205 protein-coding genes, 7 tRNA genes and 2 riboswitches (2 of these 214 running past the window's edge) are annotated in these 228097 nt (G+C 65.1%); of the genes, 140 read left to right on the forward strand and 72 right to left on the reverse strand.

The genetic code is table 11. The features are described from left to right. Window positions 1-58, reverse strand: partial view of a LysR family transcriptional regulator gene (locus tag LPB04_RS12960; protein ID WP_193684984.1) — the beginning only. It extends 863 nt beyond the left edge of the window; only the first 58 of its 921 coding nucleotides appear in the window; it begins with the start codon at window positions 56-58; the stop codon falls past the left edge of the window. Window positions 59-155: 97 nt separating this feature from the next. Here LPB04_RS12960 and LPB04_RS12965 point away from each other — a divergent pair, with 97 nt between their 5' ends. Next, window positions 156-1196, forward strand: a complete 1041-nt coding sequence (locus LPB04_RS12965) for a fumarylacetoacetate hydrolase family protein (RefSeq protein WP_193684985.1) — start codon at window positions 156-158, stop codon at window positions 1194-1196. Further along, a complete protein-coding gene (gene maiA, locus LPB04_RS12970) occupies window positions 1193-1837 on the forward strand; it encodes a maleylacetoacetate isomerase (protein WP_193684986.1) in 645 nt (214 codons plus the stop codon). Before LPB04_RS12965 ends, maiA begins: the two co-directional genes overlap by 4 nt. Before the next feature lie 45 nt (window positions 1838-1882). Here maiA and LPB04_RS12975 read toward each other — a convergent pair whose 3' ends face one another. Continuing rightward, window positions 1883-2329: a CBS domain-containing protein gene (locus LPB04_RS12975; RefSeq protein ID WP_193684987.1), complete on the reverse strand. Its 447-nt coding sequence runs from the start codon at window positions 2327-2329 to the stop codon at window positions 1883-1885. 150 nt (window positions 2330-2479) lie between these two features. On the opposite strand from LPB04_RS12975, the gene LPB04_RS12980 reads away from it, so the two are divergent. From LPB04_RS12980 to LPB04_RS13035, 12 genes are all read left to right on the forward strand, one after another. After that, window positions 2480-3250, forward strand: coding sequence for a uracil-DNA glycosylase family protein (locus LPB04_RS12980; protein ID WP_193684988.1), 771 nt, complete (start codon window positions 2480-2482; stop codon window positions 3248-3250). Window positions 3251-3543: 293 nt separating this feature from the next. After that, on the forward strand, window positions 3544-4023 hold the full coding sequence (iscR, locus tag LPB04_RS12985) for a Fe-S cluster assembly transcriptional regulator IscR (RefSeq protein ID WP_193684989.1): 480 nt from the start codon (window positions 3544-3546) through the stop codon (window positions 4021-4023). A gap of 13 nt (window positions 4024-4036) precedes the next feature. Next, window positions 4037-5293, forward strand: coding sequence for an IscS subfamily cysteine desulfurase (locus tag LPB04_RS12990; RefSeq protein ID WP_193684990.1), 1257 nt, complete (start codon window positions 4037-4039; stop codon window positions 5291-5293). Window positions 5294-5333: 40 nt separating this feature from the next. Further along, window positions 5334-5723 carry a Fe-S cluster assembly scaffold IscU gene (gene iscU, locus LPB04_RS12995; protein ID WP_193684991.1) on the forward strand — a complete coding sequence of 130 codons (390 nt, stop codon included), beginning with the start codon at window positions 5334-5336 and terminating at the stop codon, window positions 5721-5723. A 39-nt stretch (window positions 5724-5762) separates the two neighbouring features. After that, window positions 5763-6086 (forward strand): iron-sulfur cluster assembly protein IscA, encoded by a 324-nt coding sequence (gene iscA, locus LPB04_RS13000; RefSeq protein WP_193684992.1) that lies wholly within the window; start codon window positions 5763-5765, stop codon window positions 6084-6086. 7 nt (window positions 6087-6093) lie between these two features. Next, window positions 6094-6609: a Fe-S protein assembly co-chaperone HscB gene (gene hscB / locus LPB04_RS13005; protein ID WP_193684993.1), complete on the forward strand. Its 516-nt coding sequence runs from the start codon at window positions 6094-6096 to the stop codon at window positions 6607-6609. A gap of 126 nt (window positions 6610-6735) precedes the next feature. Continuing rightward, on the forward strand, window positions 6736-8625 hold the full coding sequence (hscA, locus tag LPB04_RS13010) for a Fe-S protein assembly chaperone HscA (RefSeq protein WP_193684994.1): 1890 nt from the start codon (window positions 6736-6738) through the stop codon (window positions 8623-8625). 45 nt (window positions 8626-8670) lie between these two features. Next, window positions 8671-9012 carry an ISC system 2Fe-2S type ferredoxin gene (gene fdx / locus LPB04_RS13015; RefSeq protein WP_193684995.1) on the forward strand — a complete coding sequence of 114 codons (342 nt, stop codon included), beginning with the start codon at window positions 8671-8673 and terminating at the stop codon, window positions 9010-9012. Window positions 9013-9024: 12 nt separating this feature from the next. Next, complete coding sequence (iscX, locus tag LPB04_RS13020; protein WP_193684996.1) at window positions 9025-9219, forward strand: Fe-S cluster assembly protein IscX; 195 nt, start codon at window positions 9025-9027, stop codon at window positions 9217-9219. Further along, on the forward strand, window positions 9206-10099 hold the full coding sequence (locus LPB04_RS13025; RefSeq protein ID WP_193684997.1) for a class I SAM-dependent methyltransferase: 894 nt from the start codon (window positions 9206-9208) through the stop codon (window positions 10097-10099). The genes iscX and LPB04_RS13025 overlap by 14 nt, the downstream gene beginning before the upstream one ends. Before the next feature lie 6 nt (window positions 10100-10105). Beyond that, on the forward strand, window positions 10106-11137 hold the full coding sequence (ltaE, locus tag LPB04_RS13030; RefSeq protein WP_193684998.1) for a low-specificity L-threonine aldolase: 1032 nt from the start codon (window positions 10106-10108) through the stop codon (window positions 11135-11137). Beyond that, entirely contained in the window at window positions 11137-11883 is a 747-nt protein-coding gene (locus LPB04_RS13035) for an rRNA pseudouridine synthase (protein WP_193688987.1), read from the forward strand. Before ltaE ends, LPB04_RS13035 begins: the two co-directional genes overlap by 1 nt. A gap of 98 nt (window positions 11884-11981) precedes the next feature. Here the strand turns inward: LPB04_RS13035 and LPB04_RS13040 are convergent, their stop codons facing one another. The 5 genes from LPB04_RS13040 to LPB04_RS13060 form a co-directional block, all read right to left on the reverse strand. Further along, window positions 11982-13118 (reverse strand): IS481 family transposase, encoded by a 1137-nt coding sequence (locus LPB04_RS13040; RefSeq protein ID WP_193684999.1) that lies wholly within the window; start codon window positions 13116-13118, stop codon window positions 11982-11984. Between the two features lie 245 nt (window positions 13119-13363). Beyond that, the gene (locus LPB04_RS13045) at window positions 13364-13906 is read right to left on the reverse strand and encodes an RDD family protein (protein WP_193685000.1); all 543 of its coding nucleotides are present in this window, start codon (window positions 13904-13906) and stop codon (window positions 13364-13366) included. Beyond that, window positions 13893-14648: a DUF3106 domain-containing protein gene (locus LPB04_RS13050; RefSeq protein WP_193685001.1), complete on the reverse strand. Its 756-nt coding sequence runs from the start codon at window positions 14646-14648 to the stop codon at window positions 13893-13895. The genes LPB04_RS13045 and LPB04_RS13050 overlap by 14 nt, the downstream gene beginning before the upstream one ends. After that, window positions 14645-15055: a DUF3619 family protein gene (locus tag LPB04_RS13055; protein WP_193685002.1), complete on the reverse strand. Its 411-nt coding sequence runs from the start codon at window positions 15053-15055 to the stop codon at window positions 14645-14647. Before LPB04_RS13055 ends, LPB04_RS13050 begins: the two co-directional genes overlap by 4 nt. Beyond that, window positions 15052-15621, reverse strand: a complete 570-nt coding sequence (locus LPB04_RS13060) for an RNA polymerase sigma factor (protein ID WP_193685003.1) — start codon at window positions 15619-15621, stop codon at window positions 15052-15054. The genes LPB04_RS13055 and LPB04_RS13060 overlap by 4 nt, the downstream gene beginning before the upstream one ends. A gap of 222 nt (window positions 15622-15843) precedes the next feature. On the opposite strand from LPB04_RS13060, the gene LPB04_RS13065 reads away from it, so the two are divergent. The 10 genes from LPB04_RS13065 (at window position 15844) to LPB04_RS13110 (ending at window position 26927) form a co-directional block, all read left to right on the forward strand. Continuing rightward, window positions 15844-16719, forward strand: a complete 876-nt coding sequence (locus LPB04_RS13065) for a TauD/TfdA dioxygenase family protein (protein ID WP_193685004.1) — start codon at window positions 15844-15846, stop codon at window positions 16717-16719. 15 nt (window positions 16720-16734) lie between these two features. Further along, entirely contained in the window at window positions 16735-17739 is a 1005-nt protein-coding gene (locus LPB04_RS13070; RefSeq protein ID WP_193685005.1) for an ABC transporter substrate-binding protein, read from the forward strand. A gap of 1 nt (window position 17740) precedes the next feature. After that, window positions 17741-18589, forward strand: a complete 849-nt coding sequence (locus tag LPB04_RS13075; RefSeq protein ID WP_193685006.1) for an ABC transporter ATP-binding protein — start codon at window positions 17741-17743, stop codon at window positions 18587-18589. Further along, window positions 18586-19464, forward strand: coding sequence for an ABC transporter permease (locus LPB04_RS13080; RefSeq protein ID WP_193685007.1), 879 nt, complete (start codon window positions 18586-18588; stop codon window positions 19462-19464). Before LPB04_RS13075 ends, LPB04_RS13080 begins: the two co-directional genes overlap by 4 nt. A 545-nt stretch (window positions 19465-20009) precedes the next feature. Beyond that, entirely contained in the window at window positions 20010-21740 is a 1731-nt protein-coding gene (locus LPB04_RS13085; RefSeq protein ID WP_193685008.1) for an acetolactate synthase 3 catalytic subunit, read from the forward strand. After that, window positions 21740-22231, forward strand: a complete 492-nt coding sequence (gene ilvN / locus LPB04_RS13090) for an acetolactate synthase small subunit (RefSeq protein ID WP_193685009.1) — start codon at window positions 21740-21742, stop codon at window positions 22229-22231. Before LPB04_RS13085 ends, ilvN begins: the two co-directional genes overlap by 1 nt. Window positions 22232-22404: 173 nt before the next feature. Further along, a complete protein-coding gene (gene ilvC, locus LPB04_RS13095) occupies window positions 22405-23421 on the forward strand; it encodes a ketol-acid reductoisomerase (protein WP_193685010.1) in 1017 nt (338 codons plus the stop codon). Window positions 23422-23542: 121 nt separating this feature from the next. Beyond that, a complete protein-coding gene (locus tag LPB04_RS13100; protein ID WP_193685011.1) occupies window positions 23543-24310 on the forward strand; it encodes an SIMPL domain-containing protein in 768 nt (255 codons plus the stop codon). A 144-nt stretch (window positions 24311-24454) separates the two neighbouring features. Continuing rightward, window positions 24455-25324 (forward strand): CDP-diacylglycerol--serine O-phosphatidyltransferase, encoded by an 870-nt coding sequence (gene pssA, locus LPB04_RS13105; RefSeq protein ID WP_193685012.1) that lies wholly within the window; start codon window positions 24455-24457, stop codon window positions 25322-25324. A gap of 58 nt (window positions 25325-25382) precedes the next feature. After that, on the forward strand, window positions 25383-26927 hold the full coding sequence (locus LPB04_RS13110; protein ID WP_193685013.1) for a 2-isopropylmalate synthase: 1545 nt from the start codon (window positions 25383-25385) through the stop codon (window positions 26925-26927). A gap of 157 nt (window positions 26928-27084) precedes the next feature. Here LPB04_RS13110 and LPB04_RS13115 read toward each other — a convergent pair whose 3' ends face one another. Next, window positions 27085-27795, reverse strand: a complete 711-nt coding sequence (locus LPB04_RS13115; protein ID WP_193685014.1) for a hypothetical protein — start codon at window positions 27793-27795, stop codon at window positions 27085-27087. Between the two features lie 99 nt (window positions 27796-27894). Between LPB04_RS13115 and LPB04_RS13120 the strand changes: the two genes are divergently transcribed. Continuing rightward, entirely contained in the window at window positions 27895-28755 is an 861-nt protein-coding gene (locus LPB04_RS13120) for an alpha/beta hydrolase (RefSeq protein WP_193685015.1), read from the forward strand. Between the two features lie 3 nt (window positions 28756-28758). On the opposite strand, the gene LPB04_RS13125 is transcribed toward LPB04_RS13120, so the two are convergent. Next, window positions 28759-29247: a hypothetical protein gene (locus LPB04_RS13125; RefSeq protein ID WP_227496396.1), complete on the reverse strand. Its 489-nt coding sequence runs from the start codon at window positions 29245-29247 to the stop codon at window positions 28759-28761. 186 nt (window positions 29248-29433) lie between these two features. On the opposite strand from LPB04_RS13125, the gene rpsO reads away from it, so the two are divergent. Together rpsO and pnp are read left to right on the forward strand one after the other, a co-directional pair. After that, on the forward strand, window positions 29434-29703 hold the full coding sequence (gene rpsO, locus LPB04_RS13130; protein WP_192055423.1) for a 30S ribosomal protein S15: 270 nt from the start codon (window positions 29434-29436) through the stop codon (window positions 29701-29703). A gap of 184 nt (window positions 29704-29887) precedes the next feature. Beyond that, the gene (gene pnp / locus LPB04_RS13135) at window positions 29888-31990 is read left to right on the forward strand and encodes a polyribonucleotide nucleotidyltransferase (RefSeq protein ID WP_193685017.1); all 2103 of its coding nucleotides are present in this window, start codon (window positions 29888-29890) and stop codon (window positions 31988-31990) included. 121 nt (window positions 31991-32111) lie between these two features. Here the strand turns inward: pnp and LPB04_RS13140 are convergent, their stop codons facing one another. The 3 genes from LPB04_RS13140 to LPB04_RS13150 all read right to left on the reverse strand — a co-directional run bounded on the left by LPB04_RS13140 (window position 32112) and on the right by LPB04_RS13150 (window position 34054). After that, window positions 32112-33317 carry a rhomboid family intramembrane serine protease gene (locus LPB04_RS13140; RefSeq protein WP_193685018.1) on the reverse strand — a complete coding sequence of 402 codons (1206 nt, stop codon included), beginning with the start codon at window positions 33315-33317 and terminating at the stop codon, window positions 32112-32114. A gap of 66 nt (window positions 33318-33383) precedes the next feature. Continuing rightward, window positions 33384-33674 carry a hypothetical protein gene (locus tag LPB04_RS13145; RefSeq protein WP_193685019.1) on the reverse strand — a complete coding sequence of 97 codons (291 nt, stop codon included), beginning with the start codon at window positions 33672-33674 and terminating at the stop codon, window positions 33384-33386. A 116-nt stretch (window positions 33675-33790) separates the two neighbouring features. Continuing rightward, the gene (locus tag LPB04_RS13150; protein ID WP_193685020.1) at window positions 33791-34054 is read right to left on the reverse strand and encodes a hypothetical protein; all 264 of its coding nucleotides are present in this window, start codon (window positions 34052-34054) and stop codon (window positions 33791-33793) included. A gap of 145 nt (window positions 34055-34199) precedes the next feature. On the opposite strand from LPB04_RS13150, the gene LPB04_RS13155 reads away from it, so the two are divergent. From LPB04_RS13155 to LPB04_RS13190, 8 genes are all read left to right on the forward strand, one after another. After that, window positions 34200-35399 (forward strand): hypothetical protein, encoded by a 1200-nt coding sequence (locus LPB04_RS13155; RefSeq protein ID WP_193685021.1) that lies wholly within the window; start codon window positions 34200-34202, stop codon window positions 35397-35399. A gap of 224 nt (window positions 35400-35623) precedes the next feature. After that, on the forward strand, window positions 35624-36490 hold the full coding sequence (locus LPB04_RS13160) for an STAS domain-containing protein (protein ID WP_193685022.1): 867 nt from the start codon (window positions 35624-35626) through the stop codon (window positions 36488-36490). 17 nt (window positions 36491-36507) lie between these two features. Then, window positions 36508-36867, forward strand: a complete 360-nt coding sequence (locus LPB04_RS13165; RefSeq protein ID WP_193685023.1) for an STAS domain-containing protein — start codon at window positions 36508-36510, stop codon at window positions 36865-36867. After that, the gene (locus LPB04_RS13170; protein WP_227496397.1) at window positions 36864-37331 is read left to right on the forward strand and encodes an anti-sigma regulatory factor; all 468 of its coding nucleotides are present in this window, start codon (window positions 36864-36866) and stop codon (window positions 37329-37331) included. Before LPB04_RS13165 ends, LPB04_RS13170 begins: the two co-directional genes overlap by 4 nt. Further along, window positions 37319-38362, forward strand: a complete 1044-nt coding sequence (locus LPB04_RS13175) for an ATP-binding SpoIIE family protein phosphatase (RefSeq protein ID WP_193685024.1) — start codon at window positions 37319-37321, stop codon at window positions 38360-38362. The genes LPB04_RS13170 and LPB04_RS13175 overlap by 13 nt, the downstream gene beginning before the upstream one ends. Then, the gene (locus LPB04_RS13180; protein ID WP_193685025.1) at window positions 38359-39693 is read left to right on the forward strand and encodes a sensor histidine kinase; all 1335 of its coding nucleotides are present in this window, start codon (window positions 38359-38361) and stop codon (window positions 39691-39693) included. The genes LPB04_RS13175 and LPB04_RS13180 overlap by 4 nt, the downstream gene beginning before the upstream one ends. A gap of 12 nt (window positions 39694-39705) precedes the next feature. After that, window positions 39706-41595, forward strand: coding sequence for a hybrid sensor histidine kinase/response regulator (locus LPB04_RS13185; RefSeq protein ID WP_193685026.1), 1890 nt, complete (start codon window positions 39706-39708; stop codon window positions 41593-41595). Window positions 41596-41804: 209 nt separating this feature from the next. Then, a complete protein-coding gene (locus tag LPB04_RS13190) occupies window positions 41805-42770 on the forward strand; it encodes a hypothetical protein (RefSeq protein WP_193685027.1) in 966 nt (321 codons plus the stop codon). 9 nt (window positions 42771-42779) lie between these two features. Here LPB04_RS13190 and LPB04_RS13195 read toward each other — a convergent pair whose 3' ends face one another. The 4 genes from LPB04_RS13195 to LPB04_RS13210 all read right to left on the reverse strand — a co-directional run bounded on the left by LPB04_RS13195 (window position 42780) and on the right by LPB04_RS13210 (window position 47153). After that, window positions 42780-43028, reverse strand: a complete 249-nt coding sequence (locus LPB04_RS13195) for a hypothetical protein (RefSeq protein ID WP_193685028.1) — start codon at window positions 43026-43028, stop codon at window positions 42780-42782. A gap of 31 nt (window positions 43029-43059) precedes the next feature. Then, window positions 43060-44187 (reverse strand): acyltransferase family protein, encoded by a 1128-nt coding sequence (locus LPB04_RS13200; RefSeq protein ID WP_193685029.1) that lies wholly within the window; start codon window positions 44185-44187, stop codon window positions 43060-43062. Window positions 44188-44289: 102 nt separating this feature from the next. Then, window positions 44290-45708: a M16 family metallopeptidase gene (locus LPB04_RS13205; RefSeq protein ID WP_193685030.1), complete on the reverse strand. Its 1419-nt coding sequence runs from the start codon at window positions 45706-45708 to the stop codon at window positions 44290-44292. Window positions 45709-45719: 11 nt separating this feature from the next. Continuing rightward, the gene (locus tag LPB04_RS13210; RefSeq protein ID WP_227496398.1) at window positions 45720-47153 is read right to left on the reverse strand and encodes a M16 family metallopeptidase; all 1434 of its coding nucleotides are present in this window, start codon (window positions 47151-47153) and stop codon (window positions 45720-45722) included. A gap of 368 nt (window positions 47154-47521) precedes the next feature. Here LPB04_RS13210 and LPB04_RS13215 point away from each other — a divergent pair, with 368 nt between their 5' ends. From LPB04_RS13215 to LPB04_RS13225, 3 genes are read left to right on the forward strand one after another with little or no spacing between them, the layout of a single operon-like run. Then, window positions 47522-48289: a GIN domain-containing protein gene (locus LPB04_RS13215; RefSeq protein WP_193685032.1), complete on the forward strand. Its 768-nt coding sequence runs from the start codon at window positions 47522-47524 to the stop codon at window positions 48287-48289. A 53-nt stretch (window positions 48290-48342) separates the two neighbouring features. Further along, window positions 48343-48963 carry a tetratricopeptide repeat protein gene (locus tag LPB04_RS13220; protein ID WP_193685033.1) on the forward strand — a complete coding sequence of 207 codons (621 nt, stop codon included), beginning with the start codon at window positions 48343-48345 and terminating at the stop codon, window positions 48961-48963. Continuing rightward, window positions 48963-49430 (forward strand): GNAT family N-acetyltransferase, encoded by a 468-nt coding sequence (locus LPB04_RS13225; RefSeq protein ID WP_193685034.1) that lies wholly within the window; start codon window positions 48963-48965, stop codon window positions 49428-49430. Before LPB04_RS13220 ends, LPB04_RS13225 begins: the two co-directional genes overlap by 1 nt. 50 nt (window positions 49431-49480) lie before the next feature. Here LPB04_RS13225 and LPB04_RS13230 read toward each other — a convergent pair whose 3' ends face one another. Next, a complete protein-coding gene (locus tag LPB04_RS13230) occupies window positions 49481-50242 on the reverse strand; it encodes an SDR family NAD(P)-dependent oxidoreductase (protein WP_193685035.1) in 762 nt (253 codons plus the stop codon). 319 nt (window positions 50243-50561) lie between these two features. On the opposite strand from LPB04_RS13230, the gene LPB04_RS13235 reads away from it, so the two are divergent. The 3 genes from LPB04_RS13235 (at window position 50562) to LPB04_RS13245 (ending at window position 51973) form a co-directional block, all read left to right on the forward strand. After that, complete coding sequence (locus LPB04_RS13235) at window positions 50562-50948, forward strand: hypothetical protein (protein WP_193685036.1); 387 nt, start codon at window positions 50562-50564, stop codon at window positions 50946-50948. Window positions 50949-51021: 73 nt separating this feature from the next. Then, complete coding sequence (locus tag LPB04_RS13240; RefSeq protein ID WP_193685037.1) at window positions 51022-51279, forward strand: hypothetical protein; 258 nt, start codon at window positions 51022-51024, stop codon at window positions 51277-51279. Between the two features lie 127 nt (window positions 51280-51406). After that, window positions 51407-51973, forward strand: coding sequence for a DUF6438 domain-containing protein (locus tag LPB04_RS13245; protein WP_193685038.1), 567 nt, complete (start codon window positions 51407-51409; stop codon window positions 51971-51973). 154 nt (window positions 51974-52127) lie between these two features. Here LPB04_RS13245 and LPB04_RS13250 read toward each other — a convergent pair whose 3' ends face one another. Beyond that, on the reverse strand, window positions 52128-53501 hold the full coding sequence (locus LPB04_RS13250) for an SGNH/GDSL hydrolase family protein (RefSeq protein WP_193685039.1): 1374 nt from the start codon (window positions 53499-53501) through the stop codon (window positions 52128-52130). Window positions 53502-53781: 280 nt separating this feature from the next. Between LPB04_RS13250 and LPB04_RS13255 the strand changes: the two genes are divergently transcribed. From LPB04_RS13255 to ispF, 23 genes are all read left to right on the forward strand, one after another. Beyond that, entirely contained in the window at window positions 53782-54762 is a 981-nt protein-coding gene (locus LPB04_RS13255) for an NAD(P)H-quinone oxidoreductase (protein ID WP_193685040.1), read from the forward strand. A 106-nt stretch (window positions 54763-54868) separates the two neighbouring features. Next, window positions 54869-55615, forward strand: a complete 747-nt coding sequence (gene tpiA, locus LPB04_RS13260) for a triose-phosphate isomerase (RefSeq protein WP_193685041.1) — start codon at window positions 54869-54871, stop codon at window positions 55613-55615. Window positions 55616-55667: 52 nt separating this feature from the next. Further along, window positions 55668-56135, forward strand: coding sequence for a preprotein translocase subunit SecG (gene secG, locus LPB04_RS13265; RefSeq protein WP_193685042.1), 468 nt, complete (start codon window positions 55668-55670; stop codon window positions 56133-56135). A gap of 249 nt (window positions 56136-56384) precedes the next feature. Further along, a tRNA-Leu gene (locus LPB04_RS13270) sits at window positions 56385-56469 on the forward strand. A 242-nt stretch (window positions 56470-56711) separates the two neighbouring features. Further along, the gene (locus tag LPB04_RS13275; RefSeq protein WP_193688989.1) at window positions 56712-57071 is read left to right on the forward strand and encodes an NADH-quinone oxidoreductase subunit A; all 360 of its coding nucleotides are present in this window, start codon (window positions 56712-56714) and stop codon (window positions 57069-57071) included. Between the two features lie 3 nt (window positions 57072-57074). After that, complete coding sequence (locus LPB04_RS13280) at window positions 57075-57554, forward strand: NuoB/complex I 20 kDa subunit family protein (RefSeq protein ID WP_056333529.1); 480 nt, start codon at window positions 57075-57077, stop codon at window positions 57552-57554. Window positions 57555-57570: 16 nt separating this feature from the next. Beyond that, entirely contained in the window at window positions 57571-58164 is a 594-nt protein-coding gene (locus LPB04_RS13285; RefSeq protein WP_193685043.1) for an NADH-quinone oxidoreductase subunit C, read from the forward strand. Continuing rightward, a complete protein-coding gene (locus tag LPB04_RS13290) occupies window positions 58164-59417 on the forward strand; it encodes an NADH-quinone oxidoreductase subunit D (protein WP_193685044.1) in 1254 nt (417 codons plus the stop codon). The genes LPB04_RS13285 and LPB04_RS13290 overlap by 1 nt, the downstream gene beginning before the upstream one ends. Window positions 59418-59437: 20 nt before the next feature. Then, on the forward strand, window positions 59438-59926 hold the full coding sequence (gene nuoE / locus LPB04_RS13295; protein ID WP_193685045.1) for an NADH-quinone oxidoreductase subunit NuoE: 489 nt from the start codon (window positions 59438-59440) through the stop codon (window positions 59924-59926). Beyond that, window positions 59923-61218 (forward strand): NADH-quinone oxidoreductase subunit NuoF, encoded by a 1296-nt coding sequence (gene nuoF / locus LPB04_RS13300; protein ID WP_193685046.1) that lies wholly within the window; start codon window positions 59923-59925, stop codon window positions 61216-61218. The genes nuoE and nuoF overlap by 4 nt, the downstream gene beginning before the upstream one ends. A 21-nt stretch (window positions 61219-61239) precedes the next feature. Next, window positions 61240-63576 carry an NADH-quinone oxidoreductase subunit NuoG gene (gene nuoG, locus LPB04_RS13305; protein ID WP_193685047.1) on the forward strand — a complete coding sequence of 779 codons (2337 nt, stop codon included), beginning with the start codon at window positions 61240-61242 and terminating at the stop codon, window positions 63574-63576. Next, window positions 63576-64661, forward strand: coding sequence for an NADH-quinone oxidoreductase subunit NuoH (gene nuoH / locus LPB04_RS13310; RefSeq protein WP_193685048.1), 1086 nt, complete (start codon window positions 63576-63578; stop codon window positions 64659-64661). The genes nuoG and nuoH overlap by 1 nt, the downstream gene beginning before the upstream one ends. A 14-nt stretch (window positions 64662-64675) precedes the next feature. Next, complete coding sequence (nuoI, locus tag LPB04_RS13315) at window positions 64676-65164, forward strand: NADH-quinone oxidoreductase subunit NuoI (RefSeq protein WP_193685049.1); 489 nt, start codon at window positions 64676-64678, stop codon at window positions 65162-65164. Window positions 65165-65185: 21 nt separating this feature from the next. After that, window positions 65186-65851: an NADH-quinone oxidoreductase subunit J gene (locus tag LPB04_RS13320; protein ID WP_193685050.1), complete on the forward strand. Its 666-nt coding sequence runs from the start codon at window positions 65186-65188 to the stop codon at window positions 65849-65851. Beyond that, window positions 65848-66156: an NADH-quinone oxidoreductase subunit NuoK gene (gene nuoK, locus LPB04_RS13325; RefSeq protein ID WP_056333562.1), complete on the forward strand. Its 309-nt coding sequence runs from the start codon at window positions 65848-65850 to the stop codon at window positions 66154-66156. Before LPB04_RS13320 ends, nuoK begins: the two co-directional genes overlap by 4 nt. A gap of 36 nt (window positions 66157-66192) precedes the next feature. Next, window positions 66193-68304: an NADH-quinone oxidoreductase subunit L gene (gene nuoL / locus LPB04_RS13330; protein ID WP_193685051.1), complete on the forward strand. Its 2112-nt coding sequence runs from the start codon at window positions 66193-66195 to the stop codon at window positions 68302-68304. Window positions 68305-68326: 22 nt separating this feature from the next. Next, window positions 68327-69829, forward strand: a complete 1503-nt coding sequence (locus LPB04_RS13335; protein ID WP_193685052.1) for an NADH-quinone oxidoreductase subunit M — start codon at window positions 68327-68329, stop codon at window positions 69827-69829. A gap of 15 nt (window positions 69830-69844) precedes the next feature. Beyond that, on the forward strand, window positions 69845-71347 hold the full coding sequence (nuoN, locus tag LPB04_RS13340; protein ID WP_193685053.1) for an NADH-quinone oxidoreductase subunit NuoN: 1503 nt from the start codon (window positions 69845-69847) through the stop codon (window positions 71345-71347). Between the two features lie 7 nt (window positions 71348-71354). After that, complete coding sequence (locus LPB04_RS13345) at window positions 71355-71675, forward strand: DUF2818 family protein (RefSeq protein WP_193685054.1); 321 nt, start codon at window positions 71355-71357, stop codon at window positions 71673-71675. Window positions 71676-71706: 31 nt separating this feature from the next. Further along, entirely contained in the window at window positions 71707-72264 is a 558-nt protein-coding gene (locus LPB04_RS13350) for an NUDIX domain-containing protein (protein WP_193685055.1), read from the forward strand. A 4-nt stretch (window positions 72265-72268) separates the two neighbouring features. Next, window positions 72269-72961 carry a hypothetical protein gene (locus LPB04_RS13355; RefSeq protein WP_193685056.1) on the forward strand — a complete coding sequence of 231 codons (693 nt, stop codon included), beginning with the start codon at window positions 72269-72271 and terminating at the stop codon, window positions 72959-72961. Further along, window positions 72958-73671 (forward strand): 2-C-methyl-D-erythritol 4-phosphate cytidylyltransferase, encoded by a 714-nt coding sequence (gene ispD / locus LPB04_RS13360; protein WP_193685057.1) that lies wholly within the window; start codon window positions 72958-72960, stop codon window positions 73669-73671. The genes LPB04_RS13355 and ispD overlap by 4 nt, the downstream gene beginning before the upstream one ends. Window positions 73672-73678: 7 nt before the next feature. Next, entirely contained in the window at window positions 73679-74188 is a 510-nt protein-coding gene (ispF, locus tag LPB04_RS13365) for a 2-C-methyl-D-erythritol 2,4-cyclodiphosphate synthase (protein ID WP_193685058.1), read from the forward strand. An 82-nt stretch (window positions 74189-74270) separates the two neighbouring features. Here the strand turns inward: ispF and LPB04_RS13370 are convergent, their stop codons facing one another. Next, window positions 74271-74501: a hypothetical protein gene (locus tag LPB04_RS13370; RefSeq protein WP_193685059.1), complete on the reverse strand. Its 231-nt coding sequence runs from the start codon at window positions 74499-74501 to the stop codon at window positions 74271-74273. A 378-nt stretch (window positions 74502-74879) separates the two neighbouring features. Here LPB04_RS13370 and LPB04_RS13375 point away from each other — a divergent pair, with 378 nt between their 5' ends. The 4 genes from LPB04_RS13375 to LPB04_RS13390 all read left to right on the forward strand — a co-directional run bounded on the left by LPB04_RS13375 (window position 74880) and on the right by LPB04_RS13390 (window position 77946). Continuing rightward, a complete protein-coding gene (locus LPB04_RS13375) occupies window positions 74880-76130 on the forward strand; it encodes an MFS transporter (protein WP_407943902.1) in 1251 nt (416 codons plus the stop codon). Next, the gene (locus LPB04_RS13380; RefSeq protein ID WP_227496399.1) at window positions 76130-76435 is read left to right on the forward strand and encodes a hypothetical protein; all 306 of its coding nucleotides are present in this window, start codon (window positions 76130-76132) and stop codon (window positions 76433-76435) included. The genes LPB04_RS13375 and LPB04_RS13380 overlap by 1 nt, the downstream gene beginning before the upstream one ends. Before the next feature lie 77 nt (window positions 76436-76512). After that, the gene (locus tag LPB04_RS13385; RefSeq protein WP_193685061.1) at window positions 76513-77067 is read left to right on the forward strand and encodes an NADPH-dependent FMN reductase; all 555 of its coding nucleotides are present in this window, start codon (window positions 76513-76515) and stop codon (window positions 77065-77067) included. Window positions 77068-77331: 264 nt separating this feature from the next. Then, a complete protein-coding gene (locus LPB04_RS13390; RefSeq protein WP_193685062.1) occupies window positions 77332-77946 on the forward strand; it encodes a phasin family protein in 615 nt (204 codons plus the stop codon). A gap of 85 nt (window positions 77947-78031) precedes the next feature. Here the strand turns inward: LPB04_RS13390 and LPB04_RS13395 are convergent, their stop codons facing one another. From LPB04_RS13395 to ribA, 3 genes are all read right to left on the reverse strand, one after another. Then, window positions 78032-78997, reverse strand: coding sequence for an FHA domain-containing protein (locus tag LPB04_RS13395; RefSeq protein WP_193685063.1), 966 nt, complete (start codon window positions 78995-78997; stop codon window positions 78032-78034). 10 nt (window positions 78998-79007) lie between these two features. Beyond that, window positions 79008-80441: a S1 family peptidase gene (locus LPB04_RS13400; protein WP_193685064.1), complete on the reverse strand. Its 1434-nt coding sequence runs from the start codon at window positions 80439-80441 to the stop codon at window positions 79008-79010. A gap of 110 nt (window positions 80442-80551) precedes the next feature. After that, window positions 80552-81202 (reverse strand): GTP cyclohydrolase II, encoded by a 651-nt coding sequence (gene ribA, locus LPB04_RS13405; RefSeq protein WP_193685065.1) that lies wholly within the window; start codon window positions 81200-81202, stop codon window positions 80552-80554. Window positions 81203-81335: 133 nt separating this feature from the next. Here ribA and LPB04_RS13410 point away from each other — a divergent pair, with 133 nt between their 5' ends. Then, entirely contained in the window at window positions 81336-83654 is a 2319-nt protein-coding gene (locus tag LPB04_RS13410) for an ATP-binding protein (RefSeq protein ID WP_193685066.1), read from the forward strand. Between the two features lie 20 nt (window positions 83655-83674). Here the strand turns inward: LPB04_RS13410 and LPB04_RS13415 are convergent, their stop codons facing one another. From LPB04_RS13415 to LPB04_RS13435, 5 genes are all read right to left on the reverse strand, one after another. Beyond that, entirely contained in the window at window positions 83675-85336 is a 1662-nt protein-coding gene (locus tag LPB04_RS13415; RefSeq protein WP_193685067.1) for a hypothetical protein, read from the reverse strand. Then, window positions 85333-86766 (reverse strand): glycosyltransferase family 2 protein, encoded by a 1434-nt coding sequence (locus LPB04_RS13420; protein WP_193685068.1) that lies wholly within the window; start codon window positions 86764-86766, stop codon window positions 85333-85335. Before LPB04_RS13420 ends, LPB04_RS13415 begins: the two co-directional genes overlap by 4 nt. Then, window positions 86763-87815, reverse strand: coding sequence for a HEAT repeat domain-containing protein (locus LPB04_RS13425; RefSeq protein WP_193685069.1), 1053 nt, complete (start codon window positions 87813-87815; stop codon window positions 86763-86765). The genes LPB04_RS13420 and LPB04_RS13425 overlap by 4 nt, the downstream gene beginning before the upstream one ends. A gap of 20 nt (window positions 87816-87835) precedes the next feature. Further along, window positions 87836-88231: a response regulator transcription factor gene (locus LPB04_RS13430; RefSeq protein ID WP_193685070.1), complete on the reverse strand. Its 396-nt coding sequence runs from the start codon at window positions 88229-88231 to the stop codon at window positions 87836-87838. 145 nt (window positions 88232-88376) lie between these two features. Next, a complete protein-coding gene (locus LPB04_RS13435; RefSeq protein ID WP_193685071.1) occupies window positions 88377-88592 on the reverse strand; it encodes a DUF3820 family protein in 216 nt (71 codons plus the stop codon). Between the two features lie 61 nt (window positions 88593-88653). On the opposite strand from LPB04_RS13435, the gene LPB04_RS13440 reads away from it, so the two are divergent. Continuing rightward, window positions 88654-89073 (forward strand): DUF1810 domain-containing protein, encoded by a 420-nt coding sequence (locus tag LPB04_RS13440; RefSeq protein ID WP_193685072.1) that lies wholly within the window; start codon window positions 88654-88656, stop codon window positions 89071-89073. A gap of 43 nt (window positions 89074-89116) precedes the next feature. Here LPB04_RS13440 and LPB04_RS13445 read toward each other — a convergent pair whose 3' ends face one another. Next, window positions 89117-90460, reverse strand: coding sequence for an ATP-binding protein (locus tag LPB04_RS13445; protein WP_193685073.1), 1344 nt, complete (start codon window positions 90458-90460; stop codon window positions 89117-89119). 131 nt (window positions 90461-90591) lie between these two features. Beyond that, window positions 90592-92244 carry a phosphoethanolamine transferase gene (locus tag LPB04_RS13450; RefSeq protein WP_193685074.1) on the reverse strand — a complete coding sequence of 551 codons (1653 nt, stop codon included), beginning with the start codon at window positions 92242-92244 and terminating at the stop codon, window positions 90592-90594. Window positions 92245-92634: 390 nt separating this feature from the next. On the opposite strand from LPB04_RS13450, the gene LPB04_RS13455 reads away from it, so the two are divergent. From LPB04_RS13455 to LPB04_RS13490, 8 genes are all read left to right on the forward strand, one after another. After that, window positions 92635-94125, forward strand: coding sequence for an NYN domain-containing protein (locus tag LPB04_RS13455; protein WP_193685075.1), 1491 nt, complete (start codon window positions 92635-92637; stop codon window positions 94123-94125). 109 nt (window positions 94126-94234) lie between these two features. Then, window positions 94235-94666 carry a hypothetical protein gene (locus LPB04_RS13460; protein ID WP_227496400.1) on the forward strand — a complete coding sequence of 144 codons (432 nt, stop codon included), beginning with the start codon at window positions 94235-94237 and terminating at the stop codon, window positions 94664-94666. Between the two features lie 173 nt (window positions 94667-94839). Then, window positions 94840-96309, forward strand: a complete 1470-nt coding sequence (locus LPB04_RS13465; protein ID WP_193685076.1) for a sodium:solute symporter — start codon at window positions 94840-94842, stop codon at window positions 96307-96309. Window positions 96310-96337: 28 nt separating this feature from the next. Further along, window positions 96338-98206 carry a signal peptide peptidase SppA gene (gene sppA / locus LPB04_RS13470; protein WP_193685077.1) on the forward strand — a complete coding sequence of 623 codons (1869 nt, stop codon included), beginning with the start codon at window positions 96338-96340 and terminating at the stop codon, window positions 98204-98206. 269 nt (window positions 98207-98475) lie between these two features. Then, window positions 98476-99846 (forward strand): efflux RND transporter periplasmic adaptor subunit, encoded by a 1371-nt coding sequence (locus LPB04_RS13475; protein ID WP_193685078.1) that lies wholly within the window; start codon window positions 98476-98478, stop codon window positions 99844-99846. Between the two features lie 28 nt (window positions 99847-99874). Further along, complete coding sequence (locus LPB04_RS13480; RefSeq protein ID WP_193685079.1) at window positions 99875-102973, forward strand: efflux RND transporter permease subunit; 3099 nt, start codon at window positions 99875-99877, stop codon at window positions 102971-102973. After that, a complete protein-coding gene (locus tag LPB04_RS13485) occupies window positions 102970-106203 on the forward strand; it encodes an efflux RND transporter permease subunit (protein WP_193685080.1) in 3234 nt (1077 codons plus the stop codon). The genes LPB04_RS13480 and LPB04_RS13485 overlap by 4 nt, the downstream gene beginning before the upstream one ends. A gap of 8 nt (window positions 106204-106211) precedes the next feature. Further along, on the forward strand, window positions 106212-107618 hold the full coding sequence (locus LPB04_RS13490; RefSeq protein ID WP_193685081.1) for an efflux transporter outer membrane subunit: 1407 nt from the start codon (window positions 106212-106214) through the stop codon (window positions 107616-107618). Window positions 107619-107763: 145 nt separating this feature from the next. On the opposite strand, the gene LPB04_RS13495 is transcribed toward LPB04_RS13490, so the two are convergent. After that, entirely contained in the window at window positions 107764-108810 is a 1047-nt protein-coding gene (locus LPB04_RS13495) for a bile acid:sodium symporter family protein (protein WP_227496401.1), read from the reverse strand. A 164-nt stretch (window positions 108811-108974) separates the two neighbouring features. On the opposite strand from LPB04_RS13495, the gene LPB04_RS13500 reads away from it, so the two are divergent. Further along, window positions 108975-111122, forward strand: coding sequence for a S46 family peptidase (locus LPB04_RS13500; protein ID WP_193685082.1), 2148 nt, complete (start codon window positions 108975-108977; stop codon window positions 111120-111122). A gap of 138 nt (window positions 111123-111260) precedes the next feature. Here the strand turns inward: LPB04_RS13500 and LPB04_RS13505 are convergent, their stop codons facing one another. After that, a complete protein-coding gene (locus tag LPB04_RS13505; RefSeq protein WP_193685083.1) occupies window positions 111261-113219 on the reverse strand; it encodes an alpha/beta hydrolase family protein in 1959 nt (652 codons plus the stop codon). Between the two features lie 239 nt (window positions 113220-113458). On the opposite strand from LPB04_RS13505, the gene pnuC reads away from it, so the two are divergent. Beyond that, a complete protein-coding gene (gene pnuC, locus LPB04_RS13510) occupies window positions 113459-114067 on the forward strand; it encodes a nicotinamide riboside transporter PnuC (protein ID WP_193685084.1) in 609 nt (202 codons plus the stop codon). Beyond that, entirely contained in the window at window positions 114064-114600 is a 537-nt protein-coding gene (locus tag LPB04_RS13515) for an AAA family ATPase (RefSeq protein WP_193685085.1), read from the forward strand. Before pnuC ends, LPB04_RS13515 begins: the two co-directional genes overlap by 4 nt. 9 nt (window positions 114601-114609) lie before the next feature. Here LPB04_RS13515 and LPB04_RS13520 read toward each other — a convergent pair whose 3' ends face one another. Together LPB04_RS13520 and LPB04_RS13525 are read right to left on the reverse strand one after the other, a co-directional pair. Further along, window positions 114610-116760, reverse strand: coding sequence for a TonB-dependent siderophore receptor (locus tag LPB04_RS13520; RefSeq protein WP_193685086.1), 2151 nt, complete (start codon window positions 116758-116760; stop codon window positions 114610-114612). Between the two features lie 90 nt (window positions 116761-116850). Beyond that, window positions 116851-116948: riboswitch (TPP riboswitch) on the reverse strand. Window positions 116949-117037: 89 nt separating this feature from the next. Further along, window positions 117038-118009 (reverse strand): DUF535 family protein, encoded by a 972-nt coding sequence (locus tag LPB04_RS13525; protein WP_193685087.1) that lies wholly within the window; start codon window positions 118007-118009, stop codon window positions 117038-117040. A 318-nt stretch (window positions 118010-118327) separates the two neighbouring features. On the opposite strand from LPB04_RS13525, the gene LPB04_RS13530 reads away from it, so the two are divergent. From LPB04_RS13530 to LPB04_RS13550, 5 genes are all read left to right on the forward strand, one after another. Continuing rightward, entirely contained in the window at window positions 118328-119995 is a 1668-nt protein-coding gene (locus tag LPB04_RS13530; RefSeq protein WP_193685088.1) for a recombinase family protein, read from the forward strand. A gap of 616 nt (window positions 119996-120611) precedes the next feature. Beyond that, window positions 120612-121019, forward strand: coding sequence for a hypothetical protein (locus tag LPB04_RS13535; protein ID WP_193685089.1), 408 nt, complete (start codon window positions 120612-120614; stop codon window positions 121017-121019). Window positions 121020-121622: 603 nt separating this feature from the next. Next, entirely contained in the window at window positions 121623-122207 is a 585-nt protein-coding gene (locus LPB04_RS13540; protein ID WP_193685090.1) for a hypothetical protein, read from the forward strand. A gap of 455 nt (window positions 122208-122662) precedes the next feature. Then, entirely contained in the window at window positions 122663-123244 is a 582-nt protein-coding gene (locus tag LPB04_RS13545; protein ID WP_193685091.1) for a recombinase family protein, read from the forward strand. Between the two features lie 347 nt (window positions 123245-123591). Next, window positions 123592-124296 carry a glutathione S-transferase gene (locus LPB04_RS13550; protein ID WP_193685092.1) on the forward strand — a complete coding sequence of 235 codons (705 nt, stop codon included), beginning with the start codon at window positions 123592-123594 and terminating at the stop codon, window positions 124294-124296. Window position 124297: 1 nt separating this feature from the next. Here the strand turns inward: LPB04_RS13550 and dkgB are convergent, their stop codons facing one another. Both dkgB and LPB04_RS13560 read right to left on the reverse strand, forming a co-directional pair. Next, window positions 124298-125098 (reverse strand): 2,5-didehydrogluconate reductase DkgB, encoded by an 801-nt coding sequence (gene dkgB, locus LPB04_RS13555; RefSeq protein ID WP_193685093.1) that lies wholly within the window; start codon window positions 125096-125098, stop codon window positions 124298-124300. Between the two features lie 20 nt (window positions 125099-125118). Beyond that, complete coding sequence (locus tag LPB04_RS13560) at window positions 125119-126330, reverse strand: MFS transporter (protein WP_193685094.1); 1212 nt, start codon at window positions 126328-126330, stop codon at window positions 125119-125121. Between the two features lie 98 nt (window positions 126331-126428). Here LPB04_RS13560 and LPB04_RS13565 point away from each other — a divergent pair, with 98 nt between their 5' ends. Further along, window positions 126429-127331: a LysR family transcriptional regulator gene (locus LPB04_RS13565; protein WP_193685095.1), complete on the forward strand. Its 903-nt coding sequence runs from the start codon at window positions 126429-126431 to the stop codon at window positions 127329-127331. Window positions 127332-127452: 121 nt separating this feature from the next. Beyond that, window positions 127453-127926, forward strand: coding sequence for a VOC family protein (locus LPB04_RS13570; RefSeq protein ID WP_193685096.1), 474 nt, complete (start codon window positions 127453-127455; stop codon window positions 127924-127926). Between the two features lie 31 nt (window positions 127927-127957). On the opposite strand, the gene mntP is transcribed toward LPB04_RS13570, so the two are convergent. Next, on the reverse strand, window positions 127958-128533 hold the full coding sequence (mntP, locus tag LPB04_RS13575; RefSeq protein ID WP_193685097.1) for a manganese efflux pump MntP: 576 nt from the start codon (window positions 128531-128533) through the stop codon (window positions 127958-127960). A gap of 6 nt (window positions 128534-128539) precedes the next feature. Beyond that, window positions 128540-128728, reverse strand: a riboswitch (yybP-ykoY riboswitch). A 168-nt stretch (window positions 128729-128896) separates the two neighbouring features. Here mntP and LPB04_RS13580 point away from each other — a divergent pair. From LPB04_RS13580 to LPB04_RS13595, 4 genes are all read left to right on the forward strand, one after another. Then, complete coding sequence (locus tag LPB04_RS13580; RefSeq protein WP_193685098.1) at window positions 128897-129820, forward strand: pirin family protein; 924 nt, start codon at window positions 128897-128899, stop codon at window positions 129818-129820. A 123-nt stretch (window positions 129821-129943) separates the two neighbouring features. Further along, on the forward strand, window positions 129944-130804 hold the full coding sequence (locus tag LPB04_RS13585) for a PhzF family phenazine biosynthesis protein (protein WP_193685099.1): 861 nt from the start codon (window positions 129944-129946) through the stop codon (window positions 130802-130804). A gap of 162 nt (window positions 130805-130966) precedes the next feature. Further along, window positions 130967-131764 (forward strand): N-acyl amino acid synthase FeeM domain-containing protein, encoded by a 798-nt coding sequence (locus LPB04_RS13590; protein ID WP_227496402.1) that lies wholly within the window; start codon window positions 130967-130969, stop codon window positions 131762-131764. A gap of 115 nt (window positions 131765-131879) precedes the next feature. After that, window positions 131880-134840: a putative bifunctional diguanylate cyclase/phosphodiesterase gene (locus tag LPB04_RS13595; RefSeq protein ID WP_227496403.1), complete on the forward strand. Its 2961-nt coding sequence runs from the start codon at window positions 131880-131882 to the stop codon at window positions 134838-134840. A gap of 41 nt (window positions 134841-134881) precedes the next feature. Here LPB04_RS13595 and LPB04_RS13600 read toward each other — a convergent pair whose 3' ends face one another. The 5 genes from LPB04_RS13600 to ompR form a co-directional block, all read right to left on the reverse strand. Beyond that, entirely contained in the window at window positions 134882-135280 is a 399-nt protein-coding gene (locus LPB04_RS13600) for a DUF4124 domain-containing protein (RefSeq protein WP_193685100.1), read from the reverse strand. 137 nt (window positions 135281-135417) lie between these two features. After that, window positions 135418-135789, reverse strand: coding sequence for a RidA family protein (locus tag LPB04_RS13605; RefSeq protein WP_193685101.1), 372 nt, complete (start codon window positions 135787-135789; stop codon window positions 135418-135420). Beyond that, window positions 135789-136739: a threo-3-hydroxy-L-aspartate ammonia-lyase gene (locus tag LPB04_RS13610; protein ID WP_229514963.1), complete on the reverse strand. Its 951-nt coding sequence runs from the start codon at window positions 136737-136739 to the stop codon at window positions 135789-135791. The genes LPB04_RS13605 and LPB04_RS13610 overlap by 1 nt, the downstream gene beginning before the upstream one ends. A gap of 35 nt (window positions 136740-136774) precedes the next feature. Further along, entirely contained in the window at window positions 136775-138109 is a 1335-nt protein-coding gene (locus LPB04_RS13615) for a sensor histidine kinase (protein WP_193688994.1), read from the reverse strand. A 35-nt stretch (window positions 138110-138144) separates the two neighbouring features. Further along, window positions 138145-138906 carry an osmolarity response regulator transcription factor OmpR gene (ompR, locus tag LPB04_RS13620; RefSeq protein WP_193688995.1) on the reverse strand — a complete coding sequence of 254 codons (762 nt, stop codon included), beginning with the start codon at window positions 138904-138906 and terminating at the stop codon, window positions 138145-138147. A gap of 218 nt (window positions 138907-139124) precedes the next feature. Between ompR and LPB04_RS13625 the strand changes: the two genes are divergently transcribed. The 3 genes from LPB04_RS13625 to LPB04_RS13635 all read left to right on the forward strand — a co-directional run bounded on the left by LPB04_RS13625 (window position 139125) and on the right by LPB04_RS13635 (window position 142215). Next, on the forward strand, window positions 139125-139550 hold the full coding sequence (locus LPB04_RS13625; RefSeq protein WP_193689165.1) for a hypothetical protein: 426 nt from the start codon (window positions 139125-139127) through the stop codon (window positions 139548-139550). 210 nt (window positions 139551-139760) lie between these two features. Then, window positions 139761-141647 (forward strand): flagellar assembly protein A, encoded by a 1887-nt coding sequence (locus LPB04_RS13630; protein WP_227496404.1) that lies wholly within the window; start codon window positions 139761-139763, stop codon window positions 141645-141647. 91 nt (window positions 141648-141738) lie between these two features. After that, complete coding sequence (locus tag LPB04_RS13635) at window positions 141739-142215, forward strand: chemotaxis protein CheW (protein ID WP_193685104.1); 477 nt, start codon at window positions 141739-141741, stop codon at window positions 142213-142215. 54 nt (window positions 142216-142269) lie between these two features. On the opposite strand, the gene LPB04_RS13640 is transcribed toward LPB04_RS13635, so the two are convergent. Genes LPB04_RS13640 through LPB04_RS13655 form a run of 4 tightly spaced genes read right to left on the reverse strand, consistent with a single transcriptional unit; the run spans window position 142270 to window position 146719 of the window. Next, window positions 142270-144267 (reverse strand): ATP-binding cassette domain-containing protein, encoded by a 1998-nt coding sequence (locus tag LPB04_RS13640; protein ID WP_193685105.1) that lies wholly within the window; start codon window positions 144265-144267, stop codon window positions 142270-142272. A gap of 17 nt (window positions 144268-144284) precedes the next feature. Beyond that, the gene (prmB, locus tag LPB04_RS13645) at window positions 144285-145175 is read right to left on the reverse strand and encodes a 50S ribosomal protein L3 N(5)-glutamine methyltransferase (RefSeq protein ID WP_193685106.1); all 891 of its coding nucleotides are present in this window, start codon (window positions 145173-145175) and stop codon (window positions 144285-144287) included. 36 nt (window positions 145176-145211) lie between these two features. Next, entirely contained in the window at window positions 145212-146366 is a 1155-nt protein-coding gene (gene dapE / locus LPB04_RS13650) for a succinyl-diaminopimelate desuccinylase (protein ID WP_193685107.1), read from the reverse strand. Next, a complete protein-coding gene (locus LPB04_RS13655) occupies window positions 146363-146719 on the reverse strand; it encodes an ArsC family reductase (RefSeq protein WP_193685108.1) in 357 nt (118 codons plus the stop codon). Before LPB04_RS13655 ends, dapE begins: the two co-directional genes overlap by 4 nt. A gap of 199 nt (window positions 146720-146918) precedes the next feature. Between LPB04_RS13655 and LPB04_RS13660 the strand changes: the two genes are divergently transcribed. Then, window positions 146919-147224 (forward strand): hypothetical protein, encoded by a 306-nt coding sequence (locus LPB04_RS13660; RefSeq protein ID WP_193685109.1) that lies wholly within the window; start codon window positions 146919-146921, stop codon window positions 147222-147224. Window positions 147225-147236: 12 nt separating this feature from the next. Here LPB04_RS13660 and LPB04_RS13665 read toward each other — a convergent pair whose 3' ends face one another. From LPB04_RS13665 to dapC, 3 genes are all read right to left on the reverse strand, one after another. Then, on the reverse strand, window positions 147237-148376 hold the full coding sequence (locus tag LPB04_RS13665) for a PilT/PilU family type 4a pilus ATPase (protein ID WP_193685110.1): 1140 nt from the start codon (window positions 148374-148376) through the stop codon (window positions 147237-147239). Window positions 148377-148589: 213 nt separating this feature from the next. After that, window positions 148590-149414, reverse strand: a complete 825-nt coding sequence (gene dapD, locus LPB04_RS13670; protein WP_193685111.1) for a 2,3,4,5-tetrahydropyridine-2,6-dicarboxylate N-succinyltransferase — start codon at window positions 149412-149414, stop codon at window positions 148590-148592. An 18-nt stretch (window positions 149415-149432) separates the two neighbouring features. Beyond that, the gene (dapC, locus tag LPB04_RS13675; protein ID WP_193685112.1) at window positions 149433-150656 is read right to left on the reverse strand and encodes a succinyldiaminopimelate transaminase; all 1224 of its coding nucleotides are present in this window, start codon (window positions 150654-150656) and stop codon (window positions 149433-149435) included. A 152-nt stretch (window positions 150657-150808) separates the two neighbouring features. On the opposite strand from dapC, the gene LPB04_RS13680 reads away from it, so the two are divergent. Then, complete coding sequence (locus LPB04_RS13680) at window positions 150809-152374, forward strand: FGGY-family carbohydrate kinase (protein ID WP_193685113.1); 1566 nt, start codon at window positions 150809-150811, stop codon at window positions 152372-152374. Here the strand turns inward: LPB04_RS13680 and LPB04_RS13685 are convergent. The 4 genes from LPB04_RS13685 to LPB04_RS13700 form a co-directional block, all read right to left on the reverse strand. Then, window positions 152371-153729 (reverse strand): diguanylate cyclase, encoded by a 1359-nt coding sequence (locus tag LPB04_RS13685; RefSeq protein WP_193685114.1) that lies wholly within the window; start codon window positions 153727-153729, stop codon window positions 152371-152373. The genes LPB04_RS13680 and LPB04_RS13685 overlap by 4 nt on opposite strands. A gap of 201 nt (window positions 153730-153930) precedes the next feature. Beyond that, window positions 153931-155124, reverse strand: coding sequence for an aminotransferase-like domain-containing protein (locus LPB04_RS13690; protein WP_193685115.1), 1194 nt, complete (start codon window positions 155122-155124; stop codon window positions 153931-153933). Between the two features lie 115 nt (window positions 155125-155239). Beyond that, window positions 155240-155701, reverse strand: a complete 462-nt coding sequence (locus tag LPB04_RS13695; RefSeq protein WP_136218632.1) for a RidA family protein — start codon at window positions 155699-155701, stop codon at window positions 155240-155242. 118 nt (window positions 155702-155819) lie between these two features. Then, on the reverse strand, window positions 155820-157454 hold the full coding sequence (locus LPB04_RS13700; RefSeq protein WP_193685116.1) for a methyl-accepting chemotaxis protein: 1635 nt from the start codon (window positions 157452-157454) through the stop codon (window positions 155820-155822). 296 nt (window positions 157455-157750) lie between these two features. Here LPB04_RS13700 and LPB04_RS13705 point away from each other — a divergent pair, with 296 nt between their 5' ends. Together LPB04_RS13705 and htpG are read left to right on the forward strand one after the other, a co-directional pair. Next, window positions 157751-158539 (forward strand): hypothetical protein, encoded by a 789-nt coding sequence (locus LPB04_RS13705; RefSeq protein ID WP_193685117.1) that lies wholly within the window; start codon window positions 157751-157753, stop codon window positions 158537-158539. A 70-nt stretch (window positions 158540-158609) separates the two neighbouring features. Then, window positions 158610-160529, forward strand: coding sequence for a molecular chaperone HtpG (gene htpG, locus LPB04_RS13710; RefSeq protein ID WP_193685118.1), 1920 nt, complete (start codon window positions 158610-158612; stop codon window positions 160527-160529). A 331-nt stretch (window positions 160530-160860) separates the two neighbouring features. Here the strand turns inward: htpG and LPB04_RS13715 are convergent, their stop codons facing one another. From LPB04_RS13715 to kynU, 4 genes are read right to left on the reverse strand one after another with little or no spacing between them, the layout of a single operon-like run. Further along, on the reverse strand, window positions 160861-161970 hold the full coding sequence (locus LPB04_RS13715; protein ID WP_193685119.1) for an acyltransferase family protein: 1110 nt from the start codon (window positions 161968-161970) through the stop codon (window positions 160861-160863). Between the two features lie 41 nt (window positions 161971-162011). Beyond that, window positions 162012-162557, reverse strand: coding sequence for an RBBP9/YdeN family alpha/beta hydrolase (locus tag LPB04_RS13720; protein ID WP_193685120.1), 546 nt, complete (start codon window positions 162555-162557; stop codon window positions 162012-162014). 52 nt (window positions 162558-162609) lie between these two features. Further along, window positions 162610-163452 carry a tryptophan 2,3-dioxygenase gene (kynA, locus tag LPB04_RS13725; protein ID WP_193685121.1) on the reverse strand — a complete coding sequence of 281 codons (843 nt, stop codon included), beginning with the start codon at window positions 163450-163452 and terminating at the stop codon, window positions 162610-162612. 7 nt (window positions 163453-163459) lie between these two features. After that, entirely contained in the window at window positions 163460-164716 is a 1257-nt protein-coding gene (kynU, locus tag LPB04_RS13730; protein WP_193685122.1) for a kynureninase, read from the reverse strand. A 622-nt stretch (window positions 164717-165338) separates the two neighbouring features. Between kynU and flhD the strand changes: the two genes are divergently transcribed. The 15 genes from flhD to LPB04_RS13805 all read left to right on the forward strand — a co-directional run bounded on the left by flhD (window position 165339) and on the right by LPB04_RS13805 (window position 177899). Beyond that, entirely contained in the window at window positions 165339-165656 is a 318-nt protein-coding gene (gene flhD / locus LPB04_RS13735; protein ID WP_047826184.1) for a flagellar transcriptional regulator FlhD, read from the forward strand. Between the two features lie 101 nt (window positions 165657-165757). After that, window positions 165758-166342: a flagellar transcriptional regulator FlhC gene (gene flhC / locus LPB04_RS13740; RefSeq protein ID WP_193685123.1), complete on the forward strand. Its 585-nt coding sequence runs from the start codon at window positions 165758-165760 to the stop codon at window positions 166340-166342. A 12-nt stretch (window positions 166343-166354) separates the two neighbouring features. Beyond that, window positions 166355-167113: a class I SAM-dependent methyltransferase gene (locus LPB04_RS13745; RefSeq protein ID WP_193688996.1), complete on the forward strand. Its 759-nt coding sequence runs from the start codon at window positions 166355-166357 to the stop codon at window positions 167111-167113. Window positions 167114-167256: 143 nt separating this feature from the next. Further along, window positions 167257-168117: a flagellar motor stator protein MotA gene (motA, locus tag LPB04_RS13750; RefSeq protein WP_193685124.1), complete on the forward strand. Its 861-nt coding sequence runs from the start codon at window positions 167257-167259 to the stop codon at window positions 168115-168117. A 44-nt stretch (window positions 168118-168161) separates the two neighbouring features. Beyond that, window positions 168162-169124, forward strand: coding sequence for a flagellar motor protein MotB (gene motB / locus LPB04_RS13755; protein ID WP_193685125.1), 963 nt, complete (start codon window positions 168162-168164; stop codon window positions 169122-169124). Then, the gene (locus tag LPB04_RS13760; RefSeq protein WP_193685126.1) at window positions 169121-169669 is read left to right on the forward strand and encodes a chemotaxis protein; all 549 of its coding nucleotides are present in this window, start codon (window positions 169121-169123) and stop codon (window positions 169667-169669) included. Before motB ends, LPB04_RS13760 begins: the two co-directional genes overlap by 4 nt. 53 nt (window positions 169670-169722) lie before the next feature. Further along, entirely contained in the window at window positions 169723-170088 is a 366-nt protein-coding gene (locus tag LPB04_RS13765; protein ID WP_193685127.1) for a response regulator, read from the forward strand. Window positions 170089-170133: 45 nt separating this feature from the next. Then, window positions 170134-172275, forward strand: a complete 2142-nt coding sequence (gene cheA / locus LPB04_RS13770; protein ID WP_193685128.1) for a chemotaxis protein CheA — start codon at window positions 170134-170136, stop codon at window positions 172273-172275. A 47-nt stretch (window positions 172276-172322) separates the two neighbouring features. Continuing rightward, window positions 172323-172817 (forward strand): chemotaxis protein CheW, encoded by a 495-nt coding sequence (locus tag LPB04_RS13775; protein WP_193685129.1) that lies wholly within the window; start codon window positions 172323-172325, stop codon window positions 172815-172817. 63 nt (window positions 172818-172880) lie between these two features. Beyond that, window positions 172881-173735: a CheR family methyltransferase gene (locus LPB04_RS13780; protein ID WP_193685130.1), complete on the forward strand. Its 855-nt coding sequence runs from the start codon at window positions 172881-172883 to the stop codon at window positions 173733-173735. A 20-nt stretch (window positions 173736-173755) separates the two neighbouring features. After that, window positions 173756-174358, forward strand: coding sequence for a chemoreceptor glutamine deamidase CheD (cheD, locus tag LPB04_RS13785; RefSeq protein ID WP_193685131.1), 603 nt, complete (start codon window positions 173756-173758; stop codon window positions 174356-174358). A 29-nt stretch (window positions 174359-174387) separates the two neighbouring features. Beyond that, the gene (locus tag LPB04_RS13790; RefSeq protein ID WP_193685132.1) at window positions 174388-175449 is read left to right on the forward strand and encodes a protein-glutamate methylesterase/protein-glutamine glutaminase; all 1062 of its coding nucleotides are present in this window, start codon (window positions 174388-174390) and stop codon (window positions 175447-175449) included. A 135-nt stretch (window positions 175450-175584) separates the two neighbouring features. Beyond that, window positions 175585-175977: a chemotaxis response regulator CheY gene (gene cheY, locus LPB04_RS13795; protein WP_192052371.1), complete on the forward strand. Its 393-nt coding sequence runs from the start codon at window positions 175585-175587 to the stop codon at window positions 175975-175977. A gap of 2 nt (window positions 175978-175979) precedes the next feature. Continuing rightward, a complete protein-coding gene (gene cheZ, locus LPB04_RS13800; protein WP_193685133.1) occupies window positions 175980-176627 on the forward strand; it encodes a protein phosphatase CheZ in 648 nt (215 codons plus the stop codon). A gap of 66 nt (window positions 176628-176693) precedes the next feature. Continuing rightward, the gene (locus tag LPB04_RS13805; RefSeq protein WP_193685134.1) at window positions 176694-177899 is read left to right on the forward strand and encodes an EAL and HDOD domain-containing protein; all 1206 of its coding nucleotides are present in this window, start codon (window positions 176694-176696) and stop codon (window positions 177897-177899) included. A 41-nt stretch (window positions 177900-177940) separates the two neighbouring features. Here LPB04_RS13805 and LPB04_RS13810 read toward each other — a convergent pair whose 3' ends face one another. The 6 genes from LPB04_RS13810 to metG all read right to left on the reverse strand — a co-directional run bounded on the left by LPB04_RS13810 (window position 177941) and on the right by metG (window position 184535). After that, on the reverse strand, window positions 177941-178717 hold the full coding sequence (locus tag LPB04_RS13810; protein WP_227496405.1) for a PilZ domain-containing protein: 777 nt from the start codon (window positions 178715-178717) through the stop codon (window positions 177941-177943). A gap of 143 nt (window positions 178718-178860) precedes the next feature. Beyond that, complete coding sequence (gene panC, locus LPB04_RS13815) at window positions 178861-179700, reverse strand: pantoate--beta-alanine ligase (RefSeq protein WP_193685135.1); 840 nt, start codon at window positions 179698-179700, stop codon at window positions 178861-178863. A 37-nt stretch (window positions 179701-179737) separates the two neighbouring features. Then, entirely contained in the window at window positions 179738-180613 is an 876-nt protein-coding gene (locus tag LPB04_RS13820) for a segregation and condensation protein A (protein ID WP_193685136.1), read from the reverse strand. 12 nt (window positions 180614-180625) lie between these two features. Then, on the reverse strand, window positions 180626-180826 hold the full coding sequence (locus tag LPB04_RS13825) for a DUF3460 family protein (protein WP_193685137.1): 201 nt from the start codon (window positions 180824-180826) through the stop codon (window positions 180626-180628). 74 nt (window positions 180827-180900) lie between these two features. Beyond that, the gene (locus tag LPB04_RS13830; protein WP_193685138.1) at window positions 180901-182217 is read right to left on the reverse strand and encodes an enoyl ACP reductase FabMG family protein; all 1317 of its coding nucleotides are present in this window, start codon (window positions 182215-182217) and stop codon (window positions 180901-180903) included. Between the two features lie 170 nt (window positions 182218-182387). Then, window positions 182388-184535: a methionine--tRNA ligase gene (gene metG, locus LPB04_RS13835; RefSeq protein WP_193685139.1), complete on the reverse strand. Its 2148-nt coding sequence runs from the start codon at window positions 184533-184535 to the stop codon at window positions 182388-182390. Window positions 184536-184840: 305 nt separating this feature from the next. Between metG and apbC the strand changes: the two genes are divergently transcribed. From apbC to LPB04_RS13905, 14 genes are all read left to right on the forward strand, one after another. Next, complete coding sequence (apbC, locus tag LPB04_RS13840) at window positions 184841-185929, forward strand: iron-sulfur cluster carrier protein ApbC (protein ID WP_193685140.1); 1089 nt, start codon at window positions 184841-184843, stop codon at window positions 185927-185929. Next, complete coding sequence (locus LPB04_RS13845) at window positions 185930-186949, forward strand: RNA methyltransferase (RefSeq protein ID WP_193685141.1); 1020 nt, start codon at window positions 185930-185932, stop codon at window positions 186947-186949. Window positions 186950-187110: 161 nt separating this feature from the next. Continuing rightward, a complete protein-coding gene (locus LPB04_RS13850; RefSeq protein ID WP_193685142.1) occupies window positions 187111-189651 on the forward strand; it encodes a bifunctional diguanylate cyclase/phosphodiesterase in 2541 nt (846 codons plus the stop codon). A gap of 44 nt (window positions 189652-189695) precedes the next feature. Next, window positions 189696-191075 carry an aminotransferase class I/II-fold pyridoxal phosphate-dependent enzyme gene (locus LPB04_RS13855; RefSeq protein ID WP_193685143.1) on the forward strand — a complete coding sequence of 460 codons (1380 nt, stop codon included), beginning with the start codon at window positions 189696-189698 and terminating at the stop codon, window positions 191073-191075. Next, on the forward strand, window positions 191068-194724 hold the full coding sequence (locus LPB04_RS13860; RefSeq protein ID WP_193685144.1) for an AMP-binding protein: 3657 nt from the start codon (window positions 191068-191070) through the stop codon (window positions 194722-194724). Before LPB04_RS13855 ends, LPB04_RS13860 begins: the two co-directional genes overlap by 8 nt. 74 nt (window positions 194725-194798) lie before the next feature. Then, a complete protein-coding gene (gene gltX, locus LPB04_RS13865) occupies window positions 194799-196214 on the forward strand; it encodes a glutamate--tRNA ligase (RefSeq protein WP_193685145.1) in 1416 nt (471 codons plus the stop codon). 77 nt (window positions 196215-196291) lie between these two features. Then, window positions 196292-196367 (forward strand) — tRNA-Ala (locus LPB04_RS13870). A 26-nt stretch (window positions 196368-196393) separates the two neighbouring features. Continuing rightward, window positions 196394-196469, forward strand: a tRNA-Glu gene (locus tag LPB04_RS13875). An 87-nt stretch (window positions 196470-196556) separates the two neighbouring features. Then, a tRNA-Ala gene (locus tag LPB04_RS13880) sits at window positions 196557-196632 on the forward strand. A 32-nt stretch (window positions 196633-196664) separates the two neighbouring features. Next, a tRNA-Glu gene (locus LPB04_RS13885) sits at window positions 196665-196740 on the forward strand. Window positions 196741-196783: 43 nt separating this feature from the next. Then, window positions 196784-196859 (forward strand) — tRNA-Glu (locus LPB04_RS13890). Between the two features lie 65 nt (window positions 196860-196924). Beyond that, window positions 196925-198076 (forward strand): elongation factor P maturation arginine rhamnosyltransferase EarP, encoded by a 1152-nt coding sequence (gene earP / locus LPB04_RS13895; protein WP_193685146.1) that lies wholly within the window; start codon window positions 196925-196927, stop codon window positions 198074-198076. A 69-nt stretch (window positions 198077-198145) separates the two neighbouring features. After that, window positions 198146-198721, forward strand: coding sequence for an elongation factor P (locus tag LPB04_RS13900; protein WP_193685147.1), 576 nt, complete (start codon window positions 198146-198148; stop codon window positions 198719-198721). A gap of 143 nt (window positions 198722-198864) precedes the next feature. Beyond that, window positions 198865-200463 (forward strand): amidase, encoded by a 1599-nt coding sequence (locus LPB04_RS13905; RefSeq protein ID WP_193685148.1) that lies wholly within the window; start codon window positions 198865-198867, stop codon window positions 200461-200463. Window positions 200464-200473: 10 nt separating this feature from the next. Here the strand turns inward: LPB04_RS13905 and LPB04_RS13910 are convergent, their stop codons facing one another. The 9 genes from LPB04_RS13910 to LPB04_RS13950 all read right to left on the reverse strand — a co-directional run bounded on the left by LPB04_RS13910 (window position 200474) and on the right by LPB04_RS13950 (window position 210927). After that, window positions 200474-200998 (reverse strand): TssQ family T6SS-associated lipoprotein, encoded by a 525-nt coding sequence (locus tag LPB04_RS13910; protein WP_227496406.1) that lies wholly within the window; start codon window positions 200996-200998, stop codon window positions 200474-200476. 10 nt (window positions 200999-201008) lie between these two features. Next, window positions 201009-202538 (reverse strand): PEGA domain-containing protein, encoded by a 1530-nt coding sequence (locus LPB04_RS13915; RefSeq protein ID WP_193685149.1) that lies wholly within the window; start codon window positions 202536-202538, stop codon window positions 201009-201011. A gap of 102 nt (window positions 202539-202640) precedes the next feature. Next, entirely contained in the window at window positions 202641-204047 is a 1407-nt protein-coding gene (dbpA, locus tag LPB04_RS13920; protein WP_193685150.1) for an ATP-dependent RNA helicase DbpA, read from the reverse strand. A gap of 26 nt (window positions 204048-204073) precedes the next feature. Then, window positions 204074-204319 carry a hypothetical protein gene (locus tag LPB04_RS13925; RefSeq protein WP_193685151.1) on the reverse strand — a complete coding sequence of 82 codons (246 nt, stop codon included), beginning with the start codon at window positions 204317-204319 and terminating at the stop codon, window positions 204074-204076. 67 nt (window positions 204320-204386) lie between these two features. After that, window positions 204387-204463: transfer RNA gene (locus LPB04_RS13930), tRNA-Met, on the reverse strand. A gap of 47 nt (window positions 204464-204510) precedes the next feature. Continuing rightward, window positions 204511-205656 carry a methyltransferase gene (locus tag LPB04_RS13935; protein ID WP_193685152.1) on the reverse strand — a complete coding sequence of 382 codons (1146 nt, stop codon included), beginning with the start codon at window positions 205654-205656 and terminating at the stop codon, window positions 204511-204513. A 1-nt stretch (window position 205657) separates the two neighbouring features. Continuing rightward, window positions 205658-205867: a hypothetical protein gene (locus tag LPB04_RS13940; RefSeq protein ID WP_193685153.1), complete on the reverse strand. Its 210-nt coding sequence runs from the start codon at window positions 205865-205867 to the stop codon at window positions 205658-205660. 60 nt (window positions 205868-205927) lie between these two features. Next, entirely contained in the window at window positions 205928-209689 is a 3762-nt protein-coding gene (locus LPB04_RS13945; protein WP_193685154.1) for an AAA family ATPase, read from the reverse strand. Beyond that, window positions 209686-210927: an exonuclease SbcCD subunit D C-terminal domain-containing protein gene (locus tag LPB04_RS13950; protein WP_193685155.1), complete on the reverse strand. Its 1242-nt coding sequence runs from the start codon at window positions 210925-210927 to the stop codon at window positions 209686-209688. Before LPB04_RS13950 ends, LPB04_RS13945 begins: the two co-directional genes overlap by 4 nt. Window positions 210928-211044: 117 nt before the next feature. Between LPB04_RS13950 and LPB04_RS13955 the strand changes: the two genes are divergently transcribed. The 12 genes from LPB04_RS13955 (at window position 211045) to LPB04_RS14010 (ending at window position 227369) form a co-directional block, all read left to right on the forward strand. Then, window positions 211045-212283 (forward strand): winged helix-turn-helix domain-containing protein, encoded by a 1239-nt coding sequence (locus LPB04_RS13955; protein ID WP_193685156.1) that lies wholly within the window; start codon window positions 211045-211047, stop codon window positions 212281-212283. Next, window positions 212280-213260, forward strand: a complete 981-nt coding sequence (locus LPB04_RS13960; protein ID WP_193685157.1) for a DUF2804 domain-containing protein — start codon at window positions 212280-212282, stop codon at window positions 213258-213260. The genes LPB04_RS13955 and LPB04_RS13960 overlap by 4 nt, the downstream gene beginning before the upstream one ends. 225 nt (window positions 213261-213485) lie before the next feature. Beyond that, complete coding sequence (locus tag LPB04_RS13965; RefSeq protein WP_193685158.1) at window positions 213486-214076, forward strand: hypothetical protein; 591 nt, start codon at window positions 213486-213488, stop codon at window positions 214074-214076. Between the two features lie 80 nt (window positions 214077-214156). Then, a complete protein-coding gene (locus tag LPB04_RS13970) occupies window positions 214157-216817 on the forward strand; it encodes a DUF349 domain-containing protein (protein WP_193685159.1) in 2661 nt (886 codons plus the stop codon). Continuing rightward, on the forward strand, window positions 216814-217272 hold the full coding sequence (gene moaE / locus LPB04_RS13975) for a molybdopterin synthase catalytic subunit MoaE (protein ID WP_193685160.1): 459 nt from the start codon (window positions 216814-216816) through the stop codon (window positions 217270-217272). The genes LPB04_RS13970 and moaE overlap by 4 nt, the downstream gene beginning before the upstream one ends. After that, the gene (crcB, locus tag LPB04_RS13980; protein ID WP_193688999.1) at window positions 217269-217643 is read left to right on the forward strand and encodes a fluoride efflux transporter CrcB; all 375 of its coding nucleotides are present in this window, start codon (window positions 217269-217271) and stop codon (window positions 217641-217643) included. Before moaE ends, crcB begins: the two co-directional genes overlap by 4 nt. Window positions 217644-217781: 138 nt before the next feature. Beyond that, the gene (yiaA, locus tag LPB04_RS13985; RefSeq protein WP_193685161.1) at window positions 217782-218201 is read left to right on the forward strand and encodes an inner membrane protein YiaA; all 420 of its coding nucleotides are present in this window, start codon (window positions 217782-217784) and stop codon (window positions 218199-218201) included. A gap of 263 nt (window positions 218202-218464) precedes the next feature. Next, window positions 218465-221077, forward strand: coding sequence for an ATP-dependent chaperone ClpB (gene clpB / locus LPB04_RS13990; protein WP_193685162.1), 2613 nt, complete (start codon window positions 218465-218467; stop codon window positions 221075-221077). A 309-nt stretch (window positions 221078-221386) separates the two neighbouring features. Further along, window positions 221387-222592, forward strand: a complete 1206-nt coding sequence (locus LPB04_RS13995) for an MFS transporter (RefSeq protein WP_193685163.1) — start codon at window positions 221387-221389, stop codon at window positions 222590-222592. Window positions 222593-223054: 462 nt separating this feature from the next. Further along, window positions 223055-224353 (forward strand): isocitrate lyase, encoded by a 1299-nt coding sequence (aceA, locus tag LPB04_RS14000; RefSeq protein ID WP_193685164.1) that lies wholly within the window; start codon window positions 223055-223057, stop codon window positions 224351-224353. 166 nt (window positions 224354-224519) lie between these two features. Then, a complete protein-coding gene (locus LPB04_RS14005; RefSeq protein ID WP_227496407.1) occupies window positions 224520-225818 on the forward strand; it encodes a 23S rRNA (adenine(2030)-N(6))-methyltransferase RlmJ in 1299 nt (432 codons plus the stop codon). A gap of 279 nt (window positions 225819-226097) precedes the next feature. Continuing rightward, the gene (locus tag LPB04_RS14010) at window positions 226098-227369 is read left to right on the forward strand and encodes an EAL and HDOD domain-containing protein (RefSeq protein WP_193685165.1); all 1272 of its coding nucleotides are present in this window, start codon (window positions 226098-226100) and stop codon (window positions 227367-227369) included. A gap of 66 nt (window positions 227370-227435) precedes the next feature. Here the strand turns inward: LPB04_RS14010 and LPB04_RS14015 are convergent, their stop codons facing one another. After that, on the reverse strand, window positions 227436-228097 hold the 3' portion of the coding sequence (locus LPB04_RS14015; RefSeq protein ID WP_193685166.1) for an SAM-dependent methyltransferase. It continues 88 nt past the right edge of the window; 662 of the gene's 750 nt are visible here — the last part of the coding sequence; its start codon lies beyond the right edge, outside the window — the gene reads right to left on this strand; the stop codon is at window positions 227436-227438.

Below are 228097 nucleotides of genomic sequence, written 5' to 3' on the forward strand. Positions count from 1 at the left end.
AGTTATTGGTCTTGGCGAGCGCCACGAACGCGCGCATCTGGCGCAGGGTGGGATTCATAGGATAGTCTGATAAATCAGGCGGAAAATATTGTTTGTATGATAGTTCGTTTTGACTTTTAATGGCGGCAACTAATGCCCGGACTAAGGAACTCGCCATGAAACTCGCTTCACTCAAGACCGGCGGCCGCGACGGTACGCTGGTCGTCGTCAGCCGTGACCTCGTCACCTGCCAGGCCGTCCCGAAGATCGCGCGCACGCTGCAGGCCGCGCTCGACGACTGGGACGCGGTCGCGCCGCGCCTGCAGGCCGTCTACGACAAGCTCAACAATGGCAGCGCCGACCAGGCCGAATCCTTCATCGAGATGGATTGCCATTCGCCGCTGCCGCGCGCCTACCAGTGGGCCGACGGCTCGGCCTACATCAACCACGTCGAGCTGGTGCGCAAGGCGCGCAATGCCGAGGTGCCGGCCTCGTTCTACACCGACCCGCTGATGTACCAGGGCGGCGGCGACTCCTTCATCGGTCCCTGCGACCCGATCGCCGTGATGAGCGAAGACTGGGGCGTCGACCTGGAAGCGGAAGTGGCGGTCGTCACCGGCGACGTGCCGATGGGCGCGAGCATCGACGAGGCCGCGAAGGCGATCCGCCTCGTCATGCTGGTGAACGACGTTTCGCTGCGCAACCTGATTCCGGGCGAACTGGCAAAGGGTTTTGGTTTTTACCAGTCGAAGCCGGCCAGCGCGTTTTCTCCGGTGGCGGTCACGCCGGACGAGCTGGGCGACGCCTGGCTTGACTCCAAACTGCACCTGCCGCTGCTGGTCACGGTCAACGACGAGCCCTTCGGCAAGCCGAACGCGGGCGAGGACATGACCTTCAGCTTCGCGCAACTCGTTTCGCATGCTGCCAAGACGCGCGAGCTCGGCGCCGGCAGCATCATCGGTTCCGGCACGGTGTCGAACAAGCAGGGCGGCCTGCATGGCTCGAGCATCGCCAACGGTGGCGTCGGCTACTGCTGCCTGGCCGAACTGCGGATGTACGAAACCATCGAACTCGGCGCCCCGGCGACGCCATTCCTGCGCTTTGGCGACAACGTGCGCATCGAGATGCTGGATCTTGATGGCGCCAGCATTTTCGGCGCCATCGATCACGAGGTGAGGCATTACCACGGCGCGCATTCCCACGAGAGGAAAGAATGAAGCTTTATACCTATTTCCGCAGCTCCGCCGCCTACCGCGTGCGCATCGCCCTGAACCTGAAGGGCCTGGGCTATGACGCGGTGCCCGTGCACCTGCTCAAGGACGGCGGCCAGCAGCGCCAGGAGGAATACCGGCGCATCAATCCGAGCGGCCTGGTGCCGGCTTTCCAGGACGAGCGCATCACGCTGACGCAGTCGATGGCGATCGTCGAATACCTCGATGAGCGCTTCCCGGCCGTGCCCCTGATGCCGCAGGATGCGCCGGGACGCGCCCGCGTGCGCGAGCTGGCGCAGATCATCGCCTGCGACATCCACCCGCTGAACAACCTGCGCGTCCTGCGCTACCTGGTGCACGAGCTGAAAATCAGCGAAGAGCAGAAGAACGACTGGATCCGCCACTGGATCCGCGAAGGACTGGCCGGCCTCGAATCGCACCTCGCGCGCGACCCGGCCGCCGGTCCCTTCTGCCACGGCAGCGCGCCGACGATCGCCGACTGCTTCCTGGTGCCGCAGGTGTTCAATGCCCAGCGTTTCGAGATCGACATCAGCGTCTACCCGAACATCGCCCGCATCTACGCGCTATGCATCGACCTGCCGGCCTTCGCGGCCGCGCATCCATCCAGGCAGCCGGACGCCGAGTAAGCGGCTGCTCCCGGAGGCGGACGGGAGCGTCCGCCTCGTCCGGTGTCAGTGCCTCGTCGCCGAACGGTCCGGCTCCGACGGCGTCGAGATCTCGTCGAGCGTGCGGTCGACGTCGGCCGAGTGCTTGGTCGCCACGTCGCCCAGCGACACGATGCCGATCACCTGTTGCGACTGCTCGTCGAGCACGGGAATGCGGCGGATCTGCACGTCGCCCATCTGCCCCAGCACCTCGTCGACGCTCTGGCCGGCGGTGCAGGTGCGCACGTCGGTGCTCATCACCTGCTCGACCTTCGTCGAGCCGGGCGCCTGGCCGACGGCCACGGAGCGCACGGTGATGTCGCGGTCGGTGATCATGCCAACCAGCTTGCCGTCATCGAGCACCGGGATGGCACCCACATTCAATTCGTCCATCAGCTGTGCGGCGCGCTGCACGGTCTCCTGCGGCGAAATGGTCTGCACGTCGCGCGTCATGATGTCCTGGATGGTTTGCATGTTCTGTCTCCTTTGTTCGGGTGTTGGTGGATGGGCGATTACTATGCCTCGATTTGCGAAACCGGTACGCCAGCTTGACGTACGGCACCGATGCACCCGCTGCGCATGGGCTGGGCTACAATTTCGCCTCTTTTTCGCAACCGACCAGCCATGAACAGCTCCCCCATCCCCGGCGCCATGATCGACGCGCTCGCCCTTGCCGACGCCTCCTGGCGGCCCCATCTGCTGCGCGGCCTGGAAGCAGTGGCGCAGGCCAATCCCGGCTACCTGCCGGCACTGGCCGCGGACGATTATTTGCCGACCCAGGGGCGTTTGTTCGCCGCGTTTGCCCAGCCCCTGGACCGGGTGCGCTACGTGCTGGTGGGGGAGGGACCGTATCCGCGCGCCGAGAGCGCGACCGGCGTCTGCTTCATGGATGGCGCGGTCGGCGACCTGTGGAGCGAAGCGGGCCTGTCGAAGCCGGTGAACCGGGCGACCTCGCTGCGCAACTTCATGAAGATGCTGCTGGTGGCCGACGGCCGGCTGCAGCTCGAGGACACGGGCGGCGCGGCCATGGCGCCGGTGGCGGCCGCGGCCTTGTCGAACGGCTCGATCCGGACCCTGGCGCAGTTACAGGACAACCTCACGCAGCAGGGATTCCTCTTGCTGAACGCGGCGCTGGTGTTTCGCAAGCACGTCAAGCCGGCGATCGATGCGCGCGCCTGGCTGCCGTTTTTGCAGACCGTGCTGGCGGTGCTGGCCGCGCAGCCCCAGCCCCCGACGCTGGTGCTGTGGGGGAAGATTGCGGAGGAGTTGAGGAAGCTGCCGGAAACCGCAGGCTTGCCGCAGGTGCTGGCGGAGCATCCGTATAACCTGAGCTTTATCGGGCACCAGGGGATGCGGGAATTGTTCGGGCCGATGGGGTTGTTGCGGGCGCGCTGAGAGGCGGTTTCGATTGCGGGCGCGATCGTCCAGAAGTCGCGTATCACCGCGTGGGCAGCGCGGACGGCGCGTCTGTTCGATCGTCAGGGTGGAGCTGCCCACCCTACGGCAGCATCCAAAAAGCCTCGCTAACCAGGTCCGCCGTTTTTGGGGCCGCCAAGACAAGCCCCCCGGAATTTGCTATACTTGACTAAATCGTTCAACTAATCCGGTCTTTCTGCTTCAGCACCGAAGACCTGGAAAAGTGGATGCGAAATGAACAAGGGCAATATTTTAACATTACCGGGGTTGTGATGCGTCTGACCACCAAAGGCCGTTTTGCTGTCACTGCGATGATCGATCTTGCCCTGCGCCAGGGTACGGGTCCGGTCACGCTGTCGGGCATCAGCCAGCGCCAGGCCATTTCGCTGTCCTACCTCGAGCAGCTGTTCGGCAAGCTGCGCCGCCACGAGATCGTCGAATCGATCCGCGGGCCGGGCGGCGGCTACAGCCTGGCGCGTCCGGCGGAAAAGGTGACGGTGGCCGACATCATCATCGCCGTCGACGAGCCGCTCGACGCCACCCAATGCGGGGGCAAGGAAAACTGCCACGGGTCGGACGCCGCCAGCGGCATCCGCTGCATGACCCACGACCTGTGGACCACGCTGAACGCCAAGATGGTCGACTACCTCGATTCGGTCTCCCTGCAAGACCTGGTCGACCAGCAGAAGCAGAAAGAACAGAACGTCGTGGTGGTGCACCGCACCCCCACCGCCACCAAAATTGAAGCATGACTGGAGTGAACTGATGAACGCGCCTTTGGACAAAAAAATCGAGCAGAGCTTCGTGACTGCGCCACATTTCCCGGTCTATATGGACTACTCGGCAACGACGCCGATCGACCCGCGCGTGGCGGACAAGATGATCCCCTTCCTGCGCGAGCAGTTCGGTAATCCGGCATCGCGCAGCCACATGTATGGCTGGTCGGCCGAGGCTGCCGTCGAAGAGGCGCGCGGCCACGTCGCCGCCCTGGTCGGCGCCGATCCGCGCGAAATCATCTGGACCTCCGGCGCCACCGAATCGAACAACCTGGCCCTGAAGGGCGCGGCCCAGTTCTACAAGACCAAGGGCAAGCACATCATCACGGTGAAGACCGAGCACAAGGCCGTGCTGGACACCGTGCGCGAGCTCGAGCGCGTCGGTTTCGAAGCCACCTACCTGGAGCCGCAGGACAACGGCCTGATCACCGTCGAGCAGCTGGCCGCGGCAATCCGTCCGGACACGATCCTGGTCTCGGTCATGCTGGTCAATAACGAAATCGGCGTGATCCAGCCGATCGACGAAATCGGCGAACTGTGCCGCTCGAAGGGCATCATCTTCCACTGCGACGCCGCCCAGGCGACCGGCAAGGTGCACATCGACCTGAACAAGACGAAGTGCGACCTGATGACCTTCACCGCCCATAAAACCTATGGTCCGAAGGGCATCGGCGCCCTGTACGTGCGCCGCAAGCCGCGCGTGCGCCTGGAAGCGCAGATGCACGGCGGCGGCCACGAGCGCGGCCTGCGCTCGGGCACCTTGCCGACGCACCAGATTGCCGGCATGGGCGAAGCCTTCCGCATCGCCAAGGAAGAGATGGACAGCGAGATCGTGCGCATCACCGCGCTGCGCGACCGCCTGGCCAAGGGCCTGATGGAGATCGAAGAGGTCTACATCAACGGCGACATGGAACACCGCGTGCCGCATAACCTGAACGTTTCGTTCAACTATGTCGAAGGCGAGTCGCTGATCATGGCGATCAAGGACATCGCCGTGTCGTCCGGTTCGGCCTGCACCTCGGCCAGCCTGGAGCCATCCTACGTGCTGCGCGCCCTGGGACGCAGCGACGAACTGGCGCACAGCTCGATCCGCTTTACCATCGGCCGCTTCACGACCGAAGAAGACATCGATTTCACGATCGAACTGCTGAAATCGAAGGTCGGCAAACTGCGCGAACTGTCGCCCCTGTGGGACATGTTCAAGGACGGGATCGACATCAGCACGATCCAATGGGCAGCCCACTAATCAGTACGGAACGCATTAAGAGAAGATAAGGAGCACTACCATGGCATATTCGGACAAAGTACTCGACCACTACGAGAATCCACGCAACGTCGGCGCCTTCGACAAGGGCGATGACGCCGTCGGTACCGGCATGGTCGGCGCACCGGCCTGCGGCGACGTGATGAAGCTGCAGATCAAGGTCAACGAGCAGGGCCTGATCGAAGACGCGAAGTTCAAGACCTATGGCTGCGGTTCGGCCATCGCATCGAGCTCGCTGGTGACCGAATGGGTGAAGGGTAAAACCCTGGACCAGGCACTGGCCATCAAGAACACGCAGATCGCCGAAGAACTGGCGCTGCCGCCGGTCAAAATCCACTGCTCGATCCTGGCCGAAGACGCGATCAAGGCCGCGGTCGCCGACTACAAGACCAAGCACGCAACTGCGCAGTAAAGTTGATTCATTAGCTAGAACCAAGCTGGAGAGGAACGCATGGCAATCACACTGACCGAAAAAGCGGCGAAGCACATCAACCGCTACATCGAGCGTCGCGGCAAGGGCCTCGGGTTGCGTTTCGGCGTGCGCACCACCGGCTGCTCCGGCCTGGCCTACAAGCTGGAGTACGTCGACGAATCGGCGGCCGAGGACACTGTCTTCGAGTCGTTTGGCGTGAAGGTCTTCGTCGACCCGAAAAGCCTGCCCTACATCGACGGCACCGAACTCGATTTCGCCCGCGAGGGACTGAACGAAGGCTTCCGCTTCAACAACCCGAACGTCAAGGACAATTGCGGTTGCGGCGAGAGCTTCCGGATCTAAGAACCTGATGCAGAACCACTTCGAGCTCTTCGGCCTGCCGGCCCGCTTCGACGTCGACATGGCCGCGCTCGACGCGGCCTACCGCGACGTCCAGGGCCGCGTCCACCCGGACCGTTTCGTCAACGCCACCGATGCGGAAAAACGCGTCGCCATGCAATGGGCCACGCGCGCGAACGAAGCCTATCAAACGCTGAAGAACCCGCAGAAGCGCGCGCACTACCTGTGCGAGCTGAACGGCGTCGACCTGCAGACCGAGTCGAACACGGCGATGCCGATGGCTTTCCTGATGCAGCAGATGGAGTGGCGCGAAGAACTCGGCGACGCGCGCGCGGCGAAGGACGCCGACGCGCTGGACGCCCTGGACAAGCAGGTGCGGATGGAGCGCAAGGCCATGCTGGCCGAGGTCGGCAAGCAGCTCGACGCCGGCGATTTTCCGAAGGCCGCCGAGGGCGTGCGCGCGCTGATGTTCCTCGACAAATTCGGGGACGAAGTACAGTACGCATACGAAGCGATCGAAGGGTAAATCAACGTCGCGGCGTGCCGAAGGGATGTAGGGTGGGCGGGTCTCCCGCCCACGCGTTCAAGTGGCGTACGCATTTCGCGATGATCGCCGCAGCATCACACAGAACAACAACCAGGTAACACGAACATGGCACTTTTGCAGATCTCCGAACCCGGCATGTCGACCGCGCCGCACCAGCACCGGCTGGCCGTCGGCATCGACCTGGGCACCACCAATTCGCTTGTCGCCACCGTCCGTAGCGGCAGCCCCGAAGTGCTCAGCGACGAGGACGGCCGCTCCCTGCTGCCATCGGTCGTGCGTTACCTCGCCAACGGCAATGCCCATATCGGCCGCAAGGCGCAGGCCCACCGCACCACCGACCCGAAGAACACCATCGTCTCGGTCAAGCGCTTCATGGGCCGCGGCCTGAAGGACATCGCCCACGCCGAGAACCTGCCCTACGACTTCGTCGACGGCGAAGGCATGGTCCAGATCCGTACCGTCGCCGGCGTGAAAAGCCCGGTCGAGACCTCGGCGCAAATCCTGGCGACCCTGCGCCAGCTGGCCGAAGATTCACTCGGTGACGACCTGGTCGGCGCCGTCATCACCGTGCCGGCCTACTTCGACGACGCCCAGCGCCAGGCGACCAAGGACGCGGCCCAGCTGGCCGGCCTGAACGTGCTGCGCCTGCTGTCCGAGCCGACCGCCGCCGCCATCGCCTATGGCCTGGACCATGGCTCCGAAGGCGTCTACGCGGTCTACGACCTCGGCGGCGGCACCTTCGACATCTCGATCCTGAAGCTGTCGAAAGGCGTGTTCGAGGTGCTTTCCACCGGCGGCGACTCGGCCCTGGGCGGCGACGATTTCGACCACCGCCTGTTCTGCTGGATCACCGAGCAGGCGAAACTGTCGCCACTGTCGGAAGAAGACACGGCGACCCTGATGGTGAAGGCGCGCCAGGCCAAGGAACTGCTGTCGACCAACGACGAGACGACGGTCGACGCCGTCCTGAACTCGGGCGAACTGGTGCACGTGAACATCACCGCGCAGACCTTCACCGAGATCACGAAACACCTGGTCGCGAAGACCATGAACGCCATCCGCAAGGCCATGCGCGACGCCGGCGTGACGGTCGAAGACGTGGACGGCGTGGTGATGGTCGGCGGCGCCACGCGCATGCCGCACGTGCGGCGCGCCGTATCGGAGTTTTTCCACACCATCCCGCACGCGAACATTGACCCGGACAAGGTCGTGGCCCTGGGCGCCGCGATCCAGGCCAACCTGCTGGCCGGTAACCGCGCTTCCGGCGACGACTGGCTGCTGCTGGACGTGACGCCGCTCTCGCTCGGCATCGAAACCATGGGCGGCCTGGTGGAAAAAATCATCCCGCGCAACTCGACGATTCCCTGCGCCCGTGCGCAGGAGTTCACGACGTTCAAGGATGGCCAGACCGCGCTGGCGGTGCACGTGGTGCAGGGCGAACGCGAGCTGGTGTCGGACTGCCGCTCGCTGGCGCGCTTCGAGCTGCGCGGCATCCCGCCGATGGCGGCAGGCGCGGCGCGGATTCGCGTAACGTATCAAGTCGATGCCGACGGTTTGCTGTCGGTCGCAGCGCGCGAGACGCGCTCGGGCGTCGAAGCCTCGATTACGGTGAAACCGTCCTATGGCCTGGGCGACGACGAAGTCGCGCGCATGCTGCAGGACTCGTACAGTTCGGCGCAGGTCGACATGCAGATGCGCGCGCTGCGCGAAGAACAGGTCGAGGCCGAGCGCATCCTGCTGGCGACGCAGTCGGCGCTCGATACCGATGCCGATCTGCTGGAAGCGTCCGAGCAGGAAGCGCTGGCGGCCCTGGTGCAGGGCGTGCGCGATGCGGCCGAACGTTCGAACGATGCGGCTGTGGAACCGGGCACGCGCCAGAACGCGCTGCACGATGCGGTCCAGGCGCTCGCGCACGGCACCGAGGAATTCGCCGCGCGGCGCATGGACAAGAGCGTGCGCCAGGCGCTGGCAGGCAAGTCGCTGGACGAAGTGTGAACGCACCCGCCCGCGAACGATATAAATAATTAATGAGGTAACAACGTGCCACAAATCGTCATCCTGCCCCACCCGGTCTTCTGCCCCGACGGCGCCGTACTGGAAGCCCCGAGCGGCAAATCCGTCTGCGACGTCATGCTGGAAAACGACATCGAGATCGAACACGCCTGCGACCGCGTCTGCGCCTGCACCACCTGCCACGTGATCGTGCGCGAAGGTTTCGACTCGCTGAACGAGCAGGAAGAAAAAGAAGAAGACATGCTGGACAAGGCCTGGGGCCTGGAACCGAATTCGCGCCTGTCGTGCCAGGCGATCGTGGCCGACGAGGACCTCGTGGTCGAGATCCCGAAGTACACGATCAACCACGCGGCCGAAAAGAACCACTGATCAGGACTAGCCATGAAGTGGAATGATGTGACGGCAATCGCCGAAACACTGGCGGAGAAGTACCCGGACGTCGACCCGAGCACGGTGCGCTTCGTCGACCTGCACAACTGGGTCGTCGAGCTCGAAGGCTTCGACGACGACCGCACGCGCGGCGGCGAGCGGGTCCTGGAAGCCATCCAGGCGGCGTGGATCCATGAAGCGCGCTGACCAGAAACCGGCCACGGCGCCGGAACTTCCACCAGAGGTGCGCCCCGGGCAGTCGATCGAACTGCTCAAGGAACTGCACATCCTCACGCGCGACGCCAAACTGAACCAGGACAGCCGCCGCAAGCTGAAGCAGGTCTACCACCTGATCAACTTCATCGAGCCACTGGTCAAGGACGTGCGCTCGGAGAAAGGCTCAGTCTCGCTGGTCGACCATGGCGCCGGCAAGTCCTACCTCGGCTTCATCCTCTACGACCTGTTCTTCAAGGGCCTGGAGGACGCCTCGCACATCTACGGCATCGAGACGCGCGACGAGCTGGTCGCGAAATCGACCGGGCTGGCGGCGCGCCTGGGCTTTGCCAACATGTCCTTCCTGCCGCTGTCGGTGGCGGAATCGACCACGTCGAGCAAGCTCCCTGAGACGATCGACATCGTCACCGCGCTGCATGCCTGTAACACGGCGACCGACGACGCCATCGACTTCGCGCTGAAGAAGAAGGCGAAGCACATGGTGCTGGTGCCGTGCTGCCAGGCCGAAGTGGCTTCGGTCTTGCGCAAGAATAAGGGCCGGGACTTGAAAAGTCCGCTGACCGAAATCTGGCGCCGTCCCATCCACACGCGCGAATTCGGCAGCCAGGTGACCAACGTGCTGCGCTGCCTGCAGCTCGAAGCGCACGGCTACGAGGTGACCGTCACCGAGCTGGTGGGCTGGGAGCACTCGATGAAGAACGAGCTGATCGTGGCGACCTATAAAAACCTGCCGCGCCGCCGTCCGGGCGAGCGCCTGCAGGAAGTGCTGTCCACGCTGGGGCTGGAAGAGATGGGCCAGCGTTTCTATGCATCGCAAGCGGAAGCCGAAGCCAAAGCCGAAATGAACGACTGAGAGACCATGAGCGAAAAAATCACCTGGATCGACCTGCGCAGCGACACCGTCACCCAACCCTCGCAGGCGATGCGCGCCGCGATGGCCGCCGCTGAAGTCGGCGACGACGTCTACGCCGACGACCCGACCGTCAACCGCCTGCAGGACTACGCGGCCGATTTGTTCGGCTACGAAGCCGGCATGTTCGCCCCAAGCGGCACGCAAACGAATCTGATCGCCCTGATGACCCACTGCGGCCGCGGCGACGAATACCTGGTCGGCCAGGAAGCGCACACGTATAAATACGAAGGCGGCGGCGCCGCGGTGCTGGGCTCGATCCAGCCGCAGCCGATCGCCAACCAGGCGGACGGCTCGATTCTGCTTTCCGACATCGAGGCCTACATCAAGCCCGACGACATGCACTTCGCGCGCACCCGCCTGCTGGCGCTGGAAAACACGATCGGCGGCCGCGTATTGAAACAGGACTACATCGCCGCCGCGACCTCGCTCGCGCATGCGAAAGGTCTCGCCACCCACCTCGACGGCGCGCGTATCGCCAACGCGGCGGTCAAACAGAACATCAGCCTGCGCGAGGTGGTGAAGGGTTTCGATACCGTCTCGGTCTGCCTCTCGAAGGGTCTCGGCGCGCCGGTGGGTTCGGTGCTGCTCGGTCCGAAGGCTTTCATCGAACAGGGCAAGCGCTGGCGCAAGATGCTGGGCGGCGGCATGCGCCAGGCCGGCGTGCTGGCCGCGGCCGCGCACCACGCGCTGGAGCACAATGTGCAGCGCCTGGCGGAGGACCACGAGCATGCGGCCCTGCTGGCGCAAGGCCTGGCGCAGATCGACGCTTTGAATGTCGGCAGCCCGCAAACCAACATCTTCTGGCTGGACATCCCGGCGGCCGCCTGCGCGCCGCTGAGCGCGCATCTGGCGGAGCAGGGCATCCGCGCCTCGATCGGTCCGCGCACGCGCCTGGTGACCCACCTGGACATCTCGCGCACGGACGTCGACAAGGTCGTCGCTGCGTTCAAAAACTTCTTCCAGGACTGGCGCGCTTGATGAGCAACACGGGGAATGCGGAAGGAATCCGCCTGGCCAAGCGTGTGGCCGAACTGGTGCAATGCTCGCGGGCGGAAGCGGAACGGTATATCGCCGGTGCCGGTGTGACGGTCGACGGCGTCGTGGTCGAGGACCCGGCCACGCGCGTGCTGCCTTCGCAAAGCGTGGCTGTGCTGCCCGGCGCCAGCGCCGAGGAAGCGCCGCCGGTCACGATCCTGCTGCACAAGCCCGAGGGCATGAATGCGGGCGTCGGCATGCGCGGCGCGAATGCACTGGAGTGCCTGACGCCGGAGACGCTGGTCGTCGGCGGCCACGGCCAGCCGCGCTTCCTGAGGCGCCACCTGGCGCGCCTGACCCTGTGCACGCCGCTGGAGACCGATGCGAGCGGGCTGCTGGTCTACTCGCAGGATTTCCGGGTCGTGCGCAAGCTGCTCGACGACGGCGAACGCGTCGAGCACGAGTATGTGGTGGAGGTGTCGGGCGGGATCAGGGAGGGCGGTCTCGCGCTGCTGAACCACGGATTGAGCTTCAACGGCAAGCCGATCAACCCGATGAAGGTCAGCTGGCAAAGCGAGGGGCGCCTGCGCTTCGCCGCCAAGGGCGTGCGGCCCGGCCAGCTCGAGCACATGTGCGCGGCGGTGGGCCTGACCGTGACCGACATCAAGCGCTTGCGGGTGGGGCGGATGTCGATGGGTGGGCTGCCGGCGGGGCAGTGGCGCTATCTGACGGACTACGAACGGTTTTAACGGACTGCTGACGTTTCACCGCGTGGGCTCGAGAGTGTTTAGCACAGGGACATAGGTAACACCTGGCTAGGGACATGGGTAACACATGTGGTGTCATTCTAGCCGGGGTTTCGTAGGTCGATCATTCGTAGTTCCCGCTCGCAGAAAAACACCTTGTAGACGCCTTCCTCAGCCGTTGGACGCACGGCAACGAGTTCATCGAGCAGCCCCTCGCCGACAAAATAGTCGCGTCCGCGGAAGTGCAGCTGGCCATGCCGGCGCACTTTGCGCACGTCGTCTCCCTCGTCGTATTCGATAGGTGGCAGGCTCGATGGAAACGGTCTGGCGCTGGGTGTGTAGCGCGTCACTGGTGGGCGCTGTCCAAGCGCTTCGTGAGGGCGGATGAGGTTGTACTGGTCACGCCAGCCGTTGAAGGCGCTCTGACATGAGTCGATGGTGTTGAAGCCTGAACGGTCGAGCAATTCGCGTTTAAGCGTGCGGTGAAAGCGCTCGTCCTTGCCCTGCGTCTGAGGATGGTAAGGACGGCTATGGCTGACGCGGATGCCCAGGCGCGTCAGCCAGATTTCCAGCTTGGAGAGTGTGCCATGCCCCGACGTTCCCCAGGGCGGACCGTTGTCGCATGTGATCCGTTGCGGCAAGCCGTAAATCAGAAACGCCTGGGTCAAGGCTGTTCGCACCTGCGTGCCATCTTCGCCCGAGCAAGCAGCCAGACAGATTGCAAAGCGGGAGTGGTCGTCCAGGACGGTCAGCGGATGACAGCGCCCAGCGCGCTTGTCGGTCAACGCAATATGGCCTTTGAAATCCATCTGCCACAGCAAATTGGGTGCTTCGTGTTCGAAACGGGTGTGCGTTCGCTCGGTAACGTCGGCGTGGGGCACTAAACGACGGCCATTACGCCGCAAGATTGCGGCGATGGTGTTGTGATGCGGCTTGGCCATCCCGTCCGGTAGCAAGGCGGCCAGCTTGCGCCCACCCCAGCACGGATACTGGTCATGCAGCGCCAACACCTGAGCCTCGAGCTGAGCATCGCTCCGATTCGGCGACGTCAGGGGCTGGCGTGACCGGTCACTCAAGCCGGCCGGCCCTTCCTGGCGGTAGCGGTCCATCCACAAGTATGCGCTCTTGGGACTGACGCTGAATGCACGGCACAGCGCCCGTATGTTGGCTCCCGGCGCCGATGCCAACATCACGAATTCAAGGCGAGAAGACATTTTGGAACTCTCCTTCCAAGGCATCGCACGCTCCCAAAGTCAGCAGTGCAATGATCATAAAAGGTGTTACCTATGTCCCTAGCCAGGTGTTTAGGATGTCCCTGTGCCAAACAGAGAGCCCACCCTACGTTACATGGCGGCCAACGGTGCAGTGACAGCGGTGGTCCACCGTTGTACCGCGTTACACGGCGGCCAACGGTGTAGTGACAGCGGTGGTGCACCGTAGGGTGGGCTCCCGAGCCCACGCGTTACGGTGCTTCCGAGGCCGCTTACTTCTTCTTTCCCACCTTCGGCAAGGCAATCAAGCGCGTCCCCGCAATCCGGTCATGCAGGAACTGCCGGTCCTTGTCCAGGAAGGCGGTCAGTCCCCACGCCACCAGCCCGAGTACCAGCACCAGCGCCCACTCCTTGAACTGGTGCAGGCCGAGCACGCCGCCGACCACCAGCGCCGGCGCAAACCATCCCCAGGCCAGCAGGTAGCGCAGTGCCGCATTTTTAAAAGGCACCTTCGCACAACCCACCTTCACCACCTTGATGCGCCAGGTCTTCATGGCCAGCGTAAAACCGCTGCCGCTCCAGGCGTGGACGAAATACGCCGCCGTCACCAGGAACAGGAACACCATCAGGCCGGCGCGGTAGGCGGGCGACTGGCGGTTGCCGGTGGCGTAAATATAGATGAAGACGGCCAGTGCTTCGACCGCGATCAGGAGAAAGGCTTCGTAGACCATCGCGACGATGCGCCGCCTGACGGTCGGCGTGCCGATCACGGAAGGCGCAGTGACGACCGCATTGACTTCGTTATCCGTTTGCATTCGACGAGGCAGGTGCGGCGGCGGGTTGGGCGGCGGGCGCCGCCGGGGCAGTGGCAGCCGGCGGCGTCACGGGACCGGGTGCGGGCTGGGTGATCGCCGGGGCAGTCGGGATCGAGGCCGGCGCCTCCAGCGACATGCAGGTCGCGCCGCGGCGCGTGGTGCCGGCGGGGCAGGGAGTCGGGGTCACGATCGTGCTGGCCGGCGCCGGCGGGCCGGCGGCGGCCGCGTTCTTGCGCGCCGCCGCTTGCGCCAGGCGCTGTTTCTCGCCGGGCGTGAGCTGCTTGTAGCTTTCCCAGGTGGCGGCCTTGTCGCCGGGCGCCAGTTTGCGCGCCTTGGTGTAGTTTTCGCGTGCGAGGCTGCGCTGTTCCGGGGTGAGGCGCATCCACTGGCGCATGCGCTCGTGCACGCGTGCCTGTTCGGTCGGATTCATCGACGCGAAGCGGCGCGACAGCTCCAGCCATTTCTTCTTGCGTACGCTGTCCATCGCATCCCATTCGGGACGCAGCGGTTCCAGTGCGACCTGCTGGGCTGGCGACAGCTCGCGCCAGAGCGGCTGGCCGAGGGTCGGCGCGCTCCTGGCGGGCGCGCCAGGCGTGCCGGTGGACGTGGCTGCGCTGCGGATGGCGCCAGGGCCGTCGTTTCCTGCGTTATGCCAGACGACCCAGGCCGCGAGACCGGCCAGCACCACCGCCACCGCGGCAATCCAGCCGAGGCGGCGTGGCTTGGAAGGGGGTGTCCTCATTGGCGGCGCTGTTGCGACTCCAGATAGGCATTGAAGCCATGGTCAAGGTAGGCCGTCAGCGGCAGTTCGTCGGCCAGCACGGCGGCGTCGAGCTCGGCCAGTTCGGCGATGCGCTGCTGCTGTTCGTACTGGTACAGCCCGCCCAGGCCGACCACCAGCGCCAGCAGCGGGATGGCCACGCCGAGGCGGCCGAGTCCAGCCCCGGAGAAATGGAAGTCGACATCGAAGAAGCGCCGCGTCTTGCGCTTGTTTGCTTGTACTTCGACCGGCGCATCGGCCTTCTTGCGCGACAGCGCGAGCGCGCGCGCGGCGGCCAGGCGCTCGGTCGTCGAAGCCGGCAGCGCGTCGAGGTTTTCGTTCAGGGCATGGCGCAGCTTGTACGCCAGGTTGATGTCGTCGGTATTCATAATTTTATTCCCTTGGCCCGCAGGGCATCGGCAAGGGTATGCGTAGCGCGAGAACAGTGCGTTTTGACACTGCCCTCCGAGCATCCCATTGCCGCGGCCGTTTCGGCCACGTCCATATCCTGCCAGTAACGCATAAGGAAGGCTTCGCGTTGACGCGCCGGGAGCTTTTGTATCTCCGCTTCGATCAGGTGCAAGGTTTGGGCGCGTTCGACCTGATCCATGCTGGACTCGGCCGCAGCCGTTCCTTCCTCCGCTTCGTACGCATCGAGTATATCAAAGTCCTCATCGTCGTTTCCGCGTCGGCCGAGGCCCGAGAACAGGCTGACCCAGGTGTTACGGACCTTTTCGCGGCGGAAGTAATCGAGGATGGTGGTCTGCAGGATGCGCTGGAACAACATCGGCAATTCGGCGGCCGGCTTGTCGCCGTATTTTTCGGCGAGCTTGATCATCGCGTCCTGCACGATGTCGAGCGCCGCTTCGTCCTTGCGCACCGCGTACACGGCCTGCTTGAACGCCCGCCGTTCGACATTCTCGAGGAAGTCGCCTAGTTCTTTGTCTGTCGCCATGCGCCGAGGAGGGTGATACGCACCGGTACGTAGCTGGTGCTTTATGGAAAACCCACGAATCGTAGCAAAAATTGCTCTTGTATGCACAGTAATTGCTCAGTGTCGTACCAAGGTGGCGCAGCCGGGATTTCAAAAAACGCATGACGATCCTCGAAATGATTCGTTGTCGGGCTCGCAGCGGCTGGCTAACCTGAACCCAACATTGACTCAGCTCAGATCATCATGCCTCTCGATACCGCTTCCCGACAGGACTTCGACATCCGCCCCCTCAGCGCCCCGCTCGGCGCCGAGGTGCTCGGCCTCGACCTCACGCGTCCGCTCGATACCGCCGACCTGGCGCGCGTGCACCGCGCCCATCTCGACCACCACGTACTCGTGTTTCGCGATACCCATATCACCCCGGCCCAGCAGGTGGACTTTTCGCGCCGCTTCGGCGAACTGCAGATCCACGTGCTGCGCCAGTTCCAGCTGCCCACGCAGCCGGAGGTATTAGTTATTTCGAATATCCGCGAGAACGGCGAACCGATCGGCCTGGGCGATGCCGGCCACTACTGGCATTCCGACCTGTCCTATAAAGCGGTGCCGAGCCTGGGCTCGATGCTGCACGCGCAGGAGCTGCCCGCCGACGGCGGCGACACCCTGTTCGCGAACCAGCACCTGGCCTGGGATACCTTGCCGGAAGAACTGAAGCGCGAAGTCGAACACCTGCAGGCCGAACACAGCTACCTGGCGCGCTACGAAGACCTGCGCAAGCTGAATCCATGGCGTCCCGCGCTCACCCAGGCCCAGATCGACGAAGTGGTGCCGGTGCGCCAGCCGGTCGTGCGCACCCATCCGGAAACGGGACGGCGGGCGCTGTTCGTCAGCGAGCATTTCACGACCCGCATCCTCGATATTCCGGAAGCGCGCAGCCGCGAGCTGCTCGACGCGCTGTTCGAGCATTCGACGAAGCAGGAATTCATCTACCGCCATCAGTGGAAGCCGCAGGACATGGTGTTCTGGGACAACCGTTCCCTGCTGCACCTGGCCGCCGGTTGCCCGCCCGAGCAGCGCCGCAAGCTGTACCGCACCACGATCGCGGGCGATGTCCCGTTCTGAACCAGGAGAAAACAATTGAACATTAAAAAAATCGCTGCCGCGCTGGTCGCTGCCTCCCTGGTCGCCGCCCTGCCTGCCGCCCACGCCGAGGGCAAGATCCGCATCGCCGAGCAGTTCGGCGTGGTGTACCTGCTGCTGAATGTGGCGCAGGACCAGAAGCTGATCGAAAAGCACGGCAAGAAGCAGGGCGTCGAGATCGACGTCGACTGGGTCAAGCTGTCGGGCGGCGCGGCCGTGAACGATGCGCTGCTGTCGAACTCGGTGGACGTGGTCGGCGCCGGCCTCGGCCCCTTGCTGACGATCTGGGACCGTACGAACGGCAAGCAGAACGTGCGCGCCGTCGCCTCGCTCGGCAATTTCCCCTATTACCTGATCAGCACGAACCCGGCCGTGAAAACGATCGCCGACTTCGGGCCGAAGGACCGCATCGCGCTGCCCGCCGTCACCGTCTCGGTACAGGCGCGCCTGCTGCAGCTGGCGGCAAGCAAGCAATGGGGCCCCGCCCAGTACAAGAAACTCGATCCGCTGACGCAAGCCGTGCCGCATCCGGACGCGGCCGCCGCCGTGATCGCCGGCGGCACCGAAATCAACGCCCACTTCGCCAATCCGCCGTTCCAGGAGCAGGAGCTGGCCGGCAATCCGAAGGCGAAGATCGTGCTCGATTCCTACCAGGTGCTGGGTGGGCCGGCCTCGTCGACCGTGCTCTATGCCACTGAAAAATATGTGAAGGAAAACCCGAAAACCTACCGCGCCTTTCTCGATGCCCTGGTGGAGGCGGCGCAACTGGCCTCGACCAATCCGGAAGCGGCGGCCGACGCCTACCTGCGCGTGAACAAGGGCAGCATCGACCGCGCCTTGCTGGTGAAAGTGATCAAGGATCCGAAGGTGCAGTTCAAGGTGGCGCCGCAGAATACGCTGGGCCTGGCCCAGTTCCTGCACCAGGTGGGCGCGATCAAGAAGAAGCCGGAGAGCTGGCGCGATTACTTCTTCGAGCATCCGGCGCTCGCCTCGGGGAGCTGAGATGAAAACACCTCCTTTGCAGGTCGTGCCGCCGACAGGTCCCTTGCTGCGCGCGGAGCATGTGACGCTCGAATACACGGGTAGCCGGGGCGTCGTGCGTGCCACCGACGATGTCAGCTTCGACGTCCACCGCGGCGACCGCTTCGTCCTGCTCGGGCCTTCCGGTTGCGGCAAGTCGACGTTGCTGAAAGCGGTGGGCGGCTTCATCACGCCGCGCGCGGGCAGCCTGCGCCTCGGCGGCAAGCCGATCACGGGACCGGGACCGGACCGCATCGTCGTGTTCCAGGAATTCGACCAGCTGCCGCCCTGGAAGACAGTCGAGAACAATGTCATGTTCCCGCTGCTGGCCGGCGGCATGAAGAAGGCGGAAGCACGCGAGCGCGCCCGCCACTGGCTGGGCAAGGTCGGCCTGGCGCGCTTCGCCGAGGCGTATCCGCATACCCTGTCGGGCGGGATGAAGGCGCGGGTCGCGATCGCGCGCGCATTGGCCATGCAGCCGGACATCCTGCTGATGGACGAGCCTTTCGCCGCGCTCGACGCGCTCACCCGGCGCACCATGCAGGAACAGCTGCAAACCCTGTGGGAAGAAATCGGTTTCACGATGTTGTTCGTGACCCACTCGATCGAGGAAGCGCTGGTTGTGGGCAACCGCATCCTGCTGCTGAGCCCTCATCCGGGCCGCGTACGCGCTGAACTCAACAGCCACCAGTTCGACCTCGGCAGCGCGGGCAGCGCGGAGTTCCAGGCGGCGAACGAACGCATTCACCGGTTGTTGTTCGGCGACGGGCGCGTAGGCGAAACCCCGGCGCGTGTGGCGCCGGCTCACCAGGCCCTGGCGGTGCACTCATGAACGCGCTCAAGCATCCTCCGATTCGCCCGGAATACGAACTGGCGCTGGCCGTGCCTGCCGGTCCTGTCCCTCACCAGCAGCAGTCTGCGGCAGCGTTCGCGCCGCTGGCCAATCTTGCCTGGCTGCGCAAGGCCGGCATCCTGCTGGTGCTGGCCGCGATCTGGGAAGCGGTGGCGCGCTGGTACGGCAACGACCTGCTGCTGCCGACCGCCCTGCAGACGGGGCGGGCGCTGGTCGACGGCCTGGCATCGGGCGAACTGGTCGGCTATATCGGCGTCTCGTTCGCCACGCTCACCCAGGGCTATTTGATGGGCATCGCGGGCGCTTTCCTGCTGACCTGGCTGGCGGTGTCGAACCGGCTCGGGCGCGAACTGATCGAGACGCTGACCTCGATGTTCAATCCGCTGCCGGCGATCGCCTTGCTGCCGCTGGCGCTGCTGTGGTTCGGCCTGGGCAAAGGCAGCCTGATCATGGTGCTGATGCATTCGGTGCTGTGGCCGCTGACCCTGAACGCCTGCGCGGGCTTTCGCGCGGTGCCGGAGACGCTGCGCATGGCGGGGCGTAATTACGGGCTTGGTGGCTTGCGGCTGGTGCTGCAGATCCTGATTCCAGCGGCGCTGCCGGCGATTCTGTCGGGACTGAAGATTGGCTGGGCGTTTGCATGGCGCACGCTGATTGCGGCGGAGCTGGTGTTTGGCACCACGTCGGGGCAGGGTGGATTGGGGTGGTTCATTTTCCAGAGCCGGAACGAGCTGTTCACCGATAAGGTGTTTGCCGGGTTGGCGGCGGTGATCATCATCGGCTTGGCGGTGGAGCATGTTGTGTTCCAGACGCTCGAGCGGGTGACCGTGCGGCGGTGGGGGATGGAGCGCTAACGAGTGCATAAGTACGGCCGCGTGGGCTCAAGAGCCCACCCTACGGTGCACCGCCTTTCGTAGGGTGGGCACTCGTGCCCACGCGGTTCATTATCCGCACATCCGCACAATGAAACTCATCGTTGCACCGCAAAATACGTACTAACCCCTACGCCCCGATGCGCACCAAAACCATGCATCTGACCTTTTCTATTTTTTATCTTGACCAAAATGGTGCAACGCAGTAAGGTGTTCCTCACGCTTTGCATCCCCAAAGCTTCACCGTCAGTCTGACCGGCACACAAGGCCTGGAACAGCATGACACGCTTTCATTTGTAGGCAGTTTGCTCCAACCCGTGCCACAAGCGCGAGAGATGCGTCGAGCCGCTACAGACACTCAGCCAAACGAGTTGCGCCCAGCGCCGTTCCAAAGGGTATCGATTGATATCCGGGAGTTCGACGTGACCGCAGAAAGAAGGGAAGCTGAAGGCGCTGTGGGGCAAATCGCACCTCGTTAGGAAAGAGCATCCGATCAATCTCCCTCTGGGTTTTGAAAGGAATGGTTCATGAATAACGAAACATCAGTCCCCATCACGGGCGCTGAAATAGTCGTCCGTTGCCTGGCCGAGGAAGGCGTGAAACACGTCTTTGGCTATCCTGGCGGCGCAGTGCTGTACATCTACGACGCCATCTTCCAGCAAGACAAATTCCAGCACGTCCTGGTGCGCCACGAGCAGGCAGCCGTCCATGCGGCCGACGCCTATTCGCGCAGCTCGAACACGGTCGGCGTCGCCATCGTCACCTCCGGTCCGGGCGTCACCAATGCCGTCACCGGCCTCTCCACCGCCTACATGGATTCGATTCCGATGGTGGTGATCAGCGGCCAGGTGCCGAGCCATGCGATCGGCCAGGATGCGTTCCAGGAATGCGACACCGTCGGCATCACCCGCCCCGTGGTCAAGCACAATTTCCTGGTCAAGGACGTCAAGGAACTGGCGACCACCATCAAGAAGGCCTTCTTCATTGCCCGTACCGGCCGTCCCGGCCCCGTGCTGGTCGATATCCCGAAGGACATCAGCATGCACAAGTGCATGTTCGAATATCCGCGCGAAATCGAGATGCGCTCGTACAAACCGGTGGACAAGGGTCACACGGGCCAGATCCGCAAGGCCGTCCAGCTGCTGCAAAGCGCCGAACGCCCGATGATCTATGCCGGCGGCGGCGTCATTCTCGCGAATGCCTCGCAGGAGCTGAACCGCCTGGTCGACAAGCTCGGCGCCCCGGTGACCAATACGCTGATGGGCCTGGGCGGTTCGCGCGCGAGCGACGAGCGTTTCGTGGGCATGCCCGGCATGCACGGCACCTACGAAGCGAACATGGCGATGCAGCATTGCGACGTCCTGATCGCAATCGGCGCCCGCTTCGACGACCGCGTGATCGGCAACCCGAAGCACTTCGCCAGCCATCCGCGCAAGATCATCCACATCGACATCGACCCGTCTTCGATCTCGAAACGGGTGAAGGTCGACATCCCGATCGTCGGCAACGTCAAGGAAGTGCTGACCGAATTCCTGGCCCAGCTCGATGCCGCAGGCGCGGCCCGCGCCAACCCGGAATCGCTGCGCCCCTGGTGGAAGCAGATCGACGAGTGGCGCGGCCGCGATTGCCTGAAGTACGAGAGCTCGGACCTCGTCATCAAGCCGCAATCGGTCATCGAGCAGCTGTGGCAAGTGACGAAAGGCGACGCCTTCATCACCTCCGACGTCGGCCAGCACCAGATGTGGGCCGCCCAGTACTACCCCTTCGACAAGCCGCGCCGCTGGATCAATTCCGGCGGTCTCGGCACGATGGGCGTCGGCTTGCCGTACGCGATGGGCGTGCAGATGGCGAACCCGGATGCGACGGTCGCCTGCGTCACCGGCGAAGGCTCGATCCAGATGTGCATCCAGGAGCTTGCCACCTGCAAGCAATACCACCTGACGCCGAAGATCATCCTCCTGAACAACCGCTTCCTGGGCATGGTGCGCCAGTGGCAGCAGATCGACTACGGTTCGCGCTATTCCGAGTCCTATATGGATTCGCTGCCGGACTTCGAGAAGCTGGCCGAGGCCTATGGCCACGTCGGCATGCGCATCGAGAAGCCCTCCGATGTCGAGGGCTCCCTGAAGGAGGCCTTCGCAATGAAGGACCGCCTCGTGTTCATGAACTTCATCACCGACCAGAGCGAGAACGTCTGGCCGATGGTCAAGGCCGGCAAGGGCCTGTCTGAAATGCTGCTCGGATCGGAGGACCTGTAATGAGACACATCATCTCGGTTCTCCTGGAGAACGAAGCCGGCGCCCTGTCGCGCGTGGTGGGCCTGTTTTCGGCCCGCGGCTACAACATCGAAACCCTGACCGTGGCGCCGACCGAAGACGCGACCCTGTCGCGCATGACGATCGTGACTTCCGGCTCGGACGACATCATCGAGCAGATCACCAAGCACCTGAACCGCCTGATCGAGGTCGTGAAAGTGGTCGACCTGACCGAAGGCCAGCACATCGAGCGCGAGCTCATGCTGATCAAGGTGAGGGCGGTCGGCAAGGAGCGCGAGGAAATCAAGCGCACCGCCGACATCTTCCGCGGCCGCGTCATTGACGTCACCGAGAAGAGCTACACGATCGAACTGACCGGCGCCAAGAGCAAGCTCGACGCCTTCATCGATTCGATCGACCGCACCTCCATCCTCGAGACCGTCCGTACCGGCGGCTCCGGCATCGGCCGCGGCGAGAGAATCTTAAAAGTCTGAATGATGCTGCTGGCCAACGCGTACCGTATGGGGTCATTGAGACCAATGATCTCAATGACGGGTTCTCCGGGCTCCCCGAGCCCACGCGTGACCGTCGAGCAGCCAATAGCCAAACAAATGAACAGCCACCCGTGGCAAACAATTAGTAACTAACCAAAATACAGGACAAGACCATGAAAGTTTTCTACGACAAAGACTGCGACCTCTCCCTCATCAAAGGCAAGAACGTCGCCATCATCGGCTACGGCTCGCAGGGACACGCGCACGCCCAGAACCTGTCCGAATCGGGCGTCAACGTCACCGTCGGCCTGCGCCGCGGCGGCGCGTCCTGGAACAAGGTCGAGCAGGCCGGCCTGAAGGTCGCCGAAGTCGATGAAGCGGTCAAGAACGCAGACATCATCATGATCCTGCTGCCGGACGAGAACATCGCCCAGGTCTACAAGGAAAACGTCGAGCCGAACGCGAAGCAGGGCGCGGTCCTGGCCTTTGCCCACGGCTTCAATGTCCACTACGGCCAGGTCGTGCCGCGTGCCGACCTCGACGTCATCATGATCGCCCCGAAAGCGCCTGGCCACACCGTGCGCGGCACCTACCGCCAGGGCGGCGGCGTGCCGCACCTGATCGCCGTCTACCAGGACAAATCCGGCGCCGCGCGCGACGTCGCACTGTCCTACGCCATGGCCAACGGCGGCGGCCGTGCCGGCATCATCGAGACCAACTTCCGCGAAGAGACCGAGACCGACCTGTTCGGTGAACAGGCAGTGCTGTGCGGCGGCGCCGTCGAACTGATCAAGGCCGGTTTCGAGACCCTGGTCGAAGCGGGCTACGCCCCTGAAATGGCCTATTTCGAGTGCCTGCACGAGCTCAAGCTGATCGTCGACCTGATCTATGAAGGCGGCATCGCCAACATGAACTACTCGATCTCGAACAACGCCGAATACGGCGAGTACGTGACCGGCCCGAAAGTCGTGACCTCGGCCACGAAAGAGGCGATGCGCCAGTGCCTGAAGGACATCCAGACCGGCGAGTACGCGAAGAGCTTCATCCTCGAGAACAAGGCCGGCGCCCCGACCCTGATCTCGCGGCGCCGCCTGACGGCCGAGCACCAGATCGAGGAAGTCGGCGCCAAGCTGCGCGCGATGATGCCGTGGATCGCGAAAAACAAGCTCGTCGACCAGTCGAAGAACTGATGCGGTAAGGGACAGGTTTCGTCACCGGGCGATCTGAAGTGCAACTTTCCATTACAAAATCACGATGGATGGAAGCACGGCGGTATCGTATAAGTAGGCCCCTACTTAAACCGGAGAAACCATGTCCCTGCCAAAACTGATCCTCGTCGCCGGCCTCGTGCTGGCAGCCAACGCCGGCGCGCAAACGCTGCCGGCGCCCGCATCGTCACCATCCACCGCGGGCACGATGGTCATCGTGCCGGCCAACGGCGAAGTGCGCCACGCGAACGACCAGGCAACGGTCGTTTTCGCCGTCGAGGAATTCGACAAGGACAAGGCTGCGGCCGCGTCGCGCGTGAACCGCAAGATGAAGGAAGGCACCGAGATCGTGCGCCGTGCCGATCCGAAGGCGGAACTCAAAACGCAAGGCTATTACACCTATCCGGTCTACCCCGAGCCGCCGGTGCCGATGCCGGCGAGCCGTACGCCCGTGAAGCCGGTGCCGAGCGGCTGGCGCGTCGGGCAGTACCTGGAGGTGAAGACGACGAATCTGGCCGAGCTGCCGAAGACGGCGGCTGCGGCGCAGAAGGTGTTACAGATTAACGGCATCAACTTCGGCCTGGCCCCGGCAACCGAGAAGATGCTGGACGACCAGCGGATCGCCGCGACTTACCGCAACCTGAACGAGCGCATCGTCTCGATCGCGCGCGCGATGGGGCGCCAGCCGGCCGATGCGGTGCTCGATACGGTCGACTTTGAAGGAACCGGAAATTATGGCGGGGACCGCAGCGAGAAGATGATGATGCGCGCCGCGGCGCCCGCTTCGGCGGATGCGGCGGCCGAACCAAGTTTTGAACCAGGAGAAACGACGCTGCAGATGCGTCTGGTAGGCAAGGTGAAGTTCAAATAAAAGGAATCCGAAATAAGCCTCCCGGTAAACCGAGGCGTTTGCCGTTATGGATTCCAATAGTATCCGTTCGCTAACATGCCGTTCCCGCCCCTATAATGGTGGAAACGGCGCCAGCGAGCGCGATCACCTTGAATACGGAACTTTATGCCAGCCTTTCCACGACGTAAGAAAAATGGAACAGCGCCCCGCGCGCCACGATTTTCCCGCCTGAAGCGCTTCGGCCGGCGGGCGGAAGACAAGGGCGCCCCCCGCGGGCGCGGCATTTATTTATTGCCGAACGCCTTTACGACCGGCGCGCTGTTCTGCGGTTTCTACGCGATCGTGATGGCGATGAACCAGCGCTTCGAGCACGCCTGCTGGGCCGTGTTCATCGCGATGGTGCTGGACGGGCTGGACGGGCGCATTGCGCGCCTGACGAATACGCAGTCGGAATTCGGGGCGCAGTACGACAGTCTGTCGGACATGGTGTCCTTCGGCGCGGCGCCGGCGCTCGTGATCTACGAGTACGCGCTGCGCGGTTTGGGCAAGCTGGGCTGGATCGCCGCCTTCGTGTACTGCGCCGGCGCGGCGCTGCGCCTGGCGCGCTTCAACACGAATATCGAGGTGGTGGACAAGCGCTTCTTCCAGGGCTTGCCCAGCCCGGCGGCGGCGGCGCTGGTGGTCGGCTTCATCATGATGATGAGCGACCCGGACATCAACATCAGCGCGCGCCAGGTCGACTGGGTGAGCTGGTGCATCGCGGTCTTCGCCGGCCTGACGATGGTGTCGAACGTGCCGTTTTACAGTTTCAAGGACGTGAACTTCCGCAAGTCGGTTCCGTTCATCGTGGTGTTCCTGATTGCCCTGGGCCTGGCCCTGGTGGCGATCGCCCCGGCCGTCGTGCTGTGGCCGATTTTTGTAGTGTACGGTTTGTCGGGCTATGTGGTGTTCGCGATCCAGCGCGCCAAGGGCAAGCGGGTCAGCATCATCCCGACCGACGAACCGATCGAGAACGATAAAGTCGAGCGCCGCTAGGGTCCCGCCGAGGGGTCCGGCCGGCGCTCGTTGATCAACAAGCGCATTGGAGCTCCTCATGTTTGACCCGAACCGCCTCATCATTTTCGACACGACCCTGCGCGACGGCGAGCAATCGCCGGGCGCCTCGATGACCAAGGACGAAAAAGTCCGCATCGCGCGCCAGCTCGAACGCCTGCGGGTGGACGTCATCGAAGCCGGCTTCGCGGCCGCCTCGCCGGGCGACTTCGAGGCCATCCGCGCGATTGCCAGCGTGGTGCGCGAGTCGACCATCTGCTCGCTCTCGCGCGCCAACGACCGCGACATCGCGCGTGCCGCCGAAGCGCTGATGCCCGCCGAGCGCAAGCGCATCCACACCTTCCTCGCCACCTCGCCGCTGCACATGAAGGTGAAGCTGCGCATGGAGCCGGAACAGGTGCTGGAGCAGGCGAAACTCGCCGTACGCTTCGCCCGCAACCACACCGACGACATCGAATTTTCCCCGGAAGACGGCAGCCGTTCGGACGAGGACTTCCTGTGCCGCGTGCTGGAAGCCGTGATCGCCGAAGGCGCGACCACCATCAACTTTCCGGATACCGTCGGCTATGCCACGCCCGAAGTCTACGGCGAAACCATCCGCCGCCTGCGCGAACGGGTGCCCAATTCCGACAAGGCCATCTGGTCGGTGCACTGCCATAACGACCTGGGGCTGGCGGTGGCCAACTCGCTGGCCGGTGTCGCCATCGGCGGCGCGCGCCAGATCGAATGCACGATCAACGGCCTCGGCGAACGCGCCGGCAACACGGCCTTGGAGGAAGTCGTCATGGCGCTGCGCACCCGTGCCGACTACTACAAGCTTACCCTCGGCATCGACACCACGCAGATCGTGCCGGCCTCGAAAATGGTCTCGCAGATCACCGGCTTCGCAGTGCAGCCGAACAAGGCCGTGGTCGGCGCCAACGCCTTTGCCCATGCCTCCGGCATCCACCAGGACGGCATCCTGAAGGCGCGCGAAACCTACGAGATCATGCGCGCCGAAGACGTCGGCTGGCATGCGAATAAAATCGTGCTCGGCAAACTCTCGGGCCGCAACGCCTTCAAGGCGCGCCTGCAGGAACTGGGCATCGAGCTCGAATCGGAAGCCGAAGTCAACGCCGCCTTCGCCCGCTTCAAGGAGCTCGCCGACCGCAAGAGCGAGATCTTCGACGAGGACATCATGGCCCTGGTCTCGGCCGAGGATCACGCGCAGGAAGGCGAGTACTTCCGCTTCGTCTCGCTGTCGCAGCGCTCCGAGACCGGAGAACTGCCGCATGCGCGCGTCGTGTTCCAGATCGACGGCAAGGAATTTGCCTGCGAAGGTTCGGGCGACGGGCCGGTCGACGCCACCGTGAACGCCATCGAGAGCGAGGCCAAGACCGGCGCGGATTTGATCCTGTTCTCGATCAACGCGATCAGCGGCGGCACCCAGTCCCAGGGCGAGGTGACGATGCGGCTGTCGCGCCAGGGGCGGATCGTGAACGGCGTGGGCGCGGACCCGGACATCGTCGTGGCCTCGGCCAAGGCGTATCTGTCGGGCTTGAACAAGCTGCACTCGAAGGTGGAAAAGGCGCACCCGCAGCTTTGATGCGGCGGTCGCGGGGCTGTTGGCTGCGCCGCTATCGGTTTGCATGATCCGCGTGGGCATGAATGCCCACCCTACGGTCGATCAAGCAAATCGTAGGGTGGGCATTCATGCCCACGCGGATTCAAAGCCGCTGACGGCACAGGCAACAGCCCCAGCCTCACTTCCACTTCTGCTTCGTCGCCGGCTGCTCGTCCTCGTCGCAATTGGTGAACTTCGGCTTGATCCCATCCCGCATGGTATCGAGTCCGTCGGGCGCGTGATTCGATTCGTAGGTCACGCAATAGGTGCCGGCCGCGCCGACGACACGGTAACGCCTGCGCCCATACCCGCCCGGGTCGAGGATCTCTTCGACCTTGGGCGCCTGGTACCACTTGTTGGGCGCCAGCTCGGCCGCCCGGGCAATCCCTTTTTCCAGTTTCATCTGCCGCGTCTCCACCGGTGCCTGAATGCCGCGCGCCGGATTCTCCGCACGCAGCGCGCGATCGATGGCGCCAACGGCGGCCCTGGCGTCGCGCAGCAGGTCGGTAGACGATGGCGCCGGCGCAGCGTCGGCCATTGGCGGCGCGGGCAGGGCGATCGTCCCGGGTGTGGGCACGGCTTGCGCCGGCTCGACCCGCTGCGGCCGCGTTTCCACTGCGCGCTGCCTTGTGGCCGGGGCAGGCGAGGGCGGCACGCGGTCCGGGCGGTCGGGCATGGCCTCCGGTGCCGGCAACAGCCGCAGGAACTGCACACGCTGCGGTTCGTCGTCGTCCTGCCACTTCACCGGCCGCGACAGCTGCCACGCGCCGACCAGCAGCACATGCACGGCCAGCGACACGCCGATGGCTGTCAGCGAGCGCGGTTGCGGGAACGGTTGTGCAGTTGCCATGGTGGCTGAAGTATAGGTGTACTTCTTGCCTCTGTGGAAACAAACGCATATGCATGCTCATGTGCGACACGCCGCGCCGCGGGTCCCTATACTCGGCGCATGAACAAACTCATCTATGGTGCGGCCGTGCTGCTCACCGGTGCGCTAGCCGCCTGCTCGCCGCTCTCGGTCGTGAACGCCGTGTCGCCCGGCGGCGCCGTCCAGGCCATGCCGGCGCTGCGCTACGGCGCCGATCCGCGCAACATGCTCGACGTCTACCGTCCGGCGGCGGGGAACCAGGACGCACCGGTGATCGTCTTTTTCTACGGCGGCAACTGGGTCAGCGGCAAGCGCCAGGACTATGCCTTTGTCGGCCGCGCCCTGGCCGCGCGCGGCTTCGTGGTCGTGATCCCGGACTACCGGTTGTATCCGCAGGTGCGCTACCCCGACTTCCTGGACGACGGCGCCGCCGCCGTGGCCTGGACCGTGCGCCAGATCGCGGCCCATGGCGGCAATCCGAAGAACATTTTTTTGATGGGCCATAGCGCGGGCGCCTACAACGCCGCCATGCTGGCGCTCGATCCACGCTGGCTCGAACACCAGGGAATGACGCGCAGCATGCTGCGCGGCTGGATCGGCCTGGCCGGCCCCTACGACTTCCTGCCGGTACAAAACCGCACGACGCAACCCGTCTTCAATGCACCCGAGACGCCACCCGACTCGCAGCCGCTGCGCCACGTCAGCGCGCTGGCGCCGCCGGCACTGCTGATCGCGGCCAGCAAGGACAAGCTGGTCGACCCGGCCCGCAATACCGGCGGCCTGGCGGCAAGCCTGCGCGCCGCCCACGTGCCGGTGCGCGAGGTGTATTACGACGGCGTCAGCCACACGACCCTGGTTGCTTCACTGTCCAGTTCGCTGAAACGGCTGGCGCCGACGCTCGACGCGGTCGAGGCGTTTATCCGCAGTGACGGCGGACGCTAGGATTTACCAGCGCCGGTCGCGCACCTCGAACATCGGATCCGGCCCGTTCATCATCTGGCGCACGATGCCCTGCTCGTCGAAATGCACGTGCATCAGCGAATTCCAGACGCCCGCTTCCTTGTAGCGATAGGACCAGACCTCGTAATTGTGCAGCCGCACGCGCGATTGCTCGGCCGGGCGGCCGATGATGCGCAGGACGTCGGCCTTGGTGGCCTGGTCGACCTTGATGGTCGCGAATTTTTCCCCCGTCAGCACCTGTTCGTACGACGCCAGCCGGCCGTCCGCGCCGATCCGCGCCATCCAGGTGAACTGGCCGAACGGGGCAGTTGCGTATTCGAGCTCCTGGCCGCCGTCGGGAAGCGGGTAGATCCCGGTCGGCTGTCCCAGCTTGGCGGTGACGCTTGCGACCGGCTCGCCCAGTGCGGGCGGCTCCCGAAACACGGCGCAGCCGGAGAGAACCAGTACCGCGCACAGCGTTGCCATTCTTGCCATGGTGTGCATGAAATTCCTCGACATCTGCTTGATAACGCCATGATGCCCGAAACCGGCGGCAGCAAACGCTGGTGACGCCAGGCGTTTTCGCATATACTGGCGGGTCTGTCCGCAAGGGCAGGTTTTTTTAATCAAATCACGGTGCGCTGGGTTGCGACTCTTGCACCGCATGTGAAAGGTAACATCATGTCCGTAGAAAACATCAACAAGTCGGCAATCATCGCCGACAACGCACGTGGCCAGAACGATACCGGTTCGCCGGAAGTCCAGGTCGCACTGCTGACCGCACGCATCAACGAACTGAACGGCCACTTCAAAGCCCACCAGAAAGACCACCACTCGCGCCGCGGCCTGATCATGATGGTCAACCGTCGTAAGAGCCTGCTGTCTTACCTGAAGAGCAAGGACCTGAACCGTTACCGCGACCTGATCGCCAAGCTCGGCCTGCGTAAGTAATTTTTGCGCCAGACGGCTTAAGTCACGAAATGCCTGCGTCAGTTCGACTGTCGCGGGCATTTTTTGTTTGAGCGTTTGTTGTTTTTGTTGTAAAGACGCGTAGTAAAGGCGGTCCTTGAGACCGTCTGCGGTGAGGTGAACGACAGCTCCTGAAAATCTGTCGGCAAATAGAAAGGGATTACCAATGTTTAATAAAGTTACGAAGACCTTCCAGTACGGCCAACACACCGTCACCCTGGAAACCGGTGAAATCGCCCGTCAGGCTTCCGGCGCCGTCCTGGTGTCGGTCGAAGACACCGTGGTGCTGGCTACCGTCGTCGCACGCAAGGACGCCAAGCCAGGCCAGGATTTCTTCCCGCTGACCGTCGATTACATCGAAAAAACGTATGCTGCCGGTAAAATCCCGGGCGGTTTCTTCAAGCGCGAAGGCCGTCCTTCCGAAAAAGAAACGCTCACCTCGCGCCTGATCGACCGTCCGATCCGTCCGCTGTTCCCGGAAGGCTACCTGAACGAAGTCCAGGTCATCATCCACGTGCTGTCGGTCAATCCTGAAATCGATCCGGACATCCCTGCGATGATCGGCGCCTCGGCCGCCCTGTGCGTCGCCGGCATCCCGTTCAACGGCCCGATCGGCGCCGCCCGCGTCGGCTACGCCAACGGCCAGTACATCCTGAACCCGAGCACCACCCAGCTGAAAACCTCGCAGATGGACCTCGTCGTCGCCGGTACCGAAACGGCCGTGCTGATGGTCGAATCCGAAGCGCAGCAGCTGTCCGAAGAAATCATGCTGGGCGCGGTCGTCTTCGGCCACGACCAGATGCGCGCCGTGATCGACGCGATCCACGCCCTCGTCGAAGAAGGCGGCAAGCCTGAAGTCGAGTGGAATGCACCGGCCAAGAACGAAGCCCTGATCGCCCAGGTGACCGAGCTGGCTGCCGCCAAAGTGCGCGACGCCTACCAGACCCGCGAAAAGTCGGCACGCCAGCAAAAGCTGAAGTCGCTGTCGTCGGAAGTCATGGCAGCCCTGTCGGAGCAAGGCGTCGCCGCCGATGCAGCCGAAGTCGGCAACATCCTGTTCGACATGGAAGCCAAGGTCGTGCGTTCGCAGATTCTGGACGGCGAGCCACGCATCGACGGCCGCGATACCCGCACCGTGCGTCCGATCTCGATCCGTACCGGCGTGCTGCCGCGTACCCACGGTTCGGCCCTGTTCACCCGCGGCGAAACCCAGGCGCTGGTCATCGCGACCCTCGGCACCGCCCGTGACAGCCAGAAGATCGACGCGCTGATGGGCGAGTACACCGACGACTTCATGATGCACTACAACATGCCTCCGTTCGCCACCGGCGAAACCGGCCGTGTGGGCACCCCGAAGCGCCGCGAAATCGGCCACGGCCGCCTGGCCAAGCGCGCACTGGTCGCAGCCCTGCCTAACCCTGAAGATTTCAGCTACTCGGTGCGTCTGGTGTCGGAAATCACCGAATCGAACGGTTCCTCGTCGATGGCATCGGTCTGCGGCGGCTGCCTGGCACTGATGGACGCCGGCGTGCCGATGAAGGCGCACGTCGCCGGCATCGCCATGGGCCTGATCAAGGAAGGCGGCAAGTTCGCCGTCCTGACCGACATCCTGGGTGACGAAGACCACCTGGGCGACATGGACTTCAAGGTCGCCGGTACCACCGCAGGCATCACCGCGCTGCAGATGGATATCAAGATCATGGGCATCACCAAGGAGATCATGCAGGTGGCACTGGCGCAAGCCAAGGAAGCCCGCCAGCACATCCTGGTCGAGATGCAGAAAGCCGTGCCGAGCGTCAAAACCGAACTGTCGGACTTCGCTCCACGCCTGATCACGATCAAGATCAACCCTGAGAAGATCCGTGACGTCATCGGCAAGGGCGGCGCCGTCATCCGCGCGCTGACCGAAGAGACCGGCACCCAGATCGACATCACCGACGAAGGTATCGTGACCATCGCCTCGGTCGACGCCGCCGCCGGCCAGGAAGCCAAGCGCCGCATCGAAGAGCTGACCGCTTCGGTCGAAGTGGGCAAGACCTACGACGGCACCGTCCTGAAACTGCTGGACTTCGGCGCCATCGTGCAGGTCATGCCAGGTAAAGACGGCCTGCTGCACATCTCGCAGATCGCCAACGAGCGCGTCAACGCCGTGGCCGACTACCTGAAGGAAGGCCAGCAAGTGCGCGTGAAGGTCCTCGAGACCGACGAGCGTGGTCGCCTGAAGCTGTCGATGAAGGCTGCGGATCCGGCGGAAGCTGCGGCGCAATAAGCAAGGCTGAAGCGGTTCGCCGCTTCGATACGAAAACCGCCAGTGCGTGAGCCTGGCGGTTTTTTCGTTTGGGGTGTTCTTGAGATAATCGAAGCCTTCAGGCTCTTGGGTAAAAAATTTGCTAAGTGATTAATATTGCATAACCTAAAAAATATGTCCAAAAAAAATATATGAGTCCGGCAAAGTAAGCAAAGCCGATCACGATAGCAGTGCCCGATTTGTCCCGTCCTGATCGCGTTCTGCCGCGCGTTGAGCCCTCGCGACAGACAGAAAGAGCGTAAACGTAGCCAGATAAAAACCCTCCGATATGACTGGATACATCTGTGCCGTCAGATATTACGTCGACTAAAAACTGTAATGCTAATCCGAGCCCTAGCGCCCAAATTGGAATGGATAAACTCCCCGGGAGTCGTTTATGATGTCTTATGCACACAAAATAATATGCCCCGTAGAGGCCAAGTATTCCGCCGGACGCGCCTATTACAATTTGGTGCGGGGAGAATGCAAGACTTAATAGCGATCCAATTATTGCCGAGTAGAGAAGTATAACTACGAGTCGCACGTGCCCAAAAATTAAGCCAATGTAGCGACCCATTATGCCTAAGGATAAAATGTTAAATCCAAGATGGAACGGAGTGGAATGCAAAAAAAACGATGACGCTAAGCGGTAGAACTGATTGGTCGACAAAGTTGTTTTCGTCAAGCCGCCATATGCAAGCGCGCCTTGCCCGATGTTTTCAAAATCTGGCGACGCCAGCATCAGGTACGATGCCACTAACGTTAACGAAAGAAACGAGATTACGGAAGAACTTTTAGCGGTCTCTTCTTTCGACGCCACGAGGAATTCCGAAGCCTTTATCTCAGGTTGTCTCGCGAACGCAGCCTGGTTTAGGAAGCACACAAAATCTTCAAAATCGTCGCACGAGTTGAAGCGTCGCCGCTCTATTAAAATCGAGTATTTATCATGGCGCCCCACTAATACGGCAATTGGTCCATTAGCGTTAAAAAATTTCTCGACTGATTTTATTTCGGAGAATCTCACCAGATAAGGCTTAAAGAAAAGCCTGGGTATGGACAAAATATTGTTTTGAGCTGTGATATTGTTTTTGGTATTGGCTGTTTGCAAATATTTGTAAATCCCTAGCGCACAGCATGCGAAATAAAGAGCGGCAATAGCGGCTATGAAATGAATTCTACCACCCGCATTACTGCGAAAAACCGACCAGGTCGTTAAGGCAAATGCAGAACTAAGGGCGATGAGAGCGGTTCGAAGCGTGGTGAAGTCAGCGCTTTGGTTTAGTCGCCAGGCTACTTTGATAGTAGGCATTGTTAGCTTTCAAAAAAAGAGCTGCGTTACCGACGTGGAAAACGCAGCCTTTTAATAGTTTTAGTATTACGTTAAGAAACTAAGGAAATCTCCGTTTTTGTTGATGAGCAAAGTGTATCCGGCATAACCCGCTAGGCCAGCCAAGGCAATGACAGTTATAGGAGCGGCAGCGAACGCTACGCCGACCGTTGTTGCACCCCACGCAGCGCCGCCGAACGATGTTGCCCCAATGGCGCCTGCCAAGCCCAGAGCAGCGGCGGTCTGTTTAGGCCCTGCTCCACTAACATTCATTACTTCATCCATTGTCAAATCTTGGACGCCACTGTTGCTTTCTTGCGAGGTCATGATGTCGTTCATATGTTCTCCAAAAAAGTATGTTGAGGGTTGAAGCCAGAGAATAGTTGCCCACCCTTTAAGTTACGTATCGGTTGCCCGCATAGAGTATGAGTAAGAACCGATAACTCACAGTACTCTTATTTCCCACTGGAAACTAAATCTTGATCAAATGTAGCCTTGGCGAGGATCACCGTACCGTACTGCCGCGCTTTGATATGTTCGATCGCTTGCAGGCGAAACAATGGATGGCTGGATAGGTCTTGACTGCCGTCTAATGATGTTGGTGCTTGGTTCATGCTGGAGAGCTCATCGGCGTAGGCGTGAAGGTCCTCGAGACCGACGAGCGTGGCCGCCTGAAGCTGTCGATGAAGGCTGCGGATCCGGCGGAAGCTGCGGCGCATTAATCCACGGAGCGGTTCGCCGCTTCGATACCAAACCGCCAGTGCGTGAGCCTGGCGGTTTTTTTATGCGCGGACGAGCGCCACGGATGGCCGCGGGCAGGGCACTGCGCTACAGTTCGGTGTTGCCGATAAGAAAGGGATTGTGATGTGGGAATGGCTCGGGTTCAAGAAACCGTCGCCGCAAAGCTTTGCCCACGCGCTGATGAAGTACGCGGCCGATCATGGCTTCGATGGACCCATGTGTTTCGATGCCACGCGTTTCCGTATTCTCACGGGCGAGACCGGAAACGGCATCGTCAACCTCGCCAACCTGTACCCAGGCTACCGCAATGCCAGGCGTAGCGAGCGCGGTGCACACCTCGCGCGCTGCTTCGCCATGTTCGGCGGGGAAGAAATGCCGACGGGCTTTGCGCAGGCGCGCGCCAACCTGCTGCCGGCGATCCGGGCGCGTTCGTACGTCGAATCGGCCTCGCTATCCGCAGGCGCGCACGGCGTGACCGTGTTCGGCGACGGCGCGTTCGCGGTCCTCGGTAGCGACGCTGTCGTGGTGCTCGCATATGATCACGCGGATTCGATGAATATCCTTACCGGCACGCAGGTGGAGGCGCTGGGTGTCCCGTTCGCCACCGCACTCGATGCGGCGCTCGCGAACCTGCGCGACCGTTCGGTCGAGACCTTGGTGCGCCGGCCCGACGGCGTGTGTATCGCGGCCTGGAACGACGCTTACGATTCCTCGCGCATCCTGCTGCCCGACGTCGTGCACCGGGCCGGCATCGCCAATCCGGTTGCGATGGTTCCGACGCGCGACCAGTTGCTGGTGGCGCCCGCCTCGGACCGCGCGGCCTTGCTGGCGATGCTCGACCTGGCGCAGGCTTGCCACGAGCACGAGGGCCGGCCGGTGTCGGCGTCGCTGTTCCATTTCGAACATGGTAGCGCGCAAGAGTTCGTGCCGGACGATGCAGAAGTGGTGCTGCGCCTCGCCAATCTGAAGCAGCTTTACCTGGCCGACGATCACGCGTGCCAGAAACAGGACCTCGACGCGGACAACGAGCAACGCAGCATCGACCTGTTCGTCGCTACCTTCGCTGTGTGGCAGCGCGAAGGCGATCCGCGCCTGGTCAGCGCGTGCACCTGGTCGGAGGGCGTCGAAGCCTTGCTGCCGCGTACCGACATGGTGTCGTTCGTCAGCCTGGACGAGGCAGGACAGCTGCGCCACGCGGGGACGGTCGAGTGGGCGCAGGTGCACGCGGTTGCGGGGCACCTGATGGCGCCCGAACCGGGCATGTATCCGGTGCGTTATCGCGTCAGTCACTTCCCGGACCTGCGCGACCTGGGCTTGCAATAAGCGTTCCGTCCGGTTCCCGAACGTGCAACCGCCAGTGCGTGAGCCAGGCGGTTTTTTTGCGCCCGCCCCACGCACCGCCGGCTGCAAAGGACCCCGCGCACGGCTCAACTCTCATCTGGAAATATAGCAATAAGTGTTATAGTTAATAATTCCCCAATGGTGGAGCAGTTCGTCTCGAAATCGAACGCATCCACGATACCGACGACCAAACCTAGGACCCATCGATGACGACGAAAGACAACGCCACCCGCATCAGCCAGCTCATCCAGGAACACGAGGCCGAAATCGGCTCGCAGTGGATTTCCCAGCTCGACACCCTGATGGTGCGCGGCACCAGCAGCTCGCGCGAACTGCTGCGCACGCATTGCCAGCAATTCCTGGCGGCATTCGCGGCCGGCACCCGTGGCGGCGAACTGGAAAACATCGAACACCGGTCCTGGGACGAAGTGCGCGACCTGCTGACCGAGATTTCGTCCAGCCGCGCCAAGAGCGGTTCGAGCCCGAGCGAGACGGCGACCTTCGTGTTTTCGCTGAAGCAGCCGATCTTCGTCCAGCTGACCGCAGGTCTCGCGACCGAGCCGGAAGTGCTGGCCGGCGCATCCTGGGCGGTGAGCTCGCTGCTGGATAAATTCGGCCTGTACACGATCGAAGTGTTCCAGAAGGCGAAGGACCAGATCATCGTGCGCCAGCAGCAGGAACTGCTCGAACTGTCGACCCCGGTGGTGAAACTGTGGAACGGCATCCTGGCGCTGCCGCTGATCGGCACGCTGGATTCGGCACGCACGCAAGTCGTGATGGAAAACATCCTGCAAAAGATCGTCGACACCGGCGCCGAGATCGCCATCATCGACATCACCGGCGTGCCGATGGTCGACACCCTGGTCGCCCAGCACCTGATGAAGACGATCGCCGCCGCGCGCCTGATGGGCGCCGACTGCATCATCAGCGGCATCCGTCCGCAGATCGCCCAGACCATCGTCCACCTCGGCGTGAACCTGGAAGACGTCGTCACCAAGGCCACCCTGGCCGACGCCTTCCTGGTCGCCCTCGAACGTACCGGTGCCTCGGTCACCATCGCCAACAAGAACTAATACGAATCGGAACGACGATGGAACGCATTCCTATCCTGCGGATGGGTGACCTGCTGCTGGTCACCATCCAGGTCGACATGCACGACCGCCTTGCCATGACCTTGCAGGACGATTTGACCGAGCGTATCGTGCGCGATAGCGCCAAAGGCGTGCTGATCGACATCTCGGCGCTCGACCTGGTCGATTCCTTCATCGGGCGTATGATCAGCAACACGGCAGCGATGGCGCGCGTGCTCGACGCCCAGACGGTGGTGGTCGGCATGCAGCCGGCGGTCGCGATTACCCTGGTCGAGCTCGGCCTGACCCTGCATGGCGTGAAAACCGCGCTGAACGTCGAGAAGGGCATGACCCTGCTCGGAAAGAACCTGAATAGATGAGCACTGCGACTGATTCCGCAGTTGGATTCGAGACCGATTTGCTGGAGCGTTACGCCAGGCAGCGCGTCGAGCGCGTCAGCCTGCCGCTGCGCGGAGACGAGGACGTGGTCGGCCTGCGCAAGCAGGTGCGCGAGCGCGCCGTCGCGATCGGGCTGTCGCTGGTCGACCAGACCAAGCTGATCACCGCGGCCAGCGAACTGGCGAGGAATACGATCAAGTACGGCGGCGGCGGCGCCGCGCACCTGGACAAGCTGGCCGACGGCCTGCGCCAGGGCGTCGGCCTTGTGTTCGTCGATGCCGGTCCCGGCATTCCCGACCTCGACATGGCACTGCGCGACGGCTATACCACCGGCGGCGGCCTGGGCCTCGGCCTGGGCGGCTCGAAGCGCCTGGTCGACGAATTCGAGATCGACACCCGTTCGGGAGAGGGGACCGCAATCGCGGTCGTAAAATGGAAACGCTGATCAGTTCCCTGAACACCCAGCATGCCTACCCGATCGTGCACGCCAGCGACATCGCCGCTGCCCGGCGCGCCGGGCAGAAACTGGCGATCGAACTCGGTTTCGACGAAGCGCGCGCCGGCACGCTGGCGCTGATCGTCACCGAGGCCGGCACCAACCTGCTCAAGCATGCCGGTGAAGGCATGCTCTACCTGAACGTGGCCCAGTCCGAAGGCGTGCCCGGGGTGGACGTGCTGGCCGTGGACAGCGGCCCCGGCATCGCCGACCTCGACGCCTGCCTGCGCGACGGCATGTCCACGGCCGGCACCTCGGGTACCGGGCTGGGGGCGCTGCGCCGCCTGTCCGACGAATTCGACGTCTACTCGACGCCCGGCAACGGGGCCCTGTTTTTCATGCGCCTGTGGCGCGACGAAGCCGCGCCCGGCCTGTGCCGGGTCGATGTCGGCGCGCTGACGGTGCCGCTGTCCGGCGAGGACGAGTGCGGCGACGGCTGGGGCGTGGCCTGCAACGCCACCGGCGCGACCCTGATCGCGGCCGATGGCCTCGGCCACGGTCCGCAGGCCGCGGCCGCGGCGCAGGCGGCACTCCGGCAGCTCGCGCGCCTGCCCGCTTCGGAACCGGGGCAGCTGGTGGACGCGGCGCATGAGGCCTTGCGCAGCACGCGCGGCGCGGCGCTGGCAGCGGCGCGCATCGATTTCGAGAACGACACGATCCGCTTTGCCGGCATCGGCAACATCGGCGCCTATGTGATTGACGGCGACGCGCGGCGCGCGCTGGTGTCGCACAACGGTATCGTCGGCCACAACATGCGCAAGGTGCAGGAATTCAGCGCGCCTTGTCCGCCCGGCGCCCTGGTCGTCATGCACTCGGACGGGCTCCAGACCCAGTGGGACCTGGATAAATATCCGGGCCTGCTGGCGCGCAGTCCGGCGCTGGTGGCCGCGATGCTGATGCGCGACTTCATCCGGCGCCGCGACGATGCGATGGTGCTGGTGGTGCGCCGCCGCGAGGGGCGCGCGGGAGGCCAGCAATGAGCCAGCGCATCCTGGCCGTCGCCCTCGAGAGCGACAAGGATGTGGTGCTGGTGCGCCAGCGCGCGCGCCAGATTTCCAGCATGCTTGGCTTTGCCAAGCAGGACCAGGTGCGCATCGCGACCGCCGTGTCGGAAGTGGCGCGTGCCGCCTGCCATGCCGGCGTCAAGGCGCGCGCCACCTTCGTGCTGCACGACCAGCAAACGCGCCAGCAGCTCGAGGTGACGGTCAGCGCCGCACAGGCACCCGCGGCGCATACCGAAGCGGCGGCGCTTGCCGACGCCGCGCTGGTCACGGCGCACCGCCTGATGGACACCTGCGTCGCCGACGGCGGCGGCGCCGGTCCGGCCATCCGCATGCAGAAGGCGCTGCCGCCCCAGCTGCCGGTCAGCCCGACGCGCCTGGCGCAGATCGCCAGCGAACTGGCCGCCGCCCCGGCCGGCAACTCGTGGGAGGAAGTGCAGCAGCAGAACCGCGAGCTGGTCGAGACCCTGGCCGAGCTGCGCGAGCGCCAGGAAGACCTGCTGTCGCTGACGCGCGAACTGGAAGACACCAACCGCGGCATCGTCGCCCTGTATGCGGAGATCGAGGACAAGGCCGAGCACCTGCGCCGCGCGGACGAGATGAAGTCGCGCTTTCTCTCAAATACGAGTCACGAGCTGCGCACGCCGCTGTCCTCGATCCGCGCCTTGTCGAAACTCCTGCTCGACCGCATGGACGGCGACCTGACCGAAGAGCAGGAGCGCCAGGTCTACCTGATCGAGCGCACCGCCACCGATATGTCGGAACTGGTCAACGACCTGCTGGACCTCGCCAAGATCGAAGCGGGACGCGTGGAGGCGCATCCGGAGCCGGTCGTGGTCGAGAACCTGTTCCGCGCACTGAAGGGCATGATGCGCCCCCTGGTCGATGCCGATCGGGTCGAACTGGTGTTCGACAACGGCGGCATCGAGGACGCCTTCGAATCGGACGAGGGCATGCTGTCCCAGATCCTGCGCAACTTCATTTCGAACGCGCTCAAGTTCACCGAGCAGGGCTCGGTGCGCGTCAGCGCGGCGCACGATCCCGGGTCCGACATGCTGACCTTCGCCGTCACCGATACCGGCATCGGCATCGACGCCGAGCACCTGCAGCTCATCTTCGAGGAGTTCACCCAGGTGGAAAACCCGCTGCAGCGAAAGAGCAAGGGCACGGGCCTGGGCCTGCCGCTGTGCCGGCGCCTCGCCGAACTGCTGGGCGGGCGCGTCGACGTCACCAGCCGTCCCGGTGTCGGCTCGACTTTCATGTTGACGCTGCCGCGTCAATTCCCCCATCCGTCGCCGCCAGACGCTTGACGAAACCGAAACATGACTGCACATCCACCCCTGATCCTCAACGTCGACGACAACGATGGCGCGCGCTACGCCAAGACCCGCATCCTGCATAGCGCCGGCTTCAAGGTGATCGAAGCGGCGAACGGCACCGACGCGCTGGCGATGGTCCGCGAGGACAATCCGGCACTGGTGCTGCTGGACGTAAAGCTCCCCGACATCAACGGCATCGAGGTCTGCCGGCGCATCAAGGCCGACCCCGACACCAACTGCGTGCTGGTGCTGCAGACCTCGGCCGCGCTGACCGGGCGCGCCGACAAGATCCGCGGCCTGGAAGGCGGCGCCGACAACTACCTGGCCGCGCCGATCGAGTCCGACGAGCTCATTGCCAACGTCAACGCGCTGCTGCGCATGCGCCAGACCCAGGACGCGCTGCGCGAGGGAGAAGAGCGCTTTCGCCAGCTGACCGACAACATCGAAGACGTGTTCTGGATGTTCTCGGCGCCGGACGGCGTGCTGGCCTATGTCAGCCCGGCCTACGCGACGATCTGGGGCCGCAGCGTGGATACGCTCAAGCGCCACCATGCAAGCTGGCTCGAGGTCGTGCATCCGGACGATCGCGCGCGCCTGGCGGGGCGCTGGGCGATCCTGGCGACCCAGCCGCACTATGACGAGGAATTCCGCCTGATGCTGCCCGACGGCGCGATGCGCTGGGTGCGTGACCGCGTCTTCGCGGTACGTAACGCGCGCGGCGAGGTGTACCGCGTGGCCCGGATCACGAGCGACATCTCGGCGCGCAAGGAAATGGAAGCGCTCCTGCGCGCGGCCGACGCCAACAAGAACCAGTTCCTGGCCACGCTGGCGCACGAACTGCGCAACCCATTGAGCCCGATCCGCAACGCGGCCACGCTGCTCGGCGTCGGCGGCGAGAACGCGGGCGGGCGTCACGCGCATGCGCGCGAAGTCATCCTGCGCCAGGTCGACCATCTGGCGCACCTGGTCGACGACCTGCTCGACGTCGCCCGTATTTCGGAAGGCAAGATCGTGCTGCGCCGCGAAGAGGTCAATCTCGGCGCCGTCATCGAACAGGCGCTCGAAACCGCCGGGCCGCTGATCGGGGCGCGCGCGCACAAGCTCGAGGTGCGCCAGCCGGACTGCCAGGTCTGGGTCGCGGGCGATCCGGTGCGCCTGGCGCAGTCGATGGGCAACCTGCTGCACAACGCCGCCAAGTTCACTCCGAAGGGCGGAGAAATCACGCTCGCCGTCACGCTGCACGGGGAGAACGTCCACATCTCGGTCCACGACAACGGCATCGGCATAGCGGAGGACAACCTGCCTCGCATCTTCGGCATGTTCGCCCAGGCGGCGGTGCCGCCCGACCGCGCGCCGGAGGGCCTCGGCATCGGCCTGTCGCTGGTCTCGCGCCTGCTCGAGATGCACGGCGGCCAGTTGCGCGCCGAGAGCCCCGGCATCGGCATGGGCAGCACTTTTACGGTGGAGCTGCCGGTGCTGCGCACGACGGGCAACGAGTGCGCCGTGGGTTCCGCACAGGAGCAGGGCGGCGCGGCCGCCGGCCTGCGCGTGCTGCTGGTCGACGACAACGTCGACGCCATGGAGATGATGGGCTTCCTGTTGGCCGAGATGGGGCACGAGACCTGGACCACGTCGGACGCCAGCCAGATCGAGACGCTGGCGCTGGCCCACCGGCCGCAGGTGATCGTGCTCGACATCGGCTTGCCGGGCGCGGACGGCTACCAGCTGGCGCGCATGATCAAGAGTAACCCGCAGCTGGCCCACATCCGCCTGGTCGCGCACACCGGCTACGGCTCGCCTGAAGACCGGCGCCGCGCGCAGGAAGCGGGCTTCGATGCGCACCTGGTCAAACCGGCCGAGCTGGAAGATCTGGAAAAGGCGCTGCGCGGCTGATGTCCCGATAAGGCAGGCGCCGCACCGCGTCGGCACGAATGCCCACCCTGCAACGGCCGAGCACCGTAGGGTGGGCTCTTGAGCCCACGCGTCTCGCGTGTGCAAATTTACCCGCACGCCACCAAAAACCCCATCCCAGCCGCGAACTTCCACCTTCCCCCAGGTTCTTACGAAGACCACACGCGCGCCAGCGCAGGGGAGGGAATACCATGCCCGACACAACCAGGCACAACGCGCCGCTCGTCCTCGCGTCCGTCCAACTGAAGCGCAACACGCCGGCCGAGGTGGTCCAGGCCAGGGCGCCCTGGCGCGAAGCGATGCTCGAGGGCTACCGGCGCCGCAACGCCGTCCTCGACGGCATCTTCTACGACATCGGCGTCGTCACGCCCACCGAGGCCGGTACGGTCGCGCCCTGGCTTGCGCGCGAGGGCACGCTCCTGATCGTGCCGCCCTCGGGCGCCGGCGCGCTGCGCCTGTGCGCGACCGTCCCCGACTTCCTCGCAGCCGGCGGGGCCGGCACGCGCATCCTGACCGTGGCCGGCGTCGGCAGCTCGGCCCTCGGCACGGCCGCCTTTGCCCGCAATGTGGCCGACGCCTTCGGCGAACCGGTAGCGGCGCTGGTCTCCGGCTACGGCCTCGCCGACCTCGTCACCGAGGCCGCCGGCGGCTGGTTCTGGTTCGGCACACTGAACCGCATGCGCCACGCCTTCGAGCAGGTCGACGACCTGTTTCGCGGCCGGGCATGGGATCCGATGGCAAGCATGCCCGCCTCGATGAACCTCGCCCGCACCAGCCTCGACACGCGCACGCTGTGCACGCTGCTGGCCGATCCCGGCACGCATTTCTCGCTCCTGGTCGGGCACTCGAAGGGCAACCTGGTGATTTCGGAAGCGCTGTACGCGCTGCGCGACGACGGCGCCGACGAGGGGCTGGACGACCTCGCCATCATCACGATGTCGGCGGCGATTGCCATGCCGCCGCGCTACCGCAGGATCATCGACGTGATGGGAGAGCTGGACTGGTTCGGGGCGATGAATTCGAACTGCGCGATCCCCGTCGAGTACCACGCGAAGAACGCCTGGCACCACACGAACACGGACCTGCAATGGCACCTGCCGGTGCGCCAGGTGTTGTGCGACCTGCGCCGTACGCAGGGCGGCGCACTCGTGCACTAAGCAGGCATATTACTGCCCGAGACAGATGATTTTCGTCGCGTACTCGCGCGCGTTTTCCTTCTTGCGGCCGGCCCAGTCGATGACTTCCTGGGCTTCGGCGATCGTCATGATGGTCGCCTTTTCCTTGTTCTTGATGAAGGAGACGCCTTCGAACTTGCCCTCCTTGCTGCGCATGACTTTGGCGAACACGGGGGGCTTCTTGCCGTCGTCGGCGAGTTTGTTTTGCTGGACGAGGTAACGCTGGTCGATCGGTTCCATGGGGGAGGGCGTGAAAAGGGAAACCACCATTTTACCGTCTCGGGAGCGCGCGGCCTATCCGTTCCAGCATCAGCGCCAGGGCGAGGCAGCAGAGCAGCACCGGCAGGTAGACGACGAAGGTCCAGGTCTGCAGCTCGCCGAGCAGCGCGCGGTACAGGCCGACGGCCCCCAGTACGATGAACATATGCGACAGGTAGAGTTCATAGCTCAGGCTACCCATGCGCGCCAGCCAGCCCAGGCCGCGCCGCGGCGCAGGCGGATGCGCGCGCAAGGCCAGCAGCAGGAAGCAGCTGCCCACGCACAGGACGTACAGGCCGGACTTGAACAGATGGCGGTGCACCAAGTCGGACCAGCCGAGGACCAGCACGATGCAGAAGGCGCCGAAGAGCGCGAGTGCGCGCGCATCGCGCGGCGCCGGACGCCAGCGGCAGGCGAGCATGGCGGCCAGCACGCCCCAGGCGATGGCGGCCATGCCGGGCAGGTAGGCCTTTTCGCGCCAGACCTCGTCGGCGGCGGGGACAAGCGAGCGCAAAGGTCCAAGGCACAGCGCCCAGGCCAGCAGCACGCCGGCCAGGACGCGCCGCGGCAATGCCAGGCAAAGCAGGGAGAAGCCCAGGTAGAAGGCCTCTTCGATGGACAGCGACCAGAGGACGTCCCAGCCTGCGGGCGCCCAGCCGGTACGGCCTTCGTACCAATTGAAGGTGAAGCTCAGGGCAGACCCCAGCAGTCCCCCGATACTCTGCCGTCCTTCCTCGGGCGCGAAGCCGGACACGCCCAGCCAGGCCAGGAGCGTCAGCAGCGCCAGGGCCAGGATGAGCAAGGGCAGGATGCGGCGCGCCCGCGCCAGGTAGAACCGGCGCAGGCCGACGCGCCCCAGGCCGCCATCGCGCTCGATGATGCGGGTCGTGATCAGGAAGCCCGAGATCACGAAAAAGACGAACACGGCCTCGTAGCCGTTGAAGCTGAGGGCATCGATCAGGCGTTTGGGCAGCCATGCGCCGGCAAGGCTGGGCGCCAGCGGCAGGCGAAAGGGCAGGGCAAGGTGATGGACGATCACCAGCAGGATGGCCAGGCCGCGCAGGCAGTCGATGCCGAAGTTGCGCGGCGCCTGGAGCGTTGCATGCGTGCCGGGACGCAGGACGGGAGGGCTTGCGGTCATGGAGTCGATGAGGTGTGGGAATGCGTCGTGCCGCACAAGGGCAGGCAATGCGTTCATAAAAAAATGCCCGCACGCGGCGGGCATCGTTCCGGACGAAGCGTCTTACTTCTCGCTGACCTTGAACTCGCCGAAGGGCTTGAGCTGCTCGCTGACCGCGGCCGGGTCGCCGACCACGACGATCGACTGCGCTTCGGGTGCGAAATACTTCTTCGAGACTTCGCGCACCTGCTGCGGCGTGACCTTCTGGATCAGCGGCACGTACTGGCCGAGGAATTCCGGCGGCAGGCCGATCAGCCAGTTCTGGGCCAGGGTGTTGGCCACTGCCCCCTGCAGCTGGTTGCTGATCAGGTAGCCGCCAGCGACGTAGCGCTTGTTCATCGTCATCTCGTCCGCCGGGACCAGCTCGCTGCCGATGCGCTTGTACTCGTTGAAGTATTCGGTCAATGCGGCACCGGTGACTTCGTTGCGCACGTCGGCGCCGCCGACGATGGCGCCGCCGACACGGTTCATGCGCGCGCCGGCCGAGGCGCCATAGGTATAGCCCTTTTGCTCGCGCAGGTTGATGTTGACGCGGCTCGAGAAGCCGCCACCGAGGATGGTGCTGGCCAGGCGCAGCGGCACCTGTTCGTCGGCGCTGGCCTGGATGCCGGGGCCGCCGACGCGGATGGTCGACTGCACGCTGTTGGCGCGCTGCAGCAGGATGCGCGCCGGGTTGGCCGCGCGCGGCGCCGGTGCGGTCTCGGCCAGTGCCGGGCCTTCCGCCTTCCAGTCGCCGAAGGCGGCCTGCGCCAGCTTCATGGCCTCGGCTTCGCCGATGCGGCCGGTGATCACGAGCAGGGCGCGATCCGGACGGAAGCGCTTCGCGTGCTCGGTGCGCAGCAGCTCCTGCGTGACCGAATTGATCGCGCTTTCCGTCGGCTGGGTGTGGCCGTAGGGGTGTTCGCCGTAGACGGCCGCGTTGATCGCGCGCTCGGCGCGGAAGCGCGGGGTGGCCTCGGCGGCGCGCAGGGCCTGCAGCGCGTTGGCCTTGGCCAGCTCGACTTCCTTGGCCGGGAAGCTCGGCGTGCGCGCCACTTCGGCCAGCAGCGACATCATCGCCCCCGCCTGCGACGCGACGGCATTGGCCTGGACCGAGATGCCGTCCGAGTACGAGCCGGCCGCCACCGAGCCGCCCATGCCCTGGGCCGCTTCGGCGATGGCGCGCGAGTCGCGCCTGGCGCTGCCTTCGTTGATCATCCCGGCCAGCAGGCTGGCGAAGCCCGGATGGGCGCTGTCGTCGGCGGCATAGCCGGCCCCGCGCACGGCCAGCACGTAGTCCACGCGCGGCAGGCCTTGACGGGGCACGACCCAGACGGTCATGCCGTTGGCGAGGGTTTTCTTGACGATTTTCGGTGTCGGGATCGGCTTGTCCTTGCCGTAGGCCGGCATCGCGCCTGCCTTGGCAGTCGCCGGCGCATCCGCCGCGTAGGCGGCAGGGGCAAACATCATCGAGATCGCCAGTGTCAGCATCAGTTTTTTCATCGATGCGCTCCTTATTTCCGTGCGCCGTCAAGCGGCTTGGTCTGTGCGCCGGCAGGCGCGGTCTGGGTGCCGATCACGTCCACCTTGTCCACCATGGCGATCGGCTTGCGGTCGATGACGGTGCGGTTGTTCTTCACCAGGTAGGTGGAGGCCGCGCGCTGGATGTCGCTTGATGTCACGCCTTCGATCCAGCCCGGGATCTTGTTGACGACGTTGGCGTCGCCCCACAGGGTCTGCAGGCGCGCCAGGGTGTCGGCGCGGCTGATGAAGCTCTCCAGGCCGTTGTTCCAGTCGGCCAGCATGCGCGTCTTCACGCGCTTGAGGGTGGCCGCGTCGACGCCGTCCTTGACGATCTTCGCGATCTCCTCGTCCATCGCGTTCAGGATGGTGTCGGCATTCGTCGTCGGCTTGTACATCGTGTAGACGGTGAACAGGGTCGGGCCGTCGAATTCCCACGGGCTGGTGAGGCCGAACAGGACGTCGGTATTCAGCGCCAGTTCGCGGCCTTTCACCAGGCCCTGGTAAAGGACCGAGGCGTCGCCGCCGGCCAGCAGTTCGCCGAGGACGGCCATCGCCGCCTGGTCGCGGCTGCCGCGTTCAGGCATCTTCCATGCGGCGGCCAGCGCCGGCACCTGGGCCAGCGCGTCGCCCTGCTGGACGCGCTTTTCGACCTTGTTCAGGCCCTCGCTGAAGTCGCCGCCTTTCGGCACCGGGCGCGCGGGGATGGCGCCGAAGTATTTCCGGGCGAGGGCAAAGCCCTGGGCCGGGGTCACGTCGCCGGCGATCGCCAGCACCGCGTTGTTCGGGCCGTAGTAGTCGCGGTGGAAGGCGCGTACGTCGTCGAGACTGGCGCCCTCGAGGTCTTCGAAGCTGCCGTAGCCGTCGTGGTTGTTCTCCCATTTCTGGAAGGCGTGCTGGCCGATGTCGATCCACATGAAGCCGCCGTAGGGCTGGTTCTTCACGTTCACGCGGATCTCTTCCTTGACCACGTCCTGCTGGTTCTTCAGCGTGTCCTTGTTGAAGTCGAGCGTCTTCATGCGGTCCGCTTCCAGCCACAGGATCGGCTCGAGCGAGGAGGCCGGCGCGGTCTCGATGTAGTTCGTGAAGTCGGCGCGGGTCGAGCCGTTGTTGCGGCCGCCGCCGCCGGTGATGGTCTTGTCGAACACGCCCTTCGGCGCGTTCGGCGTCCCCTGGAACATCAGGTGTTCGAACAGGTGGGCGAAGCCGGTGCGGTTCTTCGGCTCCAGGCGCATGCCGACGTGGTAGACGACCGAGACGCCGACGGTGGGCGAACTGTGGTCTTCGGTGACGATGACGGTCAGGCCGTTGTCGAGTTTCTTGGTGGCGACCGGCAGGTCCCACTTGTCGCCCGTTGCCGAAGCTGGAGCAGCTAAGGCGGCGGCGGACAAGCTGAGCCCGGCCAGCAGGACGGGAAGTTGGCGCATGCGCATTGATGACCTCAAATGAATGGCTGAGTCGAATGAAATTCCCCGCGCGAGCACGCGAAAGGAGCATTTCATCTTAGCGCAAAGGAATGCCAAAACGTAATCTTTTTTGCGTATGTATGTTGACTTAGTGCAAGCCGGCGAGCCCTGCAATTTGTCGTCCAGGCCCGCAAATCTGCAGTCTGTCGCAATCCGGGCGGGGCGCGGCCGGTCGGTCGTTATAGTGAACTCATTGCCAAACTGTATAAAAATTGTCGGGAATTCACATTTTTGTGGAACCCGGCAGGGCTTGCTGGTAAGTTGGCCGCGATCGTCAGTACGGATGCGCGGTCCGAACAGGAACATCGGATCGGAACACGGAGAAGCACATGAACAAATTGTTGAAGTTCGGCCTCGCGGCCCTCGGAATGCTGGCGCTGATGCGCCTGGCAACGGCCGCGCCCGATACCACCACCGAAACGCGCCCGCTCGATGCGCGCGTGGTGCGTATCAAGATCGATGGCGTGGTCGACCTGCGGGTACGCCAGGGCAGCCCGGCTTCGCTCGTGCTCTCCGGCGACCCGCGCTGGATCGCGCAGATGACGACGCTGCAAAGCGGCGATACCGTCGTCATCGGCACCGAGATGCACGAGATGCGCATGGGCCGCAGGAACGGGGTGCGCGCCGACATGGTGCTGCCGAACCTGCGCGAAGTCAGTTCCGAGAGCGTGGGCAGCACCGAGATCACGGGCTTCAAGGGCGAGGAGCTGGAACTGTCGCTCGACGGCGCCGGATCGATGAACGTGAACGCCGACTTTCGCATCATCAGCGCCAGCCTGGGCGGCGTCGGCAGCATGAAGCTGTCCGGCATGAACAGCGAACGCATCACGCTCGACCTGCAGGGCGCCGGCTACGTGACCCTGGCCGGGCGCAGCAAGTCGCTGAAGGCCGAGCTGGGCGGACTGGGCGGGCTGGACGGGCAGGCCTTTTCGGCCGACAGCGTCACGCTCGAACTGTCGGGCCTGGGCAATGCCACGGTGACCGCGCACCAGAGCGCCAACCTGAACCTGTCGGGCATGGGTTCGGTCACAGTCTACGGCAAGCCGCTCAATCGCCGGGTGAGCGTCGACGGACTGGGCAAGGTCAGCTGGAAATAAGCGAATTTCGGAGCAAACAAGGTAGGCGACAAGACCGATCCACGCACGAGACAATGAAAAAATTTACTGTAGCGATCCTGCTGGCGCTTGGCCTGAGTCTCGGCCCCCCTGGTACGGCACTGGCAGGTTTCCCCGAAGGGGCGAGCGCGTACAACGCGCGCAATTACGCGCAGGCGCTGAAAGAGATCGCGCCCCTGGCGCGCGCCGGCAATGCCGAGGCCCAGCACCTGCTGGGCCTGATGTATTACATGGGCCGCGGCGTCACGCGCGACTACAAGCAGGCCTTCCAGTGGCACCTGAAGGCCGCGCAGCAGGGCAAGGCCGACGCGCAATATGTCGTCGGCGCCATGTACTACACCGGCAACGCCGTGCCGCAGGACCAGAAGCTGGCCGTCAACTGGTTCCGCCGCGCGGCCGAGCAGGGCCATGGCGAGGCGCAGCATGCGCTGGGGCTGATGTACCGCTACCACGTCGCCGGCGTGCCCGGGGACCCGGTGATTGCCTACATGTTGTGGAATCTTGCCGCGGCTGGGGGCAACCACAATGCGGTGGGGCAGCGGGCGGCGATCGCCAAGACGATGACGCAGGAGCAGATCGAGGAGGCGCAGGCGCTGTCGCGCACGTGGAAGGTGGGGACGCCGCTGCCGACGCAGTCGAAGACGGGTGGGGGCTAATGCGCGACAACATAAGTCCCTTCGTTTCCACGCGGCCGGCCCGCGACGACGACAAGCCGGTCATCTGGCAACTGTACGAAGAAGCGTTGCGGCAGCATATCGAGACCATCTGGGGATGGGACGCCGACTGGCAGCAGGCCTGTTTCGAACAGGCCTTCCTTGCCATGTCGACGCGGGTGGTCGAGCTGGACGGCCGCGTTGCCGGCTACCTGCAGATCGACAGGGAAGCGGACGAGGACTACCTGAGCATGCTGATACTGGATCCCGCAGCGCGCTCATGCGGTGTGGGCGCGCGCCTGCTGGCGGCGATCCTGGCGGAAAGCGCGGCGCGCGGGCGTGGCCTCTACCTGCGCGTGTTCCGCACCAATACGGCGGCGCGACGCTTCTATGAGCGGGAAGGGTGGGTGCTGGTCGCGGACGAAGGCAATTTCCTGGTCATGCGACCGGGCGCCAGGGCGCCCAGCTGAACTGTCGTTGCGGCCATCAGGTATTGCACAAGTACCCCGCGGATAAATCCTTACATCGGCGGCTGTCCGTTGGACGCCGTCACGCCCGCATCCACCGGCAAGTTAACGCCGGTGATCAGGCGCGCATCCTCGCTCGCGAGGAAGGCCATCACCGCTGCAACGCCTTCCGGATCTTCGGGCGCGCCGAGCGGCATGCGTTCCTTGAACTTGGCGACCAGTTCGGCGTCCTTCAGCATATCCTCGGTCATGCCGGTTTTCGTGAAGCTCGGATTGACCGCGTTCACCCGCACCCCATCCTTGCCCGCGTCCAGCGCCATCGCGCGCACCATGTTGCTGACCGCGCCCTTCGACGTGTTATAGGCGAAGGTATTCCAGTCGCCGCCGAGTCCCGACACGGAAGAGGTCATGACGATCGCACCTTTGACTTTGACGAGTTCCGGCATCGCAGCCTTGGCCATGTGGAAGTAGCCGCTCACGTTGACCGCCATGACGCGCTCGAAGTCCTCTTCGCTGGTCTTCATGATGTCGCCCTCGGTTGCCATGCCGGCGTTGTTGATCAGGACATGCAGCCCGCCAAAACGGTCGACGGCCGCCTTGACTGCGGTGGTTGCCGTTTCCTTGTCGGCGGTATCGCCGACCTGTACCAGAACGCGGTCCTGCGGCAGCCCGGCAGCGGCTTTCTTGAGGCTGGCTTCGTCGATGTCGAGCATGACGACACGGGCGCCTTCATCCAGAAAGCGGCGAGCAGTGGCCAGGCCGATGCCGGACGCGGCGCCGGTGACGAGTACGGTTTTTTCTTTAAAACGGTTCATGCTGTTCCTTTTATGTCGGTCAAGATGGATTCACTGGCGCACAAAAAGCGAAAGCGACAATAATGCGCTTGCGAAAGCGGAGCGTGATCACTGGCACGCCAGAACGCGAATTTGACGATATCACGGTCGCGAAAACACAGATTTTCAGTGCTTGTAGGCAACCGTATAACAACCTCTGGCTTACAATCATGAAGTCAGGTCAATCATGGAGAGAGGTATGCGCAGAATTTTGAGTACCGTACTACCTGTCTGGGCAGCGCTCGCATCAAGCGCTGCGACATCCGTGTCCGCGCAGCCCACTGCGCCTACTCCCGCAGAAATGTTCACGCAGACCAAGGTCGCTCTTCCGACCCTGGTCGAGCAGGGACTGGAGTACGACTCCGTCATGTTCGCTGGCAAAAGATGCAAGCTTTTTACAGTGGCTGAGCAGAATTACTGGAATCAGCTATGGAAGCTCTCGTCCGACACGGTGTTGAGCCCTCACGACCAGCAGCTTTTCGACGAAGAGAAACGCTCGAAACAGAGCGCCGATAAAGTAGAAGCAAGGGTGAGCTATTTCAGGAAGGCGGGTTGCGCAAGCCCGGAACTAGTCGCCAAAGTACGAGATATGAAGAAGCGCATGCGGCTGCAAGGCTTCGCTTTAAAGCAGGCGAGCGAGGCAAATGATGCCGCAATCATGGACCTGTATAAGGAGCCTGCGGAATAGGTCCGCACTCGGCCCAGAAGCGGACGTCGGACACGCTCCGAGAAGATGACAGTCCAAACGTACTGGAGTGACATTGATAAACCAGAAAAGCGCGCCGGTCGAGTGGGCCGGGCTGATGTATGAACTTGACGATGCGTATGAGCATCTAGCCGCTCTGATTTCTGATATGAACGGGACAGAAGACTTCGACGAGGCTGATCTGCGGATACAGCTCGGGCACGTGTTCTCTCATTTAAACCGCGCATGGCACCGCCGGGATAAAGCCAACGGCCTTAACCCTGAAGAGTGGCTGGAAGCTAGTCGGTTCCCTTCAGATTTGGATCCCGTCTAGCTGACTGCCCGCCTTGGGTCGGAAGCAGACGCACCAGTTGTGTAGCATTTTTCCTTCGCAAGCGAAGGCATGTATATTTCAAGGGACTACGGCCAGTGAATCTGCCGAACATACTCGGAATACTTCCATGAGATCAGCACGCACACGGACCATCCTCACGCTGGCCGCGCTGCTGGCGGGGTGTTCGAACGCCGGCTCGCGCGAGCCCAAGGCGCCGGAGCCGTTCACGGACTTCGATACGCTCACGTTCGAGCAATCGGCCTGCCTGTTCGACTGCTCCGTCTTCGAGCTCGAGATTGCATCCGACGGACGGGTGCGTCATTCCGGCCCGGACTTCGAGCGTACGGGCGGCCCGCATGAATCCCGCATCGACAGGCGCGGCCTGGCGCAGATCGCACAGGCGCTGCGCGACGCGCGCGTCGATGAGATGCGCGATAGCTACCAGGACGGGGACGAGGGATGCAAAGGCGCGATCACCGATATGTCGACCCTCAGTTTCCACGTGACCCGGGACCATGGGCAGCGCAATAAAAGCGTCGTGCTTTACGCCGGCTGTGTCGGCCCCACCATCCCGAGCGCGCGCATGAGTGCACTGATCAAGGCCATCGACCAGGTCACGGGCACAGGGGCGCTGCTCGAGCAGCGCAAGAAGCTGCGTCGGCCGGATGGCGAGGCGGTCGCGCCGTCGACCTAGCCTCGGGCCGCGGCACGCAGTCGACGTTGTAGCAATCAGGAAATTGCAATAGTATCCAGAACCTTGGGCCCACCGATGGGGCGCCAACCGTTCCTGGTGCTGATCGCCAAATAAGCCGGGCGGAGCCGCCAGCCCGACTGGCGGTTCGCACACCTCACTCGACGGTGGCAGCAGACTTCTTCTGCGCCGCCTTCACCCCCGCAGTCCCCAGCGACCGGAACAGCGTCAGCGGCACCGCATTGCCCATCGCCTGGTAGCCCAGGTCGTTCGGGTGCAGGTGATCCCCGCTGTCATAGGCCGGCAGGAAGCGGGTCGGGCGCGACGGATCGCGCGTGGCGAGGTCGAAGTCGATCACGCCGTCGAACTCGTCGCTCGAACGGATCCAGTTGTTCAGCGCCGCGCGCACGACTTCCTTCTCGGGCGAGTAGTAGCCCGCACCTTCGAAGGGCGTCAGGGTGGCGCCGAACACGGCGATACCCCTGGCGTGGGCGCGTGCGATGACCTGGCGGTAGCCGGCGATCAGGTCGGCCGCGGGAATCGGATTGGTGGCCGGGCTGTTGCCGATGTCGTTAATGCCGATCATCAGTGTCATGTAGCGCACGCCGGCGGTGGCCAGCACGTCGCGATCAAAACGCTCGAGGATGCCGCGGCCCGACAGCAGGTTGGCCGGGTTGATGCTCAGCAGGCGGTTGCCGCTGATGCCGCGGTTGACCACGCCCAGGCGGCCGTTGACCCCAAGCACCGGATCGCGCACGGTCTGCAGGCGGCGGGCCAGCCAGTCGGGCCAGCGGTTATTGGTGTCGATCGTGCTGCGGGTGCCGTCCGTGATCGAGTCGCCCAGGGCCACGATCGAGGGGCCGGCGCTGTCGACGTCGACCTCGGTCAGGAATGGCCAGAAGGTGATCGTGCGCTGCACGGGCAGGGTGGCGGCTGCGGTGAAATTGCCCGGCAGCGAGACGTAGTTCGTTTGGGAGGCAATGTTGTGGATCGTGTTCGCCTCGGCCGTGCCCGGCAGGTAGAGGCTGATCGCGAGGTCGGCCAGCGCCGGCACGTTGAGTTCGACCGGATCGGACAGGACCGGGGCGCCGGCCGGAATCGTGATCGAGGCATTGCCGCTGAAGGTGAGGGCGCGGTCGGTGCCGGGCGCGACGTCGGAACCGGTGGCGCGCAGGCCGATCCGGGCGGCGCCGACTGTCAAGGGCGTGGTGCCGAACTCGTTGGACACGCGAATGCGCACGCGGTTGCCGCCGATGCTGGTGTGGACGATCAGGCGCACCGTCTGGTCGGTGAAGGTCTGCAGGCTGGTGGAAGGCGGTGGGCCGGCCGGGGCCGCGCCCCAGGTGCCGGTCCAGTGCTCGGTCGTCCAGTCCTGGGCCCGGACCTGGTGGCAGGGCAGGGCGAGGGCGATGGCCAGCGCAACGCCGCCCAGCAGCATGCCTCGGCGCGGCCGGTTGGCGGGCGTGGGACGAGAAAAGGCGGCAGCGGAGCGGCGGGCAAAATCGGACAGGGCAGCAGACATCGAATGCATGGTCGTGCTCCTTCGGTGGTTGGCAGGAACAACTCATTGCTGAGTACGCGTCCTCCAATCTATGCGGCCGGGGTAGGGCAGGCAAGGTGGTCACGGACGAGTTCGTTGTGCTAGCTCTACAGTTCCCCAAAAAGCTGATGCGTCAAAGAATTTGTTTGCGTTTGAGCACAGGAATTCTCAATAAAGTCTCCGCAAAGCAACAAATCAGGAACTGAGTGCGTCACAAACGGGCTCGGTGGCGCTGACGTACAATTGTTGTTTTCTCAAGGGAGAGCGGACCATGCGTGCAATCGAAATCACCCAGCCGGGCAAGCCGGAAGTCCTGCAGCTGTGCGAGCGCCCGACGCCGCAATTGAAGGCGGGCGAAGTCCTGATCAAGGTGCATGCCGCCGGCATCAACCGGCCCGACGTGTTCCAGCGGCTCGGCCAGTATCCGGTGCCGCCTGGAGCGTCCGACCTGCCGGGACTGGAAGTGGCGGGCGAGATCGTCGACGGCGACCTCGGCGACAGCGGTTTCGCGAAGGGCGACATGGTCTGCGCGCTGGTGCAGGGCGGCGGCTATGCCGAGTATTGCGCAGCGCCTTTGGCGCAATGCCTGCCGGTGCCTGCCGGTTTGAGCATGGTCGAAGCCGCTTCCTTGCCGGAGACCTTCTTCACCGTCTGGTCCAATGTGTTCGACCGCGCGGGCCTGAGCGAAGGCGAGACGCTGCTGGTGCAGGGCGGAACCTCCGGCATCGGCGTCACCGCGATCCAGCTCGCCACGGCAATGGGGCACTGCGTGTTCGCCACCGCCGGCAGCGCCGACAAATGCCGCGCCTGCGAAGAACTCGGCGCCGAGCGCGGGATCAATTATCGGGACGAGGATTTCGTTGCGGTCGTCAAGGAGCTGACCGGCGGCAAAGGCGTCGACGTGGTGCTCGACATGGTCGCCGGCGATTATGTCGGACGCGAGATCGATTGCCTGGCGGACGATGGGCGCATTGCGATCATTGCGCTGCTGGGTGGAGCGAAGGCGAATGTGGATCTGTCGCAGGTGCTGCGGCGCCGCCTGACGATCAGCGGGTCGACCTTGCGGCCGCGGCCGGTGGCATTCAAGGGGGCGATTGCGCAGAAGTTGCGCGAGCGGGTGTGGCCGCTGCTGGAGCAGGGGAAGATCAAGCCGGTGATCTATAAGGTATTCCCGTTGGCGCAGGCGGCAGCGGCGCATACCTTGATGGAGTCGAGCACGCACGTCGGGAAGATCGTGTTGCAGGTAGTGTAGGGCGGGGACGATTCCATTGACGTCTTTTCAATACGCGAGCCCAGCCATTGTTTGACCGACCCCTGAACGGCAGCTAGAATAGCGGGTTATTTGACTGTGGGGTAATATGCGTCCCAAACTCGTCGTAGGTAACTGGAAGATGAACGGCAGCCGCGCGAATAACGCGACGCTGCTCGCTGGAATTGTCGAGGGACTCGGCAACGGCAAGGCAAACGCCGCCGTCTGCGTGCCCGCACCGTATCTGCAGCAATGCGCCGATACGCTCGCCGGCAGCAAGCTGGCCTGGGGTGCGCAGGATGTGTCGATCCACGCCAGCGGTGCCTACACGGGTGAAGTCGCCGCCTCGATGCTGGTCGATTTCGCCTGCCGCTATGTGATCGTCGGCCACTCGGAACGCCGCGCCTACCACGGCGAAACGGACCAGCAGGTGGCGCAGAAGGCGCTGGCGGCACTGAACGCCGGCCTGACCCCGATCGTGTGCGTGGGCGAGACGCTCGCGCAGCGCGAAGCGGAACAGACGAATGCAGTGGTCGGCAAGCAGTTGTCGGCCGTGCTGGAACTGCTGGACGGCGATGCCGTGGAGCGGATCGTGGTTGCCTACGAACCGGTCTGGGCGATCGGCACGGGCAAGACGGCAACGCCGGCGATGGCGCAGGAAGTGCATGCGCAACTGCGCGGCCAGCTGCGCGAGCGCAGCGCGGGTGCGGCGGAGAAGGTCGCGATCCTGTACGGCGGCAGCATGAAGCCGGACAATGCGCAGGAATTGATGTCGCAGGCCGATATCGATGGCGGCCTGATCGGTGGTGCGGCGCTGAAGGCGGCGGACTTCCTCGCCATCATTCACGCGGCATAAGCGGCGCAGAATTCAGAATTTGCAACGTAGTTAAACTTGGAATGGAACTGTAATGAACGTGTTGTTCAATCTTGTGGTTGTCGTGCAGGTCATCTCGGCGCTGGCCATCATCGGCCTGGTGCTGCTGCAGCACGGTAAGGGCGCCGACATGGGCGCCGCCTTCGGTTCCGGCGCATCGGGCAGCCTGTTCGGCGCCAGCGGTTCGTCGAACTTCCTGTCGAAATCGACCGCGGTCGCCGCAGCCATCTTCTTCGCCGCGACCCTGTCGCTGGCCTACATGGGCAACAACCGTACGCCTGGCGCAGCGCCAAGCGGCGGCGTGATGGAGCGCATGGCGGCACCGGCCAAGGGTGTTCCGGCAACCACGACGCCACCGGCCGATGCGCCTGCGCCGACCGCGGGTGTTCCTGCCGCGCCGACGGCCGACGTGCCGCCGGGCCCTGCCGAGACCGTGCCTGCCACCGTATCGCCGGCACCGGCCCCGCAGCCGACCCCGGCTGCTCCGGCAACGCAGAAGTAATCGTCGTTAAGTTTGTTTGCGCGAGCGGGCTCTTCGAGCCGCTTGCGCGGGCGGTCGCAAGATCGCCGTTCCCTTGAACTGCCCCAGCCGCGCCGCGACCTCGGCGCTGGTCTGGATCTTGAACTGCTTTCGCCCCGCCTTTCGACAGGCTAGTGAAAGAAAGTTTGAGAAATTCCCTGTTTTTTCTTGCGATGCATCAATTTGAGCATTGAAAAAAGGTGCTAAAGCAGGGTAGAATACTGGTCTCCAGCCGACGTGGTGAAATTGGTAGACACGCTATCTTGAGGGGGTAGTGGCGCAAGCTGTGCGAGTTCGAGTCTCGCCGTCGGCACCAAGATACAGAAAAAGCCAGCAAGGGCAAACGAGCAATTGCTCTCATGCCTGAGCTGGCTTTTTTACGAGGATCAGTCGTACGGTCCTGGTGGCAGGCTAAGTCCTTGGCCGGAAATGCATGTGAGTTTTGCCAGCCAAAAACACATTTATTTACGGGCAAGTGCTTTACAGCCAGGATTGCGCGATACGGCGCTGCAGGCATGCAGTGGTTTCATTAACGCGATCGTTCAAATAGGCTCCATCGTGAACCTCGAAAATTACTTCCCCGTTCTTCTCTTCATCCTGATCGGCGTCGGTGTCGGCGTTGCTCCCCAGGTGCTCGGCTATCTGCTCGGGCCACAGCGCCCTGACGCTGCCAAGCTCTCCCCATATGAATGCGGCTTCGAAGCCTTTGAAGACGCGCGCATGAAATTCGACGTCCGGTACTATCTGGTCGCGATTCTCTTTATTTTGTTTGATCTGGAAACGGCATTCTTCTTCCCATGGGGCGTCTCCATGCGTGAACTGGGCTGGGCCGGCTTCGTCACGATGATGGTGTTTATCGCCGAATTCATCGTCGGCTTCTGGTACATCTGGAAGAAAGGTGCCCTTGATTGGGAATAAGCCATGGCTATTCATGAAGGCGTTCTAAACGAAGGTTTCATTACCACCACAGCCGATAAGCTGATCAACTGGGCACGCACCGGGTCGATGTTCCCGATGACGTTCGGCCTGGCCTGCTGCGCGGTCGAGATGATGCATGTGGGCGCAGCCCGCTATGACCTCGACCGCTTCGGCATTGTGTTCCGTCCATCGCCGCGCCAGTCAGACGTGATGATCGTCGCCGGCACGCTGTGCAACAAGATGGCGCCGGCGCTGCGCAAGGTCTACGACCAGATGGCCGAGCCGCGCTGGGTCATTTCGATGGGTTCCTGCGCCAACGGCGGCGGCTACTACCACTACTCGTACTCGGTGGTGCGCGGTTGCGACCGCATTGTGCCGGTCGACGTCTACGTGCCGGGCTGCCCGCCGACGGCTGAAGCTCTGCTGTACGGAATCATGCAGCTGCAGAACAAGATCAAGCGCACCAACACCATCGCGCGTTAACACTGCCGGATTCACCATGACGACAAAACTCGAAGTCCTCCAGCTCGCCCTGGAAAAAGCACTGGGCGAGGGCGCCGCCATTTCGGCCGCGCTCGGCGAAGTGACCGTGGTGGTCAAGGCCGCCGACTACATCAAGGCGATGCAGACCCTGCGCGACGATCCGACCCTCGCATTCGAAGAAATGATCGACCTCTGCGGCGTCGATTATTCCCAGTATGGCGAAGGCACGTATGACGGCCCGCGCTATGCAGTCACCACCCACCTGCTGTCGCTGGCGAACAACTGGCGCGTGCGCGTGCGCGTGTTCTGCCCTGACGACGAAATGCCGATCGTGGAATCGATTACCCCGATCTGGCGCGCCGCCAACTGGTACGAGCGCGAAGCCTTCGACCTGTTCGGCATCCTGTTCGACGGTCACGGCGACCTGCGCCGCATCCTGACCGACTACGGCTTCATCGGCCACCCGTTCCGCAAGGACTTCCCGATTTCGGGCTATGTCGAAATGCGCTACGACCCCGAGCAGAAGCGCGTGATCTACCAACCCGTGACGATCGAGCCGCGTGAAAACATTCCGCGCGTGATCCGCGAAGAAACCTACGGGATGAAATAATGGCTGAGCTTAAGAATTACACCCTGAACTTTGGTCCGCAGCACCCGGCAGCGCACGGCGTGCTGCGCCTGGTGCTGGAACTCGACGGCGAAGTGATCCAGCGCGCCGACCCGCACATCGGCCTGCTGCACCGCGGCACCGAGAAGCTGGCCGAGACCCGCACCTACCTGCAGTCGGTTCCGTACATGGACCGCCTCGACTACGTGTCGATGATGTGCAACGAGCACGGCTACGTCCTCGCCGTCGAGAAGCTGCTCGGCGTCGAAGCGCCGATCCGTGCGCAATACATCCGCGTCATGTTCGACGAGATCACGCGCCTGCTGAACCACCTGATGTGGCTGGGCGCGCATGCGCTCGACATCGGTGCGATGGGTCCTTTCCTGTACGCCTTCCGCGACCGTGAAGACCTGTTCGACGTCTACGAGGCGGTGTCGGGCGCGCGCATGCACGCGGCCTACTACCGCCCGGGCGGCGTGTACCGCGACCTGCCGGACTTCATGCCGAAGCACAAGGAATCGATCATCCGCTCGAAGAAAGCGATCGACGCGCTGAACGAAGACCGCCAGGGTTCGGTGCTCGATTTCATCGAGTCGTTTACCAAGCGTTTCGACGGCTATGTCGACGAATACGAAACCCTGCTGACCGACAACCGTATCTGGAAACAGCGTACGGTCGGCATCGGCGTCGTCTCGCCGGAAGATGCGAAAGCGATGGGCTTCACCGGCGCCATGCTGCGCGGTTCGGGCGTGGCCTGGGACCTGCGCAAGACCCAGCCTTATGCCGTCTACGACAAGCTCGACTTCGACATCCCGGTCGGCACCAACGGCGACTCCTACGACCGCTACCTGGTCCGCATGGAAGAGATGCGCCAGTCGAACCGCATCATCAAGCAGTGCATTACCTGGCTGCGCGCGAACCAGGGTCCGGTGATGATCGACAACCACAAGATCGTCCCGCCTGCGCGCGAAGAGATGAAGTCGAACATGGAATCGCTGATCCACCACTTCAAGCTGTTCACCGAAGGCTTCCACGTCCCGCCGGGCGAGGCCTATGCCGCGGTCGAGCACCCGAAGGGCGAGTTCGGCATTTATATCGTTTCCGACGGCGCCAACAAGCCGTACCGCCTGAAGATCCGCACGCCCGACTATGCACACCTGCAGAGCCTGGACGAGATGGCACGCGGACACATGATCGCCGACGCCGTCACGATCATCGGTACCCAAGACATCGTTTTCGGCTCCATTGACCGATAAGTCCACAAGGCAGAAAGATTATGTTGTTATCCGAGCAGTGCTATAAAAAAATCGATCGCGAGTTGGCCAAGTACCCGGCCGACCAGCGCCAGTCGGCCGTGATGGCCGCGCTGGCCCACGCCCAGGTCGAACTGGGCTGGCTGTCGCCCGACACCATGCAGGAAGTCGCCGATTACATCGGCATGCCGGCCATCGCCGTGCAGGAAGTGGCGACCTTCTACAACATGTACAACACCCGCCCGGTCGGCAAGCACAAGATCACCGTGTGCACCAACCTGCCGTGCGCGCTGTCCGGTGGCGAGCGCGCTGCGCACCACCTGATGCAAAAACTCGGCGTCGAGTTCCGCGGCACCACCGAAGACGGCCAGTTCACCGTGCTGGAAGGCGAGTGCATGGGCGCCTGCGGCGACGCGCCGGTCATGCTGGTGAATAACCACCGCATGTGCTCGTTCATGAGCAACGAGAAAATCGACGCCCTGGTGGATGAACTGAAGGAAGCGAAGCAATGACCAGCCTGCACGACCGTCACATCAATCCGCTGATCCTGAAGGATCTGAACGGCGAAAACTGGCACCTCGAAGACTACGTCAAGCGCGGCGGCTATTCCGCACTGCGCCGTATCCTCGAGGGCGGCATCACGCAAGAGCAGGTCATCGCCGACCTGAAGGCCTCGGGCCTGCGCGGCCGCGGCGGCGCCGGTTTCCCGACCGGCCTGAAGTGGAGCTTCATGCCGCGCCAGTTCCCTGGCCAGAAATACCTCGTCTGCAACACCGACGAAGGCGAGCCGGGCACGTTCAAGGACCGCGACATCATCCGCTACAACCCGCATGCGCTGATCGAAGGCATGGCCATCGGCGCCTACGCGATGGGCATCACCGTGGGCTACAACTACATCCACGGCGAGATCTTCCAGGAATACCTGCGCTTCGAGGAAGCGCTGGAAGAGGCGCGTGCCGCCGGCTTCCTGGGCGACAAGATCATGGGCAGCGAATTCAATTTCCAGCTGCACGCGGCCCACGGCTACGGCGCCTACATCTGCGGCGAAGAAACCGCATTGCTCGAGTCGCTCGAAGGTAAAAAGGGTCAGCCGCGCTTCAAGCCGCCTTTCCCGGCCTCGTTCGGCCTGTACGGCAAGCCGACCACGATCAACAACACCGAGACCTTCGCGGCCGTGCCGTTCATCATGAACGTCGGCCCCGAGAACTACATGGGCATGGGCAAGCCGAACAACGGCGGCACCAAGATCTTCTCGATCTCGGGCGACGTCGAGCGTCCGGGCAACTACGAGATCCCGCTGGGCACCCCGTTCGCCAAGCTCCTCGAGCTGGCCGGCGGTATGCGCGGCGGCAAGAAGATCAAGGCCGTGATTCCAGGCGGTTCGTCGGCACCGGTGATCCGCGGCGAAGTCATGATGGAAACGGACATGGACTACGACTCGATCGCGAAAGCGGGATCGATGCTGGGTTCGGGCGCCGTCATCGTCATGGACGAAACGCGCTGCATGGTCAAGTCGCTGCTGCGCCTGTCCTACTTCTACTACGAAGAATCCTGCGGCCAGTGCACGCCTTGCCGTGAAGGCACGGGCTGGCTGTACCGCATGGTCCACCGCATCGAAAACGGCCAGGGCCGCCCGGAAGACATCGAGCTGCTCAACAATGTCGCGTTCAACATCAAGGGCCGCACCATCTGCGCACTCGGCGAAGCCGCCGCGATGCCGGTGGAAGCCATGATCAAGAACTTCCGTGAGGAATTCATTCATCACATCGAGCACAAGCAATGCTTGGTGCCCGCATACCTTTAAGCCAGGTCAGGTAACGATCAAATGGTTGAAATTGAATTAGACGGCAAAAAAGTCGAAGTCGCACCAGGTTCCATGGTGATGGACGCCGCAAACAAACTCGGGACCTATATCCCGCACTTCTGCTATCACAAGAAATTGTCGATCGCAGCGAACTGCCGCATGTGCCTCGTGGAAGTCGAGAAGGCACCGAAGCCGATGCCTGCCTGCGCCACGCCTGTGTCGCCGGGCATGATCGTGCGCACCCACAGCGACAAGGCTGTGGCGGCGCAGAAGTCGGTGATGGAGTTCCTCCTGATTAACCACCCGCTCGATTGCCCGATCTGCGACCAGGGCGGCGAGTGCCAGCTGCAGGACCTGGCTGTCGGTTACGGCAAGGGCGAATCGCGCTACAACGAAGAAAAGCGCGTCGTGACCCCGAAAGAGGCCGGTCCGCTGATCTCGATGGAAGAGATGAGCCGCTGCATCCAGTGCACCCGTTGCGTGCGTTTCGGCCAGGAAGTGGCCGGCGTCATGGAATTCGGCATGCTGGGCCGCGGCGAGCACTCGGAAATCACGACCTTCGTCGGCAAGACCGTCGACTCTGAAGTGTCGGGCAACATGATTGACCTGTGCCCGGTCGGCGCACTGACCTCGAAGCCTTTCCGTTATTCCGCACGTCCGTGGGAACTGCAGCGCCGCAAGTCGGTCTCGCCGCACGACTCGCTCGGTACCAACCTGATCGTTCAGGTCAAGGGCGGCAAAGTCATGCGCGTGCTGCCGCTGGAAAACGAGAACATCAACGAATGCTGGCTGTCGGACAAGGACCGCTTCTCGTATGAAGCCCTGGACAATGCGGACCGCCTGATCAATCCGATGATCAAGCAGGGCGGTGTGTGGCAGGAAACCGATTGGCAGACGGCGCTGGAATACGTGGCCCACGGCCTGCGCAACATTCGCCACGAGCACGGTGCGGACAGCATCGCGGCCGTTGCGACCGCGCACTCGACCGTCGAAGAACTGTTCCTGCTGAACAAAGCCATGCGCGGCTTCGGCGTCAACGCCGTCGACTTCCGCCTGCGCCAGAGCGATTTCGCCCTGGACGGTTCCGTCACCCCATGGCTGGGCATGCCGATCGCCGAGCTGTCGACCCTGAAGCGCGCCTTCGTCATCGGTTCCTTCCTGCGCAAGGACCACCCGCTGGTCGCGACCCGCCTGCGTACCGCCGTCAAGGCCGGCGCCAAGCTGTCGATCCTGCACGGTTCGGACGAGGACAACCTGATCCCGACCGCGAACAAACTGATCGCCGCGCCGACCGACTGGCTGGCCGTGCTGTCGGAAGTCGTGGCCGCCGTGGCCGCCGCCAAGAACGTCGCGGCGCCAAGCGGCTTCGAGAACGTACAGGCAGGCGACGTGGCGAAAGCCATCGCCGCTTCGCTGGTTGCCATCGACGGCGACCTGCCGGGCGCCGTGCTGCTGGGTAACGCCGCATCGCACCACCCGCAGGCATCGCAGATCCACGCCGCTGCGCAATGGATCGCCAATGCCGTCGGCGCCAAATTCGGCTCCTTCGTCGAAGCGGCGAACACGGTCGGCGGCTACCTGGTGGGCGCCACCAGCAATGTCGACCTGTTCAGCGTACCGAAGAAAGCTTATGTATTGCTTAACGCCGAGCCGGAACTGGACGCTGCGAATCCGCAGCAGGCAGTCGCCGCATTGGCCGGTGCCGAGATGGTCGTCGCCATGTCGCCGTTCAAGCATGGCATGGACTACGCCGACGTGCTGCTGCCGATCTCGCCGTTCAGCGAGACCGCCGGTACCTTCGTGAACTGCGAAGGCCGTGCACAGAGCTTCAACGGTACCGTGAAACCGCTGGGCGAGACCCGTCCGGCCTGGAAAGTGCTGCGCGTGCTGGGCAACCTGCTCGGCCTGCAAGGTTTTGACTACGACACCGCCGAATCGATTCGCGACGAAGCGCTGGGCAAGGGTGTGACCGATCTGTCGGGCAAGCTGAACAACGTGGCCAAGCTGGCCCCGTCGGCGGCTTCGCGCTCGGAAGAGTCGGGTTCGCTCCAGCGCCTGGCCGACGTGCCGATCTATTTCGCCGACGCCATCGCGCGCCGTTCGGAACCGCTGCTGCGTACGGCCGACGGCCAGCAGCCGCTGGCTCGCCTGCCGAAGGCACTGGCTGAAAAGCTGGGCGTGGTCGCCGGCGACGTCGTCAAGGTCACGCAAGGCAATGGCAGCGCGCTGCTGGTCGCCGACATCGACGCCCGCCTGCCGGCGAACGTCGTGCGTGTCGCCGCCGCGCATCCGGCCACCGCTAGTCTAGGCGCGATGTTCGGCGCCATCACCGTTGAAAAAGCAGGGGAGGGCAAGTAATGGCAACGCCCGGTTTTATCGATAATTTCTACACGCTCGGCGCGACCAGCCCGATCGCACCGGTCTGGCCTGTCATCTGGACCGTGATCAAGATCCTGTGCGTGCTGCTGCCGCTGATGGGCCTGGTCGCTTACGCCACCCTGTGGGAACGTAAGCTGATCGGCTGGATCCAGATCCGCGTCGGTCCGAACCGCGTGGGTCCGCTGGGCCTGCTGCAGCCGATCGCCGACGCCTTGAAGCTGCTGCTCAAGGAGATCGTGATCCCGGCGAAAGCCACCACCAAGCTGTTCGTGCTGGGCCCGATCATGACGATCATGCCGGCGCTGGCCGCCTGGTCGGTCGTGCCTTTCGGCCCGGACGCCGCGCTGGCCAACGTCAACGCAGGCCTGCTGCTGCTGCTGGCGATCACCTCGATCGAAGTCTACGGCATCATCATCGCCGGCTGGTCTTCGAACTCGAAGTACTCGTTCATGGGCGCCATGCGCGCCTCGGCCCAGATGATTTCGTATGAAATCCCGATGGGTTTCGTGATGGTCGTGGTGCTGATGGTCTCGGGCAGCCTGAATTTCTCGGACATCGTCGCCGGCCAGGCCGTCGGCATGGCTGCGAGTCACGGTCTGAACCTGTTCTCGTGGAACTGGCTGCCGCTGCTGCCGCTGTTCGTCATCTATTTCGTCTCGGGCCTGGCCGAATGCAACCGCCATCCGTTCGACGTGGTGGAAGGCGAGTCGGAGATCGTCGCCGGCCACATGGTCGAGTACTCGGGCATGTCCTACGCGATGTTCATGCTGGCCGAATACGCCAACATGATCCTGATCGCGACCCTGGCATCGATCATGTTCCTGGGCGGCTGGCACGCACCGTTCGCGATCCTGGAATTCGGCGGCACCTTCGGCGGCTTCTTCTGGCTGTTCGTGAAGATGTTCCTGCTGGTCTCGATGATGGTCTGGGTCCGCGGCACCTTCCCGCGTTACCGCTATGACCAGATCATGCGCCTGGGCTGGAAAGTCTTCATTCCAATCACGCTGGTCTGGCTGGTGCTCGTCGCCGGCGTCATGCAGACGTCCTGGAATATCTGGAAGTAAGGAAGCGCATTCAAATGAACCGAATTAAAGAAATCCTCGGCAGCCTGATGCTGTCCGAACTGTTCAAGGGTCTGGCCCTGACGGGCAAGTACGCCCTGTCGCGCAAGATCACGGTGCAGTATCCGGAAGAAAAGACGCCGATGTCGAACCGCTTCCGCGGCCTGCACGCGCTGCGCCGCTACCCGAACGGGGAAGAGCGCTGCATCGCCTGCAAACTGTGCGAAGCGGTGTGCCCGGCCATGGCCATCACGATCGAGTCGGCGCAGCGCGAAGACGGCACCCGCCGTACCACGCGCTACGACATCGACCTGACCAAGTGCATCTTCTGCGGCTTCTGCGAAGAGTCCTGCCCGGTCGACTCGATCGTCGAGACCCACGTGCTGGAATACCACGGCGAAAAGCGCGGCGATCTCTATTACACCAAAGAGATGCTGCTGGCCGTGGGCGACCGTTACGAAGCCGACATCGCTGCCGCCCGCGCGGCCGACGCCAAGTACCGTTAACAAGAAAAGGTACCCTCAGTCATGCAATTCACAACTGTGTTGTTCTACGTCTTTGCGGCCGTAATGGTGCTGTCCGCGCTCCGCGTCATCACTGCGAAGAACCCGGTGCACGCCGCGCTGTTCCTCGTGCTCGCCTTCTTCAACGCCGCCGGCATCTGGCTGCTGCTGAAGGCCGAGTTCCTCTCCATCGTGCTGGTGCTGGTCTATGTCGGCGCCGTCATGGTGCTGTTCCTGTTCGTCGTCATGATGCTCGACATTAATATCGACCGCATGCGCGAAGGCTTCCTCGGCTACCTGCCGCTGGCCCTGCTGATCGGCGCCGTGGTCGTCATCGAAATGGCGCTGGTGCTGTGGAACGGCTACAGCGGCTTTGTCCAGACGCCGGAAGCGGCCGCGCTGAACATCGGCGGCACGAAAGAGCTGGGTCGCCTGATCTACACCAAATACATCTACGGCTTCGAGATCGCCGCCGTGATCCTGCTGGTGGGTATCATCGCCGCCGTCTCGCTGACCCTGCGCAAGCGCAAGGACAGCAAGGCCATCGACCCGGGCGCCGCCGTGCGCGTCCAGCGTAACGACCGCCTGCGCATCGTCAAGATGGAGTCGGTGAACCAGCGCGCCATCGACGAGGCATCCGTTGCAGCCGCGGCTGCAGCCTCGGCGCAGAACAAGGAGCAGAACTCGTGACTTTATCGCTCGCACACTACCTGGTCCTGGGCGCGATCCTGTTCGCGATCTCGATCGTCGGTATCTTCCTGAACCGGAAGAACATCATCATCCTGCTGATGGCCATCGAACTGATGCTGCTGGCGGTGAACCTGAACTTCATCGCCTTCTCGCATTACCTCGGTGATGCGGCGGGCCAGATCTTCGTGTTCTTCATTTTGACCGTCGCGGCCGCCGAATCGGCGATCGGCCTGGCGATCCTGGTGGTCCTGTTCCGTAACCTGGACACGATCAATGTGGAAGACCTCGACAGCCTCAAGGGCTGATCGGTCTCGGCTAAACAATAACGATTAAGGTTCAACATGGCGGGGCAACTCTCTTCCTCACTCTTACTTGCGGTGCCGCTGGCGCCGCTGGCGGGATCGGCAATCGCCGGCCTGCTGGGTACCAAGTTCCTGGGTAACGTGGTCGGACGCAAGGTGTCGCATACGGCGACCATCCTGGGCGTGGCGATCGCACTGGTCATCTCCGTGATGACGCTGATGGCAGTACTGGACGGCGCCACCTTCAACCAGGATATCTACACCTGGATGCAGGTCGGCACCATCAAGCTGGCGGTCGGCTTCCAGATCGACGCGCTGTCGGCAATGATGATGTGCGTGGTGACCTCGGTCTCCCTGATGGTGCACATCTACACGATCGGCTACATGGCGGAAGACGACGGCTACAACCGCTTCTTCTCGTACATCTCGCTGTTCACCTTCGCGATGCTGATGCTGGTCATGTCGAACAACTTCCTGCAGCTGTTCTTCGGCTGGGAAGCGGTGGGCCTGGTGTCGTATCTGCTGATCGGCTTCTGGTACACCCGTCCGACCGCGATCTTCGCCAACATGAAGGCCTTCCTGGTCAACCGCGTCGGCGACTTCGGCTTCATCCTCGGTATCGGCCTGCTGCTGGCCGCCTCGGGCACGATGCACTACGGCGAAACCTTCGCCCAGGCCGAGAAGCTGGTCGGCATGACGGTGCCCGGCATCGGCTGGCCGCTGCTGACCGCCGCCTGCATCTGCCTGTTCATCGGCGCGATGGGCAAGTCGGCGCAGTTCCCGCTGCACGTCTGGCTGCCTGACTCGATGGAAGGCCCGACCCCGATCTCGGCACTGATCCACGCCGCGACGATGGTTACCGCCGGCATCTTCATGGTGGCGCGCATGTCGCCGCTGTTCGAGCTGTCGGACGGCGCACTCTCGTTCGTCATCGTCATTGGCGCCATCACCGCGCTGTTCATGGGCTTCCTGGGCATCATCCAGAACGACATCAAGCGCGTCGTGGCTTACTCGACGCTGTCGCAGCTGGGCTACATGACCGTCGCCCTGGGCGCCTCGGCCTACTCGGTCGCCGTGTTCCACCTGATGACCCACGCATTCTTCAAGGCACTGCTGTTCCTGGGCGCCGGTTCGGTCATCATCGGCATGCACCACGACCAGGACATGCGCAACATGGGCGGCCTGCGCAAGTACATGCCGATCACCTGGATCACTTCGCTGCTTGGCTCGCTGGCCCTGATCGGTACCCCGTTCTTCGCCGGTTTCTATTCGAAGGACTCGATCATCGAAGCGGTGCACGCGTCGAACATCCCGGGTGCGCACTTCGCCTACTTCGCCGTGCTGGCTGGCGTCTTCGTCACCGCCTTCTACTCCTTCCGCATGTACTTCCTGGTGTTCCACGGGGAAGAGCGTTTCGGCAAGGCGCATGCTCACGACCATCATGACCACCATGCACACGATGCGCACGCCCATGACAAGCATGGCCATGGCATCGAAGATCCGCTGGCTGGCCACGATTCGGAGCCGCAGCACGAGGAAGACCACGGCCACCACGGCCTGGCCCCGGGCCAGAAGCCGCACGAGTCGCCATGGGTCGTGACCCTGCCGCTGGTGCTGCTGGCGATCCCGTCGGTGATCATCGGTTTCCTGGCCATCGGTCCGATGCTGCATGGCGACTTCTTCAAGGGCGTCATCACGGTCGGCGAAAACCACCCTGCGATGGAAGTCCTGCGTGAAGAATTCCACGGCGCGGTCGGCATGGCCACCCACGGCCTGACCTCGGCTCCGTTCTGGCTGGCCCTGGCCGGCGTGGTCCTGGCCTACTACTGCTACATGGTCAACCCGCGCGTTCCTGCCTGGTTCTACAACAAGTTCAAGTTCCTGCACACGCTGCTGGACAACAAGTACTACATGGACAAGTTCAACCAGGCCGTGTTTGCCGGCGGCGCCCGCGCCGTCGGTACCGGACTGTGGCAGGCGGGCGACCGCGCGCTGATCGATGGCCTGCTGGTCAACGGTTCGGCCAAGCTGGTCGGCTGGTTCTCGCTGATGACCCGCACCTTCCAGACTGGTTACATCTATCACTACGCGTTTGTGATGATCGTCGGCATCATGGCGACCCTGGTGTATTTCTTCCCGTTCTGGCGCTAATCACAGGCAAAGAAAAAGACAAATGATGCAGTCCACGATCTCTACATTTCCTCCTTACCTGAGCCTGGCAATCTGGCTCCCGGTCCTGTTCGGCGTGCTCGTGCTCGCCGTGGGGCGCGACAAGAACCCGGGCTTTGCCCGCATGCTGTCGCTGGTCGGCGCGGTCGTCAGCTTCCTGCCGACGATTCCGCTGATCACGCACTTCGACAATGCCGCCCACGGCATGCAGTTCTATGAAGTCACGCCCTGGATCGGCGCCTTCAACATCTTCTACCGTCTCGGTGTCGACGGCCTGTCGCTGTGGTTCATTCCGCTGACGGCCTTCATCAACATCATCGTCATCGTGGCGGCATGGGAAGTGATCCAGGAACGCGTTTCCCAGTACATGGGTTCCTTCCTGCTGCTGTCGGGCCTGATGATCGGCGTGTTCGCTTCGCTCGACGGCCTGCTGTTCTACTTCTTCTTCGAAGCGACCCTGATCCCGATGTTCATCATCATCGGCGTCTTCGGTGGCCCGAACCGCGTGTACGCGGCGTTTAAATTCTTCCTGTACACGTTCTTCGGCTCGCTGCTGACCCTGGTCGCGATCATCTACCTGTACAACGTCTCGGGCACCTTCGACATCCAGAAATGGCACATGCAGCCGCTGGGCATGAAGGAACAGATCCTGATCTTCATCGCCTTCTTCATGGCCTTCGCCGTGAAGGTGCCGATGTGGCCGGTGCACACCTGGCTGCCGGATGCCCACGTGGAAGCGCCGACCGGCGGTTCCGTCGTGCTGGCCGCGATCATGCTGAAGCTGGGTGCCTACGGTTTCCTGCGTTTTTCGCTGCCGATCACCCCGGACGCCTCGCACTACCTGGCGCCGGTCGTCATCGCGCTGTCGCTGATCGCCGTGATCTACATCGGCCTCGTCGCGCTGGTCCAGAAGGACATGAAGAAGCTGGTCGCCTATTCGTCGATCGCCCACATGGGCTTCGTCACCCTCGGCTTCTTCATCTTCAACGAGATGGGCGTGCAGGGCGGCCTGATGCAGTCGATCTCGCACGGCTTCGTGTCGGGCGCGATGTTCCTGTGCATTGGCGTGCTCTACGACCGCATGCACTCGCGTGAAATCGCCGACTACGGCGGGGTCGTCAACACGATGCCGAAGTTCGCCGCCTTTGCCGTGCTGTTCTCGATGGCGAATGCCGGCCTGCCGGCCACCTCGGGCTTCATCGGCGAATTCATGGTCATCCTGGCTTCGGTGCAGTTCAACTTCTGGACCGGCCTGGCATCGGGCACCGCGCTGATCCTGGGCGCCGCCTACTCGCTGTGGATGGTCAAGCGCGTCGTGTTCGGTCCGATCGGCAACAAGCACGTCGCCGAACTGGTCGACCTGAACAAGCGCGAATTCGCGATCCTGGCGGTGCTGGCAATCGCCACGCTGTACATGGGCCTGTATCCGGCGCCGATTGCCGAGACCCTGCAAACTTCGGTGGCCGATCTGCTGCAGCATGTGTCCGTCAGCAAGCTGCCACACTAAATCGAACTCAACGCCATGAATAACACTTTATTGCCGGCTATCGACACCAACCTGGTGCCGGTCTACGCCGAAGTATTTCTCCTGATCGCGGCTTCCGCGATCCTGCTGATCGACATGTATCTGAAGGGCACGCGCCGCAACGTGACCTATTACCTGTCGCTGCTGACCGTGGCGGGCTGCGCGGTCATCACCGGTTCGGATTTCGTCAACGGCGCCACCGTCTACACCTTCAACGGCATGTACGTGGCCGATCCGATGTCGGACCTGCTGAAGCTGTTCACCTACCTCGCGGTCGGTATCACGCTCGTGTATTCGCGCCAGTACGCCACGGATCGCGGCATGCTCTCGGGTAACCTGGGCGGCGAGTTCTATGTGCTCGCGCTGTTCTCGATGCTGGGCCAGATGATCATGATCTCCGGTAACAGCATGCTGTCGATCTACCTGGGCCTGGAACTGATGTCGCTGTCGCTGTACGCGCTGGTGGCCCTGCGCCGTGACCACGCGACCTCGACCGAAGCGTCGATGAAATACTTCATCCTCGGTTCGCTGGCCTCGGGCTTCATGCTCTACGGTATCTCGATGATCTACGGCGCCACCGGTGCTCTGAACCTGCCGCAAATCGCCGCCGCCGCCTCGACCGGCGCGAACAGCACGATCCTCGTGTTCGGCCTGGTGTTCCTGGTGGCCGGCATGGCCTTCAAGCTGGGCGCGGTGCCCTTCCACATGTGGGTGCCGGACGTCTACCAGGGTTCCCCGACGGCAGTGACCCTGCTGCTGGGCGGTGCGCCGAAGCTCGCTTCGTTCGCCATGGTGATCCGCATCCTGGTCGAAGGCCTGGGCAGTTTCGCCTACGACTGGCAGCAGATGCTGCTGGTGCTGGCCGTGCTGTCGCTGGCCATCGGTAACCTGACCGCAATCGCCCAGACCAACATCAAGCGCATGCTGGCGTACTCGACCATTGCACAGATGGGCTTCGTGCTGCTGGGCATGCTGGCCGGCGTGGTCGGCGACGACCGTTCGAACATGGGCGCCGCCTACAGCTCGGCGATGTACTACTCGATCACCTATGTGCTGACGACCCTGGGCAGTTTCGGCCTGATCATGATGCTGGCGCGTTCGGGCTTCGAAGCCGAGCAGATCGCCGACTTCAAGGGCCTGGGCCGCCGCGCGCCATGGTTCGCGGTCGTCATGACGATCCTGATGTTCTCGCTGGCCGGCGTGCCGCCGATGATGGGCTTCATGGCCAAGTGGGCAGTGCTGCAGGCCATCGCGAATACCGGCGCCGTCTGGCTGGCGGTGGTCGCGGTGATGTTCTCGCTGATCGGCGCGTTCTACTACCTGCGCATCGTCAAGACGATCTGGTTCGACGAAGCCGCCGATACCAGTGCGATCGCCACCCCGTTCGACATGCGTGTCGTGCTGTCGGTGAACGGTATCGCCGTTGTCCTGCTGGGCCTGATGCCGGGTACGCTGCTGGCGGTCTGCCTGCACGCGATGCAGCTGACCCTCAAGTCCTGATCGACTGATGGACGTCTCGTTCGCAAGCTGGATCGTGGTTGCCGTCGCGTTCATCGCGGCCAACCTTCCGTTTGCGAACGAGCGCGTGTTCGGCTTCGTTTCCCTGAAGCCAGCGCAAACCGGTCAAGCGCGCACCAAGCCCTTCCTTGCGCGCCTGCTCGAGCTCCTTGTTCTATACTTCCTCGTCGGCCTCGTCGGCTACCTGCTGGAATCCCGCATCGGCAATGTGTTTGCCCAGGGCTGGGAATTCTATGCGGTTACCGGCTGCCTGTTCCTCGTGCTGGCGTTTCCGGGATTCGTTGTAAGGTACCTGCGTAAGCGCCGCTGATTGTCCGATCAACGCTCTACACAGGAGTCCCATGGATTCGCATCTGAAGGAAATCCGCCTCGACGGCGAAGTTGCCTACGACGGCAAGTTCCTCAAAGTCTCGCGCGACCGCATTCAACTGCCTGACGGCAGCATCTCGCACCGCGAATACATCCGCCATCCAGGCGCGGTCGTGATCCTGCCGCTGCTGGACGACGGCCGCGTGCTGCTCGAACGCCAGTTCCGCTATCCGAACGACCGCGTCTTCGTCGAATTCCCGGCCGGTAAAATCGATCCGGGCGAAGACCATCTCGCCTGCGCCAAGCGCGAACTGGAAGAGGAAACGGGCTATACGGCGACCGACTGGCGCTTCGTCTGCACCATCCACAATGCGATCGCGTATTCGGACGAACACCTGGAACTGTACCTGGCACGCGGCCTCACGGCCGGCGAAGCGAAGCTGGACGAAGGCGAGTTCCTCGAAACCTTCACCGCCACCGTGCCGGAACTGATGGAGATGGTGAAGGCGGGGCAGGTAACCGACGTAAAAACCATCATCGGCGCCTTCTGGCTCGAGAAGATCGTGGACGGGACCTGGTCGCCCGCCTGAAGCCATGAAATGGTTGTTTGCGCTGTCCTTGATGTTCTTCCTCGCCCCGGCGAGCGCGCGCACCGCCTTCCAGGCGCGCTGCGAGGACACGATCGGACAAAGCGTCTCGGTCATGCGCTCGAACCAGAACGGCTACCGGGTCGACAACAGCTATTCCTTCCACGGGCTCTCCGCCATGAAGGGCGAGCGCGCGCCCGGCAGTTATGTGCTGGGGCTGACCCGCACCGAATCCCGGGTCGGCGTCAAGGTCGAGGGCCGCATGCTCACCGACCCGGCCACGGGCTACGAATGCGTGGCGCCGCGGCTCGACATCAAGCTGAGCTACCTGCCCATCGTCGTGTACGTCGGGCGCGAGTTCGCCCCCGGCACCTGCTCCTACCGCGAAATTCTGGCGCACGAAATGCGCCATCTCGATGTCTACCTGAAGTACCTGCCGCAGGCCGAGAAGGTCGTCGGCGACGCGCTGGCGCGCCGCTTCCAGGGCAAGCCGCTGTACGCCCCGGCGGGCCAGGTACGCAATTTGTTGCAGCGCGAAGTCGACACCGGCTGGATGCCGTTCATCAAAAACGAGATGGCGAAAGTGGAGCGTTTACAGGCCGCAATCGACACGCCGCAAGAGTACGCGCGTCTCGGCAAAGTTTGCGCAGGTGAGGTACAGTCTCTTATTAGACCGGCAAAGAGTAAACGAAGAACATGAATTCCCAGGCACCACGCTATTTCGCCCTGATCCCCGCCGCCGGCGTCGGGGCGCGCATGGCTGCGAGCGGACCGAAGCAATACCTGAAAATCGGCGGCAAGCCGATGCTGCGCCATGCCATCGATGCTTTCCTGTTCAGCGAACTGATCGCGCACACGTATGTCGTGGTCAGCGCGGACGACCCCATCATCGACAGCATCGTGCCCAGCCACGGCGTGACCGTACTGCGCTGCGGCGGCGCAACGCGCATGGAATCCGTGCGCAACGGCCTCGCGGCCCTGGCGCCGACGCTGCGCGAGAACGACTGGGTGCTGGTGCACGACGCCGCCCGCCCCGGCCTCGACGAAGCGCTGATCGAAAAGCTGATCACGACGACCGGCGAACACCCGGTCGGCGGCCTGCTGGCCCTGCCGGTGGTCGACACCGTCAAGCGCAGCATCGGCGGCGAACTCGGTACCCTCAGTACCGTTGCGCGCGAAGGCCTGTGGCTGGCCCAGACGCCGCAGATGTTTCGCTACAAGCTGCTGCGCGAGGCCCTGTCGGCCGCGCGCGACCCGAACCAGATCACCGACGACGCCTCCGCCGTCGAAGCACTCGGCCTGTCGCCGAAGCTCGTCGAAGGCCACCCGCGCAACATGAAGGTGACGCTGCCTTCGGACGTGCGCATCGCCGAAATGTACCTGGCCACGGCCCAACCCGAATTATTGTAAGCACACCATGGCACTCGCATCCTATAACCCGACCCCGCCATTTCGCATCGGCACCGGCTATGACTGCCACCGCCTGGTCGAAGGGCGCAAACTCATCGTCGGCGGCGTGACCATCCCGCATCGCCTGGGCCTGTTCGGCCACTCCGACGCCGACGTGCTGCTGCACGCGATCATCGACGCGCTGCTCGGCGCCGCCGCCCTGGGCGACATCGGCAAGCATTTCCCCGACACCGACCCGATGTTCGCCGGCGCCGACTCGCGCGTGTTGCTGCGCGAAGCGGCAACCCGCGTCGTCGCCACCGGCTACACGATCGGCAATGTCGACGCCACCATCATCGCCCAGCAACCGAAGATGGCGCCGCATATTCCGCACATGGTCTCGCGCATCGCCGAGGACCTGGGCGTGTCGCCGCAACAGGTCAACATCAAGGCCAAGACCAACGAAAAGCTCGGCTACCTGGGCCGGGAAGAGGGCATGGCGGCCGAAGCGGTGGCGATGCTGATCCGGGCAGCGTAAGCGCGCCGACCGGCGCCGGAATGTCCGGTACCTCGCTCCCCGCAGGTACGCGGTCGTTGCCGTGGGCCCGGTGCTGCGACACTCAATGCAGGAGTTTCGCAGCCGCAAACGCCAGCCCGGCAATGGCCGTGGCGGTGCCAAGAAACCACTTGATCAGCGTGGACTCAAGCTGCGCGACGTCGGCCTTTGTCGCCGAGTGGCTGGCAAGCCCGTCGGTCACGGTGTCGATCTTCGTCAGGCGCACATCCACGCAACGCAGGTCGCGGCGGCACTCGTCGGCAAATCCTTCCAGCCTTGCGATTCTTGGTTCCATGTTGTCATCGTCTCCGCGTCGTAAAGCGGTGTCAATCGGATCGCGCGGCGGACCACCTGGACCGGCATACGCGGAACCAGCCTGTGGTCTTCTCGTCACGGCTGCCTTTGTTGTCTGCTCGTGCATATGGGTGAAGCTTTCTTGTGAGATGGGCCGAGGGTGCCAATAGGGGGCTGGCCATCGGACGGCATGGCCGCTACGTATCGTTGGATCGCCCAGTTCCATTTTCGATCCCGCTATCCGTTTGTCCGATATCAGCACAGCCATACCGGACACCGGGCAGCCATAAGCAGGGGGCTCCAGCAAAGCCCGCGTTTCGTTGTTAAACTCTCATTCCAATCCGCATGCGTGTGCACGCGGCAAAAATAAAACGGGATGATGATGAACACCCACACCGAGATGTCGCCACGCGCCGCCTGGCTCCTGATCCTTGCCGCCAGCGCGATCCTCATGATTACGATGGGCGCGCGCCTGACGACCGGCCTGTTCCTGTCGCCGCTGAACACGGCCACCGGCCTGGGCGTGGCCTCGATCAGCTTCGCGCTGGCGATCGGCCAGTTCATGTGGGGTGCCTCGCAGCCGGTCTTCGGCGCCATTGCCGACAAGTACGGCCCGGCGCGCGTGATCGTGCTGGGCGCGCTGCTGCTGGCCGGCGGACTGGCGGCCACGCCCTTCGTCAGTTCCGAATGGGGCCTGCTGCTGACCATGGGCGTGCTCTCGGCCGCGGGCGCCGGGGCGGGCAGCTTCTCGATCCTGATCGGCGCCACCGCCCAGCGCCTGCCGCCCGCGCGCCGGCCCTTTGCATCCGGCTTCATCAATGCCGGCGGCTCCTTCGGCCAGTTCGTGTTCTCGCCGCTGATGCAATTCCTGATCGCCGGACCCGGCTGGATCATCGCCATGTTCACGATGGCGGCCACCACCTTGCTGACCATTCCGCTGGCCTGGCTGATGCGCGGCCGCAAGGCCACGCAGCCGACGGTGGCCGCGGCGGGGGCGGCCCCGGTCGTGGGCATCGGCCTGACCCAGCAGCTGCGCGAAGCGCTGCGCGACCGCAGTTACCTGTGCCTGCACGCCGGTTTCTTCACCTGCGGTTTCCATATCGCTTTCCTCGTGACCCACCTGCCGGGCGAAGTGGCGCTGTGCGGCCTGCCGGTCGGCGTGGCGGGCACGGCGCTGGGGCTGATCGGCCTGTTCAATATCGCCGGCAGCCTGAGTGCCGGCGCGCTGTCGACACGCTATCGCATGAAAAACCTGCTGGCCCTGATGTACTTCAGCCGTGCGCTGATCATCGCGGTCTACCTGATGGCGCCGAAGACCGCCTGGACTTTCTATATCCTCGCGGCCGCGCTCGGCTTTACCTGGCTGGCGACGGTGCCGCCTACCGCCGGCCTGGTCGGCAAACTGTTCGGCACGCGCTACCTGGCGACCCTGTTCGGCCTGACCCTGCTGTCGCACCAGATCGGCGGCTTCTTCGGCGCCTGGCTGGGCGGCCTGTCCTTTGTCCGGTTCGGCGACTACAGCTGGATGTGGTACGCCGACATCGCGCTGGCGCTCGCAGCCGCCCTGGTCAACCTGCCGATCCGCGAAGCGCCGGTGGTGCGCGCCGGCGCGCCGCTGGCGAAGGCCTGATGCGCGATCCCTGGGCCTACCGCGAGGTCGCCGTCCACTCGGTGCTCGACGCGCGCACCGGCCGCCTGCAGATCCGGCCGATGCCGGGCCAGGCCTTTGCGCCCTCGATGCGGGTGCAGTGCGCGCGCGCCCTGAGCGATCCGGCGCAGTACCCGGCCGGCACCCGTTTCCTGCTCAACGCCAAGCTGACCGACCGCCTCGGCGGCGAGCCCTTCCTGTTCGCCTGGCATGGCGATCCGGTGCAGGTGCTGAGCGCGGCGCAGGCCCGTAAATTCCTCGCAGCATTCCGGCGCGGCCGCATATGAGCGGGCCGGGCCGTGCGTACGTGATCAAGTGAAATTGGTTAACATCATGATTTTGTAAACAAGGAAGAGGGGATCGCATGGCATCGAAAAAAATTGCAATCGTGGTGGGCAGCCTGCGCATGGGTTCGTACAGCGGCAAGCTGGCCAAGGTGATGAGCCAGCTGGCGGAGGGCAAGCTCGACATGGAAGTGGTCGAGATCCGCGACCTGCCGCTGTATGACCAGGACATCGACACCGAGACCCCGCCGGCCGCCTACACGGCCTTCCGCGAGCGTATCCGCGCGGCGGACGGCGTCCTCTTCATCACCCCGGAATACAACCGCTCGATCCCGGGCGCGCTGAAGAACGCGATCGATGTCGGCTCGCGCCCCTACGGCAAGGCCGCCTGGAGCGGCAAGCCCTGCGCCATCGTCAGCCAGTCGCCGGGCGCGCTCGGCGGCTTCGGCGCCAACCACCACCTGCGCCAGACGCTGCCTTTCCTGAACATGCCTGCGATGCCGGCGCCGGAAGCCTATCTCGGCGGCATCGCCGACAAATTCGATGGCGAGCACCTGAAGGACGAGTCGCTGCGCGCCTTCCTGCAGACCTTCGTCGATACCTTCGCCGCCTGGGTCGAGCGTCACGCCGGCTGATCCCGGCCCACAGCCTTCACGGCCCCGTCGCCTGCGCAGTGCCGCGCAGGTGACGGGGCCGTTTTCATTTCTTCCCTCCAATTTCGCATCGGCGCACGTTTGACCGAGCGCAAACGGACGACGTCGTACTGCCCTAGCCTTGAGGCTTCGCGCGGAAGACGCCCACCCTGTTCCGGGATTGGGCGCCGCCGGCGATACCGGCGCGGGCCGATGGGCCGTGCGCCGGACTACTCCTATAACCACTACCCATGAATGAGGCAACGAATGTATCCATTTTCCCAATCGGTAACTCCGGCAGTGCGCACCCACCTGGACGCGCAGACCGCCTTCATGAACGACATGTCGAAATCGCTGTTCCAGTCCTTCCAGCAGATGTGCAACCTGAACATCCAGCTGGTCCAGACGATGCTTGAAGAAACGGCGCTGGCCAGCCAGCAGATCCTGACGGCCGACCGCCAGACCGAAGTACTGAGCGCGGCCGCATCGCGTGCCCAGCCTGCTACCGAAAAGCTGCGCGCCTACCAGCAGCACATCTCGCGCGTGGCGGCCGACGCCCAGGTCGAGCTCGCGCGCGTGACCGAACAGCACGTGCAGAACACGACCCGTACCGCGCGCGAGCTGGCCGACGAGGTGGCACGCAACGCCTCCGAAGAAACCCAGCGCGGCCTGCGCCAGGGCCAGGACACGCTGCAGCGTTTCGTCGATCCTTTCAGCACCGGCAACGGCCATGACCGCGCCAAGGGCAATGGCGGCGCGGGCGCCAGCATGCAAAGCAGCGGCGCCGGCGCCAGCATGCAAAGCAGCGGAGCAGGGGCAAGCCAGGGCGGAAGCAGCCAGCGTCCGGACACCCCGGCCGGGAAGGGCACGCCCGGGGCCTGACAGGTCCATGCCGGCTACGTGATGCGTCGCGGGCAGGAAAGGGCGGCAGCGGGGTCTGGCCAACTCCGCCGGCGGCCGGGTGAACTCATCCGGCCTCGCCGCCACCATCCCTGTCGCGCCGCTCGCGGTCCAGCTTTTCCTTCATCGCCGCCACGTCCGTCATGAATTCGTCCACGCTGGAATCGGGCGTGGCGCGCATCCCCGGCGGCAGCAGCACCGACATGTACAGTTCGTCGGCCAGGCGGCCATTGCGCTGCTCGTTGCTGATCAGGACCAGTCCCGAACCGAGCAGTGCCAGTGCCGCGCAGGTGAGGGCGTGGCGCCGGCGCGGCTCGGGCTTCACGGTCGCCAGGTGAAAATACACCATGCCCGCCACCAGCGCGATCGCGACATGCGAGCCGTAGCGGGTGAAGAGTTCGATCGAATACGCGTAACCAATGGCGCTCGAGACCAGCTGGTACAGCATCAGCGCCGCCACCCCGCAGCCGAAAATGAACAGGTGGCGGCCGAGCCGCGCATGGCGTCCGAACAGGCGGTTGCCGAAGGCCCACAGGCCGCTCCAGACCAGGCCGGCGCCCAGGCCGTAGGCCAGCGCCAGCAGGTAGCGGAACGGGCGATACGCCTGGGTATCGGCCAGCCACATCGTAAACAGCGCCACGATGGCGATGAGCAGGGTGCCCGCCATGCCGGGCAGCGCGCCTTCCCAGCCGTGCATGGTGCGGTCGCGCAGTTCGGCCGGCACCGGAAAATCGGCGGCGCGGATGCGCAGCGTGGTGTGTCCCAGCCGTACGACCGTATTGCCGCCGAGGGCGAGCCGCTCGCTGCGCTTGCCGGCATGGACCACGCCGTTGCGCGTGCCGAGATCGCGCAGCAGCAGGGCGCCGTCTTCACCGGCGTCGACCTGCGCGTGATGCGGGGCGGCATAGGGATCGTCGAGGATGTAATCGTTGTCGTAGCCGCGCCCGATACGGATCGGCAGTTTCTCCACACGATGGCGGTGCAGCACGTCGCCGTTGCGGGCGAGGGTTTCGATGAACCACGGCCCCTTCATACGGTATTACTCATAACTTTCCGCTGCGCCCGAGCGCGCTGAGGAAAGCGCGGGCCACGCGCATGCCGTTATCGTACGACACGCCCGACACGTCGAGCCGGCTTTGCAGGCTGGCCTGCGGATTGTCGGTGCTGGCGGTGAGCAGCGTGAAGTTGTACAGCCCCGGGAATTTGCGGTAGGCACGCACGCAGGTGACGGCGCGCAGCGGCAGCGTGTTCGAATGCACGAAACGTTCGCTGCAGCGCGGGCTGGTGAGGCGCACGTCGCGCGCTCGTCCCAGGCGGTCGACGCCGAACTGGCTGCTGGCCAGAGCCGCGAAGCGCAGCGGATGCAGGCTGGCCGAGCGCAGGTAGTGGTGGCTCATCGACACCTGGCCGGTCTGCTGGGTGTCCGATACATAGATGGCCGACTCCATCGCGCAACTGAGGGTGTCCGAGCTGAAGGAGGCCTCGGCCATGAAGTTCGAGCGGCCCCAGCAGCGTACCTGGCCGGATTCGCGCACCGGTACCCGGTAGGGACCCATGCTCTTGATCGAGAAGGGGGTGTCGAGCAGCCGCCCGACCATCGCGCGCTGGTGCGCCAGCAATTGCTCGGCAATGAGGGGATTGAAGTCCTTCGGGGCCGCCGGCTGGCTGGCCACCCGGCGCAGCAATTCCTGCGCATATTTCACCGGCACGAGGAAGCTGACCGCTTCGCCGTCGCGCCGTTTCGAGACATTGATCCCGGCGACGGTACCGCTCGCCGTCACGCTCGGTCCGCCGCTCATGCCCGAATTGATGGGGCCGCTGAAGATCAGCTGGTCGTAGAAGCTGCGGCTGACCACGCCGTTGTAGGCGCCTTCGGAAATGGCGAAGCCCAGGTCGAGCGGATTGCCGAGCGAGTACAGGTCCTGCCCCTGGATCAGCTTGACCGGCTTTTCCGGCACGATGAAGAAACCGCTGCCGTTGCGGCGCACGCGCAGCACGGCGAGATCGTGCAGCACGTCCACCGCCAGCAATTCGACCGGCCCCTGCTTGCCGTCGGTGTCGACGAACTCGCCCGCATACACCTCGGGATCGAGCGCCATCTGCGAGACCACGTGGTAATTCGTCAGCACCAGGTTGCTCGTTCCCACCATGAAGCCCGAGCCGACGGTGGACTGGGTGCGTCCGTTGCGCAATAGCATGCGGATCTGCAGCAGGTCGGCCTGGGCCGAGGAATACAGTTGCTGCGCCGCCGAGGAAGGCGGCGGCAGGGGCGTCGTGGTATCGAGTTCGCCGGGACCGGGGGCGCTCGGCGTGGTGCCGGGCGGCGTGGCCGGCGGCACGACCAGGGGCGGCACCGGGGCGGCCGTTGCCGGCGCTGGCGAGGTGGACTGGGAACGTGCTGCCGCGCGCTCGCCCGCCGGGGCGGCAAGGGCAGCGCCGAGACAGCAAGTCAACAGGAGACTGGCGGCAAGTTTCATGGCAGTGGCAAGGCGCAGGCGGCATCGCCCGGGCGATGCCGCCCTGCACAGTCAGCAGTCCGTATCAGAAGTCGGTACTGCTATCTTGCCACTAATTTGCGTGCAGAACCTTACAGTTCGCCATCCTCGGGAACCAGCGCGGCCTGGGGGCTCATCATGTGGCCCAGCTTGGCCTGCTTGGTGTCGAGGTAGCCGGTATTGAAGGCATTCCGGTTCACCAGCAGCGGTACCCGTTCCGTCACCTCGATGCCCAGGCGCGTCAGGGCGTCGATCTTGCGCGGGTTGTTGGTCATCAGCTTGACCTGCCTGATGCCGAACTGCTCCAGCATCGGCAGGCATAGTTCGTAGTTGCGGGCATCGGCGTGGAAACCGAGCTGCAGGTTCGCTTCGACCGTGTCGGCGCCGGCTTCCTGCAGGCGGTAGGCGCGGATTTTATTCACCAGGCCAATCCCGCGCCCTTCCTGGCGCAGGTAGAGGAGCACGCCGCGGCCTTCGGCGGCGATGCGTTTCAGGGCGCCCTCGAGCTGGGCGCCGCAATCGCAGCGCTGCGAGAACAGCACGTCGCCGGTCAGGCATTCCGAGTGGACGCGCGCCAGCACCGGCTCGCCGCTGTCGATATCGCCCAGCGCCATCGCCAGGTGTTCCTTGCCCGTCGAATGCTCGACGAAGGCGTGCAGCGTGAACTGGGCCCAGGGAGTGGGCAGCGCGCAGGACGTGACATAGTCGAGCAGGGGAGCGGCGGGCGTGGCGGTATTGGACATGCTGTTTCTGTTACGGTGGATGTAACCGGTAAGTATAAGAGAAATCGGCCGCGGCCGTGCATTCGATGGCGGCGCCGGCCTGCGGGCATCGTCCGCATGTTACTCTTGCACCAGAGTAAATCATCCGATGCCCATGGACCGTTCCCCGACCTCCCTTCCCGAACAGCAGAGCGCTCCCGCGCCCGTAAGCCGCAGGCCGGCACGGCGCGGCCTCGGTACCTGGCTGGCGCTGGCCTTCTCGCTGCTGTCGATCATCCTCACCGTGCTGATGGTCGAGGTGGTCGACGTGGCGGCCACCGGGCAAATCGAGACCAGCATCGGCAACGGCCTGCGCGAGCTGGCGGTGCAGGCCGCGGACAAGCTCGACCGCGGCATGTACACGCGCTACCGCGAGGTCAAGCTGCTGGCACAGCGGCGCGACCTGGCGCCAGGCAGTAACGCCCTGGCCGACCGCCGCGCCGTGCTCGACAGCATTCGCGAGTCCTACGGTTTCTACGACTGGATCGGCATGGCCGGCCTCGACGGACGGGTGCAGGTGGCCGCCGGCCGCCTGCTGGAGGGCGCGGATGTGTCGCAGCGGCCGTGGTTCCGCAACGCGCAGAAGGGCATCTACGTCGGCGACGTGCACGAGGCGCTGCTGCTGGCGAAACTGCTGCCGCGCCAGGACGGCGAACCGCGCCGTTTCGTCGACCTTGCCTTCCCCTACAAGGATGCGCAGGGCAAGACGCTGGGCGTGCTCGGCGCCCACCTGTCCTGGCAATGGGCGCGTTCGATCGAGCGCTCGGTGATCGCGCCGCTGGCCACGCGCGGCAAGGTCGACGCCCTGATCGTCGGCAGCAACGGCAGCGTGCTGCTCGGCCCCGCCGGCCTGCAGGGCAAGACGCTCGATCTCGCCAGCCTGCGCGCGGCCCAGCGCCAGGATGCCGGCTACCTGGTCGAGCGCTGGCCGGACGGCACCTCCTATCTCGTCGGCTTCAGCCGCAGCCACGGTTTCGAGGACTATCCGGGCCTCGGCTGGACCGTGCTGGTGCGCCAAGCCGAGCTGGAAGCCTACGCGCCCGCCAAGGCGCTGCGCCGGCGCGCCCTGGTCAGCGGGCTGGCGCTGGCGGCGCTGTTCTCGATCGTCGGCGTGGTGCTGGCGCGCTACATCACGCGCCCGCTCGGGCGGCTGGTGAGCGAGGCCGAGCGCATTCGCGGCGGCGAGAACGTGCAGCTGGCCTCGGGCGCGGGCAGCTATGTCGAGGTCGAGACGCTGTCGGCGACCCTGAACGCCCTGCTCAGCGACCTGCGCCGGCGCCGCCACGAACTGCGGGACGTGAACGCCAGCCTCGAGGCGCGGGTCGAGGACCGCACCCGCGAACTCGAACGCGCCCTGGTCGCGGTGCGCGCCAGCGAGCAGCGCATCGGTGCCATCGTCGAGGCGGCCCAGGATGCCTTCGTCGGGGTCGACATGCGCGGCCTGGTCACGGACTGGAACAGCGCCGCCGAGCGCATGTTCGGCTGGAAGCGTGCCGAGGTACTGGGCTGGCCGATGCCGGAACTGATCGTGCCCGAGCGCTTCCGCCCCAGCACCCATAAAGCCATCGAGATGGTGCGCGCCACCGGCTACAGCCCGCTGCTGGAGCGCCGCGTGGAGCGCGTGGTGATCGACCGCCAGGGCGTGGAGTTCCCGATCGAGATGACGGCGGGCCTGGCGCAAGGGGTCGAGGGCAGTTTCTTCGCCGTCTTCCTGCACGATATCTCCGAGCGCAGGAAAGTCGAGCAGCTGAAAAGCGAGTTCGTGGCCACCGTCTCGCACGAACTGCGCACGCCCCTGACCTCGATCCGCGCCTCGCTCTCGATGCTGGCCGACGGCATCGCCGGCGACCTGCCGCCCGATGTGGCGGGCCTGGTGCGGATTGCAAACGAAAGCTGCGAACGCCTGGTGCGCCTCGTGAACGACGTGCTCGACATCCAGAAGATCGAGGCCGGCGGCATGCACTTCGAGCGCCACGCCCAGCCGCTGCTGCCGGTGGCCGAACATGCGCTGGCCGGCATGCAGGCGTATGCCGATCAACTGGGCGTCAGGCTCCAGCTCGACTGCGAGGAGGCGGCGCGCGGCCTGTCGGCGACGATCGACCAGGACCGCCTGGTGCAAGTGTTGACGAACCTGCTGTCGAATGCGGTCAAGTTCTCGCCGCGCGGCGGGGCCGTGACGCTGGCGCTGTGCCGGCATGCGGACGGCGCACGCCTGTCGGTGCGCGACCAGGGCGCCGGCATCCCGCCGGCCTTCCGGCCGCGCGTGTTCCAGCGCTTCGCCCAGGCCGACGGCGCCGACACCCGCCAGAAGGGCGGCACGGGGCTGGGCCTGTCGATCAGCAAGAGCCTGGTCGAAGAACACGGGGGGCAGATCAGTTTCGAGACGCAGCAGGGGCAGGGCACCGTTTTCCACGTCGACCTGCCGCCGGCGTAACACCGAAGGCGCGCCTGAATCTAGCGCCAGCCGTGCAGGGCAACGCCGCCGAAACTGGGCCAGGCGGAAAAATCGCGTTCCAGCCCCGGCAGCAGCGTACGCAGGCGAGCGCGGTCCTTGTAAAAGCTGGTGGCGCCGCCGTCGAGCGTGCGTTCGCCGGAGAGGAGGAAGAGGGTGCCGGATGCTGTCTTCACCGGCTGGCGCAGCAGCACCAGCACCTGCGTATCGCCGGCGCGGGCCAGCAGCAGCGAACCCGCTTCGCCGGCGTCTGCCCGCACATAGCGCCGCTGCAGTTCCGGCGCCACGCGCCCCGCCTCCAGCGCGATGCGCACGCGCTTGCCGTGCAGCCGGCCCCAGTCGAGGAAGGGGACGGCGAAGCGGACGATCTGGTCCGGATCGGTACGGTAATCCATCACGGCCAGCCCGTCGGCGGTCGCGGCCAGGCCGTCCAGCAGCGTACGCTTGTCCGACCACCAGAAAGGCACGACGAATTCGAGCGGCATGCCGGCGGCCGCGGCGTGCAGCGCGCGGGCCATCGCCAGGTATTCGCGCTCGCGCGCGGCCGGATCGAGCACGGTGTCGTCCAGCAGGTAGGGTTCGACGTCGAACTGCATGGCGCGCAGCCGCTCCTCGGGCGCGGCGGCGCGGTTGTAGGCCGCATAGGCGCGGGCGCGGTCGACGGTGGCCGCACGCTGCGCGGGCAGCACCATGTGCGGATCGCCCTCGACGCTGGTCACCGCAATGCCGGCGCGGTGGGCGCGGCGCACGAAGGCGGCCAGCCTGCCTCGCTCGCGTACCGCCGGGCCGTCGAGCGGCACCACGATGAACAGTTCGCCGATCTTCTCGCGCCCGGCCCAGGCCAGCAGCGCGTCCGGCGCATCGCGCCACTGGGTGCGCTCCCAGATCCAGGCCGCGCGCGGCTGCGGCTCGCCGGCGACCGGTTCGAGCGCCAGGTGCTCGAGCGTGAGGGTGGCGGCGCCCGAGGGGCACAAGAGCACGAACTGGCGCCAGTCGGCACGCTCGAGGCGAGCAGGCAAGGCCAGCACCGTTTCGCGCCCTGTGGCGGCGAGCGCGCCGAGCGGGTACGACGCTTCGCGCGCCGCCGACGAATCGTCCGCTGCCTGCAGGGCGAAATCGCCGCTGGCGCTGTAGCGCGCCGCCAGGCGCAGGTCCGCCAGCGGCAGCTGCCACGGTCCGTCGATCAGCACGCCGGCGGCACGCTGACCAGGAGCGCACACCAGGCGCAGCTTGCCGTCCACGTGTTCGATGCGCACCCGCTCCTCGATCCCGAACGGCCGCACCCGCGCCTCTTTCAGCAGGTTGGCGTGCAGCGGCATCGAATGCCGTTTCGGTGCAGTGCCCGGGCGATCCGGCTGGGGCAGGTCGTGGTTCGCCGGCCGGAAGGGGACCTTGCCGGCCGCGCCGTAGAGCAGGATGGTGCGTGCCGGCGTGTCGCCGGCGGGCAGCGGGTACAGGCTGTCCACAAGGGCCGCGTCGAGCCCGAGGCCGGTGGCGCGGCAGCCGGGCAGCTGCGGCGCCGCGTTCGCGACCAGGACCGTGCCGTCGGGGAGGGTGGCACGCACGCCGTCCTGCGGCGCCCCCGCGGCCGGGCACAGGTGCAGGGTGCCGGCGTGGGCGGAGGATGACATCAGGATCGCCAGGGCCGCCAGCAGCCGTTTCATGCCGAAGGCGGAGGCACGCCGGCGGCTTCCTCGCCGATGCCCTTGCGCTTCATCGCGCCCCAGGTCGATTCCTTCCCGCGCGCCCAGCGCCACAGGCCGACCAGGCGCCACCAGGTATTCAGTTGCCGGTAGCCGAAGTTCTCGAGGATCACGACCAGTCCCAGCATCAACAGCTGCTTGCCGCGCGGGTAGAGGTGGAAGGACATCTCCTCCAGCAGCAGCCCCGAGGCCGACAGCAGGATGCCCAGCCCCAGCGCCACGAACAGGAAGGCGCCGAAGGCTTCCCACGAAATCGCGCCGGTGAGGAAGGCGAACACCATGAAGATATAGCCGCCCAGTTCGATCACCGGCCCGAGCCATTCAAAAAACAGCATGAACGGGAAGGCAACCCAGCCGGCCACGCCGCCGTTACGCGAACACATCAGGCCCCAGTTGGCGCTCAGGCTCTCGGCCAGGCCGCGCTGCCAGCGCACACGCTGGTTTTTCAGGGTCGCCAGGTCTTCCGGGGCCTCGGTCCAGCACACCGGATCGGGCACGAATTCGATGCGGTAGGGCTGGCGCTTTGCGCGCAGCGTGCGGTGCATGCGCACCACGAGTTCCATGTCTTCGCCGATGGTGTCGGGCCGGTAGCCGCCGGCCAGCACCACCGCGTCCTTGCGGAAGATGCCGAAGGCGCCGGAGATGATCAGCATGCCGTTCAGCGCCGACCAGCCGAGGCGCCCGAAGAGAAAGGCGCGCAGGTATTCGACGACCTGAAACAGCGCCAGCGGGCTGCGCGGCAGGCCGACTTTCGTCAGGAAACCGCCGGAGACCTCGCAGCCGTTGGCGACGCGCACCGTGCCGCCGGTGGCAACCATGGTCGGGTCGCGGAGAAAAGGTTCCGTCACCTTCGCCAGGCTGTCGCGCTGCAGGATCGAGTCGGCGTCGACGCCGCAGAACAGCGGATAGCGCGAGGCGTTGATGCCGGCGTTGAGCGAATCGGCCTTGCCGCCGTTGACCTTGTCGATCACGCGCACGTTCGGGTAGCGCGTCGAGCGGTAGATCTGGCGCACCTCTTTCGTCGGAATCGTGCGCCGGTAAGCTTCCGGGAAGGGCAGCAGCGCGAACTCGCGCTTCAGCACGTCCAGCGTAGCGTCCTTCGAGCCGTCGTTGATGATCACGATCTCGAATTCCGCATAGGTCAGCTGCAGCATCGAGCGGATCGAGGCGGCGATCGTCGCCTCTTCGTTATACGCCGGGACCAGGATGCTGACCGGCGGCTCCAGGCCGGAATAGGCGCGCGGCAGGTCGCCCAGGAACTGCTCCTGGCCGCGCTTGTGCAGGGCGCGCAGCGAGAACAGGTTCAGGAGCAGGTAGCCGCCGTTGAGCGCCACGAAAAAGCAGAGCACGAACCAGGTGACGAAGGTGATGACGACATGATAGGTATTCATACGGAAGCGCTTTCGGCCATCGCCTGCGACAGCATGTCGGCGGCGAAGCGGTCGGTGAGGGAAGCGCGCAAGGCCTCCAGGTCGGCGCGCGTGAGCGCCGGCAGTTCGAGCAGGGCCTCGGCGGCGCGGTAGCGCACCCACCATTCGCGGTCGCCGAGCAGCTGTACCAGGCGCTCGGCGTCGCCGCGTTCGCCGACCCGGCCCAGGGCGCGCGCGGCCTGCACCCGCACCTGCCAGTCCTCGTGCGCCAGCAGGGCGCGCACCTCCGGCAGGGTCTCGGGCGTACGCACGCCGCGCAGGCCGGCGATCACGACCGGCATCGACCCGCTGTCCAGGGCCGACTTCAGCACGCCGGCCGGCAGCGCCAGGTGCAGCGCCTCGGCGATGCGCAGCGCGCGCGGCAGCTTGTCTTCGCCCAGCTGCGGCAGCAGGCGCGTCAGCGCACGGGCCGCCGGTTCGGTCGCCTGCTGCAGGATGCCGGCCGCCAGCGACAGCGCCCATTCCTCGCGCGCGATAAAGAGCGGCACCATGTAGTCGCTTGCGGCCTGCGGGTCGATCCGCACCAGCGCCCACAAGGCCGTGAGCGACACCGTATTGTCCGGCTGTCCGGCCATGCGCAGCAGGCCGGGCCAGGCATCGAGGTCGTGCAGGTGGCCCAGCACCAGGGCCGAGAGCAGGCGCGCCGGACGGCTGCCGCGTCCCAGCAGGCCGCGCGCATAGGCGTCGATCCCGAGACGGCGCGCGACTTCGTTCAGCGCCTCGTTGGCTTCGCCGCGCAGCGAACCTTGCAGGTGCGCCCACAGGCGCAGGAAGGGCAGGCGTTCGCCGCGCCGCAGCGGGGGCAGGGTGGCCGGCATCTCGCCCACGATGGCGGCGTTGAGCAGCGGACGCCAGCGGCTCAGCGCACGCGCATCGCTGCGCTGGCGCCGGCGCAGCATCATGCGCATGGCGATGATCTGCAGGGCCAGCAGCAAGGTCAGGATCAGCGCCGCGAAGCCGGTCCAGATGGCTGCGGCGACGAAGGGGTCGGAATGGGGGACCAAGGTCAACTGGGCTGTCCTCGCGCCCGTCAGGCGCTGGGGCGGAGATAGCGGCGCACGCGTGCCAGCAGTTCCTGTGGCTGGAAGGGCTTGATGACGAAGTCGCTGGCGCCGGCGTCGAGCGCGCGCACGGTGTCGCGCTCGGTGTTCTTGGCGGTCAGCATCAGCACCGGCACATCGCGCCAGCTGTCCCTGGCCCGGATCTGCCCCACGATCTCGAAGCCGTCGACATACGGCAGCATCACGTCGAGCAGGACCAGGGCCGGCGGATTCGAGGTGGCGATGTGCTGCGACGCGGCGCGCCCGTCGGCCATGTGTACGACCTGGTAACCCTGCCGTTCCAGCATGAAGCGCAGGACCTGCGAAATATGTTCGTCGTCCTCGACGACGAGGACAGTGGGGACGGTGGCCGGATCTGGTTGCATGCAGTGTCGGTAAGGAGGGGATGAAGCCGATTATAGCCAAGCCCCGCGCCCGGGGCGCCATTCGATGTGGCCGGCGAGCGGGAGAAGGCCGGTCGAGGCCGCTGATCGTTGCTAAGAAGCAACGGTCAGGGGGCCAAGCCTGGCTTCAGCGCGCACCCCGCAGCGGATCGAGCAGGGCGCGCAGGTCGTTATGGTCGAGTTCGTACATCAGGGCCAGCAGCTCGCCCAGTTCGCCGCGCGGAAAGCCTTCGCGCGCAAACCAGCCCAGGTAATGGCCCGGCAGGTCGGCGATTTTCCGGCCTTCGTACTTCCCATACGGCATTTCGCGTGTCAGCAGCAGGAGCAGGTGTTCGGGTGTCATGGTGGCGCCACTTTAGCAAAAACGGCGAAAGAGGTAGCATAAGTATTCTTGGGAGATCGCCATGGACAATGAATTCAACCTCGACCGCTTCGTCAGCGCCCAGGATCCCGTGTATTCCGAAGTCCTGGCCGAGCTGCGCACGGGCAAAAAGCGCACCCACTGGATGTGGTTCGTCTTTCCCCAGATTGCCGGACTGGGCCAGAGCGAGATGGCGCGCACCTATGCGATCGGATCGGGCGACGAAGCCGCCGCCTACCTGGCGCATCCCGTGCTCGGGCCGCGCCTGCGCGAATGCGCGCGCCTCGTTGCATCGCACCGCGACAAGACGATAGGCGAGATCTTCGACAGTCCCGACGACCGCAAATTCCATTCCTCGATGACGCTGTTTAACGACGTCGCGCCCGACGAAGCCGTGTTCCAGACCTGTCTCGACCAGTTCTTCGACGGGCGGCCCGATAGCGCGACGCTCGACCGGCTCTAGAAAGACGCGGCGCGCTTTCGCAAGCCTGCACATGGGCCGGCGCCTACAGGCTCGCCTCTATGTGCAGAGGTAATTGCACAGTAAACACACTTCCTTTTCCTTCGCCGGCGCTGTCCACGGCCACGCTTCCCTTGTGCGCCTCGACCAGGTTGCGCACCAGGGCCAGGCCCAGTCCCAGGCCGCCGTCGGTGCGGTCCGACGACACTTCACCCTGCGCGTAGAGGTCGAACAGGCGCGGCATCAGCTCGGCTGTAATGCCCTTGCCGTTGTCCGCTACCAGCAGCACCGCCATCGGCCCGCGTTGTTCCAGCGCGATGCGGATGTGTCCGCCGCTTGCGGTGTAGCGTATGGCGTTGCCGAGGAGGTTGCTCAGCACCTGGATCAATCGCGTGCGGTCGCCCAGCACCAGCAAGGGGGCCGTCCCGAGCTGCTGTTCGATGCGGTGGTGTTTGCGGTCCGCCAGGGACTGCATCTGCTCGACGGCCGCGGCCACGATCGCGGCCAGTTCCACCGGGGCCTGCTCCAGCTGCACCAGGCCGCGGCTGACGCGCGAGACGTCCAGCAGGTCCTCTACCAGCCTGCTCATGTGCGCGACCTGGCGGCCGATCAGTTCACCCATCTGGTTGGCGCGCTCCGAACTCACGCCTGCCGGCTGGAGCAGGGTGGCGGCCATGCCGGCCGCCGACAGCGGGCCGCGCAGTTCGTGGCTGAGCGTGGCCAGGAACTCGTTCTTGCTGCGATCCGCCTGCTGCAATGCGACGGCTTTATCGTCGAGCAGATCGTAGAGCGCCTCGATGTTGCGATTTCGTTCCTCCAGGCGCGTCGTCACCAGCAGCAGCTCATCCTGCCGCGCCTGCAAGGCACTCAGGGCATCGGTCAGCTCACGGTTCTGGTGGCGTGCTTCCGACAAGGCCGCCTGGTCGGGCAGCGCCTCGAACTTCGCCACGACGGCGCGGAAGGTGTCGGCACCGATGAAGGGCGTGTGCACAAGGAAGGGCTTGCCGACGGTAATGCGGGTGCCGGCGGCGCTGCTGGCAATGTCGAAATCTTCCATCAGGCGCCGCGCCGACAGGATGCCCAGGCCCATGCCCGAGGTCGAACGGTACTTCCCCGCGAGGATCAGCTCGAGGTCGGCGATTCCGCTGCCCCGGTCTTCCAGGGTGATCAGCAGTTTTTGAGGCGCCACTGCGCCGCTGACCGCAAACGACACCGAGCCGGTACGCGCATAGTTATAGATGTTACGGGCCAGCTCGGACACGACGGTGCTGATGCGCGCCTGGTCGAGGGCGCCAAAGCCGCAGGCCTCCGCAATCTGACGCGCCCGCTGGCGCGCGGCAATAACGTCAAACTCGGTATTGACACCAAGGGACAGTATTTTTTCAATCATGCGGTATGGGTGGTTGCCTGGGAGGCTCTGCGAAGAGGAAGCCGTGAACCACGGGAAGGATAGTCGCAATGACTATTTCTGAACGGAATTATACTCGGTTCGGCAAGCTTGGTTGCCAGATTCTCCAGGCCTCAGGTCCCGAAATCGATCGTCAACGGCAAGCTGGGCGCCTGCCACCGATAACGCCCATCGAGCACGTCCCGTCCCGGATGCGCGCCGCGCCATTCGATGCCGAGCAGGCGCGCCAGGCTGAAACCGAACCAGTCGCCGCGCACCGGCGCCGTCAGGGCCTGGCCCGGCGCCGGGTCGGCGAAGGAACTCCACAGCATCAGCGGAATGCGGTAACCGTCGGGCGTGGTGGCGCTGTGGCCGGCGCGGTCGGTCGTGTGGCCGACCTCCTGGCCATGGTCCGACAGGAAGACCCAGGTCTGCCTGCCCGCCGCCTGGCGCGAGAGGTCGAGCGTGGCTGCTACCGTGCTGTCGTGGTAGCGCACGGCCGAATCGTAGTCGTTGCGCAGTTCGCGCAGCCAGGCCGGGCGGCCTTCGCTGCGCAGGCGCGCGTCGACGCGGTCGAGCGCGTGGGCGTAGGGGCTGGCGCCGTCCGGGTGGCGCATCCGGTAGTGCGGATGCAGGCCGAGCATGTGCAGGACGATCAGTTTGCGCGGCGCCGGGTCGGCCAGCGCGGCGCGTGCGGCCGGCAGCACCTGGCCGTCCAGCGCGCGCGAGCCGCGTCCCGGCATGTTGTTCAGGATTTGCACGCTGTCGGCCAGGCGCGCATGTTCCTGCTCGATCGCGAGGTCGTTGTGGTTGCTGATCCAGAAGGTGCGGTAGCCGGCGGCCCGCGCCAGCGCCAGCAGGTGCACGCGCGAATGCGCTTCCGGGGACCCGAAATAGAACAGGTTGCGCAGTGCCGGCACGGTCGAGGCATTCACCGACCAGGCGTGGCGGAACACCTGCAGCTGGCCGCCGAGCAGGCGCTGGCGCTCGGACAGGGCGGGCGAGGTGGCGCGCTGGTAGCCGTAGCTGCCGAGGTTACTGCGGTTCATGCTCTCGCTGATGACCAGCACCAGGGTGTCGGGACCGTTCTTCGACAGCGTCGGCGCGAGCGCCGTGGCGCTGGCCAGCAGTTCGCTGCGCTGGCGCCCGAGGCTGGCCCATTCCTGGCGCAATTGCGTCACGTCCTGCGACCACTGGGGCCAGAACAGCAGCGGATGATGGCGCCGCGTGGGCTTGCTGGCGAAGGCGCCGACGATCAGCGCCAGTATCAGCGCCGCAAGCACGATGGTCCAGCCGCGCGGCTCCGGCACGCGCGGCGGCGAACGCCACCAGCGCACCAGGCCCCAGGCCAGCAGCGTGCCGCACAAGAGGGCGAAGCCGGACCAGGCCAGCAGGTCGCGCCAGTACATGCTGACGAATTCCATCGACTCGTCGCCCGTGGTGTTGGCCACGGCGCTGAGCACCATCGAACTGTTGGGCAGCGCATCGTAGGCCGCGAGCAGGAAGCCGCGCACGGCGCCGTCGATCACGAAGGCCAGGCCGGCGGCGAAGCAGACGATGGCCTGCGCCAGGCGCCGTCCGCGCGTCGCGCAGGGCCACCACAGCCAGAACCAGATCGGCAGCGCCAGCACCAGCATCTGCCAGACGCGCGTGCCGTCGTGGCCGGCAAATATGGCGAAGCTCAGGGCGCAGATCGGCAGCAGGAGCGGCGCCAGACCGCGCAGCGCCGCCTGCGCGCGCAGGCGCGGCGTCGCGTGCACGACGCGTTCGTGGATGCAGGAAGTCATGGCCTGGGGCGTGCGGCTGAGGGTGCGCGGATCAGGCGAGTTTGCCGGCGCGGGAAGGCCGGCCGGGGAAGAGGTTGAGCAGGCGAACGTCGATGTGCTTCGATGGATTCATGCAGGCTTCTGTCTCTATGGTTGTAGCGTCGAACCGCAATACCAGCTTCCGGATTGAAAGATTGCATTGCAGGAACAAACTCACTTCGCGCCGGCAAGTGTATACGCTTGAGCTGTATATGCATATTCCATATTGAAGAATATTTTTTGGCATGGACAGGTTTTCAAGAGACGGCATGCATTTCGTGCCGCCGATGCCGCGCCATGCGCGGGACAAACCGATGTTGTGCGTATAATCCGCGGAGTGTCTGTCCTTCCCAATTACTGAAAATAACAACTATGGCTTCATCCGATAACATCAGCATGGCGGTGTTCTGCGATTTCGAGAACGTCGCACTCGGCGTGCGCGACGCGAACTACGAAAAATTCGACATCAAGCCCGTGCTCGAGCGCCTCCTGCTCAAGGGCAGCATCACGGTCAAGAAAGCCTACTGCGACTGGGACCGCTACAAGGGCTTCAAGTCGACGATGCACGAAGCGAATTTCGAACTGATCGAGATCCCGCACGTGCGCCAGTCGGGCAAGAATTCGGCCGACATCCGCCTGGTGGTGGACGCGCTCGACCTGTGCTACACCAAGTCGCACGTCAACACCTTCGTCATCATCAGCGGCGACTCCGACTTTTCGCCGCTGGTGTCGAAACTGCGCGAGAACAACAAGCAGGTGATCGGCGTGGGCGTCAAGCAGTCGACTTCCGACCTGCTGGTGGCCAACTGCGACGAATTCATCTTCTACGACGACCTGGTACGCGAAGTGCGCCGCGCCGCCGCCAAGCGCGACGAACGCAAGGCCGCCCCGCAGAACAACAAGCGCCCGAGCGACGACCGCCGCAAGGAAGAACTCGAGGCGCGCAAGACGCAAGCCCTGGAAATGGTGGTCGAGACCTTCGACGCGCTGGTCTCGGAACGCGGCGACACCGGCAAGATCTGGGCCTCGCTGCTGAAGGACACCCTCAAACGCCGTCGTCCGGAATTCTCGGAGGTGTATTACGGCTTCCGCACCTTCGGCAACCTGCTGGAAGAGGCGCAGGTACGCGGCCTGTTCGAATTCGGCCGCGACGAAAAATCCGGGACCTACGTCTACCGCACCAGCGGCGCCAACGCCGCGCAGCCGGCCGAGGGCTTGAGCATGGCCGAGACCATCATGGCCGGCACCGACGCGCATGCCGAAGGCGACGAGGCAGCCGCGCCAGGCGAGGCGAAGGAAGAAGGCAAGACCAAGCGCGGCCGCGGCGGCCGTGGCCGCAAGAGCGCGCGCGGCGAGGCGCCGTTCGTGGCGGTGACGCCGGACGAGGCGGTCGAGGCGGTGCAAGCCGATGAAGGGCCGGGCGAAGCAGTGAGCGAGCCGGCCGTGGACGAAGGGGCCGAGGCCTGGCCCGCGCCGGCTGCCCTGGAAGAAGTGATCGCCGCCGTCGAGCCGGCCGTGCTGGAAGAAGCGCCGGCGCCCGCCAAGAAGGAGCGTCGCCGCGCACCACGCAAGCCGGCCGCGAAGAAGGGGGCGCCGGTCGTGGAGCCTGCGGCCGACTCCAGCCAGGCCGACGCGCCGGCTGCGCAGGTGCCGGTGGCCGAGATCACGGCGCCGGTTGCCAGGATCGAGGCCAGCGATGTCCGTCATGCTGCCGACAGCGAGCTGGAAGAGGACGATGTCCACGAGGACGACGTGAACGGCAATGTCGCCGAGGGCGCCAGGCCGGTCCGCAGCGGCGCGGCTCGTCCGGCACGCAAGCCGGCCGCGCGCAGCCGCCGTCCGGCCAAGCCGAAGGCAGCGTAGCAGGGAAGCCGGAGAAGGGCCCGGCAGCAAGCGGGTGCGGGACGGGCAACCGGTCCCGCATCCTGCGGTCTGACCGATTGGTGGTACAACCGTGGTGGAAGGAGCTGTCATGCGTGCGCTTGCCGGATTGCTGATGTCCCTCGTTGCCCTCGCTTCTTCGGTCCAGGCGGCGCCACCCGCGCCGCTGGCGACCCACCCCATCCTCGGCATCTGGCGCCTGGCGCTGCCCGAACTCCACTGCGTCGAAACCTACCGCTTCCGCGGCGACGGCACCACCCTGGTCACCAGCAAGGAAGAAGTCTCCGAAAGCGAATACCGGATTCCCGACAAGCCGAGCGTCAAGGGCTTCTACAAGTTAGAGGACCGCATCGTGAAGGACAACGGCAAGAAGGACTGCTCGGGCGAGATCATGAAGGTCGGCACCCAGGCGACCAATTTCGTGCGCTTCCACCCGTCGGGGGCCTTGTTCCTGATGTGCAGCGACGAGACGATGGAGACCTGCATCGGGCCGTTCGAACGGGTGGAGGGAGAGGAGGCGTAGGGTGGGCACTCGTGCCCACGCGGTGATACGCGTCGGCTGCGCTTTCGCGCTCGCTGATCTCGCGGCTGACTATCACCGCGTGGGCATGAATGCCCACCCTACGAAGCGCTGATGGTCCGTTCCCCCGTCTGGGTGTATATTGCTGGGCGAAACGTCAACACCCACGGAAACACATGTCCCCGGTTCTTCTCTTCTGCATCCTCATCGGCTATTTCGCGCTCCTGCTGGGCGTCGCCTGGGCCACCTCCCGCAACGCCAACAACGACAGCTTCTTCATCGGTAACAAGAGCAGCAACTGGATGCTGGTCGCCTTCGGCATGGTCGGCACCACCTTGTCCGGCGCAACGTTTATCAGCGTACCCGGCGCGGTCGGCAAGGATGCCTTCGGCTATGGCCAGATCCTGATCGGCTATGTCTTCGGCTATGTCGCGGTGGCCTACATCCTGCTGCCCCTGTATTACCGCCTGAAACTCACCTCGATCTACCACTATCTCGACGTGCGCCTCGGCCGCCGCGCCTACCAGAGCGGGGCGGGCTTCTTCATCGTTTCGCGCCTGCTCGGTTCGACCGCGCGCCTGTACCTGGTCGTGAATATTTTGCAGGCCATCATCCTCGACAGCCTCGGCATCCCGTTCTGGCTGACTACGCTGGTGATCCTGGCCATGATCCTGATGTACACCTACCAGGGCGGCGTGAAGACCATCGTCTGGACCGATACCCTGCAGACCACCTGCATGCTGTTCGGCCTGTTCGCCTGCGTCTGGTTCCTGCTGGGCGAACTCGGCATGTCGATCCCGCAAAGCCTGGATGCCATGCGCGCGCAAGGCTTGTCGCGCATCTTCACGATGGATGTCGACAGCCCGAACTTCTTCTGGAAGCAGTTCGTGGCCGGCATCTTCATCGTGCTGACGATGACGGGCATGGACCAGGAAATGATGCAGAAAACGATCTCGGTGAAAACCCTGGCCGACTCGCAAAAGAACCTGCTGAGCCTGACCCTGGTGCTGGTGGTCGTGCTCTCGGCCTTCCTGTTCCTGGGCGGGCTGCTCTACCTGTACGCGCCGCTGGCCGGCGTCACGGCCACCGGCGACAAGATCTTCCCGGCCGTCGTCATGGGCCACTTGCCGGCCACCGTGCAGATCATCTTTTTGATCGCGCTCGTCTCGGCCCTGTTCCCGAGCGCCGACGGTGCCATCACGGCGCTGACCTCGACCTTCTGCATCGACATCCTCGGCATCAAGCGCCGCCAGGATCTCGACGTGGCGGGCCAGGAAAGCCTGCGCCGCCGCGTCCACCTGGGCTTCGCGCTGCTGTTCCTGGTGCTGGTGCTGGGCTTCAAGGCGGTCGACGAGCCGAGCATGATCGGCGTGATCCTGAAACTGGCGGCCTACACCTATGGTCCGCTGCTCGGCCTGTTCGCCTTCGGCATGCTCACCAAACGCACGCTGACCGACCGGCTGGTGCCGTTCGTGACGGTCGGCGCGCCGGTTCTTTGCGCCATCCTTGAGTTCTATCAGCAATATTTGCTCGGCAGCTATCGGCTGGGACTTGAACTGTTGATGGTCAATGGCATACTCGTATTCGTTGGCCTGTTTGCGATCTCTCACAAAGAGACGGCGAACAAGCTGACGGTTACTGCCTGACGTCCCCCCTTCATTTAGCGGAGTTCCGATGTCCTTCAAGCCTCTCACTTCCCTGCGTCGCGGTGTCGGCATGTTCTGGCGCGGCCTCGATGCCACCCGCCGCTTCGTGCTCAACGCGCTGTTCCTGCTCATCGTCATCGTCCTGCTGGTGACCATGTTCGGCGGCGGCACCAAGCCGCTCGCCTCGAAAACGGCGCTGGTGCTCGAGCTGCGCGGCGACCTGGTCGAAGAGCACAGCGGCGGCCTGCGCGACGCCCTGCTGGCCAATGTCGGCGGCGAGGTACGCCGCACGGTCGAGCTGCGCGACCTGCTGGTCGTGCTCGATGCGGCCGCGAAGGACAAGAACATCAGCAGCGTCTACCTGCTGCTGGACGAACTCGACGGCGGCGGCCTGGCCATGCTGCACGAAGCCGGCGCCGCGATCGACCGCGTCAAGGCGGCCGGCAAGCCGGTCATCGCCTGGGGCGGCAACTTCGACCAGAAGCGCTACCTGCTTGCCTCGCACGCCAGTGAAGTCTATATGCACCCGATGGGCATGGTCCTGATCGAAGGTTTCGGCCGGCGCCGCAACTACTATCGCGACGCGCTCGACAAGCTCGGCGTGACGGTCAACCTGATGAAGGTCGGCACCTATAAAAGCTTCGCCGAGCCCTATATCGCCAACGGCCCCTCGCAGGCGGCGCTGGAAGCGGACACCTTCCTCTACGGCGCGCTGTGGAACGGCTACACGGCCACCGTCGAGAAGAACCGCAAGCTGGCGCCGGGCTCCGTGGCGCGCGGCATCGAGCAGTTGCCGCAGCTGATGGAAGCGACCGGCGGCAATGCGGCGCAGGTGGCGCTGAACCTCAAACTGGTCGACGGCATCAAGACCAAGGACGAAGTGCGCGCGCTGATGATCAAGCGCGGCGCCTACGACGAGTCGGCCAAGAGTTTCCGCCAGGTCTCCTACGGCGACTACCTCGGGCGCAATCCGCAGAAGGCCTTCGGCGACGCGGTCGGCGTGATCGTCGCCGCCGGCGAAATCACCGATGGACAAGGCGGCCCGGGCGTGGTCGGCGGCGTCTCGACCGCCAACATGATCCGCCGCGCGCGCGAGGACGATGCGATCAAGGCCGTGGTGCTGCGCGTCGATTCGCCCGGCGGCAGCGCCTACGGCTCGGAACTGATCCGGCGCGAACTGGAACTCACGCGCGCGGCCGGCAAGCCGGTCGTGGTCTCGATGGGCAACGTCGCGGCCTCCGGCGGCTACTGGATTTCGATGGCGGCCGATGAAGTCATCGCCGACCCCTCGACCGTCACCGGCTCGATCGGCGTATTCGCGATCCTGCCGACGGCCGACAAGGTCGCGGACAAGCTGGGCGTGCGCACGGGCGGCGTGACGACCACCTGGCTGGCGGACGCCTACAACCCCCTGCGCCCGCTCGACCCGCGCTTCGCCCAACTGGTCCAGTCCAGCATCAACAACGTCTACCGCGAGTTCACGACCAAGGCCGCCGCCGCACGCAAGACCACGCAGGCGAAGATCGACGAAGTGGGGCAGGGCCGGGTCTGGACCGGCACCCAGGCCAAGGAACGCGGCCTGGTCGACCGCCTGGGCAGCTATGGCGACGCGCTGCGTTCGGCCGCCAGGCGCGCGCACCTGAAGGACGACTTCCGCGTCGCCTATGTCCAGCGTCCGGGTTCCAGCCTGGAGCGCGTGCTGTCGCTGCTGGGCGTGTCCAGCGTCCAGGCCATCAAGATCGAGGTCAAGCTGGGCATGCTGCAGGGTGTGCTGCCAGCGGCGCTGCCGGCCGGCGCCGTGGCCGGGGCCGCGAAAGACCTGGGCTGGCTGTCGGAACTGGCCGACGGCAAGAAGCCGTTCGCGGCCGTGACGCACTGCCTGTGCGAGCTGCCATAGTGGCTGGAGCTTCATCCATGTAGCGGATTTGTATCGGCTGTTACAAACTGCAGGAAGGGCGCCGGGACATCCGGCGCCTTTTTTTCGTCCATCTCCTGCCTATTTCCTCCTATGGTGTAAAGCGGTGTAAAGACCGTCCCGGCAAGGCCGCCAGCCGGGTTTCCTGACGGCCGCGCTATGTACGTTACGAAACATATCCTTGCGGTGGGGCGTGCTACATTCCGAGCTGATTACTTGTGTATTCAGCAAGCCGACTATCAAGGATGAGCATGGATTCCACCGTTTCCCCGAACAAGACCCCCAGTCCCGATACGCGTGCCAGGAAGCGCAGCAAGGTCATCGGCGGCATCATCGCCGTGCTGGCCATGGCGGCGCTGGCGGCGCTGGCCTGGTACCTGACCCATCGCACGCCGCCGCAAGCCGCAGGTGGCCCCGGCGCCGCCGCGGGTGCACGTGGCGGGGCAGGAGCGGCAGCGGGCAGCGGAGGCGGTGCTCGCGGTCCTGGTGGAGGCGGGGGACGCCGCGGTGCGCCGGCCACCACGGTGGGCGTGGCGACGGCCGAACAGGTCGACATCCCGGTAACGCTCGAGGCCCTGGGCACGGTGACGCCGGCGGCGGTGGCCACGGTGCGGCCGCAGGTCTCGGGCGTGCTCCAGAAGATCAACTTCACGGAAGGCCAGGTCGTGCGCGCCGGGCAGGTGCTGGCCACGATCGACCCGCGCCAGTCGGAAATCGCGCTCCTGCAGGCCACCGGGCAGCGCCAGCGCGATGAAGCCCAGCTGGAAAATGCGCGCCTGCTGCTGTCGCGCTACCGTACCTTGCTGGAACAGGACTCGATTGCGCGCCAGGAAGTCGATACCCAGGCGGCCCTTGTAAAACAGCTGCAGGCGACGGTCAAGACCGACACCGCGGCCGAGAACCTGGCGCGGCTGAACCTGAGCTATGCCCAGGTCAAGGCGCCGATCTCCGGGCGCGTCGGCCTGCGCACGGTCGACATCGGCAACCTGGTGTCCAGCGGCGACGCCAACGGCATCGCCGTGATCACCCAGTTCTCGCCGATCGACGTCGAATTCGCGGTGCCCCAGGACCAGGTGCCGGAGCTCCAAGGCCGCATTGCCCAGAACGCCAGGCTGCCGGCGATCGCGCTCGACCGCACCCGCAGCGCCACGCTCGCCACCGGCCGCTTCGCCGCGCTCGACAACCAGGTCGACACCCAGACCGGCACCGTGCGCGCCAAGGCGCGTTTCGAGAACACCGACAACAAGCTGTTCCCTAGCCAGTTCGTCAACCTGCGCCTGCAAGTGCGCACGATCGAGGGCGCCGTCGTGGTGCCGGTCAACGCGCTGCGCCATGGGGCAAACGGCGATTTCGTGTACGTACTCAATCCGCAGGAGAAGACGGTGGCGCTGCGTAACGTGACGCGCGGGCAGGCGACGGGCGACAAGGTGCAGGTGGCGACCGGGCTGAAGGCCGGAGAGCAGGTGATCACCGAAGGTGCGGACCGCCTGAAGGACGGCGCGAAAGTGACGCTGCCGGGTGACCGGCCGCAGGGCGGGGCAGGTGGACGGCAAGGCGGACGTGCCGGCGAGGGCGCGCAGGGCGAACGTCCGCGCCGCCAGCGCGAGGGAGCAGCGCAATGAGTGCCGCCGTCGGCGGTGGGGGCCGCTCATGAGCCCCTCCGGCCCCTTCATCCGCCGCCCGGTCGCGACGGCCCTCCTGATGCTGGCCATCGTGCTGGCCGGCCTGGTCGGCTACAAATTCCTGCCGCTGTCCGCGCTGCCGCAGGTCGACTTCCCGACCATCCAGGTACAGACCCTGTACCCCGGCGCCAGTCCCGAGGTCATGGCGCGCACGGTCACCGCGCCGCTGGAGCGCCAGTTCGGCCAGATGTCGGGCCTGTCGCGCATGAGTTCGACCAGCGCCACCGGCGTCTCGATCGTGACCCTGCAGTTCGGCCTCGGCCAGACGCTCGACGTGGCCGAACAGGAAGTGCAGGCCGCGATCAATGCCGGCGGCTCGCTGCTGCCGGCCGATTTGCCGGCGCCGCCGGTCTACGCCAAGGTCAATCCGGCCGACGCGCCGGTGCTGACCCTGGCGATCACCTCCGACACGGTGCCGCTCACCGAAATCCAGAATCTGGTGAATACGCGCCTCGCCCTGAAAATCAGCCAGGTCTCGGGCGTGGGCCTGGTCTCGCTTTCGGGCGGCCAGCGTCCGGCCGTGCGCATCCAGGCCGATACCGAGGCGCTGGCGTCCTACGGCATGGGCCTCGATTCGCTGCGCACCGCGATCACGGCGGCCAACGCCAACAGCGCCAAGGGCAGCTTCGACGGCCCGACCCGCGCCTACGCGATCAATGCCAACGACCAGCTGGTGACGGTCGACGATTACAAGAACCTGATCGTCGCCTACCGCAATGGTGCTCCCGTACGCCTGGATAACGTGGCGAAGGTCGTCGACAGCGCCGAGAACGTGCGCCTCGGCGCCTGGGCCAACCTGAAGCCGGCCATCATCCTGAACGTGCAGCGCCAGCCGGGCGCGAACGTCATCGCCACCGTGGACGCCATCAAGGAGCGCCTGCCGGAACTGCAGGCCAGCCTGCCGGCCTCGCTCCGCCTGGACGTGCTGTCCGACCGCACGACCGGCATCCGCGCCTCGGTCGAACACGTGCAGATCGAGCTGCTGCTGGCCGTGGCGCTGGTGGTGCTGGTGATCTTCGCTTTTCTCCACAGCGTGCGCGCCACGGTGATCGCCAGCCTGGCCGTGCCGATCTCGCTGATCGGCACCTTCGGCGTCATGTACCTGCTCGGCTACAGCCTGAACAACCTGTCGCTGATGGCGCTGACGATCGCCACCGGCTTCGTGGTCGACGACGCCATCGTGATGATCGAGAACATCGCGCGCTATATCGAGGAGGGCGAAAAGCCGATGGCGGCGGCAATCAAAGGCGCGGCGCAGATCGGTTTCACCATCATCTCGCTGACGGTCTCGCTGATCGCCGTGCTGATTCCGCTGCTGTTCATGGGCGACGTGGTCGGGCGCCTGTTCCGCGAGTTCGCGGTGACGCTGGCGATCACGATCCTGATTTCGGCCGTGGTGTCGCTGACCCTGGTGCCGATGATGTCGGCGCGCTGGCTGCGCAGCCATGAGGAAGAAAAGCCGGGCCGCCTGGCGCAAAAGACGCAGGCCTTCTTCGACCGCGTGATCCACAAATACGACCGTGGCCTGGACTGGGTGCTGGCACGGCAGGGCCTGACCCTGATCGTCGCCCTGGCCACGCTGGCACTGACGGCCCTGCTGTGGGTCGTGATCCCGAAAGGCCTGTTCCCGACCCAGGACACGGGCCAGCTGCAGGCGCGCGTGGAAGCGCGCCAGGCGATCTCCTACGCGCGCATGGCCGAGATGCAGCAGGCGGCGGCCAAGGCCATCCTGGACGATCCGGCCGTGGAATCGCTGGCCTCGAACGTGGGCGTGGACGCCGCCAACAACACGATGCTCCACGCCGGCACCATGCTGATCAATCTGAAACGCGACCGCGACGGCGACCCGGACGAGATCATGACCCGCCTGAAGCGGCGTGTCGCGAACGTCGCCGGCCTGACCCTGTATCTGCAGCCGACCCAGGACCTGACCATCGACGCCGAAAGCGGCCCGACCCAGTACCGCGTGTCGCTGGAAGGCGCCGACAATGCCACCGTCACGCAATGGGCGCGCAAGCTCGTCGATCGCATGGCCCGGCAGGAGCAGCTGCGCAACGTCACCACCGACGCCGGTGCGATGGGTGCGGCCGCCGTCGTCCACATCGACCGCGACACGGCCTCGCGCCTCGGCATCACGGCGTCCAGCATCGACGACGCCCTCTACAGCGCCTTCGGGCAGCGCATCGTCTCGACCATTTTTACCGAGACCAACCAGTACCGCGTGATCCTGGAAGCGCAACAGGACGAGGCAATGTCGCTGGCCGCCCTCGGCCGCCTGCAGCTGCGCACCAGTTCCGGCGAGCCGACCCCGCTGTCGGCGGTGGCGACGATCCGCGAAGAGCAGGCCCCGCTGCAGGTCACCCACGTGGCGCAATACCCGGCCACGACCATCGGCTTCGACACCAGCACCGGGACTTCGCTCGGCCAGGCCGTCGATTCGATCCGCGCCGCAGCCGCCGACATCAAGATGCCGGCCTCGGTGACGCTGACCTTCCTCGGCGCTTCCGGTGCGTACGAGAACTCGCTGTCGAACCAGCTGTGGCTGATCCTGGCCGCCGTGGTCTGCGTCTACATCGTGCTGGGCGTGCTGTACGAGAGCTATATCCACCCGCTGACCATCCTCTCGACCCTGCCTTCGGCGGGTGTGGGCGCCTTGCTGGCGCTGTGGGTTACGGGGCAGGGCCTGGGCGTGATCGGCATCATCGGCATCATCCTCCTGATCGGCATCGTCAAGAAGAACGCGATCATGATGATCGACTTCGCGATCGAGGCCGAGCGCGACCAGGGAAAATCCCCGCTCGACGCCATCCGCCAGGCGGCATTGCTGCGCTTCCGCCCGATCCTGATGACGACCCTCGCCGCCCTGTTCGCCGCAGTCCCGCTGATGTTCGGCTGGGGCGAGGGCGCCGAACTGCGGCGTCCCCTGGGTCTCGCCATCTTCGGCGGCCTGATCCTCAGCCAGCTGCTCACGCTGTTCACCACGCCCGTGATCTATCTCGCTTTCGATCGTCTTTCGCGCCGCTGGAGCGGCAAGGCGCCTGCCAGGCCACGTGAGGTCGGCGCATGAACCTGTCGAAGCCCTTCGTCCAGCGCCCGATCGCGACCGTCCTGCTGACGATCGGGCTGGCGCTGGCGGGCATTGCCGCCTTCTTCGTGCTGCCGGTCTCGCCGCTGCCCCAGGTCGACTACCCGACGATTTCGGTCTCGGCCTCGCTGCCCGGCGCCAGCCCGGAGACCATGGCCAGCAGCGTGGCGACGCCGCTCGAGCGCAGGCTGGGCACGATCGCCGGCGTCAACGAGATGACCTCGAACTCGGGCAGCGGCTCGACCCGCGTCAGCCTGCAGTTCGACCTGAACCGCAAGATCGATTCGGCTGCGCGCGAAGTGCAGGCTGCAATCAATGCCGCACGCGCCGACCTGCCGTCCACCCTGCGCAGCAACCCGACCTACCGCAAGGCCAATCCGTCGGACCAGCCGGTGATCATCCTGGCGCTGACCTCGAAATCGCGCACCCCTGGCCAGATCTACGACGCGGTCTCGAACATCGTCCAGCAGCGCCTGGCCCAGGTGCCGGGCGTGGGCGAAGTCGAGATCGGCGGCGGCTCGCTGCCTGCCGTGCGCGTCGAACTCAATCCCTATTCGCTGAATCGCTACGGCGTCTCGGCCGAGGATGTGCGCGCCGCCATCCAGTCGAGCAATCCGAACCGGCCGAAAGGGGCGCTGGAGGGCAACGGCAACCGCCTGCAGATCTATTCGCAGGCGGACACGCCGACCAACGGCCGCGGCGCCGCCGACTACCGGGGGCTCGTCGTCGCCTGGCGCGACGGCGCCGCGATCCGCCTGCAGGACGTGGCCGACGTCATCGACGGTCCGGAAAACATCAACACCCTCGGCCTGTTCAACGGCGAGCCGGCAGTCATCGTGCTGATCACGCGCCAGCCGGCGGCGAACGTCATCGAAACGGTGGACGGCGTGCGCGCGCTGCTGCCTTCGCTGCAGGCCCAATTGCCGGGCGACGTGACCCTGCAGGTGGCCTCGGACCGCACCAATTCGATCCGCTCCTCGCTGCACGAGATCGAATTCACGCTGATGGTCTCGATCCTGCTGGTGGTGCTGGTGGTGAGCGTGTTCCTGCGCAGCGCCCGCGCCACCGTCATCCCGGCAGTCGCCACGGTGGTCTCGCTGCTGGGGACCTTCGGCGTCATGTACATGCTGGGCTTCAGCCTGAACAACCTGTCGCTGATGGCGCTCACGGTCGCCACCGGCTTCGTCGTCGACGATGCCATCGTGGTGCTGGAAAACACGGCGCGCCATATCGAATCCGGGATGGACCGCATGCAGGCGGCGCTGGTCGGCGCGCGCGAAGTGGGATTTACCGTCCTCTCGATCAGCCTCTCGCTGGTGGCGGTCTTCATTCCGCTGCTGTTCATGGGCGGACAGGTCGGACGCCTGTTCCGCGAATTCGCGGTGACGCTGTCCGCAGCCGTCATGATCTCGCTCGTCATTTCGCTGACCACCACGCCGATGATGTGCGCCTGGCTGCTGAAGAAAGGGCATACCATCGAGCGTCCGCCGGGCCGCCTGGCGCGCTGGGCGGAAGGCGGCTTCGACTGGATCCATCGCGTCTACGAGCGCTCGCTCGACTGGGCGCTGGGCAGCATGGCGCTGGTGATGATCATTCTCGTGTTCGTGATCGGCCTGAACGTCTACCTGTTCGCGGCGGCCCCCAAAGGCTTCTTCCCGCAGCAGGACACGGGCCAGATCAGCGGCGGCATCCGCGCCGACCAGAGCATCTCCTTCCAGGCGATGCAGGGCAAGATGCGCCAGCTGGTCAACATCATCAAGCGCGACCCGGCGGTCAACACCGTCGTCGGCTTCACCGGCGGCGGCCGGGCAGGGGGCGGCTTCATGTTCATCGACCTCAAGCCCGCGTCCGAGCGCACCGACAAGGGCCAGGCCGTGATCGCGCGCCTGCGCCCGAAACTCGCGCGCGTGACCGGCGTCTCGCTGTTCCTGAACCCCGTGCAGGACCTGCGCATGGGCGGACGCTCGAGCAACTCGACCTATCAATACACGCTGAAAAGCGACAACGCCGGCGACCTGAAAAACTGGGCCGGCAAGCTGGCCGACGCCATGAAGCGCCAGCCGCAGCTGGTCGACGTCGACACCGACCAGGCCGAGAACGGCGTCGAGATGTTCGTCTCGATCGACAAGGCGACCGCCTCGCGCCTCGGCATCAGCACGCGCGACGTCGACAATGCGCTGTACAACAACTTCGGCCAGCGCCAGGTCGCGAACATCTACGATGAGCTGAACCAGTACCACGTGATCATGGGCGTGGCGCAGAAGTATGCGCAGACGCCGGAGGCGCTGAAGGATGTGTACGTGCCGGCGAATCCGACCGCCACCGCAGCTGCCACCGCGAATACCACCCCGGCGCCGGCATCGAGCCTCACGGCCACGCGCGACGCCTCGGGCGGTTCGGCCCTGTCCCGCAGCGCCACGACGATGGTGCCCTTGTCCGCCATCGCCAGCTTCGCCGAGAGCGCCACGCCTACCTCCGTCAACCACCAGGACGGCGAACTGGCGACGACCGTGTCGTTCAACCTGGCCGAGGGCGCCAACCTGGAAGACGGCAAGGCCGCCGTCAAGCAGGCGGAAGCCGACATCGCCATGCCCTCCAACGTGCGCGGCAGCTTCCAGGGGACAGCGCGCGCGGCCGAGGAATCGAACAAGGAGCAGCCGATGCTGATCCTGGCGGCGATCGTCGTCATCTACATCGTGCTCGGCATCCTGTACGAAAGCCTGATCCACCCGATCACGGTGCTCTCGACGCTGCCCTCGGCCGGCGTGGGCGCCGTGCTGGCGCTCCTGATGTTCAACATGGAGTTCACGATCATCGCCCTGATCGGCGTATTCCTCCTGATCGGCATCGTCAAGAAGAATGCGATCCTGATCATCGACTTCGCGCTCGACCTCGAACGTTCGAAGGGCGTCTCGGCCCTTGAAGCCGTGCGCGAAGCCTGCCTGCTGCGCTTCCGTCCGATCCTGATGACGACCCTGGCTGCGGCGCTGGGCGCGCTGCCGCTGGCGATCGGCTTCGGCGAAGGCTCCGAATTGCGCCAGCCGCTGGGCATCGCCATCATCGGCGGCCTGGTCGCGAGCCAGTTGTTGACGCTGCTGACCACGCCGGTGGTCTACGTCCTGCTCGACAAGCTGCGCCGTCCGACGACGGGCGAGCGCGAACTGGCGCGCCATCCGGTCGAAGACGAAGCCCTGCCTTCCATTTCACGATGAGACCCTGTATGCAGAAATCCAAGCCGTTCCGATTGACCGCGTTTTCCATGGCCCTTGCCCTCGGCCTTGCCGGCTGCGCCGTCGGCCCCGCCTACCAGCGCCCGGCCACGCCCGAACCCGTGGCGTTCAAGGAGCTCGAGGGCTGGGTGCCGGCCGCGCCTGCCGACGCGCTCGAGCGCGGACCGTGGTGGCAGCTGTTCGGCGATCCCACCCTCGATGCGCTCGTCGCCGGCGTCGAGGTCTCGAACCAGAACGTGGCCGCCGCCGTTGCCAACTACGCGGCCGCGCGCGCGGCGGTGCAGCAGGAGCGCGCCGCCCTGTTCCCGTCGCTCTCGCTGACCCTGGGCGCCGACCGTTCCGGCGTACGCGGGCAGGGCGCGGACAACCGCTATCGCCTGAACCTGGGCGGCAGCTGGGAGCCGGATGTCTGGGGCCGCCTGCGCGCAGGCGTCACCAGCGCCCAGGCGGGCGCCGAGGCCAGCGCGGCCGATCTCGCCAGCGCGCGCCTCTCGGCGCAGGGAGAGCTGGTTTCGAACTATTTCACGATCCGCGCCCTCGACGCCCAGCGCGCCCTGCTTGAACGCACGATCGCCGGCTACGAGCGCGAGCTGCAGATCACGACCAATCGCTTCAACGCCGGCATCGCCGCCCGTACCGACGTGCTGCAGGCCCAGACCCAGCTCGCCACTGCGAAGAGCGACGAACTCTCGCTGCGGCGCCAGCGTGCCCAGTTCGAGCACGCGATCGCAATCCTGGTCGGCAAGGCGCCGAGCGAATTCGCGCTGGCGCCGCTCCCCGACTGGCGCGTGACGGTGCCGGACGTGCCGGTCGGCGTGCCGGCCACGCTGCTGCAGCGCCGTCCCGACATCGCCGCCGCCGAACGCGAGGTCGCCGCCGCGAACGCGGAGATCGGCGTCGCACGCGCTGCATACTTCCCGAACATCGGTTTATCGGGCTCGCTCGGCACGAGCGGCAGCCGCGTGGGCGACCTGTTCAAGCTCTCGAACGCGGCCTGGTCCTTCGGCCTGTCTGCGGCGCAGGCTATCTTCAACGCCGGCGCCACGCGCGCCGCCGTCGCCGGCGCCGAGGCGCGTCACCAGGCGGCCGTCGCGCGCTACCGGCAGACGGTGTTGACGGCCTTCGGCGACGTCGAAGACCAGCTCACGGCAACCCGCGTGCTGGCCCAGCAGCAGGACCTGCGGCGCCAGGCCTCGGAGGCCGCCGACCTGGTCGAGCAGCAGATCATGAACCGCTATCGGGCGGGGCAGGTGGGCTATACGGAGGTGGTGCAGGCCCAGGTCACGGCCCTGAACGCGCGCCGCTCGCTGGTGCAGGTGCAGAGCGACCGCCAGACGGTGGCGGTGGCCCTGATCCAGTCGCTCGGCGGCGGCTGGCATGCGGGCAGCCAGCCTTGAAATACACGGCCTGGGCCCAAGCTGGGGTTATCGATCACTCAAGCAGGGACTGCCATGTTCTTCTTCCGCCATCCGAAGCCTGTCGTCGACGGGCGCGCGGTCGCCGTCCAGGTCGTGCAGCAGAAGGCCGGGCAGCCCGTCGCGGCTACGGTACTGAGCGCGAGGATGCCGCCGGCGCCGGCGCCTCCTGCGGCTCCTCCGCCCGCCGCGCCCATTTTTGCGCCAGCACCGCGCACACCATCAGCTGGATCTGGTGAAACAGCATCAGCGGCAGGATGATCATCCCCAGCGCCGACGGCGCGAACAGCACCTTGGCCATCGGCACGCCGCTGGCCAGGCTTTTCTTCGAGCCGCAGAACACGATCGTGATCTCGTCTTCTTTCGAAAAGCCGAGCCGGCGGCTGGTCCAGACGGACAGGCCGAGGGCAATCGCCAGCATCACACAGGACAGCACGCTCAGCACGACCAGCGCCGTGCCCGAGATGTGCTGCCACAAGCCCTCGTTGACCGACTCGCTGAAGGCCATGTAGACCACCAGCAGGATCGAGCCCTGGTCGACATAGCGCAGCACGGGTTTATGGCGGTCGATGAAGGCGCCGATCCAGGGGCGCAGCAGCTGGCCGGCCAGGAAGGGCAGCAGCAGCTGTTCGACGATTTTCCAGATTTGCGCCAGGCCCGAGCCCCCGGCGCTTTGCGCACCCTGCAGCACCAGGGTCCCGACCAGCAGCGGCGTGAGGAAGATGCCGAGGAAGTTCGAAGCCGTGGCGCTGCAGACGGCCGCCGCGACGTTCCCGCGCGCCAGCGCCGTGAAGGCGATCGAGGACTGCACGGTGGAGGGCAGCACGCACAGGAACAGGATCCCCATCGTCAGCTCCGGCGTGAGCAGCTTCAACGCCAGCGGTTCGATGGCCAGTCCCATCAGCGGGAACATGACGAAGGTCGCGGACAGCACCAGCAGGTGCAGGCGCCAGTGGGTCAGGCCTGCCACCAGCGCTTCGCGCGAGAGCTTGGCGCCGTGCAGGAAGAACAGCAGGCCGATTGCCAGCGTGGTGACGTCGCCGAGGACGAGGGCGGCCTGGCCGGTGGCCGGCAGCAGGCTCGCCAGCAGGACCATGACCATCAGGCCGATGGTGAAGGCGTCGAGCGCGAGGCGGCGCATGAGGGTGGAGACAGAAGTGGCAAGGCTTCGCATGGGATCTCGGGCGGGAACGTCGGTGAATGGGCCATTCTAGCCTCAAGCATGGCCCCGTGCTGCGGCGCGCGCAGAACGCATGGTCTGACGCCAAAAAATCGTTTTCCCGCTCTTCTCAACCGGGCTATACTCCCCGCTTGAATTTTTCTCATCCGGGGTACAACTTGTTCAAATCGATCGTTCTTCCCGCGACTTTCCCTGTCCTTCTGCTGGGCGTTGCGGGCCACGCCATGGCCGACGAAGGCCAGTGGCAGCCGCACCAGCTGCCGCAGCTGAAATCCGAACTGAAACGCATCGGCATCACGATGCCGGCCGAGAAACTGGCCGACCTGTCGAAGCATCCGATGAGCGCGATCGTGTCGCTGGGCGGCTGCTCGGCCTCCTTCGTCTCGCCCGACGGCCTGGTGGTCACCAACCACCACTGCGGCTATGGTGCGATCCAGCGCAATTCGACCCCGGAAAAGAACTACATCGTCGACGGCTTCCTGGCGAAAACCCGCGCCGAGGAACTGCCGGGCGGTCCGAACACCCTGGTCTACGTTACCGAGAAGGTCGAGAACGTGACCGATCGCGTGCTGAAGGACCTGGGCGCGAACCTGACCGGCCGCCAGCGCAACGAGGCGATTTCCTCGCGTGTGAAAGCCCTGATCGCCGAGTGCGAGAGCGACAAGGCCTACCGCTGCTCGGTGCCGGCCTTCCACCGCGGCCTCGAGTACTACCGCATCAAGCAGCTGATGATCCGCGACGTGCGCCTGGTGTACGCACCGTCGGACAAGATCGGCAACTTCGGCGGCGACATCGACAATTATGAATGGCCGCGCCAGACCGGCGACTATTCCTTCCTGCGCGCCTATGTCGGCCCGGACGGCCGCCCGGCCGATCCGTCGCCGAACAACGTCCCGTACAAGTCGAAGGATTATCTGGTCGTCTCCGCCGAAGGCCTGAAGAACGGCGATCCGATCCTGCTGGCCGGCTACCCGGGCCGCACCAGCCGCTACAAGCTGCCGTCCGAGATCCGCTTCGCGCGCGACACCGACTTCCCGGCCAAAGCGGCCACCATTACCGCCGACCTGGCCGTGATCGCCGAGGCCACCAAGGGCAATCCTGCCTGGGACGTGCGCTACGCCAGCGTCGCGAAAAGCCTGAACAACGTGCTGAAAAAGACGCAGGGCCTGATGGACGGTTTCGCGCGCAAGGACGTCGCGGCCATCAAGGACGTGCAGGACGCCGAGTTCCGTGCCTGGTATGCAAAGAATGGAAGCGGTCCGCAACTGCTGGCCGACCTCGACGCCGTGATCGCCGCCGACATGGCGCTCTCGCGCGAAGAGGCCGCCTATGCGGAAGCCTCGCATAGCGACCTGCTGAAAAGCGCGCGCACCCTGTACCGCCTTGCCCAGGAACGCCAGAAGCCGGACGCCGAGCGCGAAGCCGGCTACCAGGAACGCGACCTCTCCTTCATCAAGGCCCGCCTGACGCGCCTGGAGCAGTCCTTCGTGCCGGGCGTCGACCAGGCGCGCTATGCCGCTGCCCTGAACCGCTATGCGAAGATCGATCCGAAGCTGCGCCCGCAAGGGCTGGACGCGCTGCTGCCGGCCGCGAATAGCCTGGGTTCCCTGTACCAGTCGACCGAACTGGCCGACACCAATAAACGCCTGGCCTGGATCGGCAAGGACGTCGACGCCTTCCGCGCATCGAAGGATCCGTTCATCGTGCTCGCGGTGCGCCTGAACGAGGTCGCGACCAATCTGGACGAACGCCGCAAGGAAGTCGACGGCAACCTCGATCGCACCATCCCGCAGTACATGGCGGCCGTCATCGCGTACAAGAAGTCGCAGGGCAAGCCGGTCTATCCGGACGCGAATTCGACGCTGCGCGTGACCTTCGGCACCGTGGCGCCGTACACGCCGCGCGACGGCCTGGTCAAGGGACCGTTCACGACGGTCGAGGGCATCGTCGAGAAGGCGACCGACAAGGACCCGTTCCTGGTTCCGGCCGCGCTGACCGAAGCGGTGAAAGCGAAGCGCTATGGCGTGTTCAAGGATCCGGTGCTGAACACGGTGCCGGTGAACTTCCTGTCGAGCGCGGACACGACCGGCGGCAATTCCGGTTCGGCCGTGATGAACAAGCGCGGTGAGCTGGTCGGCCTGAACTTCGACTCGACCTACGAGTCGATCACCAAGGACTGGTACTTCGACACCGCGATCACGCGCGCGATCCACGTCGATATCCGCTACATGCTGTGGGTGATGAAGGAAGTCGACCATGCCGACAACCTGCTGAAGGAAATGACGATCAAATACCCGAAGAAGTAAGCGGGCAGATGGACCGTTAAAACCGCGCCCCGGAGATCCAGGGCGCGGTTTTTTTATGCCAGGGCGACGGCCGCCGACGCCAAAAAAACCGCGGCGCCAGGGCCGCGGTTTCTGCCATCGGCTGCGCGATGCGCAAGCTTACTTCGGCGCCGCTCCCGGACCGATATGCTTGCCGAGGAAGGCCTCGAGCTTTTCGTAGAAGGCGGTGCGGTTGGCCGTGTCGTAGAAGCCGTGAGCTTCGTTCGGAGCAAGGAACCATTCCGGTGGGCGGCCGGCGGCGGTCAATGCAGCGCGCAAGGCATGGGCATGGTCCACGACGGCACGCTTGTCCTGCCCGCCGTGGACGAGGAAGACTGGCGCCTTGATGCTGGCTGCCAGCGTCACTGGTGAATTGCGGTCGAGCTCCTCCTTGTCGTCGCCGATGTATTTGCGGAAGGCGCTCGTCTTGACTGTGTCGTATCGATTGTTCTGCGGCTTGGCCAGCAGCTTGAGGTCATACACGCCTACGTAGCCGACCGCGCACTTGTAGAGCGATGGCTCGCGCGCCGCGAGCATCATCGAAGCGTAGCCGCCGAAGCTTGCGCCGTAGGCGCATACGCGTTCGCCATCTGCCATTCCCTGGGCGATGGCCCAGCGCGTTCCGTCGACGAGGTCGTCGATGATCTTTGTGCCCCACTGGCGATAACCCGCTTCCAGGAAGTTCAGCCCGCGCCCGCCCGAGCCGCGGAAGTTGACCTGCAGGACGGCATAGCCGCGGCTGGCAAGGAATTGCGCGTCTTCGTCGAAGAACCAGTTGTCGTAGGGACCGTGCGGACCGCCGTGCGGCAGGACGACCATCGGTGGCTTGGCTGCGCCGGTGCCGCGCGGTATGGTGAGGAAGCCGTGCAGTTCGAGTCCGTCGCGTGCCCGGAAGCTGATCGGGCGTCGTTCGGCCATCTGTTCCGGGTCGATTTTCTCCATCGCGGAAAACAGCATGTCGGCCTTCATCGTCTCACGGTTGAACAGATAATAGCTCCCCGGGTCGCGGTCGCTTTTTACGCTGAACAGCAGGAGCTTGCCGTCGTCGCTGTAGTCGATGAAGTTCAGGTACTCGCCAGGGAATTGGGCGCTGAGCTCCTTGTGCAGCCGCGCGTCAGCGCCGTTCTCGTCGAAGTAGCGCAGGCTGGGGATGCCGACGGCAGAGTAGGCAGCGAAGGGCAGCGAATCGCTCGTATACAGCGTGCCGCCAACGCTGCCGACAGCGTCCTGGAACAGGATACTGCGCTTGCCGGTCGCCAGGTCTTCCCGCACCAGCTGGTCAGGCTCGCCGTGGACCGAGTAGCTCGCAATGAACTCGCGATCGTCGGCGCTGAACTGGAATGGGTGGTAACGCCGGAAATCGCGCTTCTCGATCTTGTTCCAGCGGCCGCTGGCATCGTCGAAACGGAATTCGACGGCACGGGACTGGTCGTCGACGCCGGTGGCGAAGCGCGGCGTGCCGTTGTGCTGCAAGACGAAGCTGAGATCCTGCACCGGCAGGTCGGCCACCAGCTTGCGCGTGGACTTGTTGGAGTCGATGTCGTACAACAGGCTGTTCTTTCCGCGCCAGGCGTAGCTGCCGACGAAGACATGCCCATCCCGTTTGTTCGACATGCCCTCGATACTACCGTAGGCATGGTCGTCACCGTAGCGTTCCCCCTGTTTGGAATACATGAACATGTCGTATCCGAACAGGTATGCCTGCTTGCTGCCGTCGAGTTCCACCGCGACTACCTCACCGGTCATCTGCGGCGCCTCGCGCGACCCGAATTCGCGCGCCTTGGCAACGACGAGCCGGGTCGGGCTGACCCAGAAATAGTTCGCCGGCACCTCGAAAGCCTTCATGCGGATCGCCCCGGTCATTTTCATTTCCGGGACGGTATACATCATGAGGACCGGAATGAAACGGTCGCCGCTGGGCAGGCGCACCGTAATCGCCACATGCTTGCCATCCGGCGACAGGCGCGGCTGCGAAAACTGGTCTTCGTGGACGAAGTCCGCGAGGGGAACAGTCGCGTCGGCGAGGACCGGTACGACCGACAGCACGGCTGCGCAGATGGCCGCTAGATGCATACGCATGAACGTCTCCTGATGTGTGGACCTGGATAAAATAAAAACCATACAAGTGTTTCAGTATATCAATATATTTCAATATACAAAATTCTTTTTGACAACACGTAGTACCGGGGCTACATGCTCCTTCCATTGCATATTCGCGATTGTGCGTGCATACTCGCCAGCCCGATGAGCTCCGCCTTTTTCCTCCTGCCGCCATGCCCCGCGCGACCTGACGCAGCCCGGGCCGGCGCGTCCCACGCATGAACGATACCTTCGCCCTGTTCGGCTTCGCCACCACCCCGCTCGAACTGATTTCCTTCGTCCTCGCAGTCGTCACCGTCCTGCTCAACATCCGCCAGAATCACTGGGCCTGGCTGTTCTCGATCGCTTCTTCCGCCACGTATGCGGTCGTGTTCTTCGACGCGCGCCTGTATGGCGACAGCGGCCTGCAGCTGGTCTTCATCGCGACCTCGGTCTGGGGCTGGTGGCAGTGGCTGCGCGGTGCCGGCGAGGGCGACGCGCGGCTGGTGGTCACGCGTCTGAACCGCGCCGGCTGGGCCTGGACCCTGGCTGGCTGGGCCGTGGGCTTCATCGTGCTGTCCTGGTTCCTGAAGGCGTACACGAACACCGATGTCCCCCACATGGACGGCTTCCTCACCGCCGGCAGCCTGGCCGGCACGGTGCTTCTGGCGCGTAAAAAAGTCGAGAACTGGAATGTGTGGCTGGCCGTCGACGTGCTGTATGTCGGCCTGTATGTCTACAAGGACCTGCATGTGACGGCGGTGCTGTACGCGGTCTTCGTGGTGCTGGCGGCGCGCGGCCTGGTCGCCTGGGGCAATCTGGCGAAAGCCCGGCAGGTGCAGCCATGAGCGGCGTGCGCCGCATCGCCGTGCTGGGCGCCGAGTCGTCCGGCAAGTCGACCTTGTGCCAGGCGCTGGCGCAGCGTTACGGCACGCTCTGGGTGCCCGAATACCTGCGCGAATTCGTCGACACCCACGGGCGCGTGCCCTTCGAAACGGACCAGTACGGGATCGCCCGCACCCAGCGCGCACGCGAGGACGAAGCCGCGGCGCGCGCGAACCGCTTCCTGTTCTGCGACACGACGCCGCTCATGACGGCGCTCTACAGCCGCGCCTACTGGGGCAGGGTCGACGCCGGGCTCGAACGCCTGGCGGCCACGCACGACTACGCGCTGACGCTGGTGACGGCGCCCGACACGCCCTGGATAGCGGACGGCCTGATGCGCGACTCGGAAGAGGTGCGCGAGCGCGTCTTCGGGATGGTGGAGCGGGAACTGGACGAACGCGGCATCCGCTTCGTGCTGGTGGAAGGCGACCTGCCGCACAGGCTGCGGCAGGTCGAGGCGGCGCTCAGGGTGCTGGCGCCGCTGGATGCACTTTAAAAGCCGGCTTCAGAAATCGACCTGCGCCGACAGGCGGAAGGTCCGCGGTGCGCCCGGGAACAGGTAGCCTCCCAGGTCCTGGGTGACGTCGCGCCAGTAGAACTTGTCGAACAGGTTGTCGACGCGCGCGCGCAGGGTGACGTTCGTCGTGCCCATCTTCATGCCATAGGCCGCGCCGAGGCCGAACACGTGATAGCCCGGCACATCGATCGTGTTGGCCGGATCGAAGGTCTTCTTGCCTGCGTATTGCCACTGGCCGTTCACTTTCAGTCCGGGGACGCTTGCCAGCGCATACTCGGCCCAGACGGTCGTCTTCAGGTCGGGCACGTTGGTCACGCGCTTGCCGTCGAGGGTGGCGTCGCCCGTGTCTTCCTGGCGTGCGCGCAGGGCCAGCAGCGAGGCGCCGTAGGCCAGGCCGTTCGAGGCGCGCTGGGCCGACAGCTCCAGGCCGCGGTGATTGCGCTGGCCGTTACGCACGAAGGTGTTGGTCGCATCGGTATATTCCAGTCCGGAGGTGATCTGGAAGACGGCGGCGCTGACCGACACGCCTTCGCCCGCGATGCCCTTCACGCCGAACTCGAGCTGCTTCGAACGGTTTGGTCCAAGGTCCTGGTTCGCGTTCGTCGTTTCCATCGGCGCCACGCCGCCCGATTCCAGGCCGTGGGCGAGGGTGCCGTAGACATTCCAGTTCCTGGCCGGGCTGTACACCAGCGAGACGTTCGGCAGCGCGAACGACGCCTTGTCGTTCGCCCATGGCAGGTCCGCCTGCAAGCGCTGGGCGCTGTCGATCTTCACGTAGCGCAGGCCGGCATGCACGCTGAGTTCCGGCGACAGGGTGACGATATCCTGCGCATAGACGGCGCGTTCGCGGTCGCGGAAGCGCTCGTAGCGCGGGCTGAGGATCGGATCGCCAGGCGCCGGATCGGTGACCAGCGGCTGGTGAATGTTGCTGTAGCCGGCGTACTCGTAGAAATACGGGTGATTGAGCTCGTTGTAGAAATAGTCGCGCCCGCTGTTGTGGCGCTCGGCGTAGCTGGTGCCGATCGTCAGCAGGTGCCGCAGGGCGCCCGTATTCAGGTGTCCCTGCAACTGGGCCTGCACGCCGAACGGCGTCTTGCGCTCGCCCACGCTCCGGTAATCGTAGACGTCGTAGTCGCCGTTGGCGCAGTAGCCCGGATAGTAGCCATCGCCCTCGTTGCTGCAGCCGTAGGGGAAAGCGGTGAAGTCATCGCGTTTGAACCAGTGCTTGTTGGCGCTGACCGTGGCGTTCCAGTCGGCGTTCAGGCGGTAGGCGAAGCGCAGGCCGAAGTTGGCGCTGTCGGTGTCGACCGGCCTGGTCCAGGGCTGGGCATTGAGGAGCAGCTTCGGCGACACGTTCGCCGGCAGGTCGGTGCCGCGGGTCAGCTGGTAGCCGGGCGCGGTGATTTGCTCCTTGTGCTGGAAGTCCATGTCCAGCTGCAGCAGGGCGTCCGGCGTGATCTGCCAGTCGAAAGCGCCGGAGGCGAACTGGCGCTCGCCGTCGGCGCCGCGCACGTAGGAGCGCAGGCGGTCGGCGGCGGCATTGATGCGGTAGCCGAAGCGCTTGTCGTCGAAACGCCCGCCGATGTCCGCTTCTGCGTGGAGGGTGCCGCGCTCGCGCGCTTCCACCGTGACCGAACGCAGCGGCGTGTCGGTCGGGCGCTTGGTCACGAAGTTGATCACGCCGCCCGGCGCGGCCAGGCCAGCCTGCAGGCCGGCCACGCCCTTGAGCAGCTCGACACGCTCCTTGTTCTCGAGCGGGATCTGGGTGTCGCCGGGGATGGCGATGCCGTCCTTGCGGTAGCCCGAATTGGTGTTCAGCTTGAAGCCGCGCACCGAGAACTGCTCGGCATAGCCGACCGCGTTGTAGGCGTCGCCGACCGAGGCGTCGTATTGCACGGCTTCGCTGGCGGAGCGGATCGACAGGGCCTGCATCTGGCTGCGGTCGATGGCGACCACCGAGGCCGGGACGTCCATCAGCGGCAGGTCGGCGAAGCTGCCGATGGCGGCGCGGTCGGCGGCGGGTTTGCTGCCGGTGACCAGCACCGAGGCGACCGGCGCCGGTTCCGCGGTTTGCGCCTGGACGGCGAATACCTGCGCGAGGGCACAGGCGAGGAGGGAATGCTTGAAGACGGGTTTCATTGGTTTGCTCGCTTTCGCGCGCCACATTGGAGGGCGCACTGCTTTTTTGGAAAAGCCGGAGCCAACGTGGGGGAAGGGCAAACAAGGTGTGAACTGCTTGGCGCGCTTTCCTTCGCTGGCATTATCCAGATCAGGTACGAAGGGTATCTCTCACCCGGAACAACGTTCCAGGACCCCTAGCGAGGCAGCAGTGTAACACGGGTGGCGAAAAGCGTGGTGGTTCTGCCAATGGCCAGTTCGGTGGCCGGGCGGGTCCGCCCCAGGGTTTGTGGCTTGCCTACACCCCCACCGTCTCCCGCAACGGCGCCGCATGCTCGTGATGCGAGCGCGCATGCAGCAGGTGGCGCTGCAGCGTCGCGCGCGTGCTCTCGCCGATGGCGCGCCAGTATTCGCGGCGCTGGGCGGCACGCTTGCGGTGCTTCGAGGGCATGTCGGCCAGCGGTTTCAGGTAGAAGGGCAGGGCGACCAGCCAGGCCCTGCCGGGCAGTTCGACGCCGCCCAGGATCTTCCAGAAGCCGTCATAGGCATTCACGAACTGCTTGACCTCCTCCGGATCCCAGGCGATATGCGAGGTGGCCTTCACGGCCAGGACCTGCTCCAGGCCGACCGCCTGCGCCAGGCCCTGCATCGCCGCGAAGCAGAAGAAGCTCGGCGAATTGTTCGGGAAGCCGGTCTCGAAGGCGTCGAAGGCCTCGCCCGAGTCGGTCCAGCGGCCCTGGTTGCGCGCGATGAAAGGTACGAGCGAAGGCCCGGCCGCTGCCGGCACGCCGGCGATCGCAGCGTCGATCCACGAAAAGGACAGGCGGTGCAGCACCTTGCCGTCGGCGATCAGCGCGATCGTCAGGTCGCCCTCGGCATTCATGCGCGAGGCCATCTCGAGCCGGATCAGGAAGGCGTGTTCGCCGACGCCGTGCTGCCACAGGGTCAGGCCGCCCTCGGCATACACGGCCGCCTTGTAGGCCGCGTCGAAGGTCGCCTCTTCGAAGCGGTAGTGCGACAGCACGCATTGCACGCGCTGGCGTGCGCTCAGACCCCGCAGCAGGTAGCCGCGGTGGCTCAGGTGGTGAAAGGGGTCGTCGTTCGGCGCGCGCATCACGTGGTTGCGGTAGACGTCGAGCCGGCACAGCGCGGCGTGGGCCCGGTAGTAGCGCAGAACGCGGGCGCTGCGCAGTACCGTCAGCAGCCAGGACGAGAAGGACAGCGCGCTGCGGCGGGCCAGCCAATAACGAGTCAGGTGAGCGAAGATCATGGAACGCTCCGTGGTAGACGGCGGGTTGCGGACAGCTTCATGGTGTCCCAGCCTGCCGGGTCCAGCGGTGAGATTGCTCAATGGAAACAAATTCTCTGTAGCAATATTTTGGACAGGCTCTTCCCCGTCTTGCGTACGCATCGTCAGCATCGTGTCCTGTTCCCAAGTCTGCTTTTCTTGTCGAAAATCTACATTCCCAATTGCAAGATTAGCACGGCGCGCGCGCTGCCTCGCCAAATTCTGCTCCATACTGCCTTTCCCAGGCAGAGGAGGACGCGATGGCATACGAACTGTTCTATTGGTTTAGAATAGTGCACCATGAACCCTACCGCTTTCAGTTACATACGCTGGTCTTCGGCTCCGCAAGGCAAAGGCCACACCGAAGAACGACAGACCGACATCGCCGAGGAATACGCCAAGGCTAAGGGACTAGTCCTCGATACCACGCGCAACATGCGTGACGCTGGCGTATCGGGCTGGTCTGGTAGGAACATCAGCGACGGTGCACTTGGAGCCTTCATCAAGGCGATTGAAGCGGGCGACATTGCCCCCGGCTCCTTCCTTCTAATCGAAGACATCGACCGTCTATCGCGCCTGCCTGTGATGGATGCACTAGCGGTCTTCCAACGGATCATCGGTGCTGGTATCACCATTGTGACGCTCCGTGACAAACAGGAGTACAGCTTGGAGCGGCTGAAAGAAGACTGGACACCGCTTATGCCGATCCTGTTTGCAATGGCACGCGGGCATGGCGAGAGCGAGCGTAAGTCCGACCTTATCGGCAAGGCATGGCGAAATAAGAAATTAGCAGCAGCCAGCGAGGCCCGTACTCCCATCGGCGACAACGCGCCTATGTGGCTGAGCTACTCCCCAGATAAGGGCTATACGCTGAAAGAGAAATGGACGCCGATAATCGAGAGAATGTTTCAGTTGTACATCGACGGTCACGGCCTGATAGCGATTTCACACATTCTGAACGATGAAGGGGTACGCACTTCCCGTGGAGGCATATGGGGGCCGAGCAGCTTGGACAGGGTGCTTAATAACCGTTCTGTAATTGGCGAGTACCAGCCTCGCACTAGGAAAGGTAAAGTGCGAGAGAACGCCGGGAACCCCATCCCCCGGTACTACCCGCCAGCCATTGACGAGGAAACTTTCTACCGTGCCCAGCGTGTACGCGAGAGCAGGAACAGAACAGGTACGTCCAAGCAGTCGAAGAACTTCAATCTTTTTCAGGGAATAGGGCAGTGCCGCTTATGCGGTTCGACGCTTCATTCAGTGAGCAAGGGTGCACCGCCGAAGAATCACACCTACCTTCGCTGTTCCTCCGCGAAGAAGCGAGTATGCAAGGCCGGGTACATACGACTTGATGCGGCGGAAGCGGTATTCCGGGAAGTGTTAGCCAAGATCGAATCTGCAAAATCACTCGTCCATGACGCCAGTGCCGAGCTTGTACGCCAGCAGTCCGAGCTAAGAGGCCGGATAGACGAGCATCGCCAGCACTTGAAGCAGCTTGTCGAAGTCCTGCAAACGAACACATCCAGCACGATCCTAGGCGAAGTGGTACGGCGTGAAACGGCGATCACCGACCTGACGAAGCAAGTAGACGAAATCTCGCTGGCGCTGGCGAGTAATGCGATAACCGACAAGGAATCGTTCTTCGCCTCGCTCGATCTAGTCTCGTACGAAGGCCGCAACCGGGCGAATGCACTGCTTAAAGAACTACACATCACCATCCGGGTAGCAACCGAGAAGCCCCACCGCTACCACGTCTATCAGGACGAGGAACCATTGTTCGATCTGGTCAAGCGGGCAGATAAGGAAAAGCCGGTGTTCTACCCTGCCAATAATAAGCAAAGGGCAATCATCATGCGGCAGGAAGGTACGTTCACACCCCTAATTAACTTTGATGAAGACGCTTTCGACGGAGACGCGGAAGGCGAGCAGTACGAGAACGAAGGGTACGACAGCCGGGAATGGTACTAGCAGCAACCAGCACCAGCCCACGGCAAGCTACCGCCCCTTTCCAGATAGCCGGATTTACTTAGAATCGGCTCGCGTTCGATTATCGAAAACGCTAGGGAATTTGCACGAATACAGGCTCCGGCGACGGTACGCATAGGGATATACCGTCACGAGTGTATGTAATAGCCGGTTCGTTACAATACGTTACAAATTAGTTTACCCATTATACCTTAAAGTGTGCTAGCAGCTATTGACAGCAAGCTACTTTGGGTGTATACTCACAGGGTAACTAAGTCTTGCGCACCGTGATCGTACCTGCGTGCCACGACCCCTTAATCCCCTGAAAATCTGAACTGGTAGCAATCCCGCTATCCGTTCGTCCATACGAAAGGAAGTAACAGAATGACAACGCAATTCGCTCGCCCTGAATTTGGCAAGCCACTACGAACCCCGGACTACTACGTGCAGTGCCGGGCATACGTCGCATCCCTCCGCTCGACTACTACCATGCGCGAGATTGCAAGAAAGATGAACCAACTAGGCTGGACGACTCCAATGGGCCTATCTTGGACGCGTCAAGCAGTAATGAACCTGATGCGTAAGCACCAGACCAAATAAACGAAAAGGAACTCAAACAATGAGCAAACAATCACAAGCAGTTACCACGACCGTAGCCGAGCAGCAGCCCCAAAGCCTGTATGTCATCGGCCCAGTTGCCAACGCGCTGGAACAGGCCAACGCCCATATCCGAGCCGGGTACGTATTCGATACGAACCTGCCCGTAGAATTCTTCGGTGCAACGGGCATGATGAGCTTTACGCTCAAGTTGGGTAGCCCTACCGAACGCTTCATTGAAGCGGCAAAGGTAGCAACGGCTGAGGCCATGCAGGTGCAAGAGGTGCAGCGCCAACGCGACATTGAACGAGCAGCCGCCGAACTAGTAGCGGCCCGTGACCGTGCAGCAGCACAGGCAGCGATCCAAGCGAAAGTGAAAGCAGCGGAAGCCGAGCTTGCTGCGCTCAAAGCAGCAGCAGGGGCCGCATGATGGGCTGCAATACTCGTCTAGTGAATGCCCGAGCAAGGCGCATTGTCATTAAGCGCCCACGGCCAGCAGTGACGGTACAACCAAAAGAAGCACGTACAACGGCGATGATCGCGGCATATCTTCGTGCCATTCAACGGAACAGCCCTATCCCAGCCGTAGAAATCACTTTAAACGCGATTTAAGGCACCTAGGAGCCGTTTAAACGGTTCGGTAAGGGGCAAGCCTACCAAGACCCTTGCAGAGCCTTATAGAGCGTTTAAACGAGTCTAGCCATTCCCGGCAGCGTACCGGGTACTTTTCCCGGCAACATGGTAAAGTCCCGCCCCTCGCATTCGACGAGTTACGGATTAAAAATTCAGCGGGGCAATACGCGAATCCCCTATGATACGCACCTTTTCCGGCCCAAGTCAAGCAAAAGTGGGCTGAATCGGTGCTTCATAGGGCAAATTACCCTATTTATTGCCGAAAAGGAAATTTGATTAAAGATAAGGATTAAGTTGTATCTACCTAGTTAGTAACTATTAAGTTGTAAGACAGGGTAGTTCAACTAAGTAGCCAACCCTACACCCAGCACATTACAAATAAGAGAGAGGAAGACCAAGCATGAAGAAGGACGGAACGTACATTACAGACGCAAACGAAGGCTTGCACAGTCAGGTGAATTACAGGAAGGCGAAGCAGATGCTTCTGACTCACCCCTACACCAACGCAAGGCTGTACCACCTTGTACTGACAGGATCGGAGAGCAGAGAAGATTACAAATGGGCCATTGACCTACTGTGCCGGGAGCTTCGTGCAAACGATATGCCCGTGATGTGGAAAGCCTGCTACGAGCGAGACGAGAAGAAGCGGTTCCACGCGCACTACTTCCTACTGATCGAAGCCCATCACAGAATCCCCTGCCAGATCATGCGGTATCGAAAGGGTGAGTTCCTTGAATCGCGGTTATCGGAGCGTGGCATAGCATTCACCATTGCCCCACCCGGCAAGGAAGTGCACCACTACAAAGGCAAGCAGCAGAACTACGCCTTCGTGCCGAAGAAGGCCAGCCCCAGGCTGGACGACGCGCTTGTCTGGGTCAGTTATTTGTTCAAAATGCGCAGCAAGCAGGACGTAGAAGGCCAGATTTACACTAGCAGCACCAATCGCGGATCGGAGAAGGTACGCCCGGCGAAGGAAGCAGCATGAACGCCGCCGCCATTAAACGGGCGATGTCGTCACATCCGTAATCGCAAACGACCGCAATGTTTGCTCCGCCGTAAGCATGCGGTTCAGACGAAACGGGTCGTCTACTTTTGGGAACTCATGCTGGATCACTGCTTTAGCAACGCCATGCGGAGAGTCATCGTCCGGAGCAAGGTCGATAGTAATTTCTTTCCTACTTGCAACGCCAGCAAGAGTGTAGGAAACACGGTACTTCGTCATAAGGAAGGCTTGCAAGCGTTGATGGTCATCCCCGAATCATAACAGTTTTCCAACTGCCTGTACCGACATACAACTAGGTCAAGCCTGTCGGGAATCGACCGAATTCCACCATCCCTGAAACTACCCAGAATACACTGTTGGAAAATTAGGGGTTGCAATTCCCAACAGTCGAGTATATTCTAACACCCATTGATAACACCCCTAACGAAAGGAAGTACATGAGCATTTTTGCATACGGAAGGGTCAGCCGTTCTGACCAAAGCACCGAGAATCAACGCCTTGAAATTGAATCAGCAGGTTACGCGGTCGATTACTGGTATGCCGACGAAGGCGTTAGCGGTAAGGTATCGGCCATGCAGCGCCCACAGTTCGCTAAGATGCTCGGCCAGATTCGTGACGGTGAGACGCTGGTAGTATCGAAGCTGGATCGTATCGGACGTGACGCCATGGACGTAGCCGCTACGGTCAAGATGCTGAAAGAGCGCAAGATCGAAGTAATCGTTCTGCAACTGGGCAAGCTCGACCTGACCAGCCCAGCCGGTAAGCTGATGATGACGATGCTGGCCGCTGTAGCTGAAATGGAAAGGGACTTGCTAGTAGAACGTACCCACGCCGGACTTGCCCGTGCAAAGGCCGAGGGTAAGACGCTGGGCCGTACTCCGAAGACCACGCCAGAACAACAGGTGAAAATGAAAGCCGACTATGCCAAGGGCGAGACGGTAAGCGCACTGGCCCGCGAGTACAAGGTAAGCCGTGCCACCGTGCTTTCGATTGTAAATGCAGAGAAGGCAGCAGCCTGATAGGCGCTAGGAAGACACCACAGCCCCGCTATGGCACGAACGGGCACGGGTTGATACCAACCCAGCCTGAACGCTCCTAGCCCCTCCTAGAGCCTCTGGTAGATATTTACTTTTCTGGCAACACTTTGTCTTATACCGGCCCCCGCCCTATCAAGTCGCCCGTTCGACCCCGCAGTATTTTCCCTTCCCGGCCCACGGCCGCCCAGAAATACTTTTCTGGATTCTGTACCAGTTCCCTGCACAGACCCTAGTTCAAAATTTGAGTTTTGTATTTTTATCGGCAAAGTCAATTCCGGTAGTGATGTAACCTGATGCTGTATGTACACCCACCGAAGGAGAAATTTATCATGGTGCAATCGTACGAACTGTTCTATTGGCCCGGCATCCAGGGACGGGGCGAATTCGTCCGGCTGGCGCTCGAGGAAGCGGGAGAGGATTACGAAGACGTGGCGCGCGGGCCGGGCGGCACGGACGCGCTGATGGCAGCGCTGAAGGAAGGCCCGACGCCCAGTTTCGCGCCGCCATTCCTGCGTGCCGAAGGCATGACGATCGGCCAGACGGCGGCGATCCTGCTGTATCTGGGCGAGCGCCACGGCCTGGCGCCGCGGGAGCCGGCGGGGCGCCTGTGGACGCATCAGTTGCAGCTGACGATCGCCGACCTGGTCGCCGAGGCCCACGACACGCACCATCCGGTCGGCAGCGGTTTGTACTACGAGGACCAGAAGCAGGAAGCGCTGCGCCGCGCGCAGGATTTCACGTCGGCGCGCATCCCGAAATTCTTCGACTATTTCAGCCGCGTCCTCGGCGAGAAGGATTACCTGCTCGGTCCTGAGCTCACCTATGCCGACCTCTCGCTGTTCCAGGTGCTGGAAGGGCTGGCCTACGCATTCCCGCAAGCGACTGCCCGCGCGCTGGCGCAGCATCCGAACCTGGAGGCGCTGCGGCGGCGCGTTACGGCGCGTCCGCGCATCGCCGCTTATCTGCGTTCGCCGCGCCGGATTCCGTTCAACGACGACGGGATTTTCCGGCGCTATCCGGAACTCGACAGTTGAATCAATCCCAATCCGGCGCGAAGTCCGGGCTGACCAGACGCTCGCCACGATCGAGTGCGTCGATGGCGGCCAGGTCCTCCGTTCCCAGCACCAGTGCGCGCGCCGCCAGGTTGCTCGCCAAATTCTCGCGCCGGGTCGAGGATGGGATGACCGTGTAGCCCCGCGCCAGCAGCCAGGCCAGCGTGACCTGGGCGGCTGTCGCGTTCCGGCGCGCCGCGATCCTGCCGATGACCGGGTCGGCGAGTACCTTGCCATAGGCGAGCGGCATGTAGGCCGTCAGGGGAATGCCGTGTTCGCGGGCGAAGGCGGCCACCGTGCGGTTCTGCAGGTAAGGATGAAGTTCGACCTGGTTGGTGGCGATGTTCGCCGCCCCGACTGCATCGATCGCTTCCTTCACCAGCGGGATCGTGAAGTTCGAGACGCCGATCGCGCGCGTCAGGCCCAGGTCCCGCGCTGCGAGCAGCGCCGCCATCGATTCGGCCACCGGCACCGCGCGGCTTGGGGACGGCCAGTGGACCAGGGTGAGGTCGAGCCGTTCGAGGCGCAGCTTGCGCAGGCTTTCCTTCAGGCTGGGGATCAGGGCGTCGCCGGCCAGGTGTTCGGTCCAGATCTTGGTGGTGACGAAGACCTCGCCGCGCGGCACGCCGCTCTCCGCCAGGGCCTGGCCGACTTCAGCCTCGTTGCCGTAGATCTGGGCGGTGTCGATGTGGCGGTAGCCGAGGTCGAGGGCGTTGGCGACGCTGTCGATGGCGGCCTGGCCTTGCAGGCGGAAGGTGCCGGCGCCGATGAGGGGCATGTGCATGATGGATCCTTTTTCAGAAATTAAACGAGTTCCGCTTCCTTGGCGGCGGCCTGCGTGCGGCCGCCATCGGACGAGTCGCGCCGGTCGAGCCGGCCCGCCAGCGTGGTCAGTGCCAGCGCGCCGACCACGACCAGGGCGCCGATCGGCGGCGTCGCCATCAGGCCGAGGTGCTTGAGCGCCATGCCGCCGCCCCAGGCGCCGAGCGCGATGCCGAGGTTGAAGGCGGCGATGTTCAGGCCCGAGGCCATGTCCACCGCCTGCGGCACGTCGCGCTCGGCGCGCTGCACGACATACAGCTGCAGGGCCGGCACGTTGCCGAAGGCGACCGCGCCCCAGGCCAGCACGGTGGCCACGACCAGCACCGGATGCGGCGCGGTAAAGCTCAGGACGGCGAGTACGGCGGCCAGCAGCGCGAACACGATCTGCAATGCGCGCACCGGGCCCTTCCGGTCGGCCAGGCGTCCGCCCCAGATATTTCCGACCGCCACCGACACGCCATAGACCAGCATCACCAGGCTGACGCTGCCCGGTGCAAAGCCGGCCACGTCCTGCAGGATCGGCGCGAGATAGGTGAAGGCGATGAATGTACCGCCATAGCCGAGCGTGGTGATCGCATACACGAGCAGCAGGCGCGGCTGTTTCAGGACGGCGAACTGGCTGCCGAGACTGGCCGGCTTGGCACCGGCGATGTTGGCGGGAACCAGCAACGCGCTGCCGATCATCGCGACGATGCCCAGCGCGGCGACCGCCAGGAAGGTCGACTGCCAGCCGAATTGCTGCCCGATCCAGGTTCCCAGCGGCACGCCGGTGACCAGGGCAACGGTCAAGCCCGTAAACATCAGGGCGATCGCGCTGGCCGCCTTTTCCTTCGGCACCAGACTGGTGGCGATGGTCGAGCCGATCGAGAAGAAGACGCCGTGTGCGAGGCCGGTCAGCACGCGCGCGGCCATCAGGGCGCCGTAGCCGGGCGCGATCGAGGCGACCAGGTTGCCGGCGGTGAACAGCAGCATCAGGCCGATCAATAACTTCTTGCGCGGGACGCGGGCGGTGAGGGCGGTCAGCAGCGGCGCGCCGACGGCAACGCCGAGCGCATACATGCTCACCAGCAGGCCGGCGGAAGGGACGGACACGCCGAGGCTGGCGGCCACGTCGGGAATCAGCCCGACGATGACGAATTCGGTGGTGCCGATGGCAAAGGCGCTCAGGGTAAGCGCCCACAGGGCGAGTGGCATGATTTCTCCAGAAATGGGGGACAGGCACGCAGTCTGAAGGAGTCACCGCCGGAGAAAAATCCCTTGCCGTACAATATACTTTTGCTTGGGAGTCAATAATGATCGACGTAGACGCCCTGATTGCATTTGCCGCCGTCATGGATACGGGGTCGTTTTCCGGCGCCGCCGTCCGCCTCGACCAGACGCCCTCGGGCGTCTCGCGCACGATCGCGCGCCTGGAAAAGCATCTCGGCCTGACCTTGCTGCACCGGACCACGCGCCGCCTGCAGCTCACCGACGAGGGCGCCTGGTTTCTGGAGCGGACGCGCACCCTGCTGGCCGACCTGGCCAGTACCGAGGCCGAGGCGGCCGCGCGCCGCTCCCAGCCCTCGGGCCTGGTGCGCGTGAACGCGGCCACGCCCACGCTCGACCATCTGCTGGCGCCGCTGGTGCCGGCCTTTCTCGACGCCTATCCGCTGGTGCAGCTGGAGCTGACGAGCGGGGAGACGGTGGTCGACCTGATCGAGGAGCGCGCCGATATGGCGATTCGCATCGGCACCTTGCCGGACTCGACCTTGAACGCCCGCCGTCTCGGCAGCAGCCGGGTGCAGGTGCTGGCCGCCCCCGCTTATCTGGAACGGTATGGCAGGCCCGGCAGCGTGGCGGAACTGGCGCGCCACCGCCTGCTGGGCTTTTCGAAGCCGGCGACCCTGAACACCTGGCCGCTGGCGCACGCGGGAGCCGAGGGCTATACGATCGCCCCAGGCATCACCGCATCGAGCGGCGAGACGGTGCGCCACCTGGCGCTCGCCGGCGCAGGAATCGCCGCGCTGTCGGAGTTCCTGACGCGCGCCGACCAGGCCGCGGGGCGGCTGGTCCCGGTACTGGAGGAAGCGACCCTGGCATGGTCGCAGCCGGTCTGGGCCGTCTTCTACAAACAGGGTGCGCTGGCGCCGCGCGTGGCGGCGCTGGTCGATTTCCTGGCGCGCGAACTGGAAGCGGTGCTGGGCGGCCGGTCCTGATGCGGCCTGGCGCAGCGCAGCATGGATTCTCATTGCACGAACTTCCAACTGGCGCTACGCTCATACGGCAGCACTGTATAAAAACCCATGACTATCCATCCATCCTGAAAGGAACAGCGCCATGAATTCCGAGGTCAAACCGGTCGAAGAGGGCATGCACACGGTCACCCCCCATCTCGTCTGCGCCAATTGTGCAGAGGCAATCGAGTTCTACAAGAAGGCCTTTGGCGCCATCGAAGTCATGCGCTCGCCGATGCCGGACGGGAAAATCGGCCATGCCCAGCTGCGTATCGGCGACTCGCCCCTGTTCCTGGCCGACGAATTCCCGGACTACGGCTCCCACAGCCCGCTGAGCCTGAAGGGCAGCCCGGTGACGATCCACCTGTCGGTGCCGAACGTGGACGAGATCTGGAACAACGCCAAGGCGGCCGGCGCCACCGTGCGCATGGAACTGGCCGACATGTTCTGGGGCGACCGCTACGGCCAGCTCGACGATCCTTTCGGCCACCGCTGGTCGATGGCCACGCATATCCGCGACGTGTCGCCCGCCGAGATGGAAGAGGCAATGAAGGCGATGGGAACCGACTGCGCCTGAGCGGTTTGCGCGGGCGCGCCTGAGCTCACAGTCAGATCGTGCCCGCCGCGTGCAGGTGCTCGTACAGGATCAGGCTGCCGATCACGATCAGCACCACGCCGCCGACGATCTCGGCGCGCTTGCCGACCAGGGCGCCCAGGCCGCGCCCCAGCATCACGCCAAGCGTGACCATGATAAAGGTGGCGCAGCCGATCGCGGCGGCGACCACGAAGATGTTGGCGTCGATGAAGGCCAGGCCGGCGCCGACGATCAGGGCGTCGATGCTGGTCGCCACGCCGGTGACGGCCAGGCGCAGGAAGGAGTGGCTGTTCGGCTTTTCTTCTTCCAGCTCGGGTTCGCCCCAGCCCTCGTGGATCATGCGCAGGCCGAGCGCGCCCAGCAGCACGAAAGCGATCCAGTGGTCCCAGGCTTCGACATAGGGGGCAGCAGCGTTGCCGAGCACCCAGCCGAGCAGGGGCGTGAGGCCTTCGATGACGCCGAAGATGGCGCCGGTGCGCAGGGCCTCGCGCAGGTGCGGACGTTGCAATGCCGCGCCCTTGCCGACGGCGGCGGCGAAAGCGTCGGTGGACATGGCGAGGGCGAGGGAGGCGGTAGCTACGAAATTCATGGGGTCTTTCCGTCGGGCGAACGCAGAGGCAGGCCCGCGCGGCCCGAACACGCACGCGGACATGCCAAAGGTCTTGCCAACCGAACGGCTGCCCGTACCACGGCGCGCATGTAAACGACGGCGCCGAGTATGTTGATACGGGAACTTCCTGCGCACTGACGTGGCGGAAGCAGGCTACTCCCCAATGGATGGCGGTATTGTAACCGAGGCCGGATGGAAAAGCTCAGCAATTAGGGTCCATGCACGCACACGTGAGCATTTGCACAAGATTGCATCGCCACGTAGACTGGACCGCAGCATGACCGCCGCGGCGCTTTCGACAGCTGGCAGCCGGCGGCGCCGAATCCATTTCAGGAGAACAATTTGGACCACCACGACGACCCCTCGGCACTCGACATCGTGATCGTGCCGCCCACGCACGACCTGGGCGACGGCTTCCAGGTACGGCGCGCCCTGCCCAGCCGCCAGCGGCGCATGGTGGGACCCTTCGTCTTCCTCGACCAGATGGGCCCGCACGTGTTCGAGCCCGGGCGCGGCCTCGACGTGCGGCCCCATCCGCACGTCTGCCTCGCCACCGTCACCTATCTGTTCGACGGCGAGATCCTGCACCGCGACAGCCTCGGCAGCGTGCAGGCGATCCGGCCCGGTGAAGTGAACTGGATGACGGCCGGGCGCGGCATCGTCCACTCGGAGCGCACCGACAGCCTGCTGCGCCAGGGCCGGTCGAATTTGTTCGGCCTGCAATGCTGGGTGGCGCTGCCCTCGAAACACGAGGAAACCGATCCCACCTTCGCCCACATCGAAGCCGGCGCCTTGCCCTTCATCGAAGCGGAGGGCGTCGAAGCGCGCGTCGTGGCCGGCAGCTTCTGGGGGCGGCGCGCGCCGGTCGGCACCTTGTCGGACATGTTCTATGTCGACGTCAGGCTGAAAGCCGGGGCGCGCATCGCGATGCCGCCGGAATACCCGGAACAGGCGATCTATATTGTCGAAGGCCGCCTCGACCTGGGACGCGACGGCGTGTTCGAGCCCGGCCAGCTGGTCGTGCTCAAGCCCGGTGCCGAAGTGATGCTGGGCGCTCCGGGGCCAGGGCCGACACGCATCATGCTGCTCGGCGGCGAGCCGATGGATGGGCCGCGCTTCCTGTCCTGGAATTTCGTCGCCAGTTCCGAGGACCGCATCGAACAGGCCAAGCGCGACTGGAAGGCCGGCGCCTTTCCCCAGGTGCCGGGCGAAACCGAATTCATCCCATTGCCGGAGTCACAGGGTAAGCCCGTACGTTATCCTTGAAATAAGTCCCCTCCAGCAAGACTGGAACCGGCGCGCTATGATCCAGGGCTCATCCATATCAAAGGAGCAAGCCGTGCGCCGGATTCTCAACCTGATCGACCAGCCAGACGCGAAGGTGGCAGCATGAACGCCGCCGACGTCCAGCGCATCGCCGCCTTTTCCGACGGCCAGCAGGGCGGCAACCCGGCCGGGGTCTGGATCGGCGACGCCCTGCCGCCCGACTCCACGATGCAGCGCATCGCCCACGAAATCGGCTACTCGGAGACCGCCTTCGCCGCGCCGCTCGGCGATGGCTGGCGGGTGCGCTATTTTTCTCCCGAATCCGAGGTGCCGTTCTGCGGGCACGCCACCATCGCGCTCGGCGCCGCGCTGGCCGCCAGCCATGGCGACGGCGTCTATCCGCTGGCGCTGAACGATGCCGCCATCACGGTCGAGGGCCGGCGCAGCATCCAGCCCGGCGGCGCCGTGCTGACCTCGGCCGCGCTGCAGTCGCCGCCGACCCGCAGCGCACCCGCTCCGGAGGCGGTCGTCGCGCGCGCGCTGGCCCTGTTCGGGTACCAGCCCGAGGACCTCGATCCGCGCATCCCGCCGGCCCTGGCCCATGGCGGGGCAGGGCACCTGGTGCTGGCGCTGCGCAACCGCGCGCTGCTGGCGGCCATGCGCTACGAGCTCGACGCGGGGCGGCAGTTCATGCGCGAACTCGGCATCGTCACCGTCGTGCTGGTGTTCGCGGAAAGCACCACGCTTTTCCATACGCGCAATCCATTTGCCTCCGGCGGCGTCTACGAGGACCCGGCCACCGGCGCCGGCACCGCGGCACTGGCGGGCTATCTGCGCGACCTCGACTGGCCGCATGGCGGCGCCATCGACATCGTGCAGGGCGAAGACATGGGCATGCGCTCGCGCCTGCGCGCCGAGATCGGACCGGAGGCGGGCGGATCGATCCGGCTCTCGGGCACGGCCAGGTCCTTGCAGCGCATGTAAGTACGACAAGACGGCCTGTGGCTTGTTGTACTGACTCTTAATTGTTATGAAATTTGAATTAAGGGGGAAAAGCCCGCTTGCTCAACAGTTAGATATTTCTCCAAAGATTGATAATTGTCACAAGTCAAGTGTTTTCCCCCAACATTCAAGGAGTTATCGATCATGGAGCTGTGCCAAGCCAACCCAACCGCCCAAGGAAACGCTGATGCGATCCGCCCTTTCGGTGGTCAACAGGGCACGCAGCCAGCGATCGAGCGCCTGCCGTTCACGATTCGCCGGGTCGAAACCGAGGATGATCTGCTGAAGGCGGTGCGCATCCGCCACGCCGCCTACGCACGCCACGTACCGGAGTTTGCACGCACCCTGGCGCTGCCGGAAGCGGCCGACTACGAAAGCGACACCATCGTCCTGCTGGCCGAGTCCAAGCTGGACGGCTCGCCGATGGGCAGCACGCGCATCCGCACCAACCTGTTCCGTCCGCTGGGGGTGGAAGAATCGGTCGAACTGCCGGACTGGCTGCAGGGCCGCCGCCTGGTCGAGGCAACCCGCCTCGGCATCGACGAAGGCCGCACCGGCCGCATGGTCAAGATGGCACTGATCAAGGCCTGCTTCAAGTATTGCCAGCAAAACGATATCGAGTGGTCGGTCGCCACGGGCCGCCCGACCGTGGCGCGCCAGTATGAGCAGCTGCTGTTCTCGGACGTGTTCCCGGGGCAGGGCGCGATTCCGCTGGCGCACGTCGGCAACATCGAGCACCGCGTGATGGCCTTCGAGATCGAGACCTTCGAGGCGCGCTGGGCCGCGGCACGCCATCCGCTGTACAAGTTCTTCTTCGATACCCAGCACCCGGACATCGACGTCGGCCCGAAGGTCGAGCCGCGCCTGACCCGCGTGCGCTTCCCGCAACGTGCCCCGGCAGCGGTCGCCGGCGCGGGCCACCAGGGCGTGGCATTCGCCTGAGCTTCGAGCTCATCAGCGATATTGCATGACGGCATCACGCTAAAGCTGTATCCTTGCGCTTGATCAGACTGCGGAAGCTTCCACCGCAGTTTTTGAGTTGCTTGTGATATTGCCCATGCCCAAATCCTCCGACCCGACACGCAGTCCAGTTTCCCTCATGGCCAACCTGGCCATGGAGCGGGTGCTGCGCGCATTCGCGTATTACCTGATACCGATCGGCATCGGCCTGTTTTCCGTGATCGCCCTGTTGTTCTGGCATAACCAGTACAACGTGACCGAGCCTGCCGGGCTGCCGCTACGCGTGCTGCAGCAGGGAAGCGAAGCCGAGCCGGCCGCCGTCCCGGGCCCGAGCCCGGCGGCGATCCTGGCGCAGATCGGCACCCAGCCGCCCGTGCCCGGCTTCGACACCAAGCTCAGCGAGCGTCCGGTCTGGTTCAGTTTTTCGCCGATGTCGGCCTCGGTCGAACAGGACGTCATCGAATTCCCCTCGCGCCACGCGCTGTCGATCCGTTGCTGGGACGCCACAACCCTCCGCCCCCTGGGCGAGGCCAGCCGCAGCCATGCGACCGGCGCGATCGATCCGGTCAAAGCCGGCTTCGCGCTGCGCATGGCGCGCCTGCCGTCGCAAGTCCTGTGTAGCGGCACCTTCGCCGGTCCCGCCCGTTTGAGCGTGGCGCAATGGCCATCCGAACAATTCGCCTTGTCGGTCGAGCAATATCACCGCAAGTCGGGGCTGCTCGACGGCGGCATGATCGTGCTGGCCCTGTTCGTACTGCTGACCGCGCTGATCAACCGCCAGCCTTTGTATGTGCTGTTCTCGGGCTGGCTGATCCTGAACCTGCGCATCGGCGCGCTCTCGGCCGGCTGGGACATCCAGTGGCTGGGGCAGAGCATTCCCGCCGACTGGCTGTTGACCTCGCGCTCGGTGACGATCACGCTGTACGGCATCGCGACCCTCACCCTGTACCAGACCCTGCTGCGCGAAAGCCTGGAAGACTTGCGCTATGCGGCCCCGATGCGCGTCATGCAGTGGCTGTGCCTGCCGATGCTGGCGGCGGCCGTGCTGGTTCCTTACCGCGTCTATTTACCGATGCTGTGGGTGATTTGCGCCTGCTGCCTGTCGATGATGACGGTGGGCCTGTTCAAGGTCATCGTCGAATCGCGCAACCGGGTCGCGTCCTGGTTCGCCGCCTCGTTCGCGCTGACCTTCGTCGCCTCGCTGGCCGAGATCGTCTCGGCGGCGCTCGGCATGCACGAAGTCATCGGCGTGATCAACAGCGTGACGGCGGCCCTGGCCTCGAGCCTGCTGGCCGCGCTCGCGGTGGCCGAGCAGATGCGCGCGGAAACGGAAAAGCGCGAGGAAGCCCAGCAAAAGCTGGAGCATGCCTACGAGGCGATGCCGGTCGGCTTGTTCACCCTGGATATGTACGGCCACTTCCAGAGCGCCAATCCGGCGCTGCGCAAGATGCTGGGCGCGGACAATTTCGAGCTCGGCCGTACCGCCTGGCGCCATTTTTTCAGCGAAAATGTCTGGATGGAACTCCATGAGCAGGTGCATGGCCGCAGCGATGCCGAGCTCGAGATCGCCAACCGCGACGGCAGCCGTCGCTTCCTGGTCAGCGCTACCCTGGCGCGCGGACGCATCGAAGGCGTACTGCAGGACGTCACCGAGAAGCACAAGGCCACCGAGCAATTGCGCTTCATGGCCAACAACGATCCGCTGACCAAGGTCTTCAACCGGCGCGGCATCGAGAAGATGTTCGAGGGCGCGGCCACCTCGCTGGCGGCGGGCAAGCCGATGGCGATCGCCTACATCGACCTCGACCGTTTTAAACTGATCAACGACCTGTTCGGCCATGGCGCCGGCGACGAAGTGCTGAAACAAGTCTGCGAGCGCATGGCGATGATGCTGGCCGGCGGCCAGCAGATCGGCCGCGTCGGCGGCGACGAATTCGTCATCGTCATGCCGGACACGGCCATCCCGCTGGCCTCGCTGATCTGCCGCGGCATTGTCGACCGTATCGGCGGCACGCCATACCGGGTCGGCGACAAGGCCTTCCACGTGCGCGGTTCGGTCGGCTTGATCGAAGTGTCGAACGGGATGCCGATGAAGGATGCCATCTCCGCCGCCGACCGCGCCTGCCGCTCGGCCAAGGAATCAAGCGACGGCCTGGTCGTGTACGAACGCAATGCCGCCGCCTTCCACGAGCGCGAAGCCGAGCTGAACCTCGTGGCGCGCCTGCAGGGGCCGAACGCGACCGACGGCCTGTTCCTGGAAATGCAGCCGATCATGTCGCTGAAGAATCCGGGCGAGTCGCTGAATTTCGAGGTGCTGCTGCGCATGCGCGGGCTCGACGGCCGCGTGCTGCCGGCCGGCCCGCTGATCGGCGCGGCCGAGAAGTGCGGACGCGCCAGCGTGATCGACCGCTGGGTGCTGACCACGACCCTGGGCTGGATCGCCGAAAACATCTCGCGCCTGCCGCATACCCGGTTCGTCTGCATGAATTTGTCGGGCGCGTCGCTCAATGACGAGCGCTTCGTGGCCGATACGCTGGAGATCCTGGCCCGCCACGTGCACGTGGCCAGCCGCCTGTGCATGGAAATCACCGAGAGCGTCGCCTTGCACGACCTCGACAACACGCGCCGCTTCATCGACCAGGTGCGCAATTTCGGCGTGAAAGTGGCGCTCGACGACTTCGGCGCCGGCTACACCTCCTTCTCCTACCTGAAGGAACTCCCGGCCGACGTGCTGAAGATCGACGGCCAGTTCGTCGTCAACATCAATGCGCACCCGGCGAACGTGGCGATCGTCGAGGCCATCGTCAGCCTGGCGGTGAATCTGGGCATGAAGACGATCGCCGAGTGGGCCGAGGATGCCGCCACCGTGCAGACCCTGGCCGAGATCGGCGTCGACTATGTACAGGGCTGGGCCGTGGCGCGCTCGCAGCCGCCGGAGCGCATGCTGACCGCCGCCTCGTCGGCCAGCTTCATCCAGGATCCGGAACTGATCGAGATGTTGCCGACGCTGGGGCGCGGCGCCGCGCTGGATCTGCATGGGATCATGAAGCTGCATTGATTCCTGGGGCGCGGTTCGGTGGGCACCCGTGCCCACCAGGCCTACTGGATCGTCGCCAGGGTCGGACGCGCGTGACGGTCGGCATCAATCACCAGCAATTGGGCACGCGCTGCCTTGAGCGTGGCGACATCGCGCGCCAGCGGGCGGTCGGTCTTCACCTCGGCCACACGCGGGCGCCAGGCCTGCTGGCGCTGCAGGGCGTGGGGCGCCTCGTAGCGCTGCACGGCCGGCGAACGGACGTCGGCGGCGGGCTGCGTGCTCTCGCTACCTGCGACGCTGACCAGGCGCGTTGCCTGGGAGCCGCCTTCGCAAGGCTGGTCGGTCAGCGTCACATGACCGCCGGCGTCGACGCATTTCAGAATCTCGGAACCCGCCAGTGCGGCAGGAGCGGCGGCGATTGCCGTAAAAACCAGGGTCAGCTGAGAGGCCAGGCGTTTCATGGCGTCCTCCATCGATATGATGGACCCATTGTCCCAGTCGAGACTGCCTTACTCTGTTAGGTGCTGCACGGTGCGCGGATATTGTCAAAAAAACTACGCATGAGCTCGCTCAGCGGTAGATGGCGGGCGACATTGGCTCAGGGACGCTGGGCAACGAGCTGGATCTCGACCAGATAACCGTAGTGCAGGCCAGGGACCGGCACCACCGCGCGTGCCGGTTTGTGCTCGCCGAACACGCGCGCGTAGATGTTGTTGAAGGCAGGCCAGTGATCGACGCCTGCCAGGTAGGCCGTGCATTGCACGACGTCGTTGAAGCCGCAGCCGGCCGCGCGCAGGACCTGCTCGCATTGCGCAAAGACCGAGTCGCACTGCACCTCGAAGAAGGCATCCTGGGCGACGGTATCCCGGGCCGGGAGGATGCCCGACAGGAAGACCAGGCCGCCGGCCGCCACCGCCTGCGAATAGTGTCCGGCGGGCGGCGGCAGTTCGGCCGACTGGATGAATTCCATCAGGCCACCAGCTCGCCAAAGCGCGACAGGTCGACGTTGCCGCCGCTGATCAACACGCCGACGCGCTTGCCCGCCACCGGCACCACGCCGCACAGGGCCGCCGCTGCGCCCAGGCAACCGGTCGGCTCGACGACCATCTTCATCCGTTCGGCGAAGAATTTCATGGTCTCGACCAGCTGCGCATCGGTCACCGTCACGATGTCGTCGACGCGGCGCCGGATCACCTCGAAATTGTGCTCGCCCACATGGGTCACCATGGCGCCGTCGGCGATCGTCTTCGGCACGCCGATGTGGACGATTTCGCCTTTGCGCAAGGACTGCTGGCCGTCGTTGCCCGCTTCCGGCTCGACGCCGATCACCTTGCAATCGGGAGACAAGCCGCTCGCCGCCAGTGCGCTGCCGGCCAGCAGGCCGCCGCCGCCGAGCGGCACCAGCAGGATGTCGAGCGGACCCACGTCTTCGAACAGTTCCCTGGCCGCCGTGCCCTGGCCGCAGATCACGTCCGGATGGTCGTAGGGCGGAATCAGGGTCATGCCGCGCTCGGCTGCCAGGCGGTTCGCGATCTCTTCGCGGTTTTCCGTGTAGCGGTCGTAGAAGATCACTTCGCCGCCGTATTCCTTCGTCGCCTGGACCTTCAGGGCCGGCGCGTCGTTCGGCATGATGATGGTGGCGCGGATGCCGGCCAGGCGCGCCGACAGGGCGATCGCCTGTGCGTGGTTCCCCGACGAGAAGGTCAGCACGCCGGCCGCGCGCTGGGCGTCCGTGAAGCGCGCGATGGCATTGAAGGCGCCGCGGAATTTGAAGGCGCCCATGCGCTGGTAGTTCTCGCACTTGAAGAACAGCCTGGCGCCCGTGCGGGCGTCGGCGGTGGCCGAGGTCAGTACCGGCGTGCGGTGGGCGGCGCCTGCGAGGCGCGCGGCGGCCTGTTCGACGTCGCTGTATTGGAGCATGGATTCGGTCATGGGAATAAAGAGCGGGAGAATGATCAGGAGGCGAGGGGCAGCGCCAGTTGCACCAGCAGCCCGCCGCCTTCGCGGTTGCGTACCGTCAGCTCCGCATTGTGGCGGCTGACGACGCGTTCGACAATCGCCAGGCCCAGGCCCGCGCCGTTCGCCTGGCCGCGCGCCGTATCCAGGCGCGTGAAGGGTTTCAGCAGCTGGTTGATCTGGTCGTCCGGCACGCCGGGGCCGTGGTCCGCGATCTCGACGACCGCGCGCCGGCCCTGGGCCGTGGTGCGCACGTGGCAGGCGAAATCGAGCTGCGTGAATTCCTCGCCCGGGGTGCGGCCGTAGCGGCGCGCGTTCTCGACGACGTTGTTGATCACGCGGCGCAGGTCGATCTCGTTGCCGAGTACCTGCACGTCGTCTTCGATGTCGGTCGATACGCGCATGCCGGGCAGGCGGGTCGCATGCTGGGCGCAGTCGGCCAGCAGGTGCGAGACTTCCACCGGCACGAAGCTGGAGGCTTCGGTCGGCTTGGCGTAGTCGAGGAACTGGCCGATGATCGCGTCCATCTGGGCGATGTCCGACTGCATGCCTTCGCGCGCATCCGTCGACAGGCTCGCCATCTCGAGTTCGAGCTGCATGCGCGCCAGCGGCGTGCGCAGGTCGTGCGAGATGCCGGCCAAAATCACGGCGCGGTCCTTTTCGACCTGCGCCAGGTCTTCGACCATCTGGTTGAAGCTGCGGTTGGCCTCGATGATCTCGCGCGAGCCTTTCTCGGGCAGCGGCGCGGGGCGCTCGCCCTTGGCGATCACGCGCGCCGCGGCCGTCAGGCGCGCCAGCGGCAGGTTGATCAGGCTCGAGATGAAGGCAGCGCCCAGCAGCGACATGATGCCCACCACACTGGCCCAGCCGAACCACTGCACCCGCGTCAGGCCCGCGATGCGTTCGCGTTCCAGCATCAGCCAGTATTCGTCGTCCTCGATGTTGAAGCTGATGTAGAAGCCCGGCACGCCGTTCACGCGGCTGGAGAAGCGGGTCTGCGGGCCGAGTTTTTCGCGCACGGCGGCGGCGATCTCGGGCATCAGGGCGTTCGACGGCGGCGGATCGACCTTGTCGGTGTCTTCCAGCGCGAAGATGCGGATGCCTTCGTTCGACACCAGTTCGAGCAGCAGTTCGCGCCGCAGGTCGGGCGCCGAATGGGTCAGCGCCGCCTTGGTGATGGTGACCACCGAGACCACCAGTTCGGCCGTCTGCTGCACCTGCGGACCGCGCTGGAACACGTTGAGCATGCCGATCCAGGAGCCCATCGACAGCGTCGTGAGCAGGGAGAGCAGGAAGAAGGTGCGCCAGAACAGCCCGCTGCGCATCCAGTTCATGCGGCCCGGGCGTGGAGACGGAATCGATGCGAGCACTAGCGCGGCTGTCCTTCAGGGATGAACACGTAGCCCAGGCCCCAGACGGTCTGGATGTACAGCGGGCTCGAAGGATCGGGTTCGATCAGCTTGCGCAGGCGCGAGATCTGCACGTCGAGCGAACGGTCGAAGACTTCGTATTCGCGGCCCCTGGCCAGTTCCATCAGCTTCTCGCGCGAGAGCGGCTGGCGCGCATGGCGCGCAAACACCTTCAGCACCGAGAACTCGCCGGTGGTCAGCGGCACCGTCTCGCCGTTTTTCTTGAGCGTGCGGGTGCCGAGATCGAGCACGAACTGGCCGAATTCGAAGGTCTGCGGCGTCTCCGAGGGCGCACCCGGGATTTCGTCCGGACCCTTGCGGCGCAGCACGGCGCCGATGCGGGCCACCAGTTCGCGCGGATTGAAAGGCTTGGGCAGGTAATCGTCGGCGCCCATCTCGAGGCCGACGATGCGGTCCACGTCTTCGCCCTTGGCGGTCAGCATGATGATCGGCGTCTGGTCGCCGGCGCCGCGCAGGCGGCGGCAGATCGACAGGCCGTCCTCGCCGGGCAGCATCAGGTCCAGCACCAGCAGGTCGTAGCGCTCGCGCAGCCAGAGCTTGTTCATCGCCGGCGCGCTTTCGGCCGTGACGACCTGGAAGCCTTGTTCCGTCAGGTAGCGCCGTAGCAGGTCGCGCAGGCGCACGTCGTCGTCGACGACCATGATCTTGGCGCTGTGGCCGCCATTCGTGGCCGTCGTGGCGGTGCCGGAGGCGTTGCCCATATTCGTGTTGGAGGCTGAATTCATATGCTGTTAGTTTGTCAGATTCATATCGCTATGGTAACTTCTGTCCGCGCCGATTTTGGGAATTACAGACAGGGCATTACATTGTGTTACAAACTTTACCCAATCAGTCTTATCCCGGATCCTCGTTCCACATACACTGGGAACCAATGCAACACAGCTTATCCGTTTATCCAGCACCACGGAAGAGGAACACCATGACAAACGCGCTCGACAAAACCAATGCAGCAGCCCAGGCCAAGGGCCGGCTCGCCCGCCTGGCGCGCCAAGGTGTGGCCCTGTGCGTGCTCGTCTGTGCCGGCGTCGGTGCGGCACAGGCACAATACCATGGCCGGCGCGATGACGCCCAATTGCCGCCGCCGCCATCGGCCCGCGTCGATCGGGTCCCGGCACCGGCGCCCCAGCAAGTCGAACAGCCGCGCGAGCAGCGCATGTACGATCAGGTGCGCGAGCAGCAGCGCGCCTACGAAGAGCAGCGCCGCCAGCCTGTCCAGGCGCAGGGAGAGGGTAACCGCGAAGGCGGCCGCCGCGCCGGACGCCTGACGCCGGACGAGCGGCGCGACCTGCGGCGCCAGATCAACGAAGCGGGAATGGACATCTATCCGAACGCGCAGCGGCGCTGAGCCGCACGGGTGTGATCGAAACGAAAGCCGGGCTCAACCCGGCTTTTTTCATGGAACAGGCGCTGCACGTGTTATGCCAGGCCGTGTTGATGAGAATCGGTGAGAATTGTTGTTAACGATTATTTATTTATTCGTGACAACATGATACGCTCCTACCTTGCGCACCTTGAAGCATCGTCAAGGGGCCGCTCAATCACCTGGAGCACGCACGTGTCCGATACCGCTGTTGCACCTCCCGCCGCACCGGCTGCCCGGTTCGATTCGACCGGCCCCGAACATTGCATCCAGCGCCGCCCCGACGGCATCTATGCCGACCCGGCCGTGCTCGGCACCACCGTGCTGGCCGCCGTCGACAGCATCCTGCGCTCGGGCAGCGTGCTCTCCGGCATCGATTATCCGGTACTGATCAAGGCGATCTACGACAGCGGCCCGGCGCTCCCCACCGGACCCGATGGCCGGCCCGTCGTGCGCATCGCGAGCGACATCGTTCCCTTTAACGCCCAGCGCCGCAGCCTGTACCGCTCGGTAAGGATCGCCGGCGGCGAGGCCGAGTATTGCTTCGAGCCGGTGTTCCTGGCCGGGCCGGGCGGAGAAGGGGAAATCCAGACCAGCCTCGACTTCGACGAATTCGTGGCCGACATGTGGACCAAGGGCATCCGCTTCGGCATCGACATCGCCGGCGTGCGCGCGGGAATCGCCAATCCCGGCCTGGGACGGGTCGTGGTGGCGCGCCGCCTCGAGCCGGAGGCGGGCCTGGACGCGACCGTGGTCGAGGTCTCGGACGACATCCACCGCAGCGACGCCCCGCGCCAGCTCTCGAACGGCAAGCTCGACCTGATGTGCTTCCAGAACCGCTTCCCGCAGGTGCAGGGTGGCACGCGCCTGCTGCAAAAGCTGCCGAGCAAGGTCGGCAAGCCCGGTTTCGAACTGTCGGGCATCCGCATCGAACCGGCGGCCCCGCGCGACCTCGAGTTTTCGACCTACGCGGGCGAGGGCACCAGCATCGAGAAAAGCGCGGCCGGCGAATTCCTGGTCGCCGTGCGTACCGGTTTCCTGAACGTCGACCCGAAGACGCGCCGGATCGCCGTCGGCGACAAGATCGTCAGCCGCGACGGCGTCAGCGCCAGGACCACCGGCAACCTGCAGCTCACCGGCGACTACGAGGAATTCGGCGACGTGCAGGAAAAGCGCGTCATCGAGGGCAACGGCATCACCGTGCACGGCAACGTGTACGGCGACATCCATTCGCGCGGCGGCATGGTGCGCCTGCGCGCCACCCTGGTCGGTGGCAGCGTCCACAACAAGCACGGCGACATCCAGGTCGACGGTGTCACCGCGAACGCGATCCTGCAGGCAAGCGCCGGCACCGTGACGCTGCAGCGCGCCGAGAACTGCGTCATCTCCGGCACCCGGGTGCGCATCGAGCATGCGATCAATTGCGAGATCATGGCCGACGAGATCTCGATCGGCAATGCCGAAGGCTGCGCACTGGCCGCGCGCCGCATCAGCATCGACAACACGGCGCCCTGGCGCGAAAGCGAGATGCTGGTGTATGTGCTGTGCGCCGAGTGCGGCCGCATCGACGACATGCTGGAGCAGATCGGCGCGCGCCTGGCGCAATTCGACGCCGCCGCCACGCGCCACAAGCTCGAGCTGTCCCACCTGTGCGCCCAGCCCGAGGTGCGCAAATACCTGGAGATCGCCGGACGCGTGCGCAGCGGCGAAATGAGCCTGACCCCGGCGCAAGCCCAGCAGTTCAAGCAGATGGGCCAGGCGGTCGGTCCCGAGCTGCAGAAGATCGGCGACGTGTCGGCCGCGCGCAAGGCAGTCGAGGCCGAGCACGCCGAAGGAAAGGCGCTGCTCGAGCGCTTCACCGCCCAGCGTATTGAACGCGCCGCGGGCAGCGAAGTGAAGCTCCGCCTGCTCCAGGGAGACACCCAGGTGCGCCAGCTGGCTTTCGACCCGGACGGCGCCTGTTTCTACGACTTGCCGGCGCGCGAGATCAAGTCTCGCCTGCGCGGCAATGAGGGCACGCCGCTGCACGCCGCGGCCTCCGGCAGCTACGCCTGGGGTGGCGCGGCCCCAGCGCTCCCCTGATGTAATAATGGTGTAAGGAAATATTGACTGCACTCAACGAGGGCAGGAGGGCCAGGCCCTAGCATGGTGACTGTTACCGAAAGGAACCATCATGCATAAAGACACCATGGCGTTTCATCCAGCAGCCAACCAGTTCCTCAGCTTCCGGCTGGGCGGTCTCGAGTACGGGGTCGATTTCGGCAAGGTGCAGGAACTGCGCATCATCAGGTCGCTCGAGCGCTTCGCCGCCGACGGCGCCATCGTCGAAGGCGTCGCCGTCTCGCGCGGCGTCATCATGCCGATCGTCGACATGCGCGCCGCCTTTTGCGGCCACCCGGTCGTGACGACACCGACCACCGACGTGATCATCCTGAAACTGTCGACCTGCGTGATGGGGATGGTGGTCGATGGCGTGACCGACGTGGTGACGCTGTATCCCGACCAGATTTCGCCGATTCCGGGAACCGACGGGGGGGCGATCGATTACCTGATCGGGCTCGGCGTCACCGAAGGACGCCGGCTGATCCTGGTGGATATCGACCGGCTGATGTCGATCGACAAGAAGAGCAGCGACCGTCACGTGGCGTGACGGTCCATAAGGGGGTAATCGTGGTCATCGGCCTCGATTACCCGCGCTACACCATTACGCCGCCAATCCTTCCAGCTGTTCCTGCAACTCCAGCCACTCGTTCTCCAGCGTCCCCAGGTCGCGCACGCAGAAGGCCTGGTCGGCCACCAGGGTCTTCAAGGCGTCCTTCTTGTCCGCGTCGTAGATCGTCGGATCGAGCAGACGCGCGTCGATGTCGGCCTTCTTCGCATTCAGCTTGGCCATCTGCTCCTCGACCCGCTTCAGGCGGTTCTCGAGCGGCTTCTTGAGCGCAGCGACGCGCTGGCGCTCTTCGGCGTCGAGGCGCTTCTGCTCCTTGCGCTCGGCCGGGGGCACCGGCGGCGCGGCCACCACGGGCGCCGCCACAGGCGCTGCAGCGGCTGCCGCTTTCGGGATCGGCAGCACGTCGGTGCCTTTACCCAGCTTGGTCTTGAACAGCCAGTCCTTGTAGTCGTCCAGGTCGCCGTCGAAGGGCTGCAGGCGGCCGTTGGCGACGATGATGAATTCGTCGGTCGTCGCACGCAGCAGGTGGCGATCGTGGGAAACGACGACCAGCGTGCCTTCGAACTGCGCCAGCGCCATCGTCAGCGCCTCGCGCGTCTCCAGGTCCAGGTGGTTGGTCGGTTCATCGAGCAGCAGCAAATTGGGACGCTGCCAGACGATCAGGGCCAGCGCCAGGCGCGCCTTTTCCCCGCCCGAGAAGGGGCGGATCGGGCTGGTCACCATGGTGCCGGGGAAGTTGAAGCCGCCGAGGAAGTTGCGCAGCTCCTGCTCGCGCACGGTCGGCGCGATCTTCGCCAGGTGCCACAGCGGCGACTCGTCGTGGCGCAGCATCTCGACCTGGTGCTGGGCGAAATAACCGATCGACAGGCCCTTGCCGAGCGTCGATTCGCCGGTCAGCGGCGCCAGTTCGCCCGCGATGGTTTTGATGAGCGTCGATTTGCCGGCGCCGTTCACACCCAAGAGGCCGATGCGCTGGCCGATCTGCAGCGAGAAGTCGATGTGGTTGACGATGGTCTTGGCGCCGACCTTGTCGCCATGGCTGTCGAGGATCGGGTAGCCCGCGTCCACTTTTTCCATGACCAGCAGCGGATTCGGGGCGGCCAGCGGCTCGCGGAATTCGAAGGAGAATTCGGCGGCCGCGCGCAGCGGCGCCAGTTCTTCCATTTTCGCCAGCTGCTTCATGCGGCTCTGGGCCTGGCGCGCCTTGCTGGCTTTCGCCTTGAAGCGGTCGATGAAGGATTCGAGGTGGGCGCGCGCGCGCTGCTGCTTCTCCATCGCGCTGGCGGCCAGCACCATCGCGGCGGCGCGCTGGCGCTCGAAGGAGGAGTAGTTGCCCGAATAGCGTTTCAGCTTGCGTTCGTCGATGTGGACCACGACGTTGACGATCTCGTCGAGGAAATCGCGATCGTGCGAAATGATGACCAGGGTGCCCGGATAGCGTTTCAGCCAGTCTTCGAGCCAGATGATCGCATCCAGGTCCAGGTGGTTGGTCGGTTCATCGAGCAGCAGCAGGTCGGAAGGGCACATCAGCGCCTGCGCCAGGTTCAGGCGCATGCGCCAGCCGCCGGAGAAGCTGGCCACCGGCTGCTGCATCTGGTCGAGGGTAAAACCCAGGCCCAGCAGCAGCTGCTCGCCGCGCGACTGCACGGTGTAGGCGTCGGCATCCATCAGGGCGCCGTGCACATTGCCCATCGCGATGCCGTTCTCCTCGGTGTGTTCGGCCGCCTCCAGTTCCTCGAGTTCGGCCTGCAGGCGGCGCAGCGTGACGTCGCCGTCGATCGCATATTCGAGCGCGGGACGGTCGAGCGCAGGGGTCTCCTGCGCCACATAGGCCATGCGCCACCTGGCGGGGAAATCGATCTCGCCCTGATCGGCGTGCAGCTCGTTGCGCAGCATCGCGAACAGGCTGGATTTGCCGGCGCCGTTGGCGCCGATCAGGCCGATCTTGTCGCCGGGGTTCAGGGTCAGGTCGGCGTTTTCCAGCAGCGGCTTTGTGCCGCGCATCAGGCTGACGTTCAGGAAGCGGATCATTCGTAATCTTTACTGTGTTATGCGTTCTGTAGTTGCTCGGCGGTGAGCAGGAAGACTGCCTCGTCGCCGGCGCTCGTGGTGAGCCAGGTCAGGCCCAGGTGGCCGAAGGCGGCTTCGGCGTATTCGGCCTCGTTGCCGATTTCGACGACCAGGATGCCTTCCGGCGTCAGGCGTTCGGCGGCACCGGCGACGATCTTGCGCACCAGGTCCATGCCATCAAGCCCGCCGTGCAGGGCGATCTGCGGCTCGCGCAGGTATTCCGGCGGCAGCTTGGCCATCGAATCGGCGTTCACGTAGGGCGGATTGGTGACGATCAGGTCGTATTTTTTAAAGGGGACGTTCTCGTACAAATCCGACTCGATCGGATTGACGCGACCTTCGAGTTTATAGTCGCGGATGTTGCGTTCGGCGACAGCGAGGGCATCCTTCGAGATGTCGACCGCGTCGACCACGGCGTTCTGGAAGACGTCGGCCATCATGATCGCCAGGCAGCCGGAACCGGTGCACAGTTCGAGCACGTTTTCGACTTCATAGGGGTTGGTCACCCACGGGCTGAAGAAATTCGGGATCAGTTCGGCGATGAAGGAGCGCGGCACCAGCACCCGTTCGTCGACATAGAAGGCATAGGTCCCGAGCCAGGCTTCATTTGTGATGTAGGCTGCCGGCACCCGTTCGACGGTGCGGCGCTCGATCACGGACAGCACCTGCAGCACTTCTTCCGGCAGCAGTTTCGCATCGAGGAAAGGGTCGAGCCGGTCGAGCGGGAGCTTCAGGGTGTGCAGGACCAGGTAGGCCGCTTCGTCGAAGGCTTCGGCGCTGCCGTGGCCGAAGAACAGTTTCGCCGCATTGAAGCGGGTGACGGCGTAGCGCAGCAGGTCGCGCGGGGTGCTGAAAGGTGTCGTGGTCATGGCATGTTCTCCCGTGGTCTGGGCTCTGGATTGGTGTTAAGCGGCCAGCAGGCCGGGGGTGAGCAGATTTTCCAGCGTGCGGCGGTAGATGTTCTTCAGTGGATCGATGAAGCGCAGCTCGACGTGTTCGTCGATCTTGTGGATGCTGGCGTTTGGTGGCCCGAATTCTATCACCTGGGGACAGATGCGGGCGATGAAGCGCCCATCCGAGGTCCCGCCCGTGGTCGACAGTTCGGTGGCCACGCCCGTCTCGGCGCGGATTGCGCCGCATACCGCGTCCGACAGCGTTCCCTTCGGGGTCAGGAAGGGCAGGCCGGACAGGGTCCATTCCAGGTCGTACTCGAGGCCGTGATGGTCGAGGATGGCGTGCACCCGCGCTTCCAGGCCCTCGGCCGTGCTCGCGGTCGAGAAGCGGAAGTTGAATTCCAGCGTCAGCTGGCCCGGAATGACGTTGTTGGCGCCGGCGCCGGCATGGATGTTCGAGACCTGCCAGGAAGTCGGCGCATAGTATTCGTTGCCTTCGTCCCAGACCTCGGCGGCCAGCTCGGCCAGCGCGGGCGCGGCCTGGTGGATAGGGTTGCGCGCCAGGTGCGGATAGGCGATGTGGCCCTGCACGCCCTTGATGACGAGATGGCCCGAGAGCGAGCCGCGGCGGCCGTTCTTGATCATGTCGCCCAGGATGTGGGAGGAGGTCGGCTCGCCGACCAGGCAGTAGTCGAGCGTGACGCCGCGTTCTTCCAGCAGCTCGCAGACCACCACGGTGCCGTCCGTCGCGGGGCCTTCCTCGTCGCTGGTGATCAGGAAGGCAATCGAGCCCTTGTGGTCGGGGTGGCTTGCCACGAACTCTTCGCAGGCGACCACCATCGCCGCAATCGAGGTCTTCATGTCGGCCGCGCCGCGGCCATACAGCTTACCCTCGCGCACCGTCGGCGTGAACGGCTCCGAGGCCCACTGCTGCACCGGCCCGGTCGGCACCACGTCGGTATGGCCGGCGAACACGAACACGGGCGATTCGGTTCCCTTGCGCGCCCACAGGTTCGTCACGCCGTTCGAGACGATGCTCTCGCAGACGAAGCCGAGCGGCGCGAGCAGCTCGGTCAGGCGCTGCTGGCAACCCTTGTCGTGCGGCGTGATCGAGTCGAGGGCGATCAGTTCGGCGGCGAGCGCCTGGGTGCGCGAGGTCCTGATCATGCGGCCCCCATCAGGCGCGTGTAGGCGTCCGGGCTGAAGCCCACGGCCAGCGCGCCGTCGCCTTCGAGCACCGGGCGCTTGATCACGGACGTATTTTCCAGCATCAGTTCGAGTGCCGAGGCCTTGTCGACCACGGCCGCCTTGCGCTCGTCCGGCAAATTTCTCCAGGTTGTTCCCTTGCGGTTGACCAGGGTTTCCCAATCGAGTCCGTCGAGCCAGCGCGCCGCGGTTTCGCGGTCCAGCCCCTGCTTCTTGAAATCGTGGAAGGTGAAGTCGTGGCCGTTTTCGGCCAGCCAGGTGCGGGCTTTCTTGACGGTGTCGCAATTGGGAATACCGTAGAGCGTCTTTTTCATGGGCGGAACGTGGGCGTAAATGAGTCAGGGCAACGAGCGTTGCCGCAAGCATGGTGATTCGGGAAGGCCGAGAGGATAGCATAGGCCCATCCTGCGCGGCGATGTCGCACACGGCCGTTCCGGATCGAACCGCGAGGCAGCGCGCCTGTCTTACGCAGAGAGGCCGCACGGTGCGGCCCTCGACAGTCTGGAGGACACCATGAAAGCATTGCTTGTCACGCTGGCCGCGCTGCTCGCTCTGCTGGTCGCACCGAGCGCTGCCGCGCGGGACTATTACATCGCCCCGTCGGAAATGCTCGAGGTCTACGGAACTTACCCGCTGTCCGATGGCGACGTGCTGCGCATCGAAGGCAGCGGCAACCGTGCCTGGGCCAGGCTGAACGGCACTGAACGCATGCGGCTGGTGGCCGTCGGGCCGCTCGAGTTCGTGACGCAGGAAGGAAGGCTGAAGCTGCGCTTCGAGCCGCTGCCGTTCACGACCGAGGTGACGGTCGAGCGCAGGTGAAGATCGAGCGCTTCAGGTATTGAGGGTGAACTCGGTGAACGAGGTTTCCGGCGGCTCGTCCTTCCTGGCTGCGTCGTCGGCCGGGCTACTTGCCGGCCCGTTGTTGAGCAGCCAGAGCAGGTTGGTTGCCGAGTCGGCGTTCGCCAGTGCTTCTTCCTGCGTGACGAGGCCGGCCTGCACCAGGGCCAATAGCGCATATTCAAAAGATTGCGAGCCGGGCGAGAGGCTCTTGTCCATCGCTTCCTTGATCCCGCTGAGTTCGCCCTTTTCGATCAGGTCGGCGATGTAGCGCGTGTTCAGCATCACCTCGACCGCCGGCTGGCGCGTGCCGCCCGCGCTCGATTTCACCAGGCGCTGCGAGACGATGGCGCGCGTGGCCGAGGCCAGGTCCTGCAGCAGGGCGGGGCGGTTCTCGACCGGATAAAAGCCGATGATGCGGTTCAGGGCGTTGTAGCTGTTGTTCGCGTGCAGGGTGGCGACGACCAGGTGGCCGGACTGGGCATAGGCCAGGGCCGCGCCCATGGTCGCCTGGTCGCGGATTTCGCCGATCAGGATGACGTCCGGCGCCTGGCGCAGGCTGTTGCGCAGGGCCAGTTCGAAGTCGAGGGCATCGCTGCCGATCTCGCGCTGGTTGACGATCGATTTCTTGTTCTTGAAAAGGTATTCGATCGGGTCTTCCAGCGTCAGGATGTGGCCGGTGCGCTGTTCGTTGCGGTAGTCGAGCATCGAGGCGATCGTGGTCGACTTGCCCGATCCGGTGGCGCCGACGATCAGCAGCAGGCCGCGCTTTTCCATGATCAGTTCGGCCAGCACCGGCGGCAGGCCGAGTTCGCCCAGCGGCGGGATCGTGGCCGGCACGAAGCGGAACACGGCCGAGACGCTGCCGCGCTGGCGGAAGGCCGACAAGCGGAAACGGCCCAGGTTGGGCACCGAGATGCCCAAGTTCAGTTCGTTGGTGCGGTTCAGTTCTTCCCGCTGCTCCGGCGTCGTGATTTCCGACAGCAGCGAATCGATGTTGTCGGGGTCGAGCTTGTGCTGGTTGATCGGGATGAGGTTCCCGTTGATCTTGATGTGGACGGGAGAATTTACCGCGAAGAACATGTCCGACGCGTTTTTTTCTTTCATGAGCTGGAACAGGCGGTCCATGGCCATGTGGTGTTCTCCCGGGTGGTGCTCTTGATGGTAGGCAGGTCATGCGGCGGTAACGCGTGGGCTCGAGAGCCCACCCTACGTTACACGACCGTCTCGATTTCGTTCATGCGGCGGTAGTGCACCGTACGGGGTCATGGAGGCCAATGGCCTCCATGACGGGTTCACCGGGCTCTCGAGCCCACGCGTCAACGCACGGCTGATCAGCCGTGAAGCTTACACCCCGCGCAGCAGCTCGTTGATGCCCGTCTTCGCACGCGTCTTCGCATCCACGCGCTTGACGATCACCGCGCAGTACAGGCTGTACTTGCCGTCCGGGGATGGCAGCGAACCCGACACCACGACCGAGCCGCTCGGGATGCGGCCATAGGTGACTTCACCGGTCTCGCGGTTGTAGATCTTGGTCGACTGGCCGATGTACACGCCCATCGAGATCACCGAGTTCTCTTCGACGATCACGCCTTCGACGATCTCCGAACGGGCGCCGATGAAGCAGTTGTCTTCGATGATGGTCGGATTCGCCTGCATCGGTTCGAGCACGCCGCCGATGCCGACGCCGCCCGACAGGTGGACGTTCTTGCCGATCTGGGCGCAGGAACCGACTGTGGCCCAGGTGTCGACCATCGTGCCTTCATCAACATAGGCGCCGATGTTGACATACGAAGGCATCAGCACCACGTTCTTGCCGATGAAGGAACCACGGCGCGCGACAGCCGGCGGCACCACGCGGAAGCCGCCCTTGGCGAAGTCTTCGGCGGTGTAGTCGGCGAACTTGGTCGGGACCTTGTCGTAGAACTGCATGCCGCCGCCTTCGACGGGCACGTTGTTCTCCAAGCGGAAGGAGAGCAGCACGGCCTTCTTGACCCACTGGTTGACGATCCACTCGCCGCCTTCCTTCTGGGCCACGCGCAGGGTGCCGGCATCCAGGCCCGCGAGGACCTGGGCGACGGCGTCGCGCACGTCGGACGGCGCGGTGGATGGGCTGAAGTCCGCGCGCTGTTCCCACGCGGTGTCGATGATGTTCTGGAGTTGTTGGGTCATGATTTGTCGATCTCGGTTTCAGGAAACGGTGCGGAGGGCCTGGCAGAACTGGACGATGCGCTGGGCTGCTTCCAGCCCTTCGTCGACGCCGGCTACCAGTGCCATGCGGATGCGGTTGCGGCCCGGATTGGTCCCGTGCGCGTCGCGCGCCAGGTAAGAGCCGGGTAGAACCGTCACATTATATTCGGCGTACAGCCGGCGTGCGAACTCGGTGTCCGACAGGCCGGTACGGCGCACGTCGGCCCACAGGTAAAAGCCGGCGTCGGGCAGTTCCACATCCATCACCTCGCGCAACAGCGGGGTGATGAGGTGGAATTTTTCTTTGTAGAGCGTGCGGTTGTCCTGGACGTGGGCTTCGTCGCCCCAGGCCGCGATCGAGGCCGCCTGCACCACCGGCGACATCGCGCCGCCGCAGTAGGTGCGGTAGAGCAGGAATTTCTTCAGCACGGCCGGATCGCCGGCGACGAAACCGGAGCGCATGCCCGGCACGTTCGAGCGCTTCGACAGGCTCGAGAACACGACCAGGTTGGCATACGGGCGCTTGCCGCTACTCCTGCCCAGCTGGTGCGCCGCTTCGAGCGCCCCCAGCGGCGGCGTGGCGCCGGTATAGATCTCGGAATAGCATTCGTCGGCCGCGATCACGAAGCCGTGGCGGTCGGCCAGTTCGAACAGTTCGCGCCAGTCGTCCAGCGTGAGCACGGCGCCGGTCGGGTTCCCCGGCGAGCAGACGTAGAGCAGCTGCACGCGCGCCCACACATCGTCGGGCACGGCGCTGTAGTCGGGCGCGAAATTGCGCGCCGGGTCGGAGTTGACGAAATACGGTGTAGCGCCGGCGAGATAGGCCGCGCCTTCGTAGATCTGGTAGAACGGGTTCGGGCACAGCACCAGCGGATCCGGGCGGCTGGCGTCGATCGTCGAGTGGGCGATCGCGAACAGGGCCTCGCGCGAACCGTTAACCGGCAGGATCATCGTCGCCGGATCGAGGCCTGGGACCCCGTAGCGGCGCTCGAGCCAGCCTGCGATCGCCGCGCGCAGCGGCTCGCCGCCGACCGTGCTGGGATAGTTCGACAGGCCGGCCACCGCATGCGTCAGGGCTTTCTCGATGAAGGGCGGCGTCGGGTGCTTCGGTTCGCCGATGCCGAGACTGATCGGCGCCAGCGCGCTGTTGGGCGTCACGCCGGCGAAGAGTTCGCGCAGCTTTTCGAAGGGGTAGGGGTGGAGTTTGTCGAGATGTGGATTCACGGCGGTTGGCTGTCAGCGCGATGCGAAAGAATCCATTATAAGCCGATAAATACGGGCGCCGTGCGAACCGCCCGTGCCAGGCCTGGAGGAGCCCGGCGGCGGCAGGCTATCATGGCGGATTTGTCACAGCCGCACGGCGACCGAACCAGCGCATGAAGACCGAGCCCACCATCCTCGCCATCGACAACGGCACGCAAAGCGTGCGCGCGCTGCTGTTCGACCTGCACGGGAACATCGTCGCCAAATGCCAGGTGCCGCTGCAGGCCTATTTTTCCCTGCAGCCCGGCTGGGCCGAACACGAGCCGGAAGACTACTGGCAGGCCGTCTGCCGCGCCTGCCAGGGCCTGTGGACCCAGCCCGGCGTGGTGCGCGAGGCGGTGCAGGCGGTGGCCGTCACCACCCAGCGCGGCACGGTGGTCAACCTGGATGCCGCCGGCAAGCCGCTGCGCCCGGCGATCACCTGGCTCGACCAGCGCAGGACAAGGACCGTGCCGCCGATCGGCCCCTTCTGGCGCGCCGCCTTCAAGTTGGCGCGGGTCGACAAGACCATCGATTTCTTCCGCGGCGAGGCCGAGATCAACTGGATCCGCGCCCACCAGCCGGAGGTCTGGGAGGCGACCGATAAATTCCTGCTGCTCTCCGGTTACCTGAACTGGCGCCTGTGCGGGCGCTTCGTCGATTCCAGCGGCTCGCAGGTCGCCTATCTGCCCTTCGACTACAAGCGCCACCGCTGGGCGCCGAAGCGCGACTGGAAATGGCAGGCGCTGGCCGTCGAAGCGCGCATGCTGCCCGAACTGCAGCCGCCCGGGACGCAACTGGGCGTGATCGAAGGCGACGCGGCGGAAAGCACCGGCATCCCGGCCGGCACTCCCTTGTTCGCCGCGGCCGCCGACAAGGCCTGCGAAGTGCTGGGCGCGGGCTGCGTGGAGCCCCATGTCGGCTGCCTCAGTTACGGCACCACGGCCACCATCAACACCACCAGCCGCCGCTATGTCGAGGTGACGCCTTTCGTTCCGCCGTACCCGTCGGCGCTTCCCGGCGCCTACAGCACCGAGGTCCAGGTGTTTCGCGGCTACTGGATGGTCAACTGGTTCAAGGAGCAGTTCGGCTACCATGAGCAGTTGCGCGCCCTGGCCGGCGACCTGGCGCCGGAACAGTTATTTGACCAGCTGGCCGAATCGGTGCCGCCAGGCTCGATGGGCCTGATGCTGCAGCCTTACTGGACGCCCGGCATCCGGGTGCCGGGCCGGGAAGCGAAGGGCGCGATCGTCGGTTTCGGCGATGTCCACACGCGCGCCCACGTCTACCGCGCGATCCTCGAAGGCCTGGCCTACGCGCTCAGGGAAGGCAAGGAGCGCATCGAAAAACGCAGCGGCGTGCGCATCACGGAACTCAGGGTGTCGGGCGGCGGCTCGCAGAGCGACGCGGCGATGCAGCTCACCGCCGACATCTTCGGCCTGCCGACGGCGCGCCCGCACGTGTACGAGACCTCGGGCCTGGGCGCGGCGATCGACGCCGCCGTGGGGCTGGGGCTGTATCCGGATTTCGGCGCTGCGGTGAAAGCGATGACGCGCGTGGGCCGCGTGTTCGAACCGGTCGAACGCAACCGCGCGATCTACGACCGGCTCTATAAACAGGTGTACCGCAAGATGTACCGCCAGTTGCAGCCGCTCTACCGTGAGATCGCGGCTATTACGGGCTACCCCGAACACTGTTAGGCGTCGATGACGGCCGCGATCGTGCCGAAGGTCACGCCCGTCTTCACGGCGCGCACGGCATTGCGGCCGGCTTCCTTGACCGCATACATGGCGCGGTCGGCGTGGACGAAGAATTCCTTGATGTCGTCGAGCTGGGTCGGCACGATGGTCGCCACGCCCAGGCTGGCGGTGACCCAGGGCGAGGTCGCCGAGCGCGGATTCGGGATGTGCAGCGCCTCGATGTGGCTGCGGATGGTTTCGGCCAGGGCGCAGGCGGCCTCGAAGCCGGTCTCGCCGAACAGCAGCACGAATTCCTCGCCGCCATAGCGCGCCGCGAGATCGGTGGCGCGCAGCGCATGCGACTGCAGCGCCATTGCCACCTGCTGCAGGCAGGCGTCGCCGGCGGCGTGGCCGAGGCTGTCGTTGTAACCCTTGAAGTGGTCGACGTCGAGCACGATCAGCGACAGCGGCTGGCTCGAGCGCAGCGCGCGCTGCCATTCCTTGTCGAGGAAGCTGTCGAAGTGGCGGCGGTTCGCGATCTTGGTCAGCGGGTCGACCATGGCCGCGCGCTGCAGCGCGTTTTCCGACTGCTTGTGGTGGGTGATGTCGTGCAGCAGGGCGACGAAGAGGGGCTGGTCGGCCCCCATCGGCGTCAACGTGAAATCCATCGCGCGCAGGATGCCGTCGCGCTGGCGGATCAGCACTTCGCGTGCGCCGCGCGCGTTCGGGCTCGACGGGTCGCGCACGCTCTGGCTGAACAGGTCGAGGTATTCCTGGGCCACCGAGGGCGCCAGCAGGTCGTCGAGCGCGGAGCCGGCCAGCTCGCCCGCCGCATAGCCGAGATAGCGGTCGCAGGCGGGATTGGTGTACTGGATGCGCCCCGAGGGCTCGATCACCATCAGGCCTTCGTCCATGCTGTCGACGATCAGGCGCAGGCGCTCGGCCTGCTGTTGCTGCGACATGCTGGTACGGCGGAACTGCAGCTGGGCGCGCACGCGCACGCAGACCTCGGCCAGGCGCAGGGGCTTGGGGATGTAGTCGGAGGCGCCGATGTCGAAGGCGGCGACGATGTCCTCGGTCCCGGTCCGCGCGCTCATGAAGATGACGGGGATGTTGCAGGTCGATGGGTGCGCCTTGAGGCGGCGGCAGACTTCCATGCCGTCCATGCCGGGCAGGACGATGTCGAGCAGGATCAGGTCCGGCTGGGCGCGCTGGGCAATCGCGAGCGCCCGCTCGCCGCTGTTCGCCACAAAAGTCTGGTAGCCCTGCTGCAGCATCATCGAACGCATCAGCCCAAGCTGGGCGGGCGCGTCGTCGACGATCAGGACGGCGGCCTGGCGCGTCGTTGCGGCGGGGACGGGGGCTGGAGTGAACATTGCGGTGGGCGCGGTGACGGTTTGATTTCGTTCAAAATCATACCCCGATGTGAATACTAAAGGTAATCTTTGTTGCTCAAAGGCTAGTTTTTATTGTTGAAATTGAATGCTTGTGTGGTGAAAAAACCGGCGTAACCAAGAGTGTGTCTCCTGGGTACGCCGGTTTTATTCCGCGTGCATGAAAGGCGATGCCGACGCCGCTTACAACATGGCCGCGATCAGCTTGCCGAGGATCGCAATGCCTTCGCGGATGCGTTCCGGCGGCACCGTGACGAAGGACAGGCGCAGGGTGTTGGTCTCGCCTTCGTTGGCATAGAAGGGCGCGCCCGGCACGAAGGCCACGCGCGCGGCGATGGCCGTGTCGAGCAGCTTCATGGCGTCGATCTGCTTCGGCAGCGTCACCCAGATGAACATGCCGCCTTCGGGCCTGGTCCAGGTCACGCCGGCCGGGAAGTGCTCGGCCATCGCGTCCAGCATCGCACGGCACTGGTTGCCGTAGAGCGTGCGGATGGTCGGGATGTGCTCGTCCAGGAAGCCATCCTTCACCACCTCGTGCACCACCATCTGCGTCAGCTGGGCGGTGTGCAGGTCGGCCGCCTGCTTCGCCAGTTCGAGGCGGCGCACCAGGGGCAGCGGGGCGCAGACGTAGCCGAGGCGGATGCCCGGCGTGAGCACTTTCGAGAAGGAACCCATGTAGATCACGCCGTCCGGGTTCATCGCCACCATCTTCGGCATCGGTTCGCCCGAGTACGACAGCGCGCCGTAGGGATCGTCCTCGATCAGCGGCAGCTTGATGCGGGCGCAGGTCTCGACCAGCTCCTGGCGGCGCGCCAGGGACAGCGAACGGCCGGTCGGGTTCTGGAAGTTCGGCAGCGAATACAGCAGGCGTGCCCCTTTCGCGACGCCCTCGATCGAGGACGGCACCAGGCCGTCGTCGTCGGTGGCGACCGAAGCGAACTCCGGACGGTAGACCGAGAAGGCCTGCAGCGCGCCCAGGTAGCTCGGGGTTTCGACCAGCACGCGGCTGCCTTCGTCGATCAATACCTTACCGATCAAGTCGAGCGCCTGCTGCGAGCCCGACACCATCAGGATCTGCTCGGGCAGGATCTTCGTCCCTGCCGTCGACAGCGAGTGCGCGATCCATTCGCGCAGCGGCGCGTAGCCGTCGGTCGGGCCGTATTGCAGCGCCACCTTGCCGGTCTCGGAGAGGACCTTGTCGTAGGCAGCCTTCATGCGCTCGACCGGGAAGGTGGCGGGAGAAGGCAGGCCGCCGGCGAAGGAGATGATCTCCGGACGCTGGGTGATCTTCAGGATCTCGCGGATGAAGGAACTTTGCAGCCCTTGCGCGCGCTCGGAAAACTGCCACTGGATGGGATTGGGATTCTCGATTTTCATGCTGGTCTCATAAGGAATGAACCGCTGGCCTGGATCGGCCACGATGGGCGCGCTGGGTAAGCTTGCCCGCGAAGGGCCTGGCGGGTAGCCCGGCCCCGTGAATCAAGCCTGGTTTTTACGCCACTTCGACGATCATTTCGATCTCGACGCAGGCGCCGCGCGGGATCTGGGCCACGCCGAAGGCCGAACGGGCATGCTTGCCGGCGTCGCCGAAGACTTCGCCGAACAGTTCGGAGGCGCCGTTGGTGACCAGGTGCTGCTCGGTGAAGTCCGGGGTCGAGTTCACCAGGCTCATCAGCTTGACGATGCGTTTCACACGCGTCAGGTCGCCGCCGCAGGCATCCTGCAGGGTGCCCATCAGGTCGATGGCGATGGCACGCGCGGCGGCCTGGCCGTCGGCGGTCGTCTTGTCCTTGCCCAGCTGGCCGACGTTGACCGAACCGTCCGCGTTCTTCGCGATGTGGCCCGAAATGAAGACCAGGTTGCCGGTCTGTACGTACATGACGTAGGCGGCGGCCGGCGCAGCGGCCTGCTGCAGGGTGATGTTCAGTTCCTTCAGTTTGTCGTAGACGGACATGGGGTTCTCTGTAGCGGTGGATGAAGCCGGTATTGTACGGCCAGAGAGCCGCGAAGGACACAGAATTGGGAGGCGCCGAGCCGCCGCCCGCACGCAAGCGGACGGCGGCGTTCCGGCATCAGGCCGGTTCGTGGCGCAGGGCCGGCAGCGCGCGTGCGCGCATGGCGCCGCCCGCAGCAAGGCCTGTTTGCTGCGCGGCCGATTCGATCACGAAAACGCCGACCGTATCTGCCAGCGTGCTTGCCTGGTCCTGCATGGCGCTGGCGGCGGCTGCCGCTTCCTCGACCAGTGCGGCGTTTTGCTGGGTCACCGTGTCCATCTGCGAGATGGCATCGTTGACCTGGCTGATGCCGAGGCGCTGCTCGTCGCTGGCGGCACTGATTTCGCCGATGATGTCGCTCACGCGGCGCACGCTGACGACGATCTGTTCCATCGTCGCCCCTGCCTGCCCGACGAGCTTGCTGCCGGCGTCGGCCTTGTCGACCGAGTGGTCAATCAGGACCTTGATTTCCTTGGCGGCGCTGGCGGCCCGCTGGGCCAGGTTGCGCACTTCGCCGGCGACGACGGCGAAACCGCGGCCCTGCTCGCCGGCGCGCGCCGCTTCGACAGCGGCATTGAGCGCGAGGATATTCGTCTGGAAGGCAATGCCGTCGATGACGCCCGTGATGTCGACGATCTTGCGTGCCGACTCATTGATGGCGCTCATCGTCTCGACGACCTGTGCGACCACGGCCCCGCCTTCGCTGGCGACGGCCGATGCCGCGTTGGCCATCTGGCTGGCCTGGCGTGCATTGTCGGCATTCTGCTTCACCGTCGACGTCAATTCTTCCAGCGAGGACGCGGTTTCCTCGAGCGAGCTGGCCTGTTGCTCGGTGCGCGAGGACAGGTCCTGGTTGCCGGCCGCGATCTCGGCCGATGCGGTGGCGATCGTATCGGTGCCGACCCGCACGCGCGACACGATGCCCAGCAGCGAGGCGTTCATGTCGCCCAGCGCGGTCATCAGCTTGCCGACTTCGTCGCGGCTGCGCACGTCGACGCGGCCGGTCAGGTCTCCTCCGGCCACGCGCTCGGCGAAGGCAACGGCATCGCGCAGCGGCGGTGCGATGCTGCGCGCGAGCACTGCGGCGATCGCGAGTGCCAGCAGGGTGGCAACGAGACCACCGCCGATCAGCACGCCGACGGTGCGGCCATGCAGGGAGCCCGCGGTTTGTGCGCGCTCACGCAGCAGGGCCGCTTCTTCGCCCACGATATCCGCGATCAGGCCGCGCATCGCATCCATCATCTGCTTGCCGCGGCCTTCCTGCTCGAGCGCGACCACGTTGTCGAGCGTAGCCACGCCGGTGGCGACCGCGCGGCGCTGCGCCACCGCAGGCTCGATGGCAACGCTCATCCATTGTTTCTGGGCCTGCTCGAGTTGTGCCAGGCGCTTCTGCTGTGCCGCGTTATCGGCAGTCAGCTCGCGCGTCTTGCCCAGGTGGCTGGCAAAGGCCTGGACGCCGGCGGTCATCGGCTCGAGCGAGCTGTCCTTGCCGGTCAGCGAAAAGCCACGCTGGCCGGTTTCGATGTTGATCAGGCTCTCGAGCGTGGCATTGGCTTCGGCCATGACCTCATAGGTATGGATGTTCATGCCGTTGGCGGCTTCGAGCGAGGTGAAGTTGAGGTAAGCAGTCGTCACCAGCGCGATGAGAATGGCGACGATCAGGGCGAAACCGGCGTACAGCCGCGGTCCAATATTGAGGTCGGAAAATTTCATGATTAACCAGTAAAAATTGACGAACCGAGCAGTTGTGTCGGCCTTGGGATGAGTCAGGTGCTGAGAAGTGCTGAAAATGCGGACGTATATTGCCACATGGAAATGTGCGTTACCAGCAGATTAGGCGTTCAAGCAGATATCTCAGACAAGAACGCAACATCGCCGACCGCTCACCGCGCCTTCCGGGTCATTCTTGCACACGCAGTGGCACCGGAGACCGCCGGAATGTTGTTACTTTAGTATTTCTTGGTGGTATCATTCGCGCTCGCCGCCCTGCGGCTGCCAAAGGACAGTCAATGAACGTCGTGCTGCTGCTGAAATTATTGCTCGTTCCCTGCCTCATTTATGGCGTGACGCTGGCAGGCCGGCGCTGGGGACAGGCGGTCGCCGGCTGGCTGTCGGCCTTCCCGATTGTCGCCGGTCCCATCCTGTTTACGCTGACGCTCGAACAGGGCGCGGGCTTTGCTGCCAACGCCGCCCAGGGCACCCTGCTGGCGGTGGTGGCGATTCTCGTGTTCAGCCTTGCTTACGCATGGGCGGCGCTGCGCTTTGGCGTCGCCGGATCGATGGCGCTGGCCTTGCTGGCGTACGCCGCCGCGGTCGCCGCGCTGCAGCGGCTGGACTTGCCGCTTGCCGTCGCCTTCGTGCTCGTCTGGGCCGCGTTGCTGCTGGCAAGGCGGCTCTTTCCGCAGGACGCCGCCGGTCCGGCCGGCACCCCGGCCCGCGGCGACCTCCCTTGGCGCATGTTCGCCGCCGCCGCATTGGTACTGGCCGTGACGACGGGCGCGGCCCACCTCGGCGCGCGCCTGTCCGGCTTCTTCGCCATGTTCCCGGTGATGAGCACGGTGCTGGTCGGCTTCGCCCATGCCGGTTCGGGACGCGGCAGCGCCGTGGCCCTGCTGCGCGGCATGGTGGTCGGGTATTTCGGATTTGCCGTGTTCTGTGTCACCCTGGCCATGCAGCTGCGCGAGGGCGCGGTCGGGGCCGCGTTCGCGCTGGCGCTGGGCTGCGCGCTGGTCGTGCATCTGGTCGCACGACGCATGCTGGCGCCGCCCCTCACGGCCGGGCTCGCGAAAACCTCTTGAAAACCGTAACGCTATCCCAATATTGCAGCAATCCGTTCAACCCGTAATTCGTAACATCACGAGGAACAAGATGGCGCACGCCGAAAAAGAAACCCTTGGCTTTCAAGCTGAAGTCAAACAGCTGCTGCAACTGATGATTCACTCCTTGTACTCCAACAAGGAAATCTTCCTGCGCGAACTCATCTCGAACGCCTCCGACGCGGCCGACAAGCTGCGCTTCGAAGCGATCAACAACGACGCCCTGTACGGTAACGACCATGAACTGAAGATCAAGGTCAGCTTCGACAAGGAAGCGAAGACGATCACGATTTCGGACAACGGCATCGGTATGAGCCGTGACGAGGTCATTTCGCACCTGGGCACGATCGCCAAGTCCGGCACCAAGGAATTCTTCTCGCGCCTGTCGGGCGACCAGCAGGCCGACGCGGCCCTGATCGGCCAGTTCGGCGTGGGCTTCTATTCGGGCTTCATCGTCGCCGACCGCATCACCGTCGAGACCCGCCGCGCGGGTGCCGAGGCGGGCGAGGGCGTGCGCTGGGAGTCGACCGGCGAGGGCGACTACAGCGTCGAATCGATCGAGAAGCCGGGCCGCGGCACCGACGTCATCCTGCACCTGCGCGCCGGCGAAGAAGAGCTGCTGTCGAACTGGAAGCTGAAAACGATCATCCGCAAGTATTCGGACCACATCTCGCTGCCGATCCTGATGCAGAAGGAAGAGTGGGACGAAGAGAAGAAGGAAACCGTTCTCAAGGACGAATTCGAGACCGTCAACCAGGCCAGCGCCCTGTGGGCCCGCAACCGTTCCGAGATCACGAAGGAACAGTACGACGAGTTCTACAAGCACGTCTCGCACGACTTCCAGGAGCCGCTCGCCTACACGCATAACCGCGTGGAAGGCCGCAGCGAATACACCCAGCTGCTGTACGTGCCGAGCCATGCGCCTTTCGACCTGTGGGACCGCAACAAGCGCGGCGGGATCAAGCTGTACGTGAAACGCGTCTTCATCATGGACGACGCCGAGCAGCTGATGCCGACCTACCTGCGCTTCATCAAGGGCGTGATCGACTCGGCCGACCTGCCGCTGAACGTCTCGCGCGAGATCCTGCAGGAGTCGCGCGACGTCAAGGTGATTCGCGAAGGCTCGACCAAGCGCGTGCTGGGCATGCTGGAAGAACTGGCGAACGCGGACGAGCAGGAAACGAAGGACAAATACGTCACCTTCTGGAAGGAATTCGGCCAGGTGCTGAAAGAGGGCATCGGCGAAGACGCGACCAACAAGGACCGCATCGCCAAGCTGCTGCGCTTCGCTTCGACCCAGAACGAATCGGACGAACAGACCGTGTCGTTTGCCGACTACGTCGCGCGCATGAAGGAAGGCCAGGACAAGATTTACTACGTCACGGCCGATAACTTCAACGCCGCGAAGAACAGCCCGCACCTCGAGATCTTCCGCAAGAAGGGCGTCGAAGTCCTGCTGCTGACCGACCGCGTCGACGAGTGGATGCTGTCCTTCCTGACCGAATTCGAAGGCAAGGAACTGACCTCGGTGGCCAAGGGTGGGCTGGACCTCGGCAAGCTGGAAGACGAAGCCGAGAAGAAGGAGCACGAAGAGACCGAGACCCAGTACAAGGACCTGGTCGAGAAGATGAAGGGTGCGCTGCTTGAAAAAGCCAAGGACGTGCGCGTCACGCACCGCCTGACCGATTCGCCGGCCTGCCTGGTGGCGGACGAGCACGAGCTGTCGGCGAACCTGGTGCGCATGCTGAAGGCCGCCGGCCAGAACGCGCCGGAGTCGAAGCCCATCCTCGAGATCAACCCGAACCACCCGCTGGTGACGCGCCTGAAGTACGAAGACGCGAGCAGCCCGCGCTTTGCCGACTGGTCGCATATCCTGTTCGACCAGGCGATGCTGGCCGAGGGCGGCAGCCTGAGCGACCCGGCGGCGTTCGTGAAACGTCTCAACGAGATGCTGCTGGCAACTGCGAAGTAAGCGTAGTCTTTATTGTAAAAACCGGGTCTGAGGACCCGGTTTTTTTGTAGGGTGGGCACTTGTGCCCACGCGGTCGCACGGCTGCGTTCCGCGATATCTCCGATCGAGCGCCGTACCGCGTGGGCTCGAGAGCCCACCCTACGGTCTGCGAAGTAAGCGAAGTCTTTATTGTAAAAACCGGGTCTGAGGACCCGGTTTTTTTGTAGGGTGGGCACTTGTGCCCACGCGGTCGTACCGCTGCGTTCCGCGACATCTCCGATCGGCCGCCGTACCGCGTGGGCATGCCCGGTGAACCCGTCATAAAAGCCATTGGCCTTAATGACCCCTACGGTTAGACGATTCGGCGGGCGCTTGCCAGGCGCACGAACATCCCCTCGAACCACCCCTTGCGGTGCTCGCTTACCTGCCCGATCACCCAGGTCGCGCCCGCGATCAGCGCCACCAGCAGCGCGACATCGCCCGCATCCGCCGCGCGATGCGGATACACGCTCACCCACACCCGCAGCACCAGCGCATGCACGAGGTACAAGGTAAAAGTATAGGAAGCCAGCCAGCGCACCGGCCGCTCGACGCGCAACAGGGCGCCGAAATCCGCACTCTTCGCGCACAGGAAGTTCACCACGACCAGCACGCAGACGAGGTAGTCGGCCAGGCAGCGGTCGGCGCTTTTCAGCGGCAGGCCAGGGAAAGGCCAGTTGGCCTGCGCGACTGCACGCAAGGCCGCATCCAGGTCGGCCGCTTTGAACGCCGCCAGCAAGGCCAGCGTCGCGCACCAGCCGGCGAGCGCCAGCGGGCGCGCGATCGTGTGCGTCTTTTGCCAGTGATAAGTCAACACGCCGGCCAGCCACACCGGCAGCAGCAGCCAGAGCTTCGGCCCGACGAGCAGCAGCAGCGAGCCGAGAACGACCAGCCGGCGCGTGCCGCGCAGGTAGAAGGCCGCGCCGAACAGGACGTAGTACCAGACCTCGTAGCCGAGCGACCAGTAGGGACCGAGCAGCGGCGGCACTTCGGAAATGGTCCAGAGTTCGCCCATGAACAGCAGGTGCAGCGGCAGGTAGAGCCAGGGTTTGCGTAGCTGGTAGTAGTCCGCGAGCGTCGCCTGGCCGGACAGGACGAGCACGGCGGCCAAGGCAAAGCCGAGCAGCAGCAGGGGCAGGGCGACCGAATAGATGCGGGTGCAGCGGGCCACGCAGTATTCGCGCAGGCTCGCGTTCTTGTGTTCGGTCGTGTAGGCGATCACGAAGCCGGACAGCACGAAGAAGACCACCACCGATTCGCGTCCGAGGTTCGGCCACCAGATCGCGGAGCCGGGCGCGACCACGCCATACGGTACGACATGGCTGACGACGACCAGCACCGCCGCCAGGAAGCGGCAGCAGTCGAGGTAGAGCGAGAACGAACGAGGAAGCGGACGGGGAAGCGGGGCGGTCGGGCTTGTCATGGTCATGCCTGGCGGTGCAGCGGCCATGATACCCTGATCGGCTAGGTGCGCAGCTGGTCGAGGAATTCGAGCAGCAGGCGCTCGCCCTCGGGCCAGTCGCCATAGCCGGCGTCGGCGTTCACATGACCGGCCGGGCCGATCTCGACATAGCGGCTGCCCCAGGCTTCGGCAAAGGCCAGGGCCCGTTCGCGCGTGACGAATTCGTCGTTCGTGCTGGCGATCACCAGGCTGGGAAACGGCAGGCGGGCGAGGGGCACCGGCGCGAAGCCGTTCGGGTCGATCGGATACGAAGCGGCGTCGACGTCGCTCGGCGCCACCAGGAAGGCGCCGGCCGCGCGCAAGGGCGAGCCGGAGGCAGCCCAGTGCACGGCGAGCATGCAGCCAAGGCTGTGCGCCAGCAGCACCGGCGCGCCCGTGCTGCTGGCGACCGCGGCGTCGAGCTCGGCGACCCACTCGTCGCGCTGGGGATTATTCCAGTCGCGGTGGGCGACCCGGCGCCATGCGGGATGGCGCGCTTCCCAGTGCGACTGCCAGTGCTGCGGGCCCGAATTCCACAGGCCGGAAAGAATCAGTACGTCGCCACCCATGCTGTCTCCTTGTTAATTCAATCCATTCTACATGGCTCGAATGATGCGTCGCTTACAGTGCCGTGCGCAGCGCGAACAGTTCCGGGAACAGCACCACGTCGAGCATCTTGCGCAGGTAGCTGACGCCCGCCGTGCCGCCGGTGCCGGTCTTGAAGCCGATGATGCGCTCGACCGTCGTCACGTGGCGGAAGCGCCAGAAACGGAAGGCGGTCTCGAGGTCGACCAGCTTTTCGGCCAGTTCGTACAGGGCCCAGTGTTTGTCCGGCTGCTGGTACACGGCCAGCCAGGCCGCCTGCACCGAGTCGTCGTGCGCTGTCGGCTCGCTTGGGGAGCGGGCCAGGCGTTCGGGCGCGATCGTGAAACCGCTGCGCGCCAGCAGCGCCACCGCTTCGTCGTAGATCGAGGGCGACCGCAGGGCGGCGTCGAGGGTAGCGTGGGCCGGCGGATTCTTTTCGTGCACCGCCAGCAGGGCTGCGTTCTTGTTCCCGAGGATGAATTCGAGCTCGCGGTACTGGTGCGACTGGAAGCCCGAGGAGGCGCCGAGATAGGGGCGGATCGCCGTGTATTCGGACGGCGTCATGGTGGCCAGCACGTCCCAGGCGTGGACCAGCTGGTCCATGATGCGGGCCACGCGCGCCAGCATTTTAAAAGCCGGATCGAGTTCGCCCGCGCGCAGGTGGCTGCGCACGGCGTGCAGTTCGTGCAGCATCAGCTTGACCCAGAGTTCGCTGGTCTGGTGCTGGATGATGAACAGCATCTCGTTGTGGTTCGGCGACAGCGGGTGCTGGGCCGACAGGATCTGGTTCAAACCCAGGTAGTCGCCATAGCTCATCGACTCCTTGAAGTCCATCTTCGCGCCATGCCATTCGGCCGGCTGTTTCTGTTTGTCGTCCATGTCGCCCTCAAGTGACTGCGCCGCGTTCGGCGGCCACGTCGTAGTCCTCGCGGTCGAGGATATCCTTCAGGATCGCCACCGCATCCCACACGTCCACATACCTTGTGTAGAGCGGCGTGAAGCCGAAGCGCATGATCTCGGGCTCGCGGTAGTCGCCGATCACGCCGCGCGCGATCAGGGCCGCCATCACCGCATAGCCGTGCGGATGCGTGAAACTCACCTGGCTGCCGCGCCGGGCATGGTCGCGCGGCGTGACCAGGCCCAGCGGGTGGTCGGCGCAGGTCGTTTCGACCAGTTCGATGAAGAGGTCGGTGAGGGCCAGCGACTTGGCGCGGATCGCTTCCATGCTCGTCTCTTCGAACACTTCGAGCCCGCATTCGACCAGGGCCAGCGAGACCACCGGCTGGGTGCCGCACAGGGCGCGCCCGATGCCGTCGGCCGGCGCGAAGCCGTGCGCCATGGCGAAGGGTTGGGCGTGGCTCCACCAGCCGGTGAGCGGATGGGAGAATGTCGCCTGGTGGCGCTGCGGCACCCAGATGAAGGCCGGCGAGCCGGGGCCGCCGTTCAGGTATTTATAGGTGCAGCCGACGGCGAAGTCGGCTTCGGCGGCGTTCAGGTCGACCGGCACCGCGCCGGCCGAATGGGCCAGGTCCCAGACGATCAGGGCGCCGTTCTGGTGCGCGTGGCGGGTCAGCATCGCCATGTCGTGCTGGTAGCCGGTCCGGTAGTTCACGTGGGTCAGCATGACGACGGCGCAGTCGGCGTCGATCGCGGCCGGCAGTTCGTCCACGCTGTCGACCAGGCGCACGCGGTAGCCGCGCTCCAGCCATTCGGTCAATCCCTCGGCCATATAGATATCGGTCGGGAAGTTGCTGCGCTCGGTGACGATGACGCGGCGTGCGGGCTGCGCCTGTGCCTGCATGTGCACGGCGGCGGCCAGCGCCTTGAACAGGTTCAGCGAGGTGGTGTCGGTGACGGCGACTTCGCCCGGCGCCGCGCCGATCAGCGGGCCGAGGCGTTCGCCCAGGCGCTTCGGCATGTCGAACCAGCCGGCCGTGTTCCAGCTCGTGATCAGGTCGCGGCCCCATTCGCGCGCCACTACCTGCTGCGCGCGCTCGAGGGCGGCGCGGGGACGGGCGCCAAGCGAATTGCCGTCCAGGTAGATGAGGTCGGGCGGCAGGTCGAAGCGTTCGCGCAGCGGCGCGAGTGGGTCCTGGGCATCGCGCGCGAGGCAGTCGGCGCGGGTGATCGAGAGTTCGCTCATATATGGATGGGTAGCGGTTGGGGCAGGATGACTATACAGGTGGCCCGTTGGGGCGGGAGTGTAACAAGAAAAAGGCAGCCGGCGGCAGGCTATCGATGACGCTTTGTTATCTTTTAACGCGCTATCAGGCAGCGCCGCGCATTTTTTGAACTTTTTTCAAATTATTTTGCTCGCAACCCTAAAGTTCGGGAAAACGCCGCCGTAAAGAAGTCAGAGGCAGCAGAACGGTGACGGAAAATATTTCAAAATATTTTGAAAACCACCCTAAAGTTCCCCGGGAACCTGCCGTTAAAGGTGCATCAAGCCGGTAGCAGGGTCGAAAAAAAGTTCGAATCGACCCTAAAGTTCTGAATTTGGTTGACGTAAACCAACACATGAGCAGTTCGGTGCGCTGAACGGCAAGTTGATTCAGAGCATCTCGCAGTACACATCAGTCTCCTGTTTTCATAGGAGCGCCTCCCCCATCAGCCCGGGTTTGTCAGACAAACCCCTACGGGCATACCCGCGTTTAACGGACGCAAAATACAGTGTCCGTCCGATTTCCCAAAAGTTTCTCTACGGTCAGAATCTATCTCACTGGCAACACACATTAGCGCCAGGTTCAACGGGATGGAGAAGAAAAATGACTGCAAACGACATGATGGCTGAAATCCGGGACGCGAATCTGAGCTACCTGATGCTGGCCCAGCAAATGATCCGCGCCGATAAAGTCACCGCCATTTTCCGTCTCGGCATCTCGGCCGACATCGCGGACCTGATCGAAGGCATGAGCAACGCCCAGATCCTGAAGCTCGCCGGCGGCAACATGATGCTGGCCCGTTTCCGCTTCGACGACACCGCCATCCTGTCGATGCTGACCAGCCACAGCAAGGACCGCGCCCTGGCGCAGTCGCACGCCGCCATCCTGATGGCCGGCCAGCCAGCGGAAGAGATTGCTTAAGCGTTCGGCAGTCTAATTATTTCTGCTGAGACACATTGTAAAATCCCGCTGAGCTCAAGCTGATAGTGTAGGATAGCCGGGACACAAGCCGGAGCCGTGGGATGAGTAAAAAAAGCGTCGTATCTGAAGCGCAGGAAATACAGCTTGCCATCGAGCTGATCAATCTGGGCGCCCGCCTGCAATTGCTCGAAAGCGAAGTCTCGCTTTCCCGCGAGCGTCTCATCAAGCTGTACAAGGAACTGAAGGGCATGTCGCCTCCCAAGGGCATGCTGCCGTTCTCGACCGACTGGTTCCTCACCTGGCAACCGAACATCCACTCCTCGCTGTTCATCAATATCCATAATTTCCTGGTCGAACACGCCGGTGCCTCCGGCGTCCAGGCGGTGATGAAGGCCTATCAACTCTACCTCGAACAGATGCCCGCCGAGCCGGGCGAAGAGCCGCTGCTCTCGCTGACGCGCGCCTGGACCCTGGTCCGTTTCTTCCAGAGCAATATGCTGGCGCTGGCTCCCTGCGGCAAATGCAAGGGCAAGTTCGTCGTCAATACTTTCGACCTGAACCGCGATTACCTGTGCGGCCTGTGCCACATGCCTTCGCGCGCCGGCAAGACCCGCAAGGCGAAAGATGCCGCCGCGCTCGACGCCGCCGAGGCTGCGTCCCGCCAGGATGCCGCAGGCGACGCTTAAGCCTCTGCCGTGATGTTCACGCTCCTGCGCGCGCCGGCCGTGCGCGCGCTGCTCTGCCAGCTTGCCGCTTTCCCCCTGACCCTGCTGGCCGTCTACCTGCTGGCGCGTGCCGGCACCCGTCCGTCCTATTTGGTCGCCGCGATCCTGCAGGGCGTCTTTGCCGCCGTGCTGACCTGGCGCTGGCGCCTGGCGTCCTGGTGGATCGCAATCTGCCTGCTGTTTCCGCTCGCCCTCTACGCAGCCGACGGACTCGAGCTGCCGCCCTGGCTGTTCCTGGCCGTGTTCCTGTTCATGCTGGTCCTGTACTGGTCGACCTTCCGCACCCAGGTGCCGTATTACCCGTCGGGCAGGACGGCCTGGCAGGCGGTGGCCGGCCAGCTGCCGCAGGGGAGGAGGGTGTCCGTGATCGACATCGGCAGCGGCCTCGGCGGCCTGGTCATGGACCTGGCGCGGCGCCGGCCGGACATCGACGCCACCGGCATCGAACTGGCGCCCTTGCCCTGGCTTGCCAGCTGGCTGCGCGCGCGCCTGACCAATAGTCGCGCCCGTTTCATCCGCGGCGACTACGAGTCGCTCGATTTTTCCGATTACGACGCGGTCTTCGCCTACCTGTCGCCGGCGGCCATGACGGCCCTGTGGCGCAAGGCAGGGAGCGAGATGCGTCCGGGCAGCATGCTGATGAGTTATGAATTCGCCATCCAGGACGCGCCGCCGACCATATCGCTCTATCTACAAGATACTGGTCGAACTCTCTACATTTGGCACTTTTAGGCCACAAATCGGGCCTTTTTACTTGCCCATAGGCCATTCTCAAGCTATTGTTCCAGCTGCAGTAGTTCCGTACGTAAATATTTTTTCTGAGATACTTTGTCTCGGATTCCGGGGTCTGCAGACCCGCCTTCTGGAGCGCCTTCTTGTTAGTCATTATTGGTTACGTCATTGTCTGTGCGTCGGTGTTCGGCGGCTTCGTCATGGCCGGCGGCCACGCGGCCGTGCTGTTCCAGCCGATCGAACTGATCATGATCGGCGGCGCGGCCGTCGGCGCATTCTTTGTCGGTAACAACAGTAAGTCGATCAAGGCGACCATGAAGGCGCTGCCGACCGTGTTCAATGGGTCGCAGTACACGCGCGAAATGTACATGGAGCTGATGTCGCTGCTGTTCGACGTCCTCTCGAAAGTGCGCAAGGAGGGCCTGATGTCGATCGAGGGCGATATCGAAGCCCCGGAAGCGAGCCCCCTGTTCTCGAAATACCCGCTGGTGCTGGCCGACCACCACATCGTCGAATTCATGGCCGACTACCTGCGCCTGATGGTCTCCGGTAACATGGACGCCTTCCAGATCGAGAACCTGATGGACAACGAGATCGAGACCCACCACCACGAAGGCGCGGTTCCGGCCCACGTGGTCGCCAAGCTGGGCGACGGCCTGCCGGCCTTCGGTATCGTCGCCGCCGTCATGGGCGTGGTGCACACGATGGAATCGGTGGGCATTCCGCCGGCCGAACTGGGTATCCTGATCGCGAAAGCGCTGGTCGGCACCTTCCTCGGCATTCTGCTGGCCTACGGTTTCGTCGGTCCGCTGGCCAGCCTGCTGGAACAGAAGCTCGACGAATCGAGCAAGATGTTCCAGTGCGTGAAGGTGACCCTGCTCGCCAGCCTGAACGGCTACGCGCCGGCCCTGGCCGTCGAATTCGGCCGCAAGGTGCTGTACTCGACCGAGCGCCCGACCTTCGCCGAGCTCGAAGAGCACATCAAGAAGTCGAAGAGCAAGTAACAACTTGCTGATCTCTCTCCACCCGACCACCCCACGGAAACGCCATGGCTGACGAAGGAATGCGCCCGATCATCGTCAAGCGGATCAAGAAGACCGCCGGCGGGCACCATGGCGGCGCCTGGAAGATCGCCTATGCCGACTTCGTGACGGCGATGATGGCTTTCTTCCTGCTGATGTGGCTGCTGGGCTCGACCTCGAAGGGCGACCTCGAAGGCATCTCCGAATTCTTCAAGAACCCGCTGAAGGTGGCGATGTCGGGCGGCTCCGGTTCCGGCGACAGCTCGTCCGTCATCAAGGGCGGCGGCGCCGACCTCACGCGCCGCAACGGCCAGGTGAAGAAGGGCGACATGGAGACCAACAAGAAAACCTACGACCTGAACGACGCCAGGGCCGCGCTCGAGAAGGCCGAGGGCGAGCGCCTGAAAACGCTGAAGATGAAGATCGAGGCTGTCATCGAGGCCAACCCGATCCTGAAAAAATACCAGAACCAGCTGCTGCTCGACATCACCAGCGAAGGCCTGCGCATCCAGATCGTGGACGAGCAGAACCGCCCGATGTTCGCGCTGGCGAAAGCCACGCTGCAGCCCTACACGAGCGAGATCCTGCACGTGCTGGGCATGGTGCTGAACGACGTGCCGAACCGGATCGGCCTGTCGGGCCACACGGACTCGACCCCGTACTTCAGCGATGCCGGCTACAGCAACTGGGAGCTGTCGGCGGACCGCGCCAACGCCTCGCGCCGCGCCCTGGTGGTGGGCGGACTGGCCGACGACAAGATCCTGCGCGTGGTGGGCCTGGCGGCAGCCGCGCCGCTCGACCGCGCCGATCCGTTCAACCCGATCAACCGCCGCATCAGCATCATCGTGATGAACAAGCGCACCGAAGACGCCGTCATGCGCGACGCCGCCACGCTCGACGTGCCGTCAGAGAACGGCAAGGCGGCCGCCCAGGCCGTCGTGGAAGCGACCGCGCAGGGAAGTAAAACAAGCGTCAGGAGTACACAATGACAAGAAAAAAGATTTTGGGTTCGCACGTCAAGCGCCTGTTGTCGGGCGTCTCGGCGCACGGCCGGCGTCACCTGAGCGAAGTCGAGACCGACCTGCTGCAGACCGAATTGCTGCTCGAGGAAGCAGTCGACAAGCTCACCAGCAGCTTCATGGCGATCCATAGCGCCGTCGGCTCGCGCCAGGAAGCGATCGACCGCCTGCTCGCGGGCGGCACCCCCACGCCGGAAGACAGCGCCAGGCTGGCGGCGATGTCGGGCGAAATCGGCACCCACGTGAACACGGCGATCACCAGCATGCAGTTCCAGGACATGACGAGCCAGTTGATCGAGCGTACCCTGAAGCGGGTGACCGGCTTGCGCGAATTCCTCGGCACCCTGGACGAACACGGCGCCGGTATTCGCGCCGACACGGGCAGCGACGAAATCGTCGAGCGCCTGGGCAAGGTCAGCATGGCGCTGGCGATCCAGTCGCTCGAGCTGCGCAGCGTGCTGCGCAAATCGGTCGAACAACAGCATCTCGAAAGCGGCGACATCGAACTGTTCTGACAGTCGCGTCCAACCCACATCCCAGAAATCCAAGAAAAGAGCAGGAGCACAACATGGCTAAAACAATTCTCGCGGTCGACGATTCGAGCTCGCTGCGCCAGATGGTGGCGTTCAGCCTGAAGGCCGCCGGTTACCAGGTGGTGGAAGCGGTCGACGGCCAGGATGGCTTGGACAAGGCGAAAAACCAGGTCGTCGACCTGGTGCTGACCGACCAGAACATGCCGCGCATGGACGGCCTGGCGCTGATCAAGCACCTGCGCAGCCTGCCCGAGTACCAGAAGGTGCCGATCCTGATGCTGACCACCGAATCCTCGGACGAAATGAAATCGAAGGGCCGCGCGGCCGGCGCCAACGGCTGGCTGGTCAAGCCCTTCGATCCGCAACGCCTGATCGAAGTCGTCAAGAAAGTGATCGGCTGAGGCGATGAGGCTGCGCCGTAACCCGGGTTCCTGCAGGATTTCACCATGACGATCGACATCAGCCAGTTTTACCAGGTCTTTTTCGACGAAGCCGAAGAGCTGCTCGCCGAAATGGAACGGCTGCTGCTGGGCGTCGACGTGGCCGCCCCCGACGCCGAGGACCTGAACGCGATTTTCCGTACCGCGCACTCCGTCAAGGGCGGCGCCTCGACCTTCGGCATCACCGACATGAGCGAGGTGACCCACGTGCTGGAGTCGCTGCTCGACCGCATCCGCAAGGGCGAGATGGCCTTGACGAGCCAGCACGTGGACGCCTTCCTGGCCGCCAAGGACACGCTCAAGAACCAGCTCGACGGCCACCGCAACGGCGCCTACGTCGACCAGGACAATGTCGCCAACGTGCGCATGGTGCTGCACGACCTGTCCGAAGGCCTGGTGCCGGCGGCGTCCGCACTCGCTTCGTCCCTGGCGCCATCCTTCCTGCTCTCCGAACCGAAAGCGCAGACCGGAGAGGGCGCGCACCGCTACAAGATCGAGCTGCCGAGCGTCGAACAGCGCGACGTGAACGCCCTGGTCGACGAACTGGGACTGATGGGCCGCGTGTCCGTCACGCCGCTCGACGGCGGGCGCAGCGCGCTGGTCATCACCACCCACGAGAGCCTGGACGACATCGTCGCCATCTGCTCCTTCGTGCTCGATCCTGAAGACCTGAAGATTTTCGAAGCGCCGCCACTGACGCCCGAGCAACGCGCGATCGAGGCGGCGGAACGCGCCCGCATCGAGGAGGAGCAGGGCTACGGCTTCTTCGACCCGGCAGACGATGCGCCGGACGCGCAGGCCGAACTCTCCGACGACGAGCGCGGCTACGGCTTCTTCCAGCCGATCGAACAGATCCGCGCGCTGGCCGGCGTCGATGCCGCACCCGCGAAATCCGCACAGGTGCAGGACCTCGTCGACGCCATCGAAAAGAAGGCCGCGAAAAAGGACGAGAAGGGCGCCGAGTCGTCCTCGATCCGGGTCTCGGTCGAGAAGGTCGACCAGTTGATCAACCTGATCGGCGAACTGGTCATCACGCAGGCGATGATCGAGCAGCGTTCGAGCAAGCTCGATCCGATGCTGCACGAGCGCCTGCTGTCCTCGGTGTCCCAGCTGACGCGCAACACCCGCGAGCTGCAGGAAGCCGTGATGTCGATCCGCATGATGCCGATGGACTTCGTGTTCTCGCGCTTCCCGCGCATGGTGCGCGACCTGGCAAGTAAACTCGGCAAGAAGGTCGACTTCATCACCCATGGCGCCGCGACCGAACTGGACAAGGGCCTGATCGAGCGCATCGTCGACCCGCTGACCCACCTGGTACGCAACTCGATCGACCACGGCATCGAAATGCCGGCCGCGCGCGCAGCAGCGGGTAAATCGGAAGCAGGGCGCTTGTTCCTGTCGGCCGGCCACCAGGGCGGCAACATCGTGATCGAAGTCGCCGACGATGGCGGCGGCCTGAACCGTGAGCGGATCCTGGCCAAGGCGGCGCAGAATGGTCTCGCCGTGTCCGACAACATGAGCGATTCCGAGGTCTGGCAGCTGATCTTCGCACCGGGCTTCAGTACGGCCGATGTCGTCACCGACGTCTCGGGCCGCGGCGTCGGCATGGATGTTGTCAAACGTAATATCACTTCGATGGGGGGCTCGGTCGATATCCGCTCCGCCCGTGGTTTCGGCACCACGATTTCCATCTCTTTACCGCTCACACTCGCCATTTTGGACGGGATGACTATACGTTGCGGTGAGGAAATCTATATCCTTCCATTAGGTTACGTCGTCGAGTCCTTGCAGCCGCGCCGCGAAGACGTGCGCGAGATCGCCGGCCGCGGCCGGGTGCTGAAGGTACGCGGGGAATACCTGCCCTTGATCGCACTGCATGGCGTGTTCGGCATCGCTTCGAAGGTGCAGGACCCGAGCGAGGGCATCGTCGTGATCCTGGAGTCCGAGGGCAAGCGCGCGGCGCTCCTGATCGACGACCTGGTCGGCCAGCAGCACGTGGTCGTCAAGAACCTGGAAGCGAACTACCGCAAGGTGGCCGGCATTTCTGGGGCCACGATCCTCGGCGACGGCGGCGTGTCGCTGATCCTCGACGTGGCGGCGCTGGTGCGCTCGTCGCGCCAGCTGGCCGACGAGGCGCTGGCCTCATAGTTGCAAAATGCATTGAATCAATAAGCTGAAACCACTAAGGAAAAACCATGTCCATCACCCAAATCACTGCCCAGGGCAACGACGGCGCCGGCAACGAATACCTGGCGTTCACGCTGGGCTCGGAGGAATACGGGATCGACATCCTGAAGGTGCAGGAAATCCGCGGCTACGAAGCCGTGACCCGCATCGCCAACGCACCGGAATTCATCAAGGGCGTGATCAACCTGCGCGGCATCATCATCCCCGTCGTCGACATGCGCATCAAGTTCAATCTCGGCACCCCGACCTATGACCAGTTCACGGTCGTGATCATCCTGAACATCGCCGGCCGCGTGATGGGCATGGTGGTCGACAGCGTCTCGGACGTGACCACGCTCACCCCGGACCAGGTCAAGCCGGCCCCGGACATGGGCAGCGCCTTCAGCACCGATTACCTGATCGGCCTGGGCACGGTCGACGAGCGCATGCTGATCCTGGTCGACATCGACCGCCTGATGTCATCAAGCGAAATGGGCTTGATCGACCAGAAACTGGCAGCGTAAGACGCCCGGCACCGAGCAGAACAACCGCCGGCTCCGGCCGGCAGAACACACAGGTAAGGCAAAGTGCCGTTACACACCTCCGACACGGTCAAGGAATTTGACTTCACACGCGCCGACTTCGAGCGCGTGCGCGCCCTGATCTACCGCCGCGCCGGCATCTCGCTGGCCGACAGCAAGCAGGAAATGGTCTACAGCCGCCTGGCGCGGCGCCTGCGCGCGACCGGCATCCACTCCTTCGGTAAATACCTCGACGACCTGGAAGGGGGGCGCCTGGGCGAAGAGTGGGAGTCGTTCACCAACGCGCTGACGACCAACCTGACCTCGTTCTTCCGCGAAGCCCATCACTTTCCGCTGCTGGCCGACCACGTCAACGGGCTGCGCGGGCGCGAATCCGGCCCCCTGACGATCTGGTGCTCGGCCAGTTCGACCGGCGAAGAACCGTATTCGATCGCGATGACCCTGTGCGAAGCCTTCAATACGCTCACGCCGCCGGTCCAGATCGTCGCCACCGACATCGACACCAATGTGCTGGCCACGGCCAGCGAAGGCGTGTACGGCATGGACCGGGTGGAGAAGATGGCGCCGGAACGCCTGAAGCGCTTTTTCCTGAAAGGCAAAGGGCGGCACGAAGGCATGGCGCGCGTGCGCCCGGAACTGCGCCAGCTGGTCACCTTCCGCCCCCTGAACTTGCTGGCCGACAGCTGGCCCCTGAACGGGCAGTTCGATGCGATCTTCTGCCGCAACGTGATGATCTATTTTGACAAGGAAACGCAGCGCAAGATCCTGGCGCGCTTCGTGCCTTTGATGAAGCCGCACGCGCTGCTGTTTGCCGGCCACTCCGAGAATTTTCTCTATGTTTCCGACTCGCTGCGTCTGCGCGGCAAGACTGTCTACGAACTCAATGAGCGCCGCGCCTGAGCGGGACCAGCGGAAACACCATGCATTCGAATAACCAGTTCGCCACCAACGTCTATTACGACCGCACCTTCGATTGCGACGCGGCGAAGATCCTGCCGGGCGAGTATTACTACACCGGCAAGAACATGCTGATCGTGACCGTGCTCGGTTCCTGCGTCTCGGCCTGCATCCGCGACCGCATCACGGGCCTGGGCGGCATGAACCACTTCATGCTGCCCGACGGCGGCGGCGATGCCGGCAGCCCGGTCTCGGCCTCGATGCGCTACGGCACCTTCGCGATGGAAGTGCTGATCAACGACCTGCTGAAGGCCGGCGCGCGGCGCGAGAACCTGGAAGCCAAGGTCTTCGGCGGCGGCGCCGTGCTGCGCGGCTTTACCGCCATGAACGTGGGCGAACGCAATGCCGCCTTCGTGATGCAGTTCCTGAAAACGGAACGCATCCCGGTGCTGGCCGAAGACCTGAACGACATCCACCCGCGCAAGGTGTATTTCTTCCCCAGGACAGGGAAGGTATTGGTCAAGAAACTCATGCAAACCCAGAACGATACGGTCGCCAGGCGCGAACTCGACTACGCCAAGCGCCTCAAGGTGGAGCCCGTCGGCGGCGAAATCGACCTGTTCTGATCTTGCCCCGACCTGCGAAGGAAACAACAATGAAAACCAAGGTCCTCATCGTCGACGACTCGGCCCTGATCCGCAGTGTCATGAGCGAGATCGTCAACTCGCAAGCCGACATGGAAGTCGTGGCCACCGCGCCCGATCCGCTCGTCGCGCGCGAACTGATCAAGAAACACAATCCGGACGTGCTCACGCTCGACGTCGAGATGCCGAAGATGGACGGCCTCGACTTCCTCGAAAAGCTGATGCGCCTGCGCCCGATGCCGGTGCTGATGGTGTCCTCGCTGACCGAACGCGGCTCGGAGATCACGATGCGCGCGCTGGAACTCGGCGCGGTCGACTTCGTCACCAAGCCGAAGATCTCGATCGGCAGCGGCATGCGCGAGTACACCGAACTGATCACCGATAAAATCCGCGCCGCGGCGCGCGCCCGCGTCAAGCGCACGGTGGCCAGCCCGGTTGCCACCACGGCGCTGCCGCAGCTGCGCAGCCCGCTGACCTCGTCGGAAAAGCTGATCATCATCGGCGCCTCGACCGGCGGCACGGAAGCGATCCGCGAATTCCTGATGCAGATGCCGTCGGACTGCCCCGGCATCCTGATCGCCCAGCACATGCCGGAAGGGTTCACGACCTCGTTCGCGCGCCGTCTCGATTCGCTGTGCAAGATCACCGTGTGCGAGGCCGCCGGCAACGAACGCGTGCTGCCCGGCCACGCCTATATTGCGCCGGGGCATTCGCACCTGCTTCTCGCGCGCTCGGGCGCCAACTACATGACCAGGATCGAGCAGACCGATCCGGTGAATCGCCACCGGCCGTCGGTGGACGTGCTGTTCCGCTCGGCTGCATCGGCCGCCGGTAAAAATGCGGTGGGCGTGATCCTGACGGGCATGGGCAAGGACGGTGCTGCTGGTATGCTGGAGATGAAAAACGCCGGCGCCCAGAATTTCGCCCAGGACGAAGCCTCGTGCGTCGTCTTCGGCATGCCGCGCGAGGCGATTGCGATCGGCGCCGCCCACGAAGTGGCGCCGCTGACGGCCTTGCCCGGACTGGTGCTCGGCCACCTGGCGGCGCACGGCGGAAGAGCGTTGCGCGTTTGATCCGGATCGCGCCGAATCGCAGCTTTTCCTCTCGGTTTTATCGCCGTACGGCAACAAAAATGCTATTCTTGAGCCTTGCTTGTTGCAGCGACTCAAGCCACACTAACCTCAGTAAAAGAAACAACGGAGTAATTCATGGCTGATCCAAAGATGCGTTTCCTGGTGGTTGACGATTTCTCGACGATGCGCCGCATCGTCCGGAACTTGTTGAAGGAACTGGGCTACGCCAACGTCGACGAAGCGGAAGACGGCGTCATGGCGCTGGCCAAGCTGCGCAGCGAACAATTCGACTTCGTGGTGTCCGACTGGAACATGCCCAACATGGACGGTCTGACCATGCTGCAAAACATCCGTGCCGATCCCGCCCTGGCCAAGCTGCCGGTGCTGATGGTGACCGCGGAAGCGAAGAAAGAAAACATCATCGCGGCGGCCCAGGCCGGCGCAAGCGGCTATGTGGTGAAGCCATTCACCGCCGCCACGCTCGACGAGAAACTGAACAAGATCTTCGAGAAAATGGAAAAGGCCTGATCATGCTCGAGCCGATCGCCGGAGTTGCATTGGATGGTGTTGCAAACGATGAAGTCCTGATCCGGGTCGGCCACATGACGCGCGCGCTGCACGACAGCCTGCGCGGCCTCGGCCTGGACAAGCTGGTCGAAAAAGCGGCAAGCGATATCCCGGATGCCCGCGACCGGCTCGATTATGTTGCCCGCCTGTCGGAGCAAGCCGCCAAGCGCGTGCTCGACGCTACCGATGCGGCTGGTCCCCTGCAGGACGCGGTGGAAAGCCGTAGCGCCGAGTTGCGCAGCGCCTGGCAGGCCTTGCTCGACAAGGGCAGTGCCGGCGAAACGGACTGGCGCGCGCTGGCCGAGCGCAGCATCGCGGTCATGGCCGAGAACGAACGTGCCGCGACCGCCACCCGTGCCGAGCTGATGAACATCATGCTGGCGCAGGACTTCCAGGACCTGACCGGCCAGGTGATCGGCAAGATCACCTCGATCGCCCAGGACCTGGAGAAGCAGCTGGTGCAGGTGCTCGTCGATTTCGCCCCGAGCGAGATCAGGCGCGAACTCGACAACGGCCTGCTGAATGGCCCGCAGATCAAGCCCGAGGGCAACGTCGAGGTGGTCGCGAACCAGGGCCAGGTCGACGACCTGCTCGACAGCCTGGGCTTCTAAGTTTCACCCGGCGTCGCTGGCGGCCCAGGCCGCCATTGTTCGCCTTTGTTCGGCCGCGGTCACTTCATGCATCACACCAACTATATTGTTCGCGAACCGCTGCTCGATCCCGCGCAGCGCGTCATCGGCTACGAATTACTGTGGCAGCAGGGCGGCCAGGCAGTGCAGGATGCCGAGCTCGAGCAGCTGGTCGCTTTCGTGGCCGAACACGTGAACGACGATGAGCACGGCTGGCTGCTGCGCGACAAGCAGCTCTTCCTCGACGCCGTCCCGGCCATGCTGTCCACCGACGCGTTATTCTCGCTGCCGCCCGAGCGCACCGTGCTGAGCCTGCAGGCGCGCTACCTGATGGATCCGAGCACCCGCGCCGCCGTGCAGGGATTGCGCGCCGGCGGCGTCGGCATCTCGATCCGCGGCCTCGACGTCAAGCACCTGACCCCGGCGCTCGCGCCTTACGCCTCGCACGTCGAGATGCGCTTCTCGGGCATCGACGTCGCCGCCCAGGCGCGCAGCTATGCGGCTGCAAAACAAGCGGCGCTGCGCATGGTCGGCCGTCCGGTCACCAACTGGATCGACTACGACGCCTGTGCCGCGCTCGGTCTGGACGCCTTCGTCGGCAAGCTGCACCTGACCCCGCGTCCCGGCAACCCGGTGAAGGGCCTGAATCCCACCCAGACCATCATCCTGCAGCTGATGCAGATGGTGCAGAACAACGACGACATCCCCAAGCTGGAAAGCGTGCTGAAACGCGACCCGGCGCTGACCTATAAACTGCTGCGCAACATCAATTCGGCCGGCTTCGGGGCAGGGCGGGAGGTGCAGTCGATCCGCCAGGCGATCAGCCTGATGGGCTACGCGCCCCTGTATCGCTGGCTGACCCTGCTGCTGGCCAGCGCCAGCGCGAGCGGCTACTCGCCGGTGCTGATGGAAACGGCCGTCGTGCGCGGCCGCCTCACCGAACTGCTGGGCCTGCATGCGCTGCCGAAGGGCGAGGGCGAGAACTTGTTCGTCGCCGGCATGTTCTCGCTGCTCGACCGCCTGCTCGGGCTGCCGATGAAGGAAGTGCTGGAGACCATCCCGCTGCCGCCGGAAGTGGTGCGCGCGCTGATGTCGCGCGAAGGCATGTACGGGCCGTACCTGGCGCTGGCGGAAGCCTGCGAGCTGAGCTCGAACCTGGTCGGTGCGCTGGCGGGGTCGCTCGATATCAGCCCGCTGGAGGTGAACAAGGCGCACCTGTCGGCGCTCGCGTGGGCGCAGGCGGTGACGCAGTAACTGCGAACGCGTGGGCATGCCGAGCCGCCGCGCGAAGCCGCCTACGCCGCCGAGCGTCCCCGGTTCGAGGTCACCAACCGCTGCAGCGTCTGCTGCATCTGCATCTCGATATTGCTGATGCTGCACCCGACCTGCACCTGTTCGCCCAGCAGGAAACTGCGGAAAGGCCGCAGCAGCCGGATCTCGAGGTCGGCCACGATCGCCAGCGCCGGTCCCAGCTGCAGGCGCACGCTCTTCAGCTTCCTTCCCAGATACAGTTCCGCCGCCTGGTCCGGGGTGGCGCGCAAGCCGACGCCGCCGACGGAATAGTCGCACAAGGGCAGCTCGAACTGCTTGTTCATGAGGGTGAAGGTCGCGGCATAGCTGCCGTTGACCGGGGTCTCCAGACGCGGCGCGGCGCGCCGGTTCAGGACCAGGCACATTTCCGGAAACACGGCCGGCACCAGGTTCGATGCGCCAGGCGTCGGGATCCAGTCGCCTTCGAGCTCGAACTGGAGCTTGGCGTTGCCGCCCAGTGCCGCGACGAAGGTGGCGCGGCCCGCAGGCAGCGGCAGGCCGCCGGCGATGTCGAGCGTGAAATGCGGCTCTTCCGGGTGCACGAATTCGATCCGCGCCAGCATCGGCTCGCCCAGGGTGCCCGGATAAATCGTCAGCGCTTCGCCGGACTCGGCCAGGCTGGTAAAGGTTTCCCCGATGTCGAAGGGATCGCGCATCTCGTGCGGCGACGCGGTCGCAGCGATGCGGTCAAGGACGTCGCTGGGACGGGGCGAACCCTTGCGGGGCGGACGGGGTGCGTTTTCGGTCAGAACTTCGGTCACGGCGGCATTCCTTGCGGCGAAAAATCTGCCCGGCAGAGCGCCGGGCAAGTGCCAGTATAAACGGTCGTGCCGCGTGTTGCAAAAAGTTAATACTTGTTTGCAGAATGTCAGCGCCGCCGTTGCGCCGCCGCCTCAGGCGGGACTCAGATTTCGAGATTATCGATCAGGCGCGTGGTGCCCAGCTTGGCAGCGGCGAGCACGACCAGGGGCGTGCCCTGGGCCAGGTCGCCGGCCGACGGCGGTTGCAGGTCGATGCGCTTGCGCACGGAGATATAGTCCGGCTTCCAGCCGCGTGCGGACAGCTGCGCCATCGCTTCGCGCTCGACCGAGAAGATGTCGAGGTGGCCGCCGCGGATCTCGTTGGCGACGAAATTCAGGCCCTGGTACAGGGCCGGGGCCTCGGCGCGTTCTTCCGGCGACAGGTACATGTTGCGCGAGGACAGGGCCAGGCCGTCTTCCGCACGGAAGGTTTCCGCACCGATGATTTCGGTCGGCATCGCGAACTGGCGCGCCATGTTACGCACGATCATCAGCTGCTGGTAATCCTTCTTGCCGAACACGGCCACGCGCGGCTGCACGCAGGAAAACAGCTTGGTGACGACCGTGCACACACCGCCGAAGAAGCCCGGGCGGAACTCGCCTTCCAGGGTGTTGCCGAGGGTGTCAGGCGGCTGTACGCGGTATTCCTGCGGCTCGGGATACAAATCCTTCTCGGTCGGCGCGAACAGCACATAGACGCCTTCCTTTTCCAGTTTCTCGACGTCGGCCTGGAAGGTGCGCGGGTACTTGTCGAAGTCTTCGTTCGGGCCGAACTGCAGGCGGTTGACGAAAATGGAAGCGACCACCGGGTCGCCGTGCTTGCGCGCCAGGCGCATCAGCGAGAGGTGGCCTTCATGCAGGTTGCCCATCGTCGGCACGAAAGCGGTGCGCAGCTGGCCGCGCATCTGGTCGCGCAGTTCGTCAATGGTGGTAATGATTTTCATGTGTGTGGATGCGTAAAGTGTTGGACTCGCACTCGGCTCATGCCGGCGAGTATGCCAGGCGCACGTAAATGGGCGCGAACGGTTCGGCTTGCGTAATTTCGACCAGGGTTTCCTTGGCCAGCTCGAGCAGGGCGACAAAGTGGACCACGATGATCGGCACCGTCTCCTGGCCCGCGAACAGCTCGCCGAATTCGACGAAGCGCTGCGATTGCAGGGTACGCAAAATCGCCGACATGTGCTCGCGCACGGACAATTCCTGGCGCCCGATCCGGTGGTGCTGGGTCAATTTCGCCCGTCGCAAAACGTCGAGCCAGGCGCGTTGCAGGTCGTGCGGATCGACTTGCGGTAAGACCGGCGTCAGGCTTTGCTCGACGGTCAGCGAAGGGCGCTGGAAATCGCGTCCTTCCTGCGGCAGTGCGCCCAGTTGCAGGGCGGCGATCTTGATCTGTTCGTATTCGAGCAGGCGCCGCACGAGTTCGGCGCGCGGGTCGCCGGCGTCTTCGATCAGGTCGTCCTGTCTCTTGGGGAGCAACATCCTCGACTTGATCTCGATCAGCATCGCCGCCATCAGCAGATACTCGGCAGCCAGTTCCAGGTTGCTCTTGCGGATCTGCTCGACATATTCCAGGTATTGCAGGGTCACCTGCGCCATCGGGATGTCGAGGATGTTGAAGTTCTGCTTGCGGATCAGGTAGAGCAGCAAGTCGAGCGGGCCTTCGAAGGCGTCGAGGAAGATCTCGAGGGCGTCGGGCGGGATGTACAGGTCGTTCGGCATGCGCAGCAGCGGCTCGCCGTACAGGCGCGCAATCGCGGCCGCGGCGGCATCGTCGAGGCCGGCGGCATCAGGCGGCAAGGCGCCTTCGTCGAGGATAGGGTCGGCCGGCGCTTCCGGCGCGGCCTGCTCCGGCAGCATGCCTGTTGGTCTTTAGAACTTGTTCTGGTACGGATAGGCGTTCTGGCGCAGGCGCGATTCCCTGGTGCGCGCTTCTTCGTCGAGCGAGATCGGCAGCTTGTCCCACAGCAGGGAGCGGCCTTCCTGCTGGCGCTCTTCCATGCCCGGAGTCTTCGACTTCAACTCTTCGATGAACTTGGTGTGGTCGGATACGTAACCGGTGAATTTAGGCATTGTTTTGATCGATAAAAAAGAGAGCCGGGACGGCGAGGCAGATTGTTCTGCCCACGCGGCCCCGGCGTCAAGGGTTATGGATGCAGCGCGTTGAGTTGGCGTGCAATGATGTCGTGGTTCAGCCACAGCACCGGGGCAATCTTTTCCGATGCGCCATGGAACATCAGCGGACCGGCGCCTTCCAGCACCAGCGAGGACAGGTGGTCCGTGATCAGGGCCTTCTTGTCCTTGTGCAGGCCGGTGATCTCTTCCGAGGTGCCGATCATCACGTCGGCCAGGGCTGGGGTGTTGTCCATCGGCCAGGCTTCGAAGTTGCGGAACTGGGCGCTGGTCGGGTCGTTGTTGTACTTTTCGATCGTGTCGAGCAGGGACTGCAGCGAAATGCCGTCGCCCAGAAGTTCCTGGCAAATTGCCCACTGCTTCTCTGCCCATTCTCCGCCGCCTTCCTTCTTCAGCGCGGTCAGCAGCGGGAACAGCGACAGTTCGACGCCCACGAAAATGTCCGACGAATTGGTGCGGATTTCCGGGCAGTTGAAGACGGTCGCGGCGATGCCTTGCTTCCAGGCGGCTTCGGCGATGCTTTCCAGGCGCATCTTGGCGTAGCCCTGGGTGTAGTTGGTGTAGGTCTGCCAGACGTATTTGCCGCCGATCAGGATCTCGGTGCCATGGTAGCCGTAGGCCGTGTAGCGCACTTCGCCGCCGGCCTTCGTCACGCGCTCGCGGATCGGGGCGGAGGCGTCGATCAGGTATTTCAGCGTGTTGGCGGTGACTTCGTCGAAGTTCATCAGGATCAGCTTGCCCAGGTCGCTGTCGAGCAGGGCGCGCGAGGATTCGAAACGGTCGCCGCGGCCTTTGTAGATGCGGTTGGCGATGGCCAGGAAGGCCTTGATCTTCGGAATGCCGCCGGCCATGGTGTGGGCGAAGAAGACATTTGCGCCCTCAGGGATCAGCTTGTCGATTTCCGCCATCGCCTGGGCGGCGGACGTCGTGAAGCGGCGCACGCCGGCTTCGCGGCAGCGCTCGATCTTTTCCCAGTCCAGCTTGTCGTCCTGCCAGGTCTTGAGCTTCACGTCCGACAGCAATTCGGTCGGATTCTGCTCGCCTTCCGGCGCATCCATGTCGAAACCGGCCATCAGCGGCACGTTGACGATGCGGCCGCCCAGCTTTTCCTCGGCTTCCGCGTGTTCCTCGGCGGTCAGCGCGCGCAGGGCGCCGGTCTCGTCACGGCGGCCGACGGTGATGCCGACGATCGTCATGCCGGCGGCGCGCGCCTCGTCGATGAGGCCGTTCACATAGCCGCGGCCGAACAGTTCGCCGAACAGGACGAAGACGTCGCCTTTGCGGAACACGTTGGCGGTCGGGATGTGGCGGAGGGGGGTGAGTTCGGTCATGTTATTAGCTACCTCTCAAAAGAGTTTGTCGGGGCGTATGTGCAGCACCCAGGCGCATGTTTCTTGAAGAAAACGGCATTATAACGCCGCCGTGCGCCCCGGAAACAGCTTTCCTCCGGGGCGATGTTGCGTGTTTCATGCTCTGCGTTTCCCGGGGCAATGCCCCGGGCTTAGCGAATGCGCATCCCCGGCGTTGCGCCCGGCATCGGATCGAGCAGGTACAGGCCCGGATTGGTCTTCTCGTCGGCAGCCGAGGCGCACAGCACCATGCCTTCCGACACGCCGAACTTCATCTTGCGCGGCGCCAGGTTGGCGACCATCACCGTCAGTTTGCCGACCAGTTCTTCCGGCTTGTAGGCCGACTTGATGCCCGAGAACACATTGCGGTGGCGGCCTTCGCCCACGTCCAGCGTCAGGCGCAGCAGTTTGCCGGCGCCTTCGACGTGTTCGCAGTTGACGATGCGGGCCACGCGCAGGTCGATCTTCGTGAAATCGTCGATCGAAATTTCCGGCGCGAGTTCTTCGATGTCGGCAGCGGTGGCGTCTTCCGTCGGGGCCAGCGCAGCCACCGCCAGCCCGGCGTCGGACACGACGGCAGCATTAGCAGGGGCGGCCGGCTTGTCGAACAGGTTCTCGACCATCTTGGCGTCGACGCGCTGCATCAGGTGGCTGTAGGCGCCGATCGTGCGGCCCAGCATCGTGCTGGTAACGGCCTCGCCCTGGGTATCTGCCCAGCTCAGTTCGCTGTCGCCCAGGAATTCCGAAACGCGCGCGGCCACTTGCGGCAGCACCGGCGAGAGCATGATGGTCAGCTGGCGGAACAGGATCAGGGCGACCGTGCAGACCTCGTGCAGCTCGGCGGTCTTCGTTTCGTCCTTCGCCAGGATCCACGGCTTGTTCTCGTCGACGAACTGGTTCGTCACGTCGGCGATTTCCATGATTTCGCGCAGCGCCTTGCCGAATTCGCGGGCTTCGAAGCTCGCGGCGATCGAGGCCTGGCGCTCGGCGCCGTCCACGGTCAGGGCTTTGGCGATCCACGACCTGGCGTTATCCGACAGCGACGAGGCCAGCTTGCCGTCGAATTTCTTCGTGATGAAACCGGCGCAGCGGCTGGCGATGTTGACGTATTTGCCGATCAGGTCGCTGTTCACGCGGGCGACGAAGTCTTCGCCGTTGAAGTCGAGGTCCTCGACTTTCGCGTTCAGCTTGAACGCCAGGTAATAGCGCAGCCATTCCGGGTTCATGCCCAGTTCCAGGTAGCGCAGCGGCGAGATGCCGGTGCCACGCGACTTCGACATCTTTTCGTTGTTCACGGTGAGGTGGCCGTGGACGGCGACGCGCAGTTTGTCGATGATCGGGTGGCCCGAGAAATTCAGCATCGCCGGCCAGAACAGCAGGTGGAAGGAGACGATGTCCTTGCCGATGAAGTGCATCTGCTCCGCGTCCGGATCCTTCAGGAAGGCCTCGAAGTCCAGGCCCTGTTTGTCGAAGTAATTCTTCAGCGATGCCAGGTAGCCGACCGGCGCGTCCAGCCACACATAGAAGAATTTACCGGGCGCATCGGGAATCGGGATGCCGAAATAGGGCGCGTCACGAGAAATGTCCCAGTCGGCCAGCTTTTCGCCGTCTTCGCCCAGCCACTCGGAGACTTTATTCACCATTTCCGGCTGCAGGCGGCCCGGGGTGTTCAGCCATTCCTTCAGGAAGTGGAAGCAGCGCGGGTCGGACAGCTTGAAGAAATACTGTTCCGACGGCTTCAGAACCGGGGTCGAGCCGGTGAACACCGAGTACGGATTGATCAGTTCGGTCGGCTGGTAGGCGGCGCCGCAGACTTCGCAGTTGTCGCCGTACTGGTCCTTCGCGTGGCATTGCGGGCACTCGCCCTTGATGTTGCGGTCGGCCAGGAACATGCCCTTGACCGGGTCGAAGAAGCGGTCCACGGTCTTGGTGACGATCAGGCCGGCGTCGCGCAGCTTGCGGTAGATGCCCTGCGAGAGTTCGACGTTTTCCGGCGAATCGGTCGAATACCAGTTGTCGAAGCCGATATGGAAGCCGTCCAGGTACTGGGCGCGGCCGGCGGCGATCTTCGCCACGAATTCCTGCGGGGTAATGCCTTCCTTCTCGGCGGCGATCATGATCGGCGTGCCGTGGGTGTCGTCGGCGCAGACGAAGTGCACCTGGCGTTGCTGGCCGCCGTCGCGCTGCATTCGCTGGAAGCGGACCCAGATGTCGGCCTGGATGTACTCCATCATGTGGCCGATGTGGAAGGCGGCATTCGCGTAGGGCAGGGCGGTAGTGACGAACAGCTTGCGGGTCATGGTCGAAACGCTTGTGAGAAGATGAAAAAAAACATTTTACCAGTGGATGGCCCGAAGAACCTATCCCAGCGGGGATGGGTCGTTGCTGGCGCGCCTGACAAGCGGGCGCGGCGTTGCTCGTCGTTGCATGGCCCAGCCATGCGGCCTCCTCGCGCCTTGCTCCCGCTTGCCATGCATCGCCATCAACTTCCCCCTCCCCACTGGGATAGGTTCTCCGTTCAGGGGGTATTCCCTGGTTTTGCCACTCAGACAAGAGGCAATGGGCCGTTTTTTGCTACACTGCGCGCATCACATTGGAGAAACACATGAGCATCACAGCAGACGACGTCAAGGCGGCACTGGCAAAGGTCATCGATCCTAATACGGGCAAGGACTTCGTGTCCTCGAAATCGGTCAAGAACATCCAGGTCGACGGCGGTGACGTCGCTTTCGATCTCGAGCTCGGCTATCCGGCGAAAAGCCAGGTCGCGCTCCTGCGCGGCCTGGTTGTCAACGCGGTGAAAGCCATTCCGGGCGTCAGCAACGTCAGCGTCAGCGTGCAGGTGAAAATCCTGTCGCACGCCGTGCAGCGCGGCCTGAAGGTCATGCCGAACGTAAAGAACATCATCGCCGTCGCCTCGGGCAAGGGCGGCGTCGGCAAGTCGACCACGGCCGTGAACCTGGCCCTGGCCCTGGCTGCCGAAGGCGCGAGCGTCGGCGTGCTGGATGCGGACATCTATGGTCCCTCGCAGCCGATGATGCTCGGTATTAATGCGCGTCCGGAAAGCGTCGACGGCAAGACCATGGAACCGCTGGAAAACCACGGCGTGCAGGTGTCCTCGATCGGTTTCATGATCGATCCGGACGAGCCGATGGTCTGGCGCGGCCCGATGGTCACCCAGGCGCTGCAGCAGCTGCTGGAGCAAACCAACTGGCGCGACCTGGATTATTTGATCGTCGACATGCCGCCCGGAACCGGCGACATCCAGCTGACCCTGTCGCAGAAAGTGCCGGTCACGGGCGCCGTGATCGTCACCACGCCGCAGGACATCGCGCTGCTGGACGCCCGTAAAGGCCTCAAAATGTTCGAGAAGGTCGGGATCCCGATCATCGGCATCGTCGAGAACATGAGCACCCATATCTGCTCGAACTGCGGCCACACCGAGGCGATTTTCGGCCAGGGCGGCGGCGAGAAGATGTGCAAGGACTTCGGCGTCGACTTCCTTGGCGCGCTGCCGCTGACGATGTCGATCCGCGAGCAGACCGATTCGGGCCGCCCGACGGTGGTTGCCGATCCGGACGGCGCGGTGGCCTCTGTTTATAAAGAGATCGCGCGCAAGGTGGCGGTCAAGGTCGCCGAGCGGGCCAAGGACATGACCAGCAAGTTCCCGAGCATCGTGGTGAAAAACGACTAAATGCGGGTTGCAGGTATTCGGGAGCGCCTGGCGGCTCTCGGCGCTCTGCCGGAGCACCAGGCGCGCGTACTGCGCGACTGGGTGCAGGGCGCGCCGCACGAACGCGGGCGGCGTCGTCCGAACGATTACCTGCCCAGGCCTGTGCGCGAAGCCTTGCCGCAGCTCGACGCAGAGCTGGCCGGTCTCGCGCGGGTAATCAGCGAGCATCCGGCCGAGGATGGCTCGGCGCGCCTGCTGGTCGGCTTGAACGATGGCCAGGCCGTCGAAACCGTGCTCCTGCCGCGCGACGGCGTCTGCGTGTCGAGCCAGGTCGGCTGTGCCGTGGGCTGCCGCTTCTGCATGACCGGGCGCGACGGCTTGCTGCGCCAGGTCAGCAGCGGCGAGATCGTGGCCCAGGTCGTCCTGGCGCGTGCCCGCCGTCCCGTGAAAAAGGTCGTGTTCATGGGCATGGGCGAGCCGGCCCACAACCTCGACAACGTCCTCGAAGCCATCGACCTGCTCGGAGTCGAGGCGCATATTCCCCATAAAAACCTGGTGTTCTCGACCGTGGGCGACCCGCGCGCCTTCGAGCGCCTGCCGCAGGGAAGGGTGAAGCCGGCGCTGGCGCTGTCCCTGCACACCACCAGGGCGGACCTGCGCGCCGAGCTGCTGCCGCGCGCACCGCGCCTGGCGCCGCAGGAGCTGGTCGAATTCGGCGAACGCTATGCGCGCCTGACCGGCTATCCGATCCAGTACCAGTGGACTCTGCTCGAGGGCGTAAACGACGGCGAGGATGAACTGGACGGCATCGTCGCGCTGCTGCGCGGCAAATACGCCATTCTGAACATGATCCCGTACAACACGATTCCCGATCTTGCCTTCCGGCGCCCCAGCTGGGAGCGGGCGCGCGCGATCGCGGCAAGCCTGCATGCGCGCGGCGTGCTGACCAAGCTGCGCGACTCGGCCGGGCAGGATGTCGAGGGCGGCTGCGGGCAGCTGCGTGCGCGGGCCGGCCGGTCGATTCCTCTCCAGCGCGCCTGAAGTTTCTCCCAAGTCAACACGGCAGTTTTTCTTGTCAAGCGTTGCGCGCATGCTTTTCCGTCTTGTATCTGCTTAAAAATAAAGTCTGTAGGAAATTTCATTCCTACACTGGCGTTTGACCTGACACGCCAAGCGGCCACCCAAGCCGAGACCAAGGACCCATGAACAGCATCTGCGCGCGATGGAGTGACCGTTACCTGGGCGCAAACCACTGGTTCATTCCTGCCGACCTGTTGAACCAGGCGGCCAACGTCCGCACGCGCGCCGAAAATGTCGTCAACGCCGCACTGCTGGCCGCCACCGCCGGACCCTTTTACGCGCTCGCCTACCACCTGCTCGGTTTCGATGCCGCTGCCGTCGAGATCCTGCTGTGCTGCGCCTGCATGCTCGGTTCTCCCTTGCTGCTGCGCGCCAGCGGCAGCATCTGGGCAGCGCGCGAACTGTTCCTGTGTGCGCTGTTCTTCAATTTCAGCTGGCTCAGCTATAACCTGGGCGGGATCGGCGCGCCCACCGCCAGCTGGCTGATCACGGCGCCGCTGGTGGCGATGTTCCTGGGCGGCGTGACCAGCGCCCTGTGCTGGCTGGGGCTCAGCTGCACGGCGGCCGTCGCTATCTATATGCTGCCGGGGGCCGGCTTTCCGCTCCCGGACCACCCGGTGGCCGACATGGCGCTGCTCTACCTGGCCTGCCACCTCGGCCTGTTCGTGGTCGTGCTGGTGTTCGCGCTGCTGTTCGAGCTGACCAAGACCCAGGGCTTCGTCAAGCTCGAGCAGGCGCTCGGCACCATCAACGAGCTGGCCATCCGCGACGAACTGACCGGCGTGCACAACCGCCGCTACTTGTTGGGTCTCATCGAAAAGGAAAAGGAGCGCAGCGACCGCAACGGCCGCAGCTTTTGCCTGTGCCTGCTCGATATCGATTTCTTCAAGCGCGTCAACGACACCTGGGGCCACAGCGCGGGCGATACCGTGTTGCGCGCCTTTGCCGGCGTGGTGGAGGGACTGGTGCGCGGCAGCGACAGCTTCGGGCGCTACGGCGGCGAGGAGTTCCTGCTGATGCTGCCCGAAACCCCGTCCGCCGACGCGATGATCCTGGCCGAGCGCGTGCGCGGGGCGATCGAGAAGATGCGCTGCATGGCGCGGGAGGGCGACAGCGAGATCGCGCTGACGGTGTCGATCGGCGTCGCCGAATACCGCATGGGCGAGACGGTCGGTCTCGCGGTCGGGCGCGCCGACGAGGCGCTGTACCTGGCCAAGTCGAGCGGCCGCAACCGCGTGGTCTGCCACGGCCAGGGCGAGGAGCCGCTGGCGCTCGCCTTGCGCGCGAATGCGCCGGCCCCGGTCGAGCTCAAGGACCTGGGCGCGAGCGTCGGCCGCATGCTCGACGGCGTCCATTGCGACCAGCTCACCGGTTTGCTCAACCGGCGCCTGCTGCGCGACCGCCTGCGCCATGCGATGGACCGCGCCGACCGCAACCGGCGCCTGGTCGCGCTGCTGCTCCTGAATATCAACAAGTTCAAGGAAGTGAACGACGCCCTCGGCTACGAAGCCGGCGACGCGCTGCTGGTGCAGGCCGGCACCAACATCCGCCAGTGCCTGCGCGACTGCGATACCGTGGCGCGCTGGAGCGGCGACGAATTCGTGGCGCTGCTCGAGGACGTGGCGGAAGAAGGCGACGCGCGCCAGGTGGCGGAAAAGATCCTCGACCGCTTCGGGCTGCCCTTGCACGCGGGCGAACGTGAATGTTTTGTCACGCTGTCGGTCGGCGTTGCCCTGTACCCGGCCGAGGACTGCGACCTCGACGCCTTGCTCAAGCGTGCCGACATCGCCATGCGCAGCGCGCGCGCCTGGGGCGAAAACACGGTGCAGCTGTATTCGAGCACCGCCAGCGAGCCGCAAAGCGAACGCCTGGCATTGAAGAACGGCCTGCGCGAGGCCCTCGCGCGCGGCCAGCTGTTCATCGAATACCAGCCGCAGGTCGACCTGGCCACGCGCCGCATCGTCGGCGTCGAGGCGCTGCTGCGCTGGCAGCATCCGGTCTACGGCCGCATCGATCCGGGCCGCTTCATCCCGCTGGCCGAGGAGACCGGCATGATCGTGCCGATCGGCGACTGGGTGCTGCGCACCGCCTGCGCCCAGAACCGCGCCTGGCGCGACGCCGGCCTGCCCGGCGTGAAGACGGCGGTGAACCTGTCGGCGCGCCAGCTGCGCCATCCCGACATTGCCGCGCGCGTCATGGAGATCATCGAAGCGACCGGACTTCCCCGCGGCTGCCTCGACCTCGAGATCACCGAGGGCGTGCTGATCGACGACCTCGACGCCAACCGTCAGGTGATGGGCGCGCTGCGCGCGGCCGGCGTGCTGGTCTCGATCGACGATTTCGGCACCGGCTATTCGAGCCTGAACTACTTGTCCGAGCTGCCGGTCGACATCCTCAAGATGGATGGCCTGTTCGTGCGCCGCCTCGGCGCAAGCACGCGCGCGCGGCCCTACGCGATCGCCGAGGCGATCGTCGCGATGGCGCATCGGCTGGAGCTGAAAGTGATCGCCGAATGCGTCGAAACGGCCGAGCAGCTGGCCGACCTCGGCGCGATGCGCTGCGACGAAGCCCAGGGTTACCTGTTCCACCGTCCGCTGCCGGCCGAGCAGGTCGGCGCGCTGCTCGCGCGCCAGGGCGCGCAGGCGGACGTTCTGGCCGCCTGATTTTTCTTCCCTTATTTTGTTGTCCCCTTAGCGAGGAGTACACCGTGCACGAGGAAACGATCGTCTTCGAGCGGGCCGCCGATATCGCCGAACTGGAAGCTTCCGGTGCGCTGCGCGGCAGCGTCGCCCAGTTCGCGCAGCCGCGCGGCGCCAACCTGATGCGCCGCGCCGAGGCGCTCGACAGCTGGTGCCGGCTGCGCGCCAGGCACGGGGTCTGGCAGTACGCGCGCGCACTCGATGGGGCGCCGGGCCCGGAATCGAACGTGCACGAAGAATGCGTTCCCGGCTCGGCCACCCGCGGTGTGAATTTCGCGTCCCAGGATTACCTGTCGCTCGCTTCGCACCCGGCGGTGCACGAGGCCGCACGCGCGGCGCTGGCGGAGGCGGGCCCGCACAGCGCCGGCTCGGCGGTCCTGCTCGGGAACAGCCGCCTGTCGCTGGCGCTGGAAGCGGCGCTCGGCGAACTGCTGCAGCTCGACCACGTGACCCTGTTTCCGACCGGCTGGGGCGCCGCGTTCGGCGCCATCACCGCGCTGGTGCATGCGCGCGATTACGTGCTGGTCGACCAGCTGGCGCACGCCTCGCTGCGCCAGGGCGCGAATGCCGCCACCCGCAACGTGGTGCTGCACCGGCACCTCGACACCGGCCACGTGCGCGAACTGCTGGCCGCGATCCGCGCGCGCGACACCGAGAACGCCATCCTGGTCGTCACCGAGGGCCTGTTCAGCATGGATGCCGACATGCCCGACCTGCCGCTGATGCAGTACCTGTGCCGCGAGTACAACGCCGCCTTGCTGGTCGACGTGGCGCACGACCTCGGCGCCCTGGGCCCGGGCGGCACCGGCAGCCTGGGGCTGCAAGCCATGCTGGGCAAGGCCGACCTGGTGATGGGCGCGTTTTCCAAGACCTTCGCCTCGAACGGCGGTTTCGTGGCCAGCGCCTCGCGCGCGGTGAAGCGCCAGCTGCAGCTGTTCGCAGGTCCCCACCTGTTCTCGAACGCGCTCTCGCCAATACAGGCGGCCTGCGTGCTCGAAGCCCTGCGCATCGTCGCCGGCAGCGAGGGCGACGAACTGCGCGATGCCTTGCTGCGCAATGCGACGGTCTTGCGCGCGAATCTGGCCGAGACCGGCATGCGCTGCATCGGCGTGCCTTCGGCGATCGTGCCGCTCTGGATCGGCAACGAACAGGTGGCGCGCCTGGCCGGGCGCACGCTGGCGCGCGAGGGCGTGTTCGTCAACGCGGTCGAGTATCCCGGCGTGCCGCTGGGCGCGGCGCGCCTGCGCCTGCAGGTGATGGCGGCGCACCGGCCGGAGCAGCTGCGCCAGGGCGCGCGCATGATCGGCGCGGCGGTGAGCGGCGCCGGCGCGGCGCTCGGCGTGGAGCCGGCGCGCCAGCCCTGGCCGCGGGAGCGCTCCCGTGGCTGACGCATCCGAACCCGAACAAGTCCTGCTCGCGCAGCGGCTGCGCGACAGGGCGCGTGCCACCCCGGAGCGCATCGCTTACACCTTCCTGCGCGAGAACGGCAGCGAGCAGGACATCTGTTATGCCGAGCTGTCCGCGCGCGTCGATGCGCTGGCGGCGCACATGCTGGCACATGCCGGGCCGGGCGACCGCGCCTTGCTGCTCTGTCCGGCCGGGATCGATTTTCTCGTCGCCTTCTTCGCCTGCCTTGCCGCCGGCATCGTTGCCGTGCCGGCCGCGCCGGCGCACCGGGAACGCGATGCGGCGCGGCTGGCGGCACTGCTCGAGGACGCGGCGCCGGCGCTGGTGCTGTGCGCACCCGAGGCACATGCGGCGAGCGCCGCCGCGCTGGCGCGCGCGGGTTGCCGCGTACCGCTGCTGCACGGCCCCGCAGGGGAAGGCGCCGTGTCCCTGCCGGCGCCTGCGCCTGCGGCGGTCGCCTTTCTCCAATATACCTCGGGCTCGACCGGCCAGCCGAAGGGCGTCGAAGTCACGCATGCGAACATCGCCGCCAACGTCGCGGCCATCGGCAGCGCCTTCGGTTTTGGTGCGGACACGGTCATGGTCAGCTGGCTGCCGCCGTTTCACGACATGGGCCTGATCGGCAGCATCGCCGCGCCCCTGATGCTGGGCTTTCGCTCGGTGCTGATGGCGCCCGGGACCTTCCTGCGCCGGCCGGCCGCCTGGCTGGAAGCGATCACGCGTTACCGCGCCACCTGCAGCGGTGGGCCGAACTTCGCCTGGGAGCTGTGCCTGCGCCGCATCGGGGACGCACACAGGACGGGACTGGACCTCGCGAGCCTGGACGTGCTCTACAACGGCGCGGAACCGGTGCGCGCGGCGACCCTGGAGCGCTTCATGCAGGCCTTCGGTGCATGCGGCCTGCGGCGCGAAGCCCTGTTTCCGTGCTACGGGATGGCCGAGGCCACGCTGCTGGTGGCGGGCGGTCCGCGCGGGCGCGCGCCGCGCATGCTGGCGCTGGATGCGGCGGCGATCGAACGCGGCGAGGTATGCCCGACGGGCCCGGGCCAGGCCGGCAGCCGGCTGCTGGTGAGCTGCGGCCCGGCCGCGCCGGGTGCCGCGGTGGCGGTGGTCGATCCGGCACGCTGCGTGGCGGCCGGCGCGGACCGGATCGGCGAACTCTGGATAGCCGGAGCCGGGGTCGCCCGCGGCTACCATGGACGCACGCGCGACAGCGCCCGGCTGTTCGACCTGCGCATCGCGGACGCACCCGCATCGCTCGGCGGCGCACGCTGGCTGCGCAGCGGCGACCTCGGTTTCGTGCGCGACGGCGAGGTGTATGTCACCGGCCGCTGCAAGGACGTTATCGTCATCAACGGCCGCAAGATCCACGCCCAGGACGTGGAAGAGCTGGCGGAGGGTGTCGCCGCCGCGCTCGCGCCCAACAGCTGCGCCGCCTTTGCGCTCGAGGGCGAGGGCGGCGAGCGCCTGGCCCTGGCGGTCGAGGCGACGCGCGCCCTGGTACGGGCCGGCGGCCTGGACGAGCTGGCGCGCACGGTCCGCGCGGCGGTGACGGCCGGCACCGGCGTGGCGCTGCACACCCTGGTCTTCGTCGCGCCCGGCGCCTTTCCGCGCACCACCAGCGGCAAGGTCCAGCGCGCGCGCTGCAAGGCCTTGCTGGAGGAGGGCGCCTTGCCGCTGCTGGCCTTGCGGCCGGTGCTGGACAGCGGAAGCCGGGCGCGCGCCGACGCCGCCATCGCCTGGCTGCGCAGCTATGCGCCGCGCCGCCTCGACTCGCGCCTGGCCGACGAGCGCCGCTCGCTGGCGCCGCACGTCCTGCCCGACTTCGGGCTGCGCGGCCTGCTCGGGCTGCAGGCCCCGGCGGCGAGCGGCGGCCTGGCGCTGGCGACCAGGGACCTGGTACGCGTGATGGCACAGCTGGCGGCGCTCGACCTGACGCTGGCCACCCTGGTCGGCGTGCACAACGGCCTGGGCCTGCGTCCCTTGCTGCGCTTTGCGCCGGAGCCGCTGCGCGCGCAGTGGCTGCCGCTTCTCGCGAGCGGACGCCAGCTGGCGGCCTTTGCGCTGAGCGAGCCGCAGGCCGGATCGAACCCGCGCGCGATCGGGACCCGCGCCGACCGCGTCGACGGCGGCTGGCGCCTGAACGGCGAGAAGCATTTGATTGGCCTCGCGGCCTGGGCCGGCGTGCTGACCGTCTTCGCGCGCGCCTTCGACACGGCAGGGCGGGCGCTGGGCACGGTGGCGCTGCTGGTGCCGGGCGATGCGCCGGGACTGCATCTCGGGCCGGAAGCGCTGACGATGGGCATGCGCGCGATGCCGCAAAGCGCGGTGCGCTTCGACGGCGTGTTCGTGGCCGACGCCCAGGTGCTGGGCACGCCCGGGGCCGGCATGGACGTGGCCCAGGACGCGATGGGTTTCGCGCGCCTCGGCATCGGCGCCCTGTGCGTCGGCGCCATGAAGCGCTGCTTTCAATTGATGGCGCGCTATGCCGCGCGGCGCGACATCGCGGGCGGGCGCCTGCTCGAGAACCCGGTCACGCTGCTGCGCCTGCACGAACTCGATTGCGCCATTCAGGCCGCCGAGTCGCTGGTCGAGATGCTGGCCTCCAGCACCGATGCGGGCGAGCCCTTGCCGCTGGAAGCCTGCAGCGCCTGCAAATGCGTGCTCTCCGAACTGCTGTGGGAAGCGGTCGACCGCCTGATGCAGATGCTGGGCGGGCGCGGCTACCTGGAGACCAACCTGGCGCCGCAACTGCTGCGCGATGCGCGCGTGCTGCGCATCCTCGAGGGTCCGAGCGAAGCTTTATACGCCCACCTGGGCGCGCTGCTGCGCGTGCCGGGCAACCCGCTCGCGCAGGCGATCGAGCGCTTCGGCGGTGGCGGGTATCCGGCGTGGCCGGCGCAGGGCAGCACGGGCTGGCAGGACGCGCGCAATGGCGAATTCGCCGCCTGGACCCTGCTGGCGGCGACTGCGCGCGGCGAGTCGAGTGCCTGGGCTGCGCGCCGTCTCGACGTCCTGCGCCATGCGATCGGCGCCGAGAGTGCGGCCGCCGGCGCCTGTCCGGCCGGCGCCACGCTGGCGGCGCGCATCGCCGAATACGCGCTGGCGATCGGCGACATCGAACAAAGCGCGCCGGGCGAGGCGGGCGGGCTCGACCCCCTGCTGCGCCAGGCCGCGCCGGCGGCTTTCGTGCCCGAAGCACCGACTCCGGCTGCTCCCTCGAGCCTGGAGCTGGTGCGCGCCTGCGTCGCGCGCTGGCTGCGCGAGGGCGCGCTCGGCGACACGCTGCCGTCCGGGATGCCGCCCCTCGACGTCGAGGCTGGCGCGGTGAAGGGCGTCCATGCCTGGACCGACGACATGCCGGACGTCGATATCGCGCGCGAGGCCGTCCCGGTCATCGACGCCTGGACGGTCGACACCCCGTTCAGCGACCTCGGCATCGATTCGCTGGCCTCGGTGCCGCTGGCGCTCGAGATCGAGGGGGCAAGCGGGGTGCCGGTCAGCGCCGAGCTGCTCTACGATTACCCGACGGTGCGCGCCCTGGCAGCCTATATTGACGCACAGCGCGACGAACAGCGCGACGAACGGCGTGATGGCCAGCCTGTCGAGCGGCGCATGGAATTCGAGTGAAGAGGGCGGCGACGGCGCTGCCCGCATGGAGCGCAAGGGGGTAGAATAGCCGCTTTATCATTTCGCTTTTCGCCATGACCGTCCGCACTCCCGTCCGCACCCGATTTGCTCCCAGCCCGACCGGCTACCTCCACCTCGGCGGCGCGCGCACCGCGCTGTATTCCTGGGCCTATGCCCGCCATTTCGGCGGCACCTTCATCCTGCGCATCGAGGATACCGACCTCGAGCGCTCGACGCCGGAAGCGGTGCAGGCGATCCTGGACGGCATGCAGTGGCTCGGTCTTTCGCACGACGAAGGCCCGTTCTACCAGATGCAGCGCATGGACCGCTACCGTGAAGTCGTCAAGGGCATGCTGGAGGCCGGGACCGCCTACCTGTGCTACTGCTCGCCCGACGAAGTCGAGGCCATGCGCGAGCGCATGCGCGCTGCCGGCGAAAAGCCGCGCTACGACGGCACCTGGCGCCCGGAACCGGGCAAGACCCTCCCAAGCGTCCCCGAAGGCGTCAAGCCGGTGGTGCGCTTCAAGAATCCGCTGGACGGCGAAGTCACCTGGAACGACGTGGTAAAGGGCCCGATCACGATCGCCAACAAGGAGCTCGACGACCTGATCATCGCGCGTCCGGACGGCACCCCAACTTACAACTTCTGCGTGTCCGTGGACGACTGGGACATGCAGATCACCCACGTCCTGCGCGGCGACGACCACGTGAACAACACGCCGCGCCAGATCAACATCCTGCGCGCGCTGGGCGCCGAGCTGCCGGAGTACGGCCACCTGCCGATGATCCTGGGCGCCGACGGCCAGAAGCTGTCGAAGCGCCACGGTGCCGTCAGCGTCATGGAATACCCGGAGCAGGGCTACCTGCCGGAAGCGATGCTGAACTACCTGGCGCGCCTGGGCTGGAGCCACGGCGACGACGAGATCTTCTCGATGGAACAGTTCACCGAGTGGTTCAACCTCGAGCACCTGACCGCCTCCGCCGCCCAGTTCAATCCGGAAAAGCTGGCCTGGCTGAACAACCACTACATCAAGGCCGCCGACAACGAACGCCTGGCAAGCCTGGTGCGTCCGAAGATGGAAGCGCAGGGCGCGCAATTTGAAGGTAACCCCGGGGGCAGCCCGGCCGTGCCTGCCGTGCTGGCATTGGTAAAAGACCGCGTCAACACGATCAACGAACTGGCCGACGCGGCGATGCTCTTTTACCGCCAGCCGCAGCCGGATGCGGCCCTGCTGGCCCAGCACCTGACGGATGCCGTCAAGCCGGCGCTGGCCTCCTTCGCCGAGCGTTGCCGGACGGTCGAGTGGAACAAGGCGGCGATTGCCGCGATGCTCAAGGAAGTGCTGGCCGCGCATGGTTTGAAGATGCCGCAGATTGCCATGCCGCTGCGCCTGCTCGTCACCGGCCAGCTGCAGACGCCGGCCATCGACGCGGTGCTGGAACTGTTCGGCCGCGAGACCGTCCTGGCCCGCGTAGGGAAGGGGCTGTAAGCCGGGTTTGTAATTCCTCAAATCGGTATTTGCGTAATGCAAGAACCCCCGCTATAATGCTCGCACTTCAGCAGTACGGGGGTATAGCTCAGCTGGGAGAGCGCTTGCATGGCATGCAAGAGGTCAGCGGTTCGATCCCGCTTACCTCCACCAAGTTGAAGTGTAGTCGGTAGTTCAGGGTCCCCATCGTCTAGAGGCCTAGGACATCACCCTTTCACGGTGAGTACCGGGGTTCGAATCCCCGTGGGGACGCCAGGGTTTTGGCGAAGTTTGCCAGAAGCTGCGCCAGCGGCAGCGAGTAGTAGAAGCAAAAGCGGTATGGTATGATGTTGTTTCCCCGTGGGGGGTATAGCTCAGCTGGGAGAGCGCTTGCATGGCATGCAAGAGGTCAGCGGTTCGATCCCGCTTACCTCCACCACGTAGAAGAACAAGTAGTTCGGTAGTTCCAGGGTCCCCATCGTCTAGAGGCCTAGGACATCACCCTTTCACGGTGAGTACCGGGGTTCGAATCCCCGTGGGGACGCCAAGAATTTGGTAGTCGTAGTAAAGTAGTATCGGAACAGTTTTAGGTCCCCATCGTCTAGAGGCCTAGGACATCACCCTTTCACGGTGAGTACCGGGGTTCGAATCCCCGTGGGGACGCCAGTCAGTGCAAAAAGCCGCCTTGAGCGGCTTTTTGCTTTTCTACGTTTATCTCCGTCGAGCATCTCATGTCCGCTTCCCCCCTGACTCTCGCCATCTTCTGCAAGGTCGTCGACAACTACGGCGACATCGGGATCTGCTGGCGCCTGGCGCGCCAGCTGCAGCGCGAGCACGGCGTGGCCGTCACACTGTGGGTGGACGACCTGGCCAGCTTCCGCCGCATCTGTCCCGCAGTGGACACGGACAAAGCCGGGCAGGTGGTGGAAAACGTCGCCGTGCGCCACTGGCGCGGCCAGGACGACGACTATGCCCCTGGCGACATCGCCGACATCGTCATCGAGTTTTTCGCCTGCGACATCCCGCCGCGCTATATCGAGGCGATGACGCAGCGCATGCCGCGTCCGGTCTGGCTGAACCTGGAGGGCTTGACGGCCGAGGACTGGGTCGAGGGCTGCCACCGGCTGCCGTCGATGCATCCGCGCCTGAAGCTCACCAAGCATTTCTTTTTCCCGGGTTTTACGGCCCAGACCGGCGGCCTGCTGCGCGAAGCCGGGCTCGAGGAGGAGCGGCAGCGCTTCCTCGGCCAGCCCGGGCAGGCGCGTGACTTCCTGCGCGGCCTCGGCTTGCCGGATGCCGAGATCGACGCCTTGAAAGTCTCGCTGTTCTGCTATCCGCATGCGCCGGTGGCCGCGCTGTTCGCGGCCTGGCAACACGGCAGCGAGAAGCTGACCTGCCTGGTACCCGAAGGCGTCGCCGCCGAAGCCGTCGCAGCCTTCCTGGGCGCGCCGGCCGGCGCCGGGGCGGTCGCCACCCGCGGCGCGCTCACCGTGCGGGTATTGCCCTTCGTGCCCCAGCCCGACTACGACCGCCTGCTGTGGGCCTGCGACCTGAACTTCGTGCGCGGCGAGGATTCCTGGGTGCGCGCCCAGTGGGCCGGCAAGCCCTTCGTCTGGCACATCTATCCGCAGGACGAAAACCTGCATCACAAGAAACTCAAGGCTTTCCTGAACCGCTATGCGGCCGACATCGCGAGCCTGCAGGACGTGATGCTGCACTGGAACGGCGCGCTGGCCACGGCTGCGGACTGGCCGGCATTGTGGTCGGCGCTGCAGGCCGACCGGGACCGGATCGAGGCGAGGTCAAGCGAGTGGCAGGCGCGCATGTTGGCAAACGGCGACCTGGCTTCGAACCTGCTTGTCTTCGCCGCTTCACTTCGGTAGGCACGGCAATCGTTACGTGATATCATGCTCTGTTACTGCAACCCCTTTTTTTAGATACCTCAGACTCCTATGAAACCCGCAAAAGAGATCCGTGTCGGCAACATCATCATGGTTGATGAGAAGCCATTTATCGTGCTGCGTTCCGATGTCAACGGATCGAGCCGCACGGGCTTCACCTACAAGTGGAAGATGAAAAATCTTCTGACCAATGCTCCGCTGGAAAACGTGTTCCGTGGCGATGACAAGTTCGACGTCGTCGTGCTGGACAAGAAGCCAGTGACCTACTCGTACTTCGCCGATCCGCTGTACGTCTTCATGGACGAAGAGTACAACCAGTTCGAAATCGAAGAAGAGAACCTGGGCGACGCACTGCACTACCTGAAAGACGGTATGGCATGCGAAGCCGTGTTCTACGACGGCAAGGCCATCTCGGTCGAACTGCCGACCACGATCGCACGCCAGGTCGTCTACTCGGAACCAGCCGTCAAGGGCAACACTTCGGGCAACGTCCTGAAGGAAGCCAAGATCGAGAACGCCATCGAAGCCCACCAGCACATCGTCATGGTGCCGCTGTTCGTGAGCCAGGATGACACCATCGAGATCGATACCCGCACCAACGAATACAAGCGCGTCGTCCGTAACTAAGACGTACTCGCTTCGGCAAAAAACGCTGCCTTTCCAGGCAGCGTTTTTTTTCGTCCCCCGCTTTTGCCCCGCATCGGTTCAATTGGTGCCGAACAGCAAGCACTGCTATGCTATTGCTTTACTATAAATAAAGTGGAGCACGCATGGACCGCAGGGATTTCGTTCGACTGGGTGTGGCTGCCGGCGCCGTTGCCGGCGTGACGGCAACGGCAGCGGCTGCGCCGAAAGCAAGCACGGCTGTCGATGATCTGCTCGAGGCCGGCGTGCGCGAGCAGGGCGCGGCCATGGCGGCCGGTAAAATCAGTTCGCAGCAACTGGTCAAGCGCTACCTGGCGCGCATCGCCGCCGTCGACAAGGCCGGCCCGAAGCTCAATGCCGTCATCGAACTCAATCCCGACGCCCTCGCCATTGCCGCCGAGCTCGACCGCGAACGCAAAGCGGGCAAGCTGCGCGGCCCGCTGCACGGCATTCCCGTCCTGCTGAAGGACAATATTGCCACCGGCGACAAGATGAGCACCAGCGCCGGTTCGCTGGCCCTGAACGGGGTGCGCGCCACCAGGGACGCCTTTGTCGCCGAGCGCCTGCGCGCGGCCGGCGCCGTCATCATCGGCAAGACGAATTTGTCCGAATGGGCGAACATGCGTTCGACGCATTCCGTCAGCGGTTGGAGCGGGCGCGGTGGCCAGACGAAGAATCCCCACGCCCTGGACCGCAATCCGAGCGGTTCGAGCTCCGGCTCGGGCGCGGCGATCGCGGCCAGCCTGGCAACGCTGGCGGTTGGCACCGAGACCGACGGCTCGATCGTGTCCCCGGCCTCGAGCTGCGGCATCGTCGGCATCAAGCCGACCCTGGGCCTGGTCAGCCGCAGCGGCATCATCCCGATCGCCCACTCGCAGGACACCGCCGGCCCGATGACGCGCAGCGTGGCCGATGCCGCCCTGATGCTGGCCGCGATGACCGGGGTCGACAAGGATGATGCCGTCACCGGCGAGAGCCAGGGCAAGCTCGCCGATTACGCCGCGGCGCTGCGCCTCGACGGCTTGCGCGGCAAGCGCATCGGCGTGGCGCGTAATTTCTTCGGCGACGGCACGGCCATCGACGACATCGTCGAAAAGGAGCTCGCCGTTCTGAAGGCGCAAGGCGCCATCCTGGTCGACGTCAAAGTGCCGAACACCGACAAGTACGGCGACTCGGAAACGGAAGTGCTGCTCCACGAATTCAAGCCCGACTTGGCGGCCTGGCTGGCCGGCTATGCGCCGCACGCGCCGGTGAAGAACATGGCCGACGTGATTGCCTTCAACGAAAAGAATGCGTCGCGCGAGATGCCGTACTTCGGCCAGGAGCACCTGATCGCCGCCGAGGGCAAGGAAGGACTGGACGCGAAAGCCTATCGCGAGGCGCTGGCGAACAACCATCGTTATTCGCGCGAGGAGGGGATCGACCAGGTGATGCGCGAGCACAAGCTGGACGCCCTGGTGGCGCCGACCGGCGGCCTGGCCTGGCTGACCGACTACATCAACGGCGACCACTACGGCATGAGCTTCTCGTCGCCGGCGGCCGTGGCCGGTTATCCGCACGTCACGGTGCCGGCCGGTTTTGCGCGCGGCCTGCCGGTGGGGATCTCGTTCGTGGGCGGCGCCTGGAGCGAGGCGACCCTGATCGGCATGGCCTATGCCTATGAACAGGCCAGCAAGCGGCGCCGCGCGCCGGCCTTCCCGGGCTCGGTCAACATCAAGGTCTGAATCGAAGCCGCTACCTGTTTTTCGCGCGCTCGAACACGGGGCCCCATAGCGGATGCCCCTGTTCGCCGGAATCGAGCGTGAAGTCCGGGTCGATCTTCAGTGCCTTTTCGAACGCCTGCTCGCACTGTTTCGGGCGCGAGGTGACGCAATAGCTGAAAGCCTGGTATTTCAGTGCCTCGACCCGGATTTTCGTGGGCGAATTGGCGCGGATATCGTTCGAACTCAAGCGCTTGATCGCGCCGTTGAAATCCCCTTCGTTGTACAGGCGGACGCCTTCGCGCAGCGCGGCCTGGTCGCGGCCGGCCTCGGCCCGCGCTTCGTTGCGTGCTTCGTTGCGCGCCTCCGCACGCGATTCGTTGCGTGCACCCGGACGCGGCTCATCGCGTCCCACCTCACGCACGACGGTGCGCGAAGGCTTGCGGCCCGTGGCCGAGTCGAGCAGGGAGTTCATTTCGGCGCAGCCGGCGAGGGCAGCGGTGACCATGAAGGCGCCCAGCAAACGGGAAACCTGGCGGGGAGGAAGGGTTCTCGACATGACAGCCTCCTTATTCGGCCTTGGCCGTGAAATCGTGTTGGATGTTCATCGTTTCCTTTGCACCTGCATCGACCGTCATGATGTGTTCCGGAAAACTCGGGTTGACGATCCGGATCGTGTGCTGGCCCGGCGCCAGCGTCAGGCGCTTGATCGGCGGGCTCACGCCCCGGTCGACGCCGTCGACATACACGGTGCCCCAGGGCTTGATCACCAGTTTATAGGTCGTGCCATTGACGACGGCCCCGAGGGCCCGGCCGGTCTCCGCCGGCGCGGGCGCAGTGCCAGCGGCAGCGGGATCGGCCGGCGTGCCGGTAGCGGTGTCCGCTGCGGCGTCGGTTGGCGCGGCGGTGGCCGGCTCAGTGGCCGGGGCCGCCGGAACACTCGCCGGCGGCGCGACGACCGTTTCGCCCTTGTCGAGGCCGGCTGGAGCGCGCTCGGCCGGCGGCGGCGACAGCGCTACCACGTCATCGCTCTGCTGTAAGTAGGAAACGAGGGCGCTGCCGGCCGCCAGCACCACGATGGCGGCGCCGGCGAGCATGCCCCAGCGCTGGAGACGGCTGCTGCGGTCGGTCGTCGCCCATGCCTGGGGAGCGCTGGCATAGGGATCCTGAGCGCCAGCCGCCGGCGTGGCGGACGGTTTGTGCGGCGCGGCTGGTGCCGGGCTCGCTGGGATTGGCGTGCTGCGCGCCGGATGGGCCTCGTCTGCAAGGCTGTCCTGGGTGGCGGGTTTGCGCAGCATGGCGGCGGGCGTGGCGGCGAGTGAATCTGCCGCCGGCTCCTCGCGCGGCACCGATGCGATGGACGCCGTGTCCAGGCTCGCCACGGCGACCGGTTCCGGTACCGGATTCTCGACGGGAGGAGGGACGGCGACCGGGGCGGCAAAGTCGGGAGCGGGGGGCTCGACCACCGTGAGCGGCGCTGTGATTTCTTGCGGCGCCGGCTCGATCGATGGCTGGGCGTGGACACTGGCGGAGTCATCGGCTCGGACGTCGGCTGGCGCGGAGGCCGCCGGCGGCTCGACGGGCAGGACGATGCGCGAGACGCTTGCCCCGGCCGCAGGCGGCAGTTCAAGCGCACCGGCCTCGATGCCGAGCAGGGTCCGCATCTCGTCCACGGTGTTCGGGCGCAGGCGGCGGTTCGGCCCCAGGCAGCTGTCCAGGCCCTTGGTCAACTGCTCGCTGTAATTGTCGTACAGGCGCGGGCCGAGCGGTCCGTCCGGTGGCGATTCGGCGGTGATGGCGTAATGGACGACCAGCGCCAGCGCATGCAGGTCGCCCGCCAGGCTCGGCGTGGAGGTGGCGCCTTCGTCGATCGAAGGCATCAGCAGCGCTTCGCCGTTCGCCAGCATGACCAGCGTGTCGGGCGTGATTGCGCGGTGCGGGGCGCCGCTCGCATACTGCTGCTCCAGCGAGTCGAGGGTGTGGCGCAGCAAGTTGCGGCACCAGGTCTCGTTGACCAGCGCAGGGGTGTGCTCGACGATGTCGCGCACCGGGCGCCCGTCCGCGAACGGGGTGTAGATCGATGTGGTTTGGCTGGTCATTTTGCTAAAGGTTTATTTTTAGCAAAACTATGCCAGATTTACCTACTCCGTGTCGCTGTAGAGTTCAAGCGTGCGCACCCTGAAGTGCGCTTTAGATACTGATCAGACGTCCAGAAAACGCATCTTGAAGCTGCGGCCCTTGAAACTACCGAAATCCGGTCCCAGCTTGTTGCCGGCATTTAGTTTTCGGTAGGCGGCGTCAGCCACGTCGCGCGCCAGTGCCACATAGGTCTGGAATTCGGTCACGTTGATCTTGCCGACCTGTTCCTTCAGCAAGCCGGCGTCGCCCGTCAGCGCGCCCAGCACGTCGCCCGGACGCAGCTTGTCCTTCTTGCCGCCGGCAATGATCAGGGTGACCATCGGCGCGGGCGCGGCCGGCAACACCGTGTCGCCCAGGTCGTCGAGCTTGTACCAGGACGCCTCGGTGTTCTGGTACTCCTCGATCAGCTTCACCCATTTCTTTTCGTTCGGCGCGCACAGCGACAGGGCCAGGCCCGTTTCGTCGCCGCGGCCGGTACGGCCGATGCGGTGCACGTGGACTTCGGCATCCTTCGAGACGTCGACGTTGATCACCGCTTCCAGGTTGGCGATGTCGAGGCCGCGCGCGGCGACGTCGGTTGCGACCAGCACCGAACAGCTGCGGTTGGCGAACAGGATCAGGATCTCGTCGCGCTCGCGCTGCTCGAGCTCGCCGTACAGGGCGAGGGCCGAGAAGCCCTGGTCGCGCAGGGAATCGGCCAGTTCGCGGCAGTGGGCCTTGGTGTTGCAGAAGGCCAGTGTCGAGGCCGGCTGGTAATGGCGCAGCAGGCGCGCCACGGCCTCGTCGCGGTTGTCGAAGCCGACTTCATAGAAGCGCTGCTCGATCTTCGAATCGTCGTGCTGGCTTTCGACGGCGATCTCGACCGGATCGTTGAGGAAGCCGGCGGTGGCGTGGCGGATGTCGTCCGGATAGGTCGCCGAGAACAGCAGGGTCTGGCGCCGCTGCGGGCAGGCGGACACGATGCCGGCGATCTCGTCGTAGAAGCCCATGTCGGTCATGCGGTCCGCCTCGTCCAGCACCAGGGTCTGCACCTTGGACAGGTCGATCGTGGCGCGCCCGAGGTGGTCGCGGATGCGGCCCGGGGTGCCGACCACGATGTGGGCGCCGTGCTCGAGCGAGGCGATTTGCGGACGCATCGCGGTGCCGCCGGTCAGGGTCAGGATCTTGACGTTGCCGACACCGCGCGCGAGGCGGCGCAACTCACCCGCGACCTGGTCGGCCAGTTCGCGCGTCGGGCACATGACCAGGCCCTGGACCGCGAACCAGGCAGGGTTCAACTTGTGCAACAGGCCGATGCCGAAGGCCGCGGTCTTGCCGCTGCCGGTTTTGGCCTGGGCGATCAGGTCGCGGCCTTCCAGCACGGAGGGCAGGCTGGCGGCCTGGATCGGGGTCATCTCGTGGTAGCCGAGCGTGCCCAGGTTGTCGAGGAATTGCGGTGCCAGCGGCAGCGCGGAGAAAGAAGTGGTCATGTTGGCCTCCAGCCGGAAATACCGGGCTACTCTGAGGCCGGTGCCCAGACCGGCAAGCCGGTCAAATCAAGGTTGTCGTCGCGGCGCCAGACTGGCAGGCCGCTGGTGTCGGTTTCTTCGAGCAGGGAAATCTGTTCCTGCTTCATGCCGGTGCGGCGGGGACGGGGAGTGTTGCGCCTGGGCTCGCCCTGGGTAAAAGCGCCGGCTTCGAGCGGGGCGGCCGGTTCGAAACCCGGCAGGTCGATCGTGGCGTTGTCTTTCTTGTCTCTCATCCGGCGTCGCTGGGCCCAGAAAACAAAAGCCCGGCTGCAAGAGTCGGGCTTTTTTAAAGCTAGTATTTGGTTGCGGGGACAGGATTTGAACCTGTGACCTTCGGGTTATGAGCCCGACGAGCTGCCAGACTGCTCCACCCCGCAGCGCTATTGTACTGCTTCGTGCGCCAGGATGCAAATGCGGGGGAAATTTACCCGTTTGCGCTGCGCAGACGCCACAGGGAAGTCACTTCCTGCGCCCGGGCCGCGTGCAGCGGATCGTCCGCATCCTGCGCCTTCGGGTGGGTCGGGCGCACGTCGTGGCGGCCTGCCACTTCCAGGCCGGGCGCTGCGATCCAGCCCAGCAGCTGCTCGCGCGAGCGCAGGCCCAGGTGTTCGGCGAAATCCGACAGCACCAGCCAGCCTTCGCCGCCCGGCGCCAGGTGCGCGTGTAATCCGTTCAGGAAACCGCGCAGCATGCGGCTGTCCGGATCGTAGATCGCGTATTCGATGGCCGAACTCGGCTTGCCCGGCAGCCAGGGCGGATTGCAGACGACGACATCGGCCCGGCCTTCGGGGAAGAGGTCGGCCTCGATGATCTCGACCTGCGCGCCCAGGCCCAGGCGTTCGATGTTCTCGCGTGCGCAGCCCAGCGCACGCGCATCCATGTCGGTCGCGACCACGCGCCGCAGGCCGCGCCGCGCCAGCACGGCGGACAGCACGCCGGTACCGGCGCCGATGTCGAAGGCGAGATGCGCGTTTTTCGGGAGCGGCGCCTGCGCCACCAGCTCGACGTATTCGCCGCGCACCGGCGAGAACACGCCATACCAGGGGTGGATGCGCGCATCGAGTGCCGGGACGGGCACGCCCTTGCTGCGCCACTCGTGCGCGCCGATCAGGCCCAGCAGTTCGCGCAGCGAGACCACGAAGGGCTCGCCCTGGGCGCCATAGGCTTCATTACAGGCTTGCCGTACGTCGGGCGCGCGGCGCAGCGGGATCGTATAGTCGAGATCGAACGGGATCAGCAGCATCGCCAGCGTGCGGGCGCGTTGCAGCTGCGCCAGGCGGTGGCGGTGGAACTGTTCGGTCAGCGTAGGCGCAGTTGCGCCGGCCCTGGAACGCCTGGCGCGTGCAGGCTTGTGGTCGATGCGGCGCGCGAGCGCCTGCAGCAGCTGGCGCGCATTCTGGAAGTCGCCACGCCAGAGCAGGGCGGTGCCGTCCAGCGCCAGGCGATAGGCCGTGTCTGCCGCCATCGTGTCGTCGGCGATCACGACCTTTTTCGGCGCCGGCCAGCCGCTCTCCGAGCGCCACAGCGCGGACCTTGCCACGCCGTTTTCCACCCATTCGATGTGGGTCATGTCAGTGATGGTGATGCCAGTTGCCGTCGCCCGACTCGAGGAAGGATTTCACGGCGTCCGGGTTGCCGGTCGCATGGCGGCGCACTTCGCCGCAGCCGCAGATGCCCTGGTAAGGCTGGATGTGCGAGCAGGCCGAGACTTTCTGCAGGAAGACGGTGACGTTCTTGGCGCACTTGGCGCATTTGAAGGTGAGGGTGCGGGCGGGTTTCATGTTATCGATCAGGTGCGGGATGCAAAGGGCGTCATTGTACAACGGCGCATCCCGGCACCGTTACGTCCCGACGCTCACCGCGCTGCTTCCGCCGCCCGTGGGTCTCACCTGGATCTTGGCCGCGATCCGCTCCGTCATTTCCTGCACGTGCGAGATCACGCCCACTTTCCGGCCCATCGACTGCAGGGCGTCGAGCGCGTCCATCGCGATGCCGAGGGTGTCGCTGTCGAGCGATCCGAAACCTTCGTCGATGAACAGCGACTCGACCCGCACCCGGTTCGAGGACAGCGAAGCCAGGCCCAGGGCCAGCGCCAGCGAGACCAGGAAGGATTCGCCGCCCGAGAGCGAATTCACCGAGCGGATTTCGCCGCCCATGTCCTGGTCGCGCACCATCAATGCCAATGAAGGCGCGCCGGCATTGTCGACGCGCTCCAGCCGGTAGCGCCGCGCCAGCTGGTTCAGGTGGCTGTTGGCGTAGCCGAGCAGGACGTCGAGCGTGAACTGCTGGGCGTAGTTGCGGAATTTCTTGCCGTCCGCGGAACCGATCAGCTCGGACAAGCGTCCCCAGCGCGCCTCGATCGCCTGCTGGCGCTCGATCTCGGCCAGCATCGATTGCGCCTTCACCCGCCGCTCGTCGTCCTGCGCCGCCTGCAGGCGCAGGGTGGTTGCCCGCTCATGCACGGCGCTGCGTTCTTCCAGCACCGCTTCCAGCGCGTCGGCGACCGCCGGGCCGTCCTGCATGGCGCCATCCGGGGCTGCGCTTTGTTCGTGCAGGTCGCGCTGGGTCTTGCGCTCGGCCAGCACGGCGGCCGCCTTGGCCAGTGCCGCATCCAGGTCCGCCAGGGCCGCGCGTTCCTGGGCCAGCCAGGCGGCGCCGACCCCCAGCAGACTCGCCAGCTGCGCCTGGTTCTCGACCGCTTCCAGGTCGCCGTGGTGGGCGGCGTAGTCTTCGATCCAGTCGGCCAGGCGCGCGGCGGCGTCCCGCGCATCGTCCTGCAAGGCGCCGATGCGTTCCTGGGCCTGGACGAGCGTGGTGCGCACACGCGTTTCGCGCTGGGCCGCTTCGCCGGCGGCGGCCTGGCGCGCGGCCAGGCTTTCGCGGGCGCCCGTCACGGCCTGGCGCAGGCTGTGTTCGACCTCGCCCACGGCGCGCCCTTCGAACAGGGCGGCACGGGCGGCGCGCCGTTCGCGCAGCTCGGCTTCGCTGCGGGCACAGGCCTCCATCGCCGCGGCGGCGGCGCTTGCCGCATGCTCGGCGCGCACGGCCGCCTCGCGCTGCGCGGACGCCAGGGACGCCAGGGCGGCGCGCTGTTCGGCCAACTGCGCCGACTGCGCCGTCCACGCCTTGGCTTCGGCCGCGCGCGCCGCATGCCACTGGACGGGATTGCGGCGCCACAGGGTTTGCCAGCCGTCGCCGGCGGCGTCGACCAGTACGGGGTCGAGATCGGCCAGGACGGCGGCCAGCGAAGCGCGCTCGCGTTCGAGCTGGGCGCTCAAGGTCCTGTGTTCGGCCTCCAGCGTGCCCAGTGCGGCCTGCGCCTTGTGGGCGGCATCGCGCAGGCGCAGCTGTTCGGCGGTGGCGGCCTCGAAGCTCGCCTGGGCCGTCTCGCGGGCCTGCATCGCGCGCCGGGCCGTCTGCTGGCGCGCCTCGACGGCGAGCAGGGCCTCGCGCACGGCGGACATCTGCGCCTCGAACCAGGGCTGGCGCTCGCCGGCCGGCGGGGCTTCGGCCGAGACCGGGTTGGCGCCCCAGGCGCCCTCGAGTTCGGCGAGGTCGGCACCCAGGACCACACGCTCCGCGGCGAGCGCATGCAGGCGTTCGCCGTTCGACGCGAACTCGGCACGGCGCGTCGCCTGCTCCGACAGGTTGCGCTGGACGTCGGCGCGGCGCTCGGCGACCTGGGTGCGCAGCAGGTCGAAGACGGCATGCAGGCGCGCGTCCTGATGGGCGTACGGGTGGGCTTCGCTGCCGCAGACCGGGCAGGGTTCGCCATCGGCCAGCGCTTCGCGCAAGGCTTCGACATTGTCGGCGCAGGCCAGTTCGGCGGCGTTCAAGGCCTGTTCCGCCTGGGCGGCGGCGCCAGCCAGCGCAGGCTCGGCGGCGACGGCCGCCGCCAGCTGGACTTCGGCGGCGCTGCGCGCGGCGCGCGTGCGTTCGAGGTCGGCGTCGACCCGGGCCAGGTGCTCGCGCGCCGTGTGCAGGCCTTTCGCGAGGCGGACCGCGGCGGCCAGCTGTTCGCGCCGCGCGTCCAGGCGCTGGCGTTCCTCCGCCAGTGCGTCCGGATCGACGCCGGCCAGCGCCGCAGCCGCGGCCTGGCGCGCCGCCTCGAGTTCGGCGATGCGCGCCGTCGCCTGTGCGGCGGCGTCCTGCGCAGCCTGCGCGGTGGCGGCCGCGTTCACGCGCGCGCGCTCGGCCCTGGCCAGTGCGGCCAGGTTCTGCTCTTCCAGCGCGGCGGCCTGCGCGGCCTGCATGAACAGCTTGTCCCAGCGCGGCCATTGGCTGGCCAGGGCTTCGTGCCTGGCGTAGGTGGCGAGCCAGGCGGCGCTGCGCGTTTCGGCCTCGCGCGTCTGCGCCAGGCGGCTCTCGGCATCGAGCAGCAGGGCGCGCGTGCGGACGACTTGCGCCGCCGTCTCGTCGCGCCGCGCCGCGAGTTGCGCATGTGCGCCGGACAGCGTCCCGATCGTCGCGTCGAGCGCCTTGGCCGCATCGAGCCGGGCGGCGGCTTCAAACTGCGCCGCTTCGGCCGACGCCAATGCCAGCGTCGCGGTCTGCACTTCCTGCAGCGCCTGGCGCGCCGCTTCGGCGGCGCGGGCCAGGTCGGCCTGGCCGTTGGCCAGCGTCGCTTCGATCTGCACGCGTTCGGCATCGAGGCGCGCGAGTTCCGCCATCAGCGGGCGCGCCGCCTGCACTTCATCGAGGGTCGCCAGGCGGATGCGGCGTGCGCCCGCGGCGTCGACCTGCGCGCGCGCCTCCTGCAGCAGGCTTTCCGCCTGCGCTTCGCGCTGGCGCAGCCGTTCGCGTTCCTGGTGCCAGCGCAGCTGGGCCTCCAGCAGCGCGCGCCGCACGTCGACCGCCTGCAGCGCGACCTCGGCCGCCGCGCGTTCGGCATCGAGTTCGGCCCGTGCTTCCTGGGCCAGCGGGGTCTGGTCGGCCAGGCGCGAAGTCAGGCGGCGCACCGCGTCCTGCTCCTGCTTGTAGCGTTCGTAGGCGCGCTTCGAGATCTCGCTGTAGACGGCGCTGCCGGTCAGGGTTTCGAGCAACTCGCCGCGTTCGTTCTCGTCGGTCTTGAGGAAGGCCGAGAATTCGTTCTGCGCCAGCAGCACCGAGCGCGTGAACTGCTCGAACGACAGGCCGATCCGCGCCGCGATCTCGGCCTGCGCCTCGGTCTTGGTGCCGCCCAGGGCGACTAATTCCGGCAGCCGGTGCAGGGTCATGTTCGAGGCCTGCAGCAGGCCGCTGACCTTGTTGCGCGAGCGCCGTACGCTCCAGCGCGCGCGGTAGTGCACGCCGTCGTTGCCGACGAAATCGACTTCCGCGTGCCCTTCGGCCGCGCCGCGGCGCAGCAGGTTGCGGGCGTCGGTGGTCGACACCGACTCGCCGCCGGCGTCGGGCAGGGCGCCGCGGCTGCTGCGTTGCTGCAGGCGCGGCGTGTTGCCATACAGGGCCAGGCAGAGCGCGTCGAGCAGGGTGCTTTTGCCGGCGCCGGTCGGGCCGCAGATCGCGAACAGGCCCGACGACGCCAGCGGTTCGCTTTCAAAGTCGACGCAGAAATCCCCGGCCAGGGACGCCAGGTTGCGTCCCGAGATACGCAGGATCTTCATGCGCGCTCCGCGTCGCCGGGGAGCATCAGTTCGGCAAAGGCCGTCAACTGTTCGTTCGGTGCCTCTTCGCCGAAGCGCTGCTGCCACAGGCGGCGGAAGATGTCGTCCGGCTGCAGCTGGGCCAGCTGGTCGAGCGTCAGGGCGTCGGCACCAATCTCGCGGGTGACCGTCTTGCGGGTCGGTTCGATCTTCGCCAGCCGCACCGGCTTGCCGGCAATGGCCGCCTCCACCTGGGCGCGCAGGCTCGGCTCGGGACCGTCGAGCAGCACCCGCACTTCCAGGTAGGGCCGGCATTGCGGCGGCAGGTCGGGGTCGAGGTCGAGCGCCTCCAGGGCGGCCAGCACTTCCGGCAGCGGCGCCGGTTTCGGCGGCACGCGCAGCAGCTCGACCGCGCGCGGCACCAGCAGCGGCGTGATCTGCTTCGCCACCGGGCCGTCGAGGTCGATGCGCAAGACCTGGTGCTGGTAGCCGACTTCGGCGAAGGACAGCGGCAGCGGGCTGCCCGAATAGCGCAAATGGTCCTTCTTGCCGACGCGCTGGGCCAGGTGCAGGTGGCCGAGGGCCGCGTAGGCGATCGCGGGATCGAACATCGAGGCCGGCAGCGCCTCGGTGCCGCCGATGACGATGCGGCGCTCGGAGTCGGTCGAGGACTGGCCGTCGACCATGTGGCAATGGCCCATGGCCAGGATGGCCTGCTGCGGTTCACGGCGCGACTGCGCCAGCGCGAAAGCCTGCTGGTAGAGCAGGGCGATGCCGTTCAGGTAGGCGTCGCCTTCGACCTCCGCCTTCGGCACGTCGCCCGGACGCAGGAAAGGCACGCCCAGGCACCAGGCCTTCACTTCCCCGGATTTGTCGTGCAGCGGCACGATCAGGCGTTCGAGGTCGATCGCGCCGTCGCGGCCGCGCACCACGTTGCCGATCACCACCGTGCCGTGGGCTTCCAGCAGCGGCCCCGGCGCTTCCAGCCGGCCTGGCGAATCGTGGTTGCCGGCGATGACGACGATCTGCAGCTGCGGCGCGCGCGCTTTCGCGCGCTGCAGGAACCCGTACAGCTGGCGCTGGGCGGCGGACGAGGGATTGGCGTTGTCGAAAATGTCGCCCGCGATCAGGAGCGCGTCGGCCTCTTCTTCTACGATGGTGTCGAGCAGCCAGTCGAGGAAGCACTGGTGTTCGTAGGTCCGGTCGTAATTGTGCAGGGTCTGGCCGAGGTGCCAGTCGGAAGTGTGCAACAGCCGCATGCGGAAATCGATCAAGGGGAGGTGGGGACGGCTGCACTATAGCGCAGCTGGTCCGCGCGTTCAAAAAAATTCCGGGCGGCCACGCGCCGGTGCGCGAAACCTCATTAGAATATTTACATGAGCGACATTATCCTCTCGATCGGCGCCGCCCGCGCCCTGCACCTCGCTGCCCAGGGCTTGCTGCAACCCCGCCGGCGCAAGGCGGTCAAGGACGATGTGCTGGACACCATCCGCCGCATGGGCGTGTTGCAAATCGACACGATCAACGTCGTCGCGCGCAGTCCCTATCTGGTGCTGTGGAGCCGGCTCGGCGATTACCCGGGCGCATGGCTGGACGAGTTGTTGGCGGAAGGCAAGCTCTTCGAATACTGGGCGCACGAGGCCTGCTTCATCCCGCGTGAGGATTACGGCCTGTATCGGCACCGCATGCTCGACCCCAGCGCGATGGGCTGGAAATATTCCGCGACCTGGATGCGCGAGCGCGCGGGTGAAGTCGCCGCGCTGCTGGCCCATATCCGCACCCATGGCCCGGTGCGCTCATCGGACTTCGAACGCAGCGACGGCAAGGCGGCAGGCTGGTGGGAATGGAAGCCCGAGAAGCGCTCGCTGGAAGTCCTGTTTACCTCGGGCGCCCTGATGATCGCGCGCCGCCACAATTTCCAGCGCGTCTACGACCTGGCCGAGCGCGTGCATCCGGAATGGGACGATACGCGGATGCCGTCCCTGGCGCAGGTCCAGCGCAGCTTCGCCTTGCGGGCGGTGAGAGCGTTGGGCGTCGCGCGCGCCGCCTGGGTTCCCGACTACCACCGCACGCGGCGTCCGCACGTCGACCTGGCGCAGCTGGCGGACGAAGGCCTGCTGCTGCGCGCCCGCGTCACCGGCTGGGACGACCCGGTCTACCTCCACCCCGACCACGCCGGACTGGCGCAACAGGCGGCAAACGGTGCGCTGGCACCGACCCTGAGCACCATCCTCTCTCCCTTCGATCCCGTGGTCTGGGACCGGCGCCGCGCCATGGAACTGTTCGGCTTCGACTACCGCCTCGAGTGCTACACGCCGGCCGCCAAACGGCGCTACGGCTATTTCACCTTGCCGGTGCTGCGCCGCGGCGCCCTGGTCGCGCGCGTCGACGCCAAGGCACACCGGCGCGAAGGCGTATTCGAAGTCAAGGCCGTGTTCTTCGAGCCCGGCGTGCGCGCCAGCGATGCGCTGCTGCGCGATGTGGCCGGGGCGCTGCAGCGCTGCGCGCGCTGGCACGGATGCCCGAAGCTGCGCATCGTGCGCAGCGAGCCGGCTTCGCTCGACGCGCGCCTCGGCGAACTGCTCGGCAGCGAAGCGGTCGCGGCGGCCGCATGATCCTGCCGCCGGCCCCGTCGAATGCCGTCGGCCCGGACGGGCTGCCGCGCTTCGGCCGCTATCAGGGGCTGGCCGGTGCCCCGGGCTGGGCGCAGCTGGCCGCACCCCATGCGCGGCCTTCCCTGTGGCGGCGCCTGCATCACAAGCGCTGGCATTTCGTCGCCCTCGTCACCGATGAGCTGTTCTGCGGAGTGGCGATCGTCGATATCGGCTGGAGCAATACCGCTTTTGCCTACGTGTTCGACCGCGCCGGGCGCCGCGTCCTTGCTGCATTTTCTCCGCTGGGCGTAGCGGGCCTCACGGCCGCGGTCGGCGCCACGGTGGCCGAGGGCGCGCGGTTTACGATGCCGGGCCGGCAGGTTGCGATCGAAGGGGCGGGCGAGCACGGCCACCGGCTGCGGTTGCGCGCCGGGCGCTTTCGCATCGACGCCGCCTACGCGGGCGAGGGGCCGCGCCTGCTGGCGATCGGCCCCGTCTTCGACGGCGGCAGCGTGCACAGCACCCAGAAGTCGCCGGGACTGGCGCTGGAAGGGACGCTCGAAGCCGGCGGGCGCCGTTATTCCCTCGACGGCGGGATGGCCAGCTACGACTTCTCGAACGGTCTGCTGGGGCGCCGCACGGCCTGGCGCTGGATCTCGGCGCACGGCGGCCGGATCGGCTTCAATCTGCAGGCCGGCTATTTCGGCGACGCCGAAAATGCGCTCTGGCTGGACGGTGCATTGCTTCCGCTTGCGCATGTCGAGGTGGGAATCGAGCCTGGCGGCTGCTGGATGCTGCGCACCGCCGACGGCCTGCTCGACCTGCGCTTCACGCCGGAGGGCACTCGGAATGACAATAAGCAATTGCTGATTGCAAGCAGCAACATGCGCCAGCATGTGGGTCGTTTCGACGGCTGGGTGAGGGCGGCGCCGGATGCGCCACGGCATGCCGTAACCGGGCTCGCGGGCCTGGCCGAGGACTACCGCGCACGCTGGTAAACCGTAACGCATGGCGCTTTCGCCGGTTGACGTTTGGCGCTCAGCAGCCTAGGCGGAGTTTGATCAATATCAAACCCGCACCCCAGCCGCTCCTTACACTACTAGTTCCTTCAGGCTGAAGAGAAGAAAAATCATCCGCCCCAGCCTGTCCAAAACCAATGTCCAGCCACGCCGTGTTCCCCTGCGGAGCATGCGCTTGCGTTGACGACGCCGAGAGGAGACTGAATGCTTACCGCGACCTACACCCTCGTTGCGCTTTCCGTGGAACAAACCAGCATGCGGGTCAGCCTGCATGCCGTGCAACAGCTCGTACAGAAAAGCTATGCCCGCCAGAGTGCGCTGACCGAGGGTCAGGCCGATTACGTTTGCGATACCTTGCGCCGGCTCTACGAAAGCTGCCAGGGCCGCAAGCTCGACCGTTTCCTGTTGCCGGCACTGCGCCGCGCTGGCGCCGGTGCGGAGCCGCTCTTGTGCGAGCTCGACATGCTCAGCCGCAGCGCGGCCGAGGCGCTGGGCACCGCCTGCCGCCTGGCTGCGGGAAGCATCAACGACGAGGAGGGCGTCGATGCCTTCTGCCTGGCGGTCGAGCGTTTCTGCGTGGCGCTCGAACTGCGCTTCGATCGCGAGGAGCGCGAGCTGTTTCCGATTGCGCGCGCGGCCATCGCCGGCGAGGCCTGGTTTGCCGTGGCGAACCAGATGCTGGCCTATGACGCCTACCGCGAAGAGCACCGCGGACGGGCACCGCCGCCGGCCCACCGCCCCGTCCGCGCCGAGCATACTCATCGGCAAGGTCCGCCGGTCTCCCACGTGCACTAATCCCGTTGCCGCCGGGGACGCCACAAAAAAACCCGCATCGTTCTTTGCTATGATGGGGGTTTTGGAAGTGCGATTTCATCATGTTCGAATTCCTTTTCAAGCGTCAGGGCGATAAATCGGGCAATGGACGCGGCGCGCAAACCGACGCGCCGTCCCGCTCGGCCAAGGCGGCAGCGGCCCCTGGCGACCCGGACGGCAAGTCGAAGGAAGGCGCGCCCGCAGGCACGGCCGGGGCGCGTCCCCCTTCGCCCGTCCGCGAGCAGCAGGCCCAGCAGCTGAAAATGCTGGACGGCGATGAATCGCGCGCAGTGGACTTCATCCTCGGCTGCGAATTTTCCGAACTCCGCCTCTCCGCGGCCGAGCTGGTGCACAGCCGCGCCGCGCTCGAGCGCGTGCACACGGCCATGCGCAACCTCGACCGCCGCGTTGCCAAGCTGATGCAGTCGCGCCTGGATGCGATCCGCCACCACGACGCCGAACTGGCGCGCGGCCAGGCCACCCTGGAACAGGCGCGCGCCTTGCTGGCGGACGCCCACCTGACGCCCAACCAGGTGGCCGATCTCGACCGTAAATGGGCCGTGATCGCCGCCCCCGAACTGACGGACGCATTCACGCCCGTGCGTGCCGAGCTCGGCGCCCGCCTGGAAGCCCAGGTGCAGCTGCAACGCGCCATGATCGACCGCCTGGGCGCCCTGCGCCGGCTGGAGACGGCTGGCCTGAATGCAGCCGACATGGCCGGCAGCCTGGAAGGAATGCTGGCCGAGCAGGCCGCAGCGCTGGCCGCACCCGAGCATGCCTCGCTGCCGCGTGCGCTGGTGGCGGAATTCGCCTCCGAGCATGCGCGCCTGTCCGCGATGCTCGCCACGCTCGAACAATCGCAGGCGGCCCTGGCCGCGCGCGAGGCGGCGCTCGCCGAATGGCAGGCGCAGCCGGTTGCCGAATTGAGCGCCGAGACCCTGCGCAAATCCTGGCAAAAGCTGCCGCCGCTGCCCGAAGGCGCGGCGGCGAGCGAGCTGCAGTCGCGCTTCGATGCGCTGCTGGCCAGTTTGCCCCAGCCGGTGCATAAATCGGCCCGATCGCCGGCCCCGGCTGCCGCGAGCAGCGACGCTGCGGCAGCCGACGCGCACGCCGCCCGTCCCCCCAAAGCCACGAAGGGCGCCGACCAGTCCTTCCTCGACAACATGGATGCGCTGGAAGCCGCCCTGCAGCAGGGCTCGCTTGCCCACGCGGCCGAACTCGACAAGGCGCTGAAAGAGACCAAGAGCAAGGGCATTCGTCTGACCGGCCCGCAGGCCGACCGCCTGGCCCATTTGCGCGCCGAACTGAAGCGCCTGTCGGACTGGGCGCGCTGGGGCGGCAATGTCTCGCGCGAAGAACTGATCAAGACGGTCGAAGGCCTGCCGACGCAAAACCTGGCGATGGCGGAGCTGGCGAAGAAGGTCGGCAGCATGCGCGAGCGCTGGAAGGCGCTCGACAGCCTGTCCGGCGCGGCGCCGAAAAGCCTGTGGGAACGCTTCGACCACGCCTGCACGGTGGCCTATGCCCCGGCCGCGGCCCATTTCAAACACCTGGCCGACGAGCGCCATGCGAATGCGGCGAAGGGCGAAGCCATCGTCGCCGAGGCCCAGGCCGAGATCGCGCGCCTGGAATCGGGCGAAGCCGACTGGAAGCACGTCGCCGGCACGGTGCAGCGCCTGCGCCTGGCCTGGAGCCACCTGGGCGCAATCGACCGCAAGGACAAGAAGCGCCTGGACCAGTTGTTCGGCGCCGCGCTGACCACGCTGCAGGGCCCGCTGGAAGAGCAGCGCAAGATGGAAGTGGCGGGGCGCGAGGAACTGATCGACGAAGTGCTCGCCATCGATCCGCACGACCGGCACGCGGTCGACCACCTGCGCGACATCCAGGCGCGCTGGCAGGAACATGCGCGCGCGCTGCCGCTCGAACGCAAGGCCGAGCAGGCGCTGTGGCAGCGTTTCCGCGCCGCCTGCGACGACCTGTTCGCCCGGCGCAAGGAAACCGCGCACGCGCTCGACGCCGAGCGCCGCGCCCACGAAGCGGCCAAGGAAGCGATCAGCGCACGCCTGGAAGCGGCCGCGCCGGAGGCCACCGCGGCCAGCGCCGGAAAACTGCTGCGCGAAGCGGCGGCCGAATGGCATGCGATCGGGCCCGTACCACGTGCGCACGAGGCGCGGGTCGAGAAGCGCTACCACGAGGCCGTGGCCAAGGTGCAGCACCACGCCGACCTGTCGCGCCGCGCCGCCGGCCTGGCGCTGGCCGGCGCCCTGCGCGACAAGCTGCGCGCCGTCCAGGAACTCGAGGATTCCCTGGCCCAGCCGGACCAGCCGGTCTCGAGCGCCGACTGGCGCGCGCGCTGGGCTGCGCTGCTGGCGGCCGGTCCCGAATACGATCCGGTGCTGGACGCCCGTTTCGAGGCGGCCCTGAACGCCCTCGATACCGACCGCGCCGGCTATGCGCGCCTGCTCGAAGCCAACCGGCCGACCCTGCTCGGCGAATTGCTGCGCCAGGAAGTCGCAGCCGGCATCGACAGCGGCGCCGAATTCGCGCGCGACCGCCTGAAACTCCAGGTCGAGGCCTTGCAGTCGACCCTCAAGGCAGGCAACAAGCCGGCCGGGCGCCATACCGCCTTGCACGCGCTCTGCGCGCTGCCGGCACTGGTCGACGAACGGACGGCGCTGCGTATCGATCAGCTCCTGATGCGCACGGCACGGGAGGGAAAATGAGCGAGGTGAGAGTACAGGCCGGGGACTTCGACCTCGGCCGGGAACTGGCGCGCCTGCGCGAAGGCGACGCGCGCGTTGGCGCCGTGGTCAGCTTCGTCGGCACCGTGCGCGACATGAACGATGGTGCATCGGTCTCCGAGATGGAGCTGGAACACTATCCGGGCATGACCGAGCGCGCGCTGGAAGCCATCGTGGCCCAGGCGCAGGAGCGCTGGCCGCTCTACAACGCGCTGGTGATCCACCGCGTCGGCCCGCTGGCGCCGCTCGAGCAGATCGTGCTGGTGGCGGTGAGCGCCGCGCACCGCGGTGAAGCCTTCGCCGCCTGCGAATTCATCATCGACTATCTGAAAACCGACGCCCCGTTCTGGAAGAAGGAGCAGACGCCCGAGGGCGCACGCTGGGTCGACGCCCGCATCAGCGACGACAGCGCCAAGGCCAAGTGGGTGAACGCTTGAGCTGGCTGGCGGTCGGTGCCGGCGCCGCGCTCGGCGCCTGGCTGCGCTGGGGGCTGGGCATGTGGCTGACCAATGTCCACGCCCAGGTGCAGGCCGGCACACTGGCGGCCAATCTGGTCGGCGGCTACCTGATCGGCATTGCGGTGGGGTTTTTCAGCGCCAGCCCGCACCTGAACCCCGAATGGCGGCTGTTCATCGTCACCGGCTTCCTCGGCGGCCTGACGACTTTCTCCAGCTTCTCCGCCGAATCGGTGGGACTAATGCAGCGCGGCGACTACGGCTGGGCGCTGGCGCATACGCTGCTGCACCTGGGCGGGTCGATCCTGCTGTGTGTGGCCGGCTTCGCGACCTGGCGCGCGCTACGCGGCTGATCCGAACCCGGTTGCTGGGTGGTCCCGACGCCACCCTGCGCACCGCACGGTATCACCAGCCGATACTCCTGCAGTTTCTCAATCATCCAGTGATTCGCCATGCTAGACTTTCTGCCGGACAACTAACGGGAGCCCGCCATGACCACTGTTCAACGACCGACCGCCGCCTTCGTCGGCGCATCCTGGGCCGCGCTCTTCATCGGCGCCTGTGCTTTCCTGATCGGTCTCTGGAACGCGCAGATGGCGCTCAACGAGAAAGGTTATTACCTGACCTTGTTGCTGTATGGCCTGTTCGCTTCGGTCTCGCTGCAAAAATCAGTGCGCGACCGCAGCGAGGGGATCGCGGTCACCGGGATGTATTTCATGCTGTGCTGGGTCTCGCTGTGCGCCGTCATCGTGCTGCTGGCCGTCGGTCTCTGGAATGCGAGCTTGCAGCCGAGCGAGAAGGGCTTCTACGCGATGTCGTTCTTGCTGAGCTTGTTCGCCGTGGTGGCGGTACAGAAGAACGTGCGCGACCTGGGCGGAAAGGCTGCGCAGGTCCAGGCCGACTACACCTGAACCGCCAAGGCTGGCAAAGCTGGGTGCGCCCGTCAACGCGGGTTCTCCAGGCGCGTCGCCGCTTCGAGTTCCTTCATCCAGTTTTCCTGCATCGGTCCCGATCCGTCTGGGTGGTCAGCAGCAGGAGCGATCAGGTGAGATATCGCATAGCTCCGTGGATGTTGCAGGAAAGCATGAATTTACCACTGTCTTGCGCATCTTGAAATGTGTCGCGGCACCCCAATTTTATTTCCTAGTCAAGAACACTCACTAGGGAGTACAACATGCGGCAAGACAAATTGACGACCAAGCTCCAGGAAGCGCTGGCGGATGCCCAGAGCCTGGCGGTCGGCAACGACAACCAATACATCGAACCCGTGCACCTGCTGGTCGCCCTGCTGAACCAGGACGACGGCAGCGCCCGTTCGCTGCTGCAGCGGGCCGGCGTGAATGTCGGCGCCCTGACCAATGCGCTGAAAAATTCCTTCGAACGCCTGCCGAAAGTCTCCGGCACCGGCGGCGAGACCCAGGTGGGGCGCGATCTCGTTTCGCTGCTCAACCTCGCCGACCGCGAATCGCAGAAGCGCGGCGACCAGTTCCTGTCGAGCGAGATGGTGCTGCTGGCGCTGACCGAGGATAAATCCGACGCCGGCCGCCTGGCGCGCGAGCACGGCCTGGCCCGTAAATCGCTGGAATCGGCCATCCTGGCGGTGCGCGGCGGCGAGAACGTGAATTCGCAGGACGCCGAAGGCCAGCGCGAGGCGCTGAAAAAATACACGCTCGACCTGACCGAGCGCGCGCGCCTCGGCAAGCTCGACCCCGTGATCGGCCGCGACGACGAGATCCGGCGTGCGATCCAGGTCCTGCAGCGCCGTACCAAGAACAATCCGGTGCTGATCGGCGAGCCGGGCGTCGGCAAGACGGCGATCGTCGAAGGCCTGGCCCAGCGCATCGTGAACGGTGAGGTGCCCGATTCCCTGAAGGGCAAGCGCGTGCTTTCGCTCGACATGGCGGCCCTGCTGGCCGGCGCAAAGTTCCGCGGCGAGTTCGAGGAGCGGCTGAAATCCGTGCTGAAGGAACTGGCCCAGGACGAGGGCCAGACCATCGTCTTCATCGACGAGATCCACACCATGGTCGGCGCCGGCAAGGCGGAGGGCGCGATGGATGCGGGGAACATGCTCAAGCCGGCCCTGGCGCGCGGCGAGCTGCACTGCGTCGGCGCGACCACGCTCGACGAATACCGTAAATATGTCGAGAAGGACGCCGCCCTCGAGCGCCGCTTCCAGAAGATCATGGTCGACGAGCCGAGCGTCGAGGCGACGATCGCCATCCTGCGCGGCCTGCAGGAAAAGTACGAGCTGCACCACAAGGTAGAAATTACCGACGCCGCCATCATCGCCGCGGCCGAGCTGTCGCACCGCTACATCAGCGACCGCTTCCTGCCGGACAAGGCGATCGACCTGATCGACGAGGCGGCCTCGAAGATCAAGATCGAGATCGACTCCAAGCCGGAAGTCATGGACAAGCTCGAACGCCGCCTGATCCAGCTGAAGATCGAGCGCGAAGCAGTGCGCAAGGAGACCGACGAGGCCTCGCTGCGCCGCCTGGAACTGATCGGCGAGGAAATCGCCCGCCTCGAGCGCGAGTACAACGACTACGAGGAAATCCTGAAGGCGGAAAAGGCGGCGGTGCAGGGCACGACCCACATCAAGGAAGAGATCGAGCGCATCCGCCACCAGATGGAGGAAGCCAAGCGCCAGTCGAACTGGCAGCAGGTCTCGGAGCTGCAGTACGGGCGCCTGCCGGAACTCGAGGCGCAACTGAAGCATGCGGAGGAAGCTGCGAACCAGACCGATGGTGAAGCCGAAAAGCCGAAGCTGCTGCGTACCCAGGTCGGCGCCGAAGAGATCGCCGAAGTGGTCTCGCGCGCAACCGGCATCCCGGTCTCGCGCATGATGCAGGGCGAGCGCGACAAGCTGCTGCACATCGAGGAAAAGCTGCACGAGCGCGTGGTCGGCCAGGACGAGGCGATCGAGGCGGTGTCGGACGCGATCCGCCGCTCGCGCGCCGGCCTGTCGGACCCGAACCGTCCCTACGGTTCCTTCATGTTCCTCGGCCCGACCGGCGTCGGCAAGACGGAACTGTGCAAGGCCCTGGCTTCGTTCCTGTTCGATACCGAGGAATCGATGATCCGCATCGACATGAGCGAATTCATGGAGAAGCATTCGGTTGCCCGCCTGATCGGCGCGCCGCCGGGCTATGTCGGCTACGAGGAGGGTGGTTATCTCACGGAAGCCGTGCGCAGGAAGCCGTACAGCGTGATCCTGCTCGACGAGATCGAGAAGGCGCACCAGGACGTGTTCAACGTGCTGCTGCAGGTGCTCGACGACGGCCGCATGACCGACGGCCAGGGCCGCACCGTGGATTTCAAGAACACGGTGATCGTCATGACCTCGAACCTGGGTTCCCACAAGATCCAGTCGATGGACACCGACGAGCCGGCGGTGGTGAAGATGGCCGTGATGGCCGAGGTGCGCGGACACTTCCGTCCGGAGTTCATCAACCGGATCGACGATATTGTCGTGTTCCACGCGCTCGACGAGAAGAACATCGGCGCGATCGCGAAGATCCAGCTGCGCAGCCTGGAAGAGCGGCTCGCCAAGATGGAGATGGCGCTCGACATCGACGACGAGGCCCTGCAGAAGATCGCGGAAGCCGGCTTCGACCCGGTGTATGGCGCACGCCCGCTCAAGCGCGCGATCCAGCAGCAGATCGAGAATCCGCTGTCGAAGGCGATCCTGTCGGGCCGCTTCGGGCCGAAGGACACGATTCCGGTGCGCGTGCGGCACGGCCAGCTGGTGTTCGGCGAAGAACAGGGCGTGGAGCTGGCGAAGTAAGCCGGTTCCGCGGAAAGGAAGGGGGCGCAGCGATGCGCCCCTTTTTTTTCGTTTGCCGTTGTGTAACGTAGGGTGGGCTCCCGAGCCCACGCGTTGCGGCCTCGCCTGCTACGCGACAGTGTCGCTGTCCGTACCTTGGCGCTGGGCGAAGCAGTGCGAGATGCGGGCGCTGCGACGCGTGGGCTCGAGAGCCCACCCTACGGTGCACTACCGTCAGGTGTAAATACGGGCTCATCGACATTCCCCGCGCCAGCAAACCTTGCTGGTTTTGACTACACTGGTCTTTTTCGTATCTCAACGAACAACACCATGAGCACAACAAGCCTGCGCCAGGACGCGCGCGTGATCGCCCTGGTCGGCGTCTCGCACGGGGTCTCCCACTTCTATCACCTGATCCTGGCCGGCCTGTTCCCCTGGCTGAAGTCGGCGTTCACCCTTTCGTATGCCGAGCTGGGGCTCCTGATGAGCGTGTTCTTCGTCGTCTCCGGCGTCGGCCAGGCCTTGTCGGGCTTCCTGGTCGACCGGGTCGGCGCGCGGCGTGTGCTGTTGTCCGGTCATGCGCTGCTGGGCGCCGGCGCCCTGGTGCTGGCCAGCGCGCCCAACTATGCCATGCTGCTGCTCGGCTCCCTGATCGCCGGCTGCGGCAATGCGGTGTTCCACCCGGCCGGCTATACGCTGCTGAACCAGAACGTCTCGAAGGCGCGCCTGCCGTATGCGTTTTCGATGCACGGCATTTCCGGCAACATCGGCTGGGCGGCCGCGCCCCTGTTCCTGGCGGGCGTGGCCACGCTCTCGAGCTGGCGCGTGGCCCTGCTGGCGGCCTCCGTCATTCCCGCACTGATGCTGCTGACGCTGTTCCTGAACCGCAGCGTGCTGGGGACGAATGCGCCGCCGCAGCCGGGCGCGCAGGCGGCGGGCGGCTCCTTTGGTTTCCTGCGCCTGCCGGCGGTCTGGATGTGCTTCGGCTTCTTTTTCCTCACCTCGGTCGCGCTGGGCGGCATCCAGGCTTTCTCGTCGACCAGCCTGACCTCGCTCTACGCCATTTCGCTGCCGACCGCGGCAACGGCCTACACGACCTTCATGCTGTGCTCGGCGGCAGGGATGGTGGCCGGCGGTTTCCTGGCCGCGCGTGCGCACAACCATGACCGCACGATCGCAGTGTGTTTCCTGTTCGCGGCGGCGCTTGCCCTGCTGTTGTCGGCCTCGATCGTACCGGGGCCGCTGGTGGTGCTGGTGATGGGGGCGATCGGCCTGGCGACCGGCGTGGCCGGGCCCTCGCGCGATCTGCTGATCCGCGCCGCGGCGCCGCCGAACGCCACCGGCCGCGTGTTCGGCGTGGTGTATTCGGGGCTGGACAGCGGCATGGCCGTCGGCCCGGTGCTGTTCGGCATGCTGATGGATGGCGGCCACCCGGCCGGGCTGTTCATCGGCGTGGCCCTGTTCCAGACGCTGGCGATCGCGACCGCGGTGGGCGCCGGCGGCAAGGGGCGGGCGCCGTTGCCGCACAAGGCCTGAGCGTCGGGAGGGCGAAAAAAATGCGGGCCGCGGCCCGCATTTTTTATTCCGTTGCACGCACTTCGTTGCGCTTCCGGAGCGCCAGGCGGATCAGAGCGAGTTCAACCAGCAGCAAGTGCTTGTCCTCAATATGCCGGGCTCCAACGCCGGATATCGTGAATGCCTGGTACCAAATCTCTCAGCCGGAACACTGGCAGCTTGCAGCAACGCTGCAGCTTTCCACCATGTGAGATGCCACCGTCAGGGCGTGAAACGCTGCAGCAGACCATGCCTTAAATCCGCTTTCATGCTGAGAAATTCTGTTTCGTATCATGGAACGATTGAATTAACTGGCTGATTTTTAAGGTCAAAAAAATATTCAAATGTCTTATATAAGAGTGATTGTGCGCTGCGCAAGCTGCGCTATGATTTATCCAACGGATTTCACTTCGCAATCAGCTATTTCATTATCAGGAGAATCAGATGGCAACGCGTGAACAGCAGATCGCAGCATTGCAAAACGACTGGGACACCAACCCACGCTGGAAAGGTGTCGTCCGCAATTACACCGCCGAAGACGTGGTACGCCTGCGCGGTTCGCTCCAGATCGAGCACACGCTGGCCAAGCGCGGTGCCGAGAAGCTGTGGGACCTGGTCAACAACGAGCCCTTCGTCAATGCCCTGGGCGCGCTGACCGGCAACCAGGCGATGCAACAGGTGAAAGCCGGCTTGAAGGCAATCTACCTGTCGGGCTGGCAAGTTGCGGGGGACGCCAACGTGGCCGGCGAAATGTATCCGGACCAGTCGCTGTATCCGGCCAACTCGGTGCCGATGGTCGTACGGCGCATCAACAACACCTTCCAGCGCGCCGACCAGATCCAGTGGTCGGAAGGCAAGGACGACATCGATTATTTCGCGCCGATCGTGGCCGATGCCGAAGCGGGCTTCGGCGGCGTGCTGAACGCCTTCGAGCTGATGAAGGCGATGATCGAAGCGGGCGCGGCCGGCGTGCACTTCGAAGACCAGCTGGCCTCGGTCAAGAAATGCGGCCACATGGGCGGCAAGGTGCTGGTGCCCTCGCGCGAAGCCGTCGAGAAGCTGACCGCCGCGCGCCTGGCGGCCGACGTGATGGGCACCCCGACCCTGGTGATCGCCCGTACCGATGCCGAAGCGGCCGACCTGCTGACCTCGGACGTCGACGACAATGACAAGGAATTCTGCACCGGCGAACGCACGGTCGAAGGCTTCTATAAAGTGCGTGCCGGCCTGGACCAGGCCATCTCGCGCGCGCTGGCCTATGCGCCGTTCGCCGACCTGGTCTGGTGCGAGACCGGCAAGCCGGACCTGGAATTCGCGAAGAAATTCGCCGACGCCGTGCACGCGAAATTCCCGGGCAAGATGCTCGCCTACAACTGCTCGCCTTCGTTCAACTGGAAGAAAAACCTGGACGACGCCACGATTGCCAGGTTCCAGAAGGAACTCGGCGCGATGGGCTATAAATTCCAGTTCATCACCCTGGCCGGCTTCCATGCCCTGAACTACGGCATGTTCAACCTCGCCCACGGCTATGCACGCCGCCAGATGTCGGCCTTCGTCGAGCTGCAGGAAGCCGAATTCGCCGCCGCCGAGAAGGGCTTCACGGCCGTCAAGCACCAGCGCGAAGTCGGCACCGGCTACTTCGACGCCGTGACCCAGACCATCCAGCAGAACCAGAGCTCGACCACGGCGCTGCACGGTTCGACCGAGGACGAACAGTTCTTCGACGAGAAAAAAGTCGCCTGATATCCTCGGGCAGACGAAAAGTGGGTAAAAGCCGCGGCCAACAGGCTGCGGCTTTTTTCGTTTGAGGCCGATTATTTCGGCCACCGGGCGGTTGTAGTGGATAATGTCGACAATTGCGCCGCCTCGCGCGGCCGCCGCATTGACCTATTAGATTGGAATTCCCCTTATGTTGAGCTACCGCCACGCCTTCCACGCGGGTAACCACGCCGACGTCCTCAAGCATTTCGTCCAGGTGCAACTGCATCAGTACATGAATCAGAAGGACACTGCCTACACCTATATCGATACCCACTCGGGTGCCGGCGTGTATGCGCTCGACGGCAGCTTCGCGTCAAAGAATGCCGAGTTCGACACGGGCATCGGCCCGCTGTGGGGCCGTACCGACCTGCCGCCGGCGCTCGCCGAGTATGTCGACCTGGTGAAGGGCATGAACCCGAGCGGCAAGATGCGCTACTACCCGGGTTCGCCCTGGGTGGCCGACCAGATGACGCGGCCGGACGACCGCCTGCGCCTGTTCGAGCTGCATCCGGCCGACAGCAAAATCCTCGCGGACAATTTCCGCAAGGCGGAAGCACACAAGGCGGAGCAGGGCGAGCGGTCGCGCGGCAAGCGCGTGATGATCGAGCGCGGCGACGGCTTCATGAGCATGAAGGCGCTGCTGCCGCCGCCGTCGCGGCGCGCGCTGGTGCTGATCGACCCGCCCTACGAGATGAAAGACGACTACCGCAAGGTCAAGGACGCGGTGGAAGAGGCCCTCGGGCGCTTCCCGAGCGGCATCTTCGCGATCTGGTATCCGGTGCTGCAGCGCATGGAATCGCGCCAGTTCGCCGACCGCCTGAAACGCCTGCCGGCCAAGGAGTGGCTGCACGTGACCCTGACCGTGTCGACGCCCGGCCCGGACGGTTTTGGTTTGCACAGCAGCGGCATGTTCATCCTGAATCCACCGTACACGCTCGAACCCCTGCTGCGCGAAGTCATGCCCTATCTGGTGAAAGTGCTGGGGAAGGATGCGGGCGCCAGTTTCGTCATCGAACGCGGCACCCAGGTGACGGGCGCGGCCGCTGCCCGCGTCGGGGCCGGCGGTGCGGCCCGCCAGCCGGTCGGCAATGCACGCCGCGCCAGCCCGCTGTCGGGCACCGGCAGCCTGCGCCTGCCGGGCCAGGCCGCAGTGCCGCGCGCGGAAGCGGCGCCCGCCGAGGCACGCCGTCCGGATGGCGCCGCCGCCGGCAAGGTGGGGGCTGCAGAGCGTGCCAAGCGTTTCTCGCGTCCGGAAGCCGACCGTCCGGACGAGCGTTTCGACCCGGCGCGCAGTCCGGCCGGGAATGCGGCCAAGGCGCCGCGCGCACGCTATGCGGACGAGCGTCCGAAAGCTGCCGGTGCACGGCCGGAGCGCGCGGCCAGCGGCCGCCCGAGCTCGGGACGTCCAACCGCAGGCACGGGACCGGCGCGTCCACGCAAGCGCTGAGCGGGCAGGGGTAGTCGCCCCGCCTTACAACACGCGTCCGCCACGCGCGTCCGGTCCGGTTGGCGCCGTCGCTGTAAGGCCGAGCCCGTCAACCTGCCGGCCAGATGCCCGTTAACGCATTGATATCCATACAATCCGGACCATTTGCGCAACGCGGCTGTGCGTTCGTTTCGATGTAAAAATGTAAAGATTGGCGCGATAGTGTATAGTCGCCGTAGGTGCGCAACCGTGCGTTTGCCTTGCCGCGCCTATGGGGCAATAAGGTTTTCAGGAGTGTACATGCTTGCCAAAGCAAGGCCGGTATCGACGATACCGGCCGACGAATTTTTCCTGGCGCGCCAGCCCATTCTGGGACGCGACCAGCATATGGTTGCTTACGAGCTGCTCTTTCGTGCAGCAGGCGAGCACGACGACGCACGTCTGACCGACGGCGCGGCGGCCACCGCTGCGGTCATCTCTCACGCTTCCCAGCTCGGACTTGAGCAAGTTGTTGGTAATAATCTGGCATTCGTCAACGTCGACGAAGTGGTCCTGATGGACGACTATGTCCGTTTCCTGCCGCCACATAAGGTTATCCTCGAAATTCTCGAAACCGTCAAGCCGACAGAGCCGTTGCTGGCCCGTGTGGCCGAGCTCAAGGAACTCGGGTTCAAGTTCGCGCTCGACGACGTCATCGACCATAGCGAAGAGGTCGAGAAGCTGCTCGGACTGGTCGATGTGGTGAAGATCGATTTGCAGGGCGTCGCGCCCGAGGCCTTGGGCCACCTGTGCGCGTCGCTGCGCACGAGCGGCAAGAAGCTGCTCGCGGAAAAGGTCGAGACCCAGCAGGAATTCCGCCTGTGCATGGAGCTCGGCTTCGACTACTTCCAGGGATATTATTTTGCGCGCCCGGTGATCCTCAGCGGACGCAAGATCACGCCCTCGGAACTGGTGATCCTGCACCTGCTCGAACTGATCAATTCCGACGCCGACGATGCGACGATCGAAACCGCCGTCAAGCGCGACCCGCTGATCAGCCTGAACCTGCTGCGCCTGGTGAACAGCCGCGCCGCCGGCCCCGAGCGCCGCATCGAATCCGTCGCCGAGGCGCTGACCCAGCTCGGCCGCAAACAATTGCGGCGCTGGCTGCAGATCCTGATGTTCGCTGCGCCCGGTAGCCAGGTCGAGCTCGCTTCGCCCCTGCTGCAACTGGCCACCACGCGCGGCAAGCTGCTCGAGCTGATGTCGCTGGAGGTCTACCCGCTCGATGTGAGCGGCGCCGAACGCGCCTTCACGGTCGGCATCATGTCGCTGGCCGACGCCCTGTTCTCGATGCCGATGGCCGACATCCTGGACAACGTCGAACTCGCCAGCGACGTGCGCGCCGCGTTGCTGGAGCGGGCAGGGGACCTGGGCGCCATGCTCGACGTCGTCGAGCGCCTGGAAAAAGCGGATACGGGGCGCTGCTTTACCCAGGCCCTGCGCCGGCTCGGGCTGACCTCGAAGCAGGTGCGCGAGATCGAGCTGGCTGCCTTCGACTGGGTGAGCGAGCTGGTGCACGACGCGGCGTGATCATCCACCTGGGGGCATGAGGCCGATGGCCTCATGCCGGCCCCACTGCGGGGCGCCCACCCTGGCTTACTGGCCGAGAAACAGGAACACCGTCGGCTTCTTGTGAAACTCCGGCATCTTCCCGCTCGCCAGCTGCGCTTTCCACTTCGCCGCCGTCAGTGTGCGCACCGATTCCGTCGGCAGCGACAAATCCGTCGCCACGCACACCAGCGTTCCCGGCTGGCAACTCGCCACCAGCGCTTCCAGCATTTGCCCGTTGCGATACGGCGTCTCGATCAGCAACTGCGTCTGCTTTTCACCCCGCGAGCGCGCTTCCAGTTCGCGGATGCGCTTGGTGCGCGCCGCCGCATCGGTCGGGAGGTAGCCGTTGAAGGCGAAGCTCTGTCCGTTCAGCCCGCTCGCCATGACGGCCAGCAGCAGGGAGGAGGGCCCCACCAGCGGCCGCACCGTCACCCCATGCTGGTGCGCCAGGCGCACGAGATCGGCGCCGGGGTCGGCCACGGCCGGCACGCCGGCTTCCGAAACCAGTCCCGCATCTTCGCCCGCCAGTAAGGGCTCGAGCAATTGCGTTAATGCAGCGGCCGGCGTGTTGACGTTCAGTTCGGCAATGCGGATTTCCTGCAGCGGTTTCGCCAGCGGATGATCGATCGCGACCAGCTTGAGGAAGGCGCGCGCCGTCTTCGCGTTTTCGGCGACGAAATAGCTCAGTTGCGAGGTAAGCGCCTGCA

This window comes from Massilia litorea (assembly GCF_015101885.1).
In the GTDB taxonomy this organism is placed as follows: domain Bacteria; phylum Pseudomonadota; class Gammaproteobacteria; order Burkholderiales; family Burkholderiaceae_D; genus Telluria; species Telluria litorea.

Bases quoted from the DNA above. Each gene is read 5' to 3' on its own strand.
- LPB04_RS12965 (WP_193684985.1), top strand. From the start codon at position 156: ATGAAACTCGCTTCACTCAAGACCGGCGGCCGCGACGGTACGCTGGTC.
- maiA (WP_193684986.1), top strand. From the start codon at position 1,193: ATGAAGCTTTATACCTATTTCCGCAGCTCCGCCGCCTACCGCGTGCGC.
- LPB04_RS12975 (WP_193684987.1), bottom strand. From the start codon at position 2,329: ATGCAAACCATCCAGGACATCATGACGCGCGACGTGCAGACCATTTCG.
- LPB04_RS12980 (WP_193684988.1), top strand. From the start codon at position 2,480: ATGAACAGCTCCCCCATCCCCGGCGCCATGATCGACGCGCTCGCCCTT.
- iscR (WP_193684989.1), top strand. From the start codon at position 3,544: ATGCGTCTGACCACCAAAGGCCGTTTTGCTGTCACTGCGATGATCGAT.
- LPB04_RS12990 (WP_193684990.1), top strand. From the start codon at position 4,037: ATGAACGCGCCTTTGGACAAAAAAATCGAGCAGAGCTTCGTGACTGCG.
- iscU (WP_193684991.1), top strand. From the start codon at position 5,334: ATGGCATATTCGGACAAAGTACTCGACCACTACGAGAATCCACGCAAC.
- iscA (WP_193684992.1), top strand. From the start codon at position 5,763: ATGGCAATCACACTGACCGAAAAAGCGGCGAAGCACATCAACCGCTAC.
- hscB (WP_193684993.1), top strand. From the start codon at position 6,094: ATGCAGAACCACTTCGAGCTCTTCGGCCTGCCGGCCCGCTTCGACGTC.
- hscA (WP_193684994.1), top strand. From the start codon at position 6,736: ATGGCACTTTTGCAGATCTCCGAACCCGGCATGTCGACCGCGCCGCAC.
- iscX (WP_193684996.1), top strand. From the start codon at position 9,025: ATGAAGTGGAATGATGTGACGGCAATCGCCGAAACACTGGCGGAGAAG.
- LPB04_RS13025 (WP_193684997.1), top strand. From the start codon at position 9,206: ATGAAGCGCGCTGACCAGAAACCGGCCACGGCGCCGGAACTTCCACCA.
- ltaE (WP_193684998.1), top strand. From the start codon at position 10,106: ATGAGCGAAAAAATCACCTGGATCGACCTGCGCAGCGACACCGTCACC.
- LPB04_RS13035 (WP_193688987.1), top strand. From the start codon at position 11,137: ATGAGCAACACGGGGAATGCGGAAGGAATCCGCCTGGCCAAGCGTGTG.
- LPB04_RS13040 (WP_193684999.1), bottom strand. From the start codon at position 13,118: ATGCCTTGGAAGGAGAGTTCCAAAATGTCTTCTCGCCTTGAATTCGTG.
- LPB04_RS13045 (WP_193685000.1), bottom strand. From the start codon at position 13,906: ATGCAAACGGATAACGAAGTCAATGCGGTCGTCACTGCGCCTTCCGTG.
- LPB04_RS13050 (WP_193685001.1), bottom strand. From the start codon at position 14,648: ATGAGGACACCCCCTTCCAAGCCACGCCGCCTCGGCTGGATTGCCGCG.
- LPB04_RS13055 (WP_193685002.1), bottom strand. From the start codon at position 15,055: ATGAATACCGACGACATCAACCTGGCGTACAAGCTGCGCCATGCCCTG.
- LPB04_RS13060 (WP_193685003.1), bottom strand. From the start codon at position 15,621: ATGGCGACAGACAAAGAACTAGGCGACTTCCTCGAGAATGTCGAACGG.
- LPB04_RS13065 (WP_193685004.1), top strand. From the start codon at position 15,844: ATGCCTCTCGATACCGCTTCCCGACAGGACTTCGACATCCGCCCCCTC.
- LPB04_RS13075 (WP_193685006.1), top strand. From the start codon at position 17,741: ATGAAAACACCTCCTTTGCAGGTCGTGCCGCCGACAGGTCCCTTGCTG.
- LPB04_RS13080 (WP_193685007.1), top strand. From the start codon at position 18,586: ATGAACGCGCTCAAGCATCCTCCGATTCGCCCGGAATACGAACTGGCG.
- LPB04_RS13085 (WP_193685008.1), top strand. From the start codon at position 20,010: ATGAATAACGAAACATCAGTCCCCATCACGGGCGCTGAAATAGTCGTC.
- ilvN (WP_193685009.1), top strand. From the start codon at position 21,740: ATGAGACACATCATCTCGGTTCTCCTGGAGAACGAAGCCGGCGCCCTG.
- ilvC (WP_193685010.1), top strand. From the start codon at position 22,405: ATGAAAGTTTTCTACGACAAAGACTGCGACCTCTCCCTCATCAAAGGC.
- LPB04_RS13100 (WP_193685011.1), top strand. From the start codon at position 23,543: ATGTCCCTGCCAAAACTGATCCTCGTCGCCGGCCTCGTGCTGGCAGCC.
- pssA (WP_193685012.1), top strand. From the start codon at position 24,455: ATGCCAGCCTTTCCACGACGTAAGAAAAATGGAACAGCGCCCCGCGCG.
- LPB04_RS13110 (WP_193685013.1), top strand. From the start codon at position 25,383: ATGTTTGACCCGAACCGCCTCATCATTTTCGACACGACCCTGCGCGAC.
- LPB04_RS13115 (WP_193685014.1), bottom strand. From the start codon at position 27,795: ATGGCAACTGCACAACCGTTCCCGCAACCGCGCTCGCTGACAGCCATC.
- LPB04_RS13120 (WP_193685015.1), top strand. From the start codon at position 27,895: ATGAACAAACTCATCTATGGTGCGGCCGTGCTGCTCACCGGTGCGCTA.
- LPB04_RS13125 (WP_227496396.1), bottom strand. From the start codon at position 29,247: ATGGCAAGAATGGCAACGCTGTGCGCGGTACTGGTTCTCTCCGGCTGC.
- rpsO (WP_192055423.1), top strand. From the start codon at position 29,434: ATGTCCGTAGAAAACATCAACAAGTCGGCAATCATCGCCGACAACGCA.
- pnp (WP_193685017.1), top strand. From the start codon at position 29,888: ATGTTTAATAAAGTTACGAAGACCTTCCAGTACGGCCAACACACCGTC.
- LPB04_RS13140 (WP_193685018.1), bottom strand. From the start codon at position 33,317: ATGCCTACTATCAAAGTAGCCTGGCGACTAAACCAAAGCGCTGACTTC.
- LPB04_RS13145 (WP_193685019.1), bottom strand. From the start codon at position 33,674: ATGAACGACATCATGACCTCGCAAGAAAGCAACAGTGGCGTCCAAGAT.
- LPB04_RS13150 (WP_193685020.1), bottom strand. From the start codon at position 34,054: ATGCGCCGCAGCTTCCGCCGGATCCGCAGCCTTCATCGACAGCTTCAG.
- LPB04_RS13155 (WP_193685021.1), top strand. From the start codon at position 34,200: ATGTGGGAATGGCTCGGGTTCAAGAAACCGTCGCCGCAAAGCTTTGCC.
- LPB04_RS13160 (WP_193685022.1), top strand. From the start codon at position 35,624: ATGACGACGAAAGACAACGCCACCCGCATCAGCCAGCTCATCCAGGAA.
- LPB04_RS13165 (WP_193685023.1), top strand. From the start codon at position 36,508: ATGGAACGCATTCCTATCCTGCGGATGGGTGACCTGCTGCTGGTCACC.
- LPB04_RS13170 (WP_227496397.1), top strand. From the start codon at position 36,864: ATGAGCACTGCGACTGATTCCGCAGTTGGATTCGAGACCGATTTGCTG.
- LPB04_RS13175 (WP_193685024.1), top strand. From the start codon at position 37,319: ATGGAAACGCTGATCAGTTCCCTGAACACCCAGCATGCCTACCCGATC.
- LPB04_RS13180 (WP_193685025.1), top strand. From the start codon at position 38,359: ATGAGCCAGCGCATCCTGGCCGTCGCCCTCGAGAGCGACAAGGATGTG.
- LPB04_RS13185 (WP_193685026.1), top strand. From the start codon at position 39,706: ATGACTGCACATCCACCCCTGATCCTCAACGTCGACGACAACGATGGC.
- LPB04_RS13190 (WP_193685027.1), top strand. From the start codon at position 41,805: ATGCCCGACACAACCAGGCACAACGCGCCGCTCGTCCTCGCGTCCGTC.
- LPB04_RS13195 (WP_193685028.1), bottom strand. From the start codon at position 43,028: ATGGAACCGATCGACCAGCGTTACCTCGTCCAGCAAAACAAACTCGCC.
- LPB04_RS13200 (WP_193685029.1), bottom strand. From the start codon at position 44,187: ATGACCGCAAGCCCTCCCGTCCTGCGTCCCGGCACGCATGCAACGCTC.
- LPB04_RS13205 (WP_193685030.1), bottom strand. From the start codon at position 45,708: ATGAAAAAACTGATGCTGACACTGGCGATCTCGATGATGTTTGCCCCT.
- LPB04_RS13210 (WP_227496398.1), bottom strand. From the start codon at position 47,153: ATGCGCCAACTTCCCGTCCTGCTGGCCGGGCTCAGCTTGTCCGCCGCC.
- LPB04_RS13215 (WP_193685032.1), top strand. From the start codon at position 47,522: ATGAACAAATTGTTGAAGTTCGGCCTCGCGGCCCTCGGAATGCTGGCG.
- LPB04_RS13220 (WP_193685033.1), top strand. From the start codon at position 48,343: ATGAAAAAATTTACTGTAGCGATCCTGCTGGCGCTTGGCCTGAGTCTC.
- LPB04_RS13225 (WP_193685034.1), top strand. From the start codon at position 48,963: ATGCGCGACAACATAAGTCCCTTCGTTTCCACGCGGCCGGCCCGCGAC.
- LPB04_RS13230 (WP_193685035.1), bottom strand. From the start codon at position 50,242: ATGAACCGTTTTAAAGAAAAAACCGTACTCGTCACCGGCGCCGCGTCC.
- LPB04_RS13235 (WP_193685036.1), top strand. From the start codon at position 50,562: ATGTTCACGCAGACCAAGGTCGCTCTTCCGACCCTGGTCGAGCAGGGA.
- LPB04_RS13245 (WP_193685038.1), top strand. From the start codon at position 51,407: ATGAGATCAGCACGCACACGGACCATCCTCACGCTGGCCGCGCTGCTG.
- LPB04_RS13250 (WP_193685039.1), bottom strand. From the start codon at position 53,501: ATGCATTCGATGTCTGCTGCCCTGTCCGATTTTGCCCGCCGCTCCGCT.
- LPB04_RS13255 (WP_193685040.1), top strand. From the start codon at position 53,782: ATGCGTGCAATCGAAATCACCCAGCCGGGCAAGCCGGAAGTCCTGCAG.
- tpiA (WP_193685041.1), top strand. From the start codon at position 54,869: ATGCGTCCCAAACTCGTCGTAGGTAACTGGAAGATGAACGGCAGCCGC.
- secG (WP_193685042.1), top strand. From the start codon at position 55,668: ATGAACGTGTTGTTCAATCTTGTGGTTGTCGTGCAGGTCATCTCGGCG.
- LPB04_RS13280 (WP_056333529.1), top strand. From the start codon at position 57,075: ATGGCTATTCATGAAGGCGTTCTAAACGAAGGTTTCATTACCACCACA.
- LPB04_RS13285 (WP_193685043.1), top strand. From the start codon at position 57,571: ATGACGACAAAACTCGAAGTCCTCCAGCTCGCCCTGGAAAAAGCACTG.
- LPB04_RS13290 (WP_193685044.1), top strand. From the start codon at position 58,164: ATGGCTGAGCTTAAGAATTACACCCTGAACTTTGGTCCGCAGCACCCG.
- nuoE (WP_193685045.1), top strand. From the start codon at position 59,438: ATGTTGTTATCCGAGCAGTGCTATAAAAAAATCGATCGCGAGTTGGCC.
- nuoF (WP_193685046.1), top strand. From the start codon at position 59,923: ATGACCAGCCTGCACGACCGTCACATCAATCCGCTGATCCTGAAGGAT.
- nuoG (WP_193685047.1), top strand. From the start codon at position 61,240: ATGGTTGAAATTGAATTAGACGGCAAAAAAGTCGAAGTCGCACCAGGT.
- nuoH (WP_193685048.1), top strand. From the start codon at position 63,576: ATGGCAACGCCCGGTTTTATCGATAATTTCTACACGCTCGGCGCGACC.
- nuoI (WP_193685049.1), top strand. From the start codon at position 64,676: ATGAACCGAATTAAAGAAATCCTCGGCAGCCTGATGCTGTCCGAACTG.
- LPB04_RS13320 (WP_193685050.1), top strand. From the start codon at position 65,186: ATGCAATTCACAACTGTGTTGTTCTACGTCTTTGCGGCCGTAATGGTG.
- nuoL (WP_193685051.1), top strand. From the start codon at position 66,193: ATGGCGGGGCAACTCTCTTCCTCACTCTTACTTGCGGTGCCGCTGGCG.
- LPB04_RS13335 (WP_193685052.1), top strand. From the start codon at position 68,327: ATGATGCAGTCCACGATCTCTACATTTCCTCCTTACCTGAGCCTGGCA.
- nuoN (WP_193685053.1), top strand. From the start codon at position 69,845: ATGAATAACACTTTATTGCCGGCTATCGACACCAACCTGGTGCCGGTC.
- LPB04_RS13345 (WP_193685054.1), top strand. From the start codon at position 71,355: ATGGACGTCTCGTTCGCAAGCTGGATCGTGGTTGCCGTCGCGTTCATC.
- LPB04_RS13350 (WP_193685055.1), top strand. From the start codon at position 71,707: ATGGATTCGCATCTGAAGGAAATCCGCCTCGACGGCGAAGTTGCCTAC.
- LPB04_RS13355 (WP_193685056.1), top strand. From the start codon at position 72,269: ATGAAATGGTTGTTTGCGCTGTCCTTGATGTTCTTCCTCGCCCCGGCG.
- ispD (WP_193685057.1), top strand. From the start codon at position 72,958: ATGAATTCCCAGGCACCACGCTATTTCGCCCTGATCCCCGCCGCCGGC.
- ispF (WP_193685058.1), top strand. From the start codon at position 73,679: ATGGCACTCGCATCCTATAACCCGACCCCGCCATTTCGCATCGGCACC.
- LPB04_RS13370 (WP_193685059.1), bottom strand. From the start codon at position 74,501: ATGGAACCAAGAATCGCAAGGCTGGAAGGATTTGCCGACGAGTGCCGC.
- LPB04_RS13375 (WP_407943902.1), top strand. From the start codon at position 74,880: ATGATGAACACCCACACCGAGATGTCGCCACGCGCCGCCTGGCTCCTG.
- LPB04_RS13380 (WP_227496399.1), top strand. From the start codon at position 76,130: ATGCGCGATCCCTGGGCCTACCGCGAGGTCGCCGTCCACTCGGTGCTC.
- LPB04_RS13385 (WP_193685061.1), top strand. From the start codon at position 76,513: ATGGCATCGAAAAAAATTGCAATCGTGGTGGGCAGCCTGCGCATGGGT.
- LPB04_RS13390 (WP_193685062.1), top strand. From the start codon at position 77,332: ATGTATCCATTTTCCCAATCGGTAACTCCGGCAGTGCGCACCCACCTG.
- LPB04_RS13395 (WP_193685063.1), bottom strand. From the start codon at position 78,997: ATGAAGGGGCCGTGGTTCATCGAAACCCTCGCCCGCAACGGCGACGTG.
- LPB04_RS13400 (WP_193685064.1), bottom strand. From the start codon at position 80,441: ATGAAACTTGCCGCCAGTCTCCTGTTGACTTGCTGTCTCGGCGCTGCC.
- ribA (WP_193685065.1), bottom strand. From the start codon at position 81,202: ATGTCCAATACCGCCACGCCCGCCGCTCCCCTGCTCGACTATGTCACG.
- LPB04_RS13410 (WP_193685066.1), top strand. From the start codon at position 81,336: ATGGACCGTTCCCCGACCTCCCTTCCCGAACAGCAGAGCGCTCCCGCG.
- LPB04_RS13415 (WP_193685067.1), bottom strand. From the start codon at position 85,336: ATGAAACGGCTGCTGGCGGCCCTGGCGATCCTGATGTCATCCTCCGCC.
- LPB04_RS13420 (WP_193685068.1), bottom strand. From the start codon at position 86,766: ATGAATACCTATCATGTCGTCATCACCTTCGTCACCTGGTTCGTGCTC.
- LPB04_RS13430 (WP_193685070.1), bottom strand. From the start codon at position 88,231: ATGCAACCAGATCCGGCCACCGTCCCCACTGTCCTCGTCGTCGAGGAC.
- LPB04_RS13435 (WP_193685071.1), bottom strand. From the start codon at position 88,592: ATGACACCCGAACACCTGCTCCTGCTGCTGACACGCGAAATGCCGTAT.
- LPB04_RS13440 (WP_193685072.1), top strand. From the start codon at position 88,654: ATGGACAATGAATTCAACCTCGACCGCTTCGTCAGCGCCCAGGATCCC.
- LPB04_RS13445 (WP_193685073.1), bottom strand. From the start codon at position 90,460: ATGATTGAAAAAATACTGTCCCTTGGTGTCAATACCGAGTTTGACGTT.
- LPB04_RS13450 (WP_193685074.1), bottom strand. From the start codon at position 92,244: ATGACTTCCTGCATCCACGAACGCGTCGTGCACGCGACGCCGCGCCTG.
- LPB04_RS13455 (WP_193685075.1), top strand. From the start codon at position 92,635: ATGGCTTCATCCGATAACATCAGCATGGCGGTGTTCTGCGATTTCGAG.
- LPB04_RS13460 (WP_227496400.1), top strand. From the start codon at position 94,235: ATGCGTGCGCTTGCCGGATTGCTGATGTCCCTCGTTGCCCTCGCTTCT.
- LPB04_RS13465 (WP_193685076.1), top strand. From the start codon at position 94,840: ATGTCCCCGGTTCTTCTCTTCTGCATCCTCATCGGCTATTTCGCGCTC.
- sppA (WP_193685077.1), top strand. From the start codon at position 96,338: ATGTCCTTCAAGCCTCTCACTTCCCTGCGTCGCGGTGTCGGCATGTTC.
- LPB04_RS13475 (WP_193685078.1), top strand. From the start codon at position 98,476: ATGGATTCCACCGTTTCCCCGAACAAGACCCCCAGTCCCGATACGCGT.
- LPB04_RS13480 (WP_193685079.1), top strand. From the start codon at position 99,875: ATGAGCCCCTCCGGCCCCTTCATCCGCCGCCCGGTCGCGACGGCCCTC.
- LPB04_RS13485 (WP_193685080.1), top strand. From the start codon at position 102,970: ATGAACCTGTCGAAGCCCTTCGTCCAGCGCCCGATCGCGACCGTCCTG.
- LPB04_RS13490 (WP_193685081.1), top strand. From the start codon at position 106,212: ATGCAGAAATCCAAGCCGTTCCGATTGACCGCGTTTTCCATGGCCCTT.
- LPB04_RS13495 (WP_227496401.1), bottom strand. From the start codon at position 108,810: ATGCGAAGCCTTGCCACTTCTGTCTCCACCCTCATGCGCCGCCTCGCG.
- LPB04_RS13505 (WP_193685083.1), bottom strand. From the start codon at position 113,219: ATGCGTATGCATCTAGCGGCCATCTGCGCAGCCGTGCTGTCGGTCGTA.
- pnuC (WP_193685084.1), top strand. From the start codon at position 113,459: ATGAACGATACCTTCGCCCTGTTCGGCTTCGCCACCACCCCGCTCGAA.
- LPB04_RS13515 (WP_193685085.1), top strand. From the start codon at position 114,064: ATGAGCGGCGTGCGCCGCATCGCCGTGCTGGGCGCCGAGTCGTCCGGC.
- LPB04_RS13520 (WP_193685086.1), bottom strand. From the start codon at position 116,760: ATGAAACCCGTCTTCAAGCATTCCCTCCTCGCCTGTGCCCTCGCGCAG.
- LPB04_RS13525 (WP_193685087.1), bottom strand. From the start codon at position 118,009: ATGATCTTCGCTCACCTGACTCGTTATTGGCTGGCCCGCCGCAGCGCG.
- LPB04_RS13530 (WP_193685088.1), top strand. From the start codon at position 118,328: ATGAACCCTACCGCTTTCAGTTACATACGCTGGTCTTCGGCTCCGCAA.
- LPB04_RS13535 (WP_193685089.1), top strand. From the start codon at position 120,612: ATGAGCAAACAATCACAAGCAGTTACCACGACCGTAGCCGAGCAGCAG.
- LPB04_RS13540 (WP_193685090.1), top strand. From the start codon at position 121,623: ATGAAGAAGGACGGAACGTACATTACAGACGCAAACGAAGGCTTGCAC.
- LPB04_RS13545 (WP_193685091.1), top strand. From the start codon at position 122,663: ATGAGCATTTTTGCATACGGAAGGGTCAGCCGTTCTGACCAAAGCACC.
- LPB04_RS13550 (WP_193685092.1), top strand. From the start codon at position 123,592: ATGGTGCAATCGTACGAACTGTTCTATTGGCCCGGCATCCAGGGACGG.
- dkgB (WP_193685093.1), bottom strand. From the start codon at position 125,098: ATGCACATGCCCCTCATCGGCGCCGGCACCTTCCGCCTGCAAGGCCAG.
- LPB04_RS13560 (WP_193685094.1), bottom strand. From the start codon at position 126,330: ATGCCACTCGCCCTGTGGGCGCTTACCCTGAGCGCCTTTGCCATCGGC.
- LPB04_RS13565 (WP_193685095.1), top strand. From the start codon at position 126,429: ATGATCGACGTAGACGCCCTGATTGCATTTGCCGCCGTCATGGATACG.
- LPB04_RS13570 (WP_193685096.1), top strand. From the start codon at position 127,453: ATGAATTCCGAGGTCAAACCGGTCGAAGAGGGCATGCACACGGTCACC.
- mntP (WP_193685097.1), bottom strand. From the start codon at position 128,533: ATGAATTTCGTAGCTACCGCCTCCCTCGCCCTCGCCATGTCCACCGAC.
- LPB04_RS13585 (WP_193685099.1), top strand. From the start codon at position 129,944: ATGAACGCCGCCGACGTCCAGCGCATCGCCGCCTTTTCCGACGGCCAG.
- LPB04_RS13590 (WP_227496402.1), top strand. From the start codon at position 130,967: ATGGAGCTGTGCCAAGCCAACCCAACCGCCCAAGGAAACGCTGATGCG.
- LPB04_RS13595 (WP_227496403.1), top strand. From the start codon at position 131,880: ATGCCCAAATCCTCCGACCCGACACGCAGTCCAGTTTCCCTCATGGCC.
- LPB04_RS13600 (WP_193685100.1), bottom strand. From the start codon at position 135,280: ATGAAACGCCTGGCCTCTCAGCTGACCCTGGTTTTTACGGCAATCGCC.
- LPB04_RS13605 (WP_193685101.1), bottom strand. From the start codon at position 135,789: ATGGAATTCATCCAGTCGGCCGAACTGCCGCCGCCCGCCGGACACTAT.
- LPB04_RS13610 (WP_229514963.1), bottom strand. From the start codon at position 136,739: ATGCTCCAATACAGCGACGTCGAACAGGCCGCCGCGCGCCTCGCAGGC.
- LPB04_RS13615 (WP_193688994.1), bottom strand. From the start codon at position 138,109: ATGAACTGGATGCGCAGCGGGCTGTTCTGGCGCACCTTCTTCCTGCTC.
- ompR (WP_193688995.1), bottom strand. From the start codon at position 138,906: ATGGGCAACGCCTCCGGCACCGCCACGACGGCCACGAATGGCGGCCAC.
- LPB04_RS13625 (WP_193689165.1), top strand. From the start codon at position 139,125: ATGACAAACGCGCTCGACAAAACCAATGCAGCAGCCCAGGCCAAGGGC.
- LPB04_RS13635 (WP_193685104.1), top strand. From the start codon at position 141,739: ATGCATAAAGACACCATGGCGTTTCATCCAGCAGCCAACCAGTTCCTC.
- LPB04_RS13640 (WP_193685105.1), bottom strand. From the start codon at position 144,267: ATGATCCGCTTCCTGAACGTCAGCCTGATGCGCGGCACAAAGCCGCTG.
- prmB (WP_193685106.1), bottom strand. From the start codon at position 145,175: ATGACCACGACACCTTTCAGCACCCCGCGCGACCTGCTGCGCTACGCC.
- dapE (WP_193685107.1), bottom strand. From the start codon at position 146,366: ATGATCAGGACCTCGCGCACCCAGGCGCTCGCCGCCGAACTGATCGCC.
- LPB04_RS13655 (WP_193685108.1), bottom strand. From the start codon at position 146,719: ATGAAAAAGACGCTCTACGGTATTCCCAATTGCGACACCGTCAAGAAA.
- LPB04_RS13660 (WP_193685109.1), top strand. From the start codon at position 146,919: ATGAAAGCATTGCTTGTCACGCTGGCCGCGCTGCTCGCTCTGCTGGTC.
- LPB04_RS13665 (WP_193685110.1), bottom strand. From the start codon at position 148,376: ATGGCCATGGACCGCCTGTTCCAGCTCATGAAAGAAAAAAACGCGTCG.
- dapD (WP_193685111.1), bottom strand. From the start codon at position 149,414: ATGACCCAACAACTCCAGAACATCATCGACACCGCGTGGGAACAGCGC.
- LPB04_RS13680 (WP_193685113.1), top strand. From the start codon at position 150,809: ATGAAGACCGAGCCCACCATCCTCGCCATCGACAACGGCACGCAAAGC.
- LPB04_RS13685 (WP_193685114.1), bottom strand. From the start codon at position 153,729: ATGTTCACTCCAGCCCCCGTCCCCGCCGCAACGACGCGCCAGGCCGCC.
- LPB04_RS13690 (WP_193685115.1), bottom strand. From the start codon at position 155,124: ATGAAAATCGAGAATCCCAATCCCATCCAGTGGCAGTTTTCCGAGCGC.
- LPB04_RS13695 (WP_136218632.1), bottom strand. From the start codon at position 155,701: ATGTCCGTCTACGACAAACTGAAGGAACTGAACATCACCCTGCAGCAG.
- LPB04_RS13700 (WP_193685116.1), bottom strand. From the start codon at position 157,454: ATGAAATTTTCCGACCTCAATATTGGACCGCGGCTGTACGCCGGTTTC.
- LPB04_RS13705 (WP_193685117.1), top strand. From the start codon at position 157,751: ATGAACGTCGTGCTGCTGCTGAAATTATTGCTCGTTCCCTGCCTCATT.
- htpG (WP_193685118.1), top strand. From the start codon at position 158,610: ATGGCGCACGCCGAAAAAGAAACCCTTGGCTTTCAAGCTGAAGTCAAA.
- LPB04_RS13715 (WP_193685119.1), bottom strand. From the start codon at position 161,970: ATGACAAGCCCGACCGCCCCGCTTCCCCGTCCGCTTCCTCGTTCGTTC.
- LPB04_RS13720 (WP_193685120.1), bottom strand. From the start codon at position 162,557: ATGGGTGGCGACGTACTGATTCTTTCCGGCCTGTGGAATTCGGGCCCG.
- kynA (WP_193685121.1), bottom strand. From the start codon at position 163,452: ATGGACGACAAACAGAAACAGCCGGCCGAATGGCATGGCGCGAAGATG.
- kynU (WP_193685122.1), bottom strand. From the start codon at position 164,716: ATGAGCGAACTCTCGATCACCCGCGCCGACTGCCTCGCGCGCGATGCC.
- flhD (WP_047826184.1), top strand. From the start codon at position 165,339: ATGACTGCAAACGACATGATGGCTGAAATCCGGGACGCGAATCTGAGC.
- flhC (WP_193685123.1), top strand. From the start codon at position 165,758: ATGAGTAAAAAAAGCGTCGTATCTGAAGCGCAGGAAATACAGCTTGCC.
- LPB04_RS13745 (WP_193688996.1), top strand. From the start codon at position 166,355: ATGTTCACGCTCCTGCGCGCGCCGGCCGTGCGCGCGCTGCTCTGCCAG.
- motB (WP_193685125.1), top strand. From the start codon at position 168,162: ATGGCTGACGAAGGAATGCGCCCGATCATCGTCAAGCGGATCAAGAAG.
- LPB04_RS13760 (WP_193685126.1), top strand. From the start codon at position 169,121: ATGACAAGAAAAAAGATTTTGGGTTCGCACGTCAAGCGCCTGTTGTCG.
- LPB04_RS13765 (WP_193685127.1), top strand. From the start codon at position 169,723: ATGGCTAAAACAATTCTCGCGGTCGACGATTCGAGCTCGCTGCGCCAG.
- cheA (WP_193685128.1), top strand. From the start codon at position 170,134: ATGACGATCGACATCAGCCAGTTTTACCAGGTCTTTTTCGACGAAGCC.
- LPB04_RS13775 (WP_193685129.1), top strand. From the start codon at position 172,323: ATGTCCATCACCCAAATCACTGCCCAGGGCAACGACGGCGCCGGCAAC.
- cheD (WP_193685131.1), top strand. From the start codon at position 173,756: ATGCATTCGAATAACCAGTTCGCCACCAACGTCTATTACGACCGCACC.
- LPB04_RS13790 (WP_193685132.1), top strand. From the start codon at position 174,388: ATGAAAACCAAGGTCCTCATCGTCGACGACTCGGCCCTGATCCGCAGT.
- cheY (WP_192052371.1), top strand. From the start codon at position 175,585: ATGGCTGATCCAAAGATGCGTTTCCTGGTGGTTGACGATTTCTCGACG.
- cheZ (WP_193685133.1), top strand. From the start codon at position 175,980: ATGCTCGAGCCGATCGCCGGAGTTGCATTGGATGGTGTTGCAAACGAT.
- LPB04_RS13805 (WP_193685134.1), top strand. From the start codon at position 176,694: ATGCATCACACCAACTATATTGTTCGCGAACCGCTGCTCGATCCCGCG.
- panC (WP_193685135.1), bottom strand. From the start codon at position 179,700: ATGAAAATCATTACCACCATTGACGAACTGCGCGACCAGATGCGCGGC.
- LPB04_RS13820 (WP_193685136.1), bottom strand. From the start codon at position 180,613: ATGCTGCCGGAGCAGGCCGCGCCGGAAGCGCCGGCCGACCCTATCCTC.
- LPB04_RS13825 (WP_193685137.1), bottom strand. From the start codon at position 180,826: ATGCCTAAATTCACCGGTTACGTATCCGACCACACCAAGTTCATCGAA.
- LPB04_RS13830 (WP_193685138.1), bottom strand. From the start codon at position 182,217: ATGACCGAACTCACCCCCCTCCGCCACATCCCGACCGCCAACGTGTTC.
- metG (WP_193685139.1), bottom strand. From the start codon at position 184,535: ATGACCCGCAAGCTGTTCGTCACTACCGCCCTGCCCTACGCGAATGCC.
- apbC (WP_193685140.1), top strand. From the start codon at position 184,841: ATGAGCATCACAGCAGACGACGTCAAGGCGGCACTGGCAAAGGTCATC.
- LPB04_RS13845 (WP_193685141.1), top strand. From the start codon at position 185,930: ATGCGGGTTGCAGGTATTCGGGAGCGCCTGGCGGCTCTCGGCGCTCTG.
- LPB04_RS13850 (WP_193685142.1), top strand. From the start codon at position 187,111: ATGAACAGCATCTGCGCGCGATGGAGTGACCGTTACCTGGGCGCAAAC.
- gltX (WP_193685145.1), top strand. From the start codon at position 194,799: ATGACCGTCCGCACTCCCGTCCGCACCCGATTTGCTCCCAGCCCGACC.
- earP (WP_193685146.1), top strand. From the start codon at position 196,925: ATGTCCGCTTCCCCCCTGACTCTCGCCATCTTCTGCAAGGTCGTCGAC.
- LPB04_RS13900 (WP_193685147.1), top strand. From the start codon at position 198,146: ATGAAACCCGCAAAAGAGATCCGTGTCGGCAACATCATCATGGTTGAT.
- LPB04_RS13905 (WP_193685148.1), top strand. From the start codon at position 198,865: ATGGACCGCAGGGATTTCGTTCGACTGGGTGTGGCTGCCGGCGCCGTT.
- LPB04_RS13910 (WP_227496406.1), bottom strand. From the start codon at position 200,998: ATGTCGAGAACCCTTCCTCCCCGCCAGGTTTCCCGTTTGCTGGGCGCC.
- LPB04_RS13915 (WP_193685149.1), bottom strand. From the start codon at position 202,538: ATGACCAGCCAAACCACATCGATCTACACCCCGTTCGCGGACGGGCGC.
- dbpA (WP_193685150.1), bottom strand. From the start codon at position 204,047: ATGACCACTTCTTTCTCCGCGCTGCCGCTGGCACCGCAATTCCTCGAC.
- LPB04_RS13925 (WP_193685151.1), bottom strand. From the start codon at position 204,319: ATGAGAGACAAGAAAGACAACGCCACGATCGACCTGCCGGGTTTCGAA.
- LPB04_RS13935 (WP_193685152.1), bottom strand. From the start codon at position 205,656: ATGACCCACATCGAATGGGTGGAAAACGGCGTGGCAAGGTCCGCGCTG.
- LPB04_RS13940 (WP_193685153.1), bottom strand. From the start codon at position 205,867: ATGAAACCCGCCCGCACCCTCACCTTCAAATGCGCCAAGTGCGCCAAG.
- LPB04_RS13945 (WP_193685154.1), bottom strand. From the start codon at position 209,689: ATGAAGATCCTGCGTATCTCGGGACGCAACCTGGCGTCCCTGGCCGGG.
- LPB04_RS13950 (WP_193685155.1), bottom strand. From the start codon at position 210,927: ATGCGGCTGTTGCACACTTCCGACTGGCACCTCGGCCAGACCCTGCAC.
- LPB04_RS13955 (WP_193685156.1), top strand. From the start codon at position 211,045: ATGAGCGACATTATCCTCTCGATCGGCGCCGCCCGCGCCCTGCACCTC.
- LPB04_RS13960 (WP_193685157.1), top strand. From the start codon at position 212,280: ATGATCCTGCCGCCGGCCCCGTCGAATGCCGTCGGCCCGGACGGGCTG.
- LPB04_RS13965 (WP_193685158.1), top strand. From the start codon at position 213,486: ATGCTTACCGCGACCTACACCCTCGTTGCGCTTTCCGTGGAACAAACC.
- LPB04_RS13970 (WP_193685159.1), top strand. From the start codon at position 214,157: ATGTTCGAATTCCTTTTCAAGCGTCAGGGCGATAAATCGGGCAATGGA.
- moaE (WP_193685160.1), top strand. From the start codon at position 216,814: ATGAGCGAGGTGAGAGTACAGGCCGGGGACTTCGACCTCGGCCGGGAA.
- yiaA (WP_193685161.1), top strand. From the start codon at position 217,782: ATGACCACTGTTCAACGACCGACCGCCGCCTTCGTCGGCGCATCCTGG.
- clpB (WP_193685162.1), top strand. From the start codon at position 218,465: ATGCGGCAAGACAAATTGACGACCAAGCTCCAGGAAGCGCTGGCGGAT.
- LPB04_RS13995 (WP_193685163.1), top strand. From the start codon at position 221,387: ATGAGCACAACAAGCCTGCGCCAGGACGCGCGCGTGATCGCCCTGGTC.
- aceA (WP_193685164.1), top strand. From the start codon at position 223,055: ATGGCAACGCGTGAACAGCAGATCGCAGCATTGCAAAACGACTGGGAC.
- LPB04_RS14005 (WP_227496407.1), top strand. From the start codon at position 224,520: ATGTTGAGCTACCGCCACGCCTTCCACGCGGGTAACCACGCCGACGTC.
- LPB04_RS14010 (WP_193685165.1), top strand. From the start codon at position 226,098: ATGCTTGCCAAAGCAAGGCCGGTATCGACGATACCGGCCGACGAATTT.